Origin of the sequence: Streptomyces sp. NPDC048504, assembly GCF_043200035.1 — a bacterium.
Classification (GTDB): domain Bacteria; phylum Actinomycetota; class Actinomycetes; order Streptomycetales; family Streptomycetaceae; genus Streptomyces.
Genome location: NZ_JBICXA010000005.1, coordinates 338376 through 543402, shown reverse-complemented (window position 1 = coordinate 543402; position 205027 = coordinate 338376). Strand labels below are relative to the sequence as shown.

Below are 205027 nucleotides of genomic sequence, written 5' to 3'. Positions count from 1 at the left end.
GGGGGGGGGGGGGGCGGGCCCCCCCCCCCCCCCCCCCCCCCGGGGGGGGGGGCCCGCCCCCCCCCCCCCCCCCCCCCCGCGGCCAACTCCGGCCCGGGCCAAGCGTGTTCGGGTGCACGGAGCCACAGAACCTCTAAGGAAAGCAGCATGACGACCGAGCACGAGACACCCGTCCCCCTCTACCTCCAGGGCCGCTTCGCGCCGGTCCCCGAGGAGTACACCGCGGCCGAACTCACCGTGCGGGGCACCCTCCCGCCCGACCTGGACGGCCGCTATCTGCGCAACGGCCCCAACCCGCTGCCCGGCGAGGACCGGGGCCACTGGTTCACCGGCCCCGGCATGCTGCACGGCATCCGGCTGCGCGGCGGCCGTGCCGAGTGGTACCGCAACAGGTGGGTCAGGACGAGGGAGTTGGAGGGTCACCCCTTCGTCCGCGAGGACTTCAGCGTCGACCTGGCCGCCGTGCCCGCCAACACGCACGTGATCCGGCACGCCGACACCGTCCTCGCCCTGTGCGAGGTGGGTCTGCCCTACTGGGTCACCCCGGAGCTGGAGACCGTCGGGCCGTACGACTTCGGCGGGAAGCTGACCACCGCGATGACCGCGCATCCCAAGCAGGACCCGGTCACCGGCGAACTGCACCTGTTCGGGACCGGGTTCGCGCCGCCCTACCTCACCTACCACCGGGTCACCGCGGACGGCGAGCTGCTCGACAGCCGGCCGATCGACGTTCCCGGGCCGACGATGATGCACGACTTCGCCATCACCGAGCACCACATCGTGTGGATGGACCTGCCCGTCGTCTTCGACCACACCCTGGCCGGACGCGGCGGCATGCCCTACCGGTGGGCCGAGGCGTACGGCGCGCGGATCGGGATCATGTCCCGCGAGCACGGTTCCACCGACGTGCGGTGGTTCGACGTCGACCCCTGCTACGTCTTCCATGTGGGCAACGCCTATGAGGACGCGCAGGGGCGTGTGGTGCTGGACGCGGTGCGCTACGACGACGCCGGGTTCCGGAAGGTGTGGGGCGACATCGGCGGACCCACCGGCGCGAGCGTCCCCAGCGTGGCGAACGGTCAGGTCGGGGTGCGGGAACCGGGGCACACCCAGGCCCCCTCCGTCCTGTACCGGTGGATCCTGGACCCGGTGGCCGGCCGGGTCTTCGAGTCCCAACTGGACGACCGGGAGGCCGAGTTCCCCACCCACAACGAGACCCTCACCGGGCGCCGGAACCGCTACCTCTACACGGTCAACGGCGACGGCATCGCCAAGCACGACCTGGAGCGCCAGACCGGGGACGTCCACAAGACGCCCGGCAGCCGCTACTCCGGCGAGGCCGTCTTCGTGCCCGCGTCGGACGGCACCGACGAGGACGCCGGCTGGCTCATGTCGCTCGTCTCGGACGGCGACGGGGCGGCCGGTGAACTCCTCGTCCTCGACGCCACCGACCTCTCCGTGCAGGCGGTCGTGGAACTGCCGTACCCCGTCCCGTCCGGCTTCCACGGCAGCTGGCTGCCCGAGCCCGAGGCCGCCGAACAGGCCTGACACGAGGGCGGGTCGACCAACCCGGTCGAGGGGGCCCGGCGAGGAGCCGTGGCGGCGTATCTTCCTCGACAAGGGTCCCCTCGGTCCGCCACGCGGGGGCCATCCCCTGTTCATCGGGGGGTGGGAGAAGTGGGGTCCCCAGAGCATGAGCCCAACTCCCCGCAGTGGCCCAGGGCTTGTGATGTGTGCGCATGGAGGCTTCATGGTGCCCCTAGACCATCCCACGGATGAGGAACTCACCCGCAGGGCCCAGGCCGGCGAGTCCGATGCCCTGGGCCTGTTGCTGACGCGCCATCAGGCGCCCATGCGTGCCGTCGCGTTGAGTCTTCTCGGCTACGGCCCCGACGCCGAGGACGCCGTACAGGATGCCGCGTTGACCGCGCTGCGGCGCATCGGTGACGTGCGGGAACCCGCCGCCGTAGGGGCGTGGTTGCGGGCGATCGTGCGGAACGCGGCGCGGATGAAGTTGCGGGCCGTGCGGGAGCTGCCCGGGGTCGACGCGCTGGAGCAGTTGCGGGTGCGGGACGACGAGCCCTCGCACCCGGAGCGGGTCGTCGAGCAGCACGCGATGCGGGACTGGATCTGGGACGCGGTGGAGGAACTGCCGCAGCAGCAGCGGCTGGTGCTGATGCTGCGGCACTTCAGCGGGATCACCTCGTACCAGGAGATCGCGGAGGTCTGCGAGGTGCCGGTGGGCACCGTGCGCAGCCGGCTCAACCAGGCCCGGGCGAAGATGGCCAAGGTCCTGCTGTCGACCGCGGCCGGGGGCCACGACGACGCCTCCGCGCTCACCGAGGACAGTCGGCAGGAGGCCGAGGTCACGCTGGACGGCGCCATGCGCGGCCAACTGCCCCCGGAGATCCTGGAGTTGTGGCCAGCGGAGACCGAACTGGTCGGCGTCCTCAACAAGGAGGGCGGACACCTCCATCCCTTCCCGGCGATGCGGAGCACCCGGGACAAGGGCGTGACCCAGCATCTGCGCCATGTCGTGGCCAGCCGGGACATCGCCATCTGGGAGATGGAGGCCGTCAACCCCGCCGGTATCGCCAACCCCTGCCCGCCCACCCTGGCCTGGCTGATGTTCCGCCGGGGCGGGCGGGTGCGGAAACTCCGTGTGGTCTTCCCCGGGACGCCGCCCGGGGCACCGGCGTGAGCGCTGTGTCAGACGGCGCGCAGCAGCTGTCGTAGAACCGTGGTGTCGATGACGTGGGCCCGGGACGGGAACACCTTCTCGACCAGCACCTGGTGGGTCTCGGCGTCGGGGTCGGCGACGCCGTCGGACAGGACGAGGACGCGGTAGTCGCGGTCGGCCGCGTCGATGACGGTGGACAGGACCACGCCGCTGGTGCTGATGCCGGCGAGGACCAGGGTGTCGATGCCGCGGTCGCTCAACTGCTCGTGGAGATCGGTGGTCGAGCCCGAGCCGTAGCGGATCTTGCGGACGACGATGTCGCCGTCCTCGGGCGTGATCCGCGCGTCGATCTGCGTGGCGTCGTCCTCGTGGTGCAGCATCTTCGCCGCGGCGACCGCGCTGAAGGACTTGTTGGTGTCGGGGACCGCCGACCAGTCGTCCTCGGTGAAGGCGACGCGGACGTAGCCGATGGCGCCGCCGGCGGCACGGACGTCGGCGATGGTGTCCTTGACCCGCTCGACGAGGGCGTCGGAGTCGGGGGCCATGGGGACGATCCCGTTCTGGAAGTCCATGACCAGCAGGGCGGTGCGCTCGGGGGCGATCGTGGGGAGGGAGGGGGTGCTCACGCGAGGTTCTCCTTGAGGGGGGGGTTCTTACCGGGGGCGGTCAGGTGGTCTTGGTGCGGCCCATCAGGCGGCGGTCCAGGACGGTCAGCAGGAGGACCGCTAGGCCCGCGCCGACCAGGACGAGGCCGAGGACGTGCAGGCCGTGGTCGGTCACGCCGGTGCGGAAGACGATGCCGCCGATCACGGCCGAGGTGATCGTCCCGAGGTAGCCGAAGGTCCTGAACAGGCCGGAGGCGGTGCCGATCTGGTCCGGCGGCGCCTCCAGGTAGAGGGCGGTCTGGTTGCCGACGGTGGTGGTCGCCGAGGCGACGCCGAAGATCAGGGACACCAGCACGATCAGGATCGCCGGGCTGTGCGAGGTGAGAAGCATGATCCCGGCCGATCCGATCAGCATGGTCACCGCCGAGACGACCAGCGGGCCGCGGATCAGGTTGCGGCGGGCGAGCGGGCGCGAGAGGAGCGCGGACACGGCGCCCATCGGCAGCAGCAGGAGTCCCGCCGTCACGGTGGACAGCCCGTGCGCGGCCTCCATCCACTGCGTCACGCCGTACATCACGGTGTACGTGCCGAGCAGGGAGAGCGCCTGGCGCAGATAGGTCCGGGTCAGGGCGCTGTTGGCGGCCAGGCCGCGGAAGTCGAAGAACGGGCCCGGCTTGCGCAGCTCCCACCAGACCGTGGGCCCCGCGGCCAGGACGAAGACGGCGAGCGCGGTCCACCCGAGGCGGGGGAGACCCATCAGGAAGACGACCAGCGCGGTCATCGTCACGGCGAAACCGAGGATGCCGGGCAGGTCGATCCGGTCGGCGACCCGGCGGAAACCGTTGTCCGCGCGGTCCAGCGCCGGGTCCTGGGGCAGCCAGCGCACGGCCATCACCATCGCGGCCAGGGTCACCGGGATGTTGATCAGGAAGGCCCAGCGCCAGCCCGCGGCGCCGACCAGCAGTCCGCCGATCGGCGGGCCGATGGCCGCGGTGGCCATGCCCGCGATCGCGATGCCGCCGAGGACTCCGCCCGGCGGGGCGTCGAGACCGGCGTCCTGCGCGCGGCGCCGGATCAGCACCATCGCGCAGGGGAACGCGGCCGAGGTACCGATGCCGACCAGGACCCGGGCCACCGTCAGCATCGCCAGGTTCTGGCCGAGGCCGCCGACGACCCCGCCGAGCAGCACCAGGACGATCCCGAAGAGGAAGATCCGGCGCGCGCCGAGCACCTCCGCCAGCTTGCCGGCGGTGGGCTGCGCCACGGCGCTGGCCAGGTAGAGCGAAGAGACGAGTACGGCGGTGCTGCCGACCGCGACATGCAGTTCGGTGGCGATCGGCACCAGCGCGGTCGCGATGATGGAGCTGTTGACCGGGTTGAGGCCGGCGCCCACATAGAGCGGGGTCGTGAAGGTCCACGCGAAGGGCTTGCGCGCGACGCGCGCCGGTCCGGCGGCCTTGCCGGTGTCGGTCCTCATATGCCGGTCCTCACGGGGACGGTCCCGGTCCTCATATGCCGCCGTCGTTCAGCTCGGTCGTGGCGAGGCGCTCCAGCAGCTCGATGGCCTTCTCCACGTCCTCGCGCTCGTCCGGGGCGACCAACTGGTCGATGGCCCGCGCCAGGAAGGAGGCGCGCCCCGCCAGCAGCTTCTCGACCAGCTCGGTCGCGGACGGGTCGGCGCTCATCAGCTTCTTGCGGCCGTCCTGTGCGTCGGGCTCGCTGCGGACCAGCCCGGCGGCCTTGAGCACGGCCAGGCTCTGCGCGATGGACTGCGCGCTGACGCGCTCCAGCGCGGCCAGCCGCGCCGCGGTGACAGGGCCCTCCCGTACGACACTCGCCAGCACGCCGAGCTGCGTGAGGGTCAGACCGGTCGCATGCTGCCCCGATTCCGCGCGCAGCCGTGCGCGCAGCCGGGTCATCGCGTCGTTGAGCCGCTGCGCGGTCGCGACGGACTGCTGCGGCGGGGGATTCGTGGTCATGGATCCAACGTAAAACTACACAAGTAACTTTGCCAAGTTACTTGTGTAGTTTTCGCTGTCTGCTGGATCACACGCCCGGGTCACACGGCCGGCCAGGCGGCTGGATCACGCCGTCAGGTGGGCGGCGAAGAAGCCGTCCAGCTTCTCCACGGCGGGCGTCACGTACTCGTCCTTGTCGTAGAGGTCGTTGTGCGAAGCGCCCTCGATCCACGTCAACTCCTTTGGCCCGTAAGCCTTTTGGAACGCCTCCACGCTCATCCAGGACGTCACCGCCGCCCGCCCGACGATCAGCAGTACCGGGCGCGGGGCGATCAGGGCGACGGACGCGAAGGTGTCGAAGGCGGCGATGCGGTCGACGCTCGTCCAGGTCAGGGACTTGGCCGAGCGGGGGTGCCCGGCGCGCGGAGTGCAGTAGTACTCCCAGCCTTCGTAGACGTACGGGCCGCCCGCGCGCGCCTCCTCCTCGGTGGCGGGGAACAGCGGGAAGCGCTGGACGTCCGCACCCCGCGCCTCGGCGGTGCGGGCGGCGGAGGCGGCGGCCAGCATGCCTTCCACGACGGCCGGGTCCTGGGCGCCGTCCGCGCCGAGCCGGAACTGCCGCGAGATGTCGACGGCGCTGACCGTGCCCACGGCCCGGATGCGCGGGTCGGTCGCGGTCGCCGCGAGGGCGTAACCGCCGGACGCGCAGACGCCCAGCGCCCCGATGCGGCCGGGGTCGACCTCGTCGAGAGTGCTGAGGAAGGAGACGGCGGCCTTCAGGTCCTCGACCCGCTGCCCCGGATCCTCCAGACCGCGCGGCTCGCCCTCGCTCTCGCCCTGGTAGGCGGCGTCGAAGGCGAGCGTGACGAACCCGCGCTCGGCCAGCCGGCGCGCGTACAGGCCGGCGGCCTGCTCCTTCACGCCGCTGCCGGGATGCCCGACCACGATCGCGGGACGCGGCACCCCCGGCGTCTCACCGTCCGGGGTGTAGAGGTGACCGGCGAGCTTCAGGCCCGCGCTGAGGAAGGTGACATCGGTACGCATGGGATGCACTCCAGTGAGAGCTGAGGAGGAGAGGGAGGCCGGTTCTACGGCCATGCCCCCACCGTCACGCCACCCCGCCCCGCGCCACCAGGGACGGCTCTGCCTATGCGGTTCTGTACCAGGCACGCGTCCGCCGACCCGAGGACACTGGAGCCATGGCAGATCGCGACGTGTTGTCGTCCCCCGCCGGCCCCGCCGGCAACGAACTGGGTGACTTCCTGCGCGCCCGCCGAGCGGACCGCGACCCGCAGCAGGCGGGTTTCCCCGACGACGGCCGCTTGCGGCGCGTACCCGGGCTGCGCAGGGAGGAGCTGGCCTACCTCGCGCACGTGAGCGTCGACTACATCGTCCGCCTGGAACAGGGCCGCACCCGCCGGGGCTCCCGCGCCGTCCTGGACGCACTGGCCGACGCGCTCCACCTCGCCCCCGACGAGCGCGCCTACCTCTTCACGCTGGCCGAGGTCGCGCCGGGAGCGTCCACCCGTCCGCCCGGACGTTCCGAAGTCGCCCCGCGGCTACGGCAGTTGCTGGACACCATGCACGACGTCCCGGCGATGGTGCTGCACCGCGGCATGGACGTCCTCGCCTGGAACCGCGCGGCCACGGCCCTGCTGACCGACTTCGGCGCCGTGCCCCCGGCCGAGCGCAACCTGATCCGGCTCACCTTCCTGGACACCGACTTCCGGGCCCTGTACGCCGATTGGCCCCGGGCCGCCCGCGAGTGCGTCGCCGTACTGCGCATGGAGGCGGGCCGCACCCCGCACGACCCGGCGCTGGACACCTTGATCGCCGAACTCGCCGCCCGGGACCCGGACTTCCGCACCTGGTGGGCCGAACATCAGGTACGGGGACCGCGGCAGCTCACCAAGACGTACGTTCATCCGGTCGCGGGTGAACTCACCCTGGATGTCCAGCAGTTCACGGTGGACACGCACCCGGATCAGTTCCTCGTCGCATACACGGCCCCACCCGACTCGCCCTCGCAGGACGCGCTGCGGTTCCTGCTGCAGTGGGCCGGCCTCAGCAGCACCCAGGCGGGGTGAACCGGCGCGTTCAGGTGCCGACCGGCGCGCCCGCCACCGCCGAACTGCCGGGAAGGGGCGTACGAGCGGGCCGTTCGGCCAGTACGTCCAGGATGTTGTCCACCGCCAGGTCGACCATCGCGGCCCGGGTCGCCTCGGTCGCCGATCCGATGTGCGGCAGCGTGATCACGTTCGGCTCGGCCACCAGCGGGGACAACTCCGTTCCCATCGGCTCCCGTTCGAAGACATCGAGCCCGGCGGAGTGCAGCCGCCCCTCGCGGACGGCGTCCAACAAGGCCTCTTCATCCACGACTCCGCCGCGCGAGGTGCTGACCAGCGTGGCCGTGGGCTTCATCGCGGACAGTTCGCGGGCCGAGATCAGATGGCGGGTCTCGTCGGTGAGCGGCACGTGCAGCGACACGACGTCGGAGTCGGCCAGCAGCGCGGCCAGGCCCACCGAGGTCGACAGGTCGTCGTCGGGCGCGTACGGGTCGTGGTGGATCACACGCATCCCGAAACCGTGGGCGCGGCGGGCGACCGCGCGGCCGATCTGGCCGTAGCCGACCAGGCCGAGGGTGGCTCCGTGGACGTCCAGGCCGAGATAGTCGTGCATCCGGAACAGTTCCCAGGAGCCGTCCGCGAGGCTCGCGGACGCCGCGCCGAGCCGGCGGCGGGCGGCGAGGATCAGCGCGAAGGTGAGGTCGGCGGTGGTCTCCGCGAGCACGCGGGGCGTGTGCGTGACGACGATGCCGCGCTCGGCGGCCGCGACACGGTCGACGTTGTCGAAGCCCATGCTGGCCAGTGCGATGACGCGCAGGGAGGGGCCCGCCGCGTCCATGAGGGCGGCGTCCACGGGGTCGTTGCCGAGGGCCAGTACACCGCTCACGCCGGGGGCGATCGCGGCGAGGTCGGCGGGTCCGGGCTTGGCGGCACCGGGCCAGGCCACCAACTCCGCGCTCTCGGACAGGCGTCGCAGGCCTTCGCCGGGCAGGTTTTCACGGGTGGCGAGGACACGATTCTTCATGTTCTTCTCCAGTGACGAGCCATGTACAGCCACGTACAGCCGTGCATTACCGGCCGGGCGGATTATTCGGAAGACGCTAGCCGCGGCGGTCACCGGAAACAAATAGCGGATTCGTGTGACGCTATTGGTCGTCCTTATTCCTGTCGGTGTCGATCAGCTCCAGGAACAGATCGTGCACGGCCAGCGCGGGCTCCGAGAGCGGCTGATTGTCCGAGGTCACCACGGACAGTTTCACCGTGATCCCGGGCTCCACGATCCGCCGCACGGACAGCTCGCGGACGTCGAGGATGGCCCGTGCCGCCGACCACGGCAGGACCGTCGCGCCGATGCCCGCGTCCACGGCGTTGACGAGCGTCAGCGCGGACTCGACCTCGCCCACCACGTTCAGCCGGAGCGAGGCCTGCTGGAAGGCGGCGTCCACGACCTGCCGGATCGTGTGGATCCGGCTGGGCAGCAGCAGGGGCAGGTCCGCGAGCTCCGCCAGCCGCACCTCGCCCTTCCCCGACGGCGCCGTGTCGCCGGGCGCGCCGATCAGGTAGAGGTCCTCGGTGCGGACGGGCTCGAACTGGACACCCCGGAGCGGCCCGGCGCCGTAGATGAAGGCCATGTCCATGCGGCCCGTCATGATCGCCTCGCTGATCACACCGCCGAAGTTCTCGTTGATGTGCAGCAGGATGTCCGGGTAGCGCTCGCGGACGCTCTTCAGGAGGGGCAGCGCGAGGGCCGCGCCCAGGCTGTACGGGGCGAGGCCCACCGAGACGCTGCCGGCGGGGGCCCGGCCGGAGACGTCGACGGCGGCCTGGGCGAGGTCCACCTGGCGGAGGATGAGCTGGGCGTGCAGGTACAGGGCGCGGCCCGCCTCGGTCGGGGCGACCCCGCGTTTGCTGCGGATCAGCAGCTGCTGCCCGAACTGTGCCTCCAGGGCGGACAGTTGCTGGCTCAGCGCCGGCTGGGCGATGTGCAGGATGTCGGCCGCGCGCGTGATGCTCCCCGCGTCGATGATCTTGATGAACGAGTAGAGACGCCTGGTGTCCATTGCGCGGGGCCTTCCAGATGGAGCGAAGCCTCATCGTAGGGAGCGTTCACCCCGAAGCACAGCCCCGGCGGGTGGAGGCTGTGAGGGGAGTCATAACCGTTCGCGATAACGCCAGACCGAACGCATATTGGCGATCACGCGACCGGCGGAATAAGTTGAGCGGAACATCCACGCCGGGCCATTCCCTCGCTCCCGGTTTCACGAAGACGTGATGGCATCTCCTTCCCCCCATCGGAATTTCCCTTCCCGGAATTCCTTCCTTCCGCATTCCCTCCCGGAGGACGTCATGACTCCCATGGTTGATCTCGTCGCCGATCTCGGCGAGGGATTCGGCGCCTACACAATGGGCGACGACGCCGCCCTCCTGGAGTTGCTGACGTCCGCCAATGTGGCCTGCGGATTCCACGCCGGTGATCCCCGCATCATGGACGCCACCGTGCGGACGTGCGTGGAGAAGCAGGTCGCCGTGGGTGCCCACCCGAGCTTTCCCGACCTGGTCGGCTTCGGCCGGCGCGCGATGGACCTCACGCCGGAGGAGGTCCGCACGGACGTGCTCTACCAGATCGGCGCCCTCCAGGCCTTCGCCGTCGCCCACGGCACCCGGGTGCACCACGTCGCCCCGCACGGCCGCCTCGGCAACCTGGTCGCCGTCCGCGCCGACTACGCCCGCGCCGTGGTGGACGCCGTAGCGGCGTTCGACGAGTCGCTGATCGTCCTCGCGCAGGACGGCGAGCTGGCCGACGCGGCCCGCGCCCGTGGCCTGCGCGTGGGGATCGTGGGCATCGCCGACCGCGCCTACCGCGCCGACGGAACGCTCGTGCCCCGCTCCGAGCCCGGCGCCGTGATCCACGACCCGGACGAGGTCGCCCGGCGCACCCTGCGCATGGTCACCGAGGGCGTCATCCGCAGCGTCGACGGCACGGACGTCCAAGTCGCCTGCGACACCGTCCTGTTGCACGGCGACAGCCCCGGCGCGATCGCCCTGGCCGGCCGCATCCGCGAGCAACTCCTCGCCGCCGGTGTCGAGATCACCTCCCTCGACAAAGTCCTGAGCGGCAGGGGGTGACGGACATGAACAGCGTTCTCGCGGACGTCCCTGTCGTGAACGGGCCCATTACGAACGGCAGTTGCCTCGGAGCGAACGCCAACGTGACCATCGCCGACTGCGGCGACTCCGCCCTGGTAGCCAAGGCCGTAGGACTGGAAGCCGAAGACGCCTGGCAGCTCGTCCACGCTCTCGCCGATGCCCTGAACGCCGTCCAACCGACCGGCGTCCACGACGTGGTGCCCACCTACGACGCCCTGCTCGTCGAGTTCGACTGCGCCGTCACCGACCACGACACCGTCCGCCGCGTCCTGGCCCATGAGGCGGCCCGCCTCGGCCCGCACCCCGCACCGACCAAGCCTCCGCGCCGCTTCGTCGTCCCCGTGGTCTACGGCGGCGAGTACGGCCCCGACCTTCCCGAGGTCGCCGCCCAACTCGGCCTGACCGAGGGCGAGATCATCGTCCTGCACTCCGGCTCCGACCTCACCGTGCGCTGCCTCGGCGCCCCCGCCGGAGCACCGATGACGGACGGCCCGCCCTTCCCGAAGCCGGTACCGCGCCTCGCCTCGCCCCGCACCCGGGTCGACCCCGGCTCGGTCGCCGTCGCCGGACGCCAGGCCGTCATCTGCCCGATGCCCTCACCCGGCGGCTGGCCGCTCCTGGGCCGCACCCCGGTACGCGTCCTCGACCTGCACAGCGACCCGATCACCGCGTACCGCCCCGGCGACACCTTCCGCTTCCGTCCCATCGAGCCCCAACAGTGGGACGACTACGCCGACTTGAGCCTCGCGGACTGTACGGACCCGGTGGTGCGCCATGGCTGACACCCTCACCGTCCGCACCGCCGGCATCGTCACCGTCCAGGACCTCGGCCGCGTCGGCCGCTCCCGCTACGGCCTGCCCGCCAACGGAGCCGCCGACCAGCACTCGGCGCGCGTCGCCAACGTCCTGTGCGGCAACGACGACCGCGCCCCGCTCCTGGAGATCACCGCCCTGGACTTCGCGTGCGTCCCCTCGGGCGACATCCTCATCGCGGTGACCGGCGCCCCCGCCGAGGTCACCGTCGAAGGAGTCGTACGCCCGCAGTGGGAACCCGTCCCGGTCCGAGTCGGCGAAACCATCAGGATCACCGGCATCCACCGAGGCCTCCGCGTCTACCTGGCCGTACTCGGCTCGTTCGAGGCCGACTACCTCCAGGGCAGCTGCGCCCCCGACACGATCCTGGGCTTCGGCCCCACGCTGAGCAGCGGCGACGAACTCACCCTGCGCACCGCCTGCCCGCCCATCGACCACCCCTTCTCCCGCATCCCCCTGTTCCGCCTGAAGGCGCCGGTCCCCCCGTTCCCCACCAGCTGGACCATCGACGTCACCGACGGCCCCGACCGCGCCGAGTTCGGCGACACGGGCCGGCGCCTGTTCGACGCCCCCTTCACGGTCACCCCGCGAAGCAACCACATAGGCCTGCGCCTCCAGGGCGCGGTACCCCGCCGCGTCACCCAGGGCGAGGTCCTCTCCCGCGGCGTCCCCGTCGGCGCCGTCGAAGTACCCGCGGGCGACGAACTCCTCGTCCTGCACCGCGGCCGCGGAGTCACGGCCGGCTACCCCGTCCTGGCCGTGGTCACCGCCACCGGCCTCTCCGCCCTGGGCCAGGTCCGCCCCGGCCAAACCCTCCACTTCCGCCACCGCACCCTCGACCAGGCAATCACGGCCCACCGAGCCCAACGCCAAGCGATAGACGCCCTGAGAACGAGGGTGCGCACGGCCTTCGAGGCCCTGCGCATCCGGGCACCTGCGGGGGCTTGACCGCCGGTACTTCTTCGACACAGCCCCGCTCCAAAGGGGCGCGGGGAACTGCGCGCCCAGCCCCCACCGACCCGCACGAAGTTCACAACCGCTCCCCACCCGCACATAGCCCACCCGCACACAAAACCCACCCGCACCCACTCACCCCACTCCCCGCCACCCCGCTGGAAGCACCCCGCACGGAGCCGCACCGCCCCTCGTCCACGCCCCCTGCCCAGACAGGAGACGCCATGAGTACCGTGGCCGCTCAACCCGTCCCCAACACGGTCGATCCCAGAACCGCCCGCAAGGTCACCCTCGCCGGCTGCGTCGGAATCTTCGCCGAGCTCTACGACAACGGCATCTTCGGCTTCATGGCCGGATCGCTCGCCGCCGTCTTCTTCCCCGGCTCCGACAACGCCGTCCAGCTCGTCTTCCTCGGCTACGCCGTCTCCTTCTTCTTCCGCCCCCTCGGCGCAGTCATCTGCGGCCACCTCGGCGACCGCATCGGCCGCCAGCGGATGCTGGTCTTCGTCATCCTGCTGATCAGCGCCGCCACCGCGGCCATCGGCGTGCTCCCCAGCTACGCCAGCATCGGCGTCGCCGCGCCCGCCCTCCTGATCCTGCTCCGCGTCGCCCAGGGCTTCTCCGTCGGCGGCGAGGCCTCCGGCGCGATGAGCTTCCTCGCCGAGCACGCCCCCGAGGGCAAGCGCGGCCTGTACACGAGCTACGCGCAGATCGCCTCGTTCCTCGCCCTGCTCACCGGCACGCTGGTCGCCGCCGCGATGACCAGCGGACTCGGCTCCGCGCGCATGGAGTCCTGGGGCTGGCGCATCCCGTTCCTGCTCGCTGTGCCGCTCGGCATCGCCGGCATCTACATCCGCAAGCGCATCAGCGACACCCCCAACTTCACGCGCCTGAAAGAAGAGGACGGCCTCTCCAAGAACCCCCTCAAGGAGGCGTTCGCCTCCGCCGAGCACCGGCGCGCCATGCTGCTGGCCCTGTTCATCCCCCTGATGAACGGCTCCGGTTACTACGTCCTGTTCAGCTACATGCCCACCTTCATGAGCACCGAGCTGCACTTCGGCAAGGTCCAGGGCCTCCTCGTCACCGCCTCCAGCCTGGTCGCGATCTGTATCGCCATCCCCTACATGGGCCGCCTCTCCGACCGCGTCGGCCGCAAGAAGGTCCTCGCCGGATCCGCCGTCGCGATGGCGATCGTCGGTATCCCCTGTTACCTGCTGATCGGCACCGGCAACGTGGCCCTCGCGGTCATCGGCGCCTGCGTCATGGCGGTGGTGTTCGCCGGCCACACAGGCGTCATCCACATCCTGCTCGTCGAACTCTTCCCGACCCGTGTGCGCTACTCCGCCTACGGCCTGGGCTACAACGTCTCCTCCGCCCTCTTCGGCGGCACGGCCCCCCTGCTGATGACCTACCTCATCGACCGCACGGGCAACGTCAACATGCCGGCCTTCTACGCCGTCATCACCGCACTCGGCACGCTCATCGCCGTCTCCCGAGTGACGGACCGGGCGCACCTGCCCCTGCGCGACGCCTGACGCCGCCCCGGAAAAGCAGGCACCCGCACGCCCGCACAACCCCCCACCCCCGCACACCCCCCCCGCACAGCAAGGAGCCCTCAGCATGCCCATCTCCGACTACAGGACGGCCCTCGTCACCGGAGCGTCGACCGGCATCGGAGCCGTGGTCGTCGAACGGCTCGCCAAGCGCGGCCTCGAAGTCCACGCCGTGGCCCGCAACGCCGACCGGCTCAACACCCTTGCCGACCAGACCGGTTGCGTCCCACACGCCGTCGACATCACCGACACCGAGGCGCTCACCGCCGTCCTCGACGGCCTGGAGATCGACGTCCTCGTCAACAACGCGGGCGTCTCCCGCACCGGCAACATCCTCACCGCCGACGAGTTCGCGATCGACGAGCAGATCGCCGTCAACATCCAGGCCGTCCTGCACCTGGTCCGGCTGCTGATGCCCGGCATGGTCGAGCGCGACCTCGGCCACATCGTCAACATCAGCTCCATCGCCGGCGTCTACAACTTCGGCGGCAACACGATCTACCACGCCACCAAGGCCGCCGTGCACACCCTCTCCCGCCAGCTCCGCGTCGACGGCTACGGCCGCCGCGTCCGCGTCAGCGAGATCTGCCCCGGCCGCGTGGAGACGGAGATCTTCGGCCGCCTGCTGGGCGACATGGAGGCCGCCCAGCGCGAGTTCTACGACGGCTACGAGTCCCTGAAGCCCGAGGACATCGCCGACGCCATCGAGTTCGCCGTCGACTCGCCCCGGCACGTCAACATCGGCCACATCGAGATCCTGCCCACCTTTCAGGTGCCCGGCGGCCTCAACTTCGAGCGCAGGGAGGGCTGATCACCGTGAAGACGGCAGAGCGGCTCGGCCGTATCAAGCCCTCGCCGAGCACGGCGGCGGCGCAGCGCGTACGCGAGTTGAAGAGCCAGGGGCTCACCATCCTCGACCTGACCGTGGGCGAGCCCGACTTCGACACCCCGGACCACGTCAAGGCCGCCGCGATCAAGGCGATCGAGACGGGCGAGACCAAGTACACCCCGGTGAACGGCACTTCGGCCCTGCGCGCCGCGATCACCGGGAAACTCCGCGAGCGTCACGGCCTGGAGTTCACCGACGCGCACATCACCGTCGGCGGCGGCGCGAAACAGGTCATCTTCCTTGCCCTGATGGCGACTCTGGACGAGGGCGACGAGGTCGTCGTCCCCGCCCCGTACTGGGTGTCGTACCCGGACATGGTCCGCGCCAACGACGGCACCCCGGTCATCGTCGACTGCCCCGAGGCGGACGGCTTCAAGCTGACCCCGGAGCGCCTGAGTTCGGCTCTCACCGAGCACACCCGCTGGGTCGTCCTCAACACCCCGGGAAACCCCACCGGATCGGCCTACACCACAGCCGAACTCCGTGCCCTGGCCGAGGTGTTGCTCGCCCACCCGCACGTCGGCGTCCTCACCGACGAGATCTACGACGAGATCTGGTACGGCGACGAGAGCGCCGCGTCCCTCGCGGCCGTCGAACCCCGCCTGGCCGACCGGGTGTTCCTCACCAACGGTGTCTCCAAGACGTACGCGATGACGGGTTGGCGTATCGGCTACGGGGTCGGTCCCGCGGACCTGGTCACCGCGATCAACACCCTCCAGTCCCAGACCTCTTCGTGCCCCTCCTCCGTGAGCCAGACCGCCGCTGCCGCCGCGCTCACCGGACCGCAGGACTTCGTCCAGGACACCGTGCGCGTCTACCGCGCCCGCCGCGACGAGACCGTGAAGCTCGTCAACGACGTCCCGCAGCTGAGCTGCACGGTCCCGGACGGCGGCTTCTACCTCCTCGTCAACTGCCGGGCGGCCATGGGGCAGTTCACCCCCGCCGGCACCCGGATCGACAACGACGAGGCCTTCGCCCGTCACCTCCTGGACAGCCAACAGGTGGCGGTGATCCACGGAGCCGCGTACGGCGCCCCCGGCTACTTCCGTATCTCGTTCGCCACGTCGACGGACGTCCTCACCGAGGCCTGCGAGCGCATCGCGGCGGCGTGCGCCGAACTGACCTCCGCACCCGCCGTCTGATCCCTCCGAAAGGTCATCATGATCCGCGTCAGCACCAAGTTCGACCGGCCGGAGCCCTCCGTCGTCAAGCAGTTGAGTGCCTTCTCCTCGGCCACGATCCACGAGGCGCAGGGACGTCTCGGGGCGCTGGACTCGGCCATCAAGCCGGTCGACCACACGATGTCCCTGTGCGGCCCCGCCTTCACCGTCCAGTGCGCCCCGCGCGACAACCTCATGCTCCAGACCGCCATCGCCTACGCCCAGCCCGGCGACGTCGTGGTCGTCTCCGCCGGCAACTACGAGGAGGCGGGCTCCTTCGGCGACGTCCTCGCCAACGCCTGCCAGTCCAAGGGCCTCGCCGGTCTGATCACCGACACGGGCGTCCGCGACACCGAGGACCTGCGCGCCCTGGGCTTCCCGGTCTTCTCCCGCAGCGTCTCCATCAAGGGCACGGTCAAGGAGACCGTCGGTCCGATGTGCGAACCGATCACCGTCGGCGGTGTGCTGGTCCGCCCCGGCGACATCATGCGCGCCGACGCCGACGGCGTGGTCGTCGTCCGCCGCGAGGCCGCGGCCGGGGCCGCCGCCCTCTCGCAGGAACGGGTCGACGCGGAGGCCGGGTTCATCGCCGCGTACCGCGCGGGCAGGACGGTCGTCGAGATGTGCGGCCTCGCGCCGGTGCTCGCGGCGAAGGGCCTCGTGATCGAGGAGTAGGACGGGCCCGCCGCGACCACCACCACTGAGCAACGAGCCGGGAAATACCGTACCCACGGCTGGGACCCAGGTTCGGATGCCAGGATGAGGCGCCATGACGGCAGGGTGGTGTGCGCGCACGGTGAGGGCCGCGATGTTCGCGGCCGTCTGTGTGCTGCTCGCCGCCCTGGCCCACGTCCTGATGTCCGGCCACCACGTGCCGGCCTGGGCACTGGCCGCCGGACTGGCCGCGACCGGTGCGGCCGGCTGGTCCCTGGCGGGCCGTGAACGCGGCCTCCCGCTGATCGTGACCCTCGTGGTCGCCGCCCAGGCCGCCCTCCACTCGGCGTTCTCGTTGGCGCAGCCCGCGACAGGTCAGCCGGTGTCCATGGACATGGGGTTGGCCGACATGGGCTCCATGCACATGAGCGCCGGCGACTCCATGGACATGGGCCATATGTCGGCCACCACCACCGGCACCTCCTCGCCCGGGATGCTCGCGGCCCACCTCCTCGCCGCCCTGCTCTGCGGCCTGTGGCTGGCGCACGGCGAGCGCGCCGCGTTCCGCGTCCTGCGGGCCGTAGCCGGACGGCTGGTGGCTCCGCTACGCCTGCTGCTCGCGCTCCCCGCTCCGCCGCATCGCCCGCGTCTCCGTCCGCGCCGCCTCCGTTCCGAGCGGGCGCCGCGGCTTCTCCTTCTCGTCCACGCGATCACCTCTCGGGGTCCGCCCCTGGGGACCGCTGTCGCCTGACGACAGCCAGCACCCCGGGGCCGCGCCTACGCGCCTCGGGCCTGGGCCGTACCCCCGCGCCGCGCCTCTTCCAGGCGCCGCGGGACGGCCGATCCCCTTTCGCGGATGACCGAGAAGGACCTCAGGTGATCACTCCTACCCTGCCCGCCTCGCCCGACGTGACGGAGTCGAGCGACGAGTCGCTGACCAACTGGGCGCTCGCCGCCCGCCACGGCGACTCCGTCGCCGTCGACCATCTGGTGCGCGCCCTGCACCGTGACGTCCTGCGCTATGTCTCCCACCTCTGCGCCGACCCGCAGGCGGTCGACGACCTCGCGCAGGACACGTTCCTGCGGGCGCTCGGCAGCCTGCACCGCTTCGAGGGCCGGTCCTCGGCCCGCACCTGGCTGCTGTCCATCGCCCGCCGCGCGGTGATCGACAGCTACCGCCGCGCCGCCGTCCGCCCCCGCCTGTCCGACGTCCAGGACTGGCAACTCGCCGTGGAACTGGCCCAGCCCCGGGGCCTGCCGGGCTTCGACGACGGCGTGGCGCTCCTCGACCTCCTCGCCGTCCTGCCGGACGAACGCCGCGAGGCGTTCCTCCTCACCCAACTCCTCGGTCTGCCCTACGAGGAGGCGGCGGAACTCAGCAACTGCCCTGTGGGGACGGTCCGTTCGAGGGTCGCCCGAGCCCGGGCGACCCTCGTGGACCTGCTGGCGGACGGGGGCGCCCCCAACTCCCTTTAGGACGGCGTCAGGTGGCGGCGCGATCCGGGAACAGCGCGTTCAGCGCCTCCCGTTGTTCGCGCCCCACGAACTGGGTGAGCCCGCGCCTGACCGTCTCGGCGAGTGACTCGGAGGCCTCGCGCAGGAGTTGGGTCGCCTTCTCGGTGAGGGCGACCTCGATGCCGCGCTTGTCGCCGCAGACGGACTTGCGGGTGACCAGGCCCGCGTGCTGGAGACACGCGATCTGATACGTCAGCCGGGTCTTGGGCCGGCCCAGCAGCTCAGCGATCCGGGTCATCCGCAGCCCCTCCTTGGGCTGCTCGGCCAGCAGGCACAGCACCAGGAACTCGTCGTGCGAGACGTCGAGGTTCCCCTTCACGACCGAGCGCAGCTCCTGCTCCACCGCACCCGTCGCCGCCAGCAGCAGCATCCAGGCGCGCAGCTCGGGCGGGAGCAGCCCGTCGCCCCGCAGGGACGGGCATTCGGGCTGGTCGGCAGGGCGCTCTACGGGGTCGGCCATGGGTCGAGTCTACCTGTTGTCCAATTTTGGAGGAGGTGGTTGTCCAGATTTGGATAATGGGCTAGCTTGAGGCTCGTAGGGCTCATTCAAATTTGGACTACCGGAACCAGTGGGAGAGATCATGACCGTCGCCGTCGAGACCGGGGTGTGGCAGCTCGACCAGGCCGCCTCCACCGTGGGCATCAGCCACAAGACGATGTGGGGCCTGGTCAATGTGAAGGGCACCTTCGGCACCGTCAACGGTCAGGGCGAGGTCCGGGGCGACGGCTCCGCGATCGGCACGCTGACCCTGGACGCCGCCTCCCTGGACACCAAGAACGCCAAGCGCGACAAGCATCTGCGGTCCGCCGACCTGTTCGACACCGACAAGTTCCCGGAGATCACCTTCGCGGTGCGCAGCGCGGAACTGCGCGACGGCGACACCGTGCACGTCGTCGGTCAGCTGACCGTCCACGGCATCAGCCGCCCGCAGACCTTCACGGCCCGCCTCAAGGACACGACCGGCGAGGCGCTCACGCTGGACGCCGAATTCACCGTGGACCGCGACCAGTTCGGCCTGGGCTGGAACCAGCTGGGCATGCTGCGCGGCCTGACCACCGTCACCACCACGCTCCGCTTCCTGCGGACCGCCGCCTGACAGAACGTCAAGCAGCGGTCAGTCCTTGGGCCGCAGCTGGATGTCCGAGCTGGACAGCGTCTGCGGGGTGGCGGTGAAGGCGCGCACCCGGATGCGGACCTTCTTGTGCGGCAGGGTGAACGTCCCGTCGGGCGGCCGGAGTTCGATGGTCTCTGTGCTGTGCGCGGGCAGCGTCGCCGGGCCGCCCACCTGGGACCAGTACCTGCTCATGCCCTGCCCCGTGGTGAGCGTGTAGTGGGGCGTGAGGGCGTCGCCGGACGAGTTGGTCACCTTGAGGGTCAGCCGGGTCACGACGGTGGGCAACGCCCGCCGCGCACCGGTGAGTCGCATGTCCATCGGCGGCGCCCCCGTCGCCGCCACGGCCGCGCTCGCCAGTGCGGGCGTGACCAGCAGCACGGCCGCCGCGACCCGGGCCCGCCGGCGGTGCGGGCCGGACAGCAGCCGGGGGCGCGGCTGCCACGCGCCACGGAACTCGGCGATCGGCGCCGTCACCGCCGAGGCCAGCCACAGCGGCGTCATCAGCAGGTAGTAGCCGTCCTGCGAACGCGTCGCCAGATAGAAGGCGCACCAGGGCAGGACGGTCGCCGCCGGCCCCAACCGCCGTACGAACAGCACGAATACGGCGAGCAGACCCGCCGCCAGCAGCATGCTCGCGTGGGAGTACCAGTCGAGCCGGTCGCTGCCGTTCGTGAAGTACAGCGAGATGTCCACCAGGCCCTGGCCGTGCACCACCGCGCCCTGCGTCAGGGGCAGCGCGATGCCGCTCAGCCAGGTGCTCGGCTCGTGCACGATGAAGTACGTGTTGATCAGCAGCCATACGGTGACGGCGACCCCGACGACCCGCAGCAGCACCAACGCGGCCTGCCGGGCGCCGAGTTCACCGCGCCGCACCGCGTAGATCCCGGCGAGCAGGAACGGCGTGAGGAACCAGGGGAGTTGCTGCGCCGCGCAGGCCGCACCCAGACACGCGGCCTGGGCGATCCCGGCCGGGCCGAGCCGGCCGCCCCTGCCGATCCGGGGCCAGCGGATCACCACCGGCACCAGCAACGCCAGCGCGAGCACGGCGGGATAGCCCTGACGGCCGTAGGTCGGAAGAAGGCCGAGCCCCAGGCACGCCATGGTGGCCGCCGGCCGCCACTGGGTGGGCAGCAGCCGCCACATGAGGACCGCGGCAGCGATCAGCGCACCGGTCGCGACGGCCGTCGCGGGGGCGCCGCCGTGTCCGATCCACAGCAGGGGTGCCGTGAGCAGCGTCTCCAGCGGGGGATAGCCGTAGGTGTAGTCGTAGCCGCCGGTCACCGTCGGGGTGAGGGCGACGCCCTGGCTGGGGTGGAAGAGCCAGGGCCAGGGCCGGCCGTAGACCGGGTGTCCGGCGACCAGTTCCTTGGCGGCCTGGGTGGTGAGGACCGCCTCGTCGCCGCCGGTGTGGAACACGGACCACGCGGACAGGGCCAGCAGGACCGCGGTCACCAGCACGGCGAGATCGATCCGGGCCAGCGAACGCGCCCGGCGGACCACCAGGGTCAGCACCCCGCACACCAGGATCGAGGCGTAGCAGAGGCAGACGACCGCCGCCACGACGAGCCGGTGGCTGGCGGCCTCCGTCCACACCGGGCGGACGCCGATGAACAGACTGATGTCGGCGAGCAGGGTGAGGATGCGGTGCCACTGCGCGGGAGGTTCCGGGGCGGACACCGCCGACTGTGTCCGCCGACCGGGTGTCACCTGTTGAGTTTCTGCCAAGTGCACGACACAGGACGCTAATCCCGGCTGGTGAGCGAGGTGTCGGCAATCGAGAAGATTCCGGTGTGAGACCGGTAAGAACCCCTCGTCATGGTCTAAATGGGACAAACTCGAACGGCTTTGTTCAACTGGCCATGGCCATCAGTTCATTCAGTAAACATCGCGCACATACCGCTTCGCCGCCGCCAGTTGCTTCACATACGCGGCCGCCTCGGCCTCGTCCATCCCGCCGTGCGCGACCGCGATGTCCCGCAGCGCGCGATCCACGTCCTTCGCCATCCGCGAGGCGTCCCCGCACACATAGAAGTGGGCGCCCTCCCGCAACCAGTGCCACAGTTCGGGCCCGTGTTCCCGTATCCGGTCCTGCACGTACACCTTCGCCCGCTGGTCCCGGGAGAACGCCGTGTCGAGCCGGGCGAGAGTGCCCTCGTCCAGCAACTCCGCCAACTCCTCCTCGTAGTAGAAGTCCGTCGCGCGATGCTGCTCGCCGAAGAACAGCCAGTTCGGCGCGGGATGCCCGAGCGCGCGCCGCTCCTGAAGGAATCCGACGAACGGCGCGACACCGGTGCCGGGTCCGACCATCACCATGGGGGTCGCGGGATCGGCGGGCGGCCGGAAGTGCGGCGAGCGCTGCACGAAGACCGGGACCTCGGTCCCCGCCCCGGCGTCCGCCAGGAACGGCGAACAGACTCCGCCGCGCGGACGGCCCTGGAGATTCTCGTACCGCACCACCGACACCGTCAGTGAGACGCGGTGCGGGTCGACGAGCGGGCTGGAGGAGATCGAATACAGCCGCGGCTGAAGCCTCTTGAGCACTCCGGCCCACTCCTCGGCACCGGCCCTCACCGGATACTCGGCGAGCACGTCCACCGCCTGCCGCCCCCAACTCCACTGCGCCAGCCGGTCCTTGTTGTCGGGCCTGAGCAGCCTGCGCAACTCCCGGTCGTCCCGGGCCCGTTCGGCCACGAACCGGAGCAGGTCCGGCGTGATGCGGGTGATGTCCAACTGCCGGTGGAGCGCCTCGGCGAAGGGGAGCTCTCCAACGCCTTCCAGTTCTACGACCGTTGCGGCATCGGTGCCGGTGGCGGCGAGCCATTCGTCCACCAGGGAGGCGGAGTTGACGGGCCGCACGCCGAGTGCGTCACCGGTCTCGTACGTGAGGTCGGTGCCGCTGGTGTCGAAGGTGAACCGGCGGACCTCCTTGCCCGCGCCGGGGCGGCTGAGCAGCCGGTTGCCGACCAGACGGGCGGCGGTGGGGGTGGGTTTGGGGGACCGGGGCGGCGACTTGGAGGCCGCGGTGTCGGTGGACCTTTCGGTGCCCAGCGCCGTCAGCACCTGCCCCAGCCACGCGTCCGCCGAAGGCTCGAAGTCCGGCTCGCAGTCCGTGCGCGGGGCCAGCCGCACCCCGCCCAACTCGTCGAGCCGGGCGTCCAGTCGGCGTCCGTGCCCGCAGAAGTCGCCGTACGACGAGTCGCCCAGGGCGAGCACCGCGAACCGCACTCCGTCCAGGCGCGGCGCCTGTTCACCGGCGAGCGTGTCCCAGAAGCCGGAGCCGTTGTCGGGGGCGTCGCCGTCGCCGAACGTGCTGGTGATGAAGAGGAGATCGGCGTCGGCCGGGAGCGTGCCGACGTCGGCCTGGTCCATGCCGACCAGGGTCGCCCGGTGCCCGGCCGAGCTCAGCCGTTCAGCGGTGGCCGCCGCCACCTCCTCGGCGTTGCCGGTCTGTGAGGCCCACAGGACGACTATCTGCCGGGCGGGGTGCGGCTGTTGCTGAGGTTGCTGCGGGGGAACGGGTGCCGACCTCGAATACATCCCGGCCAGAACGCCGTTGACCCATACCGCGTGCTCGGTACTGAAGGGCGCGTCCGGTGGAAGCGTGGGCACGCCCGGGGCGCCGGACTCGATGCCCGCGAGGAAGCCGGTCAGGTAGAGGCGTTCCTGCGCGGTCAGGACGGGCGGCGGGGTGGGATCGAGGCCGAAGGGGCTCGTGCCCGGGATGACGGAGGTCGGGACAACCGCCTTCTTCGAGACCTCTGTTGAAGCCGGTGCCGGGACCGGTGTCGGTGCCGCGCTCGCCACCTTCGTCAACGACACCGCGCACACCTTGAACTCCGGCTGGAACGACACCGGATCCACCGCGTCGCTCGTCACCGCGTTGACGCTCAGATACTCGCCGAAGAGATCGTTCCAGTGGAACGGCGCGAAACAGCCCCCCGGCCGCACCCGGTCGGTCACCACCGCGGGGAGCACCGCCCGCCCCCGCCGCGAAGCGACCTCCACCGAGTCGCCCTCCGTGATCCCCAACTCCTGTGCGTCCTGCGGATGGAGCTCGACGAAGGGCCCGGGGTTGAGCTTGTTGAGCTTGGCGACCTTGCCCGTCTTCGTCAGCGTGTGCCACTGGTGCTGCAACCGCCCGGTGTTCAGCACGAACGGGTAGTCGTCGTCGGGCAGTTCGGCGGCCGGCATGTGAGGGCGGGCGTGAAAGACCGCGCGCCCGCCGGCAGTCGGGAAGCGCAGCTTGCCCCCGCCCACGTACCGGATGGGGTTGCGGTCCGGCCCGTCCTCCTCCGCCGCCGGCCACTGCACCGGCGTGGACCGCAGCCGCTCGTACGTCACCCCGCGCAGATCCCAGCCGGTCACCGGGTTCCAGAACTGCCGTATCTCGTCGAAGACCTGCTCCGCGCTGTCGTAGGAGAAGCCCTTCTCGTAGCCCATCGCGCAGGCGACGGACGCGATGATCCGCCAGTCGGCCATCGCCTCGCCGGGCGGGTCGACGACGGGGCGGGCGAGCGTGAGGGTGCGTTCACTGTTGATGAGGACGCCCTCGGACTCGGTCCACATCGCGCCGGGGAGGACGACGTCGGCGTAGGCGTTGGTCTCGGTGTCGGTGAAGACGTCCTGGGTGACGACGAACTCGGCTGCTTCCAGGCCCTCGATGACGGTCCGTCGGTTGGCGACCGAGGCGACCGGGTTGGTGCAGATGATCCAGCAGGCCTTGATGTCGCCGTCGGCCATCTTCTGGAACATCTCGACCGTGCCCCGGCCGACACCGTCCGCGCGGATCGTGTCGGGCGGCAGGCCCCATACTTCCTCGGTGAACTCCCGTTCCGCGTCGACCAGTACGGACCGCTGGCCCGGCAACCCCGGTCCCATGTAGCCCATTTCACGGCCGCCCATCGCGTTCGGCTGGCCGGTGAGGGAGAACGGGCCGCTGCCGGGGCGGCAGATCGCGCCGGTCGCGAGATGCAGGTTGACGAGGGCGTTGGTGTTCCAGGTCCCGTGCGTGGACTGGTTGAGGCCCATCGTCCAGCAGCTCATCCACTCGCCCGCCTCGCCGATCAGCCGGGCCGCCGTACGGATGTCGTCCTCGGCGAGACCGGTGAGGGCCGCGACGGCGTCAGGCGCGTAGTCGGCGAGGAACTCCGGCAGCGCCTCCCAGCCCTCGGTGTGCGAGGCGATGAACTCCGGGTCGGTGTGCCCGTTCTCGTGCAGCAGCCTCAACAAGCCGTTGAGCAGGGCGAGATCGGTGCCCGGCGCGATCTGCAGGAACAGGTCCGCCTTCGCCGCCGTGGCCGTCCGCCGCGGGTCGACGACGATCAACTTGGCGCCCGCCTTGACCCGTTCCATCATCCGCAGGAAGAGAATCGGGTGGCAGTCGGCCATGTTGGAGCCGATGACCAGGAACACGTCCGCCCGCTCGAAGTCCTCGTACGACCCCGGCGGCCCGTCCGCACCCAGCGACGACTTGTAACCGGCACCCGCACTCGCCATGCACAGCCGGGAGTTGGACTCGATCTGGTTCGTCCGGACGAACCCCTTGGCCAGCTTGTTCGCCAAGTACTGCGCCTCCAGGCTCATCTGCCCGGAGACATAGAGGGCGACCGCGTCCGGCCCGTGCTCGTCGACGATCTTCCGCAGTCGCCGCGCGGTCTCGGCGATCGCGTCGGCGACGGGCGTGGGCACCGGCTCCTCGCCCCGCTCGTCGCGCACGAGCGCGCCGGTCAGCCGGCCCGGTGCGGCGAGCATCTCGGCCGTGGTCGCGCCCTTGGTGCAGAGCCGCCCGCCGTTCGCCGGGTGCGCCTTGTCGCCGGAGGCCCTGAGGACCGTAGGCCTGCCGTCGGGACCCGCGCCGACGTCGAGCAGCATGCCGCAGCCCACACCGCAGTACGAGCAGACCGTCCGTACCTGTCGTGTGGAGGGCTTCGTCATGCCGTAGACCGTACGAATTGCCCGTTACGCCGAGGTCACGCGGCCCGATCATGAGGGGTTACGCCCGGTGCACAACCGGCCGGGGGCCACTGTGAGATGCGGCCCGATCTTGTCGCGGAGTGTGTCGCAGTTGGGCCGAACGGGTGACAGTGCGCAACAATTGCCGGATGCAGACTGCCAGCGCTACCCAGGACGGAGCATGCCGGTGAACAGCCACGATGTCACCGACGAACAGTGGGAGGGGCTCGCCCAGGTAGTGCCGCTGCGGGGGCGCGACGCCTGGCCGTCCGCCGTGGGCCACCGTGCGATACCCGAGACCGAGCCGCGCCGCCGCTTCGTCGTCCTCCGCGTGAACGTGTTCGGGGACGCCCGCGAGGTCGCGGAGACCCTGATGGCGGGCATCCCGGTGCTGCTCGACCTCACCGGCGCGGAGACCGAAGTCGCCAAGCGGGTGCTGGACTTCAGCACCGGCGTCGTCTTCGGCCTGTCGAGCGGGATGACCCGCGTCGACCGGAACGTGTTCCTGCTCACACCGCCGGGGACCGAGGTGCAGGGGTTGATGGAGGGGGCGGGGGTTCCGGGCGTGTGAGCCGTCCCGGTGGGGCGGTCCCTCGATCGTAGGAAGGTCTCCTGGGCGGAACGGTTCGCCTGACGGCGGAGGCCTACGGTCCGGATATGACCGTGTCAGCACAGTCGCCCCAGTCCTCCGGCTCCTCCCGGCTCCCCGGGCCGCCCGCGTCCTCCCGGTCGTCCGAGTCCGTGCCGCCGCAGGGGCGGTCGCCCGAAGCCGCCTCGCCCCGGGCCCGGCCCACGCCGGAGCCGTCGGCCGGCGTCGCCCCGCCGTCGTCGAGGACGCCCGCGCAGGCGGACCCCGGGCGCGTCGAGGCGCACCCCGACCGGCCGCACCTCACCGAGCTGCGGCTGTCGGCGTTCGCCACGCACCGGGGTGCCGCATTCCCGCTCGGGTCGCTCACCCTCTTCGCCGGGCCCAGCGGCTGCGGAAAGACGAGCGCGCTGCGGGCGTACGAGGCGCTCGCGCGGCTCGGCGGCGGGAGCGAGGTGGGCGACGTGTTCCCGGACCCGGTCGCCTGCGTCCCGGAGCGGGCCCGGCCCGACGCCCAGCGCCGGCGCGGATTCAGGATCGGCTGTACGGCGGACGGGCCCGAGGGCCCGGTACGGCTCGACGTCGCCGTCCAGGCCGAGCCCGAACTGCGCATCGTGGGCGAGCGGTTGACGTCGGGCGGGCTCGTCCTCCTGGAGACCGCGCTGCGCGACCCGTCCCGCCGCTCGGTGCAGGCCGCCTGGCACACGGCGGGTTCGTCACCGGTCACCCGCGCACCCCTGCCGGACGACCGGCTCGGCACCGCCCTGCTGCCGTTGCGCGTCGCCGGCAAGACCGACGGACAGCGTCAAGTCCTCGCCGCCGCCGAGCAGATGGTGGTCGCCCTGCGCTCCGTCTTCGCCTGCGATCCGGCACCCGAGCGGATGCGTGATGCCGTGCCGATCGGCGACGGGCGGCTGCTGCGGGACTGCGGCAACCTCGCCGACGTGCTGTGGCGCACCCGGTCCGAGTGCGGGCGACGGCACGGGCAGCTCGTCACGGCGGTGCGTACGGGGTGTGCCGGGCCTGTGGTGGACCTGCTCGCTGAACCGTTGAGCGACGGCTTGCTCCGTGCGGTGCTCGACCGGGGCGAGGGCCTGCGCACCGGCTTCGAACGGCTCGGTGACGGCGAACTCCGGTACGCGGCCCTGGCGTTGGTGCTGCTCACCGGCCCGGGCGTCCTGGAGGTCGACCCGCCCGGCGAGGTCCCGGCCGCGATGCAGACGCTCACCGTCCTCGCCGACGGCCTCGACCGGGGAGTGGACGTACGGCAGCGGGCCGAACTGCTGCGGCTCGCGGCGCGGATGTGCGAACGCGGGCACATCCGGCTGGTCGGCGCCGTGAGCGACGCGTCCTGGGCCGCCCGGATCGACGGCGTCACAGTGGTAGACCTTGAACCGTGACAGAGCATCTCGACGTGGCGAAACTGCAGCGCAGACTGGCCGAGTTCGCGGCCGCGCGGAACTGGCAGCCCTACCACACCCCCAAGAACCTCGTCTCCGCGCTCAGTGTGGAGGCCTCCGAACTCGTCGAGATCTTCCAGTGGTTGACCCCCGAGGAGTCGGCACGGGTCATGGACGACCCGGACAGCGCGCACCGGGTACGGGACGAAGTCGCCGACGTCCTCGCGTACTTGCTCCAGCTGTGCGAGGTGCTCGGCATCGATCCGCTCGCGGCGCTGGACGCGAAGATCGACCGGAACGAGGGCAGGTTTCCGGCGCCCTAGCCGACAAGTCCTCGCCGTAGGCGACCGATTGGGGGAGTCCGCGCGTCCATTTTCACTCTCCGGAGTCATTCATCTGTCCGCAACCGATTTGTTGTCCACAGATTTCCGCCTTCCTCTGGCTTTTCGTCTCAGGGACTCTCACTCTGGGTAGTGGACAGGGGAGTTCGGGCGGACGTGCGAACAGCACGTCGGGATATGACAGGGGCAGCGCATGGACGCGATGCGGCTCATCGTGACGAGCAGGCGCGCCCTGGCCGGAAGCGGCGGCGTGCCGGAGACCCTGACGGAGGTGTGGCAGGCGCAGGCCCTCGCCCAGGCGATAGGCAGCCGCCTCGCGGTCTTCGGCCCGCCCGAACTCCGGGGCGAGGCACTGGGGCTGACCGAGCTGGCGGGCCGGGGCTGCGGGGTGCTGGACACCCCGGTCCTCGCCATCGAGGACTTACGCGCGGCCCAGCTCACGGAGTTGGGCGACGCGCGGCTCGCCCTGCTGTGCCTGGGCGGTCTGCTCGGGGAGGTCGGCATCGCCCTCGTGGGCATCGCCTGCGCGGCGGACGACGAGGGGACGTACTGGCAGTGCATGGAGGCGATCGACGCGGCGGACGAGTCCCGGGACCGGGTCCTTGAGATGTTGCGAAGACTGGCGGACCGGGAGCAGGCGGCCATACCGGAGCGGGAGGCGGGGTGACGGTGCGGGGGAGCGCCGTGGGGGTTGCGGTTCGTAGGGTCTGCGCGACGCCGTTGTGGCTGGTCGCGCAGTTCCCCGCGCCCCTTTAGTGGCGCTTCACGTGGCCTGTGCTGATTGTGTCGGCTCCGTGGTTCCGGCCGACTGCAGGTCCGCGTCCAGGGCGGAGAGGTCGGCGTTCAGGGACGCCATCAGTTCCTCCATCTGCTGCAACAACCCCTTGGGTTGTGCGGGTCCACCCTGCTGCGGCACGGCTTCTTCGGACATGACGGCCTCCTCGGCCCGTGGCCTCCCCGGCGAGGAGGAGGCGGGAATCCGGGCGGTCCGGCTCCGCCCGAGCCAACGATCATCGACGGGGCCGGTCACTGGCGTGGGCGCCCCCCGTGCGCACGGTTGACGCAATTTCACCCGACCGGGCACGAGAGGGGCCACAGGGACCGGTGGGGTTGACGGGGACCCGAGCGTGCAGGATGGAACCATGGATCTGCGCATCTTCACCGAGCCCCAGCAGGGGGCGACCTACGACACCTTGCTCGCCGTGGCCAAGGCCACCGAGGACCTCGGCTTCGACGCCTTCTTCCGCTCCGATCATTACCTGAGCATGGGCTCGGGCGACGGACTCCCCGGGCCCACCGACGCCTGGATCACCCTGGCCGGACTCGCCCGCGAGACCAAGCGCATCCGCCTGGGCACTCTGATGACGGCCGGCACCTTCCGCCTCCCCGGCGTCCTCGCCATCCAGGTCGCACAGGTCGACCAGATGTCGGGCGGCCGGGTCGAACTCGGCCTGGGCGCGGGCTGGTTCGAGCAGGAGCACACGGCGTACGGCATCCCCTTCCCGAAGGAGAAGTTCGCGCGCCTTGAGGAGCAGCTGGAGATCGTCACCGGCCTGTGGGCGACCAAGCCCGGCGACACCTTCGACTTCCACGGCACGCACTACGACCTGACCGACTCGCCCGCGCTGCCCAAGCCGACGCAGGCGAAGATCCCCGTGCTGATCGGCGGCCACGGTGCGATCCGCACCCCGAAGCTGACCGCGCGGTTCGCCGACGAGTTCAACATGCCGTTCGCCTCGGTCGAGGACAGCGCGCGGCAGTTCGGCCGCGTCCGTGCCGCCGCCGAGGAGGCCGGCCGCAGGGCCGACGACCTCACGTACTCCAACGCCCTCGTCGTCTGCGTCGGCAAGGACGACCAGGAGGTCGCCCGCCGCGCCGCCGTGATCGGCCGCGAGGTCGACGAACTCAAGGAGAACGGCCTGGCGGGCACCCCGTCCGAGGTCGTCGACAAGATCGGTCGCTACGCCGAGATCGGCGCCGAGCGCATCTACCTCCAGGTCCTCGACCTCGCCGACCTGGACCACCTGGAGCTGATCTCGGCCCAGGTGCAGACGCAGGTGGCGTAGTCCCGTCGTAGGACCGGTAGTTGTGCTGTGCGGGCGGGGTGTGTCGGCCCCGCCCGCACCGGGCCCTAGCTCGAACTCGGCGCCCCCGCGCCCGCGGTGGCCGTCGCGGGCACGCCCGCGGTCACCGGCTTCCGTCGTCCCGGGAGGAACGCGGCCAGGAACAGGGCCGCCAGGGACGCCGCCGAACCGATGCCCATGATCACGCGGAAGCCGTTGTGGGAGGGGACGGTGAGGGAGCCGAAGGTCGTCGTCATGTGAGCCAGTACGACTCCGGCGACGGCGCTGGAGGCGGACGTACCGATCGAGCGCATCAGGCTGTTGAGGCTGTTCGCGGCGGCCGTCTCGGACAGCGGCACGGCGCCCATGATGAGCGCGGGCATCGCGCCGTAGGCGAAACCGACCCCGGCGGAGATCACACAGCACACCACCACGACCTGCCAGACCGCGGCCATCATCACGACCCCCAGCCCGTAACCGGCGGCCACGATCAGCGCGCCCAGCATCAGGGTGACCTTGGGGCCGGCCGCCGCTGAGATCCGGGCGGAGAGCGGTGCTGTCGCCATCATCACCAGGCCGGAGGGTCCGAGCGCGAGCCCCGCCGCGAGCACGGTCTGGCCGAGGCCGTAGCCGGTGGACGTGGGGAGTTGGAGCAGTTGGGGCACGGCCAGTGACATCGCGAACATGGCGAAGCCGAAGACCACGGACGCGAGGTTGGTGAGCAGCACCTGGCGGCGCGCGCTGGTGCGCAGATCGACCAGGGGCCGTACGGTACGCAGCTCCCACCAGCCCCACACCAGCAGCACCGCGACTGCCATGGCGAACAGGCCCGTTGTCGTGCCGCTGCCCCAACCCCAGTCCGCTCCCTTGGAGATGGCCAGCAGCAGACACACCAGGCCGATGGACATCCCGACACCGCCGACCACGTCGAACCGGCCGCCGCTGCGGACCGCCGACTCCGGTACGAGCGTCACGACGAGGGCGGCCACGACGGCGCCGAGCACCGCGGCCGTCCAGAACAGCACGTGCCAGTCCGCCTTCTCGGCGATGAACGCGGCTGTCGGCAGCCCGAGCGCACCGCCCACCCCCAGTGACGCACTCATCAGCGCGGTCGCCGATCCCAGCCGCTCGGGCGGGAGTTCGTCCCGCATGATGCTGATGCCGAGCGGGATGACGGCCATCGAGACGCCCTGGAAGGTCCGCCCGACGATCATCGGCACGAGCGAGTCGCTGAGCGCGCCGATCACGGACCCGACGATCAGCAGCACCAGGCTGAGCAGCAGCATCCGCCGCTTGCCGTACATGTCCCCGAGCCGCCCCACGACCGGGTTGGCGACGGCACCGGCGAGCAGGGTCGCGGTGATCGCCCAAGTGGCGTCGGACGGCGAGGAGTTCAGCAGCTTGGGGAGTTCGGGCACGATCGGGATGATCAGCGTCTGCATCAGCGAGACGGTGATCCCGCCGAGGGCCAGGACCCAGACGACAGCGCCGGAGCGGGACGAACCGACCCCCTCGACGGGAACGGGTGGGGAGGGGGAGCTGGACGCGGACATGGCTGAGCCTCCGGCTGATGCGTGCTGGTGCGTGCGACACGGGGCTGAACGAAATGAGTCTGACATGTTTTTCGTATGACGTACGCAAAATAGCCGGAGCCCGGATCGAGAGGTACCGGAGCGGTAGCCTTCCCCTGTCCGGGCACGGCTGTCGCGGACGGAGAGGCACAGCGGATGACGCAGGTGGTGACGGGTTCCGGCCGGAGGGGCAGGGGGCGCCCGCCCCGGCTGTCGCGGGAGCGGATCATCGAGGGCGCGGTCGAGGTACTGCTCGCCGAACCGGCCGTCTCCCTCACCATCAAGCGCGTGGCCGACGTCGCCGGCGCCGCCCCCATGGCCCTCTACCGCTACTTCCCGGACCGCGACGCCCTCCTCCAGGCCACCGCCGATCACGTCCTGGAAGTCATGGAGCGCGCCCCCATCGCCGACGGCCCCTGGCCGGACCGCCTCCGCGCCTGGATGCGGGCGGGCCAGGCCAACCTCCGCCCCTACCCGCAGCTCATGCCGTACATGACGACGACCCGGCACCCCGCCTGGCTCCCTGGCCTGACCCGCCTGCGCGAGATCCTCACCCCGGCCGGCCTCTCCGCCGAGGACCTGGCCCTCGCCGTGGCCCTCATCTCCTCCACGATGCTCGGCCACGTCGTCTACGACGGCTACCGCAGGCCCGACGAGGAGATGACGGCCCTGCTCGACGACGCCCCTGGCCCCGACCCCGCGACGGACGCCCTGCGCCCGCTCCTCGCCGGTCTGCCCGCGGCCCACGCCCGCCTCTACGACACGATCGTCGACCAGACGGTCACAACGGTGGAACGGCTGGCGGGCGGGGCATCGGGGTGAGACGGGCGGGGAGTCGTTCCGCCTTGCGGGAACGGGGACTTGGGCGGTCGGCGTACCGTACGGTGCGGTTGCGGGACTGGGGCGAGGCAGGGGAGGGCGTGTGAGCGGGCAGTTCGGTGGGCGCGGCGCTGTTGCGGATGCCGGGGCGGCGGCGGGCGGCGCGATGGTGGTGGTCGAGGATCTGCGCCGTACATATGGCAGTGGTGACACGGCTGTTCACGCCCTGCGCGGTGTCTCCTTCAGCGTGCCACGCGGTGAACTCGTCGCTCTCCGGGGGCGTTCCGGGTCCGGGAAGACCACCGTGCTCAACCTGGTCGGCGGGCTCGACACTCCGGACGCCGGCCGGATCACCCTGGACGGTACGGACCTGGCCGGGCTCGGTGACGACGGGTTGCTGGCGCTGCGCCGGGACCGTATCGGTTTCGTCTTCCAGTCCTTCGGGCTCATCCCGATCCTGACCGCCGCCGAAAACATCGGGGTGCCGTTGCGCCTGCGGAAGGTCCCGGTCCGTGAACGCGAGGCCCGCGTCGACCTGTTGCTGTCCCTGGTCGGTCTCTCCGACCACGCGGACCAGCGTCCCGGTGAGCTGTCCGGCGGCCAGCAGCAGCGGGTCGCGATCGCCCGCGCGCTCGCCAACAACCCGGCCCTGATCATCGCCGACGAACCCACCGGCCAGCTCGACGCGGACACCGGTCTCACCGTGATGGACCTGCTGCGTGCCGTCGTCCGCAGCGAGTCCGTCACCGCGCTCGTCGCCACCCACGACACCCAACTCCTCGCGCTGGCCGACCGGGTGCTGGAACTCCGTGACGGGCGGATCGTCGAGGACGACTGACGGGATCGCCGGTCTGCCGCATTACCCTGACCGCAGTTCCGACGCCACCATTCCGGCATCGTTATCCGCAGGCCTCATTCCATCTCCTCTCATCTCCTCGGGGGACCGTGTGGCAGTTCACCAACAGCCCACCGGGGCACCGGACTTGGACGAGCTGCGCCGACGGGCCGTCGCGGCCGCCGCCCCGCGGCGCGAGGACGGGCTGGTCGTCTGCGAGAACCTGGTGCGGATCTACCAGACCGAGGGCGTCGAGGTGCAGGCCCTCCAGGGACTCGATCTGGCCGTCGCCCAGGGCGAGATGATCGCGGTGATCGGGGCCTCCGGTTCCGGCAAGTCCACCCTGCTGGGCATACTCTCCGGCCAGGACGTGCCCACCGCGGGTGCGGCCGAGGTCGCCGGGCACGACCTGCTGGCGATGAAGCGCCGCGAGCGGCTCGACTACCGTCGGGGGACCGTGGGTTTCGTCTGGCAGCAGACCTCCCGGAACCTGCTGCCGTACCTCTCGGCGGCCGAGAACGTGATGCTCCCGATGACGTACACCGGGATCAAACGGTCCCAACGCCGGGCGCGGGCCGAGGAGTTGCTCGACCTGCTGTCCGTCGGACACTGCCGGGACCGTACGCCCGACACGCTCTCCGGCGGTGAGCAGCAGCGGGTCGCGGTCGCCGTGGCCAACGCCAACGAGCCCCGGGTGCTGTTCGCCGACGAGCCCACCGGCGAACTCGACACCGCCACCAGCGACGAGGTCTTCGCCGCGCTGCGCCGGGCCAACGAGGAGTTGGGCGTCACCGTGATCGTCGTGACCCACGACGCGTTGGTGTCCGAACAGGTCCAGCGGACGGTACGGATCCGCAACGGCCGTACGTCCACCGAGGTGTTGCGCCGGGTCGCCACCGACGAGGACGGCGTCGAGGTGCTCACCGCCGAGGAGTACGCGGTGCTGGACGCCAGCGGTCGGCTGCAACTGCCGAGCGAGTTCACCGAGCGGCTGCATCTGCGCAAGCGGGTGCGGCTGGCTCTGGAGAGCGATCACATCGGCGTGTGGCCCGATGAGGCGGCGCGGCGGGCGAAGTCCGAGGCGGACGGCACTGGCGGTACGGAGAGTGTGCAGTAACTGATGTGCCCCCAGGGGGTGTTCAGGTCAGGCGAAGTACGGCTCCCAGGCGGCGCCTGCGGGCGAGGACCGTCTCGGTCGCCGCGGCCGCCAGGATCAGGGCGGTCACGCCGGCGACGAGGGCGAGGGTCAGTGAGTAGTCGGTGTGCAGGGCCGGTTGGGCCGGGCCGCCGGTGAACTGTCGTAGGTCCAACGTCCCTGCCAGGAGCCGGGGTTCGAGCAGGCCCAATAGTGTGCCGCCCACTGCTGAGGCCACCGCCAGCGGCAGTAGTTGCAGGAAGTGGATCGCCCCGGCCTCCTTGCCCCCGAGCCCGAGCGTGCGCAGGAACGAGGTGGTACGGCTGCGTTCGTGGGAGGTGAGGGTCAACTCCAGGGCGAGCGCGAGCAGGCCGGACAGCGCGGCCAGGACCGAACTGGTCGTGTAGATCGTGCCGAGGCCCTGCGTGAGGCCGTCCGCGCGCAGGGTGCTCAGCGCCTCGGTGCGGACGCGGATCTGAGCCAGCGAGCCGAGAGCTCTGGCTGCCGCCGACCGCAGTGCCGTGGCACCGCTGCCCTTGAGGAGCAAGACGGTGCTGCCGGAAGCCTGTTGGGGCAGCAGATGATCGGCGGCGGCAGTGGTGATCAGCACCGGTGTTCCGGCCGGGACCTGCGCCGTGATCGGGCCGAGGAGGGGGTCGCGCAGCTCGGCGGTGGTGAGGGTGCCGACCGGTTCGAGGGTCAGGTCCACCGAGGGTTGGCCCTGCGTCACGATGGTGGTGGTGAAGCCGCCGGTGCGCTCGCTCGCCCGGAGGCCGGGGGAGAGGAAGGACGGCAGCGGGGTGCTCGCGCCGGTCCGGGTTCCCGGCGGCGTGGTCAGACCGGACCGTAGGGCGTCAGTCAGCGGTGACTTCGGGGCGAGGGCGGCGAGTTGGCCGGGGTCCACGGTGATCACGGCGACCTGGGAGACGACGGCGCCGTCGGTCTGTCCCGCGAGGTCGAGGGTGCGTAGGTGCTGGAGAGCGGTTCGTATTTCGGTGGGGGTGCCGGTCTCCGAGGCGGCGTGCGTGGTCCCGGCGGAGGGGGCTGGGGTTCTGCCAACGGTCTTGGTTTTGGCGGGAGTTACGATCCCGCCCCCACCCTTCGCCGTCCCGGCCGGCGTCACGATCCCCGCCACCGTCGCGCTCGCGTCCGCACCGGTGGTCCACGCCGCGCCCGTGGCCAGCCCGTCGTCGACCGTACGCTGCACAAGGCCCCCGAACACCGCCGTGCCCAGGGTCAACACCAGGACGAACAGGGCCAGTCCGGTCGCCGGGGCGTCATGCGCGGCCCGGGCCGCGCCGACGAAGCCCACCACGCCCCGGCCGCGACGGGTCTGCCGTAGCACCAGGCGGAGTACGAGCGGGTAGACGCGCAGCAGGATCAGTACGACGGCCAGGGCCACCAGTACCGGTACCGCGCCCAGGATCCCGTCGGGTCCCTGTGAGCGGAGCGCGAGCACGCCCGCCGCCGTCGCGAGCAGCACTGTCAGTTCCAGGACCACGCGTCGGCCTACGGCGGTTCTGCGGCGCGTGCGGCGCAGTCGGCCGGGGCGGCGGGGTTCGCGGACCGCCAGCCAGGTCATCAGGGGCACCGTCAGCAGCACCACCGCGGTGACGAGGGCGGCGGGCAACGGTTGGGGTGATCCGGATGTGCCGGTGGGGGCGAGGGCCCGGCCGGTCGCCCAGCCGAGCAGCGCGGCGATCAGCACCACCGGCCAGGCCACGGCGCATCGCAGCAGGACCAGTCGCGCGGTGGACGCGCCCCGCGCGCGCTGCAACCGCAGGTGTGGCTGCCGTCGGCGCAGCAGCAGGCGTACCGCTACGGCGATGGTGGCCAGCGCGACCGCGGCGAGCGCGTCGACGGCGTACGTCGCGAGGGCCCGGGCCTGTCGGTCCTGGGCCGTGAACGTGGTGAGCAGCGGGGTCAGGGAGTCCGTCACCAGCAGGGACTGGGTGGACTGGCCGCCGATCTGGCAGCTGATGTCGCCGGTGACCCAGTCGCTGCCCTGGCACAGGGCGGCGCTCAGGTCCGCGCCGTAGTGGGACAGCGGGCCGGTCAGCGCGCGGGCCCGGTCGAGCGCCGCCCCGGACAGGTCGGCGCGCAACTGCCAGGTCACCCGGGGGCCGCCCACCCCGGCGCCGGCCAACAGGTCGGCGGCGTCGCGGCCGACGAGGCCGCGGACGGCGAGCACGGTGCCGGTGGAGCGTTCCGCCGGGTAGCGCGAGGGCTGGTCCAGGGTCTCCCGGCCGGTCCAGAAGTCGTCGGTCGCGGTCGTGGTGCGGTAGACGCCGCTCACCACCAACTGGGCTTGTGGCGCGGAGGTTTGTGCCCCGGGCGTCTTGGCGAACTCCAGACTCAGCCGGCTGCCGGTCCGGACGCCCAGCGCCTGCGCGGTGGCCTGCGACAGGCCGATCTGGGGTGCGGTGGTCAGCGGGGTGTGGTCGGCGGGCGCGCGACCGCTGACGTAGCGGAGATGGGGTCGCGCGGACGGCAGGTAGCTGACGGTCAGTTGGGTGCTGGTGCCCGCCGGGCCCGGCGGGCGGGGTGAGCGCAGGGAGGCCGGGTCGTAGTCGTAGCTGCCGCCGCCGGTGAAGGACAGGTGCCGCGCGGCTCCGCCGCTGAGCGGGTGGGTGAGGGTGCGGCCGGCGGCGAGCAGGGTGGCCATGTCCACAGCGGGCGGTGAGGTGTTGAAGATCTCCGGTGTGGTGCTCAGGCTGATGAGCGGGGCTTGGGCCTGCGCCGCGTCGACACGTTGCCGCAGCGCCCGGTCCTCCTGGCGGCCCGCGAGGGCGGGAGCCCACGCGCACAGCGCGGTCAGCACCAGGACGAGTACCGCCAGGCAGACCAGCATCGGCAGGTCACCGCGGGTCTCCTTGCGAATCAGCCGCCGCGTCACGGCCGGGCCGGGCTTCACGGGGCGCGTCACCGTCTCGCGCGTGTCCATGGTTCGGGTCACCGTCCGCCCTTTCCGGTCGTCCCCGGTTCCATGGGTTGCGTCAACTCCGCGTCTGCGCCTGTGGGTCGGGTCACCGTCGGGCCTTTCCGGTCGCGCCCGGTCCCATGGGTTGCGTCAACTCTGCCTCTGCGCCGGCTGGTTGCGTCACCGCTCGGCTCTCCGGTTGTGTCAGGCTCCTCGGGGCGCCTCAACTCCCCGCGCGTGCACACGGGTTGAGTCACCGTCTGCCCCCTCCGATCTGGCTCCCGGCTCAACGGTCCTCCCCCGCCCGCAACACCCGCACCAGATCCACCCGGGCCAACAGCCGCGCCAGTCCCAGCACAACCGCGCTGATGGCCAGGGCAGTTGCCACCGCGGTCAGCGTCACCGTGCCCCAGGGAATGACCTGCGGCAGCGGCGGATAGGGAGCCTGGCCGGTGTCGTCCACGGTGACCAGTGGCAGCACCGCCGATGCCAGCGCCATCCCCATCAATGCCCCTGGCACCACGGCGAACAGCGCCAACCCCACCTGTTCGGCGCCCAGTAGCGCGGACAGGCTGGGGGCGCGGACGCCGATCGCCCGGAGGAGGGCGAACTCCTTGCGGCGCTGTCTGGTGGAGACCACCGCGTGCACGGTGAAGGCGATGACCGCGAATCCGGGGGCCAGATAGCGGACCAGTTCCAGCACCCGGCGCAGCCCGGCGCGGAACGGGTCGGCCTGCAGGGACGCGGCGGTGCGTGCCGTGGTGGTGACGCCGCCCAGCGCGGGCTGGGCCTCGACGGCGGCGGCCGTACGCTCGCTGTCGGTGCTGTTCAGCCACCAGAACGCGGGGTCCTGCTGGTCGGCGCCGGCCAGGGTGAGCGCGGTGGCGAGTCGGCGCTGGTCGGCGATCAAGTGGCCCTGGCCGCGGCCCAGTCCGGGTGGTGAGTCGACGCTGCCCACGATCCTGGCGGTGATCCGGCCGCCGCCCAGGTCGAGTGTGGTGGTGCTGCCCAGGTGCAGGCGGGCGGCGCGCAGCGTGGAGGTGTCGGCGTGTACCGGAAGCGGTGCCGGACCGCCCGCCGGGCCCGCCACGAGCCGTACTTGGCTGCCGGGCCGGGTGGCGTAGTCGCTGTCGGACAGGCCGCCGAGGGAGTCCGAGATCGCCTGGGAGGGGCGGATGCCGGTGCTGACGGTGGTCCGGATCACGGCCGGGCCGCCGGGCTCGATCGCGCACACCCCGGGGGTACCGGGGTTGTAGGTGTCGGTCAACTTCCCTTTGCAGGCGCCCTCGGTGGAGTCGGCGGCGTGGTCCGTGCCGTCGGACCAGGCCTGCCCGCCGGGTAGTTGGGAGACCCAGGCGTCCGCAGTGTCCGAACCACCGGCACTGCCGCGCGCGCCGATCCGCGTCAGGTCCAGGTCCAGCCGCGCCGGACGCATGTTCGGCTGCGGCAGGACACTGACCGCGGTCACCGTCAGCGGATACGCGCGCGGGTGGCCCCCGCTCAGCGCCACGGCCAGCGGGACCACGACGGTGTGCCGCGCCCCGTCGGCGGCGGGCAGGCGCGCCGATACGACGCTGACCAGGCCGGACGCGTCCTGCACGGTGAGTTCGAGGCTCGGCGCCACGCGGTCGCCGTCGCTGCGCAGCCGCTCGTCCAGCAGCAGCGCGGTCGGCCGCCCGGGGAGCCGTAGGCCGGGGACGACCGGTGACGGGGTGCGGGGCGCGGGCCCGCCGATCGTGCCGACCAGGTCCTCGGTGGCGCCGCCGGGCAGATTCACCGTCGACCGCGTCACCGGTGTCACGGAGGTCACCCCCGGCAGTGCGCGATAGGCGGAGCCCAGCACGGCGGAGGGGTAGCCGTCGTCCGCCGACGGGTCGATCCGCACATCCGCGCCGACCGTGAACGCGGCCTGCTCGGACGCGAGTCCGCCCAGACAGGCCAGCGCGGTGGTGGCGAAGGCGCTCACCGACACGGCCAGGCACATCAGCACCACCGGCCCCGCGTTGCGCGCGGCCCGCCGGCTCAACTGCCAACCTGCCAGGGCGAGTACGAGCCCTCGGCTACGCCGCCCGAACGCGTCCAGCAGCAGCGACGTCAGCGGCAGCAGCCGTAGCAACAACAGCGCGGCGGCGCCCGCCACCAGGGTCGGCACGAGGACCAGCACCGGGTCCGCGGACGCGCTGCCGGTGCCCACGTCCGCGATCAGCGAGTGGTGCCGCCGCAACTCCAGGTACCCCAGCGTCGCTACAGCCAGCAACGCCAGGTCGGCGCCCAGCCGTTGCGCGGCGGCGGCCCGCGCGCCGCGCGCCGGCCGCGACCGCGCCGACGGCAGCACGGGCAGCAGCACCGCCGCCGCGTGCACCAGCAGAGTCAGTCCTACGGCCGCCCACGCGTCGGCGCCCCGGGTGCCGGGGTGCAGCAGCCCGGCCAGGAAGGGCGCGGCCACGGCGGCCGGTATGCCGGTGAGCGCCCACTCGGCCGTCGCGCCACGCAGCAACCTCAACGTGCCCGCGCCCCGGGCCTGTTGGAGGGCCAGCTCGTCGCGCCGGCGTTCGGTCAGCTGGCGGGCGGCCAGTACCAGGGTGGCCAGGGCGAGGACCGCGAGCAGCACGCCGGGCAGGTACAGCGAGGAGCGGGCCGCGACCGTCGGGACCGTCAAGTCGTCGATGGCGCCAGGCAGTCCGGAGGCCACAGTCAGGTCGTCCAGCGACGGCTGCCGTCCGCCGAACACCGAGACCCCGCTCTGGCTGCCGGAGAAGGCGCGCAGCCGGTCGTGCAGTCCGGCGAGGCTGTCGGCGTCGAGCCGGGAGAGGTCGGGCTGCACGCTCCAGTGGGCCGTCAGGTGTCCGTTGAGGACGGCGCTGCCGTTGAGCGCCGACGCCGAGACCACCAGCAGGTTCTGGTCGGCGGTCTCGCCCTCGGTCAGGTCGCCGGCCATCGCGGGCCAGAACCCGACGGCACCGGTCGCCCGGAAGACCCCGGTGACCCGCAGCGTCATGGGGCGACTGAACGCGTCCTGCACCCGAAGGCTGGAACCGGGCCTGATACCAAGGCGTTTGGCCAGCGCGTCGGGCACCGCCGTGTCGACCGGCGCGGTGGACCCGGTGGCGACCGGCACCTCGGGCAGCGAGGTGAAGGCACCGGCCGGGGCATCGGCCGTACCGGCGGGCCACCGCCCGGCCGTCAACTCCCCGAACCTGCCCCCGTCTTGAACCGCGACCGGATGCAACCCGCTGCCCCCGGGCCCGCGTGGCGGCCCCACGACTCCGTCAATTCCCGTCACGGAGACCGGAGACGTGCCCAGCAGCCCCACATACGTCCGCTGCGGCACCCCGGCGAACACCCGCTCCGCGGCGGCCCGCACGTCCCGGTCGGCGGCGGCCATCCCCCCGGCCCGGTAGGCCGCGTTGACGTTCACCTGCGCGTTGGGGTCAGCGGCCAACCGCCGCACGGCCCCGGCCTGCACGGAACTCCCCGCCAGCGCCGCGAGCGCGGCCAACGCCGTCGCACACAGCAACACGGTCACGGAAACAGCGGTCAGCACCAGCCCGTGCTGAGTGGCTCGCCTGGCAACTGCCGGAATCTGCCGCCGAGTTGGCCCCGGAGCGTCCGGGCGCCGCCGCGACGAGGAGGTGAAGGCCGTGGCGACCACATGAACCCCCGCAGAATCGAACATGTGACGGTGACGGCGCGCCACAGTCCTACCAGCCGTGCCCCGACGCCGCAAGAAACGCTGATCGTCACGGCCGCCCGATGGGGGAGCGCGCGGGGAAAATGCCTGAGTACGTGAGGGATGTTCGCTGTACGTTGTGCGGGCGCCCCGAGTTCCGCGGTGGCGCGCTTCCCCAGTTCAGAGGCTCAGTAGACGTTTCGAGGCATACCCACCGTGTTCCTGACCATCAGCACCACCGGCACCCCCGAACGCCCCGCCACCGACCTCGGTTTCCTGCTGCACAAGCATCCCGACAAGGCGCAGGCGTTCTCGACGTCCTACGGCAAGGCGTACGTCCTCTACCCCGAGGCGGATCCCGCGCGGTGCACGGCGGCGCTGTTGCTTGAGGTCGACGCGGTGGCGCTGGTCCGGCGCGGCAAGGGCAAGGGGCGCGGCGGCGCGCCCGACGCGGCGCTCGCGCAGTACGTCAACGACCGTCCGTACGCGGCCTCTTCCCTGCTCGCCGTGGCTCTGAGCGCGGTCTTCTCCAGCGCCATGCGGGGCGTGTGCAACGCCCGCCCCGAGCGCGCGGAGCAGCCGCTGCCGCTGCGCATCGAGGTGCCCGCGCTGCCCGCGCGCGGCGGTCCCGGTCTCGTACGGCAGCTCTTCGCGCCGCTCGGCTGGACGGTCGCCGTCGAACCGGTCGCGCTGGACGCCGAGTTCCCCGAGTGGGGCGACTCGCGGTACGTGAGCCTCGTACTGGAGTCGGAGACGCTGACGCTCGCCGAGGCGCTGCGCCACCTGTACGTCCTGCTGCCCGTGCTCGACGACGCCAAGCACTACTGGGTCGCGTCCGACGAGGTCGACAAACTGCTGCGCGCCGGTGAGGGCTGGCTACCCACGCACCCGGAGCAGAAGCTCATCACCAGCCGTTATCTGTCCCGCCGTTGGTCCCTCACCCGGGACGCGATGGAGCGGCTGGAACTCGTGCGGCTCGCCGAGGCCGACGACAGCGAGGTCGAGGAGATCGACAACGCCGTCGAGCCGGAGACCGAGGCCGAGGAGAAGCCGACGCCGCTCGCCGTGCAGCGCCGGGACGCGATCGTCGAGGCGCTCAAGACGTCCGGTGCCGGCCGCGTGCTCGATCTCGGGTGCGGGCAGGGCCAGTTGGTGCAGGCGCTGCTCAAGGACACCCGGTTCACGGAGATCGTCGGCACCGACGTGTCGATGCGCGCGCTCACCATCGCGGGCCGCCGCCTCAAGCTCGACCGCATGGGGGAGCGGCAGGCCTCGCGCGTCCAGCTCTTCCAGAGCTCCCTCGCCTACACCGACAACCGCCTCAAGGGCTACGACGCCGCCGTGCTCAGCGAGGTCATCGAACACCTCGACCTGCCCCGGCTGCCGGCCCTGGAGTACGCGGTGTTCGGCGCCGCCCGCCCGAGGACGGTCGTCGTCACGACCCCGAACGTCGAGTACAACGTCCGCTGGGAGACCCTCCCCGCCGGACACGTCCGGCACGGCGACCACCGCTTCGAGTGGACGCGCGCCGAGTTCGGGGAGTGGGCGGGGAAGGTCGCCCAACGGCACGGCTACGACGTCGAGTTCGTACCCGTCGGACCCGACGACCCCGAGGTGGGCCCGCCCACCCAGATGGCCGTGTTCAGCGTAAGTACCGCGAAGGAGGAGAAGGCAGCATGACCGAGACCCAGACCAAGGGGCGCGTCCTGCCCGTCACCGACCTCTCCCTCGTGGTGCTGATCGGCGCCTCCGGCTCCGGCAAGTCCACCTTCGCGCACCGGCACTTCAAGCCGACCGAGATCATCTCCTCCGACTTCTGCCGGGGCCTGGTCTCCGACGACGAGAACGACCAGAGCGCCACCCGGGACGCCTTCGACGTCCTGCACTACATCGCCGGCAAGCGCCTCGCCGCAGGCCGCCGCACGGTCGTCGACGCGACCAGCGTGCAGCAGGACAGCCGACGTCAACTGATCGACCTGGCCAAGCAGTTCGACGTGCTGCCCATCGCCATCGTGCTCGACGTGCCGGAGGAGGTGTGCGCCGAGCGCAACGCCTCCCGCGTCGACCGCGCCGACATGCCGCGCCGCGTCATCACCCGGCACACCCGCGAACTCCGGCGCTCCCTGCGGGGCTTGGAGCGCGAGGGCTTCCGCAAGGTGCACGTCCTGCGGGGCGTCGAGGAGATCGACCACGCCACGGTCGTCACCGAGAAGCGCTACAACGACCTGACCCATCTCACCGGCCCCTTCGACATCATCGGCGACATCCACGGCTGCGCCGCCGAACTGGAGACCCTGCTCGGCAAGTTGGGCTACGACGACGGTGTCCACCCGGCGGGCCGTACGGCCGTCTTCGTCGGCGACCTCGTCGACCGCGGCCCGGACTCGCCCGGTGTGCTGCGCCGCGTGATGTCCATGGTCGGCTCGGGCAACGCGCTGTGCGTACCGGGCAACCACGAGAACAAGTACGGCCGTTACCTGAAGGGCCGCAAGGTCCAGCACACCCACGGCCTGGCCGAGACGATCGAGCAGATGGAGGAGGAGACCGAGGAATTCCACGCCCAGGTAAGGGAGTTCATCGACGGCCTCGTCAGCCACTACGTCCTCGACGGCGGCCGACTGGTGGTCTGCCACGCCGGTCTGCCCGAGAAGTACCACGGCCGCACCTCCGGCCGGGTCCGCTCGCACGCGCTCTACGGCGACACCACCGGCGAGACCGACGAGTTCGGCCTGCCCGTGCGCTACCCGTGGGCCGAGGACTACCGGGGCCGCGCGGCCGTCGTCTACGGCCACACCCCGGTCCCCGAGGCCACCTGGCTCAACAACACCATCTGCCTCGACACGGGCGCCGTCTTCGGCGGCAAGCTGACCGCCCTGCGGTGGCCGGAACGGGAGTTGGTCGACGTACCGGCCGAGCAGGTCTGGTACGAGCCGACCCGCCCGCTGCTCACCGAGGCACCCGGCGGCCACGACGGCCGCCCGCTCGACCTGGCGGACGTACACGGCCGCCGGGTGGTGGAGACCCGGCACGCCGGGCGGGTGTCGGTCCGCGAGGAGAACGCGGCGGCGGCCCTGGAGGTCATGAGCCGCTTCGCGGTCGACCCGCGCCTGCTGCCGTATCTGCCGCCGACGATGGCTCCTACGGCGACCTCGCACGTCGACGGCTACCTTGAGCACCCGGCGGAGGCGTTCGCGCAGTACGCCGAGGACGGGGTCGCGCGGGTCGTGTGCGAGGAGAAGCACATGGGTTCGCGGGCGGTGGCGCTGGTGTGCCGGGACGCGGAGGCGGCGGCGAAGCGGTTCGGTGTGGACGGCGGGCACGGGGTGACGGGTTCGCTGTACACGCGTACGGGCCGTCCCTTCTTCGACGACCCGGCGGTCACCGAGGAGATCCTCGGCCGACTGCGGACGGCGCTGGACGAGTCCGGTCTGTGGGCGGAACTCGACACCGACTGGGTGCTGTTGGACGCGGAGTTGATGCCGTGGTCGTTGAAGGCGTCCGGGCTGCTGCGCGGGCAGTACGCGGCGGTCGGTGCGGCGGCCGGTGCGGTGTTCCCGGGTGCGCTGGCCGCGCTGGAGGGTGCCGCCGGGCGGGGTGTCGACGTGGACGCGTTGCTGTCCCGGCAGCGTGAACGCGCCGCGGACGCCTCGGCGTTCACCGACGCGTACCGTCGCTACTGCTGGACCACGGACGGCCTCGACGGTGTCCGCCTGGCCCCGTTCCAGATCCTCGCGGTCCAGGGCCGCAGCCTCGCCGGACTCCCGCACGACGAACAACTCGCCCTGCTGGACCGGCTGGTGGAGCACGACAGCACGGGCCTGCTGCAGACCACGCGTCGGCTGTACGTCGACACCGGTGACCCCGAATCCGTACGGGCCGGTGTCGACTGGTCGCTGGAGATGACCGGGCGGGGTGGCGAGGGCATGGTCGTCAAGCCGGTCGGGGCGGTCGTCCGCAGCGCGGCGGGTCGACTCGTCCAGCCCGGTATCAAGTGCCGGGGGCGTGAGTACCTGCGGATCATCTACGGTCCGGAGTACACGCGTGCCGACAACCTCGCCCGGCTGCGGGGGCGGTTCCTCAACCACAAGCGGTCGCTGGCGATCCGGGAGTACGCGCTCGGTCTTGAGGCGCTTGACCGGCTGGCCGAGGGGGAGCCGTTGTGGCGGGTGCACGAGGCGGTGTTCGGGGTGCTGGCGTTGGAGTCCGAGCCGGTGGATCCGCGGCTCTGAGCAAGTGGGCGGTGGAACAGTCCGCTCTTCGGGGTGCCCGGCCGGTTCTGGCCGGCACCCTGCCGCCGGGGCACCAGCCAGGTGCGCTCTTGAGAGTTCACCTGGTTCTGACGAAGTCGGCGTGCTAGCTTCGCAGGTCAGTCAGATGTACCGACTCATGGGGGACAGTCGGTGGAAACGGCGGCGGGATTAAGCGAGTTCGGGCGTGCGTCGGGCAGGGATCTGCTGTTCCGCCTGACGGAGGCTCTGTGCGAACTCGGTTGTCTGGAGGACCAGGCCGGTCGCACATACTTCGCGACTGTGCTCTCCGAGCAGTTGAATCAGCGCGTCGACCTGCGCGGTGTCAAACAGCGCGAGGACGTCATCGCCATGGCGCGGGCGGCGCTCGGTGTCATGGCGGGGGAGCGCATCCTGGTCGACGTCGTCCGTGTCTTCGAGGGTGCCTCGGTCGCCGGCCGGTTCGAGCAGTTGCTCGTGCCTCCCGTCGCGTCTCCCGGCATCGCTGCGCATTTGTTCGGGCCTCTGACGGAGGATGATGTCAGCTCTGCTCTCGCACTGCTGGACGGCGCTGAGACCAGGCTGTCCGAGATCGGACTGCGGGACGGGCTCGCGGGCGAGCTGCATCTCGACCTGCCTTCGCAACTGTCCGTGATCCAACTCTTTACGTATGTGTTGGAGTTGAACGTCCAGCCCGACGGGCTGCCTCCCGCCGTCCTGTTGATGGAGCACGCAGCAGAGCAGTCCAAGACCCCGGGCCGCAGAGTCACCTTCTCAGCCTGGGCCCACCATTGGGCCGACCGCGCCGGCCTGCTCGCCGAACTCGAGCGGCGCAGATCCGAACGGGCGGTCGTGGCAACGGATCCGTCGATTCCCAGATGTCTGGTCGTGGCTGTCGACCCGGCGCGCGACGGCTCCGGAGACATTGTCGTCCGGCCGTGGTTGAACACCGTTCCCGGCCGTTGGCAGCCTCAGCCCGCCGAACCCGAGACAACCGGTCTCGACGGGCTCGGTCCGGCCGTCGAGCGAGTCCTGCGCCAAGTGGTCCGACTCTCGCCGGGACGACAGGATCAGAACCCGACAGGCGCACAACAGGCGCCCCCTTACGTCGAGTTCGTACTCCCCTACGACCTCCTCAACCACGATGTCGCCGGGTTGAGGCTCCGATCCGGTGACAGCAAGCCCCTGCCGTTGGCCCTGAAGTACGCAGTGCATCTGCGTAGTCTCGAACGGATGCGTACGGATGACGCCCTGGTCCGGACGCAGTGGCTGGAACGCTGGAACACACTGCAGAGCCAGGGCATCGGAGTGCACGGCTGGCAGGCGAGTGACGCCGACCGCCTTGACGAGTGGCTGGCCTCCCTGGCTGCCGAGCCGAGCCGGACGGCCGTGGTGATCGACGCACCGGAGGGGGGTGCCGCGACGGACGCGCTAAAGGCAGCCATCGCGGAAGGGGTCGGCCTCGCGGTCTGGGACCGGCGGGGCGAGTTCCTTGAAGAGCGGCGGGAAGTGGTCACGGCTGTGTTCGCAGCGGTACCGACGTCCGCACAGTTACCCGTTGCCATTCATCGGCTACGCCGCACGGCCGAGCTTCACGTCGCCGGGCCGCTCTTGTTGGGGCGTCATATCGCCTTCCTCTGGGACGACCCGAACCGACTCGTCGACATCCACGACTTCGACCAAGGCGATCTCGCCGGCGAGGAGGCACCGCTATGACCACACAGGAGCAGACGGTCCCGAATGGTTGGCACGTGTTCCATGCCACCGGACACGCCCCTGACGGTCCGCTGCCCCAATTGCCCGAGCCTCCGGCCTGGCGACAGTTCCGCGGCGGCCCGCCCCAACCTCCGCCGCCCGAGGACGAGGAGGCCGCGCTGCGCCGCCTGGGACCGGGCGACGTGGTCCAGCAGCTCGGCGCCGAGGAGACCGACATCGTCAACGCGGCGCTGCTGCTGCGTCGCCCCCTGCTGATCACAGGGCCGCCAGGGATAGGCAAGTCGACTCTCGCGTTCCTCATCGGACGTGAACTGGGCCTGGGGCGTGTCCTCGAATGGAACATAGTCAGCCGCACCACATTGCGCGACGGACTCCACACGTACGACGCGCTGGGGCGGGCGCAGGCCATCGCCGCCTGGAGGGCGGGACTGCGGGAAATGACCGACGCAGGGCCCGACGAGAAAGCCGACGAGACAGGACGGGCTTCCTCACCCGATCGTCAACGGACGCCCACGCTGGGGGAGTTCATCACCCTCGGAGCTCTGGGCACAGCCCTGCTCCCGTACGACCGCCCTCGTGTCCTGCTCGTGGACGAGCTGGACAAGAGCGACATCGACCTGCCCAACGACTTGTTGCACGTCCTGGAGAACGGAAGCTACGACATCCCTGAACTGGTGCGCGATGTCGCCGATTCGGCCCGCGTGCACACCAGTGACCCCGACGGAAACGCGGTAGTGCGTGACGGGCGGGTCGAGTGCCGGGAGTTCCCGATCGTGGTGATCACCAGCAACGGGGAGAGGGAGTTCCCGGCGGCGTTCCGCAGGCGGTGTCTGCCGCTGGAGATGCGGCCGCCCAGCCGGGAGCAGTTGCTGGCCATTGTGGAGAGCCATCTGAGGGCACGCCCGAAGGGGGCGGAGGTTCTGGTGGACGACTACATCCGCCGGGTGCGGAGCGGAGGGACTCATTCGCTCGACCAGTTGCTGAACGCTGTGCAATTGACCACTCTGGGTGGTTTCCAGGCCGATGCGGACGGGCGTAAGCTCGTAGAAATGCTGCTCCGCGACCTCGCGAAGGGCCGCTGAATGACCGGCTTACCCCGGGAGCGGGCACCTGGACCCGACGGAGTCGGTGCGGGTGCGCAGGAACCCCCGCACGGGCCGCAAGAGACATCGGCCTCGCTCGTGGACCGCTCGGAATCCACTCCGCACTGGCAGGAGTTGGCAGACGCAGTCTGGCTGAGTGCGTACTGGAACCGGACGGGACGGCGCGCTCCGCCGAGTGCCGTGGAGGCTGTCGAGGAAGGCGAACCGGGCGGTGGGACACCGCCGTTACCGCCCACGCCGCCGCGCGGAGAACGACCTGAGCCGTCGAGTGACGAGCGTGTTCCGATCTCCCGGCCGTTGCCCGCGCCGGACCCGGAAGGCCCCGACCAGGTACACCTGGGGCGGCCCGTGCTGCCGACATCCGACACCACACCGGGTTCGGGTCGGCAGTCGGCGCGGCTGGCTCGCGCACTGCACAGGTTGGCGCGTCGGGTGCCGTCTCACATCGGCGTGGAACTGGACGAAGAAGTCACAGCCGAGCGGGGGGTGTCGGACGAACTGTGGATGCCATGGTTCCAGCCCGCCACCTCGGCGGCGTTCGATCTGGTTCTGCTGATCGACGACGCTCCCACCATGGCGATCTGGCGCGAGTCCACGGCGGACTTGTCCCTCGCCGCGGAACACAGTGGTGCCTTTCGAGGCGTACGTGTCGTGGGGCTGGACGTGCCCCGTGTCGGGCAGCCGACACTGCGCTGGGGTGCGGGACGGGCCACGGCCCATCTGGGGGAAATCCTCAGTGGAAGAGGAGATCGCGTCTTCCTGGTCGTCACCGACGGTCTGGGACACGGCTGGGCCGGCCCCGCCGCCGATCAGCTGCTCGAGCGCCTCGGTCGGGCCGGTCCAACGGCGATCCTGCATCTACTTCCGCCCTACGTGCGACACAGGTCCTCCCTGTATCCGTATCGGGCGATGCTGGAAGCCGGAGGACTCGGAGCACCCAACCGATGCCTCGGTGTACGGCCGCCATGGGGCGGAACTGATCCCATGCGACCTCTTCCGGAGCACCCGGACACCACAGTGCCGGTCCCAGTGCTCTCCTTGAAGGCCGGGTCCATCATCACCTGGGCCGAACTCGTCACCGGGGAGCCGGGGTTGTGCCGCGAACTGCCCACGGTGTTGGCCGGAACACTGGCGAAGGGAGCACCGGCTCCCGGTCTGCGCGCGCCACGGCATCCCCGCGCGGCCGCTGCCGCGGTGCGCCGCTTCTTCACCCTGGCCACGCCGACGGCCCGTCGGCTGGCTACGCAACTGGCTGCCATCCCCTTTGAGTTCGATCTCATCGACGAACTCCGCAAGCGGACGCTGCCGGACAGCGCGCCCGGGCATCTGGCCGAGATCATCATGGGCGGCCTGATCGACTGGGGCGGCTTTGGCACAGTACCCGAATTCGCCGATGGAGTGCGCGAAGCACTTCTCGCCACGACGACTCGCTCCCAACTGGCCGCGATCGTCAGCATTCTGGGCGAGCTGCCTGCGGCCGGCACACATGGTGTCGCGCTCCGTGCCGCACTGCGTGATCCGGCGGGAGCGACATTGCCCGACCCGAGTGCCCGCGGCTGGCACCACTCCGAACTGGCCGTCATGCGTGCGCTGTCGGGGCCGTATTCCGAGCGGGCTCGTCGGATAGAGGAAAGTACCCCGGCCGCGGACGGAACCCCGTCGGTGTCGGTCGGACTTCAGGCTGATGCGCCGACCAACGTGACATCACCTGAAGACGAACACGGAGCGCGCTCCGACCGGACCGGAAACCCCAGGGAGGCTCGGCCAGGCATGGAGATGAAGTCGACAGGGGAGCCTGCCCTCCTGGTGAACGTTCCGCTGAGGAACACGTCGTTCGTGGGACGTACGGCGTTGCTTCAGGCGGTGGAGGAGCAGTTGGGGGCCCAGGACACCGCGGCCGTGCTGCCGCACGCGCTGCATGGGATGGGAGGCGTGGGTAAGTCCCAGCTCGCGCTCGAGTACGTCTACCGCCATCAGCGGGACTACAAGGTGATCTGCTGGATCCCGGCCGAACGGGACAGTCTCATCCTGACCGCGCTCGCCGGTCTTGCCTCGCGACTGCGGGTGATCCCCGAGAGTATGGACGGTGGTGGTGCCCCCGCCGCCAACACGGCCGTACCGGCTGTTCTGGAGGCGCTGCGCACGGGAGTGCCGTACGACAACTGGCTGTTGATCTTCGACAACGCCGAGAACGTCGAGGCGGTCCGCAATTACTTTCCCACCAATGGTCCGGGGAAGATCATCGTCACGTCTCGCAACCGGGACTGGGAGCGTGTGGCGACGCCGCTGCCGGTGAACGTGTTCGAGCGGGAGGAGTCGATCGAGCTGCTCCAGAAGCGCTCCCCGGACCTGTCCGTGGACGACGCCGGCCGGCTCGCCTCTGCCCTGGGCGACCTGCCGCTCGCCGTGGAACAGGCGGGGGCCTGGCGTGCTGTCACAGGGATGCTCGTCGACGATTACCTCGAACTGCTGGCGCAGCGCAGCCCGGAGATTCTTCACCTCGACCCGAACCCCGACTACCCTGTGTCCGTCGCGGCGGCGTGGGACATCTCGCTGGAGCGGATCAGGGAGAACAGCCCGGGGGCGCGCGAACTCCTCGACATCTGCGCCTGCATGGCTCCCGAACCGGTTCCACTCTCCATGCTCCGCAAGGGGCGAGGTATCGACATCACCCGCGAGGTCAACCCCATTCTGCACGAGGCAATCCAACTGAGCCGGGCCATCCGTGACTTGACCCGGTTCTCTCTGGTGAAGCTGGATCTGCGGTTCGACACGTTGCAGATGCACCGGCTGTTGCAGAACGTCCTCCTCGCCAAACTGGGCCCCGAGGAGCGTGAGCGGATGCAGAAGGCCGCACACCGGCTCCTTTCAGCGGCCAAACCCGGCCACTACGCCTCCTCTCTCGAGTGGCCCGCCTACCAGGCACTGCTGCCGCACGTGCTCAGCTCCCAGGTTGTGGCCAGCGCGGATGCGGATGCGCGCGATCTGGCTTACGAAAACGTGCTGTTCCTCTACTACTGGGGTGACCACCAAGGTGCTGTCGACCTGGCCCGGCAGGCCTACGACGCCTGGTTCGCCGCGTCCGGCGAGGAGAGCATCCATGTCATCCGCATTTCGAAGATCCTCGCATTCCTGCTGCGTGTCGTCGGCGAGGAAAGAGGTGAGTCCATCCGGCTGAACGAGAAGGCACTGGAGGTCTCGCGCCGGGTGGAGGTGTATCCGGAGGATCTCATCGACTCGATGATCGAGTTGGCTGACGCGCGGCGCTACCAAGGCCGGTTCGCGGACGCGCGAGATCTGGGGAAGGAAGCCACCGAGCAGGCCCGCACGCAGCTCGGGCCGGACGACGAGATCACGTTGCGGGCCGCTCACAGTTGGGGTGTCGACCTGCGCCTGTGTGGTCAGTTCAGCGACGCGCTGCCCATGGACCAGGAAACGGCCCGCAGGCGCGAGGAGTTGTTCGGGCCCGCCAGTTCGCTGACGCTCAACACCCTCAACGGCGTGGCGATCGATATGCGTGAGAGTGGCGACTATCCAGGCGCCCGAGCTTTTCTGGAGGACGTGTACCGCAACGCGCGTGCCTCGCTCGGCGACCACAACCCCCTCACGCTGCGCATCGCGGGCAATCTCGCGGTCTGTCGGCGCCGTGACGGCGCGATCGCCGACGCCGCCAAGCTCGCCGAGCAGGTTCTGCGCCACCTGGTGACCGCCTTCGGTCTCGATCATACCGAAACGATGTCGACGGCGATCAATGTCATGGTCGACCGCCGCGACGCCGGGGATCTCGACGGTTCCTACCGACTCGGCGACGACACCGTGCGCCGCCTCACTCGACGCTTCGGCGAGGATCACGGGCACACCCTGCTGGCCAAGGCGAACCTGGCCGCCACGCTGCAGGCCCTCGGAGACCTGGACGCCGCTCAGCGACTGGAGGACGACGCGGCTCGCAGACTGGCCGACGTAGTCGGGCCCCGCCATGTGAGCACGCTGACGGTCGACCTGGGCCGGGCCAACGCTGCATTCGCGCGTGTCGACTTCGAGCACGCCCACAGGATCGACCGGGCCAACCTTCCGCTCCTGACCGAGGTCGCGGGCCCGAACCACCCTCTGACCCTGTCCTGCACCGCGAACCTCGCCCTGGACCTGCGCGGCCTGGGCCGTGGTGCCGAGGCGGACGACCTGGAGCGCAGGGCGGTGGAGGGATTCACGCGGGTGGTACGCGAGGACCACCCCTGGCTCCAGGCGGCAAAGCTGCACCGACGCATCCAGTGCGACATGGTGCACATACCGCTGTGACGGGCCCAACGGAAGCCTCGGTCTGCTGCGTTGAGTCCCGAATTGGCTGGTGGTACGCCCCGTGCGGCAACGCGTGCCCAACGGCGATGCACCTTGGGTGACAGGGCGAACCGCGAGTGCCTCCTACGCGCACGGGACGAGTCGCGCAAGCCTTGGGGAGGCGCGGGTCATCATGTGCAATGATCTGGCGGGGCTTCGCCGCGATGCGTCACTTCAGATGCCCCATACACCACCATGAAGACGAAGAGGTAGGCACGTTGCACCGGCCGCTGACTCATGTACCCGAAGTCCAAGTCACCGCCGGTGAAAGGATTTCCGGTGTAGGCGGCCCGGCCTGGGAGTCGGATCTGGCCGACCTTGCCCACGTGCCTCTCACCGCCTTCGACACCCTGACGCCACTCGGTCGCACCGACCGCCTCTTGGTGGAAGTCCTGCGCCCGCGCAGCAGTATGCGCGGCGGCGGCGAGCCGGGCAGAGCGGAGTAGCAGGGGTGCAGCCACCCCACCTCACACGCGAGGAGCGGATCGTTCCTCCCTCCTGATCGCACGTACAACGGAGGTTCTCCGGCAATGACGACCGAGCAGCCCCGGCCTCCGTTGCGCATGCCCGACCACCTCTTCGCCGAACTCGCCACCGGAGGCGGCTCGTCCGACTCCCTGGCCTTCCTCGAACGCGGCGAACGAGTGCGGCGGCTCCTCCTGTTGCGCACGCTCCAGGAGCACCTCGGATCCGTGCCGACACCGCTCACCCCGCACTCCGAGGCATGGCGCGTTCTCCGGGCCGCGGCCGGCCGGGCTCCCGAGGCGGTCGAGCGACTCATCCTGGCTCCCCAGGTTGGTAGTTGGCTGGCGCACGTCCTACGGCGCATGCACGGTGCCTCGGAAGGTCCTCTTCTGTGGGCAGAGGCAGGCCGACTGGGAGTTCTGGCCATCACGGCGGCTCTCCGCGCTCGCATCGAGGCGGACCTCCTGGTCCCGCTCACCGACGGCGCGCTGCATCTGCCCGGCCTGGGAATGGCTCAACTCGCCGCCACGGAAGCCGGGGTGACGATCGGCAGGGCGCAGGCTCGCGACGGCGAGCTGACCTTGACGCTCCCGGAGGCCGCGAACCCGGAATCCTCCCGGGCCGGCGCCGTACTCACCTGCCGCCCCCGGACGGCACCCGCTCGCGAGAAGACCGACCCTGTCGGTACCGGCGCGCGCTGGGTCCCGCTGCGCACTCTTACCTACGCCGGGCCCGCGGGCACCAGCGACGTCCCGCTCGACGACCTGGATCCCTATCGCGATCTTGACGATCCCATCGCTCCGGCCCGGCTGGATGCGGATGAGGCTGCCGTGTGGCAGACGATGTTCGAAGAGGCCACGGGATTCCTCACCGGGACGGAGGAGTCAGGACTGGGCCGGCTCGAACCGAGGGTGATTCGAGCCATCGTCCCGTGGGGGCGGACGAGCAGCACACCGCCGCCGCCACCCGACGTGCGCGTCTCCGCCACCAGCGGTGACTCCTACGGTGCCATGGTGATCGCCCGCCCTTCCTCCGCACTCGCTCTTGCGGAGGCCTTCGTCCACGAGTTCCAGCACAGCAAACTGGCCGCGCTGCTCCACCTGTTCCCCCTCCTCGACGACGACCGCGAGGAGCGCTACTACGCGCCTTGGCGCGCCGACCCACGGCATCTCACGGGGCTCCTGCACGGCGCCTACGCGTTCATCGGCGTCGCGGGTTTCTGGCGGGAACGTCTCGCCAACCCGGAGCACGCCGACACGGCCGCGTACCACTTCGCGCTGCGCCGGCTGCAGGGCCGGCTGGTCGTACGTACCTTGCTGGCCAGCGGCAGGCTCACGGCCGAGGGACGTGTGCTCGTCGCCGGGCTGGGCCGGACGCTCGACGGCTGGCTGCGTGAGCCGGTGGACGGGGCGGCCCTCGACCGGGCGCGTACCGCGGCCGCGCTGCACCGCACCGAATGGCGACTGCGGAACGTCGCACCGAATCCCGTCGCGGTGAACGAGTCGGCCGCCCTTCGTTTTCGTGCTGACCGCGAGTCCTGGCCCGATGTACGCACCTATGCGTTCGCCGACCGCCCGAGTACGCCCCGCACCGCCGACGAGTATCTGGCAGCGGGAAACCCGGCCACCGCACTCGCCCGATACGCCGATGTGCTGGACACTCATCCGGCCGAACCGCACGCTCTCGCGGGCTGGATCGTCGCCAACGCGGCCCTCACCCCGGGGAGAGCGTCCCGCCGAATGCTGGCCCGCCCCGAATTGCTCCAGCCACAGCACAGAGCCTGACAGCTCCTGCCGCCCAACTCTCGTCCCGAGTTGAGTTCGGCTCAACTCGGATCCTCTGGTAACCGTGACCGTTCATAAGAGTCCCGGAGGCTGAAATTCACATGCCGAGCACCGCGACCGGAAGGTCGATGGCCGGAGCATCGGCCCTCCTGGTGAACGTTCCGCTGAGGAACACGTCGTTCGTGGGACGTACGGCGTTGCTTCAGGCGGTGGAGGAGCAGTTGGGGGCCCAGGACACCGCGGCCGTGCTGCCGCACGCGCTGCATGGGATGGGAGGCGTGGGTAAGTCCCAGCTCGCGCTCGAGTACGTCTACCGCCATCAGCGGGACTACAAGGTGATCTGCTGGATCCCGGCCGAACGGGACAGTCTCATCCTGACCGCGCTCGCCGGTCTTGCCTCGCGACTGCGGGTGATCCCCGAGAGTATGGACGGTGGCCAGGAGACGGTGGCACGCTGCGCGGGTCGTTTCGGTGAGAATCACGGTCACGCCCTTCTCACGAAGGCGAATCTGGCAGCCACCCTTCGCGCCTGGGGGAACTCTCGGCCGCCCAGGAATGCGAGGACGACGCGGCCGCGCGGTTGGCCGAGACAGTCGGGCCCGACCATGTGATGACGCTGACCGTCGCGATCGGTCAGGCGAACACGGCATACCAGTGGCTGGACTTCGACCGAGCCCGCCAGATCGACAAGGCCAACCTCCCGCTGCTGGCCGAGGCGGCCGGAGCGGATCACCCGCTGACTCTCTCCTGCGCTTCGAACCTGGCACTCGACTTGCGGGGGCTGGGCCGTGGGGGAGAGGCGGACGAGATGGAGCGACGCGCGGTGGAGGGCTTCAAGCGAGTAGTCCGGGAGGACCACCCCTGGCTCCTGGCGGCCCGTCAGCGCCGACGGATCGAATGCGACATCGCCCCGATGCCGCTGTAACCGACCACCAACCACCGCAGAATATGAGTTACTTGGACGAGTAAAGGTAGTTGCTCGCGTCGCGCCGCAGGCAGGCATCGGTGCCATGGGGGGCACATGACGGCGGTTGTCTTCATCCACGGCACGGGAGTGCGCGAGCCGGGATTCTCCACGCTCGCGAGGCGCGTCGCGGCGGGCCTGGCCGAGCTGAGGGACGGGCTGCGCATCGTGCCGTACTACTGGGGAGGCGCACACGGCGCCACGCTCGCCGCGGGTGGGGCGAGTCTGCCTCCGCAGCTGGGGAGCACGACCCGCGGTCTGGTAGATACCTCTGGCGGGCCGGCCGCTGCCGACAACACGGCTGCGGCTTGGGCCGTGCTCTATTCCGATCCGTACGCCGAACTCGCCCTGGCGGCGGCTGGCTCGCGGGCGTCCGGCGAGCGCCCGCCCGGCTTTGCCCCGCCGCAGCAGAAGCTGCAGTCACAGTTGGCCGCGCTCGCCGCACAAGGGGACGCGGCCGCCACGGACTTGGGCCCCGGTCTGGCCCGCGCTGCCACGGACTTGGCCGCTCATCCGCTGCTGGGCCTCGCCGCCGACACCCTCGACCCGGACGACCTGGCGGTCCTTGCCGCCCGCAGCCTGGTCGCCCGCGTCATCGCCGACGCACTCGACGCGGACGCGCCGCTCGCGCCGACCGGTGAGACGCGGGACGCGGCCACCGACCGGCTCGCCGAAGCCCTCGGCGCCCGGCCGCGAGGGACGGAACGGGGAGTGCGCTCCCTGTTGTTGCGAGTTGCAGGCTCCGCCGCCTCCCGTGCAGTAGTGCGCCGCAGACGCGTCCTCACCGAGGCCGCCCACCCCGCTGCCGGGGACATCCTGCGTTACCTCAGCCGCGGTGACGGGGTCCGCGCCGACCTGCGCGCGCTCGTCGAGGGCCTGGAACCGCCGGTGACGTTGGTCGGCCACAGTCTCGGGGGCATCATCGCCCTGGACACCCTGATCGCGGCCGACCTTCCTCAGGTCCAGCTCCTGGTGACGGCCGGTTCCCAGGGCCCCTTCCTGTACGAATCCGGCTCGCTGCCCTCCCTCGAACACCCCGCCCCTCTCCCGCCGCACGTCCCCGCCTGGCTGAACCTGTACGACCCCCGTGACCTGCTCGGCTATCTCGGCGGGGCACTGTTCCCGGGGCGTGTCACAGATGTCGCCGTCGACAGCAAACAGCCGTTCCCGGCGGCTCACAGCGCGTACTGGACCAATCCCGTCGTGTACCGGCACATTGTGGACCGGCTGCCGTGACCGGTGCCGAGCAGGCGGTGCACAGGCAGGACCCGGGCCGGGTCCACGCCCTGATCATTGGCATCGAGAAGTACGACGCGGGCGATTCCTGGAACCTGCCCGGGCCCGCCAGGGACGCTCTCGCGTTCCACGGGCTGCTGCGCGCGGCCGGCGTGCCCGAGTCCCAACTCCGGTTGCACCTCGCTCCGTTGCCTCCGTTCGTCCCCGACATCTCCTACCGGCCCGCCGACCACGCCACCCTGCGTCGCGCGCTCGTACGTGAACTCTCCACAGCCGAGGGCGATGTGCTGTGGGTGTGGTGGGGCGGTCACGGGGTTCTCGACCGTGCCGAGCACCTCCGGCTGTTGTGCTCGGACGCCACCATCGACGACAAGGTGGCCCTCGACCTGGACTCGGCCCTGGCCCGCTACTCCGGTGACGCCGTGCCCGGACTGGCCGAACAACTGTGGCTGGTGGACGCCTGCGAGACCTTCGAGGAGGCGCTGGCCTTCCGGGACCCGCTGCCCGCCGATGCCCTGCCCGTGGGGCGGCGCAACCTCGCGCACCGGCAGTCGACGCTGCGTGCCGCGGGGCGCGGCCGGGCCGCCGCCAACGATCCTGTGCGGGCCACCGGCCTCTTTTCGGAGGTCCTGCTCGGTCTGCTCGCGGACCGTGCCGGGGTGCTTCCAGGACTGCCCGATCCGGAGGAACTCTTTTCCGCCGTACAGACTCGGGTGAAAGCGCTGCGGGCGGCGGGTGGGACGCTGCAGCACCCTGAGATCCGGTTGCAGATGCCCGAACGCACCGAGATCCTGCCGCCCGCAGGCGAGGACGTGGGGGACCGGTCGGCCTCGCCGCTGCAGCGGGCTGTGGACGCCCTGCTCGCGTATCCGTTGATGACAGACCCGACCGAGCGGCAGACAGTGGTTGGCGCGCTGAACCCGCATATCACTGGAACGTTGCCCCGTCACACCAAGGCACGTACTGACATCGCGGGGATTCTCACCGGACTCGCCCGGCATCATCCGGAGGCGTTGTGGGAACTCTGCGACGCTGTGGTGTCCATCGACGACCACTCCGACCGCAGGCGCGAACTCACCCAAGCCCTGCGCGAGTTCGCGGCGGCGGCGCGACGCCCGCGCAGCCGCTGATGACCGGCCGGAGCGATCGTAGGCCCTTCGACTCCTCGCAAGAGGGAGAGCGCGGTACGTCGCTCGCCGCTCACCCCACCAACCGCAACCTCTCCCCGCAAACCCCCACCCGCACCCCCTGCCCCCACGTCAACTCCACCGCATCCCCCTCCATCCCGTCCCCGAACACGACCAACCCCTCCGACTCGACGGTGAGTTGAAGCACGGCCGCCCCGACCAGCTCCCCCGAGACCAGCGACGTCCCCGTCACCGGTGACGGCCACGCCTCCCGTACGAACCACACCAGCCTGTCCTCCGAGGGGTGTGGCAGGGCGAGGGAACTGCCCCGCTCCTGCCACACCGACCGGAGCCACCCCGTGGCCCCGCTGCCCGTTCCCACGAGCACCCCGGAGGACGCCTGGGCCTCGACGACACCCCCGTCGCCCTCCAGACCCAGGCGGTATCGGGCCGTCTGATGACCGACGGCTCCCAGATAGATCTCGTTGAGCGCGACCAACCGCTGTGTGTCGTCGGCGACGGCCTCGACCATGGTGAGTTCGTCCGCCCCGGTACCGGACGCGTGCGCCGACCGCAGCAGCGCCCCCGCCGCCGACGGGCGGTGCCGTACCAGGACGCCCGGGTTGCGCCCGGGGTCGGTGTCGAAGCCCAACACAGGTTGCCCGGCGAGGTACTTGGCGACGTTCGCGACCAGCCCGTCCTGCCCGACGACCAGCACCACGTCCTCCGGCGCGAACAGGAACCGGTCCAAGTCACCCCGCTCGACCTGGGTCTGACGCCACGTCAGGGGGACAGCCGACGACACATCGGCCAGCGCCCGCCGGGCCCGGCGGTGCCGTTCGGCGACCTCCTCGATGTCCCGGCCCCGCGAGCGAAGGAAGTACGCGGCCTGGCCGTGCGTCCCGTGCCGGGCGACCAACTCCTCGTACTCCGTGGTCCGATGGACGAGGACGGCCCGCGGGGCGAGACTCACGCGCCCGCCTCGACGCCACCGGTACCGAGCTTGGCGAGCAGTCCCGTCAGCACATCCGGCGAGATCGTCACGCTGTCGATGTTCGGCAGGTTCTCCGCGAGCCGCGTCCCGGTGAGCGCGTGGAGAGTCGCTACGTCGACGTCGGCGTGCACCCGCAGCCACGCCGCCTGGGCGTGCGCCCGCGCCTCACCCACCTCGCGCGCACCCTCGGCCTCGGCTCGGGCGAGCCGTACGGAACGCGCCGCCTCGGCGTCGGCGAGCCGTACCGTACGGGTCGCCTCCGCCTCGGCCCGTACGCCGTCGGCCGCCGCGTGCTCCTCGGCCTCGCGGCGGGCGTTCGTGCCGCGCTGGTCGACCAACTGCTCCTCGCGGCGGGCGAGTTCGATCTGGCTGTCGAGTTCGTTCTCGGCGATCGCGCGCTCCCGTTCGACGGCCACGGCCCGGCGCTCGTAGGTGGCCTTGTCCGCCTCCTGCTGGATCTGTTCGCGGGCCGGGGTGCGCAGCGCCCGTTCCACCTCGGGCTCGGGGCGGATGGCCATCACGCGGACGGCGACCACCTCGATGCCGGTGGCCGGCAGGCGAGGTTCGGCGCCGAGGCCTTCCGCGATCCGCTCCCGTACCGCCGTCACCCCGTCGACCAGCGCGGACGCGAGCGGTGTCCGGGCGAGCACGGCCAGCGCGTGCTGCTGGGCGGTCTCCGTGAGCAGGGTGCCGAGTTGCTCCAGGGGCGAGCCCCGCCACACACCCGTGTCCGGGTCGACGGAGAAGTCGAGGCGGGCGGAGGCCAGGGCCGGGTCGCTGATGCGGTAGGTGACGGTCGCCTGGACCGCCACGTCCTGGAAGTCGGACGTACGGGCGTGGAAGGTCATGGCCAACTCGCGGTCGTCGACCGGCACTTCGGAGAGCGCGGCGGTCAACGCGCGGAACCAGAAGCTGAGTCCGGGGCCGTCGTGCAGCAGCTTGCCCGAGCGGTGGTGCCGGATGTGTGCCGTCGGAGCTCCGCGCAGGTGGCGCCAGCCCAGGCGCCGGGTGATGTCGGCCATCAGAGTCCCTCAGATCCCGTCAAGTCCCGTGGGATCCGGTCGGATCCCGCATCGATCTCGTCAGTAAGACGATAATCGCCCGGCCCACTTGTCGTCAAGGGGACGAAAAGAAGTGGCAGTGCGCGAAGTGGTGGCGGTATGTGAAGTAAGGGGGTGAACCCGGCCCCGGATGGTCAGGATGGAGACATGGCACTCCATGTCGACTCCGAGACCGGGCGGCTCCGCCGCGTCATCCTGCACCGGCCGGATCTGGAGCTCAAAAGGCTCACTCCTGGCAACAAGGACGCCCTCCTCTTCGACGACGTGCTCTGGGTCCGCCGGGCGCGCGCCGAGCATGACGGCTTCGCGGACGTGCTCCGCGACCGGGGCGTCGCCGTCCACCTCTTCGGCGACCTGCTCGCCGAGTCCCTGGCGATCCCGGCGGCCCGCGCGCTCGTCCTGGACCGCGTCTTCGACGAGAAGGAGTACGGCCCCCTCGCCACCGACCACCTCCGCGCCGCCTTCGAGGCCCTGCCCGCACCCGAACTGGCCGAGGCGCTCGTCGGCGGCATGACCAAGCGGGAGTTCCTGGAGGCCCACGCGGAGCCGACCTCCGTCCGCTTCCACGTCATGGACCTCGACGACTTCCTCCTCGCCCCCCTCCCCAACCACCTCTTCACCCGCGACACCTCCGCCTGGATCTACGACGGCGTCTCCGTCAACGCCATGCGCTGGCCGGCCCGGCAGCGCGAGACCGTCCACTTCGAGGCGATCTACCGGCACCACCCGCTCTTCCGCGCCGAGAAGTTCCACGTCTGGTCCGAGGGGCAGGCCGACTACCCGTCCACCATCGAGGGCGGCGACGTGCTCGTCATCGGGAACGGCGCGGTGCTCATCGGCATGAGCGAGCGGACCACCCCGCAGGCCGTCGAGATGCTCGCGCACAAGCTGTTCGCCGAGGGCTCCGCGCAGACGATCGTGGCGCTCGACATCCCCAAGCAGCGCGCCTTCATGCACCTCGACACGGTGATGACGATGGTCGACGGTGACACCTTCACCCAGTACGCGGGGCTCGGCATGCTCCGGTCGTACACGATCGAACCGGGCGTCGGCGACAAGGAGTTGAAGGTCACCGACCATCCGCCGGAGCACATGTACCGCGCGATCGCCGCCGCCCTCGGGCTGAGCGAGATCCGCGTCCTGACCGCCACGCAGGACGTGCACGCGGCCGCGCGCGAGCAGTGGGACGACGGCTGCAACGTCCTCGCCGTCGAGCCCGGCGTCGTCGTCGCCTACGAGCGGAACGCCACCACCAACACGTATCTGCGCAAGCAGGGCATCGAGGTGATCGAGATCCCGGGGAGTGAGCTGGGCAGGGGGCGGGGCGGGCCGCGCTGCATGAGCTGCCCGGTCGAACGGGACGCCGTATAGAAATTCTAGGTATCGTATAGAATTCCAAACCAAGCACTTGTTCCCCTGCACCCGCATCTCTGGAGCGCCCCCATGGCGACAGTCCCGACCGCCCTTGCCGGCCGCCACTTCCTCAAGGAGCTGGACTTCTCCGAGGAGGAGTTCCGCGGCCTGATCGAGCTGGCCGCCGAGCTGAAGGCCGCCAAGAAGGCCGGGGGCGAGACGCGGTACCTGTCGGGCAAGAACATCGCGCTGATCTTCGAGAAGACCTCGACGCGCACGCGCTGCGCGTTCGAGGTCGCCGCGGCCGACCAGGGGGCCTCGACGACCTACCTCGACCCGTCGGGCTCGCAGATCGGGCACAAGGAGTCCGTGAAGGACACCGCGCGGGTGCTCGGCCGTATGTTCGACGGCATCGAGTACCGCGGGGACAGTCAGGCCGCCGTGGAGGAGCTGGGTGCGTACGCGGGCGTGCCCGTATACAACGGCCTCACCGACGACTGGCACCCCACGCAGATGCTCGCCGACGTGCTCACCATGACCGAGCACAGCGCCAAGCCCCTCAAGGAGATCGCCTTCGCCTACCTCGGCGACGCGCGCTTCAACATGGGCAACTCCTACCTGGTCACCGGCGCGCTGCTCGGCATGGACGTACGGATCGTCGCCCCGAAGTCGTACTGGCCCGCCGAGGAGATCGTCACCGCCGCCCGCGCGCTCGCCGAGCGGAGCGGTGCGCGCATCACGCTCACCGAGGGGATCGAGGAGGGGGTGGCGGGCGCCGACTTCGTCGTCACCGACGTGTGGGTCTCCATGGGCGAGCCCAAGCAGGTCTGGGACGAGCGGATCACGGCCCTCGCACCGTACGCCGTGACGATGGACGTCCTGCGGGCCACCGGCAACCCGGACGTCAGGTTCCTGCACTGCCTGCCGGCCTTCCACGACCTCGGCACCAAGGTCGGCCGCGAGATATACGAGACCCACGGCCTCGACTCGCTGGAGGTCACCGACGAGGTCTTCGAGTCCGCCCACTCGGTCGTCTTCGACCAGGCGGAGAATCGACTGCACACGATCAAGGCCATTCTGGTGGCCACACTGGCCTGACCAGGCCTTCTTGCTCTACGGCCTTGTTCTGCGGCGGCTATCCCGCCGGACGCCACTGCGCCGGTACGACGGGCAGCCTGAACCACACCGCCTTGCCGGACTCGGTGGGGCGGTGGCCGCACGACGAGCTGAGGGCGCGGATCAGCAGCAGGCCGCGCCCGTGCTCCTGCCAGGGGTCGGGTTCCTCGGCGACGGGTTTCGTGAGACTTCCGGGCGGCTCCGGGTCGGGGTCGTGCACCTCGACCTGGCAGCCGGTGGGCAGCAGCTCGACCACGAGCTCTATGGGGGCGTCACCGGCGGTGTGCTCCACCGCGTTCGCGACCAGCTCCGCCGTCAGCAGCTCCGCGGTGTCGCTGTCGGCCGTGTACTCCACTTCGGACAGAGCCGTACGGACCAGTGCGCGGGCCACCGGCACGGCCGCGGCGGTGTGCGGCAGTGCGATGCGCCAGGAGGCGGAGGCGGAAGGGCGTTCTTGCAAGGCGGGTCCGTTCATGGAGCAGGCTGTCCTGCTTTCAACTATATGAATGGTACGGCGCCCTTTGTCAGGGTCTCTCGACGGGCACCGCCCGGGACTTTTGGCCCCGTGTCGAGCGGCATACCCCGTTCAACGGCCACTCCCGCACTGCTGCTCCCGTTGTTACCGCGCTATTGACGACTCGTGACGGATGCGACGGCTACAGGTCATTTCGACGGGCTATTTGGGCATGGCACAAGAACGCCCTCGGGCCCCGTGCGAAACGGGACCCGAGGGCGTTCTGCCGGCGAGGATCAGGCGAGGTCGGCCATCCCCGCGGTGAGCGTCGCGCCGTCCGCAGGATCGATCACGAGGAACGCGCCCGTGCGGCGGGAGACCGCGTAGTCGTCCAGCGCGAGCGGCTCGGCGGTGCGCAGGGTGATCCGGCCCAGATCGTTCGCGGTCAGCTCGGCCGCGCCGGCGAGGTCCTTGACGATCGCCTTGACCGTGCGGGTCGTGTGCCGAAGCAGCACCCGGTCGCCGACCCGCAGCGGCCGGTCGGCCAGATGGCATACGGCGGCCCGCACGTCCTGCGTGAGCGCGGGCGCGTCGGCCCCGGCGCTGATCATGTCGCCGCGCGCCACGTCCCGTTGACCGGCGAGCCGCAGGCTGACCGACTGCGGCGCGTACGCCACGTCGGCGTCGGTGCCGAGCACGGAGATCCCGGTGATCTCGGAGGTCTCACCGGAGGGATGCACCGTCACCCGGTCACCGACACGCAGCGAGCCGGACACCAACTGGCCCGCGTACCAACGGACTTCGCCGTCCCGGATGACGTACTGCACGGGGAAACGGGCCGGCGCGTCGGACGGGTCCGCGCCCACCGGGACGTCCTCCAGGAACTCCAGCAGCGCCGGGCCCTCGTACCAGTCCATGTGCGCCGAACGGTCCACGACATTGTCGCCGACGAGCGCCGACACCGGGATCGGCGTGAAGGAGGGCAGCCCCAACTCGGCCGCGTGGCCCGCGAATTCCTCGACGATCCGCTCGAACACCGGCTGCTCGTACCCGACCAGGTCCATCTTGTTGACGGCCAGGACGACGTTCGGCACCCGCAGCAGTGCCGCTACGGCGGCGTGCCGCAGGGTCTGCTCCACGACACCGTTGCGCGCGTCGACCAGGATGATCGCCAGTTCGGCGGTGGAGGCGCCGGTGACCATGTTGCGGGTGTACTGCACATGGCCGGGGGTGTCGGCGAGGATGAACCGCCGTCGGGGGGTGGCGAAGTAGCGGTAGGCGACGTCGATGGTGATGCCCTGTTCGCGTTCGGCGCGCAGGCCGTCGGTGAGGAGGGCGAGATCGGGAGCGTCCTGGCCGCGGTCGGCCGACACCCGTTCCACGGCCTCCAGTTGGTCGGTCAGAACCGACTTGGAATCGTGCAACAGCCGCCCTACGAGCGTGGACTTGCCGTCGTCGACCGAACCGGCCGTCGCGAACCGCAGCGTGTCGATGGTGATGGTGCTCATGGCTAGAAGTACCCCTCGCGCTTGCGGTCTTCCATCGCGGCCTCGGACAGCCTGTCGTCGGCCCGCGTCGCGCCGCGCTCGGTGACCCGGGAGGCGGCGATCTCGGTGATGACCTGCTCCAGCGTGGCGGCGTCGGAGTCCACGGCACCGGTGCACGACATGTCACCGACGGTCCGGTACCGGACCTGGCGCTTCTCGACGGGCTCGTCGGCCTTCGGGCCGCCCCACTCACCGGCGGTCAGCCACATGCCGCCGCGGTTGAAGACCTCGCGGTAGTGGGCGAAGTAGATCTGCGGGAGGTCGATGCCTTCGCGGGCGATGTACTGCCAGACGTCCAGCTCGGTCCAGTTGGACAGGGGGAACACGCGGACGTGTTCGCCGAGCGCGTGCCGTCCGTTGTAGAGGTTCCACAGCTCGGGGCGCTGCCGGCGAGGGTCCCACTGCGAGAACTCGTCGCGAAGGCTGAACACCCGCTCCTTGGCGCGCGCCTTCTCCTCGTCCCGCCGACCGCCACCGAACACGGCGTCGAAGCGCTCGCTCTGGATCTTCTCGGTGAGCGGCAGCGTCTGGAGCGGGTTGCGTGTCCCGTCGGGGCGTTCGCGCAGCACACCGCGGTCGATGTAGTCCTGTACGGAGGCCACATGGAGACGGAGCCCATGTGCGGCCACCACACGGTCCCGGTACTCAAGCACCTCGGGAAAGTTGTGTCCCGTGTCCACATGCAGCAGCGAGAACGGCACCGGCGCGGGCGCGAACGCCTTCAACGCCAGACGCAGCATCACGATCGAGTCCTTGCCGCCGGAGAACAGAATCACCGGCCGCTCGAACTCACCCGCCACCTCACGGAAGATGTGCACCGCCTCCGACTCAAGCGCGTCCAGGTGGGAGAGCGTGAAGTCTTCCGTGGTCGTCAGCGCGCTCACACCAGCCCCCGCTCGGACAGCACCGCGTACACCGCGTCCGCCGACTCCTGCGGGCTCTGCACCTGCGTGGGCAGCGTGAGCGCCGGGTCCGTGGGCGGCTCGTACGGGTCGTCGACGCCGGTCAGTCCGGTGAGGTGGCCCGCGGCCTGGCGGGCGTAGAGGCCCTTCACGTCGCGTTCGCTGCACACCTCGACGGGGGTCGCGACATGCACCTCGATGTACGGCGTCCCGCTGGCCTCGTGGCGCTTGCGGACGGCCTCGCGGCTGTCGGCGTACGGGGCGATGACCGGGACGACGGAGAGCACGCCGTTGCGCGCGAGCACCTCGGAGACGAGGCCGATGCGCTGCACGTTGGTGTTGCGGTCCTCGCGGGAGAAGCCGAGGCCGGCCGAGAGGAAGCGGCGCACCTCGTCGCCGTCGAGGACCTCCACGCGATGTCCCTCGGCTCTCAGCCGCTCCCCGAGATGCTGGGCGATCGTCGTCTTACCCGCGCTCGGCAGTCCGGTGAGCCAGACGGTGGCTCCCTGAGCCCTTGCCGTGGTGGTCATGCGCAACAGTCCTCTTTCTTACCCGACGAGCGACGTCGTCGAAGGCTAGGTAAGAACTCTGAGAGGACCCGTTAAGGAAGCTGAGGTTTAGCTGAGTGACTGGCGGTGCGCAAGAGGTCACGGGGCCTTGCCATGAGCTGTTCACAATCGATCTCTACGGCGACCGGGCGACCCGGCGACCGGTGTTCCGCCGTCATACGCCCGCGAACGTCGCCCCCGCGTCCCGCAGCCGCTCGTGCAGCGCCCGGAACACCTCCGCCGAGCGGGCGCCCGGCCAGTCCCGGGGGAGCAGGCTCGCGGGGAGTCCGGGGTCGGCGTAGGGCAGGTGGCGCCAGGAGTCCAGGGCGAGGAGGTAGTCGCGGTAGGCGTCCTCGGGCGGGGTGTCCGCGCGCTGCTCCCAGTCGTGCAGCACGGGCGCGTGGCGGTCGAGGAACGCCTGGTGCTGTGCGGCGATCGCGGGCAGGTCCCACCAGCGGGCCACGGCCTCGGCGGTCGCCGCGAAGCCGAGGTGCTCACCGCGGAAGAAGTCGACGTACGGGTCGAGTTCCAGCCGCTGGAGGATGTGCCGGGTCTCCTCGTAGAAGCGGGCGGGCGCGATCCAGACGCCCGGGGCGGCGGTGCCGAAGCCGAGGCCGGACAGCCGGGAGCGCAGGACGTGCCGCTTCTGGCGCTCGGACTCGGGTACGGAGAACACCGCGAGTACCCAGCCCTCGTCCTCCGGGGGCGTGGCCGCGTAGACGCGTCGGTCGCCGTCGTCGAGCAACTGCCGTGCCTCGGGCGAGAGTTGGTACCCGGCGGCGCCTTCCGCCGTACGGGCGGGCAGGAGCAGCCCGCGCCGTTTGAGGCGGGACACCGACGAGCGCACGGAGGGCGCGTCGACGCCGGCCGCGGCCAGGAGCCGGATCAGTTCCGCGACCGGAACCGGGCCGGGCACGAAGCGGCCGTACGCGCCGTAGAGCGTGACGATGAGAGACCGTGGAGCATGCTGGTCGGACACGTTGATCATCTTAGGCCGACGGCATCGCTGCTGGTCACCTCGGGTGCGCAACCTGAACCTCTGCGGTCCGGGGGGTGCGGCGAGGGAGGGGGTGCCGTGGGCTCGGCCCGACGGTCCCGCCGTGGTGCGAGGGGTGGGAACGGTCAGGCGGCGACGGCGAGTTGGTCCGCCGGCACCCGGTGCGGGGCGACGATCCGGCCGTCGGGGAGAACGGCGCCCAGGTCGTCGAAGACGATCGCGCCGTCGCACAGCAGCGTCCAGCCCTGCTCGGGGTGGGCGGAGACGATGTGCGGGGTGGTGGTCTCGGTGTCGGTCACGGGGCACGAGGGCTGGTGGGAACACATGGCGTACCTCCACGTCGGATGCGATCCGTTCCGGCGGCTCCGTCACCGCCCGCATCGCATATACAGACCATCCTCCCGGCGCGAACTCATCGGAACAGCCCGCTGTGAAGCGTGACAACACGCGGACAACACTCGGACGGTTCCACGACGCTCGGTGCGGACTCGCCACCGAAGGAGTGAGGATCACGGGAGTCGAGGCCGCCGCCCGGTACCAGTGGAGGCCCCGACTCCAGGAGGTACTCCCATGTCCCTGCGTTCCGCCCTCGGCACGGCGGCCGGTGCCGCGCTGCTCCTGCTGGCCGCCGCCCCCGCCGCGACCGCGTCCGCCGACCCGTACGAGACGGTGACGGTCGACCCCACGGGCACGATCGCCCCGGACGGCACCGTCACCCTCTCCGGCACCTACCGCTGTCTCGGCAGCTCCGGTGCCGCCTTCGTCAGTTCCTCCGTCAGCCAGAACGACCCCTCGGTCCGGCACGGCATCGGCGGCACCCGCGCGGTCTGCGACGGCATGGAGCACACCTGGCAGAACTCGGGCAAGCCGTCCTCCGACCCGCTCACCCCCGGCACCGCCCAGGTCGAGGCCACCGTGATGGAACTCTCCGCATCCGGCGGCCTGCCCCTGCCGCGCTTCCACGCGGTGCAGCGCCAGGACGTCACCCTGACCGCGGGCTGAGCCGCGAGCGCCGCCGCACCCTGAAGCCCGCTCCACGACTCCGGCCCGTCCCCAAGCGGGGGCGGGCCGGAGGGAGTTCGGAGCCGTCAGTGCTGGGTGTTGCTCGCCCAGATCGCGGTCGAGCCGCCCGAGTAGATGACCATGTTGCCGTCGCCCTGGAGGCGGAGGATCGAGCCGTCGTGGCCCTGGGTCTGGCTGGCCCAGACGGCGCGGTTGTCGGAGGTGTAGACGACGAGGTTGCCGTCCGCCTGGAACACCGCGTGGAAGTTCGAGCCGAAGGTCATGGTGGCCCAACGGGCCTTGTTGTTCTCGTCGTACAGCACGAAGTTGCCGTCGGTCTGCATGCGCAGCCGGGCCTTCTTCGCGTTGATGGACTGGCCCGCCTTCAGTACCCGGGTGGCCGTGATGAGAACGTCCGACGGGTACGAGGACTTGGACGTCGTGGTGGTGGTGCTCGATTTCGTCCCGGACTTGGTCGTCGTGGACTTCTTCGTCGCCTTCGCCGTCGGCTTCTTCGTCTTCTTGACCGTCGTCGGCTCGCTCACCGGCTGCGCGGCGTTCGTCTTGCCCGACGAGGTCTTGTGCGGTGTGGCGGTCTTCGGTGTGGTGTGCGCGGCGGGGGCGGACGGGGTGCCCGAGGCGTACGCCCCGGCGCCCGGCGTCGCCGCGCCGTCGCCGAGAATCGTGCCCGCCTGGTCGGCGACCACCCGGTCGTGGCTCTCCGGCGTCCGGTCCCGGCTCATCAGCAGCCCCGGTACGGCGATCAGCAGCGCGCCCAGCACGGCCGCACCGGCCAGCAGCGGGCGGCCCGGGCGGCCGACGGACGCGGCCGCCGTGTCCCCGGGGGTCGGTCCGTCGCCCTCGGGCACACTCGCGGCCAGCGCCCCGGCGGGTGCCTCGGCCTCGGCCTCCTGCCGCGCCGAACGGGCGGCGGCAGCGGATGCCGGGCCGGCCGGCCCCGCGGGTTCCTCCGGCGTACGGCCGCGACCGGCGAGCGCCTCGGCCTCCGCCGTCGAGATCGCGGGACGCGTCAGTTCCGCCGCGACGGCCTCCGCGGAGACGGCCCCGGGCGAACCGGCAGCCCCTGAACGGGACTTGGACGCCTCGCCCGCCGTACTCCCTGCCGTGCTCGCCGCCGCTGGTTCACCGGCCGTCGATGTCGCCGCCGTCGCTTCCCCGGCCGTGGCGCCCGTCACAGAGTTCTCTGCCGCGTTCTCTGCCGCCGTTTTCCGCGCGGCCGGTCCGGTTCGGTCTGTCATCCGCCCTGTCCGCTCTCATTCGCCCAGCAGTTCGTCGTACGTCTGTGTGCGCAATCCTATTCACGTCTCTTCACGCGTATGCGCCAACAGCGGTTCCTTTCACCGGAGTTAACAATCGTCACGCACAAGCCCCGGCGCTGGTACGGCCGTTGCGCAACAGCCCATAATTCGCCGTACGGCACTGTTGTGCCGCACCGCGCGCACCCGCTCCGGACGTTCCGCTTTGCGGACCGGAGTGGGAACGCGCGTGCGGGGACGGCATGATGGGGTTGCCGCAACCGACAGGTGCCGACACGAGGAGGTCAGCTGAGTGCGCCAGGTACTGACGGTCTGTCCGGAGGGCACCGGGGACGCCCGGACGATCGGAGAGGCCCTGGCGAGGGCGCGCGGAGGCGCGGTGCTGAGTGTGCGCCCGGGGACGTACGAGGAGAACCTCGTCGTCACCACCCGGGTCACCATCGTCGCCGAACAGGCGCGCGGCACCGTCCGGTTGGCACCGCGCAAGGGCACCGTGATCTCGCTGCGCGTCGACGCGGTGATGCTGACCGACCTGGTGGTCCAGGGCCACGACGAGGAACATCCGGCCGTGGACGCCTCGCACGGACAGGTCGCGATGCAGGGCTGTGATCTGTCCGGCGCCTCGTGGACGACCGTACTGGCGCGCAACTCCGGCTCGTTGGCGATGCGTGAGTGCCGGGTGTCGAACCGCACCGGCGCCGGTGTCGTGGTCACCTCGTCGACGGAGAGTTCGCTGGAGTCCTGCACCTTCGAGCACTTCGGCACCAGCGGGGTGGTGATCAGTGAGCGCGGCCGGGCGACCCTGCGCGGCTGCACCGTGCGGGACGCGCGCGGCAACGGCGTGCTCGCGAACGGGGACGCCCAGGGCTCCGTCGAGGACTGCGACCTGGCGTCAACGGACAAGCCGTCGCTGGCACTTGAGGAGCGCAGCGCGATACGCGTGCTGCGGACCGTGGTCCGCGACACCTCGATCGGTGTGCATGTGACCAGCACCGCCCGCTGTGAGCTGGAGGAGGTGCGGGTCACCAACAGCAGCGGCCCCGGCATCATCGTCTCGCACGGCAGCGACCCGGTGCTGCGCCGCTGCCGCACCGCCCGCACCACGGGCAACGGCCTGCTGGTGACGGACCGTTCGCGCGGCACGTACGAGGACTGCTGGCTGACCGGCGCCCAGATGGCGGCGCTGCGCGTGGCCGGGGCCTCCTCGCCCACGCTGACCTCGCTGACCGTCCGGGACGGCGAGTCGGACGGCGTCCTGCTCGAAGAGGACGCGGCGGCCGAGCTGGAGCGCGTGGAGATCATCGACGTCAAGGGCGCCGGTGTGGTGATCCGCGGCAACGCCAACCCGCTGGTGCGGCGCGCCCGCATCACCGGCGCGGGCGGCTGCGGCGTCTCGGTGCGCGACGGCGGCCGCGGCCGGGTCGAGGACTGCACGGTGGAGACACCGGGCGGCGCGGGCGCGGAGGTCGCGGCGGGCGGCAACGTCTATCTCGCGGGCTTCCGGGTCAACAACCCCGGCGGTGCCGGCCTGGAGATCGGCGGCGAGGGCACGGCGGCGCTGCGCGACGGCGAGCTGGTCTCGGCCGGCGGCTGCGGTGTACTCGTGGACACCGGAGGCGAGTTGACGGCGAACCGGGTACGGACCGCCGCGTCCGCCGAGCACGGCTTCCTGGTCCGCGACGGCGGGCGGGCCTCGCTGAACGGCTGCGAGGCGGCGGGCAACGACCGCGACGGCATCCGCGTCGAGTCGGAGGCACCGGTGTCGGTCGTGGGCTGCACGGTCCGCGACAACAAGGGCGGCGGCCTCGTCCAGGCCAAGGCCGGCGGCCGGCTCGCGGTGGAGAACCTCACCAGCACCGGCAACGAGTCCCGCGACGCCTGGGGCTTCGGCGAGGCCGAGGGCACCGACCCGGCCGGCACCGTCTCCGCCTCCGACGGCCCCGGCCGCCCCGACGGACCGATGGCCGCGCTGGAGAGCCTCATCGGCCTCGACAACGTCAAGGAACAGGTCCGCACCCTCGTCAACCTCACCCAGCTCGCCGCCCGTCGCGCCCAACTCGGCATGTCCGCACCGCCGATGAGCCGCCACCTCGTCTTCGCCGGCCCGCCCGGTACGGGTAAGACCACCGTCGCCCGCCTCTACGGCACGATCCTCGCCGAGCTGGGCGCCCTGCGCTCCGGACACCTCGTCGAGGTCTCCCGCGCCGACCTCGTCGCCCAGGTCATCGGCGGTACCGCCATCAAGACCACCGAGGCCTTCGAACGGGCCCTGGGCGGTGTCCTGTTCGTCGACGAGGCGTACACCCTCACCTCCGACTCCCGTGGTTCCGGCGCCGACTTCGGCCGTGAAGCCGTGGACACCCTGCTGAAGCTGATGGAGGACCACCGCGAGGACGTGGTCGTCGTCGCGGCCGGCTACTCCGACGAGATGCGCAGCTTCCTCGGCTCCAACCCCGGTCTCGCGTCCCGCTTCTCACGCACCGTCGAGTTCGAGAACTACTCGGTGCCGGAGCTGGTCGAGATCATGGAGAGCATGTGCGTACGCCACCAGTACGCGCTCGCCGACGAGACCCGGCACGCGCTCGCGGTGCACTTCGAACGCATACCGAAGGACGCCGGGTTCGGCAACGGCCGTGCCGCACGGCAGGTGTTCGAGGAGATGGTGGACCGGCAGGCCGTACGGCTCTCGGCACTCACCGACGTCACCGAGCAGGACCTCTCGCTGCTGCTGCCGCAGGACATCAGCGAGGAGGCGGCCCGCACCGCCGCCGACGGCCCGAACGCCGTCGACCCCGGCGACGACGCGCTGAGCAGACTGGACGCCCTGGTCGGACTGCACGCGGTGAAGCGGGACGTCACCGACCTCGTCAACCTGGTGTCGACGGCCAAGCAGCGCGAGGCCGCCGGACTTCCCGTGCCGCGCCTCAGCCACCACCTCGTCTTCACCGGCCCGCCCGGCACCGGCAAGACCACCGTGGCCCGCCTCTACGGCGAACTCCTCGCCTCTCTGGGCGTGTTGCCGCGCGGCCAGCTCGTCGAGGTGTCCCGCGCCGACCTCGTCGGCCGATACGTGGGCCACACCGCGCAGTTGACCCGCGAGGTCTTCGAACGGGCCCTGGGCGGTGTGCTGTTCGTCGACGAGGCGTACACCCTCACCCCGCGTGAGGCGTCCGGCTCCGACTTCGGCCGGGAGGCCGTGGACACCCTGCTGAAGCTGATGGAGGACCACCGCGACAAGGTGGTCGTCATCGTCGCGGGCTACACCCAGGAGATGGAGATGTTCCTGACCTCGAACCCGGGCCTGTCCTCCCGGTTCTCGCGCCGGGTCGAGTTCGCCGACTACTCCTCCGACGAGCTGGTCACCATCGTCCGCGAGCACGCCGTGCAGCTCGGCTACGAGTGCGCGGCCGGCCTCGGGCCGGTGCTCCGGCAGTACTTCGACTCGCTGCCGCGCGACCGGTCGTTCGGCAACGCGCGCACCGCCCGTCAGATCCTGGAGCGGATGATGACCCGACAGGCGGGCCGGCTCAGCAGACTGGCCGTCCCCAGCCTCGACGACCTGCGGCTCCTCCTCCCGGAGGATCTCGCCGACCCGACGGCCGCCTCCCAGACCTCCAGCGGGGCGGCCCGGGCATGACGACGGCACATGGCAAGGTCTTTGCCTCCGGTCTGGCACTGCTGCTGACGGCCGCCGCGAGCGCGGTCGGCGCCGGACCCGCGTCGGCGGCGGGAAGCACGGTCCAACTCCCCGTGCTGGCCTCGCAGTTGGACGCCGACGCGGACTGTGCGGCGGGCTCGGACCGGCGCGCCACCGACGTGCCCTGGGAGCAGGTCTCGCTCCAGCTGAGCCGCACCTGGCCGTTCGCGTCGGGCACCGGGGTGACCGTCGGCGTGGTCGACACCGGGGTCTCGTCCTCCGCACCCGCGCTGAAGGGCCGGGTCACGGCGGTCGGCGACGCCGGGACCGACTGCGTGGGACACGGCACCTTCGTGGCCGGGCTGATCGGCGCGGCCGTAGAAGACGGTGTGCGGTTCGCGGGGGTGGCGCAGCAGGCGCGGATCCTCGCGGTGCGGGGGAGCGACGCGCGGGGGAAGGTCACCGCGGACCAGGTCGCGGACGGGATCCGGGCCGCCGTGGACGGCGGTGCCGAGGTCGTGACGGTGTCGGCGGCGCTCGGCGGTGACACCGCCGCGCTCCGGTCGGCGGTCGCGCTCGCCGCGAAGAAGGACGTCCTGGTGGTCGCCGCCGCCGTACCGGACGCGCCGTCCACGGCGACCTCGGCGACGGACAGTCCGCCCGCCCGCGACTACTACCCGGCCGCCGACGACGGCGTGCTCTCCGTCCTCGACGTCGATGTCTCCGGCAAGCGGCCGACCGGCGCGTACACGACGTCCAGCGCCGCGATTTCCGCGCCCGGGGACGGAGTTGTCGGCATCGGCCCGAAGAAGGCCGGCCACTACATCGGCTCGGGCGCGTCACTGGCCGCCGGTTTCGTGGCGGGGGCGGCGGCGCTGGTCCGCTCCGTCCACCCGGACCTGACGGCCGCCCAGACCGCGACCCTGCTCCGCACCTCCGCGTATCCGGCGGATGTGCCCCGCCTCGACCCGTACGCGGCCGTCACCTCGGTCCTGACCGGCACCGTCGCCGCACCGGCCCGGGGCGACGCCGGTACCCCGGTCCACCTGCCTGCCGACAAGGCGGCCGGCCCCCTCCGCCGCGCCCTGTGGCCCGCGTCGGCGGGCCTCGCCGTGATCATCGCGGTGGTGTGGCTCGGCCTGATCCTGCCCCGGGGGCGCCGCCTGGGCTGGCGCCCGTCCACCCGGCCGGAGGGTACGGCCGGGCCCGAGGGCGCGGAGAGCCCGGTTCCGGTGGGCACCGGTGCCCAGGGGACCTCGGAGAGCTGACGGCCGGGAACCACGCGCAGTGTGAACGGAACGGCCCCGGGCGACGAACTGTCGCCCGGGGCCGTTCCGTTCAGTGTCGGCGCCTTACTCCTCGGCTGCCGCCGCCAGTGCCGTCTGGATGAGCGACGGCTTGCGGCGGACGATGTGGAGGGCTCGGCCCGGGGGGAGGACGCGGGGTTTGACGTTGCCGAAGACGTAGCCCTCGGACGGGGAGCAGGACATCAGGATGCCCGGGGTGTTGACCTCGTCCATGCGGCGCAGGAGCTGGTCGTTCAGGCCGCGCCCGGCGCCTGTGGCGGAGCGGGCGACGACCACGTGGAGGCCCAACTCGTGGCCCAGGGCGAGGTGTTCGAAGAGCGGGGCGAAGGGGTGGTCCATGACCGTGCCGCCGCCGACCATGTCGTAGTCGTCGACGAGGACGAACAGGCGGGGGCCCGTCCACCAGTCGGCCTGCCGCATGCGGGCCGGGGTGATCTCCTGGCCGGGGACGCGGGTGCGCAGGGCCTTCGCGGAGCCGCCCACCAGTTGTTTCAGGGCCTCCAGGGCCACCGCGTGGCCGAGGCGGTACTCCTCGGGGACCGCGTCGACCAGGCCGCGGCGGTAGTCGACGACCAGGATGCGGGCCTCGGCCGGGGTGTAGCGGGCGACGACCGAATCCGCGACGAGCCGTAGGAGGTTGGTCTTGCCGCTCTCCGTGTCGCCGACGGCGACCAGGTGCGGGGTGCGGGAGAAGTCGTGCCAGACGGTGCCCAGGGTCTCCTCGTCCTGGCCGAGCGCGATCTTGAGGCTGACGCCGTCGCCGAGTTCGGGCTCGGGCAGTTCGGCCGCGGGCAGCCGGTGCGGGAGCATCCGGACCTGCGGGGCGCGCGGCCCGTGCCAGGCCGAGGCGATCCGGTCGACCAGGTCGGCGACGCCCTCGCTGAGCGTCTCCGGGTCGGTGGAACCGTCACCGCGCGGCAGCGCCGAGAGGAAGTGCAGCTTGGTCTCCACGGTGAGACCGCGGCCCGGGATCTGCGGTACCGCGCTCGCCTTGCGGATGTCCACTACGGAGTCCATCGTGTCGCCGAGCCGGAGTTCGAGCCGGGTCGCGGACTGGTCCCGGACCGGGGCGGTGAGTTCCAGCCAGCGGGCGGTCGCGACGATCAGGTGGATGCCGTAGTTGAGGCCGCTGGTGGCGATCTGGTTGAACGTGGGGATGAACTGGTCGAAGTTCTGCCGGACCGCCGACCAGCCGTCGATCACCAGGAAGATGTCGCCGTGCGGTTCGTCGGGGAACTCCCCGGCCGCGCGGCGGCGCCGGTAGGTGGACATCGAGTCGATGCCGTTGTCGAGGAAGAACTGCTCGCGCTGGGTGAGGACGGCGGTGACCTCGGCGACCGTACGGCTGATCCGCTCGGTGTCGAGGCGGGCCGCGACCCCGCCGACGTGCGGCAGTCCGGTGAGCTGGGAGAGCGTGCCGCCGCCGAAGTCGAGGCAGTAGAACTGGACTTCGCGCGGGGTGTGGGTGAGCGCGAGCGCCATGATGAGGCTGCGCAGGACGGTGGACTTGCCGCTCTGCGAACCGCCCGCGACGGCGACATGGCCGCCGGCCCCGGCGAGGTCCACCACGAGCGGGTCACGGCGCTGGTCGAACGGCTTGTCGACCAGACCGACCGGCACCCGCAGCTTCCCGGCGCCGATCCAGCGGGACGCGGTCAGCCCGCGGTCCGGGTCCTCGCCGAGACCACCGAGGAGTACGTCGAGCGGGGACGCGGTGTCCAGCGGCGGCAGCCACACCCGGTGGGCGGGCGGCCCGGAGTCGCGCAGCCGGTCCAGTGCCACCGCCAGCAGGCTCTCGGCGCTCTCCTCCGCCTCGGGCTCCGGCACGATCGCGGCCGGCGCGGGAGCGCGCGGCACGATGTACCCGGTCGACCAGGGCACCACCTGCGTGGCGACCCGGGCCTGCGCCACGGCACCGCCGCGCCTGCGGTAGGGGCCGGAGACATACGCGGCGCGGAACCGGGTGAGCGCCTCGATGCCGGACTTGAGGTAGCCGCTGCCGGGCTGGGAGGGCAGTTCGTACGCGTCGGGGACACCGAGGACACCCCGCGACTCCATCGCGGAGAAGGTGCGCAGACCGATCCGGTACGACAGATGCGACTCAAGCTGGTGCATCCTGCCCTCGTCCAGGCGCTGCGAGGCGAGCAGCAGATGCACGCCCAGGGACCGGCCGAGGCGGCCGATCATCACGAACAGCTCCATGAACTCCCGGTGCGAGGCGAGGAGTTCGCTGAACTCGTCGACGACGACGAACAGGCTGGGCAGCGGAGCGAGATCGGCGCCGCCGGCCCGCGCCTTCTCGTACTCCAGGGCCGAGGTGTAGTTGCCCGCGGACCTCAACAGCTCCTGGCGGCGGATGAGTTCACCGTGCAGCGCGTCCTGCATGCGCTCCACCAGGGCGGCCTCGTCGGCGAGGTTGGTGATGACGGCGGAGGTGTGCGGGAGTTCGTCCAGACCGAGGAAGGTCGCGCCGCCCTTGAAGTCCACCAGGACGAAGTTGAGTGTTTCGGAGGAGTTCGTGAGCGCGAGACCGAGGACCAGGGTGCGCAGCAGCTCGGACTTGCCGGAACCGGTGGCGCCGATCAGCATGCCGTGCGGGCCCATGCCGCCCTGCGCCGACTCCTTGATGTCCAGCTCCACGGGCCGCCCGTCCGCGCCGACGGCGACCGGGACGCGCAGCCGGGCGGAGCCGGTGTGCCGCCGCCAGATCGTGTCGGGGTCGAGCCGGTGCAGGTCGGCGATGCCGAGCAGAGTGGTCAACTCGGTGTCGTTGGAGAGCGGTTCGACCGCGTCGGAGGAGAGCGTCATGCGGTACGGCGCGATCAGCCGGGCCAGTGCCTCGGCGGCGACCGGACCCATCCGGTCGGGGCGGCCCAGGACGGTGGCCTGTTCCTTGCGGCTGCGGTCGGTGCGGACCAGGGAGACCGCGTCCGGGGCGACGTCGAGGCGCAGGGTGGTGCGGCCGGGGCGCCAGGTGAGGCTGTCGGAGAGGTCGAGGACGACGGCGTTGCGGTAACCGGGGCCGTCGAAGCGGTGTCCTGCCGGGATGGCCGCGCCGTCCACGATGACGACCACCAGCGGCTCGTCACGGCCGGGCACGGCGTCGGGGTCGAACGCGGGCCGCTCGGAGAACTCGCTGCCGAGCTGGTCCTCCAGATCGGTGAACGCGGAGGCCACCATGCGCAACGGGCCCGCGCCGTCGGTCTCCTGGGGGTGCTGGTTGTGCGGCAGCCACTTCACCCACTCCCACTCGGCACGCACCTCGTCACCGGCGCAGACCGCGATCCACAGCTCCTCCGGCGGGTGGAACAGGGCAAGCTGGGACAGCGCGGCACGCAGCATCCCGCGTGCGGCGTCGTGGTCGCCGTGCACCAACACCCGTGACCAGGACCGCAGATACAGCGCGATGGGCTGGCCGGGCACGGTGCTGTAGGCGCGGATGAAACGGCGCAGCGCGTGCGCGCACAGCGGTTCCAGGTCCTCAACCGGCTTGCTGGACACGGGAGTCAGCCGCATCGCGAGCTGCTGGTCGCCGACCGCTATCCGCACCTCGCCGAAGTCGTCGTCCTTGACCCGGCGCTCCCACAGCCGCGTGGTGCGGACCATGGTGCGCAGCACCCGGGGCTCGGGATGCCGCCAGGCGAGCGCGAGCTGCTGCTCGACCACGGCACGCTGCACCGTACGGCGACTTTGCGCCAAGTAGCGCAGATAGTCCCGGCGTTCACCGCGCAGCCGCTGCTTGCGGTCGCCGGCCTTGCGCATGACCTGACCGATCATCATCGCGCCGGCGGCCATCACCATCATGCCGAGCGCGATGTACATGAAGACACCGCTGGACTGGCCGCCCTGCCGCAGGAACAGCATCATCATCGAGACCGACATCATGGCCATCGGCAGATACGTCCACACCGCGGACGTGTCCGGGACGGTCTCCATGAGGGTCGGCGGTTCCTGGAGGACCAACTCGCCTGCGGGCATGTCGGGTCCGCGACGGCGGGCAGGACGACGGAACAGGACCACGCTCAACGCTTGGGGCTCCTAACGGACTTCGCGTACCGCGGCGGCATGTGGGGGCATGCACCGGATTCCGGCCTCGGCACTGGCACGGTGGAGGACGCTGTCAACACCGTTGGTGGGGGCTCCCGTTGACACGCGTCGTAGGGAGTGTCAGTAGTGTGCACCCCGTCAACTCCGTACGTCCATGTCACCCCCTGCTTCACAGACACCCCGTTCCCCCCACCCCGCACGCCGCGCCGCGTGCCCCCGTTTCGATGTCCAGGAGACGTGAGCCCCGGTATGACCGACACTTCCGTGACCGGCCTGTGCCATCTGACCGTGCGGGCCCCGGCCCGCACCATCGACCTCGCCGTGCCGTCCGACGTGCCGGTCGCCGACCTGCTGCCCACCGTGCTGCGGTACGCGGGGGAGGAGGCCGAGGAGACCGGTCTCGAACACGACGGCTGGATACTCCAGCGCCTCGGCGGCCGGCCGCTCGACGACGAGGCGACCCTCGCCTCCCTCGGGCTGACCGACGGCGAGGCGCTCCATCTCCGGCCGCGCACCGAGGCGTTGCCCGAGGTACGCCTCGACGACCTGGTCGACGGCATCGCCGCGGTCACCCGGGACCGGCTGCACGGCTGGAGCCCCGAGGCGGCCCGGCGCCTGCTGCGCGGCCTGCTCGCCGTGGCCGTACTGGCCGGTCTTGGCCTGCTGGCGCTGCCGGGCGCCCCGGCGTCGCTGCGCGCGGCCACCGCCGTTGGAACCGGTCTGCTGCTGCTGGCCGGGGCCGCGTCCGCGAGCCGGGCGGTGGACGATCCGGCGACCGGCGTGATCCTGGGCCTGCTCGCTTCCCCGGCGCTGGCGCTCGCGGGCTGGCTGGTGCCGGGCGGTGAGCTGAGCGGTCCGCAGGCCCACCAGGTGCTGGGGGCACGGCTGTTGGGGGCGGCGGCGGCCTGGGCGGGCGGCGCGGTCCTCGCCCTCGCGGCCTCCGCGGCCCGCACCCCGCTCTTCCTGGCGTCGGCGCTGGTGGCGCTCGCGGCGGCGGTGAGCGGTGTGCTGATGACGGTGTTCGACGTGCGCGTGGCGGGCGCGGCCGGTGTGGTCGCGGCGCTCACGGTGCTGCTCGGCGGTCTGGTGCCGTCGCTGTCGTTCAAGTTCGCCGGGATGCGGATGCCCGCGCTGCCCACCAACGCGGAACAGCTCCAGGAGGGCATCGAGCCCTACCGGGGCAACGACGTCGCCGTACGCACCGAGCTGGCCGGCGAGTGGATGACCGCGCTGTACGGCGCGACCGGCGTACTCTCGTCGGCCTGTCTGGTGGCCCTGGCCCGCCGCCCGAGCCTCCCGGCGCTGCTGGTCGCGCTGGTCCTGTCGCTGCTGCTGCTCCTGCACGGCCGGGGTCTGGTGAACACCGCGCAGCGGCTCGTGCTGGTGCTGCCGGGCGCCTGGGGACTGCTGCTGCTCGCGTTCGGCTGGGGGCTGCGGCTGTCCGGCAGCGAGCGGACACTGCTGGTCGCGGGCCTGCTCGCGGTGGCGGCGGCACTCACGGTCGCGGTGTGGACCGTACCGGGACGGCGCATGGTCCCGTACTGGGGGCGCGCGGCGGAGATCCTGCACTCCCTGCTGGCGATCGCCCTGCTGCCGCTGACCCTGTGGCTGCTGGGCGTCTTCGGCACCCTCCGCGGCCTGTTCGGCTGACCGCCCGCAGCCCCCGAACCGGCCGCTGTTCCGGGCCGGCTGGAGAACCGCGCCGGGCGCGGGTGAGCGGGACGAGAAGCGGAAGCGCGGCACGGGCCCACTCGCCCGCCGGTCCGCGAGCAGGGTCCGGGTACAACCGGGCGAACCAGAAGCAGAACGACCGAGCCAGGAGGAAAGCGTGCGGTCGAAGCGCGACCAGGTGCAAGCGCACACGTTCATGATGGGCCGCCTGACCTCGGGCATGCTGCTGGCCGACCCGGACGCACCGGAGAGCCCGCTGGGCCGTACCAGCCGGGGCGCGCTGGTCGGCCTGATCGTCGGCGTGCTGTTCTGCGCGGGGGCGCTGGTGTTCGGGCTGCTCAGGCCCGGCGGCAACGACGCCTGGCGCAGCGGCGACACCCTGATCGTCAACAAGGACACCGGCGCCCGCTACCTGTATGCCGACGGCAGGCTGCGCCCGGTGCGCAACTACGCGTCGGCCGTGCTGATCGGCGGCGCCGACCTGAAGACCACGTCGGTCGGCTCGAAGTCGCTCGCGGGCACCCCGGTCGGCAGGCCGGTCGGGATCACCGGAGCCCCCGACTCCGTACCGGGCACCGGCGACCTGGAGTCCTCGCCGTGGGAGGTCTGCTCGATCGGTTCCGGCAGTCAGACGGCCCTCGTGCCGGGTGCCCCGGTGGAGACGGACCCGGTCGGCGCGACATCGGCGCTGGTGGTCAAGGGCCCGGACAAACACACCTACTTGGTGTGGCAGGGCAGCCGTCTTGAGCTGGACGAGGACTCGGGCGCCGCGGAGTCCCTCGGCTACGCGCCCGTGACACCCCGCCCGGTGTCGGCGGCCTTCCTCGACGCCTTGGTGACCGGCCCCGACCTGGCCACCCCGAAGGTCGACGGACGCGGCACGACCGGGCCCGAACTGGGCGGCCGGGCCACCCGGATCGGCCAGGTGTTCCGCGTGGTGGCGGGCTCCGGCAACCAGGAGTACGTCCTGCAGAAGGACGGCCTGCACCCGGTGACGGACACCCAGTCGGCGCTGCTGCTCGGCGATCCGGACACCCGCAAGGAGGCCTACGACGGAGGGGCGCCGAACGTCGTCACCATCGACGTCTCCGACCTGCGGGCCCACCAGGCACCGGGGTCGGCGGGCACCGACCCGTCGGTCGCCGGGCTGCCGGACACCCCGCCGAGCGCGCTGGCGCTGCCGGCCGGGGAGTCGGTGTGCGCCCAGGTCGACCCGGCCGACGGGCAGGTGCGGGTGACCTCGGTACGGGTCGCGGAGACCGCGCTGTACCCGGCGGCACAGGCGGACCCGACGGCGCTGACCGCGGCCTGCGTGAACGTGGACCGGGTGGTGACCCGGCCCGGACACGGCGCCCTGGTACGGGCGTTGGGCGCGGCCGGCGAGACCGTCGGCGACACCACGTTCCTGGTCGGCGACGACGGAGTGAAGTACCGCATCCCGGACGCCAACGCGCTCGCCGCGCTCGGCTACGGCGGGGCGACGCCGGTGAAGGTGCCGTCCACGCTGCTGTCGATGCTGCCGACCGGGCCCGAACTCAGCGCCCGGGCAGCGGCGTCGGACTCCGGCTCGGTGGGCGGGGGCAGGGGCGCCGCGGCGGCGCAGTGCGGCACGGGCGCCGGTGCCGGTGCCGACGGACGGTCCGGCATCGAGGCCGGCCTGCCCGCGGTCGCCGGACAGGCCCCGGCGGGCGGTTCCCTCAACTCGGCCTCGGGCGCCGGGAACTGACGAATTCACGCCGATGGAGATCGTGTTCACGCCAAAGCAGGTTCGAGCCAGAACCATCACCCGCGGAAGCGCGTGTTCCGGTCAAGTTGCTTACCGGTAAAAGCCTTTGGACGGAAGCGGTAGGCAAGCTCAGATCTTCCTCAGTTCGTTGTCAGCATAACTTCCGCCAATCTAGGCTCAGTTGTACTCGTACCTCAGATCGACTTACGAAAGGTGGGACGATGGCTGGAGATGGCCAGCAGTCAAGCGAAGGTTCGACCCGGAACGGAATCCAGGCCCTGGAGAGCGCTTTCAGCGGCATCGTGAAGATCCGTCAGGATGTCGACAGCACCCGTTCCACCCTGGGCAGCGGCTACCAGGGCAGCGACGGCGGTCAGTACGGCCAGCTGCTCACCCAGTGGGACGACCAGTGCAACGTCATCCTCAAGAACCTTGAGGACGTCATCGACCGGCTGAACCAGAGCCTCGTGGAACACAACAAGACCCAGGGTTCCTCGAACGACTCCATCAACCAGGCGTACAACGCGGCGCAGTCGGCCTTCGACCAGCTCGCCGGCTGACCGACGCCCGCTTCCCCGTGGCCTCGCGGTCACGTCCGATCCCCACATCGCGTAAGAGAGGCAAGCTGTGGCAGACAACCTGTCCGACGGTGTCATCTACGTCAGCTACAACCACATGTCGAACGCCGCGGACGACATGGTGATGCAGACCAAGGCGATCGCGCAGACGCTGTCCAACCTTGAGGCGGAGCTCAGCGAGCTGTCCAAGACCTGGTACGGAAACGACGCCGACACCTACCGCCAGAAGCAGGCGGCCTGGGACGGCGCGGTGCAGAACATGGAGACGCTGCTCACCTCGCACTCGCAGCTCCTCAACGAGATCTCCAGCAGCTACAAGTACAGCGAGAACTCGCTCAGCCAGATGTGGTCCGAGGTCACCATCGGCCGCTGAACCGGCCGGCCCCCACCGCACCGACCGGTCTCCTCGCGGTCGGTGCGGTCGTCCAGGCTCCTTCCCGTTCCGTCGCCGCGCCGTACGCCAGGGTCGGCGCGTTCCGCCCGCGGAGGCACCCATGGCAGATCTGACCCACCTCGACTCGACCGCGTTGAAGAACTTCAAGAACACCGACGTCGCCGACTTCATCACCGATCTGGTGAATATCCGCAAGGACAACGCGGGCGTCCGGTCCCTGAAGAACCTGATCGCCGAGACCGGCGCCGGCTCAGCCCAGGGACTCGCCAAGATCCTGCGCATCGGCCTGATGAACGGCGGCGACAGCTCGGACCCGGTCGGCGGGTCCACGCTCGTGGAGGCGCTCAAGACGCAGGCGACCGCGCTGGACAAGATCCTCACCGGTCAGAAGACGCTCTTCGACGACATCGACGACGCGCTGGACGAGACGATCACCACCCTGCTGAAGACACAGGGCGACAGTCTCACCTCGATCGACGGCGAGAAGCTGCTGGACATCTTCGACACCGTCGACGGCGACATGAGCGGCAGCGACTCGACCACCACCTGAGGCCCGTGCGCGCCCGCCGGCTCCTGCCGAGCACCGGGCCCCGCACCCCTGGAACCCCCACCCAGTCACCCTCCTCCTCCGCAGCGGAGTCCGCCCCATGGCCGAAAGCACCACAACCGGGACCGCCAACTACGACCCGGACGACTACTTCGCCCAGGCCGTCACCGACTTCACCGGCTACACGATCCCGGCCCGGTCCACGCTGTTCGACAAGCTGAGCAGCTCCGCCAACGACGACTTCGGCGACCTCAAGCTGTTCCGGATGGACATCCAGGGCATCAGCATGAGGTCGGTGACCGCGGCGGACTACTCGGCGATCGGCGGCTGGCAGGTCAACAAGGGCGAGGACTACGACCTGGCCTTCTACGACGCCGGCGGGGACGGCGCGCACAACAGCGTGAAGATGAAGAAGGCCCGGATCGTGATGATCGGCGTCACCGTCGACGAGAACGGCCGCGCCACGCTCTGGAGCGGCGGCGAGGTCACCGGCGGCGGCGCGTTCGAGGGCTCGTACTCGCACGTCCAGTGGGACTCGGGGCCGATGGCCCAGTACATCTCGGGCAGCAAGCTGGTCCTCGACCACATCCTGGCGTCGCCGTACTCGACGCAGGGCTTCTCCTACAGCGGACTGTCGGTCATCGACGCCAACGCCGTCGACATGCTCTCCTTCGAGACCACCGGGCAGTCCTTCGACCGGGTGGTGCAGTTCTTCAAGGACCACTCGGACATCGTCGACAAGTGGATGACCTCGCTCGGCGAGGACCAGGCGGCCTGGAAGGGCAAGGCGGCCAGCCTCTTCTGGCATCTGCTGGACGAGCTGAAGACCAACTACAACGGCTACGTCTCGCAGTTGGGCGGCACCGACTACACGCCGACCAACACCACCCTCGGCGGCTACGTCCCGAAGTCGAAGCTGAGCGACGCGCTGGCCGCCGCGCAGACGGCGCTGAAGCAGGCGGTCACCGATCTGCAGACCGCGTGGAACGACTGGGCGTCGGACGGCCAGCACGACCCGCACTACCACCTGAAGAAGATCCTCGACGAGATCAGCCAGTGGGTCATCAACAACAACATCAACCACGTGCTGTCGTCGCACCATTCCACCTACAGTCAGTACGGAGGCGGCGACTACACCTCCTACTCCACGGACGCCAACTTCAAGCAGTCCGTCCCCGAGTACGGCGACCTCACCCAGCACACCACCTGGCAGAAGGTCGCCGACGCCGCCGTCAAGAGCTGGTCGGACCACGCGGACGCCAAGCTCAAGCAGCCGTCCATCGACGCGCTCAGCAATGTGAAGAACGCCTGGGCCGACGTGCAGGACGCCTTCGACCAAGAGGTCAAGAACAAGAACAACGAGACGCTCTCCGAGGTCCTCCAGAAGGAGGAGAACGAGATCGCCGAGGACGAGGCGAACAAGAACAACGACAAGCTCAACGACAGCCTCAACAACCTCGATGACAATCTCAACAACCTCGGCGACAACCTCAACAACCTCAACGACAACGTGAACGACAACCTCAACAACCTCGGGGACAACCTCAACAACCTGAACGACGGCCTGAACGACAACCTGAACAACATCGGTGACGGCCTCAACAACCTCGGCACGAACCTCAACACCAACCTGAACGACGGCCTCAACAACATCGGTGACGGCCTGAATTCGAGCCTGAACAACCTGAACGACGACCTCGGCAACAGCCTGAACAACGTCGGCAGCGGGCTCGACGACCTCAACAACCTCGGCAACGACAGCCTGCTGAACGGCGACGGTTCGAACGGCAACGGCGCGAACGACCTCGCCAACACCGCGCTGAACACCCTCGGCCCGTCGCTCCTGAACTCCGGCAACGACACCACCAAGGACGGCTCGACCACGCTCAACTCCCCGACCGGGGGCAGCACCCAGCTCAACGGCGACGGCAGTCTCACCACGACGTTCCCGGACGGTTCCACCCAGACCATCGACCCGTCGACCGGCCTGGTCACCACCACGAACCCGGACGGCACCACCTCGGTCTCCCAGCTCAACCCGGGCAGCACCATCACCAACCCGGACGGCTCGACGACCACCCTGAACGACGACGGCACCCTCACCACCAAGTTCCCGGACGGCACGAGCCAGACCCTCAACCCGGACACCGGCCAGGTCACCACCACGAACCCGGACGGCACCGTCAGCACGTCGACGCTGAACCCGACCGACGGCTCCTTCACCACCCCGGACGGCTCGACGGCCCAGCTCAACTCCGACGGCACGCTGACCACGAAGTTCCCGGACGGCTCCACCGAGACGCTCAACCCGGACACCGGCCAGGTCACCGTCACCGACCCCTCGGGCAACGTCACCACCACGCATCTCGACCCGGGCGACTCCTTCACCAACCCGGACGGCTCGACCACCACGCTGAACGACAACGGCACGCTGACCACGAAGTTCCCGGACGGCTCCACCCAGACCCTCAACCCGGACACGGGCCAGCTCACCACCACCGACCCGTCGGGCCACACGACCACCACCGACATCGACGGCAGCGACCTCCCCTCGTCCTCGATCGACACCAGCGGCCTCAACGGCAACGGCATCGACACCAGCGGCATCGACACGAGCGGGCTGAACAACAACGGCAGCAGCCTCGACACGAGCGGCCTGAACACCACCGGGCTCAACAGCGGCGGCCTCAGCAGCGGTGGTCTCAACACGTCCTCCGGCGGCCTGGATTCGGGCCTCGACGGCGGCTACGACGACTACGACAGCACCCCCTACACGGGTGGCCCGCTGCGCTCCGACTCCCTCGACACCGCGGCCCTCGACGCGTCCACCCCGGCCCAGGCGTCGAGCGGCACCCCGCTCAACCCGATGGGGATGGGCGGCATGGGAGGCATGGGCGGCGGCGGTATGGGCGGTGGCGGAGGCGGCGGCCAGGGCGGCACCAGCGAGCGCACCCGGGCCGTCCTCACCGACCCGTCCAACGGCGCCACCCGGCGCGGCCGGACCAACAGGGCGGCGAACGTGGACGAGGACGAGGACGTCGTGTACACCCGGCCCACCACGTCCAGCGCCCCGTACCCGGTGGGCGGCCCCGGCAGCAACGGCGCCGGCCAGAACGGCCGTTCCACGGAGAGCGGCGACCGCGCCCGTGACGCCTGGCTCACCGAGGACGAGGACGTCTGGGGCACCGACGAGGGCGGCTCGCCGGCGGTGATCGGCCGATGAGCAGCGAGTCGATCGAGCAGCGGCTGGCCAAGGCGGTGGCCGAACTGGAGGCCACCGAGGCCGCGGTGGCCCGCGCCGAGAGCGAACTCGCCCACGCCGAGAGCACGGTGCGCTCCGCGGACCGCGCGGTCGAGGTGACCGTCTCCGCGCAGGGCGACCTGCGCGCGCTGACCTTCCTGGACGACAAGTACCGCACGATGCCCGCCGGTCAGCTCGCCGCGAGCGTGCTGGAGGCGGTGCAGGAGGCACGGGCGCGGATGGCCCGGCACGTCATGGCCACCTTCGAGCCCTTCACCAAGGCCAACCCCGAGGCACCCGAGATCACCGGCTTCGACGTCGACTGGAACAAGATCTTCGGGCCCGGTGTGCTGGAGGGCCCCAAGGGCGGCCGACGGCGCGGGGCCGGCCGGCTCCGCGACGAGATCAGCGAAGACCCGGAGGACTGAGAAGACGATGTCGTCGAACGCCTACTCCGCCAGCCCGCCCGCGCTCGTCGCCGGTACCCGGCAGATCGAGCAGATCAGCCGGCTGGCCAATGAGATGATCAACGAGTTCATCACGGACGTGTCGTCCACCTCCGGCTGGCCCGGACACGACGACAGCTACGCCAAGCAGATGCTGCCGCAGGAGAAGGAACAACGGGAGGGCTCCATCAAGACCGGCTCGTCCCTCTCCGAGGCGATCGTCAGCATCGGCGACGGCACCCTCACCAACCTCAAGAGCGTGCTGGGCACCCAGAGCGGCGTACTCGGCGCCATCCACGACTCCGACATCAACACGGGCGACACCGACGGTGGTTCGCACGGCGGAAAGCACTGACGCAGCGGATCGCCCCTGATGACCATCCACGCGTCGCCCCAGCTGAACAACCTCATGTTCGTGCTCATCGGCGAGAAGTTCCTCCAGGCCGACGAGGACATGGCCTTCGCCAACGGCAAGCCGTACCAGCGGCTGGGCCGGCGGATGCGTGACCTCTCGGACCTGATCGAGCAGACCGCCGGTGGGGTGGGGCGCGCGCTGCCGCCGCAGGTCGGGAACAACTATGTGCGGGCGATGCACATGTTCCTCGACAGCGGCGGCGTCAACTACCTGCGGGATTTCGCCGACCAGCTCGACGGCATCGGGCAGTCCCGGACCAAGTCCTCCATGGACATCATGGAGTCGAAGTGGCAGATCATCGCCGAACTGGTCCGGCTGCTCATCGAGTTGCTGGTCATCGCGGTGCTGTCCGCCTTCACCGGGGGTTCCGCCTCCAGCCAGGCCGCGGTGGCGAAGGCCCGCAGCCGGGTCGCCATTCTCACGCTGATGGAATGGCTGATGAAGAAGACGCATCTGATGCCCAGCGTCACGGAGGCGATCGAAGAGGCGTTCACCACCTTCGCGGTACGGCTGGCCATGATGCTCGGCGCGCCCAAGGGCCGCCGGCCCAACGGGTTCGACTGGTCGCAGATCATCCAGGACGGCGTCTTCGGCGCGTTCACCGGCCTGTTCCACGGCCTGCTCTCGGACCTCGGCAAGGGCCTGAAGAACAACTTCAAGAACATCTTCGACACCCACAACCCGTTCAAGGACATCAGCGGCAACGGGAAGAAGTTCGACAACCACAAGTTCGACAACCCCGACCTCAACACCAAGCCGAACCCGAAGCCGACGCCGACCCCGAACCCGAAGACGACGCCCACCCCGACACCGACACCGAACCCGAAGACCACGCCCACCCCGCACATCAGGCCGACCCCGACTCCGACGCCCACACCGAAGCCGAAGAGTTTCAGCGACAAGGTGAAGCACGAACTCGGCGAGGACTTCGAGCACTTCATCACCGAGGGCGGCGCGGAGACACTCGGCGAGATCGCCACGGCGTCCATCTTCGGCTTCCCCATCGACCCCCTGAACACCTTCCTGGGCGCCGGCCTCAGCTCGATGAGCGAACGCCACCTGGGCCAGGGCGCGGGCGCGATCGGCAACAAGTTCAACTTCACCACCCCGCCGCAGGTGAACACCCTGGGCACGGCGGACATCCCGGACGACGAGACCAACTCCAACTCCAAGTCCGGCTCGGACAACGGCTCTTCGACCTCTTCGGCGAACGGCCCGTCGTCCGACTCGACGAGCACGCCGGGCCCAGGCCCTACCAACACGACGTCGAACAACGGCAGTTCGTCGACGACCACCACCCCCCAACGCACATCCACGAACACCCCGCCGACCGAGTCCACCGATACCCCCGTCGACGACGTGAACGTCGACGGGGGAGACCTCCAGAACAACGTCCCGCACAGCACGACGAGCACGTCGGGCAGCGGCAGTTCGCAGTCCAACACCCCTACGACCCATACGCCGACCAGTAATACGCCCACGAGCAGTTCGCCCACGAGGTCGCCGGAACAGGGCGATACGGACGGCGGTACCGACGAGGCACAGGGGGCCGGTCAGCAGAACGACACCTCGACCTCCGCGGACACCTCGGACACCTCAACTCCGGCTCCCTCGCCGGACGTTCCGGTCGCGAGCGGGTCCAACACCAACGTCGTACCGCCGACCACGAGTACGGGTACGGGTACGGGTACGAGCACGACCGGGTCCGGTGCTCCCACTTCGAACGGGACAGGGACGAACACGGGTAGTCCGACGTCCGGTTCCGGTTCCGGTACGTCCTCGAACGGCGGCGGCAACCCGCGCACCACGACAACGGGTCGCCCGGAGGACACGACGTCCAACGGCACCGGATCGGGCACCGACCACACGGACACCACGAACGGCACCGGCACCGACAGCACGGACACCTCGGGTACGGAGAGCAACAGCACCTCCCAGCCTGAATCCGGTACCAGCATCAGCCCTAACACCGACACACACACCGGCACCGACCTCCCCACCCCCGTCGCCACCACCAGCAACACCGCGCCCCCTACGACCAGTTCGGCACCGGAGACGACTCCCGCGCCGGAGGCGACCCAGCCGTCCCACTCCGGTACTGCCACCCCGGCACCGCGTACGGAGACGACCACCACCTCCTCCTCCGATGCCACCGTCGTACCGGAGCCGAACAGCACGCCCGCCCCCGTGCCGTCCGTGGATCTCACCCCCTCCGTGACCCCCGACTCCGCACCGGAACCCGGCAGTTTCGAGGACGTTCGCGGCGGAGTGACGCCCTCGGAGCGGAGTCACACCTGGGTCGACCCGGTCTCCCGGCCTCTCGGGGCGGACGGCATGCGTACCCAATACGTGGTGCGGGCCGGTTTCGCCGTACGGCGTTTCACCCACGACGGGGCGCCGGTCACCGATCTCACCGTGACCTATCGGCTCACCGGCAGCCCGGGCCTGGGGGCGCAGGTCGACGGTGTCCAGCAGCGGCTGACGGACGGTGTGCGGCGGGTGTTCAACACCCCGGGCCACCGGCTGGGGGACGGGAGCCTGCTGCACGTCACCGTCGTGCCGGCGGCTCCCGGTGAGACGCCGCACCTCGATGTCACTCTCACCGACCCGACGGACGGGATTCCGGCGACTCATCACTCGTGGCCGGCCGACATCTCCGACTCCGACCTGGCCCACGAGATCGGTCATCAGGTCGGGCTGCGCGACGAGAGCGGCTTCGACGCGGCCGCCCCGCACCGCGGCGGCACGTCCAGCCTGATGGGCGACCCCACGAGGTTCACGCCCGCGTCGGACCCGGCGTACGCGTCGGGTGGGCTGAGGCCCCGCCACCTCGCACTGATCGGTACCCTCGTCGGCGACCCCGCGGACGACCACCGGGGTCCCGGACGTCGGGGCCCGGTCAAGGGCGCGCCCGGCGCGGACCCGCCCGCCCCGCTCACCCCCACCGTCGACCAGGCCGATCAGGGCGACACCGCACCGCCCCCGGTGGCCACCACGTCCGCGCCCGTGCCGGGGCTCCATGACACCCACGACACCCATGACACGGACTCGCCGGACGTCGATCCGCTGGACACGGAGACGGAGGCCGAGACCGTCCCCGCGGTCGTGCCGGTCCCGGCCATCACCCTGACCTCCCCAGAGGGCGACACCACCTCGCCGGCCGAGTCGGTGGTCGGCAGTGGCCGTCGTAGTGGCACCTATCTCGGTGGCTACGGGCGGCGGCACGACGGCCAGGTGGGGCTCGTGCACGTGGAGCCGTTCGCGCCGGACGTGGTCGACGGGCTGCACCGCCAGGTGCTCACGGCGCTCGGCCGGCCCGCTCCGGAGCCGAACGACGCCGTGCTCGCGCAGCTCCGGGACGTGCTGTCTGCGGAGCAGATGGCGCTGAACCTGCCGTATCTGCGCAGTCTCGGCGGTCACCGCATCGTCCTGGACGTCGGCGGCGTCGACCACGAGGTGGACGTACGGCTGACGCTCGACGACAGGCGGCCGTCCGTACGGCAGGGCGCTCTCGACCCGAGCGATCCCGACAAGCATGTGGAGCGGCGCGGGCAGGGCACCCGGGAGATCGTCTCGGCGCAGCCGTCCGGCACGTTCTCGACGATCCCGGTGCCGTGGACCGGTTCGATACCGGTCGCCGCGGCGGGCCCGGTCCGCGGGGTGGACATCGCGCTGGGCGCGACCATCACCCACAACCAGGCGGACGGTTCGACCACCGTCACCCAGGTCGTGCAGACCACCAGCGCCCAGCGCAGCAACGAGCCCTCCCGCGCCTACGACTTCACCGACAACTGGCAGGTCCGCGTGGCCGCGCCGGCCCAGGACACGGGCGTAGAGAATGCGCGGGATACGACAGATACGACCGACACAACAGGCGTGACGGACACGGCCGTTGTCGTCGCGAACCCCGATCCCGATCCCGCGCCCGACTGGAGTCCGGCCGAGCAGCACGGGTCGGTGACCATCTGGTTCCCGCAGCACCTCGTGGACGCCGACAGCGATCCCGGGCAGGAGCTGCCCGCACCCGCCGACATCAGGACGCTGCCGATCTACGGCGTGGACTCGGTGCTGCATCCGCGGCGGCTGTACGAGGGGGCCGCGGCGCACTTCAGCGACGACCTGGACGAGACGTCCTCGGCCCAACTCGCGGACTTCCTCGCTGAACCGATCCTGCGGGGCACGCTGCCGATGCAGGTCGAGGGCGGGCTGTACTCGCCGGTGCTCACCGACGCGCGCGGACGTGCGGTCGGCATGATGCGGCTGGACGCGACGGTCCGGGGGACCACCCCGGTGGCCAAGAGCCTCGACAAGAAGATCAACCTCGAAAGCCATGTCGTCAACTCGGTCAAGAACGACCAGAACACGTCGTTCAACAGCGGGGTGACGTTCACCGGCAGCATCGGTCCGACCTTCACGAACGACCACAGCGCGGGACACCCGGACGCCTCCCACGGCATCGGCGGCACCGTCAACGGCAAGGGGACCGCCAGCCTCGCGGCGCAGAACGTGTTCGGCACCAGCAACCTCGCGGGCACCATGCACGCGGTGCGCACCAACCGCAGCCATCTGCTGACCGAGGCGGACGTCGAGTACACCCTCACCCTGATCCGGCCCGACGGCTCCATCTCCACCTATACGCCCGGGACTTGGACCCACGCTCTCGATCTGCGGGTGCTCAGCGCCGAGGACGCGGCGGGGCACGAACCGGAGCCGGACGAAGTGCGGGTGCTGCCGCCCGAGTTGGAGAACCTGGAGTCGATCGGACAGTCCATCGCGCCGCTCGGGGTGGACGAGAACGACGCGGAGCCGCTGTTCGAGGACGCGGAGACCTGGCTGCGGGACCGCGGCTTCCTGCCGCCGCCGGCGGACGCCCCGCGCCGGGGCCGGCTGCCTGACGAGACGCTGGTGCAGGCCCAGTTGAACAATCTGCGGCGGCTGCAGGAGCTGCGTTCCCCGCTCGGGCTGCGCGCGGCGACGGACTCCATGGTGGACGGCGGCCACTCCCTGTTCCTGGAGATCCCCTCCGTGACGGGGCGGCGCCGGGTACGGCTGGAGTTGGGCGCGCAGCGCGACCCGAACCGGCCGGTGGAGCACCGCACGGTGCTGCCCGACATCCAGGTCATGGGCCTGGCCCAGGCGGCGGGCGGCGGCACCGCCCGGCTCGGCAACACCTACGGCCTGGGCGCCGGGTTCGGCGGCGGCCTCACCGTGCCCACACCGCACGGCGGCGCGTGGACCCTGAACGCCACCGGCGACTACCAGTACGTCGGCCAGGCCGCACTCGGCAACACCACCGGCACCACGCTCGGCCACGACCAGTTCTTCATCGGCACCGGGCAGGACACCCACGAGTTCGGGGTACCGGCCCGCCTCACACTCGACCTGTACGAGGGCTCGGGCCAGGAACCCGTGGCCCGGTTCGGCGAGGTGGCACCGCCTGCCCAACACGGCGAGCCCGACCCGGAGTCGGGCCTGGACGCCCCGCAGGAGAGGGGCGTCGCGGGCACGATCCGGCTGGCCGTACCGCACGAGCGCACGCTGGCCGACGCGGAGCCCGCGCCGCAGGGTGAGCCGTTCACCGTACGGCGGGTCACGCAGGAGGACAGGGACCGCCTGGCCATGACGGACCCGGCCACCGGCGATCCGCATCCGGACGTGGTCCGCGTCCCGGACGACGCCCTGATCGACGTGGTGCGCGGTTCGGCGGCGCTCCAGGACGCCTTCCGGCGGATCGTCGGGGGCGACGGTGTCGACACCGACACCGACACCGATGCCGGCACTGACACCAACACCAACACCAACACCAACACCAACACCAACACCAACACCGATGCCGAACCGGCCGCCCCTCCCGGCCGCGTCTCCAGGCTGGTGGACAACGTCACCGGGTTCCTGAGCAGTTCGCTGGTCGGGAGTCCGTTCGGCGACACCACCACGGTGAGCGCCGAGTCCCGTATCACCGCGCTCTCGCCCGGTTCGCTGGTCGGCCGGGGGCATCAGATCTTCAGCGGCACCTACGTGGTGGAGGGGCTGACGCTGCCCGGGCTCGGTGCCGACGGGCAGCTCGCGATCGAGATCGAGGCCGTCGCCCACACGCCCCGGCTGACGCAGAGCGTCAACCAGTACCTGGAGACCGGCATCACCGCCGCCGACTCGGCGCAGCAGCTCAAGGGCCTCGGAAAAACACACCAGTTCGGGGTGGGCGGCTCGGCGACCCAGAACAACCCGCCCAGTCCCACCCCGAGTTCGCAGCCCGCCGGCTCGCCGGCACCCACGCCGTCCACGCCGTCCCGCTTCAACCCGTCCGGGCGCTACCAGTACGACCGCAAGAGCGACAAGTCCGACACCCTCATCAGCGGCACCGGCACCAACCGGGTGCCCACCCAGTCGGGCCTCCAGCACCGGGTCACGGCCGACGTCACCTACCTGATCACCGTACGGTCCGGACACCGCAACGTGCTCGCCAACTCCCTCGGGTTCGGGCCCGGGGAGACCGTCACGCTCGCCGTGGACGTGCCGCGCGGGCTCCAGTTCCTGATGACGGAGAGTCAACTCCGGCGCGACGAACGGTGGATGGGTGCTCTGCCCGAGCGCCCGGCCGACCCGTCGACGACCGGTCTGACGAGCCCGTCCCTGCCCGACCGGTACGTCCGCGACGGCACCCTCGGACTGGCCGCGGTCAACTCGGTCACGGAGTTCTCCGACCCGGGCACGGGCCCGACACCGACCCCGCAGATCGAGCAGCGCAACCGACTCCACAACGACGTACGGCAGTTGGTGGACCGCTACGCGCCCGGCGTGACCACCCCCGGCCACGCCTCCTACCTGCCCGGTGTCGCCGCGCTGATCGCCGACAACACCGGTGTCGCCGGGAAGCGGGCACTGATCGGGCGCGGCGGCGGACAGACCAGGTTCAGCTTCCGGCACCACCGGTTCGGCGGCGCGGCCCTGGTCGAGGTGACGTTCTCGGCCCGCCCCACGAGCACCGCCGCGGACCGGGGCGCCGTGCGGGGCACCGCCGTGCCGGGCGACAAGTCCGGTATAGAGCAGTGGGGTTCACACACGGCGGAGGGTCACTCGCTCTCCTCCTCGGTGGGCCGGACACACCGTTTCACCGGCAACCCGACGGCCCGGTTCAGCCGCCCCGACGCCGACGACCGTACGGACCGGCTCGGTCCCTCCGCCACCGTGGTCTCCTCGTCCAGCAAGGTCGACAAGAGCGGACGCACCGCCGAGGACCGGTACTGGCTGCGCACCGACAGCGCCGCCGACTTCGACGGCCTTGACTACGAGTTGGTCGCCACCGTCCGCACCACCCTGGTCACCGACTGGCCGCCGAACGTGGTGGGCGCGCTGGTGCAGCGCGGGGTCATCGCCTGGGACGACGCCGACGCGCCGACCCGCTCCTGGATCAGCCGCACCCTCTCCGGCGAACTCGGCGGCCAGGTCCGGGTACCGGCCCAGGTGAGCCTGCGCTTCACCGGCAGCGAGACGGACAGCACCCGACCCCCGCTGCCCGCGCCCGCGCCGCCCTCGGTGTCCCGGGTCGACCCCCGCCAACTGCCTGCCGCACAGCCCGCGTTGCAGGACGCCGACCTGTTCCACCCGACCGGCTCCGTCCCGGTCTACGGCTTCGACGCGTGGAGCGAGCTGTACACCGCCCTCGACCAGGTGGCCCCGGACACCGGGAGCGGCTGGCGCTCCGTGCCGGCCTCGACCTCCGACGAGAACGCGTCGGTACGGCTCGGTGAACTCATCCAGGCCGGCACGATCTCGCTCGACACACCCCGGCAGACCGGCGGGATGCTGCCGGCGATGCCGGGCGCGTTCCCGCTGCAGAACGCGCCGGACCAACGGCCCACCCTCACCGTCTCGTTGTACCGGCCTAGGGTGGTCACCGACGGCGGCGACGTGACCCTCGACCGGCTGCGGATCAACACGCAGAGCAGCAGCACCGTCTCCGGCGCCGACACCACCACCGGGCTGTCGCTGCCGTTCGTCATGAGCGCCGACGACCCCGACCGCAACCTCCTCGGCGCGACCCCGCCGGTGCTCCAACGGCCCGTGGACGCGAGCAACTTCGGCAGCGGAGTCTCCGGTGGCCGCCGCGACTGGCTCAAGACCGGCAGCACCAGCCTGCCCGCCGACGGCCGCGGCACCCGCAGCTACGAGGTGCAGGCCGACGTCCACATCGAGGTCACCGGCCCCGAGGGCGTACGCCATGTCACGGGTACGGCCACGATCCGCATCGAGGAGCGCGACGCCCTCGGTCACGGCATCACCGAGCCGAATCCGGTGCCCCAGGTCTACGACCTCCCGGCCCTGCTCACCGAGGGCACCAACACCGCGCCGCACGACTGGGCGACGACCCCGTTGCGGAACGTACGGAACAACCTGAACGCGGGCGTCGACCTCACCGACGACGGCTTCCAGCTCTGGGTGGCCACCGGCCCCGACCCGGACGGCTCCCGCCTGGCCCTGGCCCTCTACGCCGCGTCCCGGGCCGCCCGGGACAACGGGCGCCCGGTGGAACTCGTCACCCGGGGCCCGGAGGGCCTGCGCGTCTGGGCCTTCGACCCGGACGGCACACTGACCGGGCCGCAGGCGTCGGACTCCACCACCGGTGTCGTGTCCCTGGACCAGGCCTGGGCGGACTTCGAGCGCGAGGCCGCCGCGTTCGACCAGGCCGAGGCCGACCACACCGCGGCGCTCGACGACGAGTACGAGCAGCGGGGGCTGCGGCCCGACGCGCAGGACGCCCTGAACGACGCGGTCACCGCACTGACGGACGCGGCGGACGAGGCCCACCGGACCGACACGGCCGCGACCACCGCCGAGCAGAACGCGGACCAGGCCGAACAGGACCTCCGCGGCCTCATCGACCGCGAGAAGACGCTGACCGGCGGGATCTCCGACGCCCGCCGCACGATCGGCCCGCTCACCGACGCGGTCTCCGAGGGCGAGCGCCAGGAGATACGCCTCAGCGCCCAGGCCAAGACCGCCCGACGCCAACTGGCCGACCTCACGGCCCGCGCCGCCGAGGCCTCGAACACGAGGGCTTCCGGCTCCGGCTCCGGCGACACGGAGAACGTTCCGGTGCCGGGCCCGTCCGGCACGGATGGCGCTACGACGGTCGACAGCACGACGCCGGGTACGGTCCCGCAGGACTCGGAGACGCCGGGCCCGATCACGTCGGACACGGTGGCGCCGGAGACGGTCGTGGAACCCGCGCCGGAAACGGCCGTAGCACCGCCGGCCGGGGACGACACCACCGCCCCCGCCTCCGCCGTAGACCCCCGTCTCACCCAGCAGATCGCCGAAGTCACCGCCCAGGTCGGCAAGTTGGACGCCGATCTCACCGAGGCCCGGGCCGGGCTTGATCGGGACCGTGCCGCGCTCCGGGACGCCCAGGCCGGCCTGGACCGCGATGTGGCGGCTCTGAACGAGGCGCGGGCGCAGCTCCCCGGCGTGCGGGCCACGGCCGGGACCCGGCGTGCGGAGGCGGGCACGGCTCGTGGGCTCGCGGCGGACGCGACCCTGGCCCACGAGGACGCACGCGAGAACCATGAGCGGGCGGCGCGGACGCTCGGCGAGATCGATACCCAGATCGGCAACGCCCTCGGCAGGCGCGACGACGCCGCGGCCCGCCGGGCGGCGGCGGAGACCGCGCTGCCCGGCGCGACCGGCGCGGTGCTGGCCTCCGGCCCCTCGGCGCTGCCCACATCACACACGACGCTGGCCTCGGTGAGCCCGCGCTGGCCGGGCTCGGGTCGCCACCGCACGGCGGGTCCCTCCACCGACAACACCCCGCTCCCCGGCGACGACAACATTTCCGAGAGCGACAACTCGACCACCGGGGACGAGGATTCAGGGGGAGACGACAGTTCGGACGCGGACACCGAACTGACCACGCCCGATCAGACGTCTCTCGTCCCGCCGAAGGACCCCCCGGCGACCGGCGACAACGACGGCACCGGCGGCGACCAGGGCGGCACGTCCGGCGACCCCGGTACGACCTCCGCCCAGGACAGCGCGTTCGACGCCCTGGTCGGCAACACCAACACCACCGCCACGTCAGCCGACCTGCACAGTGCGCCGACGGACACGGCAGACACGGCGGACACGGACACCGACCCACCCAAGACCGAGGACAAGGGCAAGGGCAAGGCGCCTGCCCAGGACGACACCGACGGCACGTCATCCACCCCCGTCCCCACCGCCCCCCAGCCCGCCGCCTTCCAAGTGCGGGCCCCGCGAGGCAACTTGGTACCGACCCGCGGTGACGGCCGATGCATCCTCTACACGTTCATCGGCACCGACCCGGCGCGGGTCCGCGACCGGTTGTCCGACCTGCGGACCCGGGCTCCGGAGACCTACGCCTGGCTGGGCGACCCGAATCAAGTCCGGGCCGGGCTGGCCCAGTTCAGCCGGTGGCGGCCGGGCACCCCGATGCCCAGGGCCGGCCGGCACCTGATGCTCGCGGCCGACCAGCTGCGTGTCCTCGCCGAGGACCGGCTGCTCACCGCGCGCAGTGAACGCCCGCTGCCGCACGAGGTGGTGGGCCAGGTACGGCAGACGCTCGCGGGGTGGTTCGACGGGCGCACGGCGACCATGGACCGGCCCGAACTCCTGGCGACCCTCGACGAGTACGGCATCACGGGGGTGACAGAGCCGGACCAGTTGGAGCGGGACGATCTCGACACGCTGTACATCGAGGCGCTGACCGGAAACAACGCGATCGGCCCGGCGGATCCCAGCGTCCGGGACATGTTCGCGTACCTGCGCGACACCGACCAACTGCCCACGCTGGAAAGCCTCTCCGACGACCAGCTCCGCAGGCTGCTCGGGCACGGATACACCGTCAGCGACGCACAGTTCACCGACGCCGAACTGGCCCACGCGCTCGACGCCGTCCAGAACTGGTCCAAGGCGTACGAGAGCAACCAGGGGGAGTTGTTCCTCCCGCTGCTGGCGGACACCCTGGACGTGGCCGTCGAGGTACTGCGGCCGGACCCGTCGACCGGCCTCGGCACCGTCACCCGCGTCGGCTCACCCACGGCCACCCGGGTCCTGGAGGTCCACTACACGGGCCTGAACCACTACAACGCCACCGACGCAGGCCCCCTCACCGTCGACCCGGCCACCGTCACCCCGGCCCCCGCACCCAGGGGCCCCGGGGACGCCAACAGTGTTCAGCCGAACGGCCGTTACCGTCCCGCGCCGACCCGCGACGCAGACGACGACCGCCCTGCGTCCCGTGTCGCCGACCCCGCGCCGAAGGACACGTGGCACGGTCTGCGTCCGCATGCCCGTCCCGCCGTTCACAGCACGGAGCGGTTCGATGCGCACGCGGACCAGTCCAACTCGCCCCGGCCGGGGGTTCTCAGCGGCGCGACGACTCTCATCCGTACGCAGGTCCGTCGTATCCAGGCGCCCAACGGCCAGTGGATACGGGACTACACGCTCAACCTCCCGGTCACCGCGACGAACCCTGACCTCACCCAGCAGCTCAACGAACGCATCTCACGTCTCCTGGACACGCATCTCAACTCCGGTCTGGCGCTGCCCAGTTCGGGCGACCAGCTGCACATCAACCTCAACCTGATCGCCGACCCCGATCACCCCGAGACGATCACTCTCACCGACACCGCGAACCCGGCCCGCGCGGACCAACTCCACCTGGACGCGAACCACTCGGACGAGGATCTCCTGCACGAGGTCCTCCACTACCTCGGCCTCCCGGACGAACAGCGCGACAACGACTTCCTGTTGCGCAACCACCCGAACAGCACGACCGTCCACACCACCGGGGTTATGGCCAGCACCCAGACCCCCGTCCACATCCCCCGCAGGTATCTCCGCACGATCGAGAACGTCACCTCTGCGGGGCCCCAACTCCACGACCACGCAGGCCAGGACACCACCGCCCCCGCTCTGGACCCCGACACGACCCCCATCCCCACCGAGGCCTCGCTCACGTGGCCCACCTCCCAGGCCCCGACCGCACAGCCGCCCGCACAGGTCCAACTGCCGTCGAGCTACGTGAACTCCTACGGCGCGCTCCCGGACGGGACCGTCGGGCTCGTGTACCCGGAGCCGTTCTCCGACGAGGTGGTCCAGGGGCTGCACGGGCAGGTCTACGAGGCGCTCGGGCTGGATGTGGACAATCCGCCGGAGCCGGTGCGCGAGCAGGTGCAGGACGCGCTGAGCCGGGAGAACCTCGCGCTCCAACTCCCGTATCTGCGCTCGAACGGCGGTCATCGCATCACCGTCCACGTCGGCGGACGCGATCGCACCGTCGACGTACAGCTGACGCTCTCCGACGCGCGGGCCTCGTTGCGGCAAGGGCGCTTCGACCCGCGTGATCCGGACAAGCACGTCGAACGGCGCGGGTTCGGTACGCGGGAGAACTTCTCCAGCCAGCCGTCGGGGACGTACCGCACGATCCAGGCGCCGTGGACCGGTACGTTCCCGATCACCGCGCCAACACCGGTGCGGGCGGTGGACGGGTCGGTGACGCTGTCCATCACGCACAACCAGGCCAGTGACGCGACGACCGTCACGCAGGCCGTCCAGACGACCTCCGCCCAGCGCTCCAACGAGCCCTCGGATCCAGTGGAGTTCACCACCCACTGGCGCGTGCGCGTCGACGCCCCCGCGGTCACCGCGACGCCCACCGCGCCGACCGGGACGACCGCGCCCGCCACCGCCCCGGCGACGGGCGGATGGCGCGGGCCGGTGTCGCACGGTTCCACCACGATCTGGTTCCCGCGGCACCTCACCACCGCCGATCCGGCGCCGGGCTCGCTGCCCGCGCCCGCCGCGCCGACCGATCTCCCGCTCTACGGCGTCGACTCCGTGATCGATCCCCGGGCGCTGTACGAGCACGTCCACCAGACGTTCCACACGCACCTGGACGACACCGCCGCCGGCCAGGTCGCAGACTTCCTCTCCGAACAGGTGCTGCGCGGCACGCTGCCGATGCAGATCCACGGCGGGCTCTACTCGCCCGTGATCACCGACGCCGACGGCAACGCGGTCGGCATGCTGCACCTGGTCACCGAGCCCGGGACCAGCACCCCGCAGCGGCAGAGCACCGCGGGCCAGATCAACCTTGAGAGCCATCTGGTCAACACCGCGAAGGTGGACCTCTCTTCGAAGTACACCAGCGGGATCGGCGTCAGCGGCACCGCCGCCGTCGCCCTCACCGGCGACCACAGCCAGGGTCATCCGGACGCGTCGAGCATGATCGGCGGCAGCCTCGGTCTGCGCGTGCAGGGGCAGGCGACCGTCACCAACACGTACAGCGCGAGCAGTTCGGCCGGCACGATGCACGCCATCCGCACCAACCAGAGCCATCTGCTCGCCCCCACCGCGGTCACTTACCGGGTCACCCTGATCCAGCCGGACGGCAACCGGCTGCAGGCGCCCGCGCTTCCCCGGGCGCACGGCATGGATCTACGGCTCCTGAGCGGGACGACCGCCGCCGGGCACACGCCGACCGCCGCCGAGACACGTGAACTCCCGCACTCCCTGGAGCGGTTGGACGGCATCGGGCTGAGCGCGGCCCCGCTCGACGTCACCGGTACGGATCGTCTGTTCGACGAGGCCGAGACGTGGCTGCGCCGCGAGGGCTTTCTGCCGTCCGCTCACGGCGTGGTGCGCGGCCATGAGCCCGAGCACCAGATCCGGCTGCACGCGCAGCTCAACAACCTGCGCCGGCTGAAGGAGGCCCGTTCCCGCACCGGGCTGCGCGCTGCCACCGATGCGATGGTCGACGGCGGACACGCTCTGCACTTCGAGGTGCCCAACAGCTCCGACACAGGCGTCCGTCGGGTCCGCCTGCTGCTCACCGCCGACCGTGACACCGGGCAGGCCAGCACTCATGACCTCGTTCTCCCGGGCATCCAGGTCATGGGTCTGGCGCAGATGGCGGGCAGCGACGCCGAGCAGCGCGGTGAGTCGTACAGCGGTGCGTTCGGGGCCTTGGGCGGTGTCGGCGGGCCGTTGCGCAGCTGGGGGTCCATCGCGTTCGGGGGCGACTACCAGTACGGCCAGCAGATCACGCACGGCGACACCGTGGGCGGCGCCACCGGCCACGACCAGTTCTTCATCGCCACCAACCAGGACAGTCACGCGTTCGACGTGCCGGTGCGGTTGGCCCTGGACCTGTACGCGGACGACGGGGTCGAGCCGAGCGAGCGGTTCGGGCGGAACCTGAACCAGGCCGCCGCACCGCCACCGGCCGCTGCCCCGGCCCCAACTGCCGCCGGTGCGCCTGCCGTTGCCCCCGCACCGCCCATCCCGCCGACGGTCACCGGCACGCTGCGGCTGGCGGTGCCGCACGGCCGTACCCACGCACCCGCGACGACCCCCGCACCGCCCGCACGGGCCGACGGGACGCCGCGTCCGGTCGACGCGGCCGACACGCGCCGTCTCGCCGCGACCGACAACCGGGGCAACCCGCGCCCGGGTCTGGTGCGGATACCGGACGACGCCCTGATCGACACCGTGCGCGGCTCCGCGGCCATCGAGTCGGTCTTCCAACGGGCCGCCCGGGAGATCCGCCACCAGGCCCAGCAGACGACGCCCCCCACCCCGGCCACCGGCCCGATCCTCCCCGTCACCACCGCCGGTATGGCACCCGCGCCCGCCCCCGCCGCGCCGCAGCGCGCGAGTCTCTTCCCGCTCGCCGGGCACGGGCTGTTGGACAACACGACGCGCGCCGCCGAGACCCGGCACGCGGCGATCACCCCGGGCAGTCTCGTCGCTCACGGCCACGAACTGTTCAAGAACTCCTACGTAGTTGAGGGCCTGAGCCTGCCGGGAACCCTCGCGGACGGTCAGTACTCGCTGGAGATCCAGGCCATCGCGCACCAGCCCCGCCTGCTCGACACCACCCGGCAGTACCTGGAGACCGGTGTCTCGGCCACCGGCAGCGCCCAGCAGCTCAAGTCCCTGGGAAAGTCGAACCAGTTCGGCGGCACCGGATCGGCCACCCAGAACTCGACCACACCGGTGGCAGAGGGCGCCGCCAAGCCGAACAAGAACCAGCTCAGCCCGGCGGTACGGCTCAACAAGGTGTCCCGCACCGACACCTCCGACACCCTCTCCGCCAGCACGGGCGTCAACCGCACCCCCACCGAGAGCGGCGACCTGCACCGGGTGGTCGCCGACGTCACCTATGTGGTCGAGGTCCGGGCCGGCTCCCGCACCCTGGGCAACGGGATCCTGGACGCCGGCACGATCGAGCCCGTCACCTTCGCGGTGGACGTCCCCGACGGCCTCCAGTTCCTCATGACCCAGGGCCAACTCGACCGTGACGCACGGTGGATGCGCTCGGTGACCGGTCTCACCCCGGCGCCCGTCCAGGGCCAGGCTCCGCTGCCGGCGTCGTACGTGCGCAACCGCCAACTGGGCCTCGGCGGCGTCCTCTCGGTCAGCGAGTACGAGACCGTCCCCGCCCCCGCACCCGCCGCGGCCCCCGCACCCGCCGCCGGCGCCGCGATCCCGCTGGTGCGGCTCAACAACGAGGTGGAGCGGCGCGGCCAGGTCGGGCGCCGGCTGCGGACCCTGGTCGAGACCGAGGCACCCGGAGTGTTCACCCCGGGGCACGCCGGCCACCAGCCCGGTGTGCTCAGCCGGATCACCCAGCTCACCTCCACCGCCGGACTGCGCTCACTGCCCGGACGAGGCCCGGACGGCACCCCGCACCCGGCCACCACCCGTTTCCACTTCCGTCACCACGGTTACGGCGGTGAGCGGCTGGTCGAGGTCATGCTGCGGGCGAGGCCCCGGGCGGCCCAGAACCTGGCCCGTGTCCGAGGCACCTCCACCCCCGGTTCCGGTCTCGAACAGTGGCAGTCGCACACCGCCGCGGGCCGCAGTGCCGTCCGCGCCTCGATCGGGCAGGCGCAGCTCCCGGTCACGCCGGCGGTCCGCTATCTCCGGCCGGACCAGGGTCCCGATCCCCTGACGACGGACCGTGCGGAGGTGGGGTTCACCCCGCAGTCGGCCAGCAGCATCTCGGCCCGGCGGGCGACCACGGCCGACAACCGCTTCTGGCTGCGTACGGACAACGGTGCCGACTTCGACGGCCTCCAGTACGACTACGAGCTGACGGTCCGTTCCGCGCTGGTCGTCGACTGGCCGCCGAACGTCATCGGCGGTCTCATCCAGAACGGTGTCATCGCCTGGGCCGACGCGGACGGGGACGTACGCCAGTGGATCGACAGGCTGCTGGCGGGCGGCAACGAGCGCACCGACACCGTCCCGGTCCGCCTGGCGCTGCGGTTCACCGGCACCGAGACCAACGTGCCCGTACCGACGGCCACGGTGACCGCCGCGTCCGCCGAGTCCGGCGCCGACCCGCGCAACTCGGTGCGGCCGGCCGGCCCCTATCTCACCGACGCGCAGATGTTCCATCCGGTGGGGCCGACCCCGGCGTTCCACTTCGACGGCTGGGCGCATCTGGAGACGGCGCTGAACAACGTCGCGCCGCGCCGCCTGGGCGGTTGGCACGCGCAGATCACCTCCGTGTCGGTGGAGGGACAGGCCGTCCGGCTCGGCCAGTTGATCCAGGCCGGACGGGTCTCCCTCGACCGTCCCCGGCTGGTCGCCGACCTCACTCGCAAGGTGCCGGGCACCGCGCCCTTCGAAGGGGCACCCGATCAAGCCCCGTCGATCGCGGTCACGCTGTACAACCCGCGCCGTTCCACCCACGCCGACGACGTCACCCTCGACCAACTGCACAACACCACCGACACGGTGAGCACCGCGGCCGGCGCCGACCACTCCTTGGCGACCTCGCTCACGTACCGCCTGAGCGGTGAGGACAACAATCGCCAGCTCGGCGGGGTCAACGTCCCGCTCGCGCAACGGCAGACCCAGCCCTCGGCCTTCGGCGGCACCACCACCGGCAGCCGTCGTGACTGGCTGAAGTCCGGCAGCACCGCCGCGCCCGCCAACGGGGCGCGCGGGACGCGGAGTTACGTCGTCGACGCGGACGCGCATCTGCTCGTGGAGGGACCGCAGGGCACCCGTCACGTCACCGGCACCGTCACCCTCCGCATCGAGGAACGTGACCTCCTCGGCCATGGTCTGCTCACCCCGGCGGAGACCCCGCCGAACCTCCACGACCTGCCGGCGCTCGTCCCCGACTGGGCCACCGTAGAACCGCACACGCTGCCCGAGCGCCTCAACTCCGCGATCCCTGCGGGTAGTCACGGCGTGCAGGTCTGGGTGGCCCTCGGCGCCGACCCGCAGGGCACCCGGCTCGGCCAGGCGCTCTACGGGGCCTCGCGTGCGGCCGTGCTCGGGAACCGTCCGCTGGAGTTGATGACGCGTGACCCGCAGGGCATCCGCCGCTGGGAGTTCAACCCTGACGGTGCCCTCGTCACCGCCGACCCCGACCTGAGCACCGCGTGGAACGCCTTCGACGCCCAGGCCGAACTCCTGTACACCGCCACCGAAACCCTCTCCGACACCCCGCAGCGGCTGAACCTCCGCTTCGCTGCCCGCCGGGAGGCCAACCAGGCGTACACGGAAGCCGTGGAAACCCACGAGGAGGCGCAGCGCGCGGTCACGGACGCGACCACCGCCCATACCCGGGCGAGGAAGACGGCCGCCGACTCCGCCAGGGCCGCGCGCCGGGCGGAGGCACTGGTCGAGCGGCTGAAGCGCGAGCTCGCGGAGGCCCGGCGGACCGCCACGACACTGCCACCGGTCATCAAGCAGCACGAGCGGGACGAGACCAAGGGCCGCCGCGATCTTCGGGCGGCCCTGGCCGAGCTGACGCAGGCCGAGAACGCCGCACGGGCCGCCGCCCAACAGGCCGCGAGGAACGGGCAGTCGAGCACCACTCCCGCCCCGGCCCCTGCCGCAACCGGCGCCCCGCGCTCCCACACCCCCGCGGCCGATGTCGCCGGCGACCCCCGGGTGCAGGCCGTGCTCCCGGCGATCACCGCCGCCGACAACGCGATCCAGCGGGCCACCGCCGCGCTCACCGCGGCCCGGCCGGTGCTGGCGCGAGCGGAGCACATCGTCGAGGTCGGGCCGGACCGCATCAGCGCGGAGGAGAACAACCACGCGGAGGCCGTGGAGAAGGAGCGGAAGGACGCGGAGGCCGAGGTCGTCGCGGCCCGCGACCTCCAGGTCGCCACGGAGAAGGAGACCGACGCCCGGCGCGAAGTGACCGAGGCCGCGGACGAAGTCGCCGACCGCGACAGGGAGATCGCCGCCGTCGTCACCGCGCAACAGCGGGCCGCCGCCGACCAGATGGCGGCCACCGACGCGCTGCCCGACCTGGCCGGCGACGTCCAGGACAGCGCTCCGACCCCCGAACAGTCACTGCGGACCACCTTCGCCACCACCCCGCCCCGCTGGCCCACCCCCGACGGCCCGGCCGCCCCCCTCCCGGCCGGCGGCCAGACCCACACCCCGCCCGCCGCCGTCACCACGGGGACGAGCCCCACGACGACGACACCCGCGCCGAAGCCGCAGCCGAAGAAGAGCGGGGCGCCCAAGTCCGGTACGAGCAACGCCAAGACGGACAAGACGGGTAAGGGAGACAAGACCGGCAAGGACAAGAAGCCTGCCACCGGCAAGAGCACGGCCGTCGACAAGGGCAAGGGCACGGCCAAGTCCCCGCTCGTCCAGTCGCCCCCGCCCCCCGGCACGAGCCCGGCCGCCCCGCAGTCTCCCTACGTGGCCCCCGCCGGCCGCGTCGTCGCGACCCCCGGCGACGGCTACTGCCTCCTCTACGCCGTCATCGGCAGCGCGCCGGACCTGGTCCGCACCCGCCTGCGGCAGGCCGACCCGGCCTTCGCCGCGGCCACCGCCGCCTGGCTCGCCCGGCCCGACGACGTACGGCACACCCTCAGGACACTCACGGCGCAGCCGCAGACCACCAACCCGGGAACAGGCCATCTGCGGGCCGCGCAGCGGGGGTTGCAGAACCTGGTCCGGGCCCGGCTGACAGCGGCACGCGACGGCAGCCGCCCGCTCCCGCCCCAGGTGCTCGGCCAGCTCCGGGGCGTCCTCGCCGGTGAGTTCGCGACGCTGGTGGAGGACGCGTCCGACGCTGCCGTCGCCAACCAACTGAACGTGTACGGCATCCAGGGCGTCACCCGCACCGAGGACCTGGACCCGGTCGACCTTCAGACCCGCTATCTGCAAGCGGTCTCCATGCCGGGCGCACCGCCCGCACTGACCGGCACCCCACCGAGCAACCGGCGGATGTTCGCCTATCTGCGATCGATGGGCGCGCTGCCGACGCCCGCCGCCATGACACCGGCCGGACGCCGGTGGCTGCTGACCGCCGGCTATCACCGGAGCACCGTCCCCCTCACTCAAGGAGAGGCACGCCTGCTCGACAGCGCGGTGGACACCTGGTCGGACTCGTGGGCTGACCCGGTCGGCGACACCTTCCTGCCGCTGCTCGCAGACACCCTCGACGCCCCGGTCCACGTCTTCGAACCGGTGACCGACACAACCGCCGGCCCCCGTGGCATCGTGCTGCGCTACGGCCCGACGAACACCAACACCCCAGCGCTGGAGGTCCGTTACACGGGCCTGAACCACTACAGCGCGAGCGACGCGAACCCGAATGCCGCCCCGGCGAACATCACCACGTCGAAGGCACCCCGGGGTCCCGAGGACGCCAACAGCGTTCAGCCAGACGGCCGTTACCGTCCCGCGCCGACCCGGCACGCCGGTGACGACCTGCCTGCGTCCCGTGTCGCCGACCCCGCGCCGAAGGACACGTGGCACGGTCTGCGTCCGCATGCCCGTCCCGCCGTTCACAGCACGGAGCGGTTCGATGCGCACGCGGACCAGTCCAGCTCGCCCCGCCCTGGGGTTCTCAGCGGTGCCAGGACTCTCATCCGTACGCAGGTCCGTCGTATCCAAGCCCCCAACGGGCAGTGGATCCGCGACTACACGCTCAACCTCCCAGTCACCGCCACCGTCCCGGCCCTCACTCAGCAGCTCAACGAACGCATCTCGCGCCTCCTGGACACGCATCTCAACTCCGGACTGGCGCTGCCCAGTTCGGGCGATCAGCTGCACATCAACCTCAACCTGATCGCCGACCCCGATCACCCCGAGACGATCACTCTCACCGACTCCGCGAACCCGGCCCGCGCGGACCAACTCCACCTGGACGCGAACCACTCCGACGAGGACCTGCTCCACGAGGTCTTGCACTACCTCGGCCTCCCGGACGAACAGCGCGACAACGACTTCCTGTTGCGCAACCACCCGAACAGCACCACCGTCCACACCACCGGCCTCATGGCCAGCACCCAAGACCCCGTCCACATCCCGCACCGCTACCTCCGCACCATCGAGAACGTCACCGCGGCCGGCCCTCAACTCCACGACCACACAGGCCAGGACGAGACGACGCCTGTCCGCGACCCCGACACCGCGCCCATCCCCACGGACGCCCCCCTCACCTGGCCCACCTCCAACGCCCCGACGGCCCAACCACCCGCACAGGTCCAACTGCCGTCGAGCTACGTGAACTCGTACGGCGCGCTGCCCGACGGGACCGTCGGGCTCGTGTACGCGGAGCCGTTCTCCGACGAGGTGGTCCAGGGGCTGCACGGGCAGGTCTACGAGGCGCTCGGGCTGGATGTGGACAATCCGCCGGAGCCGGTGCGCGAGCAGGTGCAGGACGCGCTGAGCCGGGAGAACCTCGCGCTCCAACTGCCGTATCTGCGCTCGAACGGCGGTCTCCGCATCACCGTCCGGGTCGGCGGACGCGATCGCACTGTCGACGTACAGCTGACGCTTTCCGACGCGCGGGCCTCGTTGCGGCAGGGGCGCTTCGACCTGCGTGATCCGGACAAGCATGTCGAGCGGCGCGGGTTCGGCACGCGGGAGAACTTCTCCAGCCAGCCGTCGGGTACGTACCGGACGTTCCAGGTGCCGTGGACCGGGTCCTGGCCGATCACGGCGCCGACCGCGGTGCGGGCCGTAGACGGATCGCTGACGGCGGCGATCACCCACAACCAGGCCAGTGACGCGACGACCGTCACGCAGGCCGTGCAGACCACGTCCTCCCAGCGCTCCAACGAGCCCTCCGATCCTGTGGAGTTCAGCACCCGGTGGCGCGTGCGTGTCGACGCGCCGGCCGTCACCGTGCCCGCCACCACGACCGCCCCGGCACCGGACGGGTGGGGCACGGCGGAGTCCCACGGTCCGACCACGATCTGGTTCCCGCGGCACCTCACCACCGCCGATCCGGCGCCGGGCTCGCTGCCCGCGCCCGCCGCGATGGCCGATCTTCCGCTCTACGGCGTCGACTCGGTGATCGACCCGAGGGCGCTGTACGAGCACGTCCACCAGACGTTCCACGCCGATCTGGACGACACCGCCGCCGGCCAGGTCTCGGACTTCCTCTCCGAGCAGGTGCTGCGGGGCACGTTGCCCATGCAGGTGGACGGCGGGATCTACTCGCCGGTGATCACCGATGCCGACGGCAACGCGGTCGGCATGCTGCACCTGGTCACCACGCCCGCCGTCGGCACGCCGTTGCGGCAGAGCACCCCGGGTCAGATCAACCTTGAGAGCCATCTGGTCAACACCGCGAAGGTGGACCTCTCTTCGAAGTACACCAGCGGGATCGGGGTCAGCGGGAGTGGTGCCGCCGCTCTCACCGGTGACCACAGTCAGGGGCATCCGGACGCGTCGAGCATGATCGGTGGCAGCCTCGGTCTGCGCGGGCAGACCCAGGCGACCGTCACCAACACGTACAGCGCGAGCAGTTCGGCGGGCACGATGCACGCCATCCGCACGAACCGCGGCCACCTCCTCACCCCGTCCGGCGTCACCTACCAGGTCACCCTGATCCGGCCGGACGGGACCGAGACGCAGGCCCCGGCGCTCACCCGGACGCACGGCATGGACCTACGGGTCCTGAGCAAGGCGGACGCCACCGGGCACACGCCGACCGCCGCCGAGACACGCGAACTCCCGGACTCCCTGGAGCGGTTGGACGGCATCGGGCTGAGCGCCGCCCCCCTCGACGTCACCGGTACGGACGGTCTCTTCGACGAGGCCGAGACGTGGCTGCGCCGCGAGGGTTTCCTGCCGCCCGCCCCAACGGCCCCGGCCCCCACCGGAGTTGGCGCGCGGCTGAAGCAGGCGATGCGCAACCATGAGCCCGAGCACCAGATCCGGCTGCACGCCCAACTGAACAACCTGCGCCGGCTGAGGGAGGCGCGCTCCCGTACCGGGCTGCGTGCCGCGACCGACGCGATGGTCGACGGCGGGCACTCCCTGCACTTCGAGGTGCCCAACAGCACCGACACCGGCGTCCGTCGGGTCCGCCTGCTCCTCTCCGCCGACCGCGACACCGGGCAGGCCAGCACCCATCACCTGGTCCTTCCGGGTATCCAGGTCATGGGTCTGGCGCAGATGGCCGGCAGTGACGCCGAGCAGCGCGGTGAGTCGTACGGCGGCGCGCTCGGGCCGATGGCCAGTGTCAGCGGGCCGCTGGGGAGTTGGGGGTCCATCGGGTTCGGGGCCGACTATCAGTACGGCCACCAGGTCACCCACGGCGACACCGTGGGCGGCGCGACCTCGCACGACCAGTTCTACATCGGCACCGGCCAGGACAGCCACGCGTTCGACGTGCCGGTACGGTTGGCCCTGGACCTGTACGCGGACGACAGCGATCAGCCGAGCGAGCGGTTCGGGCGGAACGTGAACCAGGCCGCCGTACCGGCACCGGTCGCTGTACCGGCCCCAACTGTCCCCGGTGCGCCGCCCGTTGCCCCCGTGCCGCCCGTCGCGCCGACGGTCACCGGTTCGCTGCGGCTGGCGGTGCCGGACGGCCGTACCCACGCGCCCTCGGCGACCTCGGCACCGCCCGCCGCACGGGCCGACGGGGCGCCGCGTAGGCCCGACGCGGTCGACAGGGCACGGCTCGACGGGACCGACGCCACCGGTACCCCGCGCCCGGAGTTGGTGCGGATACCGGACGACGCGCTGATCGACACGGTGCGTGGTTCCGCCGCCATCGAGTCCGTCTTCCAGCGGGCCGCCACGGTCATCCGCAACCAGGCCCAGCCGACGCCCCCTGCCGCCACCGGCACGGGCCCGATCCTCCCGGTCACCGCCCCCGCGACCACCGGAACCGCCGCCGCCCCGCCCCCGCGTGACGGCATCTCACCCCTCGCCGGACACGGGCTCACGGACAGCAGGACGCGTGCCACCGAGACCCGGCATGCCGCGATCACGCCGGGCAGTCTCGTCGCGCACGGGCACGAACTGTTCAAGAACTCCTACGTAGTTGAGGGCCTGAGCCTCCCGGGGACGATGGCGGACGGGCAGTACTCCCTGGAGATCCAGGCCGTGGCGCACCGGCCCCGGTTGCTGGACACCACCCGGCAGTATCTGGAGACCGGCGTCTCGGCCACCGACAGTGCCCAGCAGCTCAAGTCCCTCGGAAAGTCACACCAGTTCGGCGGCAGCGGGGTGGTCACCCAGAACCCGCCCCCGCAGCCGGCCGGACAGGGCAACACCGGTCCGGAGTCGGACGGTTCGGTCTCCACCAGCCAGACCAGCGGCAAGTCGTACAAGGGCCTCTTCAACCCCTCGGCACGGCTCGGCCATGTCGCCCGCACCGACACCTCCGACACCCTCGCCGCGAGCACGGGCGTCAACCGCACCCCCACCGAGAGCGGCACCCTGCACCGTGTGGTCGCCGACGTCACCTACCTCGTCACGGTCCGCGCGGGCTCCCGCACCCTGCTCAACGGCGTCGGCGAGTCCGGCACGGTCGACCCCGTCACCTTCGCGGTGGACGTCCCCGACGGACTCCAGTTCCTCATGACCCAGGGCCAACTCGCCCGCGACGCACGGTGGATGGGCTCGGTGACCGGTCTCACCCCGGCGGCCGCCCCGGCGTTGACGGCGGCCCTCCCGGCGCCGTACACCCGCAACCGCGAACTGGGCCTCGGCGGTGTCCTCTCGGTCATCGAGTACGACCGGCCCGTCGCCGCCCCCGTGCCCACGACCGGGCCCGCCGCCGGGCAGATCCCGCTGGGGCCGGTCAACCCGAGGGAGCGGCGCGGGCAGATCGGGCGCGAGCTGCTGGCGCTGGTGGAGGCCGAGGCGCCCGGAGCGGTCACCCCCGGGCACTCCGGCTACCAGCAGGGTGTGCACAGCCGTATCGCCCAGCTCACCTCGTCCGCCGGGCTGCGCTCGCTGCCCGGGCGCGGTCCGGACGGCACCCCACGCCGGGCCACCACCCGCTTCCACTTCCGCCACCACGGCCACGGCGGTGAGCGGCTGGTCGAGGTCACGCTCACGGCACGGCCCCGGCGGACCCAAAACCTGGCCGGTGTCCGGGGTTCCTCGACGCCCGGTTCGGGTCTCGAACAGTGGCAATCGCACACCTCGGCGGGCCGCACCACCACCCGGGCCTCCGTCCGGCAGAAGCAGCTCCCGGTCACGCTGACGACCCGCTATCTCCGCCCGAACCAGGGCCCGGACCCGTCCAAGACGGACCGCGCGGCACCGGTGTTCACCCCGCAGGCTGCCACCAGCATCTCCGCCCGGCGGGCGACCACGGCCGACAACCGCTTCTGGCTGCGTACGGACAACGGTGCCGACTTCGACGGCCTCCAGTACGACTACGAGCTGTCCGTCCGTTCCGCGCTGGTTGTCGACTGGCCGCCGAACGTCATCGGCGGTCTCATCCAGAACGGTGTCATCGCCTGGTCCGACGCGGACGGGGACGTACGCCGGTGGATCGACGAGTTGATGGCCCGGGGCAACCCGCGCACCAGCACCGTCCCGGTCCGGCTGACCCTGCGCTTCACCGGCACCGAGACCGCCCTGCCCGGCGCGGGCGGCCCGGCTCCGGTGAACGCCCCGTCCGTCGTCTCCGGCGCCGACCCGCGCAACACCGTGCGGCCGGCCGGCCCCGCCGGGCCGTATCTCGCCGACGCGCAGATGTTCCACCCGGTGGGGCCGACCCCGGCGTTCCACTTCGACGGCTGGGCACATCTGGAGACGGCGCTCAACGACGTCGCGCCGCGCGGCGGCCGTGGCTGGCATTCGCAGATCACGTCCGTCTCGGTGGAGGGACAGGCGGTCCGGCTCGGCCAGTTGATCCAGGCCGGACGGGTCAGCCTCGACCGCCCCCGGCTGGCCGCTGACCTCACTCGCAAGATGCCGGGCACCGCGCCCTTCGAGGGGGCACCCGATCAAGCCCCGTCGATCGCGGTGACGCTGTACAACCCGCGCCGTTCCACCCACGCCGACGACGTCACCCTCGACCAGCTCCACAACACCACCGACACGGTGAGCACCGCGGCCGGCGCGGACCACTCGCTCGCGACCTCGTTCACGGAACTCCTCAGCGGTGACGACGACAACCACGAGATCGCCGGGATCAGCGTCCCGCTCGCCCAGCGGCAGACCCAGCCGTCCACCTTCGGTGGCACCACCACCGGCAGTCGTCGTGACTGGCTGAAGTCCGGCAGCACCGCCGCGCCCGCCAACGGGGCGCGCGGGACGCGGAGTTATGTCGTCGACGCGGACGCGCATCTGCTCGTGGAGGGACCGCAGGGCACCCGTCACGTCACCGGTACGGTCACCCTCCGCATCGAGGAGCGCGACCTCCTCGGCCATGGTCTGCTCACCCCGGCCGAGACCCCGCCGAACCTCCACGACCTGCCCGCGCTCGTCCCCGACTGGGCCACGGCCGAGCCGCACACGCTGCCCGAGCGCCTCAACTCCGCGATCCCCGCGGGCAGTCACGGCGTGCAGGTCTGGGTGGCCCTCGGCGCCGACCCGCAGGGCGAGCACCTCGGCCAGGCGCTGTACGCCGCGTCCCGCACCGCCGTGCTCGGGAATCGCCCGCTGGAGTTGATGACCCGTGACCCGCAGGGCATCCGCCGCTGGGAGTTCACCCCCGACGGAGCCCTCGTCACCGCCGACCCCGACCTGGCCACCGCGTGGAACGCCTTCGACACCCAGGCCGAACTCCTGCACACCGCCACCGAGACCCTCGCCGACACCCCGCAGCGGCTGAACCGCCTCACCGCCTCCCTCCAGCAGGCCAACCGGGCGCACACGGCCGCCGTAGAAGCCCACGGGAAGGCGCAGCGCGCGGTCAAGAACGCGACCGACGCCCACACGGACGCGAAGAAGGCGGCCGCCGACGCCGCCGAGGCCGCGCGCAAGGCCGGGGCGCTGGTCGCGCGGCTGAAGCGGGACTACGCGGAGGCTCAGAAGACCGTCACCACCCTGCCGTCGGTCATCGAGCGGCACGAGCGGGACGAGACCAAGGGCCGCCACGACCTCCAGACGGCCCTGGCCGCGCTGACGCGGGCCGAGAACACCGTGCGCGAAGAGCGCGCCGCCGCAGCACGGGCCGCCGCCCAACAGGCCGCGAAGAACGGGCAGTCGAGTACGGCCCCTGCCCCCGCACCCGTACCGGCTCCCGTCGCATCCGGCGCCCCGCGTCTCCACACCCCTGCGGCCGATGTCGCCGACGACCCTCGGGTGCGGGCCGTGCTCCCGGCGATCACCGCCGCCGACAACGCGATCCAGCGGGCCACCGCCGCGCTCACCGCGGCCCGGCCGGTGCTGGAGCGGGCGGAGCACATCGTCGAGGTCGGGCCGGACCGCATCAGCGCGGAGGAGAACAACCACGAGGAGGCCGTGGAGGAGGCGGAGGAGGCCGCGGAGGCCGAGGCCGACGCGGCTGCCGACGTGCAGCTCGCCACGCGGGACGAGACCGTCGCCCGGGGCCGGGTAACCGCGGCCGAGGCCGAAGTCGCCCGGCGCAACGGGCTCGTCGCCGCCGCCGTCACCGCCCAACTGCAGGCCGCCGCCGACCAGATGGCGGCCACCGCCGCGCTGCCCGACCTGGCCGGCGACGTCCAGGACAGCGCTCCGACCCCCGAACAGTCACTGCGGACCACCTTCGCCACCACCCCGCCCCGCTGGCCCACCCCCGACGGCCGTGCTGCTCCCCTTCCGGCGGGCGGCCAGACACACACGCCGGCGCCCGCGACCACCACCACCAATGCCGGCACCACGGGGACGACAGGGAAGTCCCCGACCGCGCCCACGATGAAGCAGCAGCCGAAGCAGGGCGGGCCGCCCAAGTCCGGTACGAGCAACACCAAGACGGACAAGACGAGCAAGGGCGACAAGGCCGGCAAGGACAAGAAGTCGGCCGCTGACAAGACCGCGAGCAAGAACACCAGCACCAGCACCGGTAAGACCACGACCACGACCAAGGACACCGGCAAGAGCACAGGCGCCGACAAGGGCAAGGGCAAGGCCACGACCCCGCCCCCCGGTACGACCACGACAACCCCCGCCGCCCCCCTGACCCCCTACGTCGACCCCACCGGCGACGCCGTCCAGACCCCCGGCGACGGCAACTGCCTCCTCTACGCCGTCATCGGCAGCGCACCCCACCTGGTCCGCGCCCGTCTCCAGCAGGCCGCCGCCACCGGCACCACCCAGGCCCCCGCCCCGGCCACCGCCGCCTGGCTCGCCCGGCCCGACGACGTACAACGGGCCCTCCGGACGATGGCGCAGAACCCGCAGGCCAACGACCGGGGATCCAATCAACTGCGGGCCGCACGGCAGGAGTTGCAGAACCTGGTCCTGGCCCGGCTGGCGGCGGCACACAACGGCAGCCGCCCGCTCCCGCCGCAGGTGCTCGGCCAGCTCCGCGGCGTCCTCGTCACCCCCTTCACCGCTGCGGTCCAGAACATGCCCGCCGCCCGGATCGACAACGAACTGGTCCGCTACGGCATCCAGGGCGTGACCCACGCCGAGGACCTGGACCCGGTCGACCTCCAGACCCGCTATCTGCAAGCCGTCTCCATGCCGGGCGCACCGCCCGCACTGACCGGCGCCGCGCCGAGCAACCGCCGTATGTTCGCGTATCTGCGCGCGGTGAACGGCCTGCCGACCCTCGCCACCATGACCACGGACAAACGCCGGTCGCTGCTGATCGCCGGTTACCACCGCAGCACCGCCCCACTCAGCCAGGACGAAGCGAACATGCTCGGCAGCGCGGTGGGCAACTGGTCGGCCGCGTGGGCGAACCCGATCGGCGACACATTCCTGCCCCTCCTCGCCGACACCCTCGACGCCCCGATCCACGTCTTCCAGCCGATGCCCGCCCCGCTCGCCGGCACCACCGCGACCGGCGGCCCCCGCGGCATCGCGCTGCGCTACGGCCCGACCACCAACACCCCCGCGCTGGAGGTCCACTACACGGGCCTGAACCACTACAGCGCCAGCGCCGCGAACACGGGTACCACCTCGGCGAACATCACGCCGTCGAACGCGCCCCGGGGCCCCGAGGACGCCAACAGCGTTCAGCCAGACGGCCGTTACCGTCCCGCGCCGACCCGCGACGCCGACGACGACCGACCCGCGTCCCGTGTCGATCCCGCGCCCAAGGACACGTGGCACGGCCTGCGCCCGCATGCGCGTCCCGCCGTGCACTCCACGGAGCGGTTCGATCCGCATGCGGACCAGTCCAGCTCGCCCCGGCCGGGGGTTCTCAGCGGTGCGACGACTCTCATCCGTGCGCAGGTCCGTCGTATCCAAGCCCCCAACGGGCAGTGGATCCGCGACTACACGCTCAACCTCCCGGTCACTGCCACCGACCCGGCGCTGACCACCCAACTCAACGACCGCATCACCGGTCTCCTGGACCGGCACCTCAACTCCGGTCTCGCGCTGCCCAGTTCACGCGATCAGCTCCACATCAACCTCAACCTGATCAACGACCCGGACCACCCCGAGACGATCACTCTCACCGACACCGAGAATCCGGGCCGGGCCGATCAACTCCACCTGGACGCCAACCACTCCGACGAGGACCTCCTCCACGAGGTCCTCCACTACCTCGGCCTCCCGGACGAACAACGCGACAACGACTTCCTCCTCCGCAACCACCAGAACAGCACCACCGTCCACACCACCGGCCTCATGGCCAGCACCCAGGCCCCCGTCCACATCCCACACCGCTACCTCCGCACCATCGAGAACGTCACCGCGGCCGGCCCCCAACTCCACGACCACACAGGCCAGGACGACACGACCCCGGCTCAGGACCCCGACACCACCCCCATCCCCACGGACACCCCCCTCACCTGGCCCACCTCCAACGCCCCGGTAGCACCGCCCTCTTCGACGTACGTCCTCGACTACGGCTCCCAACAGGACGGCAACGTAGGCCTGGTGCTCCCCGAACCGCTGTCGGCGGACCTCGTGAAGGGGCTGCACCAGCAGGTGATGACGGCGCTCGGGCTGGGGAACGCGCCGGACACGCACCCGGTGCGGGAGCAGTTGCGGACGGTGGCGAGTGCCGAGACGCTGGTGCTCAACCTGCCGTATCTGCGCGGGAGTCTGGGTTTCCGGATCAGGGTGACCGTGGACGGCCGGGACCGGGACGTGGACCTGCGGATGGGGCTCTCGAATCCGAGGGCGGCGGCCCGGTACGGGCAGGCCGAGGGCGGTGTGCGGGACGTACGGGTGGAGCGGCGTGGCATCGGTTCGCAGGAGTCGGTGTCGTCGGAGGCGTCCGGCAACATCCGTACGGTGATGCTGCCGTGGACCGCGCTGTTCCCGGTGGGCAGGGCGATCGCGGTGCGCGGTGTCGATGCCGCGCTGACCCTCGCGCTGACGTTGAACCAGCTCTCGTCGAGTGCGTCGGTGACCACGGGCGTGACGTCGACGACGGCGCAGCGCAGCAACGAGCCTTCGGAGCCGTACGACTTCACCGCCGAGTGGGAGGTACGGGTCGACACTCCGGCGCTGGCCGCGCCCCTCACCTGGTCGCCGGCGCAGTCGCACGGGCCGGTGACCCTCTGGTTCCCGCAGCATCTGGCGCGGGACGAGGACGGGGAGCTGCCCGAGTCCGCGGGTCTGGACGTGCTGCCGATCTGGGGCGTGGACACGGTCGCGGAGCCGGGGCGGCTGCTCGCGGAGACGCTGCAGCGATTCAGCACCCGGCTACGGGAGTTGAGCAAGGACTCCCTGGCGGAGCTGGAGACGTTCCTGTCGGAGCCGTTGCTGCGGGGCACCCTGCCGATGCAGCGCGAGGGGGGCGTCTTCTCACCGGTGCTGCTCGACACGTCGGGGCGCGCGCTCGGCATGTTCCAGTTGCGGACCGAGGTGGTGGTGGGGGAGCCGCTGCGGCAGACCGTCGCCGGGAAGGTCAACCTGGAGAGCCACCTCACGCAGTCGGTGAAGCTCGACGCCCAGTCGAAGTTCAGCAGCGGCGCGTCCCTGTCCGGGAGCGTCGGCCCGGCGCTCACCGGCGACCACAGCCAGGGCCACCCGGAGGCGACACGGCAGGTCGGCGGCGGTGTGCTCGGGCGGGTCTCGGTCCAGGCGGGGACGAGCGACGCGCTGAACCAGAGCGCCGGCGCGTCGCTGATGCACGAGGTGCGCACCAAACGCAGTCACTTGCTCGCGCCGGCCTCGGTGGAGCACACGCTGGTGTTCCACCGGCCGGGCGGCGGGCGGGAGACTTTCGAGCCGGGCGAGTGGCGGGCCGGCATGCATCTGCGGGTGATGACCGCCGAGGACGCCCGGGGGCATGCCCCGACGGCGGAGGAACTGCGGCGGCTCCCGGCCGAGTTGGAGCATCTGCGGTCGATCGGCGCCAACGCGACACCGCTGGCCGTGATGGACGCCGAGTCCCTCTTCGTGCCCGCCGAGAACTGGCTGCGCCGCGAGGGTTTCCTGCCCGCCGACACCAACACCCGCAACTGGATGCTGCCCGACGAGGCGCTGGTGCAGGCCCAGTTGAACAACCTGCGCCGGTTCGAGCAGACCCGGTCGCAGATCGGGCTGCGGGCCGCGACGGACGCGATGCTGGACGGCGGCCACTCGCTCTTCCTGGAGATCCCGACCCTGACCGGCAGCCGCCGGGTGCGGCTGGTGCTCGGCGCGGAGCGCGGTGAGGGCGAGAGCACGCACACCACGGTGCTGCCGCACGTGGAGGCCATCGGCCTGGTCTCGCTGTCGACGGTCGCCACCGACCAGAACGGCTCGCAGTACGGGGTGTCGTACGGCGCCGGCGGTTCGTTCGGCATACCGGTGCGCGACGGCGCGTGGACCCTCGGCGGTACCGCCGACCATGTGCGCTCCCACCAGGTGCAGCACGACAACAGCGTGCATGTGTCCCTCGGGCACGACCAGCAGTTCCAGGGCACCGGGGCGGGACAGCGCACCGAGGTGTTCGAGGTGCCGGCCACCTTCGCGCTCGACCTGTACGAGGGGCCGGGGGAGGAGCCCCTGGTGCGGTTCGCGCCCCTGACGGCCGTGGAGCCGTATGTCCCGCACGGCGCCCCGGCGCCCGGCCCGGACGACCCGCCCGCGCCTCCGCCGCCGGACCGGGTGCGGGGGACGCTGAAGCTGGCGGTGCCGACGCTCCGTACGCTGCCCGCCGCCGAGGCCGTCCCGGCGGCGCCCGCCGCGCACACCGTGCGGGCCGCCGACGACGCCGACCGCACGGCGCTGGACCTGACCGACGAGCACGGCACCCCGCTGCCCGACTCGGTACCGCTGCCCGACGACTCGATGGTGGAGGTGTTCCGGGCGTCGGCCGCGCTGGACGACGCGTTCCGCGCGGTCCTCGGCAACACGTACCAGGGGCATCCGGCGCGCGGTCTGCTGGACGGCGTACGGGATGCGGCCGGGGCTATAACTCCCGCTCCGGTGGCGCGTGTTGGACGTGCTGTGAGCGATTCACTGGCAGGCGCCGCGGCCACCGATCCGACCACGGTGACGGCGGAGATGCTCAGCGCCGCCCGCAACCCCGCCGCCCTGCTGGCCCGCGGCCACCAGATACTCAAGGGCGCCTATGTGATCGAGGGGCTCACTCTGCCGGGGCTCGCCGCGGACGAGGTGCTGTCGGTGGAGATCCGCGGCACCCTGCGCAGGCCGCGGGCGTCGGACGAGATCACGCAGTACTTCGAGTCGGGGCTGAACGCCGTCGACGGCGCCGGACAGCAGCGCGGGGTGTCCGGCGCCGCGCAGTGGGCGGGCGGCTTCACCGCCGTCCGCAACAGCTCCTCGGCCCAGACCCCGGGCTCCGACCAGGCCGCGGGCAACGACGGCGACATCGGCGGCCTCGGCGACGGCGGCATGCGACGCCGCGCCGACGAACCGGCGCAACAAGGCAGCTCCACGACCGGTTCCGCGTCCCGCAGCGCGACCTTCAACCCCTCGGGCCGCTACACCCGCACCACCCGCCAGGAGAAGGGGCGGGCGCTCGCCTCCTCGACGGTCGTGCACCGCACGGCCACCGAGGGCGGCGCCCAGCACCGCATCTCGGCCGACGCGCTCCTGCTGGTCACGTTCCGACGCGGCACCCGCAACGCCGTGGGCAACGCGTTCGGGCAGGGCGAGGGCCGCGCCGTGACGGTGGCGGTCGAAATCCCTGACGCCGTACGGTTCTTCGTCAGCCCGGCCCAGATCCGCCGCCACCCCGCCTGGTTCGCGACCGTGCCCGGTCTCACCATGCCCGCGCCGGTACCGCGCTCCGTGCCGCTGCCGCGCCGCTTCATCGCCTCCCGCGAGGTGGGCCTCGGCAGCGTCCAGGCGATGGACCAGTACACCGACGCCCTGCGCACCGTGCAACGCCCCGACCTCCTCCGGCAGCAACTCCTCGCCCTCGTCGATGAGGAGGCCCCCGGCACGACCCGCCCGGGCCACGCGTCGTACCTCTCCGGCGTCGACACCCGCATCGCCGACCTCACCTCCACCGCAGGCCTGCGCACCCTGGCCGGCCGCGGCCCCGGCCGCGCCCAGCGCTTCCGGTTCCGGCACGTCGGCTACGGCGGCGCCCGCCTCGTCGAGGTCACCCTCTCCGCCGAGCCGGACGCCGACGACCACGCGCTGCGACAGGTGCGCGGCCGCGCCGGGGCGACGGGCACCGGCATCGAGCAGTACCTCGGCCACACCCCGGCCGCGGTGACCGACAAGACCTCCCACAGCACCCGGCACTCCGCGTTCACCCAGCTCCAGACCCGGCTGCCGAGGCCCACCGGCGGCCCCCGCACCGACCGGGCGGCCGCACTGCTCAGCGCCGACACCGTGCGCGGCAACTCGGCGCGGGTGACCCGGGCCGCCGAGGACCGGCACTGGCTGCGCACCGACAACGTCGCCGACTTCGACGGCGTCCCGTACCGGATCGTCGCCACCGTACGGTCCTCACCGACCACCGACTGGCTGGTGGACCTGCCGGGCAGCGTGTTCCAGCACGGTGTGCTCAGCCTGACCGACGCGGACACCCCCCTGGCCGACCGCGTCACCCACCTCCTCTTCGGCCGCCCGACGCGGACCATCACCGTGCACACCGCCGCCGCGCTCCGCTTCACCGGCAGCGAGACCGCCGAACCCGCCGAGCCCGAACGGCAGTTGACGGCGGCCCACTCGGCGGTCCGGCCGACGCCGGCCGGACACCGCTTCACACCGGGCGGCCCCGCACCGGTCTTCTCCTTCGACGCGGGCACCGAACTCGCCGCCGCGCTCGGCGAGGTGGCCCCGGCCCTCACCGGATCCTGGCGCCGGCTCGCCGCCTCCGACTCCGCGGACGCCACCGCCGTACGGCTCGGCGAACTCCTCCAGGCGGGCACGATCGAGCTGGACCACCCGCGCGGCCCCGCCGGTGTCACCACCACGATGCCGGGCGCCTACCCGTTCCAGGGCGATCCCGACACCCCGCCCCGGCTCACCGTGGAGCTGTACCGGCCGCGCCCGGAGACCGACGCAGGCGACGTGACGATCGACCGGGTCAGGCTCAGCACGGTCAGCGCGGGCTCCGCCTCGCACGCGGGCCTCACCGGCAGCCTCGCGGCCCAGGGCGCCTTCAGCCTCCACGACTCCAACCGCCAACTCCTCGGCTTCACCGCGCCGGTCCTGGCCCGCCCGGCCCAGGACCCCGGCTCGGGTGCCGCCGTCGCCGGCACCCGCCGCGAGTGGCTCAAGCGCGGCGACACCAAGACCCCGGCGGGCACGCGCGGCACCCGCAGCCACGAGATCCTCGCCGACGGCCTCGTCACCGTCCACGGCCCGAACGGCACCCGGTACGTCTCCGGCACGGTCCGGCTGCGCCCCACGGAACGCGACCTCCTCGGCCACGGCGTCACCACGGGCCTCACGGACCCGGGCGTCTACGACGGCGCGTCCCTGGTCCGCGAGGCGGCCGACGCCCAGGCGCGGAACGCCCCCGCGCACGCGGTCCTGCGCGACTGGCGCAGGGTGCCGCTCCGCGACCTCCCCACCCTGCTGGCCCACGGCATCGAGGCGGACCCGGACCCGGACCCGGCCCGCGACGACACCGCCATGCTCCAGCTGTGGCTGGCCACCGACGGCGGCGCCCGCCAGACGGCCCGCGCGCTGTACGCCGCTTCGGGCACGGCCGCGCTGCTACAGCGGCCCGTCGAACTCGCGCTGCGTGACGGCGAGGGCGTGCGGTTCCGGCGGTTCGATGCGAACGGGGAGCCGGAGGGGACGCCGGGGGCGGACGAGCACGGCGACGAGGAGCGGGACGGCGGGGGTCCGAGCAGCGCGGGCCACGACGGCCCGGTGCATGACGCCGGTTGGGCGGACGTACGGGATCAGATGCGCACGCTGGAACAGGCCGGGCGGGCGGAGGATGCCGCGCGCACGCAGGAAGGCCAGCTCCAGGACCAAGTGCCCGATGCGCAACGGGTGTTGGACGAGGCCGAGCTGCCGGTGACACAGGCGGAGCTGGACCGGAACCACGCCCGTGCCACCGCGGAGACCGCGGCCGCCGAACTCACCGCCGCCCAGCGGGCCGTCCCGCTCGCCGAACGTGCCGATCAGGAACGGCGGGACCGCGTAACGCAGTTGACCACGGACCTCCGGGACCAGACCGAGCGCGTGACGGACGCGACCCGGGCGGCGGGGGAGTTCCATGACGCGGTCCGCACGGCGGAGGAAGAACTGGCGGCGGCCGAGGAAGCCGTACGAGAGGCGGAGGAAGCCGCGCGGCAGCGGCCCGCCGACTCGCCGACCCAGGGCGGGAGTTCGCGCCGCGACGACGGCAACTTCCGCTCGGACGACCCCGGTTCCCTCGCCCGGCTGCAGGCGCGCCGGAACCGGGCCCGTACCACGCTGGGCCAGGCGCGGAACGAGGCCGCGGCAGCCGACCGCGCCGTCGACGCCGCCCGGCACACCGCAAACGACACCGGGCGCCGGCTCGGCCTGGCCGAGGACGTGGCACGCCACGCCGCCGGCATCCTGGCCCGCGCCCGGGACGCGGTTGCGCTGGCGACCACGGCGGACCGCACGGCCCGGGCGGCGCTCATCGGGGCCACCGCACGCCACGACCAGGCGGTCGCCGCACGGGACGAGGCCCAGCAGGCGTTCGACGCCCTCCGGCGCGAGATCGACGACTCCCTCGCCGAACAGGCCAGGCACGCGGCCCGGCAGCGCAACGCGGAGCACGATCTCACCGATGTCGTCACCCTGTTGGAGGCCCGGCGGGCGACGGCGGGCGACGGCACGGCACCCCTGCCGACGGGTTCCCTGGCCGCCACCCCGGCCACGTGGCCGCGCCGCACTCCCCGTCCGGCACCGGCACGCGACGAAGCGCGACCGGCGGCCACCGAACCGGTGGTGGACCCGCAGGAAGAACCCGAGGACCACCACGAGGACCCGGCCGGTCAGAACGAACAGGGCGGCCAACGCGGCCGGCGCGGGGAGGACTTGGGCGGTGCGAACGGTCGGCGGGGTGAAGGCTCCGGCTACCGCCCCGTCGTGTCGCGGGCGCAGCGTCCCGAGACGTTCGCCCGTTCACTGGCCCGGCTGCTCGCCGACACCGGCACCGCCCCCTCGTGGGCCCGGGACCGCGACCCGCACGGCGCGCTGCTCGGCTGGGTCCAGGCCGATGTGGCGGCTCACGGCGCGCCCGACGACCCGAGGTTCCCGGCCCCGGGCACCGAGGTGTCGACCGACGCGCTGGCCCACATCGGCGCTCTCACCGAGGAGTTGCGGGCCCAGGCGATCCTCCAGAACGGCATGGTGACCGTCGCGGAGGCCGGACTGGACGACTCCGCCCGCCTCGCCCTGGTGCTGGCCCGCCCCGACACCCCCTTCTACGTGGCCACCCTGGCGGCACTGGTCGTCCGGGACACAGGTCGCCCCGTCCAGGTGATCAGTCCCGGCGACCGCACCCAGCGCTTCGGCCCGGCCGACGGCACCCCGCTGACCTTGTACTTTGACGGCAACCGGTTCTCGGTCAACCCGCCCGCCCCGGACGACGACTGACCGGTCGTCACCCGATCACCTTTCTGGAAGGACCAGCATGTCCGGCAAGAACAGCCCGCAGCACCAGGCAGCGACGGGCGGGACGGAGCCCGCCCCGGCCCCGGACACCACCGCGGGCGGCGCCCCCGAGACCGAAGCGGCGGCACTCCCGCCGACCAGCGGCGAGACGACGGCCGCCCGCACCGGCGCCCCGGAGACCGCGGCGCAGGCGGAAGCGGCGCCGACACCTCCCGCGCAGCCCGCCGCGGCGGCCCAACTCCCCACCGCGGAAGCCGCCGTGGGCACCGATGAGGGTGCGACCCCCGAAGCCGCACCCGACACCCGTGCCGACCCCGACCAGGGCTCCGACGCCCTGGCCGTAGCGGCAACAGCCGAATCCGGAGGCGGAGTTGGAGCCGACGAGGACACCGCCGCCGCGGCCCCCGCCTTCGGCCGCCCCTCCCGAGGACTGCTCGCGGGAGCCGCGATAGCCGGCGCGCTGCTGATCGGCGTACCGTTCCTGGTGTCCGGTCTGCTCGGCCGGTCGAGCTCGGACTCGAAGCCGTCGGACCAAGTGGCCGACGCGGGCACGGTGTTGAACGGACAGACGACGGACAGCGGTGCCGGCGCCTACGGCTCGGCCAGCCCGGACCCGACCTCGCCGAAGGCGACCCCCTCGCACCCGAGCGGCGGCAAGAACACGGTGAAGAAGGGCGCGGGAGCCGCGGCCGCCGGTGCCGGTTCCGGTGCCGGAGTGATCGCGGGCAGTTCAGCCGAGGCCCCCAAGAAGGCGTCCTCCGGCGGGGGTTCGAAGAAGTCCACCACGACCAAGGTCACCGCCACCAAGACGGTGGTCGCCGCGCCCGGCACCACCATCTACAGCCACGCCTCCAACAAGTGCATCGAGATGGTGGGTCACAAGGGCGCCGACGGTTCGCCGCTGCAGATCAACAGCTGCACCGGCAAGAACTGGCAGAAGTGGGACTTCCGTTCGGACGGCACGATCCGCTCCATGGGCCTGTGCATGGACGTCGCCTGGGGCTCGTCGGCGAACGGCGCCGTGATCCAGATCGCGGTGTGCAGCGGCAACCCGGCGCAGCAGTTCCGCCTCAACTCCAGCAACGACCTGGTCAATCCGCAGGCCAACAAGTGCGTGGACGTCAAGGACCAGGGAACCGCCAACGGCACCCGGCTCCAGCTCTGGGACTGCAACGGCCAGGACAACCAGAAGTGGAGCACCCGCTGAACACGGCGGTGCCGCCGCACCGGTGAGGCACGGCGGCACCGCGGGCATCCACGATGTGCCTAGATGTCGCGGAAGATCTCGATCTGCGCCCCGATCGAGTTGAGCCGCTCCGCCAGATCCTCGTAACCGCGGTTGATGACATACACGTTGCGCAGCACGGACGTGCCCTCCGCCGCCATCATCGCCAGCAGGACGACGACCGCGGGCCGCAGCGCCGGCGGGCACATCATCTCGGCGGCTCGCCAGCGGGTCGGGCCCTCGACCAGCACCCGGTGCGGGTCGAGGAGTTGGAGCCGGCCGCCGAGGCGGTTGAGGTCCGTGAGGTAGATCGCGCGGTTGTCGTAGACCCAGTCGTGGATGAGGGTCTGGCCCTGCGCGACCGCCGCGATCGCCGCGAAGAACGGCACGTTGTCGATGTTCAGGCCGGGGAACGGCATCGGGTGGATCTTGTCGATCGGCGCCTCCAGCTTGGAGGGCCGGACCGTGAGGTCCACCAGGCGCGTACGGCCGTTGTCCGCGACGTACTCGGGCGTGCGGTCGTGGTCGAGGCCCATCTCCTCCAGGACCGCGAGCTCGATCTCCAGGAACTCGATGGGTACCCGGCGGACCGTCAGCTCCGACTCGGTGACGACGGCGGCGGCCAGCAGGCTCATCGCCTCGACCGGGTCCTCGGAGGGGGAGTAGTCCACGTCGACGTCGATGGTCGGCACGCCGTGCACGGTGAGCGTGGTGGTGCCGATGCCCTCGACCCGTACGCCGAGCGCCTCCAGGAAGAAGCAGAGGTCCTGGACCATGTAGTTGGAGGACGCGTTGCGGATGACCGTGACGCTCTCGTGGCGGGCGGCGGCCAGCAGCGCGTTCTCGGTGACGGTGTCGCCGCGCTCGGTCAGCACGATCGGCCGGTCGGGGGAGACGGCCCGGTCGACCTGCGCGTGGTACAGGCCCTCGGTCGCGGCGATGTCCAGGCCGAACCGCCGCAGCGCGATCATGTGCGGCTCGATCGTGCGCGTGCCGAGGTCGCAACCGCCCGCGTACGGCAGCTTGAAGCTGTCCATGCGGTGCAGCAGCGGGCCGAGGAACATGATGATCGAGCGGGTCCGGCGGGCGGCCTCCGCGTCGATCGACTCCATCTCCAGCTCGGCCGGCGGCACGATCTCCAGGTCGACACCGTCGTTGATCCAGCGGGTGCGGACGCCGATCGAGCCGAGTACCTCCAGAAGGCGGTACACCTCCTCGATCCGCGCGACCCGGCGCAGCACTGTGCGCCCCTTGTTGAGGAGCGAGGCGCACAGCAGTGCCACGCACGCGTTCTTGCTGGTCTTCACATCGATCGCGCCGGACAGCCGGCGCCCGCCGACCACCCGCAAATGCATCGGTCCGGCGTAGCCCAGAGAGACGATCTCGCTGTCCAGGGCTTCACCGATTCGAGCGATCATCTCAAGGCTGATGTTTTGGTTGCCGCGCTCGATGCGATTGACGGCGCTCTGACTGGTGCCGAGCGCTTCGGCAAGCTGCGTCTGTGTCCAGCCCCGATGTTGCCGGGCGTCACGGATGAGCTTGCCGATACGTACGAGGTAGTCGTCTGCCATGAGGCCGAGGTTATCTCAGATATGAGATGGCGCCTCCTGGGGGGTCCATTCGGGTGACGACCGGTCAGCAGTGCTGCCGGCTGCCGTCAGTCGTCCTTCTTGGTGCGCGTCCTGCGCCACCCGAACGGCCCGGGCAGGTCCATCGATGTCGTACGGCGCCCCGAGGTGCTGCGCGTGTAGCGCGGGCCGCCCTTGCCTCCTGTCGTGAACGACAGGGACCCCTTGTTGATGTTCAGCCGAAGCCAGGGAAGGACCCGGAAGCTCTTACGGAACGTGAGCGGCATACCCGCCCCCTTTCGTCTGGCAGCGGGTACCCCGAAGTCGGCCAATCATCCGAGGGCGAACGGGAGTTGCTCACTCCTCCGTGCTGTCTCCCAACTGGAAGTGCCAGATGACGACGACCGGCGATTCGTCCAGCGCGGCGGCGGACGCCTCGGGATCCCAGTGCAGGAGGTCCCAGGACATCCACGTGGGCAGCGGGTCCGGGGCGGCGCCGGGATCGAGGGAGTGGCGCGGCCGGCGGGGTTCCTCGCAGTGCCGGACCTGGAACCCGAGCGGGAGGGCGGCCGAGAGGTAGGCGCTGAGCGGGCGATGGTATTCGGTGAGCAGGGTCGCGCGGCCGTCCGGGCCGGGGCGCCGGGGGAGGGTGGGCCGGAAGTAGGACGACATGACGTGCGCGTCCGAGATCACGAGATGCCCGCCGGGCCGCAGCACGCGCGCGAACTCGGCCAGTACGACCGCCAGATCGGGGACGTGGGTCAACGCGAGCGCGCAGACGACGGTGTCGACCGCGCCGTCGGGAAGCGGCAGTTGACGCAGGTCGGCCTCGCGCAGATCGACGTCCGGCAGCCGCTCCCGTGCCCGCGCGAGCATCTCCGGCGAGGCGTCGACGCCGGTCACGCGATGGCCGAGCCGGTGCAGATGGGCGGTGTGCCGGCCGGTGCCGCACGCCGCGTCCAGTGCCGCGCCGACCGGCAGGCCGTCCAGGATGCGCCGGACGACGGGCTGCTCGATGTCGATCATCTGGTTGCCGGGGTCGTCGTAGTGCGGCGCCCAGTCCTGATAGACGTCGGCCGTACTGATCGCGCCGGGGACCGCTGTGACGCCCTCGGCGTCGGCGAGTTCCGGGGTCTCCAGCAGCCTGCGGATCTCGGCGATCCGGGCCTCGACGAAGGCCTGGTCGGCGCTTCTTTCCCGGAAGCCGCGCAGCAGGGCGGCGCCCTCAAGTCCCAGCAGATACCCGAGCGGGCTCAGATAGGTCACCCCGGGGACGGTACGGACACGCGGCGCGCCGGCTCCACCGGTTTTCGCGCGCGGCCGGGTCCGGGCATGACCAGCCCGCCCCCATGTACTAGAGTTATCTCGACATCGAGATATCTGCCGAGGTGCACCGCAGTCGCACACTCCGCCGATCCCAGTAGTAAGGCTTGCCTAACTTAGCCTTACCTTAGCGGATCGGCCAAGACGTCGTAGCGGCAGGATGCGGTGGGAACGCGCACATCAATGAAGGAGACTGTCGTGTCGGCGAACAGCTTCGACGCCCGCAGCACGCTGCAGGTCGGCGACGAGTCGTACGAGATCTTCCGCCTGGACAAGGTGGAGGGCTCGGCCCGGCTCCCCTACAGCCTTAAGGTCCTGCTGGAGAATCTGCTCCGCACCGAGGACGGCGCGAACATCACCGCCGACCACATCCGCGCCCTCGGCACCTGGGACTCGCAGGCCCAGCCGTCGCAGGAGATCCAGTTCACGCCGGCCCGTGTGATCATGCAGGACTTCACCGGCGTGCCCTGCGTGGTGGACCTCGCGACCATGCGTGAGGCCGTGAAGGAGCTGGGCGGCGACCCGGCGAAGATCAACCCCCTCGCGCCGGCCGAGCTGGTCATCGACCACTCCGTCATCGCGGACAAGTTCGGCACCCACGAGGCCTTCGCGCAGAACGTCGAGCTGGAGTACGGCCGCAACCGCGAGCGCTACCAGTTCCTGCGCTGGGGCCAGACCGCGTTCGACGAGTTCAAGGTCGTCCCGCCGGGCACCGGCATCGTCCACCAGGTCAACATCGAGCACCTGGCCCGTACGGTCATGGTCCGGGGCGGCCAGGCCTACCCCGACACCCTCGTCGGCACCGACTCGCACACCACGATGGTCAACGGCCTCGGTGTGCTGGGCTGGGGCGTCGGTGGCATCGAGGCCGAGGCCGCGATGCTCGGCCAGCCGGTCTCGATGCTCATCCCGCGCGTCGTCGGCTTCAAGCTCACGGGCGAGCTGACCCCGGGCACCACCGCCACGGACCTCGTGCTCACGATCACCGAGATGCTCCGCAAGCACGGCGTGGTCGGCAAGTTCGTCGAGTTCTACGGCGAGGGCGTCGCCGCCACCTCCCTCGCGAACCGCGCCACCATCGGCAACATGTCGCCGGAGTTCGGCTCCACCGCCGCGATCTTCCCGATCGACGACGAGACCCTGAAGTACCTGCGCCTGACCGGCCGCGACGAGCAGCAGGTCGCGCTCGTCGAGGCGTACGCCAAGGAGCAGGGCCTCTGGCTCGACCCGGCCGCCGAGCCCGACTTCTCCGAGAAGCTGGAGCTGGACCTCTCGACGGTCGTCCCGTCGATCGCCGGCCCGAAGCGCCCGCAGGACCGTATCGTCCTCGCCAACGCCGCCGAGCAGTTCAAGAGCGACGTGCGCAACTACGTCGCCGACGACGACGAGGCGGGCAAGGAGTCCTTCCCGGCCTCCGACGCCCCGGCCGCCAGCAACGGCGTCCCGACGAACCCGGTCACCGTGACCGCCCCCGACGGCTCGACCTACGAGATCGACCACGGCGCGGTGACGGTCGCGGCCATCACCTCCTGCACCAACACCTCGAACCCGTACGTCATGGTCGCCGCCGCGCTCGTCGCGAAGAAGGCCGTGGAGAAGGGCCTGACCCGCAAGCCGTGGGTCAAGACCACCCTCGCCCCGGGCTCCAAGGTCGTCACCGACTACTTCGACAAGGCGGGGCTCACCCCCTACCTCGACAAGGTCGGCTTCAACCTCGTCGGCTACGGCTGCACCACCTGCATCGGCAACTCCGGCCCGCTGCCGGAGGAGGTCTCCAAGGCCGTCAACGACCATGACCTGGCCGTGACTTCGGTGCTCTCCGGCAACCGCAACTTCGAGGGCCGGATCAACCCGGACGTCAAGATGAACTACCTGGCGTCCCCGCCGCTGGTCGTCGCGTACGCCATCGCCGGCTCCATGAAGGTGGACATCACCAAGGACGCGCTCGGCGTCGACCAGGACGGCAAGCCGGTCTACCTGGAAGACATCTGGCCGACCGAGGCCGAGGTCAACGACGTCGTCGCGAACTCCATCGGCGAGGACATGTTCAACAAGTCCTACTCCGACGTCTTCGCGGGCGACGCCCAGTGGCAGGCGCTGCCCATCCCGGAGGGCAACACCTTCGAGTGGGACGCGCAGTCGACCTACGTCCGCAAGCCCCCGTACTTCGAGGGCATGACGATGGAGACCACCCCGGTCTCCGACATCGACGGCGCCCGCGTCCTCGCCAAGCTCGGCGACTCGGTGACGACGGACCACATCTCGCCCGCCGGCGCCATCAAGGCCGACACCCCGGCCGGCAAGTACCTCACCGAGCACGGCATCGAGCGGCGTGACTTCAACTCCTACGGCTCGCGCCGAGGCAACCACGAGGTCATGATCCGCGGCACCTTCGCCAACATCCGCCTGCGGAACCAGGTCGCGCCGGGCACCGAGGGCGGCTTCACGCGTGACTTCACGCAGGCCGACGCCCCCGTCTCCTTCATCTACGACGCCTCGCGCAACTACATCGAGCAGGGCATCCCGCTGGTCATCCTGGCCGGCAAGGAGTACGGCTCCGGCTCGTCCCGCGACTGGGCCGCCAAGGGCACCGCGCTCCTCGGCGTCAAGGCCGTCATCGCCGAGTCGTACGAGCGCATCCACCGCTCGAACCTCATCGGCATGGGCGTCATCCCGCTGCAGTACCCGGCGGGCCAGTCCGCCGAGTCCCTCGGTCTCACCGGCGAGGAGTCCTTCTCCGTCGCCGGCATCACCGAGCTGAACGACGGCACCACCCCGAGCACGGTCAAGGTCACCACCGACACCGGTGTGGAGTTCGACGCGGTCGTCCGCATCGACACCCCCGGCGAGGCCGACTACTACCGCAACGGCGGCATCCTGCAGTACGTGCTGCGCAACCTGATCCGCAACTAGCGGCTCCGGCAAGGCAGTTGAGGGCCGCATCCCCGGCGACGGGGGTGCGGCCCTCCGCGTTCGTCCGCCGCACGTCCGCGCAGGTCATCGCCAGGACTCAGGTGGAACACAGGGTTCCCCCAGCGGACGGGGACAGAATCGGGACATGACTGGCACATCGGGGTCCCGCAGCAGCCGCGTACGCGTGCTCATCGTCGACGACGAGCCCGCGCTCACCGAGGTCCTCTCCGTCGCGGTCACCGAGGCCGGCTGGCGGCCCTACCCCGCGCCGGACGGACAGAGCGCGCTGCGGATCGCCCGCGGCTGCGCCCCGCACGCCGTCGTCCTCGACGGCATGCTGCCCGACCTGGACGGCGTACAGGTACTGCGCCGGCTGCGCTACGAGAACCCGAAGCTGCCCGTCCTCATGCTCACCGCCCGCGACGCGATCGAGCACCGCCTCGACGGCCTCGAAGCGGGCGCCGACGACTACGTCACCAAGCCCTTCTCCCTGGAGGAGGTCGTGCTGCGGCTGCGCGGACTGCTGCGCCGGGCGGGCGGCGAACGGACCCCGTCCGACGACTCCGTACGGGTCCTCGGCGACCTCGTCCTGACCGGCGAGACCCGCGAGGTACGGCGCGCCGGTGAGCCGGTCCAGCTCACCGCCAAGGAGTTCGAGCTGCTCACCCTGTTCCTCGACCACCCCCGCCAGGTGCTGAGCAAGGCACAGATCCTCGACCAGGTGTGGAGCAGCTGCTTCGACGGCGGCGGCAACCTCGTCGAGGTCTACATCTCCAGCCTCCGCCGGAAGATAGACCGGGGCCGGGCCCCGATGATCCACACCGTGCGAGGAATGGGATACGCCCTACGGCCCGTGGAGGACGGCAGATGAACCTCCTGACCCGCAACCGAGGCCGCCTGCGCGGCCGTTCACTGCGCACCCGGCTCCTCCTCTTCATCAGCGCCACCCTCGTCGCCGTGTGCGCCACGATGGCCCTCACCACCGTGCTCGTCCAACGCGCCTATCTGCTGGGCAACTTGGACGACCGGGTCGACAACGCCGCCCAACGGAGCCTGGGCGGGGCCGAACTGCGTCCGGGCTTCGACGACGACCTCGGGTTCCTCACGGAGAACGGCCACGCGGCCGGGACACTCGCCGCGCGGCTGAACGACAAGGGCGCGATCATCGCCGCGGCCGTCGTCAGCCAGGACGCCCCGCCGCAGAACCTCACCGCCGCCCAGCGCACGGCCCTCCAGGGCATCACGGCCGACGGCGCGAAGCACACCCGGACCGTGCCCGGCCTGGGCACCTACCGGATCACCGTGCTCGACGACAACGGGGTCCGAGTCCTCGCCGGCCTCCCGATGGACGACGTCCAGGACATGATCAGCGGTCTGGTGGCGGTCGAGGCGGTCGTCGCCCTCGCCGGACTGACCGCGGCGGGCTGCCTGTGCGCGGTCGTCATACGACGGCAGCTACGGCCCCTCGACCGGGTCGCCGCCACCGCCGTCGAGGTCTCCCGCTCGCAGCTCGGGCACGGCGAGGTCACCGCGCTCACCCGGGTGCCCGAGCGGGACACCGACCCCGGCAGCGAGGCCGGCCAGGTCGGCGCCGCGCTCAACCGCATGATCGACCACGTCGAGTCCTCGCTCGCCGAACGCCAGCGCAGCGAGGAGCAGATACGCCGCAGCGAGGAACGCATGCGCCGCTTCCTCGCCGACGCCAGCCATGAACTCCGCACCCCGCTCGCCTCGATCGCGGGCTACGCCGAGCTGATGAACCGCGGCACCGACCGCATCGAGCCGGGCCTCGCCTGGCGCCGGGTCACCGCCGAGTCGGCGCGCATGACGGGCCTCGTGGAGGACCTGCTGCTGCTCGCCCGGCTCGACGAGGGGCGGCCGTTGCAGTCCGCCGAGGTGGACCTCGCGGCGCTGCTCGCCGAGGCGGTGTGGGACGCGCGCGCCGCGGGCACCGGCCACGAGTGGCAGCTCCACCTGTCCCTGGACGCCCCCGCCCTGGTCATCGGCGACGAGGCCCGCCTGCATCAGGTGCTGGCCAACCTGTTGGCCAACGCGCGGATGCACACACCTGTCGGCACGACGGTCACCGCGAGCGTCGAGGCCACCGCCGACCGCACCGTCGTCATCCGGGTACGCGACGACGGCCCCGGCATCCCCCCGGCCCTCCTCCCCACGGTCTTCGAACGCTTCACCCGCGCCGACGCCTCCCGCGCCCGGGCGGGCGGCAAGGAGGGCGGCTCCGGCCTGGGCCTCGCCATCGCCACGGCGATCACCGGAGCCCACGGCGGCCGCATCGACGTGACCAGCGTCCCGGGCCGCACGGAGTTCACCATCGAACTCCCGGCGGCCGCCACCGAACTCCCGCCCGCCGAACCGGCGATGCGCGCCCGCACGGCGCCGGTCTAGAGGAGCACCGGGCGCCGTACGGGACCTGGGGCAGTGGGCTAGGGACTGGTAGTGAACCCGTCGAAGTCGGCCTCGCCCGTCGTGCCCGAGGCGTGCGAGGTCTGGGTGAGGCCCACGTCCTGGGTGGCCGCAGCGGTGGGGACGGTGATGGTGCCGACCAGGTTCCAAGTGGCGTTGTCGGTCGAGTAATAGCCGCTGTAGCTGGTGCCGTTGCGGACGAGCTTCAGCCATGACGGGTAGGCGGCGGTGCCGGCGGAGTCCTGCGAGTCCAGCTTTCCGTCGCCGTCGCTGTCCCAGTCGAGGAGGTAGCCGTTGCCCGGGGTCGCGACGAGGGCCACGTACCCGGGTGAGGTGTTGGGCTGGGTGATGTCGTTGCGGACCATGATCCCGGCCTTCGCCCAGACATCCGTGTCCGACTGGGAGTTGAGCTTCACGGTCGTCACCGAACCGTCGTGCTCGGCTCCCGGCAGATAGATCGAGCCGTATTCGTTGGTGCCGTTGTACAGGTCCGCACCCTGCGCCCGGATACCGAGTTGGGTGCCGGACTCGCTGAAGCTCGCGGTGGTGGACGCGAACGTCCGGTACGGGGCGGTCACTTGGTGGTTGACCGTGATCGTGTCACCGGCGGTGAGGCGGGTCTTCCCCGACGACCGGAAACGGTAACTCGCCGTCCCCTGAAAGTCGTTGGAGGCGAAGAGCTTCGCCGAGGGCGGGATGGACACGGAGTAGGTGGCCTTCAACGCATGGCCGCCACGGACCGTCCGAGCCCGGGTCACGGAGCGCGTGGTGATCTTCGTGCCGGCCGGCCCGGTGAGGGTCAGGCCGGCATCGGTGATCGACCGCGACCCGTTGTCGGACAGGACCGCGGTCACGGTACGGGTGGTGCTGTCGCTCGACGCGGGCGCCCAGTCGAGCCCGAACGAGACGTCCGGAGCCGCGCCGGTCATCGTGCGGTGGGTGCCGTGGACCCGGTACAGGACCACACCGTGCGCGGGCACATTGGCGGCGATGCGGCCAGCCGACTCGGTCAGCCCATGCCCCCACAGATCCCGCAGGGCGTAGTCGCGCGCCCCGTGCAGACCCAACGCGCCTGCGGAAGTGGCGACTTCACGGGGCGCCGACCCGGTGTTGAACAGCCCGACCACGACGTCCCCGTCGGCCTCGGTCTTGGCGAACACCTGCGAATTCGCGTCCGAGGAGATGCGCTTGGCGTCGATGCCGTCCTGGTCGACCGCGAGGACATCGGTGTTCTTCAGCAACGCGAGGTCGGCCGGGTCGAGATGGGTGAGGTCGGTGCCGAGGATGAGCGGGGAGGCGGCCAGCGACCACAGGCTCATCTGCGTCCGGCGCTCGTCGGGGGTGAGGCCGTTGTCGGCGCCGTTCCCGATCTCCAGGGAGTCGTAGTCGTTGTAACCGCCGGGACCGCCGTACGGTGCCCAGGCCGCGACCTGGTCGAAGCGGGAGGCGATGGAGGACCAGGTGGTCAGGGGGTAACTGCTGCCGTCCGGACCGCAGTAGCACTCGATGTCGCCGCCGGTGCGCCAGCCGTTGGAGAGTTTCTTCCAGGTGGCCGCGTTGTTGATGTCGAGGTTGTTGGACAGTTCAAGGTGGATCGGCCGGCCGGTGTGACGCAGGGCGTCCGACCAGGCCTGGACGTCCTGTTGGTCGGACGTGCCGACACCGTCGATCTTCAGATAGTCGATGCCCCACCCGGCGAACTGACCGGCCCACGAGTCGATGAACGTCTGCGCGCCGGGCTCGGTGTAGTCGATGCCGACCATGCCGCCGCAGTTGTAGTTGCTCTCCGTCGCCGTGGTGGCGATGTCCCGCGCGTGGTAGGCGGTCCCCTTGATCGCGGTGTTCTTGGCGACCGCCTGCTGCGAGATGCCGGGCGTGACGTACAGGCCGAACTTCAGCCCCAGGGAGTGGACATAGTCGGCCACGACCTGGACGCCGTTCTCACCGCCGCGCGGCGGGAACTTGACGGGGTCGGTGACCCAGCGGCCGTACTGGTCGACGTCCGGCCCCTGACTGCCGGGGCACTGGTACCAGAAGTCGTCGACGTTGGCGTAGACGAAGCCGTTTTTCGCCAGCCCGCTGTCCTTGAGCGCCTTCGCCTGCGCCTCGATGGTCTGCGCGGTCGGATCGCGCCTCACGAAGCTCCAACTGCTCCACCCCAGCACGGGTTTGAGCCCGACACCGTTGTCATCGGCCCGCGCGGAATGACCGCCGGTCGTGGTGACTCCCATGGTGAGCAGCAGTGCTCCGGTGAACGCGGCCAGCGCACCGCGGATCTGTCTTCTCATGAGCTGTTCCTCCATCGCAACGCCCACTCGACTCAGAAAACGTCAAGAACCAACCCCGTGGACGCGACAAGTGAACAGGACCGCACGCCAGTCACCACATGGCGCGCTTGGCCAAAACTGGGTCAAGTCTGTGGGGCCACTGTGGCGCCGGCCGGAGAAAGTCCTGTCTGCCCCACCCCGTGCATCGCCCCGTCCGGCCACCCCGGTCATCTGCGGCCGCCCAGCAACCGCGCCTGTTCCAGCTTCAGTTCGCCGAAGCCCCGCCGCGCGTATGCGGCCAGCTCCGTGCCGGGGAACCAGACCAGCGACAGGTGCTCCGAGAGGTCGCCCCGCGCCCAGCGCGCCACCGTGATCTCGTATCCCGCCGTGTGCGCGCACAGATCCAGCAGCACCGACGGCATTTCCGGCTCGCGCAGCAGATCCGCCCGCCCGACGACGAGATCGCGCATCTTCCGCAGGGACGGCAGGAAAACGGTCGTCACCCACAGCCGCCACTCGGCGAGTTCCTCGTCGCTCGGCGGAATCTCGTCACTGAAGGGCGAGACGCCCTCGTGCCGGGCATGCCGCTCCACGAACGCGGCGAAGGTGCGGGTGTTGGCCTCCGTCAGGGCGAACAACGGACCGTAGAAGTCGCTGAGTTGACGATTGACCCGGGCGAGCCGCTCCTGTCGCTGGGTCAGCCGCAGACCGTTGAGGTACGTGGCGACATATCCGGCGAAGGCCAGTGCGACCGTGACGGCGACTGCGATCATGCCGGGATCGTAGGGGACCCGGCCGCGGCCGTGGGCGACGGGCTCACGAGTCGCTCGACAGGTATGCGGTCCACCCGCGGGCGGCATCCAGCAGCGATGCGTGGGAGACGTCGTCGAAGGCGCGCAGCTTCAGGAAGTGCTGCGTGATCGTCAGGCCGAGGATGCCGCTCACGGTGATCAGGGCGCGCAGGTGTGCGTCGTCCCCGTCCAGTGACCGGGCGAGATTGTCGACGCGTTCGTCGAGGAAGGACCGCATCGAGTCCGCCGCTTCCGGCACCGTCAGCATGGACCGGACGAGAGCGGTCGTCTCGGGGGGTAGTTCACCCAGCCTGACGGCGAGGACCTCCAGAAGATGCTCGGCGGCGCTCTGCTCGTCGTCGCCGGGCAGTTGGACGGCCGAGTTGAAAAGGGCGGCCTTCGAGCCGAAGTGCTGCATCACCAGCGAGGCATCCACTCCCGCCACGCCGGCGATGCCCCGGATCGTCGCGCCGTCGAAGCCTCGTGTCGCGAATTCCTGTTGGGCGGCGTCGAGGATCCGCTGTGCGGTACGGGCACGTCTGGCGTCACGGGAGGTCTCGGTCACGGTCTCACTCTACAGGCGTTGAGTGAATGGGGTACGGTCTCTGCTCAACGGCGGTTGAGCGAACTGCCGCGGCGGACCGGGAGGCCTGACATGGCACTGAACGCGATCGAAGAACACGGGAATCCTTCTCGGCGAATGGACTCACCGACGCGCACGGTCGTTCTCGGGGGCGGCGGCACCGTCGGTGTCGCCTGGCAGACAGGTCTGCTCACAGGGCTGCGTGAAGCCGGTGTCGACCTGGCGGGGGCCTCGGCCGTCGTGGGAACGTCCGCCGGAGCCCTGGTCGGTGCGCTGCTGGCCGGCGGCCGCGAGTCCACCGACGCCCTCGCGGTCCTGGCGGCGGTCGGGCAGAAGATCGACTTCGCCGGCCTGACGGCAGGCTCGGAAGCCTTCCTGAACGCATCGCGCCGAGCCGCCCTCGCCGCCGACCCGCGGCAAGCGCTACGAGCGATCGGCTCCGCGGCCCGGGAGGCGACAACCGTGCTCACCGAGGACGACTACCTCGGCCTGCTCGAAACACTCGACGGTGCCGCCTGGCCCGCCGGGTTCCGATGTACCGCGATCAACACCGACACCGGCGAACTCGTCGTGTGGGGCCAGGAATCGGGTGTGCCGCTGCTGCACGCTGTCGCTGCCAGTTGCGTCGTCCCGATGCTGTTCCCCACCGTCACCATCGAAGGAGCCCGCTACATGGACGGCGGCATCCTCAATCACCTGAACGCAGCGGTGGCCCCGCCGGCCGACCTTCTCGTGGCCATTTCCTGCTTTCCCCTCGGGTCCCGGGGCGGCGGAGCCGGCAGCGAGCTTTCCGCTTCGACCGTGAGAGCGGACGCGGAGTTGACCCAGTTGCGCGAAACAGCCCGGCTGGTACCCGTGGAGCCCGATTTCGGTCACCTCAAGGCTCCGGTGAAAATGATGGATCCGGAGATCGCCGGCCAGGCTCTCCTCATCGGCAAGCGCCAGGCAGAACGAGAAGCGGCAACGATCCGGGCCGCCTGGGGCATCTGACACCCCATCAGAAGTCAACCCCGGCGCGCACTCCCGGGCCGCGAGCTCGCGGAGCGCAAGCATCTTCAAGCGCCCCCGCCGTTTACAGCCACCCCAGTCCGCGCTAACTTCACGGACAAGTGGGGTGGGAGCGCTCCCACCCGCCCGGCGGTCCGGAACCCGTCGGACGGCACCGGGTCGCCCCACCCCACGCAACCACCCCCGAACGTTCCTCGCACCCACCGACCGAAGGGACGTAGAACTGTCATGTCCGTGACAAAGTCAAGCCCAACTCCCGGTGTCCTACCGCGATTACCGCGCCCCACCCCTCACCGAGCCCTCTTCCTCGTGCTCCTGGCCCTGCTCACCACCGTCCCCGCCCTGGCCCTGATCCTCGCCACGGGTGGCCGGGCGGAGGCGCACGGCACCCCCATGAAACCCGGCAGCCGCACCTTCCTCTGCTGGCAGGACGCGCTCACCGACACCGGTGAGATCAAACCCGTCAACCCGGCGTGCAAGGCGGCCCAACAGGTCAGCGGCACAACGCCGTTCTACAACTGGTTCTCGGTGCTGCGCTCCGACGGCGCCGGCCGCACCCGGGGCTTCGTGCCGGACGGCGAACTGTGCAGCGGTGGCAACCCGAACTTCACGGGCTTCGACCTCCCGCGCGACGACTGGCCGTTGACGCATCTGACCTCCGGCGCGACGGTCGACTTCTCGTACAACGCCTGGGCGGCGCACCCGGGTTGGTTCTACGTCTACATCACCAAGGACGGCTTCGACCCGACGAAGACACTCACCTGGGACGACATGGAGGACACCCCGTTCCTCACGGTCGACCACCCGCCGCTCAACGGCACCCCGGGCACGGTCGAGGCCAACTACTCCTGGACCGGGCAGCTTCCGGCGGGCAAGTCGGGGCGGCACATCATCTACATGGTGTGGCAGCGCTCGGACAGCACGGAGACCTTCTACTCCTGCTCGGACGTCGTGTTCGACGGCGGCAACGGTGAGGTGACGGGCATTCACGACCCGGGCAACCCCACCGACCCGGTCCCCGGCGTCTGTTCGGCAACCCGGCACACGACCGGCACCTGGCCCGGCGGCTACCAGTCCGAGGTGACCGTCACCAACTCCGGCGACGTCCCGATGCTCGGCTGGATGGTCAACTGGGAACTCCCCGCAGGCCAGTCGGTCGCCAGCCTCTGGAACGGCAACGCGACCTACAGCGGCCAGGACGTGATGGTCCACAACGCCGACTGGAACGGCTCACTGAGTCCGGGGCAGAGCACGACCTTCGGATACGTCGTGAACGGCGACGGCGGTGATCCGGCAACTGCCCTTCCCTGCCAGGTCGGTTGAGCCGGTGCTCGGGGCGGACCCGGTGGTCGGGGGCCACCGGGTCCGCGAGCCGGACAGGCAATGGGGGTTGAACCTGCCCGGGTGGTGCGTGGCTTGGCGCGACACTGTGGTGCGACAACGTTGTCGAATGGTCTGCATATGACTCTACCGCCCCAACGGACAACGATGTCAAGCCAGTTGGGCCGCGTCGGCCGTCCGAGTGTCCGCGCCGTGCGTCCTCACCTGGGCACGCGCTCTTCCGTGGTACGGGTGGCGCACGTTACTGTCCCTGCGGCTTGTGCGACCTGTGGTGCGCGACCCGTCCGAAGGAGGAGGGGCCGCGTCATGCGTTTCCGTCCCATGTCCCTGTTGCCAGTGCCGCGACAGGCAATGTCCGCCCCGTCGCGACGCCCGGCACGCTCCCCCAGTGCCTCAAGGGCCTGGGAGGTGCCCCCACTCGCCGCACCGGCCGAAAGCCCAAGTACGTCCAGTACGAGGGCTTCCGGCCGGCACGCCGAGAGCACGCACCGGACGCCGCTCCTTGGTGGGCGAACATTGCCCGCCGCGGCACTGGCCGCCGCACTCGCGGTCGGCGGCGCCACCCCCGCCCTGGCGGCCACCGCCGCCCCACCACAACTCGTCAAGGACCCCAGCGCCTACGTCGATCCGCTGATCGGCACCAAGAACGGCGGCAACGTCTTCCCGGGCGCCGTCGTGCCCTTCGGCATGCTCTCCTGGAGCCCGGAGAACACCAGAGGCAGTGCGACAAGTACGGCCGCGCCAGGCGGTTACCAGTACGACGCCACCCGCATCCGCGGCTTCAGCCTCACCCACATGTCGGGCACGGGCTGCGCGGGCGGCAGCGGCGACATCCCGTTCTTCCCGTACGCCGGTGAGGTCACCTCGTCGCCCGCGAGCGACACCAAGGACGCCGTCTACGCCTCCGACTTCAGCCACACCGACGAGACCGCCGAGCCCGGCCACTACAAGGTCGGCCTCGCGTCCGGAGTCACCGCCGACCTCACCGCGACGGCCCGCACCGGTTCCGGCCGCTTCACCTATCCGGCCGACAAGCCCGCCTCGCTGCTGATCCGCACCGCCAACTCCGAGGTGGGGTCCACCGATTCGTCGGTCACCATCGACCCGTCGACCCGCACGGTCTCCGGCTCGGTCACCTCCGGCAACTTCTGCGGCTACCTCGACCCCGAGGGCCAACGCGCCTACTACACCCTGTACTTCACCGCCACCTTCGACCGCGCCTTCAAGACCACCGGCACTTGGCAGGACGACAAGCTGACCCCGGGCTCGACCTCCGCGACCGGCGGCACGGGCGGGTTCAGCACGGGCGGCCGGCCCGTCGCGGGCAAGGGCGCGGGCGGCTACGTAGAGTTCGAGCCCGGCACCGGCCCGGTCGGCGTCAAGGTCGGCATCTCGTACGTCAGTCAGGCCGGCGCCCAGGCCAACCTCGCCGCGGAGAACCCGCCGAAGCGCTCCTTCGACGCCGTCGAGGACGCGGCCCACCGCGCCTGGCGCGACCAGCTCGGCGCGATCAAGGTGGGCGGCGGCACCGACCCCGAGCGCACCACCTTCTACACCGCGCTCTACCACTCCCTCCTGCACCCGAACGTCATCAGCGACGCCGACCGCAGATACACGGGCAGCGACGGCAAGGTGCACAAGGTCAGCCGGGGTCATCAGGCGCAGTACGGCACCTTCTCCGGCTGGGACATCTACCGGTCGCAAGTCCAACTGCTCACCCTCCTCAGCCCCCGCACCGGCTCGGACATCGCCCAGTCCCTCTACGAACTCGCCCAGCAGAACGGGGGAGTCTGGGACCGCTGGCTGCACGGCGCGAGCGGCACCCACGTCATGAACGGCGACCCCTCACCCACCGCCCTCGCCGGCATCCGCGCCTTCGGCGGCACCGACTTCGACCTGAAGGGGGCCCTTGCCTCCCTCGTCCAGGCGGCCACCGTCCCCACCGCACAGGACCTGTCCTCCTCGGGCAAGCCGGTGCTCTCGGTGGGCCAACGCCCCTCCCTGGACAAGTACTTGAACCTGCACTACATGCCGTCCGTCTCCAACGCCTGGGGCGGCGCCGCCGAGACGCTGGAGATGTCCACGGCGGACTTCGCGCTCTCCCAACTCGCAACAGCGGCAGGGAAGAAGAGCACGGCGGCCGACTTCGCCCAGCGCGCCCAGTGGTGGCAGAACAACTTCAACATCGCCGCCGACCCCACCGGCGGCTACATCGCCAACCGCAAGGCGGACGGCAGTTGGGTCACCGGCTTCACCCCGGGCACCGGCAACGGCTTCGTGGAGGGCACGGCCGCCCAGTACACGTGGATGGTCCAGCACAACCCTGCGGGCCTCTTCGCGGCGATGGGCGGCACCGACAAGGCGCTCGCCCGCCTCGACTCCTTCTTCCATGAGGCGGACGGGAGTTGGGCCTTCACGGGCAGCGGTGGCGACAAGTCGGAGCTGGACAACGAACCGTCCGTCAACGTCCCCTACCTGTACGACTACGCGGGCGAGCCCTACAAGACCCAGGAGACGGTCAGGGCGGCCATGAAGCAGCTCTGGACGACCGACCCGGCCGGCATCCCCGGCAACGACGACCTCGGCGAGATGTCGTCCTGGTACGTCTTCTCGGCGCTCGGCATGTACCCCCAGGTCCCCTCCCGCGCCGAACTCACCCTCGCCTCACCGCTGTTCGAGCGCATCGAGATCAATCGCCCGCACGGCAACGGCATCTCCATCCGTGCGAAGGGCGCCGCGACCGACGCCCCGTACATCCAGTCCCTGAAGGTCAACGGCCGTAGCACGCAACAGCCTTGGCTCTCGTCCTCGATCGTCAGGAACGGCGGCACCCTCGACTACACCCTCTCCACCACCCCGAACCGCGCCTGGGGCAGCGACCCCGCCGACGCCCCGCCGTCCTTCCGCACCGGCGAACAGCCGTACCAGATCGGCGTCGGCCCGACCGCCGCGACCCTCGCGCCCGGCGAGAGCACCAAGGTCAACATCAAGGCCCTGTCCCTGAGCGGCGGCACCGGACCCGAGGTCCGCTACAGCGTCGAGACCCCCACCGGAGTCACGGCAACTCCCGCACAGGGCACGGTCGTCGACGGCTCCCAGGACATCACCCTCACCGCCGCCGCCGACGTCCGGCAGGGCTTCTACGACGTGAAGGTCACCGTCACCTCGGGCGGCGCGTCGTACGAGCAGCCGGTGTCCCTGACGGTCGCCGCGCCCGGCACCCTCCTCGCCGCCTACAACAACACCGGCGTCTCCGACGACACCGGTGAGCACGACGAGGCGGACTACGACGGAGGCGGCTGGAGCTACTCCCTCCAGGCGCTGGAGGCGGCCGGGCTGACCCCGGGCGGTACGGGCACGGTGGACGGGCTCGGCTTCACCTGGCCCAGCTCGCCGAACGGGCGCCCGGACAACGTGTCGGCGGCCGGTCAGACCGTCCAACTCCCGCAGTCCGCAAGCACGTTGTCCTTCGTGGGCAGCGCGGTCAACGGCAACCAGCAGACCAAGGCGACCGTCACCTACACCGACGGCAGCACGGACGCCATCGACCTGTCCTTCACGGACTGGACGGTCGGCGGGGGCGGCGGCACGGTGCAGTACGGCAACGAGGTCGTCGCCAGGACCGCGTACCGCAATGTCGCGGGTGCGGACAAAGACCCGGTAGCCACCTATGTGTTCGCCACCAGGCCGTTCGCGGCGCCCACGGGCAAGACCATCAAGAGCGTGACACTTCCGGACGACCCGGATCTCCATGTGTTCACCCTTGCGGTGAACTGACGTCCACTCGACGCGCCCTCGTCCGTTCCGGTGGCGGGGGCGCGTCGTCGCGTGCGAGCATCCGCAGATGGTGAAACGGCCGCAGCTGCCCGAGGAGTTCCGGGCCGAGGCGCGCACGGCCTTCGCGTTCCTGGTGGGGGACGAGGGCTTCGCGCCGCCCGAGGACATAGACGGCGGCCTGCGCTATCTGCGCGGGGATCTGATGGTGCGCGTCTGGTTCCTGGGCGGCGCCGAATCGGAGGTCCTGACACGACTGATCCCCCTGGCGCCGGACGGCACCAGGGGGAGCGGGGCGTGGCTCGACGACCTGTACAAGGCCGCCGCGTGCGGCCCGGCCCAGGACGTCCCCGTCTTCGCGTCGACCCGAAGAGGTGTGCTCAGACGGGTCCACCAGCACGCGGAGGCGTTGCGGCGGCTGCTGCCCCGCCTCCCCGTGCCGTGACCGTGCCTCAGGCCAGCAGTTCCACCTCCGCGAGTGTCGAGGAACTGTCCAGGACCAAGCGGTAACGCGCGTACGAGCCAGGTGACTTGACCGAGAAGACGCGCGTCTGCTTGTCCCAGGTGAAGGATTCGCCGGAGCGCTTGTCGAGCGTCTTCCACGTGGTGCCGTCGGCCGAGCCCTGGAGGGTCCAGCCGGTCGGTGCCTGCGTGTGGTCCGCCGACGACGTCAGCGTGTACTGGATGCCCTTGGTGGCCTTCGCGAGCGGCAGGTCCACCGAGGTCACCGTCGCGTCCGTGGCCGACGTGTTGTCGAACAGGGCGCCGACACCGGCGAGTTGGTCGCTGCGGGGCGTCGGCACCTTGTCGTCCTTGGTGATGGACACGGGCGCCGCGTTCTTGCCGCTGCCCCACGACGAGGGCTTGGAGCCCATGGAGAAGTCCAGCACTCCGCCCTTCTCCAGCAGCGAGTGCGGGAGTGAAGTCGACGTCCAGGCCTTGCCGTTGACCTTCAGACTCTGGACGTAGACGTTCTTCGTGCTGTTCTTCGGCGCCTTGACGACGAGGTCCTTGCCGTTCTCCAGGTGCACGGTCGCCTTGGTGAACAGCGGGGAGCCGATGGCGTATTCGCCGCTGCCCATCACCAGCGGGTAGAAGCCGAGTGCGGAGAAGAGGTACCAGGCCGACTGCTCGCCGTTGTCCTCGTCGCCGTGGTAGCCCTGCCCGATCTCGCTGCCGGTGTAGAGCCGCGACAGCACCTCGCGCACGTCCTTCTGCGCCTTCCAGGGCTCGCCGGCCGCGTCGTACATGTACGTGACGTGGTGGGCGACCTGGTTGGAGTGGCCGTACTGGCCCATGCGGACGTCCCGCGCCTCCGTCATCTCGTGGATGACACCGCCATAGGAACCGGCGTTGGTGGGCGATGCGGTCTCGGGGGTGCTGAAGTACTGGTCGAGCTTGTCGCCGAGGGCTTTCTGGCCGCCGTAGAGGTTGGCGAGGCCGCGGCTGTCCTGCGGGGCGGTGAAGGCGTAGCCCCAGCCGTCGGTCTCCGTGTAGTCGTAGCCCCAGATCTTCGGGTCGTAACTCGCCGAGTCCAGCCGCCAGTTGCCCTTGGCGTCCTTGCCCTGGAAGAACCCGGCCTGCTTGTCGAAGAGGTTCACGTAGTCCTGGGCGCGGTTGAGGAAGTACTCGGACTCCTCCTTGTAGTGCTTCTCGCCGGTCTTCTTGTAGAGGGCCTGGCCCATCTGCGCGATGCCGTAGTCGTTGACATAGCCCTCCATCGCCCAGGAGAAGCCCTCGCCGGTGTCGGTGCTCGTGTAGCCGAGGAAGGGCGAGGTGGTCATGCCCTTGCGGCCCACGCCGGAGGCGGGCGGGACGACGGTCGCGTTCTTCACGGCCGCGTCGTAGGCCGACTTGGCGTCGAACTTCACGCCCTTGACGTACGCGTCCGCGAACGCGACGTCCGAGGACGTGCCCGTCATGAGGTCCGCGTAGCCGGGGGAGGACCAGCGCGAGGTCCAGCCGCCGTCCTTGTACTGCTGCACGAACCCGTCGACCATCTCACCCGCCTGACTGGGCGTCAGGAACGAGTAGGCCGGCCAGGTCGTCCGATACGTGTCCCAGAAGCCGTTGTTGACGTACACCTTGCCGTCGACGATCTTCGCGCCGGTGTGCGTCGGGGTGTCCTGGCTCGTCATCGGGGAGAACGGCGAGGCGTACTGGTACGTCGAACCGACCTTCTCGAAGCCGGAGTTGGGGTACAGGTACAGCCGGTACATGCTGGAGTACAGGGTCGTCAGCTGGTCCGGCGTGGCGCCCTCCACCTCGACCTTGCCGAGCAGCTTGTCCCACACCTTCTGGGCCCGCTGCTTGACCGTGTCGAAGGAGGTGCCGTCCGGGATCTCCTGGCGCAGGTTGTCCTTCGCCTGGTCGACGCTGATCAGCGAGGTGGCCAGGCGCAGGGTGACCGTGTGGTCGGCGCCCGGCTTGAACTTCAGATAGCCCTTGACGCCGCTGGAGGAGCCGTCCGTCACGGGCGCGTCGAACGTGCCGTAGACGAAGAGCCGCGTAGCCCCGGTGGACAGCCCGGACTTGACGTCCGAGTAGCCGGTGACGGTCCCGTTCTCCTTGTCGAGGGTCAGGCCCGCCTGCTCGGTGACGTTGTCGAAGATGACGCTCGCGTCGTCGCCGGGGTAGGTGAAGCGCAGCGAGGCCGCGTGGTCGGTCGGGGCCATCTCGGCCTTCAGACCGTTCTCGAACGTGACGCCGTAGTAGTACGGGCGCGCGGTCTCGTTCTCGTGCTTGAACGCCAACTCCCGTGCCGTCGGGTCGGTGTTGGGCGTTCCGGAGGCGGCCGACGGCATCACCTGGAAGGTCTGCCGGTCGCCCATCCAGGGGCTGGGCTCATGGCTCAGGCTGAGCGCCTGGAGCGTCGGGAGGTTGTCGTCGTTGTTCGCGCGTGCGTAGTCGTAGAGCCAGCTGAGCGACGACGAATTCGTCACCGGTGTCCAGAAGTTGAAGCCGTGCGGCAGCGCCGCGGCGGGGAAGTTGTTGCCGCGCGAGAAGCTGCCGCTGGAGTTGGTGCCCCGGGTGGTCAGCGCGTAGTCGGACAGATGCGCCTTCGGCTTCTCGGGCGCCACCGACTTCAGGCTCACGTCGTCCAGCCAGCCCCGGAACTTCGCCGGCCCGCTCGGGGAGTCGTAGTCCAGCAGGATCCGGTCGACGGTCTTCCCGGCCGCGACCGAACCGATCCGCGAGAGGACGTTGTTCCACTGGTTGACGTAGAGGATCTTCGCCGCGCCCTGCCCCTGCGGTGTCAGCGCGAAGCCGTGCGAGTCCGTCGCGCCGAGGTCGCTGAGGTAGGTGCCGTCGGTGAAGGCGAGGTCGACGGAGACGTTCGTGGCGTCGTAGTCGAGGTCACCGTCGGACATCTGCGGGAAGAGCCGGTAGGAGAGCGCGGTGTCCCGGCCGACCGGCACGTTCACGTCGAAGACCTTGTTGTACGAGTACGCCCGCCCGGTGGCCGTGTGACGGCCCGCGTAGCGCAGTGCGCGCTTCCCGGTGAAGCCGGCGCCCGCCTTGGCGGTGGGGGAGCCGCTGGGGCCCCGGTCGACCAGCGAGAGCATGTCCTCGGGGATGGGGGCGGTGCTCCCGCCCGTCGAGAACTGGACGTCGGCGAGCTGCAGGATGCCGCTCGCGCCGTTGTTCTTCGTGATGTCGAGCCGGAAGTGCTGGTACTCGGCCGGCTCGGCGAGGTCGTAGGACTTCGTCTGGAACCGGTCGGCGAAGCTCTCGCCGGAGCGGGTGTCCAGGGTCTTCCAGTCCTTGCCGTCCGTCGAGCCCGACAGCGTCCAGTCCTTCGGATCGCGTTCGGCGAAGTCGTTCGCCGAAGTCAGCGCGTACGTCACTATCTTGGCCGGCTTGTCGAGGTCGAACTCGACCCAGCCGGTGGGCTCGAAAGTCAGCCACTTGGTGCCGGACTCGCCGTCGACGAGGTTCTCCTTCACCTCGCCGCCGCCCGTGTTCTCGGAGCTGGCCCGGACGTCGGTGACATGGTCGGTCACATTGCCCGGGATCCCGGTGCTGTAGCCGCCGTCGACGCCCGAGGCCCGCTTGGAGCCGTCCGGCGCTGTGTCGACCGTGTTCAGCCAGTCCGGTGCCGGGTCTCCCGACTCGAACGAGGAGGCGAACTCCCCGCCGGCCGGGGCCTTTGCCGGGAGGGCGACCGCCGCCCCCTGTGAACCCACGAGCAAAGCCAGTGCGGCGGTCGACACGACCGCCGTACCCCACCATCTGTGATGCATACGAGGGCATCCTCCCTGCACGCTGGACAACGTTGTCAGCTTCGATGCGCAAGGAACAGTAGGGAGTCAAGTGGCCTGGTGTGTCAAGGGTGTTGGGTGAGGCATTCGAGGGCAATAACGAGGATTTCTCCGGCATCGAACACACAGAGCGTTCATATTTCCGCGAGGTCTCACTTCGGAAAAGACCGACAACCCACCCTGCATTCGATCTTGCTCTGTCGACCGGAAGTGGACTATACCTGTCGCGTTCGACACCGCTCTCGCAGCAGCACGCACGAAGTACTCCTGCACGACCAAGCTCGACCTGACCGCGGTGCCGGGGAGGATCCGGTTCACCGCCTGAGTCCTGTTGAAGGCGAGGACTTGAGCATGGGATCCACTTCAGCCGAGAACAACGGTTCCAATGGCGTCGGCCGCCGCGATTTGATCAAGAGGTCGGCCGCACTCGGTCTGATCTCCGTACCCACGATGAGTTTCCTGGCCGCGTGTGCGAGCGGCGGCGGGGACGACACCAGCAGCGACGACTCCACCAAGGGCACCACGTCGAAGACGAATCCCTTCGGCGTGAAGAAGGGCAGCACGCTCGACGTCGTCGTCTTCAAGGGCGGTTACGGCGACGACTACGCGAAGGCGTGGGAAGCCAACTTCAAGACGAAGATCGGCGTCGGTTCGACCCACACCGGAACGCAGGAGATCACCGGCAAGCTGCAGCCGCGCTTCAACGCGGGCAACCCGCCGGACATCGTCGACGACTCCGGCGCCCAGCAGATCAAGATCGACGTCCTGTACAAGAACGGCCAGTTGCTCGATCTCTCCCCGGTGCTCGACGCCCCGGCGATCGACGACCCGACCAAGAAGGTGCGCGATCTGCTGATCCCCGGCACCCTCGACCCGGGTGTGCAGGAGGGCAAGGTCGTCGCCCTCAACTACATCTACACGGTCTGGGGGTTGTGGTACTCCGGCAAGCTCTTCAAGGACAAGGGCTGGACCCCGCCGAAGACCTGGGACGAGTTCATCGCCGTCTGCCAGAAGGCGAAGGCGGCCGGCATCGGCGGTCTCGCCCACCAGGGCAAGTACCCGTACTACATCAACGTCGCCATCATGGACCTGATCGCCAAGAAGGGCGGGATCGACGCCGTCAAGGCGATCGACAACCTCGACCCGAAGGCGTTCGTCGGCTCGGCCGCAGCGCAGGCCGGCGTCGAGGCGATCTACGAGGTGGTCGAGAAGGACCTGTTGATGCCCGGCACCAACGGCCTGACCCACACCGAGTCGCAGACCCGCTGGAACCAGTACAAGGCCGCGTTCATCACCTGCGGTTCCTGGCTGGAGAACGAGCAACTGAAGCTGACGCCAACGGACTTCGACATGAAGTTCCTGCCGATGCCGCTGCTGCCCGACAGCAAGATGCCGTTCGAGGCGATCCGGGCCGGCTCGGGCGAGCCCTTCATCATCCCGGCGAAGGCCAAGAACCTCCCCGGCGCCAAGGAGTTCATGCGCCACATGCTCTCCAAGGAGTGGTCGACGCTCTTCGCCAAGGAGGCCAACTCGCTCACCATCCTCAAGGACGGTGTCGACTCCAGCGTCACCCTGCGCCCCGGCACCCAGTCCACGGTCGACGCGTCCAAGGCGGCCGGCGACAACACCTTCCGCTTCCTGTACCCGGACTGGTACAGCGAGATGGACACCTCCATCCAGAACGCGTCCAACGAGCTGATGGCCAAGCGCATCCAGCCCAAGGAGTGGCTGAAGCGCTGCCAGGCCGCCGTCGACAAGCAGGCCAAGGACCCGGCGTCCAAGAAGAATGTTCACTCCTGATCGGAACGCCTGATCACGCTCGGGACACCAGGGGCAGGAAACGCCAATGCGCAAAGGGCAGTACAGGTTCGTCACGGGATTTCTCTTCGTTCCCGTGGCGCTCTATCTGATCTTCGTGATCTGGCCGTACATCCAGACGTTCGGCTATTCGCTGACCGACTGGAAGGGCGAGTCACAGACCTTCAAGTTCGTCGGACTGGACAACTATCGAGCGCTGCTCCACGACGACGTCTTCAAGGAGGCCATCTGGCACAACCTCCTGTTCCTGGTGTTCATCCCGGTGATCACCATTCTGCTGGCCCTCTTCTTCGCCTTCATGGTGAACGCGGGAGGACACAGCAAGGCCGGCGGCGTGCAGGGAGTCGCCGGCAGCGGGTTCTACAAAATCGTCTACTTCTTCCCGCAGGTGCTGTCGCTGGCGATTCTCGCGGTGCTGTTCAACGCGGTGTACCGCAGTGACGGCGGCGGTCTGCTCAACGGTGTCCTGATCAAACTCCACCTGGTGGACGTCAACAATCCGGTGGAATGGCTCAACGAGCCCAACGTGGTGCTGTGGGCGCTGATGGCGGTCGTGGTCTGGCACGGCGTCGGCTTCTATCTGGTGCTGTTCTCCGCGGCCATGCAGTCCATTCCGCGCGACATCTACGAGGCCGCCCTGATCGACGGCGCGGGCCGCTCCCAGTCCTTCTTCCGCATCACCCTGCCGCTGCTCTGGGAGACCGTCCAGACGGCCTGGGTGTACCTCGGCATCATCGCGATGGACATGTTCGTCCTGGTCTCCTCCATGACCTCCAACATGGGCGCCTACGGAGGCGGTCCCGACCACGGCAGCGACGTCATGTCGACCGTGATGATGCGCAACTTCCTCTACTTCGGGAAGAGCGGCTACGCCTGCGCGATGGGCGTCGTCATGCTGCTGCTCACCCTGGTCCTGTCCGTGGTCACGCTGCGCGCCACCCGCCGTGAGCGCATCGAGTTCTGAGCGGGAGACATACGACGATGAGCGCACCCCTGAAGGAGACCGCCCCCGCGGGCGGCACCGTCCCGCCCCAGCCGTCGGCCGGGAAGCCCCGTCCCCGGCCCGGTGAACCACGCGGCGAGGGCGTCGTACTGAACGCCTTCTCGCACGGCTTCCTGGCCCTGTGGGCCCTGCTGATCGTCCTGCCGCTGCTGTGGCTGGTGTTCAGCTCGTTCAAGACCGACGTGCAGATCGGCAACTCGGCCTTCGGCTGGCCGCAGAACTGGTCGTTCGACGTGTTCCGGCGGGCCTGGAGCAAGGGCATCGGCGACTACTTCCTGAACACCTTGATCGTGCTGGTGTTCTCGGTCCCGCTGACCATGCTGTTCGGCTCGATGGCCGCGTACGTGCTGGCCCGCTACCGGTTCTGGGGCAACCGGCTGCTGTACTACTTCTTCGTCGCCGGCGCGATGTTCCCGGTGTTCCTGGCGCTGGTCCCGCTGTTCTTCATGGTCAAGCGCCTCGACATGCTCAACACGTACCAGGGGCTGATCCTGGTCTACATCGCCTACTCGATGCCGTTCACGGTCTTCTTCATGCACGCGTTCTTCCGGACGCTGCCCACCGCGGTCTTCGAGGCGGCGATCCTCGACGGCGCCTCGCACACCCGGACGTTCTTCCAAGTGATGTTGCCGATGGCCAAGGCCGGGCTGATCAGCGTCGGCATCTTCAACACCCTCGGCCAGTGGAACCAGTTCATCCTGCCGACGGTCCTGATGCAGCCGCAGAGCGGCTCGGACCCGGAGCGCTATGTCCTCACCCAGGGACTCATCCAGCTTCAGCAACAGCAGGGCTACGCCTCCGACCTGCCCGTTCTCTTCGCGGGTGTCACGATCGCCATGATCCCGATGCTGGTCGTCTATCTGTCGTTCCAGCGCCAGGTGCAGTCCGGTCTGACCTCGGCGACGCTGAAGTAGCCCGCCTGGACGACGCACTCGGAAGTGATCGTTCCGCCACCGCTCCCGGCAGGCCGGGAGCGGTGGTCACGTATGTGTCCGAGACCCTCGATGCGGTTCAACCTCTTGACGGGAGGCAGCCCGAACAGCTCAGCTTAGAGTTCACTAGTTGGACATAGACGGGGCCTCATCGATGCGGTCCCGCGCGCAGGAGGTCGTCGTGGAGACTCCGGGGTCGCAGTCGTCACTGCACCGAGCCAATCTGGAACGGGTCGTGCGAGCGGTGCGGTTGGCCGGGTCGCTGACGCAGGCGGAGATCGCGAGGACGACGGGCCTGTCCGCCGCGACCGTCTCCAACATCGTGCGCGAGCTCAAGGACGGCGGAACGGTCGAGGTCACGCCGACCTCGGCGGGCGGCCGCAGGGCCCGCAGCGTCTCCCTGAGCGGGGACGCCGGCATCGTCATCGGCGTCGACTTCGGGCACACGCATTTGCGCGTCGCGGTCGGGAATCTCGCCCACCAGGTGCTGGCCGAGGAGTCCGAGCCCGTGGATGTGGACGCCTCCTCGACGCAGGGCTTCGACCGGGCGGAAGAGCTGGTCAACCGGCTGATCACGGCGACCGGAGTGGACCGTTCCAAGATCGCCGGGGTGGGCCTCGGCGTGCCCGGACCGATCGACGTGGAGTCGGGCACCCTGGGCTCCACCGCGATTCTCCCGGGCTGGACCGGCACCAGACCCGCGGAGGAGCTGGGCAGCCGTTTGGGCGTACCGGTGCACGTGGACAACGACGCCAACCTCGGCGCCCTCGGTGAGCTGGTCTGGGGCAGCGGGCGGGGCGTCAGGGACCTGGCGTACATCAAGGTCGCGAGCGGGGTCGGCGCGGGACTGGTCATCAACGGCAAGATCTACCGGGGCCCGGGTGGCACAGCGGGAGAAATCGGGCATATTACTCTTGATGAGTCCGGCCCTGTCTGCCGCTGCGGAAACCGGGGCTGCCTGGAGACCTTCACGGCGGCGCGCTATGTGCTGCCGCTGCTCCAGTCCAGTCACGGAACCGACCTGACCATGGAGGGAGTCGTGCGGCTGGCGCGGGACGGAGACCCTGGTTGCCGTCGGGTGATCGCCGACGTCGGCCGACACATCGGCAGTGGAGTCGCCAATCTCTGCAATTTGCTGAACCCGAGCCGAGTGGTCCTCGGTGGCGATCTCGCCGAGGCCGGTGAGCTGGTGCTCGGGCCGATCAGGGAGTCTGTCGGCCGCTACGCGATCCCCAGTGCGGCGCGTCAACTTTCCGTTCTCCCGGGGGCACTTGGAGGCCGTGCGGAGGTGCTCGGAGCGCTCGCTCTCGCACTCAGCGAGATGGGCGATTCGACCCTTTTGGACGGGTCGCTGACCGCGGCCACACCTGTCTTCACTTAGAGAACGCACGACGCCGTTGCCATCTCGTTAAGTATTTACTTCTTGACGCCGAACGCGCGGCCGAGTTGACTTCCAGCCACCTCGGCCGCAACGACGCGGCCTCGTCAGGGAGGTTTCAAAGTGAACACGCGTATGCGTCGTGCCGCCGTTGCCGTTATCGCCACCACGATGGCCGTCTCGATGGCCGCCTGTGGCAAGGCAGGCGACGACAAGAAGTCCGACAGCAGCTCCAGCTCCTCGGGCGGTACGAACGCCTCGATCGGCCTGCTCCTGCCCGACAGCGTCACCGCTCGGTACGAGAAGTTCGACAAGCCGTACTTCGAGGCGAAGGTCAAGGAGCTCTGCTCCGGCTGCACCGTCCAGTACAACAACGCGAACGCCAGCGCCGCCACGCAGGCCCAGCAGGTCAGCAGTATGATCACCAAGGGCGTCAAGGTCATCGTGATCAGCGCCCAGGACTCCGCCGCGATCAAGTCCTCGATCCAGCAGGCGGTCAACAAGGGCATCAAGGTCGTCGCGTACGACCGTCTGGCCCAGGGCCCGGTCTCCGCGTACGTCTCCTTCGACAACGTCGAGGTCGGCAAGCTCCAGGGCGAGGCGCTCCTCACCTCGCTGGGCTCGAAGGCCACCCCCTCGGCGAACGTCGTCATGATCAACGGTGACGACGCCGACCCGAACGCCGCGCAGTTCAAGAAGGGCGCCCACGAGGCCCTCGACGGCAAGGTCAAGATCGCCTACGAGCAGTCCGGCCTGTGGAAGGACACCGTCGCCGGGCAGAAGATGTCGGCGGCCATCACGCAGCTCGGCGCCAAGAAGATCGCGGGCGTCTACTCCGCGAACGACGGCATGGCCGGCGGTATCGCCACCGTCCTCAAGGGCGCCGGTATCAGCGGCATCCCGCTGACGGGCCAGGACGCGGAGCTCGCCGGTATCCAGCGCATCGTCGCCGGTACCCAGTCCAGCACCGTCTACAAGGCCTTCAAGCCGGAGGCCGAGGCGGCCGCCACGCTCGCCGTCGACCTGGCGCAGGGCAAGAGCATCTCCTCGCTCGCCACCACGACCCAGACCAGCGGCTCCGGCAACAAGGTGCCCTCGCAGCTGCTGACCCCGGTGTCGGTCACCAAGGCCAACATCAAGGACACGGTCATCAAGGACGGTCTCTACACCGTCGCGCAGATCTGCACCGCCGACTACGCCAAGGCGTGCAAGGCAGCCGGTCTCGAGTAATCACCGCCCAGCGGTGACAGAGCCCCTTCGGCGTCCGCCCCGCCTTCAAACCCCGCTGCGGGGCGGGCGCCGATCGGAACCCGTGCGAACGCAGCCGTTGCCAACTGGCACCGGCCGCGCGCATGTTCATCTTGTAAATCTGTGCCTAGGCACAACCCTCCGCGGCTTTTGACAAGCGCGGCATCCCCGCCGGTCAGGCGGCGAAGGAGATGGTTCACGTGTCCGCTACGCCCGTGCTGGCGTTGCGCGGAGTCTCCAAGCGATTCGGTGCGGTGCAGGCCCTCACCGAAGTAGAGCTGGAGGTCCACCCCGGAGAAGTCGTCGCACTGGTCGGCGACAACGGCGCAGGAAAGTCCACTCTGGTGAAGACCATCGCCGGAGTGCACCCCATCGATGAAGGAGTCATCGAGTGGGAGGGCAGCCCGGTCAGCATCAACAAGCCGCACGACGCCCAAGGACTCGGCGTCGCGACGGTCTACCAGGACCTCGCGCTCTGCGACAACCTCGACGTCGTCGGCAACCTCTACCTCGGGCGTGAGCTGATGCGCCACGGGGTCCTCGACGAGGTCACGATGGAGAAGAACTCCCGTGAGCTGCTGAGCACGCTCTCGATCCGCATCCCGAGCGTGCGCATCCCGATCGCCAGCCTCTCCGGTGGCCAGCGACAGGTCGTCGCGATCGCCCGCGCGCTGATCGGTGACCCGAAGGTCGTCATCCTCGACGAGCCCACCGCCGCCCTCGGCGTGGAGCAGACCGCGCAGGTCCTCGACCTGGTCGAGCGGCTGCGCGAGCGCAACCTCGGCGTCATCCTCATCAGCCACAACATGGCCGACGTCAAGGCGGTCGCCGACACGGTCAACGTGCTGCGCCTGGGCAAGAACAACGGCTCCTTCCCGGTGAAGGACACCAGTCAGGAAACGATCATCGCCGCGATCACCGGTGCCACGGACAACGCCGTGACCCGTCGTGCGGTGCGCAGCACGGAGGCGGCAAAGTGAGCGACACGTCAGGCACCGTGAAGAAGGACGCGGTCGAACCGACCACCGCGCCTCTCGCCGAGGACCCCACGGCGGCGGCCGGTGCCGCCACCGTCGTCGACCCGCGTCTGCTGGTCCGCGAAGAGGGCTTCAAGGGCTACCTCACCGAGTTCAAGCGCAAGATCAAGGGCGGTGAGCTCGGCTCCCTGCCGGTCGTCGCCGGCCTGATCGTCATCGGCATCATCTTCCAGTCGCAGAACAGCCGGTTCCTGAGCGCGGACAACCTGTCCAACATCAGCTACTACCTGTCGGCGACCGGCATGCTCGCCATCGGCCTGGTCTTCGTGCTGCTGCTCGGCGAGATCGACCTCTCCGTCGGCTCGGTCAGCGGTCTGGCGTCCACCCTGTTCGCCGTCTTCGTGGTCAACCACGGGATGAACGGCTGGCTGGCGCTGGTCCTGACGATCATCACGGGCATCGGCATCGGCGCGCTGCACGGCTTCTTCTTCGCGAGGATCGGCGTACCGGCGTTCGTCGTCACCCTGGCCGGCTTCCTCGGCTGGAACGGTCTGATGCTGTGGCTGCTCGGTTCGAGCGGCACCATCAACATCCCGGACGAGGGTCCGGTGCACCTGCTCGGCCAGGGCTCGTTCTTCATGGACCAGTCGATCGCGGGCGCCTACATCCTGGCCGCCCTCGGCGTCGCCTCCCTGCTCTACGGCTCGCTCGTCGAGCAGCGTCGCCGCAAGGCCGCCGGGGTGCCGTTCCGGCCCACCAGCGAGATCGGGCTGCGGGTCGGTCTGCTCGCCGTGGCCGCGTTCGTCACCGCGTACGTGCTGAACTCCTCGGCCGGTGTCTCCAACGCGCTGGTGATCTTCCTCGCGTCCCTGGTGATCGTGGACTTCGTGCTCCGCCGTACCTCGTACGGCCGCAAGGTCTTCGCCGTCGGCGGCGGCATCGAGGCCGCGCGCCGTGCCGGTATCAACGTCTCCATGATCCGCATCACCGTGTTCGCCATCTCCGGCGGCTTCGCGGCGGTCGGCGGTATGTTCTTCGCCGGTCAGACCCAGAGCGCCACGCTCAACGCGGGTGGCGGCAACACCCTGATGCTGGCCATCGCGGCCGCGGTCATCGGCGGTACGAGCCTCTTCGGCGGACGCGGCACCGTCTGGTCCGCCCTGCTGGGCATGCTCGTCATCCAGTCGATCCAGACCGGTCTCGACCTGCTGAACATGAACACGTCGATCCAGTACATGATCACGGGTGGCGTTCTGCTCGGCGCGGTCGTCATCGACTCGGTGTCCCGCAAGAGCCAGAAGGCCTCCGGTCGCGGCTGACCTGCCCTTTCGCGCAGACTGTGCCCGGTACCGATGGCGGTGCCGGGCACAGTCGTGTCGTAGGAAAGGCTGTTCGTGGGTACAGCCGATCGCGTGACGTATGACGCACAGCCCGGGCGCCGTCCGCAAAGGCGGAACATTAGACTCGACAAGCCCGGCAACAGCTCGATCAGCTCTACTCGCAAGGAGGCACGGGTGCCGCTGCTGACCCGCATCAGGGGACCGCGCGATCTGGACCGGCTCAGCCTGGAGCAGCTGGACCAGCTGGCCGGGGAGATCCGGACCTTCCTCGTCGACGCCGTCTCCAAGACCGGCGGCCACCTCGGCCCGAACCTCGGTGTGGTCGAGCTGACCATCGCCCTGCACCGCGTCTTCGAGTCGCCGAAGGACCGGGTGCTGTTCGACACCGGCCACCAGTCCTACGTCCACAAGCTGCTCACCGGCCGCCAGGACTTCTCGAAGCTGAAGATGAAGGGCGGCCTCTCCGGCTACCCCTCGCAGGCCGAGTCCGAGCACGACGTCATCGAGAACTCGCACGCCTCGACGGTCCTCGGCTGGGCCGACGGCCTCGCCAAGGCCAACCAGGTTCTCGAACGCGACGACCACGTGGTCGCGGTGATCGGTGACGGCGCGCTGACCGGCGGTATGGCCTGGGAGGCGCTGAACAACATCGCCGACGCCAAGGACCGCCCGCTCGTCATCGTCGTCAACGACAACGAGCGCTCCTACGCGCCGACCATCGGCGGCCTCGCGAACCACCTGGCGACCCTGCGGACCACCGACGGCTACGAGCGCTTCCTGGCCCGCGGCAAGGACCTCCTGGAGCGCACCCCGGTCGTCGGCAGGCCCCTCTACGAGACGCTGCACGGCGCGAAGAAGGGCCTGAAGGACTTCATCGCCCCGCAGGGCATGTTCGAGGACCTCGGTCTGAAGTACGTCGGCCCGATCGACGGCCACGACATCGAGGCGACGGAGTCCGCGCTGGCCCGAGCCAAGCGGTTCGGCGGCCCGGTGATCGTCCACGTCCTCACCGAGAAGGGCCGCGGCTATCAGCCCGCCCTCCAGGACGAGGCCGACCGCTTCCACGGCATCGGCCCCATCCACCCCGACACCGGCCTGCCCATCAAGGCCTCCGGCGCCGACTGGACCTCCGTCTTCGGCGACGAGATGGTCGCGCTGGGCCAGGAGCGCGAGGACATCGTCGCGATCACCGCCGCGATGCTCCAGCCCGTCGGCCTGAAGAAGTTCGCCGACGCCTTCCCGAACCGCATCTACGACGTCGGCATCGCCGAGCAGCACGGCGCCGTCTCCGCGGCCGGCCTCGCCACCGGCGGACTGCACCCCGTCTTCGCCGTCTACGCCACCTTCCTCAACCGCGCCTTCGACCAGGTGCTGATGGACGTGGCCCTGCACAAGTGCGGGGTGACCTTCGTCCTGGACCGGGCCGGCGTCACCGGCACCGACGGCGCCTCGCACAACGGCATGTGGGACATGTCGATCCTCCAGGTCGTCCCGGGTCTCCGGCTCGCCGCACCCCGCGACGCCGACCAGGTCCGCGCCCAGCTACGCGAGGCCGTCCAGGTCAAGGACGCGCCGACGGTCGTCCGCTTCTCCAAGGGCGCGGTCGGTCCTGCCGTACCCGCCGTGGGCCGCATCGGCGGCATGGACGTGCTGCGCGCGCCCGGCACCGACGCCCCGGACGTCCTGCTGGTCTCGGTCGGCGCCCTCGCGCCGATGTGCCTGGAGATCGCCGACCTGCTCGACAAGCAGGGCATCTCCACCACGGTCGTCGACCCGCGCTGGGTCAAGCCCGTCGACGAGGCCATGGCCCCGCTCGCGGAGCAGCACCGGGTGGTCGTCACCGTCGAGGACAACTCCCGTGTCGGCGGCGTCGGTTCGTCGATCGCACAGGCGTTGCGGGACGCCGGAGTGGATGTTCCGCTGCGCGACTTCGGCATCCCGCCGCGCTTCCTCGACCACGCCTCCCGCGCCGAGGTGATGACGGAGATCGGCCTGACCGCCCCCGACATCGCCCGCCAGGTCACCGGCCTGGTCTCCAAGCTCGACGGCCGCTTCGAACGGCCCACGGCGGAGGTCGACTCGGTGGAGGCCGCGCGCGACTGACACCGACGCCACTCGGCCGGACGGGCTGCTTCCACCACCCTTTGCAGTGGTGAAAGCAGCCCGTTCGCGTGAATCCCCTCGCGCCGGGGCATACGCACCATGCCCCCTCTCGATCATGTCGAGGACGCCAAGCGTGGGAGGTACACACGTGAGCAGCACACTCTTCCGGACGAAGAGAGTCGAACAGTCCATCCAGGACACCGAGGAACCCGAGCACGCGCTCAGAAAGTCCCTCTCGGCGCTGGATCTGACCGTCTTCGGCGTCGGCGTCGTCATCGGCACCGGCATCTTCGTCCTCACCGGCACGGCCGCCAAGAACACCGCCGGCCCAGCGGTCGCCCTGTCCTTCGTCGTGGCCGGCGTCGTCTGTGCCCTCGCGGCGCTCTGCTACGCCGAGTTCGCGTCCACGGTCCCGGTCGCGGGCTCCGCGTACACCTTCTCGTACGCCTCGCTCGGCGAGTTCCCCGCGTGGATCATCGGCTGGGACCTGGTCCTCGAACTCGCCCTGGGCACGGCGGTGGTGGCCGTCGGCTGGTCCGGGTACATCCACTCGCTGCTGGACAACGCGGGCTGGCACCTGCCCGAGGCGCTCAGCGGCCGGGACGGCGCCCACGGCTTCGGCTTCGACATCCTCGCCGCCGCGCTCGTCCTCGTCCTCACGGCGATCCTCGTCCTCGGCATGAAGCTCTCCGCGCGGGTCACCTCGGTCGTCGTCGCCATCAAGGTCGCCGTCGTCCTCGTGGTGATCGTCGCCGGCGCCTTCTTCATCAAGGGCGACAACTACAAGCCGTTCATCCCCAAGTCGCAGGCCGTGGAGGCGGGCGGCAGCCTCAAAGCCCCGCTGATCCAGCTGATGTTCGGCTGGGCGCCCTCCAACTTCGGCGTCATGGGCATCTTCACCGCCGCCTCCGTGGTCTTCTTCGCCTTCATCGGTTTCGACGTCGTCGCCACCGCCGCCGAGGAGACCCGCAACCCGAAGCGGGACGTGCCGCGCGGCATCCTCGGCTCACTGGTCATCTGCACCACGCTGTACGTCGCCGTCGCGATCGTCGTGACCGGTATGCAGAAGTACAGCTCGCTGTCGATCGACGCACCGCTCGCCGACGCGTTCAAGGCCACCGGACACCCGTGGTTCGCGGGCCTGATCAGCTTCGGCGCCGCGATCGGCCTGACGACGGTGTGCATGATCCTGTTGCTCGGCCAGGCCCGCGTGTTCTTCGCGATGAGCCGGGACGGACTGCTGCCCCGCTTCTTCTCCCACGTCCACCCGCGCTTCCGCACCCCGTACCGCCCGACCATCCTCCTCGGCGTGATCATCGCGATCGTCTCGGGCTTCACGAGCCTCAGCGAACTCGCCGAACTGGTCAACATCGGCACGCTGTTCGCCTTCATCGTGGTCGCGATCGGCGTGATCATCCTGCGCCGCTCCCGCCCCGACCTCCCCCGCTCCTTCCGCACCCCCCTGGTCCCGGCCCTCCCGATCGCCTCGGTCCTGGCCTCCCTCTGGCTGATGCTCAACCTCCCCGCCGAGACCTGGCTCCGCTTCGCCATCTGGATGGCGATCGGCTTCGCCGTGTACTTCTTCTACGGCCGCACGCACAGCCGCCTGGGCATGCAACAGGCGGCGGAGGCGGGCAAGTTGGCGACCCCGCCCACCGGAAACGCCTCGTAGACACGCCAGTTGGCCTTCCGGCCCCGTAAGTCCCGCTCGTCGGAGGGGACTTGCGGGGCCGTGGGATAGGTACGTCAGCCGCGCACGCTGCGCGGCCCGGTGACCTCGGCGCCCAACTCCGTTACCCTGCGCCGGAGTTCACGGTCCGCGGTGACCACCAGGCAGGGCCGGCCGGCGGCCTCGGCGACGAGTTCGACCATCCGGTCGTCACCGCTGCCGGGTGCCGAGTCCACCCGTACGCCCGGAACGGACGCCACGCCGCGGGCCGCGCCTTCCACGACGAGGACGAGTTCCACGGGGTCCGTGCGGCCCGGCAGACCGTCGCTCGCGAGCCGGTCGCGGAGGCGCTCGGCGGCCCCCTTGCGGTCGCGCCACCAGCCGTCGGGCACCGACCCGACGACGTTCGCGCCGTCGACGATCACCAGCAGGGGAGTGTCCTCGTCCATGGGGCAAGGGTCGCACGCGGGCGGGGGGTGCCCCGCGCGGAAGTACCCGCCCCAATTACAGTGAACCGGTGAACGGCGACTGGCTCATACGCGGCCGCGACGGCCGGCTCAGTGTGTATCTGCCCTCGGGCGACGCCGTCCTGTGCCGGGCGGAACGCGGCCCCGGCGGCCTCTGGAGCGCCCCGCGCAAGGTCGGCGGCGACCAGAAGCTGCACCCCGGGCCGCTCGGCATCGGACAGGGCGCGGACGGCTACGCCCACCTCGTGTCCTGGCGCCCCACGGCGGCCGGCGAGTCCGGGCTGGTCCACTCCACGCACTTCCGCCCCCGGCTCGCGGCCCTCGACTGGAGCCCGGTCGGCCACCCGAACAAGAAGGGCGACCGCACCGGCGTACCGGCGGTCGCGGTCGACGCGGAGGGCCGGGCCCATGTCTTCGTACGCAACGCGGGGGCCGGTGTCAGCCTGCTGGCCCAACGGGAGAAGGGCGGCTGGGACCCGTGGCGCGACCTCAAGGGGAGCGACGTCCAGGAGGACCTGGCGGCGGTGACGGGGGAGTCCGGCAGAGTCGAGCTGTACGCGGCGGTACCGGGCGCGATCCTGCACTGGCATCAGCTGGAACCCGGCGAACAGCCGGTGCTGGAGGAGGCGATGGAGGCCAGGATCCGCCCGGGAACACTCCGCGCGCTGCCCACCTCCCCCGAGAGCACCACCCTCTTCTACACGGACGACTCCGGCGACCTCTGCGTCTGGCGCCCCGGCGCCAAGCCGATCACCCTCCTCCCCTCGGCCGGCCCCGGCCCGGTCTCCGCGATCCGCTGCGAACTCGACGGCCACGACTGCACGTTGCTCGCCCAGCGCTCGGCGAGCGGCCGGGTCGCCTTCGCCGCGTATCCCACGGAACAGGAGTCCGCGGGCGCCTGGTGGACCGAGTCGGGGCCCCAACTCCCGGCGGACGCTGAGGTCTCGCTGACGCTGGACGAGGACGAGCGGGTGGTCGCCGCGACGGTGTCGCCGTCCACCGGCCAACTGCTCGTCACGCGGCGGAAGGAGGAGGCGGGGCTGGCGTTGGAGGCGTGGCGGGAGGTCTGACGGGGCTCGCTCGCGTCGGTGCGCGGCCGGCCCCTTGGCATGGCGCGCCCCGGGAGACGTGCTGGTCCGAGCCCGGCGGGCGCACAGCCGTCACACCGTGTTCGCCAAATGTTCGACTTATGATGGGGCGCGCTCGGCGGTCCCGCGCAACAGGTGTTCGGGGAATCGGCAGGTCAGCCGTGCCGGGCGTCACAGAAGGGGCGGGCCACGTCATGCGGACCGGATCCGGGCGCGGCGCCGCCCGACGCAGAACCGACGACAGCGTCGTCGCACACACGGAGGCGGAGCGGCACACCGCCGAGACGACCCTGGACGGCCGCTGGCTCGTGCTCGGCAAGGACGGCAGGCTGACCGCGTACGCCCGCACCCGCGCCGGGCTGCTGCGCTGGACGGAGACCCGGCCGGGCGGCCCGGACTGGACGGGGCCCGACTTCTTCCCGGTGCCGGACCTGACCCACGTCTCGGTGGTCCAGGGGGCCGACGCCTACGTCCACTTCCTGGGGCGGCGCGAGACCCGCAAGGGCGACGGGCCGCCCGCCGTCGACATCGTCCACGCCATCCAGTACCAGACCGGCCGCACGGTCACCGAGTGGCGGTCGCTGGGCAATCCGCACAAGGACCGGGAGAAGGCGGCCCGGTTCGGCGTCCCGGCGGCCGCGGTCAGTGCGTCGGGACGGGTGCACGTCTTCGCGCGCAACGCGGGCCGCGGACTGATGCTGCGCCGGGAGGGCGCCACCGGGAAGTGGGAGCCCTGGGAGGACCTCAAGGGCAGCGGGGTCCAGGACGGACCGGCCGTGGTCGCGCACGCCTCCGGGCGCATCGAGGTGCTGGCGGGCGGCGACCAGGACGCCATGTGGTGGCGGCAGGCCGAGGCCGACGGCGACTTCCGGCAGGAGCCGAACATCCCGGTGCGGATGGCACCGGGCACACCCGCGGCGCTGGAGACGGCACCGGACAGGGCGACGTACTACTGGACCGACCGGGACAGCGGACAACTCGTCGGCCATCGCCCCGGCGGCTGGCTGATACCCCTCGGCGGGGCGGTGGCCGAGCATCCCGTGACGTCGATGCGCGCGGTGCTCGACGGGTACGACTGCACGGTGCTGGCCCACCGTGATCACGAAGGGCAGGTCATGCTCAGCGCGTTCGGCGCGGAGAACGAGCAGGCGGGCCTGTGGTGGTCCCCGACCGGTGAGCGCTGCGTCGGCACCCCGGCGCTCGCCCTGGACGGGAGCGGCCGTGTCGTGCTCGCGGTGATCGGCCCCGACGGCGCTCTGCGCGTCGCCCGCCAGACCGGGGGCCCCGGTCTGGCACTCGCTCCGTCGCTCCGCGTCTGACGACGGGCGGCACCGGGCCGCCGCGTCGGCCCGCCGTCAGGACGAGTAGGGCCTGTCCGGCGGATCAGGTCGCAGGAGACCGACGGTATCTGATCAGCGCCGCTAAGCGGGGCCTGGCGCGTGCAGCTGCAAGGCGGCGGAGGGCGGCAACGCCGCAGATGGGCGTGCCAGGCCCCGCGTCTGCGGCATGATCCGCCGGACAGGTCCTAGCCCCCGGTCGCCGGCGACTTCTTCGCCGACTCGGGAATCCGCTGGTCCTTGCGCAGGGCCTGCCACAACTGGCCGGCCTGCGGTTGCGCGGCCACGACGCGGTTCGGGTCCTGGGTGTCGTACCGCACGGGCAGCATGATCGTCTCCATGGTGGACGGATCGATGCCGTTCATGCTGCGTCCGAACTCGGCGAGCTTGGTGAGCGAGGCGAGGCCCGAGTCGGTGGTGAGCGACTCGGTGAGGTTGTCGGCGATCTTGTATGCCTTGGTGGGGCTGCCGAGGAGGTCCTGCTTCTTGATCTCGCTCAGCAGCGCGATCAGGAACTGCTGCTGGAGCCCGATGCGTCCGAGGTCACTGCCGTCGCTGATGCCGTGCCGGGTGCGGACGAACTGCAACGACCGCGTGCCGTCGAGCTTGTGCGTGCCGGCGGTCAGATCCAGGCCGCTGGACTTGTCGTGGATGTCCTGGTCGACGGTGACGGTGACCCCGCCTATCGCGTCCACCAGCCCCTTGAACCCCGCGAAGTCGACCTCCACGAAGTGGTCCATCCGGACCCCGGACATCTGCTCGACGGTCTTGACCACACAGGCCGGACCGGCGAGCGAGTAGACGGAGTTGAACATCACGCGCTTCTTCGAGGGAAGCGCGGAGCCGTCCTTCGCGGTGCACTCGGGACGCGTGACCAGGGTGTCGCGCGGGATGCTGACGGCAACCGCTTTGGCACGGCCTTCCGGCACGTGGATCACCAGCGCGGTGTCGGAGCGCGCCCCGGAGACATTGCCCGTGCCCAGCGACGCGTTGGCGCCGGACCGCGAGTCGGAGCCCAGGACCAGGAGGTTCTGTCCCGAGGTGGGCAGCTTCTCCGGCCGGTCGTCACCGATCGCCTTGTCGAGGTCGACGCCCTTGATGTTGCCGTTCAGGTCGCTGTAGAGCCAGTAGCCGACGCCGCCGGCGGCCAGCACCAGCAGGACGAGACTCAGCGCGACCCAGCGCCACACGCGGCGGCGCCGGCGCGGCGGCTTGGCCCGGCGGGAGGACGGTGCGCGCCTCGATCCCGGGGAGTCCGTCTCCGTCAGGGCGTGCGTCATGTGCCTCGGTCCTCTCTCGTCACCAGTGAGCTCGGGGCACGAGTGGGGGGAGAGACCGGGCCCGTCTGCGGCGGTGGACGGTCGTCCACCGGTCATCAGACGTTCAACGTGACGTAAGGGTTGTATGTGTTCTGTGTCATTTCCGTCCCTTGTTGACAGCTGTGTAAGCGCTTGATGATGATGTGCCGGTCCTGTGAACATTAAATTTTCGGTGTGAACGGGCGACGGCACGCTTGCCGTCGTCTTACGTGGTCGTGGAGGGGTGGCCGTGCCATTGCGTGCGTCCGCCCGTGGGGGGCGAGCGGCGTGACGACCGTGTTCGATCATGCTCTTGGACAGGCGGCGGGCCCGGTGGGCCGCCCCGCGCGGGACGGCGTCGTACGACAGCGTCCCGCCGCGGCGGGTCCCACCACGGTCACCGCCGAGCACGGCGACGTCTACGTCGAGCCGGGTCTGACTCCGCTGGCGGCCCGTGAGGCCAACCGCTCCGCGGTCACCGCACTGCTCGACTCGGCCGGTGTCGCCCACTTCGCCGTACGCGGCACCTCGGACCACGGCACGGTCGTCGCCGTCGCCGAGGAGGACCGGGACCGAGTGCTCGCCGTGGTGTTCCGCGGACTGAGCCAGTACCCGGGGCACCTCGGGGTGATCGACCCGGACGCGCCCCGACCGGCCAAGCCCGTCTCCTCGCGCGACCCCAAGGCCTGGCGCGACATCGCCGGCGCGCGGGTCCTCCAGATCAGCTGGTCCCGCACCGACCCGGGCCGCCACCTGCTGCTCGGGCACGAATACGGGTGCGCGATCGAGTTCTGGCAGCGGCACGGCACCCACCTCGTCGCCCCCCGCGCCAACCGGGCCACCTGGGCCGTCGCCGCCGACGGCGCGGGCGTTCTCGGCGCGGCCCGCCTGTTCAGCCGGTTCGTCTCGGACTGGACCCCGGGCCACCTCGCGCCCGCGCTCGCCACCCGCCCGGAGTTCCTGGTGAACTGCGCGGACGACATCGCCTTCCCCGTCGACGCCGTCTACACCTGGGTCGACGGCGACGACCCGTCCTGGAAGCAGCGCAAGGCGCGGGCGAAGGGCGAGGTCTACCATGCCGAGTCCGCGAGCGACGCCCGCTTCATCAGCCGCGACGAACTGCGCTACTCGGTGCGCTCGCTGCACCTGTTCGCGCCGTGGATCCGCAACATCTACATCGTCACCGACGACCAGGTCCCGCCCTGGCTGCGCGAGGACCTGCCCGGGCTGCGCATCGCCACCCACCGGGAGATCTTCCGCGACCCGGCCGATCTGCCGACCTTCAACTCGCACTCGATCGAGAGCCAGCTGCACCACATCGAGGGCCTCGCCGAACACTTCCTGTACTTCAACGACGACATGTTCATGGGCCGCCCGGTGGCCCCGCACGCCTTCTTCACGCCGAGCGGCACGGCCCGCTACTTCCCCTCGCGCAACCGCATCCCGCAGGGTCCGGTCGCGGAGACCGACACTCCGGTCGACGCGGCGTGCAAGAACAACCGCGCCCTGCTGCTTGAACGATTCGGCAGGGTGATCACCCAGCCGATGGAACACATCCCGTACGCCCTGCGGCGCTCCGCGATGGAAGAGGCCGAGCGCGACTTCCCCGAGGCCTGGGCGCGGACGTCGGCCAGCAGGTTCCGGGCCATGACCGATCTGTCGCCGACCTCGTCCTTCGCGCTCTACTACGCGGCACTGACCGGCCGGGGGCAACCGGGATCGATGCCCTTCACCTATCTCCAGCTGGCCGTGCCGGACCTGGCGGACCGGCTGCAACGGCTGCTCGACGGCCGGGACCAGGACTCCTTCTGTCTCAACGACGCCTTCTCGACACCGGAGGACATCGAGGCGCAGCAGGAACTGCTGGACGGCTTCCTCAACGCCTACTTCCCCACCCCAAGCCCCCACGAGAGATGAAACGGAGTTCGTGACGTGTCGGACCCGACGTCCATGAGCTCCGCGGTCAACGTCTACAAACGCCTCGTTCCCCAGCCGGTGCGCTCCGCCGCCGCGACCACCGTGCCCGTGCGGGTACGGCGCAAGGTCAAACGGCGGCTCGCGCGCACCCTGAGCCGCCGTGAGGCACGGCTGCACCGGCGCGCCCTGCGCCAGGTGCGCCGGGCGGAACTCGGCCGCTCCGAGCGCCGTACCGAGGCACCCGACGGCAGGGTCGGCCACGTGCACACCGGCCTCACCCTCGACCTGGCCCGCCGGCTCGACCACGACATGGTCACCTATGCCCTCGACGCCGCCGACATCCCCTGGTTCGCGGTCCCGGCGCTCGACGACCGACGGATCAGCCTGGCCGTCGACCACAAGGACAAGGGCGCGGTCCGCCGCGTGCTACGCGCGTTGCTGGAGGAGCAGACCGGCTACGTGGTCTCCGTGTCACCCGCCCAGAACGACACCCAGCAGACCCCGGGCAGCCATGTGAAGGCGTGGAAGCACTACGCCAAGGCCAAGGTGATCCGCTTGACCTGGCTGCGCACCGAGCCCACCGAGAACCTCTGGGTGGGGGAGGACCAGGGCATCGAGATCGAGTTCTGGACCGCCAACACCGACCTGCCCGTGGAACGGCTGGTCGGGCCGCGCCCCAACCGGGTCCAGCGCACCGTGCCCAGCGACGCACCCGGCATCGAGATCGGCATCGACCGGCTGTCCGGCTACTGCGACATCGACGGCGACATGGCACCGACGATCACGCTGGAGAACTTCGACGTCGTACGGCTCGAAGAGATCACCTTCCCGGTGGACGCGGTCCTGCTGTGGCAGCACCCCACGCCCTGGGGCGAGGAACTGCTGCGGGCCGCGCTGCGCTCCCTGCACCAGTACGCGCCCTGGACGGACGTCGTCCACGTGGTCGCCGAGGCGGAGCCGCCGGCCTGGCTCTCGGCCGACGACCGGCTCACCGTGGTCCGCGCCAGGCCCGGATCCGAGTGGCACCTGCACCAACTGCCCGACCTCGCCGAGCACTTCCTGCTGCTGCGTCCCGGAGCCCTGCTCGGCAGGCCCGTCCGCGCCTTCGACTACTTCACCCCGAACGGCACGACCCGCCCCCGGCGCGGCCCCTGGACCGCCCAGGAGTCCTTCGCCCCGTGGACCCGCACCGCGTACTCGGCCACCAGCCGGGTCGCCTCCCACGGCTACGCGCACGGCCCGCAGCCGTACCGCGTCGAGACGCTGGCCAGGCTCGCCGGGTCCGGCGCCGCGCCGCTGCCGCTCGACGACGCACAGCGGCTGCCCGCCGTGCTCGGCACGCATCCCCTGGACGGCGTGGTCCACCACCTCGGCCACACCACCGGCCTGGCGGACCCCTCGGGCGAGCCCTCCGTGGCGCTGCACGCCGCACTCCCCGGCATCGGCACCCACCTGGACCGGCTCCTCGTACGCCGCGACACCCAGCAGATCCAGCTGTTCGGCCTCGGCACCGACGAAGCACGTTCGCGCGGCGGCACCAGGGCCGTCGTGCGGTTCCTGCACCGCTACTTCCCCGTCCCGAGCGTCTTCGAGGGCGACCACCACACAGACGAGGCGGACAACCAGCCGTGAGTATGGGCAACCCCGAGGCCTCCGCGGCGGTCGGGGCATACCGCACCCTTGTCCCCGCGGGCCTCAGACGCCGTATCGCCCGTCGTGTCCCGCTGCGGCTGCGCATGGCGCTGAAGGGGCTGCTGCGCCGGCTGCACACCATAAACCTGGGCTCCCGCACGGTGCGGGGCATCCGGGCCCGCCGGCGTTGGCCGCATCTGTTCGGCCCGGGCGAGCACCTCGCGGCCCTCGCCGGACACGGGTCGCGGATCGCCCTGGTCCGGCCGACGGTGTCGCCGCTCGGACTGCGCGAGGCCAACCTCGAACTCGTCGTCACCGCCCTGGAAGAAGCCGGCGTCGACTACTTCGCCGTGCGCGGCACCTCCGAATTCCGCTCCTGCCTCGCCGTCGCCGAGCCCGACCGGTACCGGGTCGAGCAGGTACTGGAGAGCTGCGCCGACCGCAGCCCCGTCTACCTGCGGGCCTGCCGGGGCGCCGCCGCGCAGGGCCGCACCGTGCTGGCCGGCTCACGGCGCGGCCGGGACCTGGCCCACCAGGCCGCCGTGCTCCGCGTCGGCATGGTGTGGAGCGACCTCGCCGGCACCCTGGTCCTCGGCCTGGAGCACGGCTGCGACATCGAGTTCTGGCGGCCCGAGGAAGGACGCCTGCTGGCACCCCGCCCCAACCGCGTGACCGAGGACGTCGCCCTCGACGAGCCCCGGGTCGCCGTCCCGGTCAGCCGGCTCACCGGCTTCGCGGCCCTGCACACCCGCCGCACCCGCTCCGTCCGTACCATCCGGCCCTGCGCCGACCCGCTGCCCGAGGACGTGCGCTTCCCGATCGACGTCGTCTACACCTGGGTCGACGGCAGCGACCCCGACTGGCAACGCCGGCGCGGCGCTTACGGCGAGCACGGCTACCACAGCGAGTCCGCCAACGCGGCCCGCTACATCAGCCGCGACGAACTCCGGTACTCCCTGCGCGCGTTGGAGCAGAACGCCCCCTGGGTGCGCCATGTCCATCTGGTGACGGACCGTCAGCGACCGTCCTGGCTCAACGAGACCCACCCGCGCATCACCGTCGTCGACCACTCGGAGATCTTCGGCGACCCCGCCGCGCTGCCCACCTTCAACTCGCATGCCATCGAGAGCCGGCTCCACCACATCAAGGGACTGTCGGAGCACTTCCTGTACTTCAACGACGACATGTTCCTGGGCAGCCCCGTCACCCCCCAGGACTTCTTCCTGTCCAACGGCATGACCCGCACCTTCTTCTCCCCGTCCCAGGTGCCCCGCTGGGACCCCAGCCCCGTGGACCGCCCGGTCGACGCGGCCGGCAAGAACAACCGGCGCCTGCTCCAGGCACACTTCGGCACCGCCATCGTGCAGAAACTCCGCCACGCCCCCTACGCCCTGCGCCGCAGCGTCCTGGAGGAGATCGAGCGAGAGTTCGCCCAGGAGCACCGGCAGACCTCGCACAGCCGGTTCCGCAGCGCCGACGACATCTCCATCCCGTCCTCGCTGTACCACTACTACGCCTACTTCACCGGCAGAGCCGTGCCCTCCAACATCACCTTCGCCTACCTCGACCTGGCCAAGCCCGAGATCCAGCGCCGGCTCGGCATCCTGCTGGCCCGCCGCGACCGGCAGGCGTTCTGCATCAACGACACCCTCTCCGACGGCCACGACGTCGACCGGCAGACGGAGATGCTCAAGACGTTCCTGCGCGCCTACTACCCGGTGCCGAGTCCCTTCGAGCGCAAGGAGCGCGCGGCCCGGTGAAGATCTCGTTCCTGATCAACAACATCTACGGCATCGGCGGCACCAACCGCACCGTCATCAACCTGGCCGAGGCGCTCTCCGTCCACCACGAGGTGGAGATCGTCTCGGTGTTCCGGCGGGCCACGACCCCCAAGTTCGAGATCTCCCCACGCATCTCCGTCCGCGCCCTCGTGGACCTGCGCCCCGGGTCCTCCGACCGCGGGGCCGCCGCCGGCGGCGCACCCAGCGAAGTCGTCCCGCGCCAGGAGGAGTTCTACGCCCAGTACAACGGGTTCACCGACGGGCGCATCATCCGTGACCTGCAACGGACGTCCGCCGACGTGGTGGTCGGCACCCGCCCCAGCCTCAACCTCTTCGTCGCCGCCCACACCCGGGACGGCGCCCTGCGGGTCGCCCAGGAGCACATGACCCACCTGGCCATCCCACCGGCGGTACGCGAGGAGATGGCCCGGGTCTACCCGCGCCTCGACGCCATCACCACGGTCACCGAGGCCGACGCCCACTCCTTCACGGAGCACACCCCGATCCCCGGCATCCCGGTCGTCGGCATCCCCAACAGCGTGCCGGAGCCGCTCGTCGAGCCCTCCGACTGCTCCCGCAAGGTCGTCGTCAGCGCGGGCCGCATGCACCACATCAAGCGCTACGACCTCCTGATCCGCGCCTTCGGCCGACTGGCCGAGGAATTCCCCGACTGGCAGCTGCGCATCTACGGCGACGGCGGCGAGGCCGGGAAACTACGCGCCCTCGTCAGCGAACTCGGCCTCGCCGGACGGGCGTTGCTCATGGGCGGCTTCTCACCGATCGAGTCCGAATGGGCCAAGGGCTCCGTCGCCGCCGTCACGTCGAGCGCCGAGTCCTTCGGCATGACCCTGGTCGAGGCCATGCGCTGCGGCCTGCCCGTGGTCTCCACCGACTGTCCTGTCGGCCCCCGGGAGATCCTGCGCGACGGTGAGGACGGCTTCCTCGTCCCCAACGGCGACGTCGACGGCATCGCCTGGGGCCTGCGCCGCCTCATGGCCGACGACGAGCTGCGCCGCGCCATGGGTGCCGCCGCACTGCGCAACGCCGCCCGCTACGACCCCGCGGCCGTGGCCGACCGCTATGTGGAGCTCTTCGAGGACGCCGCCCGTCGCCGTGCCGCGGTCCACCGCGGCTACCGGGCCCCGGCAGGTGCCCGCAAGGGAGGCACGGACCTGCTCACCGTGCCGCCCGTCTCCCTCGGCACGGCCACCGTGGACGTCACCGCGGACGGCGCGGGCTTCCTGCGCTTCGCGGCCGACGGGCCCGAAGAGGGCCGCCGGCGCTGGCAGTTCGTGCTGCGCCACAAACCGTCGGACGGCAACCGGCGCCCCGACCTCCCGCTGCGCACCTCCCGCAAGGACCTGGACAACGGCGGCATCCGCTACACCGCCGTCCTCACCCCCTCGGCCCTCGACGAACTCGGCGACGGGCGCTGGCAGGTGACCATGAACGCCCCCAAGGCATCCTTCGTCCACATGAAGGCCGGCGTCCGCGACACCCGGGCCCTCATCGACGCCCGCGCCCGGTTGGTGGCCCGCCCGCCGGCCGGACCGCTCGGCTGGAACCTCCCCTACGCCCAGCCCAACGGCCGACTGATGCTGCGCACCGTCCTGCGCGAGGAGCACGCCGAGTGCGCCCAGGTCGAGGCGGCGGACGGCGCCATCACGGTACGGGGCGTGCTGACCGGCGGACGCCCGATCGAACCGGGCGCGCTGTTCATCGTCAGCCGCCGCGGGCGGCACGGGAAGAGCTTCTCCACGCCCGTCCAGGTCCTCGGCCGCCAGACGTTCCGGGCCGACGTGCCGTTGCGCCGCGTCGTCGACCACCGCCTGGAGCGCTGGGAGGACTGGGACTGGTGGCTGCAGCCCGACCCGTACGACCGCCGCAAGGTGCGCGTCTGCCATCTGCTGGAGGACTTCCCCGACGTCAAGGGCGCCTACGTCTACCCTTCCGTGCCGCTCGTCGGGGACGAGCCCTCTCCGTACGCCGTGGTCCACCCGGCCCGCCCCGTGTGGGTACGGCCCTACTGCTCGGCCTCGGGCGCCATGGCCATGAACGTGGTGGACCGATGAGCCCTTCCGATCTCGACGGCCTGGGAGGCCCGATGACCACGACAGACCGATCCGTCCTGCACATCGTCGCCCACCAGGACGACGACCTGTACTTCATGAACCCCGACCTCGTCCGCTCCCTCCAGGACGGTGACCGGATCACCACGGTGGTCGTCACCGCGGGCGAGGGCGACGGCATCAACGTCGACACCAACGAGCCCCAACGGGCCGCCGTACCACCGGACTTCGCCCGCTACAGCACCGAGCGCGGCTGCGGACTGCGGTCCGCGTACGCCCGGATGGCCACCGGCGACCGCGATCACCCCTGGCAGCGCGAACCCGTCGACCTCGTCCCCGGGTTCGCCGCCGAGCGGTTCACGCTGGTCGACCACGACACGGTGAGCCTCTACTTCCTCCAGCTGCACCAGGGCGCCCCCACCGAGCGCGGCACCCGTACCCGCCTGCACGACCTGTGGGAGGGCGCCCTGCGCACCCAGGCCACGCTGCCGGTCCATGGCTGCACCGTCGGCCAGGTCCAGCACATCACCCGCGAGCAGGTGACCGACGCCCTGACCGCGCTGCTCGACCACGTCCGTCCCACGACGGTACGCACGATGGACCCCGACCCCGAACACGACGGCGGCCGTGAGGAGTTCATCTGCTCGGACCACGTCGACCACACCACCGCGGCACAGTTCGCGCTCGCCGCCCTCACCCGGCACCGGGAGGCCGGCCACAACCCGGTCGTCGAGCACTACCGCGCCTACGCCAACCGCTTCTGGGGCCACAACCTCGACTCGGCGGCGGCGACGGAGAAAGCCGAGTACCTGGCCACGTACGGCGGTCTCGACGCCCCCTCGGCCTGCCCGCACGGCACCTGCCAGACCTGCGGCGACCGGCAGCTGGGCCCCGACCCGTACCGCAGCACGCACATGATGAGCGCCGCCTACCGCTACTCGCCGGCCACCGACTGGCTGCGCCTGGGGCCCGGCGGGCGGCTCAACGCGTTCGGGGTGCTGGCCGGGCGGCTCGCGTTCTGGACGGAGACGAGCCCGGGCGACGGCGAGTGGAAGGGCCCCTTCGTCCTCGGCGACGGCTGGATCGCGTCCACCCTCGCCGTCACCGGGTCGCCCGGCGGCCCCGCGGAACTCGTCGGCCTGCGCCGCCAGCAGGTGGTGGGCGGCGGGGTCACCGTCGACGTCGTGCACACCGTCCAGGACCCCGGCGGCAACGGCTTCAGCGGCTGGCAGACCCTGGAGAACCCCGACTGGGCGCACGGCGACGGCCGCCGCCAGCGAGAGGCGGGCGTGCCGTCCGCCGCCGTCGACGCGGCCGGGCGCCTCTACGTCTTCGTCCGCAACTTCGACCAGGGCATCAGCGTGCGCCGCCGGGACACCGACGGCACCTGGAGCCCGTGGGAGAACATCGGCGGACGGTTCGTCCAGGACGCGGGCACGGCCCTGACCACCGAGCGCGGCACGGTCGAGCTGTACGTGCCGGGCAAGAACACGGTGTGGCGCTGGCACCAGGCCGAACCCGGCGGCGCCTTCCTCCTCGACGACACCCTGCAGACGGGCCGTCCCGCCACCGGAGGCATCTCCGCCGTCGACTCGGGCGGCGGCCGCACCTGCCTGTACTTCCGGGAAGCCGGCACCCAGCAGGTCATGGCCTACCGTCAGCACGCCGACGGCCGCTGGCCCGGGTCCGGCGCCGGGCTCGGCGGGCATGGCGGCACGGGCGCGGTGGCCGCGCTGTGGGCTCCGGAACGTGGCGCCCGCGAGGCCTTCCTGGCCCACCGGGGCAGCCGCGGCAGGCTCGTCGTCTCGATGCCCGACCGGGACAAGAACGTCTCCGGCACGCACTGGCACGAGGCCGGCGACATGGTCGCCCACGCTCCGGCGATGGCCTACGACGCGACAGGCGCCCTGGTCGTCGCCGTCATCGGCACGGACGGCCGGCTGCGGGTGCGCCGCCAGCTGTCGCCGACGGTGGGCAGTCCGCTGGGGCCGTGGCGGTCGTAGAACACTGTCGAACGCAGCCGAACCTGCCGAGAGAAAGGCCGTGCACCCCATGCCAGTCGGACGAAGAATCTTCCTCGGCGCCTTCACCGCGGGCGCCGTCACCGTCGCCGCCGGCACGGACGCGGCGGCCGACGGCGAAGCATAAGAAGAGGGCCTCCGCCCGAAAGCGGAGGCCCTCTCCAAGTCACGCCCGTACGAAGGTCGTTACGCCGGAACGCTCGCCAGACCCGGTGCCAGGAACGGCTTGCCGTTGACCCGCGCCGAGACGCCCTCGCGGTCCAGGTACGGCGTGATGCCGCCCAGGTGGAAGGGCCAGCCGGCGCCCGTGATCAGGCACAGGTCGATGTCCTGGGCCTCGGCGACGACACCCTCGTCGAGCATCAGCCCGATCTCCTGCGCCACCGCGTCCAGGACGCGATCCCGCACCTGCTCCTCGGTCAGCACCGAGTCGCCCTGCTGCAGCAACGCCGCGACCTCGGGGTCGAGTTCGGGCTTCCCGCTGTCGTAGACGTAGAAACCGCGCTTGCCCGCCTTGACGACGGCCGCGAGGTTCGGGGAGACCGTGAAGCGGTCAGGGAAGGCCCGGTTGAGGGTCTCCGAGACGTGCAGGCCGATGGCAGGACCGACCAACTCCAGGAGAACCAGCGGCGACATGGGCAGACCGAGCGGCTCGACCGCCTTCTCGGCGACGGCGACCGGGGTGCCCTCGTCGATGACGTTCTGGATCTCGCCCATGAAGCGGGTGAGGATGCGGTTGACGACGAACGCCGGGGCGTCCTTCACCAACACCGCTGTCTTCTTCAGCTTCTTGGCCACCGCGAACGCGGTCGCGAGCGAGGCGTCGTCCGTCTGCTCGCCGCGCACGATCTCCAACAGGGGAAGGATCGCAACGGGGTTGAAGAAGTGGAAGCCGACGACCCGCTCGGGGTTCTTGAGCTTCGACGCCATCTCGGAGACGGACAGCGAGGAGGTGTTGGTGGCGAGGATCGCGTGCGCCGGGGCGACCGCCTCGACCTCCGCGAACACCTGCTGCTTGACGCCGATCTCCTCGAAGACGGCCTCGATGATGAAGTCGGCGTCGGAGAAGCCCTCGGCCTTGTCCAGCACACCCGTGACCAGGGCCTTGAGGCGGTTGGCCTTGTCCTGGTTGATACGGGACTTCGACAGCAGCTTCTCGATCTCGGCGTGGACGTAGCCCACACCCTTGTCGACGCGCTCCTGGTCGATGTCCGTGAGGACGACCGGCACTTCGAGGCGGCGGAGGAAGAGCAGGGCGAGCTGCGAGGCCATCAGACCGGCGCCGACCACACCCACCTTGGTGACCGGACGGGCCAGGGACTTGTCCGGCGCACCCGCCGGACGCTTGCCGCGCTTCTGGACGAGGTTGAACGCGTAGATACCGGCGCGGAGTTCGCCACCCATGATCAGGTCGGCGAGCGCCAGGTCCTCGGCGTCGTAGCCCTGCTGGAGGTCGCCGTTCTTCGCGGCCTCGATGATGTCGAGGGCGCGGTAGGCGGCCGGGGCGGCCCCGTGCACCTTGGAGTCCGCGACGAAACGGCCCTTGGCGACGGCCTGGTCCCAGGCCTCGCCGCGGTCGATCGCCGGACGCTCGACCTTGATGTCGCCCTTGAGGACGTTGGCCGTCCAGATCAGCGACTGCTCCAGGAAGTCGGCGCCCTCGAAGAGCGCGTCGGCGATCCCGAGGTCGAAGACCTGCTGGCCCTTGAGCTGCTTGTTCTGGTTGAGGCTGTTCTCGATGATCACCGAGACGGCCTTGTCGGCGCCGATCAGGTTCGGCAGCAGCGTGCAGCCGCCCCAGCCGGGGACGAGGCCGAGGAAGACCTCGGGGAGGGAGAACGCCGCGATGTGCTTCGACACCGTGCGGTACTCGCAGTGCAGGCCGACCTCGACACCGCCGCCCATGGCCGCGCCGTTGTAGTACGTGAAGGTCGGCACCGCGATGTCCGCGAGGCGCTTGAAGACCTCGTGGCCGCCCTTGCCGATGGCGAGCGCGTCGTCGTGGTTCTTGAGGAGCTCGACGCCCTTGAGGTCGGCGCCGACCGCGAAGACGAACGGCTTGCCGGTGATGCCGGCACCGACGATCTCGCCGGCCGCAGCCTCCTTCTCGACCTGGTCGATGGCGGTGTTCAGGTTCGCCAGCGAGGCCGGGCCGAAGGTGGTCGGCTTGGTGTGGTCGAAGCCGTTGTCCAGCGTGATGAGCGCGAACCGCCCGGCGCCATAAGGCAGTTCGAGGTGACGGACGTGCGCGGACGTCACGACCTCGTCCGGGAACAGCTCTGCCGCACCCTTCAGAAGCTCGGTGGTGGTGCTCACTTGTCCCCCTCGAAGTGCGGGTTCTCCCAGATGACCGTCGCGCCCATGCCGAAGCCGACGCACATCGTCGTCAGGCCGTAGCGGACGTGTCGCTGCTCCTCGAACTGACGGGCCAGCTGCGTCATCAGACGCACACCCGACGAGGCCAGCGGGTGACCGAAGGCGATCGCGCCGCCGTACTGGTTGACGCGCTCGTCGTCGTCCGCGATGCCGTAGTGCTCCAGGAAGGCCAGCACCTGTACGGCGAAGGCCTCGTTGATCTCGAAGAGGTTGATGTCCTCGATCGAGAGGCCCGCCTTGGCGAGCGCCTTCTCGGTCGCCGGGATCGGGCCGTAGCCCATGACCTCCGGCTCGACGCCCGCGAAGGCGTATGACACGAGGCGCATCTTCACCGGCAGGTTGTTCTCGCGCGCGAAGTCCTCGCTCGCGATGATCGACGCGGTGGCACCGTCGTTCAGACCGGCCGCGTTGCCCGCGGTGACCCGCCCGTGCACACGGAACGGCGTCTTCAGACCGGCCAGGTTCTCCAGGGTCGTCCCCGGACGCATCGGCTCGTCGGCGGTGACCAGACCCCAACCGGTCTCGCCCACCTGCTCGTTGGTGTTGCGCACCGAGATCGGCACCAGGTCCTGCTGGATCTTGCCGTTGGCGTACGCCTTGGCGGCCTTCTCCTGCGAACGCACCGCGTACTCGTCGGCACGCTGCTTGGTGATCGTCGGGTAGCGGTCGTGCAGGTTCTCCGCCGTCATACCCATGAACAGCGCGGAGTCGTCGACCAGCTTCTCGCTCACGAACCGCGGGTTCGGGTCCACGCCCTCGCCCATGGGGTGACGGCCCATGTGCTCGACACCACCGGCGATGACGGCGTCGTAGGCACCGAAGGCGATGGAGCCCGCGGTGGTCGTGACGGCGGTCAGCGCGCCCGCACACATGCGGTCGATGGAGTAGCCCGGAACGGACTGGGGCAGCCCGGCGAGAATTCCCGCGGTCCGACCCAGGGTCAGCCCCTGGTCACCGATCTGCGTGGTCGCGGCGATGGCGACCTCGTCGATCTGCGCGGGGTCGAGTCCCGGGTTGCGGCGCAGCAGCTCCCGGATCGCCTTCACAACGAGGTCGTCGGCCCGGGTCTCGTGGTAGATGCCCTTCGGGCCCGCCTTGCCGAACGGGGTGCGGACGCCGTCGACGAAGACGACGTCCCTGACGGTACGAGGCACGATTGGCTCTCCTCCAGGGTGCGGGATCGGCACTGCCGCGATGCGCTGAGCGCGCGCTCAGTACCCATGCTACTTGTGGGTAACCAAGCTGCCCACCCCCGGGGCCGGGAGCGGCGAACGTCACACTCCGTCCGCGCCCGGTTCCCTACGCACCACCTGAGGATCTTGGCCTGATCTCGACGCCAAGGTTCCGCTTCCGAGCGCCTTTCCGTGCCCCACGGGGAGCCGATCGGCAGCGGCCAGCCGACGAGCCTTTAGGGGCGCGGGGAACTGCGCGACCAGCCACAGCCGGCCCGCACCCGCCAAACAACCGCATAACCCCTACGGCGCTTTGGCGCTCAAAGCCTCCACCAAAACCGGCGCAACCTGCTCAACCTGCCAAGCCCGAGCCCCATACCCGGCAAGCGCAGCCCCCACGGACTCCACATCCACATGCTTCGGCGGCTCCCAGCAAACCCGCCGCACGGTATCCGGAGTAATGAGGTTCTCCTGAGGCATGTTCAGCCCCTCAGCCACCGCCGACACCGCAGCCCGCGCCGCGGACAACCGAGCCGCAGCCTCCGGATCCTTGTCGGCCCAGGCACGCGGCGGCGGCGGCCCGGTAACCGGCTGACCAGGCTGCGGCAGCGCGGAGTCGGGAAGGGCCTTGGCCCGATCAACGGCAGCCTGCCACTGCTCCAGCTGCCGCCGCCCCATCCGATGCCCGAACCCGTTCAACGCGGCGAGGGCCTGCACGTCGACGGGAAGAGAGAGCGCGGCCTCCACGATCGCCGCGTCGGACAGCACCTTCCCCGGTGACACGTCCCGCCGCTGCGCGATCCGGTCCCGCGTCTGCCACAGCTCCCGTACGACACCGAGCTGCCGGCGCCGCCGTACCTTGTGCATCCCGGACGTACGACGCCACGGATCCTTGCGGGGTTCGGCCGGCGGCGCGGCCGCGATCGCGTCGAACTCCTGGCGGGCCCAGTCCAGCTTGCCCTGCCGGTCGAGTTCCTTCTCCAGCGCGTCCCGCAGGTCGACGAGGAGTTCGACGTCGAGGGCGGCGTAGCGCAGCCAGGGTTCGGGCAGCGGGCGGGTGGACCAGTCGACGGCGGAGTGCCCCTTCTCCAGGACGAAGCCGAGCACGCCCTCGACCATCGCGCCCAGGCCGACCCGCGGGAATCCGGCGAGCCGACCCGCCAGCTCGGTGTCGAAGAGCCGCGTCGGCACCATGCCTATCTCGCGCAGACAGGGCAGGTCCTGGGTGGCGGCGTGCAGCACCCACTCGACGCCGGAGACGGCCTCACCGAGGCCCGACAGGTCGGGGCAGGCGACGGGGTCGATCAGTGCGGTGCCCGCGCCCTCGCGGCGCAGCTGGACCAGATAGGCGCGCTGTCCGTAGCGGTAGCCGGACGCGCGCTCGGCGTCGACGGCGACGGGACCCGTGCCGGCGGCGAAGGCCGCGATCACCTCGGCGAGCGCGTCCTCGTCGGCGATCACGGGCGGAATGCCCTCTCGGGGCTCAAGCAAAGGGATCGGCGCCGGTTCGACGTCGTCCGGAGGGGCGCCTCCGGTGGTTCGCAGTGAGCTGTCTGCTGCGGTTTCTTGGGCGTCGGTCACCTGTCAAGGGTATCCGTGTATGGACAACGCCCGCCGACGGAACGTTCCGTCGACGGGCGTCTGGGGGTCGTAAACCAGTCAGGTAAGTGAAAGATCCGGTTCACGGCTCGAAGGGGGAGCGGGAGGGGAGCGGAAGGGGAGGTGCGGGACGGGGTCGTGGGACAGGGTCAGTGGATGATTCCGGTGCGCAGCGCCACCGCGACCATGCCGGCGCGGTCACCCGTGCCGAGCTTGCGGGCGATGCGCGCGAGGTGGCTCTTGACGGTCAGTGCGGACAGGCCCATGGAGACGCCGATGGCCTTGTTCGACTGGCCCTCCGCGACCAGACGCAGGACCTCGACCTCACGGCCGGACAGTTCGCGGTAGCCACCCGGGTGGCTCGGGGAACCCGGGGGGCGGCGGTGCATACGGGCGGCGGCGGAGCCGATGGGGGCGGCGCCGGGTCGGGTGGGGAGCCCGACGTTGGTGCGGGTGCCGGTGACGACGTAGCCCTTGACGCCGCCCGCGAGGGCGTTGCGCACGGCACCGATGTCGTCGGCGGCGGACAGGGCCAGGCCGTTGGGCCAGCCTGCGGCTCTGGTCTCGGAGAGCAGGGTGAGACCGGAACCGTCGGGAAGGTGGACGTCTGCCACACAGATGTCGCGGGGGTTGCCGATGCGGGGACGAGCCTCCGCGACGGACGAGGCCTCGATGACGTCGCGCACACCGAGCGCCCACAGGTGGCGGGTGACGGTGGAGCGGACGCGCGGGTCGGCCACGACCACCATGGCGGTCGGCTTGTTCGGGCGGTAGGCGACCAGGCTTGCGGGCTGCTCAAGAAGAACGGACACCAGGCCTCCTGGGGTGCGGGACGACTTTCAAGGTCACAGTCGTCTTCGGCACCAAACCCCGGGTCCTTTAGAGAAAGATCACGATTTAGTGAGTAGCAATCAGTGCAATTCGGACACGCTGTCGATCGTTCGGTGAACGAAACGGCTCGTTCGAGGGGCCACTCCTGATTGAAAGTGGCCGTATCGACAAAGACACCGGCAATGATCGGTAAGACCTCGGTGTGCCCCGGGTAAGGCTCAGCGTGACTGCGGGCCCCGGCGCTGCGGCAGCGTGACGATGGACGCGTCGCCCGGACCCGCCGGCGGCAGGCCCGCGACCTGGGCCAGCAGATCGCACCAGGAGGCCAGATGCGCCGCCGTGTCCGGGACACCGCCGAGCCCCTCGCGAGGCGTCCACGAGGCACGGATCTCGATCTGGGACGCGGACGGCCGCTCGGACAGCCCGCCGAAGTAGTGGGAGCTGGCCCGTGTGACGGTGCCGCTCGCCTCGCCGTACGTCAGGCCGCGTGCCTGGAGCGCGCCGGTCAGCCACGACCAGCACACGTCGGGCAGCAGCGGGTCCGCCGCCATCTCCGGCTCCAGCTCCGCGCGCACCAGCGTCACCAGCCGGAACGTGCCGTGCCAGGCGTCGTGCCCGTCCGGGTCGTGCAGCAGCACCAGCCGGCCGTCGGCCAGGTCCTGGTCGCCGTCGACGACCGCGGCCTCCAGCGCGTACGCGAAGGGAGCGAGCCGCTGGGGCGCGGGCGTCGGATCGATTTCGATCTGCGGCCTCAGCCGGCTGTTCCGCAGGGCCTTGACCGCGGCCTGGAAAGCCGGCGGCGCCCCGCCGTCCCCATCCCGGTCCCCCTCCTTGGAGTCGTCCATCCCGTCAGCGCCATCCGACAATCGTCCCTGAGCCGCAGCCATGCGGGAAGATTAAGGGGAACGGAGGCATCGTGCGGGACTAGACACCAGCTCTTCCGCTCAGCACACCGTGTAATCGCGTTCTGGCGCCGTGCGAGACTTGCCCCGTGAGTGCCAACCAGAGCCCCGCGGGCCAGCAGCCGACCGCCACTTACGACTCCGCCTTCATGAAGGCGTGCAGGCGCGAGCCCGTGCCCCACACACCGGTTTGGTTCATGCGGCAGGCCGGGCGCTCGCTGCCGGAGTACCACAAGGTGCGCGAGGGCATCCCCATGCTGGAGTCGTGCACGCGGCCCGAGCTGGTCGCCGAGATCACCCTCCAGCCGGTGCGCCGGCACAACGTGGACGCGGCGGTCTACTTCAGCGACATCGTCGTCCCGCTCAAGGCCATCGGCATCGACCTCGACATCAAGCCCGGCGTCGGCCCGGTCGTCGAGAAGCCGATCCGCACCCGCGCCGACCTGGCCAGGCTCCGCGACCTCACCCCCGAGGACGTCTCCTACGTCACGGAGGCCATCGGCCTGCTGACCGCCGAGCTCGGCCCGACCCCCCTCATCGGCTTCGCCGGCGCCCCGTTCACCCTCGCGAGCTACCTCATTGAGGGCGGCCCGTCGCGCACGTACGAGAACGCCAAGGCGATCATGTACGGCGACCCCGAACTGTGGTCCGACATCCTCGACCGCCTCGCCGACATCACGGCCGCCTTCCTCAAGGTCCAGATCGAGGCGGGCGCCAGCGCCGTCCAGCTCTTCGACTCCTGGGCCGGCGCCCTCTCCCCGGCCGACTACAGCCGCTCGGTGCTCCCCGCCTCCGCGAAGGTCCTCAAGGCGGTCGAGGGCTACGGCGTCCCCCGCATCCACTTCGGCGTCGGCACCGGCGAGCTGCTGCGGCTCATGGGCGAGGCCGGCGCGGACGTCGTCGGCGTCGACTACCGCGTCGCGCTGGACGAGGCCGCCCGCCGGGTCGGCCCCGGCAAGGCCCTTCAGGGCAACCTCGACCCGGCCGTCCTGTTCGCCCCCACGGAGGCCGTCGAGGCGAAGACCCGCGAGGTCCTCGAAGCGGCGAAGGACCTGGAGGGCCACATCTTCAACCTCGGGCACGGCGTGATGCCGAACACCGACCCCGACTCGCTCACCCGGCTCGCCGAGTACGTCCACACCCAGACGGCCCGATAGCCGGGCTCACCACGTGTGCCGGGGCCGCGCCCGCCTGCCGAACAGCAGGCCGCGCGGTTCCGGCGGCGGGGGCGTGCCCGCCTTGAGCGGCCAGGCGAGCAGCATGCCCACGAGGAACCCGACGACATGCGCCTCGTAGGCCACCGTGCCCGCGTCGGAGACGCCCTCGCCGGACGAGTAGAACGCCTGGAGCACGAACCAGAAGCCCAGCACCAGCCAGGCCGGCAGGCGCAGCGGCAGGAAGAACAGGAACGGCACCAGGACCCACACCCTGGCCCTCGCGTACAGCACCAGATAGGCGCCCAGCACACCGGCGATCGCCCCGGAGGCGCCGATCAGCGGGTCGGCCGAGTTGTCGTTGAGCAGCGCGAAGCCGTAGCCCGCCGCGTAGCCGCAGACCACGTAGAAGAGCGCGTAGCGGATGTGGCCCATGCGGTCCTCGACGTTGTTGCCGAAGATCATCAGGAACAGCATGTTGCCCAGCAGGTGGATCCAGCTGCCGTGCAGGAACATCGCGGTGAAGACGCTCAGCGGAGCCGACTTGTCGTAGGCCGGCGGGCCGGCCGCGCAGGCCGGCCCGCCGGGGCCTGCCTGGACGGCGCCGGTCGGGACCAGCTGGGGCATCTGGTGGTGGATCAACTCCCGCGGTACGGCCGCGTAGTGGTCCAGGAACGCCTGCAGATGGCACAGCTGCGAGAGGTCGCTGCCGCCCGCCACGGAGCCCGCCATTCCTGGCGTGAACAGGAAGACGAGCACGTTCGCGGCGATGAGCGCATACGTCACCCAAGGGGTACGGCGCACCGGGTTCACGTCATGGACGGGGATGACCACAAGGGATTAGTGCCCCCGATCCGCGCGGCGAACCGGTGAACACCGCCGTCCGCCTGTGCGTATGACTCCTCAACCGCCCGCGGTGCGGGGAAGGCGTGTCGCGGGGACGACGTGAGGAACAGGCGATGAACGACCGAATTTCTCCTCAGCTGACCGCCACGCCCGACGGCGAGGCCGAGATCTCCCTGGTGGTGCGCCTCCCCTGGGAGGACGTCGCCCGGCTCGGTCAGGAGGCGGGACGGCTGGCCGCGCAGATGCAGCGGCCGGTGACCCTGGACGAGGCGGTGAGCAACCGGCTGCGGTCCAACGCGCTGGGCGCCCACGCCAAGCCGGCCGGGGCTCAGCCCGCCGCGATGGTGCCGCCGAGCGCGTCGGTGTCCTCGCTGCCCGCCAGGCCGCCGGCCGAGCAGGCACGGCAGGCCATAGACCGCATCAACGGCACGGCGTAAACGCTTTACCGCAGGCCCGCCTGGATCTTGGCGGCCGCCTTTCGGGCCGCCACCAGGACCGGGTCCCACACCGGTGAGAACGGCGGGGCGTAGCCCAGGTCCAGGGCCGTCATCTGTTCCACCGTCATCCGGGCCGTGAGGGCGACCGCCGCGATGTCGACACGCTTCGCGGCGCCCTCCCGGCCGACGATCTGCACGCCCAGGAGACGGCCGGTACGGCGTTCGGCGAGCATCTTCACCGTCATGAGAGCGGCGTCGGGGTAGTAGCCCGCGCGGCTGGTCGACTCGATGGTGACCGTCTCGAACTGCAGGCCCGCGCGGTGGGCGTCCTTCTCGCGCAGCCCGGTACGCGCGATCTCCAGATCGCACACCTTGCTGACAGCCGTACCGACCACCCCGGGGAAGGTGGCGTATCCGCCGCCCACATTGGTGCCGATGACCTGCCCGTGCTTGTTCGCGTGGGTCCCCAGAGCGATGTGCCGCTCCTGCCCGGAGACCAGGTCGAGGACCTCGACGCAGTCGCCACCGGCCCAGATGTTCTCGTGCCCGCGCACCCGCATCGCCAGGTCGGTGAGCAGCCCGTCGTGCTGCCCGACCGGCAGCCCGGCCGCCTTCGCGAGCGTCGTCTCCGGGTGTACGCCGATCCCCAGGACCACCACGTCCGCCGGATACTCCGCGTCCTCCGTGACCACGGCCCGCACCCGCCCGTCGTCCCCGGTGAGCAGCTCGGTGACGTGGGCGTCGTCGACCATGGTGATGCCCAGGCCCTCCATCGCCTTGTGCACCAGCCGGCCCATGTCCGGATCGAGCGTCGACATCGGCTCCTTGCCCCGGTTGACGACGGTCACGTCATACCCGCGGTTGACGAACGCCTCCGCCATCTCCACCCCGATGTACCCGGCCCCGACCACCACAGCACGACGTCCACGCGTGCGTGCCAGCGAGTCGAGCAGCGCCTGCCCGTCGTCGAGCGTCTGCACCCCGTGCACCCCGGGCGCGTCGACCCCGGGCATGTCCGGGCGGATCGGCCGGGCCCCGGTCCCGATCACGAGCTTGTCGTACGACGTCCAGGACTCGTCCCCGGAATCGACGTCACGCGCGCGTACCCGCCCGCCCGCGACGTCGAGCTCCACGACCTCGGTACGCATGCGCAGGTCGATGTCGCGCTCGCGGTGCTCCTCGGGGGTACGGGCGATCAGCTCCTCCGGCGCGGACACGTCGCCGCCCACCCAGTAAGGGATGCCGCACGCCGAGTACGAGGTGAAGTGGCCGCGTTCGAAGGCGACGATCTCCAGCTCGTCCGGCCCTTTGAGGCGCCGTGCCTGCGACGCCGCGGACATGCCCGCGGCGTCACCGCCGATGACGACCAGTCGTTCCCGGGTACCCCTCGCACGGCTCATGCTCATGCGAACACGCTACGGGGACCGATCATTTCAGTCCTGCCCGCCTTCCTCCGGCAGAGCGCTTGCTCCGGTGACCGCCGGAACGATCGCGGCCCGACGCGGCCGTACGAGACGCAGCCACACGACGAGCGCCAGCGCGGCCACGGCCGCGAACGGCAGCACCGCGCCGAGCGACAGGGCGATCCAGCGCAGCATCGTCACGAAGACGTGCCAGCCGCCCGCCACGGCGTCCACGAAGCCGGGACTGTCGTCCTTCGCGGCGGCCTTCGCCACCGGGGTCTGCGACAGGGACAGGGTGATCGTGGCCAGGCTCGTGCGGTCCTTCAGGGAGGACTGTTGGGCGAGCAGCGCCTCCAGGTCGGACTCGCGGGTGCTCAACTCGCCCTCCAGCTCCACCACATCGCTGAGCTTCGTGGCCCGGTCCATCAACGCACGCACGCGTGCCACGCTGGCCCGCTGCGAGGCGATGCGGCTGTCCACGTCAACCACCTGGTCGGTGACGTCCTGCGCCTTCGCGGTGCGGTCGAGCAGCTTGCCCGCGCCCTCCAGGTCGGCGAGGACCTCGTCGTACTTGTCGCTGGGCACGCGCAGGACGACCCGCGTGCGCTCATGACCCTGCCCGTCGCGGCTGGTCGACTCGTTGCCGACGAACCCGCCCGCGTTCTCGGTGGTGGTACGGGCCTCGTCGAGCGCCTTCGGTACGTCCTTGACCCGCACGGACAGCGAGGCCGTACGGATGATGCTGCTCGCGGTGAGCTTGGGGACGGCCTTGGTGTTCCGGGCGTTTCCGCTGCCGGACGCGCCCTCCTGCTGGGCGGCGTCCGGGGCGACTGCCTTGGCGCCCGCGCCGGAGTCGCTGGCGCTCGTGTCGCTCGCGCCGCCGCTGCACCCGGCCAGCGCGAGCGCCGAGGCCAGCAGGAGGCCGGCCAGGGCCTGGACGGGTCGTGCGGAGTGTCGTGTGCGCATGTGTCGCTACCCCCGAGGGTCGTCGTGACGACTGACGCACCTTCGACGCCGGGACCGGGCGGGACGTTGGCGGGAAACGGTTCCGATGCGGTCACGGTCGGGACTCGCGCCGGACACCGGGCCGGAGTCGGACTGTCAGTGCGGTCTGAGAGGCTGGTGACATGCGCGAAGTGGAGACTCGTACGGGCACAGGGCATGTCGTCGTCATCGGCGCCGGGATCGCCGGGCTGGCCGCCGCACACCGGCTGCTGGACAGAGGCGTGCGCGTGACCGTCGTCGAGGCGTCGGAGCGGGTGGGCGGCAAGCTGCTGCCCGGTGAGATCGCGGGCGCCCGCGTGGACCTCGGCGCCGAGTCGATGCTGGCCCGCCGCCCCGAGGCTGTCGCGCTGGCCCGCGAGGTGGGACTCACCGACCGCCTCCAGGTGCCCGCCACGGCCACCGCGTCGATCTGGACCCGGGGTGCGCTGCGCCCCATGCCCAAGGGCCACGTCATGGGCGTTCCCGGTACCGCCGCCGCTCTCTCCGGAGTCCTTTCGGACGAGGGCCTGCAGCGCATCGAGCGCGACGCCGACCTGCCCCGCACGGAGGTCGGCGACGACGTCGCGGTCGGGGAGTACGTGGCGGCACGCCTCGGCCGAGAGGTCGTCGACCGCCTCGTCGAACCCCTCCTGGGCGGTGTCTACGCGGGCGACGCGTACCGCATCTCGATGCGCTCGGCAGTACCGCAGCTGTTCCAGGTCGTGAAGACCCACGAGTCCCTCACCGAGGCCGTCCGGGGCATCCAGGAGCGCGCCGCCGCCGCACAGCAGACCGGCCCGGTCTTCATGGGCATCCAGGGCGGAGTGGGCCAACTCCCGCTCGCCGTCGCGGAGTCGGTGCGCGCGGGGGGCGCCGAGATCCTCACCGGGACACCGGTCACGGAGCTGCGCCGGAGCGGAGCGGCGGGCTGGCGCGTCGTCGCCGGAGACCGCGTGCTCGACGCCGACGGGGTGATCGTCGCCGTACCCGCCCCGGTCGCCGCCGAACTGCTGCGGCCCGAAGCACCGGGCGCCGCAGCCGAGTTGGGCGCCGTCGAGTACGCCTCGATGGCCCTGATCACCCTCGCCTACCGCCGCGCGGACATCGAACTCCCCGAAGGCAGCGGCTTCTTGGTGCCACCGGTCGACGGCCGCACCATCAAGGCGTCCACCTTCGCCTCCCAGAAGTGGGGCTGGATCGCCGACGAGAACCCGGACGTGGTCGTCCTGCGCACCTCGGTGGGCCGGTACGGCGAGACGACGATCCTGGAGCGCGACGACGCCGGCCTCGTGGACGTCTCGCGCCACGACCTGCGTGAGGCGACCGGCCTCGACGCCACTCCTCTCGCGACCCGCGTCACCCGCTGGACCGACGGCCTGCCCCAGTACCCGGTCGGCCACCACGCGCGCGTGACCCGTATCCGCGAACACGTGAGCAAGCTCCCCGGCCTGGCGGTGTGCGGCGCCGCGTACGACGGGGTCGGCATCCCGGCCACCATCGCGAGCGCGTACGCGGCCGTCGAGCGGCTGACCGGTGACCCGGTGCCGAGCGCCTCCGGCGGAGCGGGAGAATAGCCCCATGAGCGACGACGCCCCCACCACCGAGCCCGGCCGCATCCCGAACAAGGGCAAGCTGGCCAAGGACCTCAACGAGGTCATCCGCTACACGCTGTGGTCCGTCTTCAAGCTGAAGGACGTGCTGCCCGAGGACCGCGCGGGATACGCCGACGAGGTCCAGGAGCTGTTCGACCAGCTCGCCGCGAAGGACGTGACCGTCCGCGGCACCTACGACCTGTCGGGCCTGCGTGCCGACGCCGACCTCATGATCTGGTGGCACGCCGAGACCGCCGACCAGCTGCAGGAGGCGTACAACCTCTTCCGCCGCACGAAGCTCGGCCGCGCCCTGGAGCCGGTCTGGTCGAACATGGCGCTGCACCGCCCCGCCGAGTTCAACCGCTCGCACATCCCGGCCTTCCTGGCCGACGAGACGCCGCGCAACTACATCAGCGTGTACCCGTTCGTGCGCTCCTACGACTGGTACCTGCTCCCCGACGAGGACCGCCGCCGCATGCTCGCCGACCACGGCAAGATGGCCCGCGGCTACCCGGACGTGCGCGCCAACACGGTCGCCTCCTTCTCCCTCGGCGACTACGAGTGGCTCCTGGCCTTCGAGGCCGACGAGCTCTACCGCATCGTCGACCTCATGCGCCACCTGCGCGCCTCCGAGGCCCGCATGCACGTCAGAGAGGAGGTCCCTTTCTACACGGGCCGCCGCAAGGACGTGGCCGAGCTGATCGCGGGCCTCGCCTAGTTTTTCAGGGGCGCGAGGAACTGCGCGACCAGCCCCCACCGGGCCCGCAGACTACTTACTGCCCGGTCGCGCAGCCTTCGGCTCAGCATGCGGAGCACACGCAGCCCGCCGCTCAGGCAACCGCCCCTCCAACAGGTAAGCGTCCAGATACCCGTTGACGCACTTGTTGGCCCCACCCGCGATCCCATGAGTCCCCGCATCCCGCTCAGTAACCAACACCGAGCCCGACAACCGCCGCTGCAACTCCAGCGCCCCGTCATACGGCGTAGCCGCATCCCGCTCGGCAGCCATGATCAGCACCGGCGGCAACTCACCAGGCCCGGTCCGCACATCAAGAGGCTGCTGACGCGGCTCGGGCCAGTACGCACAGGGCAGATTCATCCACACGTTGTCCCACGTCTCGAACGGCGCCACCCGCGCGAGCCGCGTGTTGTCCCGGTCCCAGACACTCCACTCGGTGGGCCAGGCCGCGTCGTTGCACTCGACGGCCGTGTACACCGCGTTCCCGTTCTCCGCCTCGACGGCCGCCCCCGGCGTCGGCCCGGCCTGCTGGATCAGCGGCTTCGGGTCGCCCTTCAGGTACGACGACAGTGCGGCGGCGCTGTGCGGCCAGTAGTCGTCGTAGTACCCCGCCGACAGGATCGCGCCCTGCAGCTGCGCCGGCCCCACCTTGCCGCCCGCGGGCTTCTCGGCGAGCCGTGCCTCGGCCTTGCGGTAGCTGCCGAGCACCTTCTCCGCCGTGTCGCCGAGGCCGTAGACGTCGTCGTGCTTGGCGATCCACTCGCGGAAGTCCGTCCAGCGGCTCTCGAACGCGGCCGACTGGTCGAGGTTGTTGCGGTACCAGATCTGCTCGGGGTCCGGGTTCACCGCCGAGTCGAACACCATCCGCCGTACGTGCGTGGGGAACAGCGTCGCGTACAGCGCCCCGAAGTAGGTTCCGTAGGACGCGCCCATGAACGTCAGTCTGTCCTCGCCGAGTGCGGCGCGCAGGACGTCCAGGTCGCGGGCGTTGTTCAGGGAGGTGTAGAAGCGGAGCTTGCTGCCGGAGCGCTTGGCGCAGCCGCGCGCGTAGGTCTTGGCCTCGGCGATGCGTTCCTTCTTGTACGACTCCGAGGGGTACGTCGGCGACTGCGAGGGCGCCTTGAAGAAGTGCTTGGGGTCCTCGCAGGACAGGGGTGCCGACTTGTCGACCCCGCGCGGGGCGTAGCCGACGAGGTCGTAGGCCGACGCGATGCGCTTCCACTCGGGGAGCATGCCGATCAGCGGGAAGTAGAGGCCGGAGGCGCCCGGGCCGCCGGGGTTGTAGACCAGGGAGCCCTGGCCGGGCACTCTGCGCTTGCTGTTGTGCGGGTCCTTGTGGGTGGCCCGGGCGCGGCTGACGGTCAGTCTGATCTGCTTGCCGTCGGGGTGCGCGTAGTCGAGCGGGACGGAGACCGTGCCGCACTCCATGACGCCGGGCAGGTCCTGGGCGTCGGGGCACTTCCCGAAGGTGATGCCCCGCGCGCGGGCGTGCGCGGCGGCCAGCGCGGTGCCGGTGAGTTCGGCGGCCCGGACGCCGGGCACGCCGGGGGTACCGGTGGCCGGGGCGGCGGCGAGGGTGGTGAGGAGCAAGGACCCGGCGGCCGAGTACAGGGCGGCGGCTCGCATGGTGGGGTATCCCTTCGGAGCACGGCTGCAACAAAAGGGATGTTTCGTTCGGCTGTTGGCGAAGGCAAGCACCATCGGGCGGTGTCGGCCCCAATGACCCCTGTGCGCCCCCGGGGAGCGCCTTCACGCTGTGGTCAGCGGCGCCGCTCGTACTGCTCGCGGTGCGCGAAGGCCGCCCGCAGGTCCGGCTCGCCGACCGCGCGGATGCCGCGTACGGCGACGGACGTCAGATACGTACGGTCGTCCCCGCTGCCCGCGTGCCGGGCCAGCGTGCCCAGCAGCCGCTGACCGGCCGGGGACGCCCAGCGCGAGTACGGGTGCACCTCGACCCGCGCGATGGCCAGACAGCTCAGCGTGAGCGCCAGCGGCAGCGCGAACCAGAGCGCGACCAGCCCCCGCGGCATCTCGGCCCCAGGCGTCAGCAGCGCGGTCGCGCCCAGCACGAGGACGACGAGCGCGGCCGCCCGCACCTGCCGCACCCCGGCCGCAACGGTCGTACTGCTGCCGTCCGGTACGGCCAGCCCCGCGTCGACGAGCCGGACCGCGACCTCGCGCACCGCGTCCGTGGCGGCCGCGGAGGCCCGCACCGGGCCGATCCGGGACTGCCCCTCGGGCCCGATCGCGCCTATCACCGACCGCTCGATGGCGTCCCGGCCGCGCGGGTCGACGACGGTCGCCCAGCCGGTGTGCGCGAGCAGCAGCCGGTGCTGCCGCGCCATGGAGACCAGCGTCAGATCGGCGACCCGCGCGGGACCGCCGGACAGGAACGCCGCCTCGTAGAGCGTCAGATCGTGTCCTGTGCCCGCGTCGTCCGTGTCGACGGCCGCCGCTCTGACGGCGGCCAGGCACAGCCGCGTGCACGCCGTGCCGGCGACGGCCCAGGCCAGGAGCAGGAGGAGGACCCAGAACATGCCACGTTTCTATGCCAAAGGCCCAGCTTGACGCCATGCCTTGTTCACAATCCGGACGGAGCGTTGTCGGTATGTGACGTTCCGATTGGCCGGAAACGGACTACGGCCGAAACGGTTCTACGGCTGGGCCGACGGCGGTGGGGCGGAGGCGGCCGGCGGGAGCGTGTAGGTCGGGGAGACCGACGGGGTCAGCGGGACCACCTGTCCGGGGTCGGCCGCGGCGGAGACGCTGGGCGCCGGCGAGCTCGACGCGGCCATGTCCCGGGCCAGCGCGGCGAAGTCGACGTACCCGGTGGCCTCCAGGACCTTGATGTGGTCCAGGACGGTCGTGTTCGCGTCGTCGGCGAGGGCGCGGACCAGGGAGTTCTGGGTGGTGGCGCGGACCTGGGCGACCACCGTGAACACCTTGCCGTGCGCGAGGCGCAGGATGTTGGCGAACTTGCGGTCGAAGTCCACGCCCTGCGCCGCGTTCAGCGTCGCGAGCCACTGCTGTTGCTGGGCGTTGGGCTGGTTGGGCAGCGGCACCCCGAGCCGGGCGGCGACGTCCCGCACCCGCTCGTCCAGGAACGTGTGCCCGTCGATGAGGTGCTGCCCCGCCGTCCGTACGGCCGCGGTGGTGCCCTTCTCCTCGGCCTGCTGCCCGGCCGGCAGCTCCCAAAGCCCGGCCAGCCGGACCCTTGTGACGAAGTCACGGTCCAGGGCGGACAACGGCCCGTACTGCGTGGTCACGGTCTGGTCGCTGAGCACGCTGGCACCGGTCGTCCCGGACCGGTCGGCGTAGGACCAGACCGGGAAGATCAGCGCGGCCAGCGTCGCGGTCAGGCCCATGACGATGACGCCGGTGCCACTGAATATGCCTCGGCCCTGTACGGGGGGTCGCGGTCGCATGGGGTGCCTCCTGTTACGGCACCGCACGTGAGTGTGCTTTTCGTGCGCTTCTCGTGCGGGACCGCAATATTACTGTGGAGTCACTGTCACCTTCCAAGGCCCCATGTCAGCCGCAACTCACTCCCCTCGCCGGCCCCTCAACGGCGCAGCAGCACCCTCCGGGTGGCGCGGGCGAGCCGGACCGCGGGCCGCGTCGAACGCGGGGCCGGCCCCGAGCGCTCCAGCCACCACTCCCGCACCTCCCGCCGCACCTCCGCGTCCTCGGGCCCGCCCGAGAGCAGCAACTGCCCGGCGAAGTCCAGGGCGTCACGCCGGTAACCGCCGGTCATCGGGTGCGAGTGCGCGTACGCGAGGAAGGCCGGCCGGTACAAGTCCCCGAGGATCAAGGGCAGTTCGGGAGCCACCTTCGCCACGACGTCGGCCCGCTTCACCCCGAGTGCCCGAGCCTGCACACCGAGCCGCACGCGGTCGAACCCGTCGGGGACGGGAGTGCCGGCGACCAGGGCGGAGAGGAGGGCGGTCTGGGCGAGGGCGAGACGCTGGCGGGCGCAGTCGGAGGACCGTGGTGCGGCCGGGGGAGCGGGAGGGATGGGCTGAGCGGAGGCGGCGGTGCCGGTGGCCTCGGGCGTGGGTGCCGCCACCCGTGAGGGCACCCTGTTCGCGGCCGACCGTGCCCACCCCTTGGTCAGCGCCCCCTGGATGGCCTCCAACTCCCGTTCCAGCTCGGCCGGTTCGGGGAAGTTGTCGTCGCGCTCCAGCAGCACCCCGGGCGGGGAGACACGGGACGCGAGGTCGGTCAGGATGGCGAGGACCGGCGCGGGGACCGGGTGGGCGTGGGTGTCGTGCCAGACGCCGTCGCGTTCGACGCCGCCCGCGACATGGACGTACGCGATGGCCTCGACGGGGAGTTCGGCGAGGGCCTTGGCCGGGTCCTCGCCGCGGTTGACGTGGTTGGTGTGCAGGTTGGCGACGTCGATGAGGAGCCGTACGCCGGTGCGGTCGGCCAGTTCGTAGAGGAACTGTCCCTCGGTCATCTCCTCGCCCGGCCAGGCGAGGAGCGCGGCGATGTTCTCGACGGCGAGCGGGACGGGCAGTGCGTCCTGGGCGATGCGGATGTTCTCGCAGAGCACGTCGAGGGCGTCCCTGGTGCGCGGTACGGGCAGCAGGTGGCCGGCTTCCAGGAGCGGGGAGGCGGTCAGGGAGCCGCCCGCGCGGACGAACGCGATGTGCTCCGTTACCAGCGGCGCGCCCAGCGCCTCGGCCCGCTCGGCGAGCGCCGTCAGCCTGGCCTCGTCCGGCCGGTCGGCGCCGCCGAGGCCCAGGGAGACGCCGTGCGGGATCACGGTCACGCCGCGCTCGCGCAGCCGTAGGAGGGATTCGGGGAGGTGGCCGGGGCAGACGTTCTCGGCCACGGCCTCGACCCAGTCGATGCCCGGCATGCGTTCCACGGCGTCCGCGATCTCCGGCCGCCAGCCGATGCCCGTTCCCAGTCGCTCCATGGTCCGTCCCCGTCCTCCAGGAAATTCATCAACTCCACAGGGCCGCTGTTCCGGCGTGACGGAGGTATCGCCCCGGCGCCGGGCCCCGAACCGCGTGCGGGTCACCTTCAGAGCAACATTTGAGGTTCGGGGAGCGGCTTCCTAGCCCAGGATGCCGTTCGAGTCGACCGGATCCGGGCGGCCGGTGTTGACCGTGCCCGGCGCCGCCGGGGACGGCAGTGAGGTGGCGCCGACGTTGCCGCTCGCCTCGGCGGCCGGCGCGGAGGGCGCCACCTGGCCGGGCACCGGTGCAGCGGGACCGGTCGGGCTGGCGGTCGAGGCGTTGGCGATCTCGTTGGCGATGGCGTCGAAGTCGACCCGCCCGGTCTTCTCCAGCACCGTGATGTGATCGAGCACGGTCTGGTTGGCGTCCGAGGCCAGCTGCCGTACGAGCGTGTTCCGCGTGGTGTTCCGTACGGCGCCGATGGCCGGGAAGATCTTGCCGTGCGCGGCCCGCAGCAGGTTGGCGAACTTGTACTCGTACTCGGCGCCGGTCGCCGCGCTCATCTCCCGCAGCCAGCCCTGCTGTTGCTCGTTCGGCACGTTCGGCAGCGCGACACCGAGCTGGGCCGCGATGATCCGCACCCGCTTGTCGAGGTCGGCGTGGCCGACGATGAGATGGTCCCCGGCCTCCTTGATCGCCTGGCTGGGCGCCCGCTCGATCGCCTGCTGCCCGGCCGGCAGCTCCCACAGCCCGGCCAGCCGCACCCGCACGATCAGATCCCGGTCGGCGGCCGTCAACGGCCCCCACTCGGTGTTCACGGTGCCCGCCGCCACGTTCGCCTGCCCGGTCCCCGCCCGGTCGGCGTACGACCACACGGGAAAGACGAGCGCACCGGTGGTGGCGAAAATGGTGGCGATGAACACAGCCGTACCGTTGATACGACGCAAGGGAGCCTCCCGGGGAAACCAACTGGTCGTTGGAGAAAGTTGACGCTTGGCCAGCGTCAGGAGGTACGCGCGGGGCGGTTTCCTTGTTCAAAGGGAGGGTAGCTTTGCTCAAAGGACAGGCAAAGGGGGCGAGTTCAGCGGCCCTTCACGGGCCAGTGCTCCGGCGTCCGGCCCAGCAGCCGTAGCGCCTCGTCGAGCGGGCCTGTCTCCGGCGGTACGTCGAGGGGCGGGGCGAAGGCGAACTCCGGTCCGCGTACGGCCGGTTCGGCGGGCACCAGCCGGGCCACCACCAGCGCGATGTCCAACACGTCGTCCGACAGGCCGAGTTCGGTGCCGAGGGTGGCGGCGACGTCCCAGGCGTGGACGACGTAGTCGATGAAGTGGAAGCCGATCGCGGTCCGGCCCGGGAAGCTCGCGCCCAGCTCCGGCAGCACGAACTCCCGCTCGGTGGCGCCGGGTTCGGTGAACGCGGCGAGCACGGCGGTGGCCGCCGTGCGGTGCGTCCGGGCCGGCTCGCTCATGTCCTCGGGCTCCAGCCAGTACGCCCTGTCCTGACCCGCTCCGCGCGCGGCGGCCGCGAACCCGTGATGCTGCGCGGCCATGTGTGCCACGAGCCGCCGCAGGTCCCACCCGGCGCAAGGGGTGTCCCGCGCCCAGTCCTCCTCCTGCGCCAACTCCACTACACGCAGCGCCTCGTACACGGCGATCCGGTCGAGCTCGACGATGTCCGTTCCGGTGGCTGTCATGGGGCTTGAGCCTAAAACTGGGCGAACGGTCGTGCTACTTGTTTTCGGCCGAAGTGAGGAGAGGGGAAAAGCGCTGTGCGCGGGGAGGGGAAATGCCTTGTATGTCAGGGGACTTGAGGAGCCGTCGAAGGGTCCGTGGCCGCCCAGCGCAGTCGTGCCGCTATGCCGACACGGGCCCGGCGGTAGGCGGTCTCCTCGTCGTGCAGGACGGAGACGGCGTTGGAGGTCTCCATCAACGCGACGATCTCGAAGGCGAGTTGGGGTATGTCGGTGTCGGCCCGCAGCTCGCCCACCTCCCGGGCCTCGGCTACCGTCCGCTCCACGAGGGCCGTCCAGTCCCGCTGCGCGCCGACCACCGCGTCGTGCACGGGACCCGAGCGGGCGTCGAACTCGGCGATGACCTCGTAGAAGAAGCAGCCGCCGGGGAAGACCCGCCCCCGCGAGTACTCAAGCCACAGCTCGCACAGTCGCCACAACCGGCCTACGCCGGCCGGGACTTCGGCGGCGGGCCTGATGACCTTCTCGGTGTAGATGCGGGCGGCCTCGCGCACGGTGGCCAGTTGCAGCTCCTGCTTGGAGCCGAAGAGTGCGAACACCCCGCTCTTGCTGAGCTGCAGCTCGGCGGCCAACCGGCCGACGGTCAGCGCCTCCAGGCCCTCGACGGAGGCGATGTCGACGGTGCGGCGCAGGACCAGCTGCCGGGTGCGGTTGCCCCGCTCGACCCTGCCGTCGAGTCGTGTCGTACCCGCGTCCTCGCCAGGTGTCCTTGTCGCTCCGCCTGCTCTCATGGTGGTCCACCCTAAGCAACACGGGGGAAACGGACCCTTCCTAGGATGCGGCGCGTGCACCTGATCGTCCTGGACGCCCCCACCGAGTGGAGCCGGTTCGCCGAGGGTTCCGTCGAGCGCCGCATGCTGCTCGCGCTCGGCGACCGCCTCGGCACGCCGCTGCGCCCGAAGCCGCTCATGCTGCCCGACGGCAGCCGGGTCGAGGTCGAGGGGATCGACGCGGGCTGCCGCGTACTCGTCCAACTGGTCGGCAACCAGGGCGCGTACAAGCCCGCCTACCGCAACAAGGTCATGGCGGACATGTTCAAACTGCTCTGGCTGCGCGAGTCCGTACCGACCGCCGAGCGCGCGGTGCTGCTGGTCAGCGAGCTGATCGTGCAGGCCCTCGGCGGCTGGGTGGCGCGGGCCGCGGCAGACCTCGGGATCGAGGTCCACGTCTTCGACGGCAGCACGGTCGCCCCGCTGCGATCTTCTTCGAAGCCAGACGTAAAACGCCCGTAACAGTCAACTGCGCCGACCCGAAACACAATCTTCCTACGGTCGGGGGCACCTAAGCGGATTTCCGCGTGGCAGTCAGTCGCACTCGCTACGCACGCTCTCCGACTTCCAGGATCGGGCACTCGTGCCCGCGACATGGATGGGAGCGTGAAGGTGACTGGTACGCCAGCACTCGAACTGCGGTCGGTACGACGGGTCTACGGCTTCGGGTCCGCCGCGACCACGGCCCTCGACGACGTCCACCTCACGGTGCCGTCGGGCCGCTTCGTCAGTCTCATCGGCCCCAGCGGCTGCGGAAAGTCCACCCTGCTGCGTCTCGTCGCGGGCCTCGAACAGCCGGACCGCGGCGAGGTGTCGGTGCACGGAGTGACACCGGCGGACGCCTGCGCGGCCAAGATGATCGGACTCGTGCCGCAGAGCCCCGCCCTGCTGCCGTGGCTGTCCGTCCTGCGCAACGTCACGCTGCCGCAGAAGATCAACCGGGGTGCGGGCAAGCGGCGCGAACGCATCGCCGACTTCGCCGAGCGGCGGACGGAGGTTCCCGACATGGAGGAACTCCTCGTCAAGGCCGGTCTCGGCGACGCCCTGCACAAGCTCCCGGCCCAGTTGTCCGGCGGCATGCGCCAACGCGCGGCGATCGTGCGGGCGTTCGGCCTGCAACCCGACGTACTCGTGATGGACGAACCCTTCTCGGCGCTCGACGAGTTCACCCGCGAGAGCCTTCAGGACCAACTCCTCGACCTGTGGGAGGAGTTGAGGACGACCGTGCTGTTCGTCACCCACTCCGTCTCCGAGGCCGTACGGCTCTCCGACACCGTCGTCGTCATGGCGCCGAACCCCGGCCGGATCGTCGAGAGCATCGACGTCGACCTGCCCCGGCCGCGCGGTGAACAGCTCTTCGGGGAACGGCGGTTCCACGAGTACGAGGACCTGGTTCGAGAGCGGCTGCGGCGCGCGTGGAACAGTGAAGCCGCGTGAGTGGGGGCGTGAAGGACGTGACCGTTGCCGACGAACGCACCACGGAAGCCCCGGCGGGCGGGACGACCGCCACGGCAGGGAAGCGACCGACTGTTGAACCGTCCCGCTTCAGTCTGAAGCACCCGAGGTCGCGGATCGCGTGGGTCCGGCCGGCCGTGTGGCTGCCGCTTGTCGTGATGCTGGTGCTGCTTGGCGGGCTCTGGCACTGGGGGGCTGAACAACTTCCTTATCTGCTACCGCCGTTGTCCGATGTCGGCAGTTCGCTGTCCGGTGAGCTCGGCTACTACGTCCACAACGCGCTTGTGACCCTTGGCGAGGCTACGGCCGGGCTGGGGATGGGGTTCGTCGGGGCGTTCGTCCTCGCGGTGCTGACCAGTGAACTGCCGTTGGTGCGGCGGGCGGTGATGCCGATCGCTGTCGTCCTCAATGTCACCCCGCTGGTTGCCATTGCGCCGGCCCTCGTCGTGGCTTTCGGGTTCGGGCCGATGCCCAAGCTGATCATCACCGGGCTGATCTGTTTCTTTCCGATTCTCATCAACACGGCTACGGGGTTGCGGTCTGTGCCGCAGCAGGTGTTGCAGGTGTATCGGACGATGGATGCGAGCCGGGTCGAGTTGTTGTGGCATGTGCGTGTGCCCAACGCGTTGCCGTATCTCTTTGCCGCGCTGCGTATTGTCTTTCCGCTGTCGATCATCGGGGCGGTGGTGGCGGAGATGTCGGCGTCCGGGTCCACCGGGGGGCTCGGTACCGCGATCAGTGTGGCCTCCTCCATGAATCAACTCCCCGTTGTTTACGCCTCGATCCTCGTGCTTGCGGTGATGGGCGTGTTGTTGTTGCTCGCGGTCACTGTCGTTGAGCGGCGCGTGCTGCATTGGCACGACAGTACGGATTGAGCCTGACAGCACCGTGGTTGTCTGCGGGCCGGTGGGGGCTGGTCGCGCAGTTCCCCGCGCCCCTAAAGGGGCGCCTCCTGGGCCCTCGTTCATCAATTCACCGGCTCTTCAGCCAGTTTGGAGTCCACCCATGCCTCGTTATCGCCTCACCAGATCTACCCTCGTCGCCGCCGTTTTGGTGCTCGGAGTCGCCGGATGTGGTTCCGGGTCGGACGACAGCACCTCTGCGGGCTCGGCCGGGTCCGCGATTTCCGCGAAGCGGTGTGCGGAGAACAAGGCCGCCGGGAAGATCACGTATCTCTCCGGGTACCAGTTCCAGTCCTCGGTCTCGATCCTCGAATACATCGCCGCCGCCAAGTTGGGGTATTTCAAGGACCTCTGCCTGACCGTCGGCCTCAAGCCCGGTACCGGGGACACCGCGCAGAACACCAAGTTGCTTGCCAGTGGACAGGCGACCGTGTCCGCGATTTCCGAGCAGGATCTGATCCAGGCGCAGGCCAACGGGATCGACATCAAGGGGATTTCCTCGTACTCGAATGCCGGGCTCGACATTCTGATGACCAACAAGGACATCACCGATCTGACCCAGCTGGACGGGAAGGTCGTCGGGCACAAGGGGTATGTCCCCGCCGCTGTCGAGGCGATGCTGGTCAAGGCCGGTGTGAAGTGGGACTCCCTCAAGCTGGTCAAGGAGGGGTACGACCCCTCTGTGCTGCCGCGCAAGCAGGGCGGTCTTGAGGCGCTCACCGGGTTCGTCTCCAACGAGCCGAATCAGTTGAAGGCGGCCGGCAAGGACGTCACCGTGTGGAAGCCGGTCGACTACAAGATTCCGAGTTCGATCGGGGCGATGGCGGTCAACCCGGCGTTCGCCAAGGCGCATCCGCATGCCGTCGAGGACGTGTTGCGGGCCGCGCTGCACGCGTACGAGTACTGCTCCGCCAGCGAGGCGCACATCAGCGAATGCGTCGGGTACGCGGCCAAGTTGGCCGGGCCGACTTACGACAAGAAGCTGAACGCGACGATCTGGAAGACCGAGACGCAGGTCGTCAAGGAGAACCCGACGCCCGGACAGCCGCTCGGCGGTGTCGACCCCGACAACGTCACCCAACTCGTCGCCATGCTGCACCAGTTCAAGATCGTGCCGAGCAGCGTGACCGCCGCCAAGGCCACGGGTTGGTTCGACACGTCCTTCGTCAAGGACATCTACAGCGGCGACAAGCTCGTCTGGCCCGCGCCGTAAGAACGCAAGAGACCCGCAGAGCCGTAGAAAGGTCCGTGACGTGCCCGCGAAAGAGTATGGAATCTTCCTTCCCATCGGGAACGGCGGCTGGATGCTGTCCACCACCGCGCCGCATCCCGAGGCGACCTATGCGTACAACAAGCGTGCCGCCGTGCACGCGGAGAGCATCGGGCTCGACTTCGTGATGTCGATGGCCAAGTGGCGTGGTTTCGGCGGGAGTACGGACCACTGGGGCCGTTCGCTGGAGTCGATGACGATGATGGCGGCGCTTGCCGAGGCGACCAGCCGGGTCAAGATCTGGGCGACCCTGCACGCCAATATTCACAACCCGGCCGTCGCGGCGAAGATGCTCACCACGCTCCAGGACATCTCCGGCGGGCGGGCCGGGATGAATATCGTGAACGGGTCGTACGCGGGGGAGTTTGAGCAATTCGGGGACTGGGACCCGGAGTTGAGTCATGAAGACCGTTATCGGATGACGGAGTTGTGGACGGAGGCGGTCACCCGGCTGTGGACCGAGGACTCCGTCACGCTGCGCACGCCGTACTTCGACCTCGTCGACTGCGAGTCCCGGCCGCATCCGGCGACCCGGCCGACCGTCATCAGCGCGGGGCGGTCCGAGGACGCGCGGCGGTTTCAAGCGCGGTATGCCGACGGTGCCTTTCTCGCCGCCGACAGTCTCGACGACATGCGGTCGCTCTCGGCCGACGTGCATGCGCGGGCGAAGGCCAACGGCCGTGTCTGCAAGACGTATTCGATGCTCACCGTCGTCCAGGACGACACCGACGAGCTGGCCGTCAAGAAGGTGAAGGAGTGGGGCGTCGGCGTCGACCGTGAGGCGCTCGCCCATATGCGGCACACCTGGGGCGTCCCCGCGGACCAGGCCCGCGCGTGGGCCGACGGCGCCAACGGGGAGGCGGCCTTCCAGACGCCGTACGTCGCCGGCAGTGCCCGGACGGTTACCGAGCACATCGAGTACATCGTGCGGGAGGCCGACCTCGACGGACTCATGCTGATCTTCCCGGAGTACGACGAGGACATGCTGCTGTTCGGCGAGACCGTGCTGCCCGAGCTGCGTTCCCGCGACGAGGTGGCGGCCTGATGTCCGACCTGCGGGACAGACAACTCGCCCAGCTCGCCGGGCCGTTCAGCAGGCCGGCGCTCGTCGTCGTGGATGTGCAACGCGACTTCGCCGACCCGGAGCGGCTCGGGGCGTACGGTCTGACGGGCGCGGCGCTGGCGGCCCTCGACCGGACCGTCACCCGTATCGCCGAACTCGTCGACACCGCCCGCGCCGCCGAAGTGCCGGTCGTCTGGGTCGAGTTGGGCAGCGACCCGGCGCGACCGTGGCGGTCCAGCAACTGGCTGCGCGAGGGCGACTACGACGCGCCCATGAGCCCGGACGAGCCGTGCCGGGTCGGGACGCCCGGCGCCGAGTGGTACCAAATGCAGCCGGAGGAGGGGGAGTTGCGGGTCGTCAAGCGCGGTTACAGCGGCTTCCTGGGCACCGATCTCGACGCGCGGCTGCGCGCCGCCGGCCGCGACTGGCTCACCGTCGTCGGCCTGACGAGCGAGTGCTGCGTGTACGCGACCGCCCAGGACGCCGTCCAACTCGACTGGCCCGTCGTCGTACCGCAGGACACGACGACCGCCTACGACCACCACGTCAACGCCGCCGCCCTGTTCCAACTGGGCCTGAACGTGGCCGTGTTGAGCGACGCCGACGAAGTGGCCGAGCTGTGGAAGAAGGCCGCGCGATGACCGGAATGCACATCGGCTACGACCTCTCCTTCACCCACACCGAGGGCGCCTGGGCGCGCCAAGGGTCCTGGATCGGGCGGGACTTCCCCGACGTCCGGATGTTCATGGAGCTGGCGCAGACCGCCGAACGCGCGGGCGTCGGGCTGCTGTTCTTCGGCGACGGCAGCGGCATCCCCAGCACCTGGCGGGGCAGCATCGCACCGGCCGTGGAGTGGGGCATCCAGTGGCCGCGCCACGACATGGCGCCGGTGATCGCAGCGATGTCCACGGTCACGGAGAAGGTCGGCTTCGGGCTGACGTACTCCTCGACGTTCATGCATCCCTTCTACGTGGCACGGCTGTTGAACTCGCTCGACCATGTGACCGGCGGCCGGATCGCCTTCAACGTGGTCGCCTCCACACGCGGCGCCGACGCGGCCAACTACGGGTTCGCCGAGCTGATGGACCACGACCTGCGCTACGAGCGCATGGAGGAATTCGTCGACGTCTGCCGGGCATTGTGGGACTCCGTCGCGCCGGACGCCATCGTCCGCGACCGGAGCACGGGCCGGTTCGCGGACCCCGAGAAGGTCCACCCCATCGACCACGAGGGACGCTTCTTCACCGTCAAGGGCCCGCTCGCGTCCGTCCCCGGCCCGCAGCACCACCCGCTCATCGTCCAGGCTGGCAACTCCCCGCGAGGCATTGCCGCTTCGGCCCGCTTCGCCGACCTCGTCTTCGGCTTCGGCGGCAACCTCGCCGGCCAGCAGCGGCACCGCAAACTGCTGGACGAGGCCCTCCTCGCCGAGGGGCGGGACCCGGAACACGTCGGCATCCTCTGGGCGACCCAGGTGATCGTCGGCCGCACGAAGGCCGAGGCGTCGGCACGCTGCGAGGCGGTGCACGAGTTCTGGAACGAGGAAGCCGTCGCCACCTACCTCTCGCACAACGCCGGCTACGACTTCTCGACGCTGCCGGCCTCCTTCCAACTGGGTGAACTGCGCGACGAGTTGGCGGCGGCCAACGCGAGTCCCGCGGGGATCGTCGGCTCGCTCGTCGCGGAGTTCGGCGCGGACCGCACCATGAGCCGTAGCGAGTTCTTCGCGCACGGACGGGGGCGGGCGACGGGCCTGGACCACAGCGTCGTCGGCGACCCGGCCTCCGTGGCCGACGCGTTGGAGGATACCTTCGCCGCGACCGGATCGCGCGGAGGCTTCATGTTCTCCAGCCCGCTCGCCATGCCCTCCGGTTTCGCCGGGATCAGCGAACTGCTGCTGCCCGAACTGCGCCGCCGCGGTGCGCTCGCGCCGCCGTACCAGGGGCCGACTCTCCGCGAGAACCTGGCAGTTTGAGATGCCCGCGGTGACTGCGGGTGGGGACGGGGGTGCGGGCGTGCGGCGCGAATGGTTCGCGCTCGGCAGCCTGTGCACGGGGTTCTTCATGCTGCTGCTGGACAGCACGATCACGTCGGTCGCGCTGCCGTCCCTGATCAGCGGGCTGCACGCCGACGAGACCGCCGCGATGTGGGTCAACAGCGGTTATCTCATCGCCTATGCGGTGCCGTTGGTCGTCGCGGGGCGGCTGGGGGACCGGTACGGCCATCGGCGCGTCCACCTTGTCGGGCTTGCGGCCTTCACGCTCGGCTCGCTGCTGTGCGCAACTGCCGTCTCCATCACGGCACTTGTCGCATGGCGGGTGGCGCAGGGCATCGGGGCCGCGCTGATGACACCGCAGTGCCTGACGCTCATCAAGGCGCTGTTCCGGCCGCCACGGCTCGCCGTAGCGCTCGGGGTGTGGGGTGCGGTCGGTGGAGCGGCGGTGGCTGTCGGGCCGTTGCTCGGCGGGTTCCTTGTCGCCGCCGGGGGCTGGCCCGCGGTGTTCTGGGTCAACGTTCCGGTCGGTGTCGGCGCGTTGGTGGCCGTGGCCGTGTTCGTACCGGTCCTGCCGCGACAGGAGGCGCGCATCCCGGTGTGGGCGATCTGCGCGAACGCGAGCGGAGTCGGTGCGCTGGTCATCGGCATCCAGGGCACGGACGCGGCGAGTGGTGAAGTGCTGGGCGTGCCACGGTGGTTGCTCGTGGTCGTCGGTGTGCTGGTGGTCGCGGGTGTGGTGTGGTTCCAGCGCCGGGACGGTCGACGTGCCCTGGTGCCGGTCGAGTTGTTGCGCAGTCGGGGGTTCGTCGTCGCGGCCTGGGCCGGTGCCGCCGCTGCCTTCTGTTCCGGGTCGGCGATGATCCCGCTGATGCTGTACCTCCAGCGGGAGCGCGGGCTCGATGCCGGCGCGGCTGCCCTCACCCTCGTACCGATGGGCGTGGTCTGCCTGTTGGGGGCGCCGGTGTCGGCCCGGCTCAACAACGGGATCGGGTCCCGCGCGGTCGCCGTCATCGGCTCCGGCGCCCTGGTCCTGTCCATCGGGACATCGGCGGTGCTCGTCGCGACGGACGCCCCGGTCTCCGCCCTGACCGCCACCTTCGCGGTGTACGGGGTCGCCAACTCCTTTGTCTGGTCGCCTCTTTCGATCGCGGCGGTGACCTCGGTGGGCCCGGACGAGGTCGGGGCGGCGTCCGGAACCTTCAACGCCATGAAGCAACTTGGCGCGGTGCTGGGCAGCGCGGTGTGCGCGGTCCTGCTGGCCGGGCACGGCTACGCCATGACGCTCGGCGGGCTCGCGGCGGTCGGAGTGCTCTGCCTCCTGGCGTGCGCTCTCCTCCGAACCGAGCCTCCCGGCAACGCACCCCTCACGGTGTCCGCCGCGCCACAACTACCCACAGGAGTCGCGTGATGAAGCCTGACGAGACGTCATGAGGCCCGATGCTGACGGGGATTGCACGATGGCGGCAATGGAAGGTCTGGAGAATCTGGACGGCATCACCTCGGACCCCGGGGAGATCACGAGGGCGTTCTCCGGGTTCCCCTCAGGCGTCGCGGCGCTCTCCGCACGCGTCCACGGCGAACCGACCGTCATGATCGTCTCGTCGTTCGCGGTCGGCGTCTCCCACAACCCGCCCATGGTCTCCTTCGCGGCCCAACACACCTCGACGACCTGGCCGTTGCTGGCCCGCGCGCTGGCCATCGGAATCTCCGTCCTGGGCGAGGGGCACAGCGACAAGGCCCGCCAGCTCGGCTCCCGCAGCAAGGCGGCCCGGTTCGCCGACCTGCGCACGGTGGAGGCGGAATCCGGCGCGATCTTCCTCGACGGCGCACCGGTGTGGCTGGAGTGCACGGTCGAGCACAGTTACCCGGCCGGCGACCACGACATCATCGTGCTGCGGGTGCTGGCGATGAGGTCCGACGACGAGCGGAGTCCGTTGGTGTGGCATCGACGGACCTTGAAAATGCTGGGTAGTTGAGGCGCTTCACTCTGAGGAGGGGCTTGTGGCGGACGGCCCGCGCCGGGTCCGCCGGAGCCGCTCGGGAAGCGGCCTGCGGTAGTCGGGCAGCAGGCGCTGGGCGAGGAACGCGGACTTCAGGAAGGCGCGGACGGCACGCTCGCGGCGAGGGGAGAGCCAGCCGATCCGGTGGAGCCGGCAGACTCGCTCGCCGGCGAGATACCGGGTCAGGTCCCTGCCGAACGCCCGTAAGGGGGCGGGGAACCAGTACTCGGCGAAGAACTCCATCATCGCCGTCGCCACCCGGTGGCCGGACTCCGTCTCCTCGTACGGCCGGGATTCAAACTTCAGGGCGAACTCGGTCATCGCGTCCCAGTCCTCGGGGAAGGCCTCGTCGGCCAGCGGGCCGGACTCGCGCTCCAGGAGGCGGAAGAGGGCCTGCGCCCAGCGATGCCAGGCGGTCTTCATGCCCTCGCTGGTACCGGGCAGGCCCAGCGAGGTCTGCAGCCGGTCGGCGGACGTGGCCAGCAGGACCAGCGGATAGACGAAGTCGTCGACGTCGTCGAAGTTGCCGGGCAGGTGCGGTGTCGCGCGGGCGATGGCCAGGTGGATGCGGTTGAGCCGTTCGGCGGCCTTGCGGCCCGCGGTGCTGGAGAGCCCGTCCACCATCCAGGCCATCAGGAACTCGTTGCCGTCCTCGAAACGCCGCCGGGGCCGGGTCTCCAGCTTCTTGGTGTGGGCGAGGGTGGCGGATCCGAAGCCCGGCTGCATCATGCGCATGGTGCCCGGATAGACCATCATCGCCAGCGCGAACTCGGGGACGCGGTGGCCGACGTAGAGCGAGATCATGCGCTCCCAGTCGGTGTCCGGGTCCATCCGGGCCAGTTCGCGGTCGACCCACTTGTAGCCTCGGCGCACCGTCGGTTCCCCCTTGCGGACTTTCAGAAGGGGGACGCTGCGGCAGGGCTGTCCGATGCCACGATCCGCCGTGATCTGAGTCACTTCAACCGTGCGTCATGGATCTCCACCCGAGGGTGGAGCCGCCGAATCAGCCCGTGGGTGGTGGTGATCGACGCAGGCCGGGGCGCAGCCTTGTGCCATGGGCTCACTACAGTCCGCACTCGTCGCTCTCACCGGCATCTGTGTCGCGATCTTCGTCGTGGCCCGGATCGCGGGCGCCGTCACTTCGGCGTGAAGGGCGAGACCGGGGCGCGCGGCTGGGCGCGAGACCTGCGCCGTACCCTGCCGCAGCGGGCTGTGCTGATCGCGGGCTGCTGCGCGTTCTCCCTACTGGTCAACCACACCCCGGACTCCTTCTGGCATCACCTCCAGTACTGGCAGCCCGAACTCGCGATCCTGGGCGCCCTGTTCGCCGTCGCCTCCACCGGGCTCCTGCTGTGGGCCCGTTGGGTGCGGGGCGTCATGTGGGCCAGCATCCCGCTGGTCCACGAACGCCACGAGCTGCGCACCGACGGCCCGTACCGAATAGTGCGGCACCCCATCTACACCGGGCTCTTGGGCATGGTCCTCGGCGGAATGCTGGCCTACCGCACCCGCGTTCCGGCACTCGTCCCGTGGACCCGGCCCGCTCCGGCCGGACCCCGGGCCGTCGGCAGTCGCCAGGGGTGGTCCGGGGTCGGCCGTGTGGTTGTCACCGGCGTCAATCTCCGCCCCAGGAGCGGAAGTTGACGGGGTCACCTGTCGGATTGCTGTCATCCTGGTGCCGCTGTTGCCCATGTCCACAGCTCGTCACTAACGTGCTCATGGAGATTTCAAAGGGAAATCTGATGGAGGGTCTGCAATGCCCCTGCCAGAACGCCCGGCCACGTTGTCCTCGGCCCGCACGGCGACCGCTCCCGAATCGCTCTGTCCGCCGACGAGGCGCGACCATTCCGGCTGACCGCTGACGCGCACGTGGCCCAGGCACCCTGACTCACGAACGACACCTCGCAGGAACAGCGCCCGGCCACGACGCGTCGTCACGCGACGGCGGCCGTCCTTCCTCACCCCCACCTGTCACCCCCCACCCTCCTCCAGGCATGTCCCCGCCCGGAGCAGAAGGAGAGTTCCGTGAACTCCACGCACAGCGAGCGTCTGGATTACCTCGTGGTCGGTGCCGGTCCCGCCGGGCTCCAGCTCGGGCAGCTACTCCAGGCAGCCGGGCACGAATACCGGATCCTGGAGAGCGGTCACGCCCCCGGCACGTTCTTCGGCACCTTCCCCCGCCACCGCAAGCTGATCTCCATCAACAAGGTGTACAACGGCACCGACGATCCCGAACTGAACCTCCGGATGGACTGGAACTCCCTGCTGTCCCCGGACCCGCACCTGCTCTTCAGCCGTTACAGCAAGCGCTATTTCCCGCACGCCGACGACCTGGTGCGCTATCTCGCCGATTTCGCCGAGACGTTCAAGCTGGACATCGCCTACGA

General features: G+C 70.7%; 132 protein-coding genes (1 of these 132 running past the window's edge). 84 read left to right on the top strand and 48 right to left on the bottom strand.

Going from position 1 to position 205027, the window contains the following annotated elements:
* Positions 1-147: 147 nt before the first annotated feature.
* Together ACGFY9_RS15910 and ACGFY9_RS15905 are read left to right on the top strand one after the other, a co-directional pair.
* The gene (locus ACGFY9_RS15910) at positions 148-1548 is read left to right on the top strand and encodes a carotenoid oxygenase family protein (RefSeq protein WP_393754484.1); all 1401 of its coding nucleotides are present in this window, start codon (positions 148-150) and stop codon (positions 1546-1548) included.
* A 202-nt stretch (positions 1549-1750) separates the two neighbouring features.
* Entirely contained in the window at positions 1751-2701 is a 951-nt protein-coding gene (locus ACGFY9_RS15905) for an RNA polymerase sigma factor (protein ID WP_393754483.1), read from the top strand.
* Between the two features lie 8 nt (positions 2702-2709).
* Here the strand turns inward: ACGFY9_RS15905 and ACGFY9_RS15900 are convergent, their stop codons facing one another.
* The 4 genes from ACGFY9_RS15900 to ACGFY9_RS15885 all read right to left on the bottom strand — a co-directional run bounded on the left by ACGFY9_RS15900 (position 2710) and on the right by ACGFY9_RS15885 (position 6287).
* Entirely contained in the window at positions 2710-3306 is a 597-nt protein-coding gene (locus ACGFY9_RS15900; RefSeq protein ID WP_393754481.1) for a cysteine hydrolase family protein, read from the bottom strand.
* Between the two features lie 40 nt (positions 3307-3346).
* Complete coding sequence (locus tag ACGFY9_RS15895; RefSeq protein WP_393754480.1) at positions 3347-4762, bottom strand: MFS transporter; 1416 nt, start codon at positions 4760-4762, stop codon at positions 3347-3349.
* Positions 4763-4793: 31 nt separating this feature from the next.
* Positions 4794-5264, bottom strand: coding sequence for a MarR family winged helix-turn-helix transcriptional regulator (locus ACGFY9_RS15890; RefSeq protein ID WP_393754478.1), 471 nt, complete (start codon positions 5262-5264; stop codon positions 4794-4796).
* Positions 5265-5369: 105 nt separating this feature from the next.
* Entirely contained in the window at positions 5370-6287 is a 918-nt protein-coding gene (locus ACGFY9_RS15885; protein ID WP_393754477.1) for an alpha/beta hydrolase, read from the bottom strand.
* A 155-nt stretch (positions 6288-6442) separates the two neighbouring features.
* Here ACGFY9_RS15885 and ACGFY9_RS15880 point away from each other — a divergent pair, with 155 nt between their 5' ends.
* Positions 6443-7330 (top strand): helix-turn-helix transcriptional regulator, encoded by an 888-nt coding sequence (locus tag ACGFY9_RS15880; RefSeq protein WP_393754475.1) that lies wholly within the window; start codon positions 6443-6445, stop codon positions 7328-7330.
* A gap of 10 nt (positions 7331-7340) precedes the next feature.
* On the opposite strand, the gene ACGFY9_RS15875 is transcribed toward ACGFY9_RS15880, so the two are convergent.
* Positions 7341-8333: a 2-hydroxyacid dehydrogenase gene (locus ACGFY9_RS15875; RefSeq protein WP_393754473.1), complete on the bottom strand. Its 993-nt coding sequence runs from the start codon at positions 8331-8333 to the stop codon at positions 7341-7343.
* 121 nt (positions 8334-8454) lie between these two features.
* A complete protein-coding gene (nac, locus tag ACGFY9_RS15870) occupies positions 8455-9369 on the bottom strand; it encodes a nitrogen assimilation transcriptional regulator NAC (protein WP_393754471.1) in 915 nt (304 codons plus the stop codon).
* Positions 9370-9655: 286 nt separating this feature from the next.
* Here nac and ACGFY9_RS15865 point away from each other — a divergent pair, with 286 nt between their 5' ends.
* The 9 genes from ACGFY9_RS15865 (at position 9656) to ACGFY9_RS15825 (ending at position 17955) form a co-directional block, all read left to right on the top strand.
* On the top strand, positions 9656-10435 hold the full coding sequence (locus ACGFY9_RS15865) for a LamB/YcsF family protein (RefSeq protein WP_393754469.1): 780 nt from the start codon (positions 9656-9658) through the stop codon (positions 10433-10435).
* A 5-nt stretch (positions 10436-10440) separates the two neighbouring features.
* The gene (locus tag ACGFY9_RS15860; RefSeq protein WP_393754467.1) at positions 10441-11238 is read left to right on the top strand and encodes an allophanate hydrolase subunit 1; all 798 of its coding nucleotides are present in this window, start codon (positions 10441-10443) and stop codon (positions 11236-11238) included.
* Positions 11231-12217: a biotin-dependent carboxyltransferase family protein gene (locus ACGFY9_RS15855; protein WP_393754465.1), complete on the top strand. Its 987-nt coding sequence runs from the start codon at positions 11231-11233 to the stop codon at positions 12215-12217. The genes ACGFY9_RS15860 and ACGFY9_RS15855 overlap by 8 nt, the downstream gene beginning before the upstream one ends.
* A 230-nt stretch (positions 12218-12447) precedes the next feature.
* A complete protein-coding gene (locus tag ACGFY9_RS15850) occupies positions 12448-13758 on the top strand; it encodes an MFS transporter (protein ID WP_393754463.1) in 1311 nt (436 codons plus the stop codon).
* A gap of 85 nt (positions 13759-13843) precedes the next feature.
* Positions 13844-14587 carry an SDR family oxidoreductase gene (locus tag ACGFY9_RS15845; RefSeq protein ID WP_393754461.1) on the top strand — a complete coding sequence of 248 codons (744 nt, stop codon included), beginning with the start codon at positions 13844-13846 and terminating at the stop codon, positions 14585-14587.
* Positions 14588-14592: 5 nt separating this feature from the next.
* A complete protein-coding gene (locus ACGFY9_RS15840) occupies positions 14593-15807 on the top strand; it encodes an aspartate transaminase (RefSeq protein ID WP_393754459.1) in 1215 nt (404 codons plus the stop codon).
* Between the two features lie 18 nt (positions 15808-15825).
* Entirely contained in the window at positions 15826-16500 is a 675-nt protein-coding gene (locus ACGFY9_RS15835) for a 4-carboxy-4-hydroxy-2-oxoadipate aldolase/oxaloacetate decarboxylase (RefSeq protein WP_393754457.1), read from the top strand.
* A gap of 94 nt (positions 16501-16594) precedes the next feature.
* On the top strand, positions 16595-17230 hold the full coding sequence (locus ACGFY9_RS15830; protein ID WP_393754455.1) for a hypothetical protein: 636 nt from the start codon (positions 16595-16597) through the stop codon (positions 17228-17230).
* Positions 17231-17355: 125 nt separating this feature from the next.
* Positions 17356-17955 carry a sigma-70 family RNA polymerase sigma factor gene (locus ACGFY9_RS15825; RefSeq protein ID WP_393754453.1) on the top strand — a complete coding sequence of 200 codons (600 nt, stop codon included), beginning with the start codon at positions 17356-17358 and terminating at the stop codon, positions 17953-17955.
* A gap of 7 nt (positions 17956-17962) precedes the next feature.
* Here ACGFY9_RS15825 and ACGFY9_RS15820 read toward each other — a convergent pair whose 3' ends face one another.
* Complete coding sequence (locus ACGFY9_RS15820; RefSeq protein ID WP_393754451.1) at positions 17963-18454, bottom strand: MarR family winged helix-turn-helix transcriptional regulator; 492 nt, start codon at positions 18452-18454, stop codon at positions 17963-17965.
* 121 nt (positions 18455-18575) lie between these two features.
* On the opposite strand from ACGFY9_RS15820, the gene ACGFY9_RS15815 reads away from it, so the two are divergent.
* Positions 18576-19091 carry a YceI family protein gene (locus tag ACGFY9_RS15815; protein ID WP_393754449.1) on the top strand — a complete coding sequence of 172 codons (516 nt, stop codon included), beginning with the start codon at positions 18576-18578 and terminating at the stop codon, positions 19089-19091.
* An 18-nt stretch (positions 19092-19109) separates the two neighbouring features.
* On the opposite strand, the gene ACGFY9_RS15810 is transcribed toward ACGFY9_RS15815, so the two are convergent.
* The gene (locus ACGFY9_RS15810; RefSeq protein ID WP_393754447.1) at positions 19110-20786 is read right to left on the bottom strand and encodes a hypothetical protein; all 1677 of its coding nucleotides are present in this window, start codon (positions 20784-20786) and stop codon (positions 19110-19112) included.
* A 198-nt stretch (positions 20787-20984) separates the two neighbouring features.
* Positions 20985-25043 carry a molybdopterin-dependent oxidoreductase gene (locus tag ACGFY9_RS15805; protein WP_393754445.1) on the bottom strand — a complete coding sequence of 1353 codons (4059 nt, stop codon included), beginning with the start codon at positions 25041-25043 and terminating at the stop codon, positions 20985-20987.
* 199 nt (positions 25044-25242) lie between these two features.
* Between ACGFY9_RS15805 and ACGFY9_RS15800 the strand changes: the two genes are divergently transcribed.
* The 4 genes from ACGFY9_RS15800 (at position 25243) to ACGFY9_RS15785 (ending at position 28055) form a co-directional block, all read left to right on the top strand.
* Positions 25243-25632 carry a cell division protein SepF gene (locus tag ACGFY9_RS15800; RefSeq protein WP_393754444.1) on the top strand — a complete coding sequence of 130 codons (390 nt, stop codon included), beginning with the start codon at positions 25243-25245 and terminating at the stop codon, positions 25630-25632.
* An 86-nt stretch (positions 25633-25718) separates the two neighbouring features.
* The gene (locus ACGFY9_RS15795; RefSeq protein ID WP_393754442.1) at positions 25719-27047 is read left to right on the top strand and encodes an ATP-binding protein; all 1329 of its coding nucleotides are present in this window, start codon (positions 25719-25721) and stop codon (positions 27045-27047) included.
* Positions 27044-27370, top strand: coding sequence for a nucleotide pyrophosphohydrolase (locus ACGFY9_RS15790; RefSeq protein WP_327400702.1), 327 nt, complete (start codon positions 27044-27046; stop codon positions 27368-27370). The genes ACGFY9_RS15795 and ACGFY9_RS15790 overlap by 4 nt, the downstream gene beginning before the upstream one ends.
* A gap of 211 nt (positions 27371-27581) precedes the next feature.
* Positions 27582-28055 (top strand): DUF6099 family protein, encoded by a 474-nt coding sequence (locus ACGFY9_RS15785; RefSeq protein ID WP_393754440.1) that lies wholly within the window; start codon positions 27582-27584, stop codon positions 28053-28055.
* Positions 28056-28151: 96 nt separating this feature from the next.
* Here ACGFY9_RS15785 and ACGFY9_RS15780 read toward each other — a convergent pair whose 3' ends face one another.
* Positions 28152-28319, bottom strand: coding sequence for a hypothetical protein (locus ACGFY9_RS15780; RefSeq protein ID WP_393754438.1), 168 nt, complete (start codon positions 28317-28319; stop codon positions 28152-28154).
* Between the two features lie 211 nt (positions 28320-28530).
* On the opposite strand from ACGFY9_RS15780, the gene ACGFY9_RS15775 reads away from it, so the two are divergent.
* Positions 28531-29454, top strand: a complete 924-nt coding sequence (locus ACGFY9_RS15775; protein WP_393754436.1) for an LLM class F420-dependent oxidoreductase — start codon at positions 28531-28533, stop codon at positions 29452-29454.
* Positions 29455-29519: 65 nt separating this feature from the next.
* On the opposite strand, the gene ACGFY9_RS15770 is transcribed toward ACGFY9_RS15775, so the two are convergent.
* Positions 29520-31004, bottom strand: a complete 1485-nt coding sequence (locus ACGFY9_RS15770; RefSeq protein WP_393754434.1) for an MFS transporter — start codon at positions 31002-31004, stop codon at positions 29520-29522.
* A gap of 174 nt (positions 31005-31178) precedes the next feature.
* Between ACGFY9_RS15770 and ACGFY9_RS15765 the strand changes: the two genes are divergently transcribed.
* From ACGFY9_RS15765 to ACGFY9_RS15755, 3 genes are all read left to right on the top strand, one after another.
* Entirely contained in the window at positions 31179-31844 is a 666-nt protein-coding gene (locus ACGFY9_RS15765) for a TetR/AcrR family transcriptional regulator (protein ID WP_393754432.1), read from the top strand.
* A gap of 163 nt (positions 31845-32007) precedes the next feature.
* On the top strand, positions 32008-32679 hold the full coding sequence (locus ACGFY9_RS15760; RefSeq protein WP_393754500.1) for an ABC transporter ATP-binding protein: 672 nt from the start codon (positions 32008-32010) through the stop codon (positions 32677-32679).
* A 145-nt stretch (positions 32680-32824) separates the two neighbouring features.
* On the top strand, positions 32825-33793 hold the full coding sequence (locus tag ACGFY9_RS15755; protein ID WP_393754498.1) for an ABC transporter ATP-binding protein: 969 nt from the start codon (positions 32825-32827) through the stop codon (positions 33791-33793).
* A gap of 22 nt (positions 33794-33815) precedes the next feature.
* Here the strand turns inward: ACGFY9_RS15755 and ACGFY9_RS15750 are convergent, their stop codons facing one another.
* Together ACGFY9_RS15750 and ACGFY9_RS15745 are read right to left on the bottom strand one after the other, a co-directional pair.
* The gene (locus ACGFY9_RS15750) at positions 33816-36755 is read right to left on the bottom strand and encodes a hypothetical protein (RefSeq protein ID WP_393754430.1); all 2940 of its coding nucleotides are present in this window, start codon (positions 36753-36755) and stop codon (positions 33816-33818) included.
* Between the two features lie 262 nt (positions 36756-37017).
* A complete protein-coding gene (locus ACGFY9_RS15745) occupies positions 37018-40257 on the bottom strand; it encodes an ABC transporter permease (RefSeq protein WP_393754428.1) in 3240 nt (1079 codons plus the stop codon).
* Positions 40258-40617: 360 nt separating this feature from the next.
* Between ACGFY9_RS15745 and ACGFY9_RS15740 the strand changes: the two genes are divergently transcribed.
* The 10 genes from ACGFY9_RS15740 to ACGFY9_RS15695 all read left to right on the top strand — a co-directional run bounded on the left by ACGFY9_RS15740 (position 40618) and on the right by ACGFY9_RS15695 (position 57360).
* Positions 40618-42081, top strand: a complete 1464-nt coding sequence (locus ACGFY9_RS15740) for a 3' terminal RNA ribose 2'-O-methyltransferase Hen1 (RefSeq protein WP_393754426.1) — start codon at positions 40618-40620, stop codon at positions 42079-42081.
* Positions 42078-44630: a polynucleotide kinase-phosphatase gene (locus ACGFY9_RS15735; RefSeq protein ID WP_393754424.1), complete on the top strand. Its 2553-nt coding sequence runs from the start codon at positions 42078-42080 to the stop codon at positions 44628-44630. The genes ACGFY9_RS15740 and ACGFY9_RS15735 overlap by 4 nt, the downstream gene beginning before the upstream one ends.
* A gap of 171 nt (positions 44631-44801) precedes the next feature.
* Entirely contained in the window at positions 44802-46343 is a 1542-nt protein-coding gene (locus ACGFY9_RS15730; protein ID WP_393754422.1) for a hypothetical protein, read from the top strand.
* A complete protein-coding gene (locus ACGFY9_RS15725; protein ID WP_393754420.1) occupies positions 46340-47425 on the top strand; it encodes a MoxR family ATPase in 1086 nt (361 codons plus the stop codon). Before ACGFY9_RS15730 ends, ACGFY9_RS15725 begins: the two co-directional genes overlap by 4 nt.
* Positions 47426-51742 (top strand): FxSxx-COOH system tetratricopeptide repeat protein, encoded by a 4317-nt coding sequence (gene fxsT / locus ACGFY9_RS15720; RefSeq protein ID WP_393754418.1) that lies wholly within the window; start codon positions 47426-47428, stop codon positions 51740-51742.
* Positions 51743-52311: 569 nt separating this feature from the next.
* A complete protein-coding gene (locus ACGFY9_RS15715; protein ID WP_393754416.1) occupies positions 52312-54030 on the top strand; it encodes an HEXXH motif domain-containing protein in 1719 nt (572 codons plus the stop codon).
* A gap of 182 nt (positions 54031-54212) precedes the next feature.
* A complete protein-coding gene (locus tag ACGFY9_RS15710) occupies positions 54213-54641 on the top strand; it encodes a hypothetical protein (RefSeq protein WP_393754414.1) in 429 nt (142 codons plus the stop codon).
* Positions 54641-54955, top strand: a complete 315-nt coding sequence (locus ACGFY9_RS15705; protein ID WP_393754412.1) for a tetratricopeptide repeat protein — start codon at positions 54641-54643, stop codon at positions 54953-54955. Before ACGFY9_RS15710 ends, ACGFY9_RS15705 begins: the two co-directional genes overlap by 1 nt.
* A gap of 96 nt (positions 54956-55051) precedes the next feature.
* Positions 55052-56230, top strand: a complete 1179-nt coding sequence (locus ACGFY9_RS15700; protein WP_393754410.1) for a hypothetical protein — start codon at positions 55052-55054, stop codon at positions 56228-56230.
* Positions 56227-57360, top strand: coding sequence for a caspase family protein (locus ACGFY9_RS15695; RefSeq protein WP_393754409.1), 1134 nt, complete (start codon positions 56227-56229; stop codon positions 57358-57360). Before ACGFY9_RS15700 ends, ACGFY9_RS15695 begins: the two co-directional genes overlap by 4 nt.
* Positions 57361-57430: 70 nt before the next feature.
* Here ACGFY9_RS15695 and ACGFY9_RS15690 read toward each other — a convergent pair whose 3' ends face one another.
* Together ACGFY9_RS15690 and ACGFY9_RS15685 are read right to left on the bottom strand one after the other, a co-directional pair.
* Positions 57431-58330, bottom strand: a complete 900-nt coding sequence (locus ACGFY9_RS15690; protein WP_393754407.1) for a hypothetical protein — start codon at positions 58328-58330, stop codon at positions 57431-57433.
* Entirely contained in the window at positions 58327-59373 is a 1047-nt protein-coding gene (locus ACGFY9_RS15685) for an SPFH domain-containing protein (protein ID WP_393754406.1), read from the bottom strand. Before ACGFY9_RS15685 ends, ACGFY9_RS15690 begins: the two co-directional genes overlap by 4 nt.
* Before the next feature lie 186 nt (positions 59374-59559).
* On the opposite strand from ACGFY9_RS15685, the gene ACGFY9_RS15680 reads away from it, so the two are divergent.
* Both ACGFY9_RS15680 and argF read left to right on the top strand, forming a co-directional pair.
* Entirely contained in the window at positions 59560-60783 is a 1224-nt protein-coding gene (locus ACGFY9_RS15680; RefSeq protein WP_393754404.1) for an arginine deiminase, read from the top strand.
* A gap of 72 nt (positions 60784-60855) precedes the next feature.
* Complete coding sequence (gene argF / locus ACGFY9_RS15675) at positions 60856-61863, top strand: ornithine carbamoyltransferase (RefSeq protein WP_393754403.1); 1008 nt, start codon at positions 60856-60858, stop codon at positions 61861-61863.
* A 37-nt stretch (positions 61864-61900) separates the two neighbouring features.
* Here argF and ACGFY9_RS15670 read toward each other — a convergent pair whose 3' ends face one another.
* The 6 genes from ACGFY9_RS15670 to ACGFY9_RS15645 all read right to left on the bottom strand — a co-directional run bounded on the left by ACGFY9_RS15670 (position 61901) and on the right by ACGFY9_RS15645 (position 66655).
* Entirely contained in the window at positions 61901-62356 is a 456-nt protein-coding gene (locus tag ACGFY9_RS15670; protein WP_393754401.1) for an ATP-binding protein, read from the bottom strand.
* Positions 62357-62631: 275 nt separating this feature from the next.
* Positions 62632-63843, bottom strand: a complete 1212-nt coding sequence (locus ACGFY9_RS15665; protein ID WP_393754400.1) for a sulfate adenylyltransferase subunit 1 — start codon at positions 63841-63843, stop codon at positions 62632-62634.
* 2 nt (positions 63844-63845) lie between these two features.
* Complete coding sequence (gene cysD / locus ACGFY9_RS15660; protein ID WP_393754398.1) at positions 63846-64766, bottom strand: sulfate adenylyltransferase subunit CysD; 921 nt, start codon at positions 64764-64766, stop codon at positions 63846-63848.
* Positions 64763-65314 (bottom strand): adenylyl-sulfate kinase, encoded by a 552-nt coding sequence (gene cysC / locus ACGFY9_RS15655; RefSeq protein ID WP_393754397.1) that lies wholly within the window; start codon positions 65312-65314, stop codon positions 64763-64765. Before cysC ends, cysD begins: the two co-directional genes overlap by 4 nt.
* Positions 65315-65507: 193 nt before the next feature.
* Positions 65508-66320 (bottom strand): PaaX family transcriptional regulator C-terminal domain-containing protein, encoded by an 813-nt coding sequence (locus tag ACGFY9_RS15650; protein ID WP_393754395.1) that lies wholly within the window; start codon positions 66318-66320, stop codon positions 65508-65510.
* A gap of 134 nt (positions 66321-66454) precedes the next feature.
* Positions 66455-66655 carry a DUF5999 family protein gene (locus ACGFY9_RS15645; RefSeq protein ID WP_393754393.1) on the bottom strand — a complete coding sequence of 67 codons (201 nt, stop codon included), beginning with the start codon at positions 66653-66655 and terminating at the stop codon, positions 66455-66457.
* Between the two features lie 244 nt (positions 66656-66899).
* Between ACGFY9_RS15645 and ACGFY9_RS15640 the strand changes: the two genes are divergently transcribed.
* A complete protein-coding gene (locus tag ACGFY9_RS15640) occupies positions 66900-67331 on the top strand; it encodes a DUF6299 family protein (protein WP_393754391.1) in 432 nt (143 codons plus the stop codon).
* A gap of 86 nt (positions 67332-67417) precedes the next feature.
* Here ACGFY9_RS15640 and ACGFY9_RS15635 read toward each other — a convergent pair whose 3' ends face one another.
* The gene (locus ACGFY9_RS15635; protein ID WP_393754389.1) at positions 67418-68590 is read right to left on the bottom strand and encodes a hypothetical protein; all 1173 of its coding nucleotides are present in this window, start codon (positions 68588-68590) and stop codon (positions 67418-67420) included.
* A 310-nt stretch (positions 68591-68900) separates the two neighbouring features.
* Here ACGFY9_RS15635 and ACGFY9_RS15630 point away from each other — a divergent pair, with 310 nt between their 5' ends.
* The gene (locus ACGFY9_RS15630) at positions 68901-72245 is read left to right on the top strand and encodes a right-handed parallel beta-helix repeat-containing protein (RefSeq protein ID WP_393754387.1); all 3345 of its coding nucleotides are present in this window, start codon (positions 68901-68903) and stop codon (positions 72243-72245) included.
* Positions 72242-73513 carry a S8 family serine peptidase gene (locus ACGFY9_RS15625; protein WP_393754385.1) on the top strand — a complete coding sequence of 424 codons (1272 nt, stop codon included), beginning with the start codon at positions 72242-72244 and terminating at the stop codon, positions 73511-73513. Before ACGFY9_RS15630 ends, ACGFY9_RS15625 begins: the two co-directional genes overlap by 4 nt.
* An 84-nt stretch (positions 73514-73597) precedes the next feature.
* On the opposite strand, the gene eccCa is transcribed toward ACGFY9_RS15625, so the two are convergent.
* On the bottom strand, positions 73598-77530 hold the full coding sequence (eccCa, locus tag ACGFY9_RS15620; RefSeq protein WP_393754383.1) for a type VII secretion protein EccCa: 3933 nt from the start codon (positions 77528-77530) through the stop codon (positions 73598-73600).
* 318 nt (positions 77531-77848) lie between these two features.
* On the opposite strand from eccCa, the gene eccD reads away from it, so the two are divergent.
* From eccD to ACGFY9_RS15570, 10 genes are all read left to right on the top strand, one after another.
* A complete protein-coding gene (gene eccD / locus ACGFY9_RS15615; RefSeq protein ID WP_393754381.1) occupies positions 77849-79249 on the top strand; it encodes a type VII secretion integral membrane protein EccD in 1401 nt (466 codons plus the stop codon).
* A gap of 178 nt (positions 79250-79427) precedes the next feature.
* A complete protein-coding gene (eccB, locus tag ACGFY9_RS15610; RefSeq protein WP_393754379.1) occupies positions 79428-80996 on the top strand; it encodes a type VII secretion protein EccB in 1569 nt (522 codons plus the stop codon).
* Positions 80997-81217: 221 nt separating this feature from the next.
* Complete coding sequence (locus ACGFY9_RS15605; RefSeq protein ID WP_093629627.1) at positions 81218-81556, top strand: hypothetical protein; 339 nt, start codon at positions 81218-81220, stop codon at positions 81554-81556.
* Between the two features lie 67 nt (positions 81557-81623).
* The gene (locus tag ACGFY9_RS15600) at positions 81624-81947 is read left to right on the top strand and encodes a WXG100 family type VII secretion target (protein ID WP_393754377.1); all 324 of its coding nucleotides are present in this window, start codon (positions 81624-81626) and stop codon (positions 81945-81947) included.
* 121 nt (positions 81948-82068) lie between these two features.
* A complete protein-coding gene (locus tag ACGFY9_RS15595) occupies positions 82069-82518 on the top strand; it encodes a type VII secretion system-associated protein (RefSeq protein ID WP_393754375.1) in 450 nt (149 codons plus the stop codon).
* Positions 82519-82615: 97 nt separating this feature from the next.
* Positions 82616-85738: an AAWKG family protein gene (locus ACGFY9_RS15590; RefSeq protein ID WP_393754373.1), complete on the top strand. Its 3123-nt coding sequence runs from the start codon at positions 82616-82618 to the stop codon at positions 85736-85738.
* Positions 85735-86184: a YbaB/EbfC family nucleoid-associated protein gene (locus ACGFY9_RS15585; RefSeq protein ID WP_393754371.1), complete on the top strand. Its 450-nt coding sequence runs from the start codon at positions 85735-85737 to the stop codon at positions 86182-86184. The genes ACGFY9_RS15590 and ACGFY9_RS15585 overlap by 4 nt, the downstream gene beginning before the upstream one ends.
* A gap of 7 nt (positions 86185-86191) precedes the next feature.
* The gene (locus tag ACGFY9_RS15580) at positions 86192-86557 is read left to right on the top strand and encodes a hypothetical protein (protein ID WP_393754369.1); all 366 of its coding nucleotides are present in this window, start codon (positions 86192-86194) and stop codon (positions 86555-86557) included.
* A gap of 18 nt (positions 86558-86575) precedes the next feature.
* Positions 86576-122920: a hypothetical protein gene (locus ACGFY9_RS15575; RefSeq protein ID WP_393754367.1), complete on the top strand. Its 36345-nt coding sequence runs from the start codon at positions 86576-86578 to the stop codon at positions 122918-122920.
* Positions 122921-122957: 37 nt separating this feature from the next.
* Entirely contained in the window at positions 122958-124145 is a 1188-nt protein-coding gene (locus ACGFY9_RS15570; RefSeq protein ID WP_393754365.1) for a ricin-type beta-trefoil lectin domain protein, read from the top strand.
* Between the two features lie 59 nt (positions 124146-124204).
* On the opposite strand, the gene ACGFY9_RS15565 is transcribed toward ACGFY9_RS15570, so the two are convergent.
* The 3 genes from ACGFY9_RS15565 to ACGFY9_RS15555 all read right to left on the bottom strand — a co-directional run bounded on the left by ACGFY9_RS15565 (position 124205) and on the right by ACGFY9_RS15555 (position 126997).
* A complete protein-coding gene (locus ACGFY9_RS15565) occupies positions 124205-125734 on the bottom strand; it encodes a helix-turn-helix domain-containing protein (RefSeq protein WP_393754363.1) in 1530 nt (509 codons plus the stop codon).
* A gap of 86 nt (positions 125735-125820) precedes the next feature.
* A complete protein-coding gene (locus tag ACGFY9_RS15560; RefSeq protein WP_393754361.1) occupies positions 125821-126018 on the bottom strand; it encodes a DUF4236 domain-containing protein in 198 nt (65 codons plus the stop codon).
* A gap of 70 nt (positions 126019-126088) precedes the next feature.
* Positions 126089-126997: a class I SAM-dependent methyltransferase gene (locus tag ACGFY9_RS15555; protein WP_393754359.1), complete on the bottom strand. Its 909-nt coding sequence runs from the start codon at positions 126995-126997 to the stop codon at positions 126089-126091.
* 255 nt (positions 126998-127252) lie between these two features.
* Here ACGFY9_RS15555 and acnA point away from each other — a divergent pair, with 255 nt between their 5' ends.
* From acnA to ACGFY9_RS15540, 3 genes are all read left to right on the top strand, one after another.
* Positions 127253-129967, top strand: coding sequence for an aconitate hydratase AcnA (gene acnA / locus ACGFY9_RS15550; RefSeq protein WP_393754357.1), 2715 nt, complete (start codon positions 127253-127255; stop codon positions 129965-129967).
* A gap of 145 nt (positions 129968-130112) precedes the next feature.
* The gene (locus tag ACGFY9_RS15545; protein ID WP_393754356.1) at positions 130113-130838 is read left to right on the top strand and encodes a response regulator transcription factor; all 726 of its coding nucleotides are present in this window, start codon (positions 130113-130115) and stop codon (positions 130836-130838) included.
* Complete coding sequence (locus ACGFY9_RS15540) at positions 130835-132373, top strand: sensor histidine kinase (protein WP_393754354.1); 1539 nt, start codon at positions 130835-130837, stop codon at positions 132371-132373. The genes ACGFY9_RS15545 and ACGFY9_RS15540 overlap by 4 nt, the downstream gene beginning before the upstream one ends.
* 38 nt (positions 132374-132411) lie before the next feature.
* On the opposite strand, the gene ACGFY9_RS15535 is transcribed toward ACGFY9_RS15540, so the two are convergent.
* The 3 genes from ACGFY9_RS15535 to ACGFY9_RS15525 form a co-directional block, all read right to left on the bottom strand.
* Positions 132412-134679, bottom strand: a complete 2268-nt coding sequence (locus ACGFY9_RS15535; protein ID WP_393754352.1) for an NEW3 domain-containing protein — start codon at positions 134677-134679, stop codon at positions 132412-132414.
* Between the two features lie 206 nt (positions 134680-134885).
* A complete protein-coding gene (locus ACGFY9_RS15530; RefSeq protein ID WP_393754350.1) occupies positions 134886-135431 on the bottom strand; it encodes a hypothetical protein in 546 nt (181 codons plus the stop codon).
* 43 nt (positions 135432-135474) lie between these two features.
* Positions 135475-136014, bottom strand: a complete 540-nt coding sequence (locus ACGFY9_RS15525; RefSeq protein ID WP_393754348.1) for a TetR/AcrR family transcriptional regulator — start codon at positions 136012-136014, stop codon at positions 135475-135477.
* A 90-nt stretch (positions 136015-136104) separates the two neighbouring features.
* Here ACGFY9_RS15525 and ACGFY9_RS15520 point away from each other — a divergent pair, with 90 nt between their 5' ends.
* The 4 genes from ACGFY9_RS15520 to ACGFY9_RS15505 all read left to right on the top strand — a co-directional run bounded on the left by ACGFY9_RS15520 (position 136105) and on the right by ACGFY9_RS15505 (position 142600).
* On the top strand, positions 136105-137022 hold the full coding sequence (locus ACGFY9_RS15520) for a patatin-like phospholipase family protein (protein ID WP_393754346.1): 918 nt from the start codon (positions 136105-136107) through the stop codon (positions 137020-137022).
* 246 nt (positions 137023-137268) lie between these two features.
* Positions 137269-138363 (top strand): lytic polysaccharide monooxygenase, encoded by a 1095-nt coding sequence (locus ACGFY9_RS15515; RefSeq protein WP_393754344.1) that lies wholly within the window; start codon positions 137269-137271, stop codon positions 138361-138363.
* Positions 138364-138897: 534 nt separating this feature from the next.
* Positions 138898-142158, top strand: coding sequence for a GH92 family glycosyl hydrolase (locus ACGFY9_RS15510; RefSeq protein ID WP_393754342.1), 3261 nt, complete (start codon positions 138898-138900; stop codon positions 142156-142158).
* Between the two features lie 67 nt (positions 142159-142225).
* The gene (locus ACGFY9_RS15505; protein WP_393754340.1) at positions 142226-142600 is read left to right on the top strand and encodes a hypothetical protein; all 375 of its coding nucleotides are present in this window, start codon (positions 142226-142228) and stop codon (positions 142598-142600) included.
* A 7-nt stretch (positions 142601-142607) separates the two neighbouring features.
* Here ACGFY9_RS15505 and ACGFY9_RS15500 read toward each other — a convergent pair whose 3' ends face one another.
* Positions 142608-146399, bottom strand: coding sequence for a GH92 family glycosyl hydrolase (locus tag ACGFY9_RS15500; protein ID WP_393754338.1), 3792 nt, complete (start codon positions 146397-146399; stop codon positions 142608-142610).
* A gap of 369 nt (positions 146400-146768) precedes the next feature.
* Between ACGFY9_RS15500 and ngcE the strand changes: the two genes are divergently transcribed.
* The 9 genes from ngcE (at position 146769) to ACGFY9_RS15455 (ending at position 158888) form a co-directional block, all read left to right on the top strand.
* A complete protein-coding gene (gene ngcE / locus ACGFY9_RS15495) occupies positions 146769-148217 on the top strand; it encodes an N-acetylglucosamine/diacetylchitobiose ABC transporter substrate-binding protein (RefSeq protein WP_393754336.1) in 1449 nt (482 codons plus the stop codon).
* A gap of 46 nt (positions 148218-148263) precedes the next feature.
* Positions 148264-149199: a carbohydrate ABC transporter permease gene (locus ACGFY9_RS15490; protein WP_393754334.1), complete on the top strand. Its 936-nt coding sequence runs from the start codon at positions 148264-148266 to the stop codon at positions 149197-149199.
* A gap of 17 nt (positions 149200-149216) precedes the next feature.
* The gene (locus tag ACGFY9_RS15485; RefSeq protein ID WP_393754332.1) at positions 149217-150152 is read left to right on the top strand and encodes a carbohydrate ABC transporter permease; all 936 of its coding nucleotides are present in this window, start codon (positions 149217-149219) and stop codon (positions 150150-150152) included.
* Between the two features lie 199 nt (positions 150153-150351).
* Complete coding sequence (locus ACGFY9_RS15480; RefSeq protein ID WP_019063292.1) at positions 150352-151551, top strand: ROK family transcriptional regulator; 1200 nt, start codon at positions 150352-150354, stop codon at positions 151549-151551.
* 132 nt (positions 151552-151683) lie between these two features.
* The gene (locus tag ACGFY9_RS15475) at positions 151684-152778 is read left to right on the top strand and encodes a sugar ABC transporter substrate-binding protein (protein ID WP_393754496.1); all 1095 of its coding nucleotides are present in this window, start codon (positions 151684-151686) and stop codon (positions 152776-152778) included.
* A 209-nt stretch (positions 152779-152987) separates the two neighbouring features.
* Positions 152988-153776: an ATP-binding cassette domain-containing protein gene (locus tag ACGFY9_RS15470; protein WP_393754330.1), complete on the top strand. Its 789-nt coding sequence runs from the start codon at positions 152988-152990 to the stop codon at positions 153774-153776.
* Positions 153773-155092 carry a sugar ABC transporter permease gene (locus ACGFY9_RS15465; protein WP_393754328.1) on the top strand — a complete coding sequence of 440 codons (1320 nt, stop codon included), beginning with the start codon at positions 153773-153775 and terminating at the stop codon, positions 155090-155092. The genes ACGFY9_RS15470 and ACGFY9_RS15465 overlap by 4 nt, the downstream gene beginning before the upstream one ends.
* A 195-nt stretch (positions 155093-155287) precedes the next feature.
* Complete coding sequence (gene dxs, locus ACGFY9_RS15460; protein WP_393754326.1) at positions 155288-157216, top strand: 1-deoxy-D-xylulose-5-phosphate synthase; 1929 nt, start codon at positions 155288-155290, stop codon at positions 157214-157216.
* Positions 157217-157364: 148 nt separating this feature from the next.
* Complete coding sequence (locus ACGFY9_RS15455; RefSeq protein WP_393754325.1) at positions 157365-158888, top strand: amino acid permease; 1524 nt, start codon at positions 157365-157367, stop codon at positions 158886-158888.
* Between the two features lie 74 nt (positions 158889-158962).
* On the opposite strand, the gene ACGFY9_RS15450 is transcribed toward ACGFY9_RS15455, so the two are convergent.
* Positions 158963-159334 carry an NTP pyrophosphohydrolase gene (locus ACGFY9_RS15450; protein ID WP_327400653.1) on the bottom strand — a complete coding sequence of 124 codons (372 nt, stop codon included), beginning with the start codon at positions 159332-159334 and terminating at the stop codon, positions 158963-158965.
* Positions 159335-159402: 68 nt separating this feature from the next.
* Between ACGFY9_RS15450 and ACGFY9_RS15445 the strand changes: the two genes are divergently transcribed.
* Complete coding sequence (locus ACGFY9_RS15445) at positions 159403-160422, top strand: hypothetical protein (protein ID WP_393754323.1); 1020 nt, start codon at positions 159403-159405, stop codon at positions 160420-160422.
* A 212-nt stretch (positions 160423-160634) separates the two neighbouring features.
* Positions 160635-161759, top strand: coding sequence for a hypothetical protein (locus ACGFY9_RS15440; RefSeq protein ID WP_393754321.1), 1125 nt, complete (start codon positions 160635-160637; stop codon positions 161757-161759).
* 206 nt (positions 161760-161965) lie between these two features.
* Here the strand turns inward: ACGFY9_RS15440 and ACGFY9_RS15435 are convergent, their stop codons facing one another.
* Positions 161966-163057 (bottom strand): LCP family protein, encoded by a 1092-nt coding sequence (locus ACGFY9_RS15435; RefSeq protein ID WP_393754320.1) that lies wholly within the window; start codon positions 163055-163057, stop codon positions 161966-161968.
* A gap of 306 nt (positions 163058-163363) precedes the next feature.
* On the opposite strand from ACGFY9_RS15435, the gene ACGFY9_RS15430 reads away from it, so the two are divergent.
* From ACGFY9_RS15430 to ACGFY9_RS15410, 5 genes are read left to right on the top strand one after another with little or no spacing between them, the layout of a single operon-like run.
* Positions 163364-164992, top strand: coding sequence for a stealth family protein (locus ACGFY9_RS15430; RefSeq protein ID WP_393754318.1), 1629 nt, complete (start codon positions 163364-163366; stop codon positions 164990-164992).
* Positions 164993-165007: 15 nt separating this feature from the next.
* On the top strand, positions 165008-166624 hold the full coding sequence (locus ACGFY9_RS15425) for a sugar phosphotransferase (protein ID WP_393754317.1): 1617 nt from the start codon (positions 165008-165010) through the stop codon (positions 166622-166624).
* Entirely contained in the window at positions 166621-168384 is a 1764-nt protein-coding gene (locus ACGFY9_RS15420) for a stealth family protein (protein WP_393754315.1), read from the top strand. Before ACGFY9_RS15425 ends, ACGFY9_RS15420 begins: the two co-directional genes overlap by 4 nt.
* Positions 168381-170477, top strand: a complete 2097-nt coding sequence (locus ACGFY9_RS15415; protein ID WP_393754314.1) for a glycosyltransferase family 4 protein — start codon at positions 168381-168383, stop codon at positions 170475-170477. The genes ACGFY9_RS15420 and ACGFY9_RS15415 overlap by 4 nt, the downstream gene beginning before the upstream one ends.
* 32 nt (positions 170478-170509) lie before the next feature.
* Positions 170510-172477 (top strand): hypothetical protein, encoded by a 1968-nt coding sequence (locus ACGFY9_RS15410; RefSeq protein ID WP_393754312.1) that lies wholly within the window; start codon positions 170510-170512, stop codon positions 172475-172477.
* A gap of 204 nt (positions 172478-172681) precedes the next feature.
* Here the strand turns inward: ACGFY9_RS15410 and ACGFY9_RS15405 are convergent, their stop codons facing one another.
* From ACGFY9_RS15405 to ACGFY9_RS15385, 5 genes are all read right to left on the bottom strand, one after another.
* The gene (locus ACGFY9_RS15405; RefSeq protein WP_393754310.1) at positions 172682-174811 is read right to left on the bottom strand and encodes a 3-hydroxyacyl-CoA dehydrogenase NAD-binding domain-containing protein; all 2130 of its coding nucleotides are present in this window, start codon (positions 174809-174811) and stop codon (positions 172682-172684) included.
* Positions 174808-176025, bottom strand: coding sequence for a thiolase family protein (locus ACGFY9_RS15400; protein WP_393754309.1), 1218 nt, complete (start codon positions 176023-176025; stop codon positions 174808-174810). The genes ACGFY9_RS15405 and ACGFY9_RS15400 overlap by 4 nt, the downstream gene beginning before the upstream one ends.
* Before the next feature lie 321 nt (positions 176026-176346).
* Complete coding sequence (locus tag ACGFY9_RS15395) at positions 176347-177624, bottom strand: HRDC domain-containing protein (RefSeq protein WP_393754307.1); 1278 nt, start codon at positions 177622-177624, stop codon at positions 176347-176349.
* A gap of 167 nt (positions 177625-177791) precedes the next feature.
* Positions 177792-178454, bottom strand: a complete 663-nt coding sequence (locus ACGFY9_RS15390; RefSeq protein ID WP_030605794.1) for a response regulator transcription factor — start codon at positions 178452-178454, stop codon at positions 177792-177794.
* 237 nt (positions 178455-178691) lie between these two features.
* Positions 178692-179318: a DUF3000 domain-containing protein gene (locus ACGFY9_RS15385; RefSeq protein WP_393754305.1), complete on the bottom strand. Its 627-nt coding sequence runs from the start codon at positions 179316-179318 to the stop codon at positions 178692-178694.
* A gap of 146 nt (positions 179319-179464) precedes the next feature.
* Between ACGFY9_RS15385 and hemE the strand changes: the two genes are divergently transcribed.
* A complete protein-coding gene (gene hemE / locus ACGFY9_RS15380) occupies positions 179465-180532 on the top strand; it encodes a uroporphyrinogen decarboxylase (RefSeq protein ID WP_393754303.1) in 1068 nt (355 codons plus the stop codon).
* A gap of 6 nt (positions 180533-180538) precedes the next feature.
* Here hemE and ACGFY9_RS15375 read toward each other — a convergent pair whose 3' ends face one another.
* A complete protein-coding gene (locus ACGFY9_RS15375; protein ID WP_393754301.1) occupies positions 180539-181363 on the bottom strand; it encodes a rhomboid family intramembrane serine protease in 825 nt (274 codons plus the stop codon).
* A gap of 125 nt (positions 181364-181488) precedes the next feature.
* Here ACGFY9_RS15375 and ACGFY9_RS15370 point away from each other — a divergent pair, with 125 nt between their 5' ends.
* Complete coding sequence (locus ACGFY9_RS15370) at positions 181489-181812, top strand: hypothetical protein (RefSeq protein WP_266773529.1); 324 nt, start codon at positions 181489-181491, stop codon at positions 181810-181812.
* 5 nt (positions 181813-181817) lie between these two features.
* Here the strand turns inward: ACGFY9_RS15370 and ACGFY9_RS15365 are convergent, their stop codons facing one another.
* A complete protein-coding gene (locus tag ACGFY9_RS15365; RefSeq protein WP_393754299.1) occupies positions 181818-183218 on the bottom strand; it encodes an FAD-dependent oxidoreductase in 1401 nt (466 codons plus the stop codon).
* 27 nt (positions 183219-183245) lie between these two features.
* Positions 183246-184181 (bottom strand): DUF4349 domain-containing protein, encoded by a 936-nt coding sequence (locus ACGFY9_RS15360; protein WP_393754297.1) that lies wholly within the window; start codon positions 184179-184181, stop codon positions 183246-183248.
* A 161-nt stretch (positions 184182-184342) separates the two neighbouring features.
* Here ACGFY9_RS15360 and hemG point away from each other — a divergent pair, with 161 nt between their 5' ends.
* Positions 184343-185773, top strand: a complete 1431-nt coding sequence (gene hemG / locus ACGFY9_RS15355) for a protoporphyrinogen oxidase (protein ID WP_393754295.1) — start codon at positions 184343-184345, stop codon at positions 185771-185773.
* A 4-nt stretch (positions 185774-185777) separates the two neighbouring features.
* Positions 185778-186509, top strand: a complete 732-nt coding sequence (hemQ, locus tag ACGFY9_RS15350; RefSeq protein ID WP_393754293.1) for a hydrogen peroxide-dependent heme synthase — start codon at positions 185778-185780, stop codon at positions 186507-186509.
* 51 nt (positions 186510-186560) lie between these two features.
* On the opposite strand, the gene ACGFY9_RS15345 is transcribed toward hemQ, so the two are convergent.
* The 7 genes from ACGFY9_RS15345 to ACGFY9_RS15315 all read right to left on the bottom strand — a co-directional run bounded on the left by ACGFY9_RS15345 (position 186561) and on the right by ACGFY9_RS15315 (position 193918).
* Positions 186561-188156: an alpha/beta hydrolase gene (locus ACGFY9_RS15345; protein ID WP_393754291.1), complete on the bottom strand. Its 1596-nt coding sequence runs from the start codon at positions 188154-188156 to the stop codon at positions 186561-186563.
* A 134-nt stretch (positions 188157-188290) separates the two neighbouring features.
* Positions 188291-189067, bottom strand: coding sequence for a TIGR04222 domain-containing membrane protein (locus tag ACGFY9_RS15340; RefSeq protein ID WP_393754289.1), 777 nt, complete (start codon positions 189065-189067; stop codon positions 188291-188293).
* 117 nt (positions 189068-189184) lie between these two features.
* Positions 189185-189955, bottom strand: a complete 771-nt coding sequence (locus ACGFY9_RS15335; protein WP_393754287.1) for a DUF4142 domain-containing protein — start codon at positions 189953-189955, stop codon at positions 189185-189187.
* Between the two features lie 137 nt (positions 189956-190092).
* Positions 190093-191454 (bottom strand): DUF692 domain-containing protein, encoded by a 1362-nt coding sequence (locus ACGFY9_RS15330; protein WP_393754285.1) that lies wholly within the window; start codon positions 191452-191454, stop codon positions 190093-190095.
* A gap of 141 nt (positions 191455-191595) precedes the next feature.
* Complete coding sequence (locus ACGFY9_RS15325; RefSeq protein ID WP_393754284.1) at positions 191596-192384, bottom strand: DUF4142 domain-containing protein; 789 nt, start codon at positions 192382-192384, stop codon at positions 191596-191598.
* 134 nt (positions 192385-192518) lie between these two features.
* Positions 192519-193130: a TIGR03086 family metal-binding protein gene (locus tag ACGFY9_RS15320; RefSeq protein ID WP_393754282.1), complete on the bottom strand. Its 612-nt coding sequence runs from the start codon at positions 193128-193130 to the stop codon at positions 192519-192521.
* Between the two features lie 104 nt (positions 193131-193234).
* Positions 193235-193918 (bottom strand): TetR/AcrR family transcriptional regulator, encoded by a 684-nt coding sequence (locus tag ACGFY9_RS15315; RefSeq protein ID WP_393754280.1) that lies wholly within the window; start codon positions 193916-193918, stop codon positions 193235-193237.
* A 45-nt stretch (positions 193919-193963) separates the two neighbouring features.
* Here ACGFY9_RS15315 and ACGFY9_RS15310 point away from each other — a divergent pair, with 45 nt between their 5' ends.
* From ACGFY9_RS15310 to ACGFY9_RS15270, 9 genes are all read left to right on the top strand, one after another.
* Complete coding sequence (locus ACGFY9_RS15310; RefSeq protein ID WP_393754278.1) at positions 193964-194419, top strand: hypothetical protein; 456 nt, start codon at positions 193964-193966, stop codon at positions 194417-194419.
* 150 nt (positions 194420-194569) lie between these two features.
* The gene (locus tag ACGFY9_RS15305; RefSeq protein WP_393754276.1) at positions 194570-195394 is read left to right on the top strand and encodes an ABC transporter ATP-binding protein; all 825 of its coding nucleotides are present in this window, start codon (positions 194570-194572) and stop codon (positions 195392-195394) included.
* Between the two features lie 8 nt (positions 195395-195402).
* Positions 195403-196287 carry an ABC transporter permease gene (locus ACGFY9_RS15300; RefSeq protein ID WP_393754274.1) on the top strand — a complete coding sequence of 295 codons (885 nt, stop codon included), beginning with the start codon at positions 195403-195405 and terminating at the stop codon, positions 196285-196287.
* 130 nt (positions 196288-196417) lie between these two features.
* Positions 196418-197527, top strand: a complete 1110-nt coding sequence (locus ACGFY9_RS15295) for an ABC transporter substrate-binding protein (RefSeq protein ID WP_393754272.1) — start codon at positions 196418-196420, stop codon at positions 197525-197527.
* Positions 197528-197567: 40 nt separating this feature from the next.
* On the top strand, positions 197568-198629 hold the full coding sequence (locus ACGFY9_RS15290) for an LLM class flavin-dependent oxidoreductase (protein WP_393754270.1): 1062 nt from the start codon (positions 197568-197570) through the stop codon (positions 198627-198629).
* Entirely contained in the window at positions 198629-199288 is a 660-nt protein-coding gene (locus ACGFY9_RS15285; protein ID WP_393754269.1) for a cysteine hydrolase family protein, read from the top strand. The genes ACGFY9_RS15290 and ACGFY9_RS15285 overlap by 1 nt, the downstream gene beginning before the upstream one ends.
* Positions 199285-200619, top strand: coding sequence for an NtaA/DmoA family FMN-dependent monooxygenase (locus tag ACGFY9_RS15280; protein WP_393754267.1), 1335 nt, complete (start codon positions 199285-199287; stop codon positions 200617-200619). The genes ACGFY9_RS15285 and ACGFY9_RS15280 overlap by 4 nt, the downstream gene beginning before the upstream one ends.
* Positions 200620-200659: 40 nt before the next feature.
* Positions 200660-202048, top strand: coding sequence for an MFS transporter (locus ACGFY9_RS15275; protein ID WP_393754265.1), 1389 nt, complete (start codon positions 200660-200662; stop codon positions 202046-202048).
* A 49-nt stretch (positions 202049-202097) separates the two neighbouring features.
* Positions 202098-202616, top strand: coding sequence for a flavin reductase family protein (locus ACGFY9_RS15270; protein WP_393754263.1), 519 nt, complete (start codon positions 202098-202100; stop codon positions 202614-202616).
* Between the two features lie 6 nt (positions 202617-202622).
* Here the strand turns inward: ACGFY9_RS15270 and ACGFY9_RS15265 are convergent, their stop codons facing one another.
* Positions 202623-203513 (bottom strand): DUF2236 domain-containing protein, encoded by an 891-nt coding sequence (locus ACGFY9_RS15265; protein WP_393754262.1) that lies wholly within the window; start codon positions 203511-203513, stop codon positions 202623-202625.
* 273 nt (positions 203514-203786) lie between these two features.
* Between ACGFY9_RS15265 and ACGFY9_RS15260 the strand changes: the two genes are divergently transcribed.
* Complete coding sequence (locus ACGFY9_RS15260; RefSeq protein WP_393754260.1) at positions 203787-204284, top strand: methyltransferase family protein; 498 nt, start codon at positions 203787-203789, stop codon at positions 204282-204284.
* A 381-nt stretch (positions 204285-204665) separates the two neighbouring features.
* Positions 204666-205027, top strand: partial view of an NAD(P)-binding domain-containing protein gene (locus ACGFY9_RS15255; protein ID WP_393754258.1) — the start only. Its footprint extends 1228 nt past the window's final position; only the first 362 of its 1590 coding nucleotides appear in the window; its start codon is at positions 204666-204668; its stop codon lies off the right edge, out of view.

Excerpts from the sequence above, each read along its gene's own strand:
- ACGFY9_RS15605 (WP_093629627.1), top strand. The coding sequence starts at position 81,218 with ATGGCTGGAGATGGCCAGCAGTCAAGCGAAGGTTCGACCCGGAACGGA.
- ACGFY9_RS15860 (WP_393754467.1), top strand. The coding sequence starts at position 10,441 with ATGAACAGCGTTCTCGCGGACGTCCCTGTCGTGAACGGGCCCATTACG.
- ACGFY9_RS15815 (WP_393754449.1), top strand. The coding sequence starts at position 18,576 with ATGACCGTCGCCGTCGAGACCGGGGTGTGGCAGCTCGACCAGGCCGCC.
- ACGFY9_RS15435 (WP_393754320.1), bottom strand. The coding sequence starts at position 163,057 with ATGACGCACGCCCTGACGGAGACGGACTCCCCGGGATCGAGGCGCGCA.
- nac (WP_393754471.1), bottom strand. The coding sequence starts at position 9,369 with ATGGACACCAGGCGTCTCTACTCGTTCATCAAGATCATCGACGCGGGG.
- argF (WP_393754403.1), top strand. The coding sequence starts at position 60,856 with ATGGCGACAGTCCCGACCGCCCTTGCCGGCCGCCACTTCCTCAAGGAG.
- ACGFY9_RS15770 (WP_393754434.1), bottom strand. The coding sequence starts at position 31,004 with ATGTCCGCGTCCAGCTCCCCCTCCCCACCCGTTCCCGTCGAGGGGGTC.
- ACGFY9_RS15530 (WP_393754350.1), bottom strand. The coding sequence starts at position 135,431 with ATGATCGCAGTCGCCGTCACGGTCGCACTGGCCTTCGCCGGATATGTC.
- ACGFY9_RS15635 (WP_393754389.1), bottom strand. The coding sequence starts at position 68,590 with ATGACAGACCGAACCGGACCGGCCGCGCGGAAAACGGCGGCAGAGAAC.
- ACGFY9_RS15760 (WP_393754500.1), top strand. The coding sequence starts at position 32,008 with ATGGTGGTGGTCGAGGATCTGCGCCGTACATATGGCAGTGGTGACACG.
- ACGFY9_RS15650 (WP_393754395.1), bottom strand. The coding sequence starts at position 66,320 with ATGATCAACGTGTCCGACCAGCATGCTCCACGGTCTCTCATCGTCACG.
- ACGFY9_RS15565 (WP_393754363.1), bottom strand. The coding sequence starts at position 125,734 with ATGGCAGACGACTACCTCGTACGTATCGGCAAGCTCATCCGTGACGCC.
- ACGFY9_RS15895 (WP_393754480.1), bottom strand. The coding sequence starts at position 4,762 with ATGAGGACCGACACCGGCAAGGCCGCCGGACCGGCGCGCGTCGCGCGC.
- ACGFY9_RS15850 (WP_393754463.1), top strand. The coding sequence starts at position 12,448 with ATGAGTACCGTGGCCGCTCAACCCGTCCCCAACACGGTCGATCCCAGA.
- ACGFY9_RS15595 (WP_393754375.1), top strand. The coding sequence starts at position 82,069 with ATGGCAGATCTGACCCACCTCGACTCGACCGCGTTGAAGAACTTCAAG.
- ACGFY9_RS15820 (WP_393754451.1), bottom strand. The coding sequence starts at position 18,454 with ATGGCCGACCCCGTAGAGCGCCCTGCCGACCAGCCCGAATGCCCGTCC.
- ACGFY9_RS15750 (WP_393754430.1), bottom strand. The coding sequence starts at position 36,755 with ATGGACACGCGCGAGACGGTGACGCGCCCCGTGAAGCCCGGCCCGGCC.
- ACGFY9_RS15880 (WP_393754475.1), top strand. The coding sequence starts at position 6,443 with ATGGCAGATCGCGACGTGTTGTCGTCCCCCGCCGGCCCCGCCGGCAAC.
- ACGFY9_RS15780 (WP_393754438.1), bottom strand. The coding sequence starts at position 28,319 with ATGTCCGAAGAAGCCGTGCCGCAGCAGGGTGGACCCGCACAACCCAAG.
- ACGFY9_RS15855 (WP_393754465.1), top strand. The coding sequence starts at position 11,231 with ATGGCTGACACCCTCACCGTCCGCACCGCCGGCATCGTCACCGTCCAG.
- ACGFY9_RS15330 (WP_393754285.1), bottom strand. The coding sequence starts at position 191,454 with ATGGAGCGACTGGGAACGGGCATCGGCTGGCGGCCGGAGATCGCGGAC.
- ACGFY9_RS15590 (WP_393754373.1), top strand. The coding sequence starts at position 82,616 with ATGGCCGAAAGCACCACAACCGGGACCGCCAACTACGACCCGGACGAC.
- ACGFY9_RS15295 (WP_393754272.1), top strand. The coding sequence starts at position 196,418 with ATGCCTCGTTATCGCCTCACCAGATCTACCCTCGTCGCCGCCGTTTTG.
- ACGFY9_RS15625 (WP_393754385.1), top strand. The coding sequence starts at position 72,242 with ATGACGACGGCACATGGCAAGGTCTTTGCCTCCGGTCTGGCACTGCTG.
- ACGFY9_RS15890 (WP_393754478.1), bottom strand. The coding sequence starts at position 5,264 with ATGACCACGAATCCCCCGCCGCAGCAGTCCGTCGCGACCGCGCAGCGG.
- ACGFY9_RS15470 (WP_393754330.1), top strand. The coding sequence starts at position 152,988 with ATGGTTCACGTGTCCGCTACGCCCGTGCTGGCGTTGCGCGGAGTCTCC.
- ACGFY9_RS15310 (WP_393754278.1), top strand. The coding sequence starts at position 193,964 with ATGCGGCGCGTGCACCTGATCGTCCTGGACGCCCCCACCGAGTGGAGC.
- ACGFY9_RS15450 (WP_327400653.1), bottom strand. The coding sequence starts at position 159,334 with ATGGACGAGGACACTCCCCTGCTGGTGATCGTCGACGGCGCGAACGTC.
- ACGFY9_RS15320 (WP_393754282.1), bottom strand. The coding sequence starts at position 193,130 with ATGACAGCCACCGGAACGGACATCGTCGAGCTCGACCGGATCGCCGTG.
- ACGFY9_RS15475 (WP_393754496.1), top strand. The coding sequence starts at position 151,684 with ATGCGTCGTGCCGCCGTTGCCGTTATCGCCACCACGATGGCCGTCTCG.
- ACGFY9_RS15715 (WP_393754416.1), top strand. The coding sequence starts at position 52,312 with ATGACGACCGAGCAGCCCCGGCCTCCGTTGCGCATGCCCGACCACCTC.
- ACGFY9_RS15835 (WP_393754457.1), top strand. The coding sequence starts at position 15,826 with ATGATCCGCGTCAGCACCAAGTTCGACCGGCCGGAGCCCTCCGTCGTC.
- ACGFY9_RS15785 (WP_393754440.1), top strand. The coding sequence starts at position 27,582 with ATGGACGCGATGCGGCTCATCGTGACGAGCAGGCGCGCCCTGGCCGGA.
- ACGFY9_RS15515 (WP_393754344.1), top strand. The coding sequence starts at position 137,269 with ATGTCCGTGACAAAGTCAAGCCCAACTCCCGGTGTCCTACCGCGATTA.
- ACGFY9_RS15665 (WP_393754400.1), bottom strand. The coding sequence starts at position 63,843 with ATGAGCACCATCACCATCGACACGCTGCGGTTCGCGACGGCCGGTTCG.
- ACGFY9_RS15270 (WP_393754263.1), top strand. The coding sequence starts at position 202,098 with ATGGCGGCAATGGAAGGTCTGGAGAATCTGGACGGCATCACCTCGGAC.
- ACGFY9_RS15505 (WP_393754340.1), top strand. The coding sequence starts at position 142,226 with ATGGTGAAACGGCCGCAGCTGCCCGAGGAGTTCCGGGCCGAGGCGCGC.
- ACGFY9_RS15585 (WP_393754371.1), top strand. The coding sequence starts at position 85,735 with ATGAGCAGCGAGTCGATCGAGCAGCGGCTGGCCAAGGCGGTGGCCGAA.
- ACGFY9_RS15775 (WP_393754436.1), top strand. The coding sequence starts at position 28,531 with ATGGATCTGCGCATCTTCACCGAGCCCCAGCAGGGGGCGACCTACGAC.
- ACGFY9_RS15570 (WP_393754365.1), top strand. The coding sequence starts at position 122,958 with ATGTCCGGCAAGAACAGCCCGCAGCACCAGGCAGCGACGGGCGGGACG.
- ACGFY9_RS15645 (WP_393754393.1), bottom strand. The coding sequence starts at position 66,655 with ATGTGTTCCCACCAGCCCTCGTGCCCCGTGACCGACACCGAGACCACC.
- ACGFY9_RS15490 (WP_393754334.1), top strand. The coding sequence starts at position 148,264 with ATGCGCAAAGGGCAGTACAGGTTCGTCACGGGATTTCTCTTCGTTCCC.
- ACGFY9_RS15285 (WP_393754269.1), top strand. The coding sequence starts at position 198,629 with ATGTCCGACCTGCGGGACAGACAACTCGCCCAGCTCGCCGGGCCGTTC.
- ACGFY9_RS15335 (WP_393754287.1), bottom strand. The coding sequence starts at position 189,955 with ATGCGACCGCGACCCCCCGTACAGGGCCGAGGCATATTCAGTGGCACC.
- ACGFY9_RS15800 (WP_393754444.1), top strand. The coding sequence starts at position 25,243 with ATGCCGGTGAACAGCCACGATGTCACCGACGAACAGTGGGAGGGGCTC.
- eccD (WP_393754381.1), top strand. The coding sequence starts at position 77,849 with ATGACCGACACTTCCGTGACCGGCCTGTGCCATCTGACCGTGCGGGCC.
- ACGFY9_RS15360 (WP_393754297.1), bottom strand. The coding sequence starts at position 184,181 with ATGCGCACACGACACTCCGCACGACCCGTCCAGGCCCTGGCCGGCCTC.
- ACGFY9_RS15520 (WP_393754346.1), top strand. The coding sequence starts at position 136,105 with ATGGCACTGAACGCGATCGAAGAACACGGGAATCCTTCTCGGCGAATG.
- ACGFY9_RS15685 (WP_393754406.1), bottom strand. The coding sequence starts at position 59,373 with ATGGCCGACATCACCCGGCGCCTGGGCTGGCGCCACCTGCGCGGAGCT.
- ACGFY9_RS15280 (WP_393754267.1), top strand. The coding sequence starts at position 199,285 with ATGACCGGAATGCACATCGGCTACGACCTCTCCTTCACCCACACCGAG.
- ACGFY9_RS15865 (WP_393754469.1), top strand. The coding sequence starts at position 9,656 with ATGACTCCCATGGTTGATCTCGTCGCCGATCTCGGCGAGGGATTCGGC.
- ACGFY9_RS15830 (WP_393754455.1), top strand. The coding sequence starts at position 16,595 with ATGACGGCAGGGTGGTGTGCGCGCACGGTGAGGGCCGCGATGTTCGCG.
- ACGFY9_RS15640 (WP_393754391.1), top strand. The coding sequence starts at position 66,900 with ATGTCCCTGCGTTCCGCCCTCGGCACGGCGGCCGGTGCCGCGCTGCTC.
- ACGFY9_RS15345 (WP_393754291.1), bottom strand. The coding sequence starts at position 188,156 with ATGCGAGCCGCCGCCCTGTACTCGGCCGCCGGGTCCTTGCTCCTCACC.
- cysC (WP_393754397.1), bottom strand. The coding sequence starts at position 65,314 with ATGACCACCACGGCAAGGGCTCAGGGAGCCACCGTCTGGCTCACCGGA.
- ACGFY9_RS15905 (WP_393754483.1), top strand. The coding sequence starts at position 1,751 with ATGGTGCCCCTAGACCATCCCACGGATGAGGAACTCACCCGCAGGGCC.
- ACGFY9_RS15560 (WP_393754361.1), bottom strand. The coding sequence starts at position 126,018 with ATGCCGCTCACGTTCCGTAAGAGCTTCCGGGTCCTTCCCTGGCTTCGG.
- ACGFY9_RS15700 (WP_393754410.1), top strand. The coding sequence starts at position 55,052 with ATGACGGCGGTTGTCTTCATCCACGGCACGGGAGTGCGCGAGCCGGGA.
- fxsT (WP_393754418.1), top strand. The coding sequence starts at position 47,426 with ATGACCGGCTTACCCCGGGAGCGGGCACCTGGACCCGACGGAGTCGGT.
- ACGFY9_RS15340 (WP_393754289.1), bottom strand. The coding sequence starts at position 189,067 with ATGTTCTGGGTCCTCCTCCTGCTCCTGGCCTGGGCCGTCGCCGGCACG.
- ACGFY9_RS15705 (WP_393754412.1), top strand. The coding sequence starts at position 54,641 with ATGACGCTGACCGTCGCGATCGGTCAGGCGAACACGGCATACCAGTGG.
- ACGFY9_RS15805 (WP_393754445.1), bottom strand. The coding sequence starts at position 25,043 with ATGACGAAGCCCTCCACACGACAGGTACGGACGGTCTGCTCGTACTGC.
- ACGFY9_RS15845 (WP_393754461.1), top strand. The coding sequence starts at position 13,844 with ATGCCCATCTCCGACTACAGGACGGCCCTCGTCACCGGAGCGTCGACC.
- ACGFY9_RS15885 (WP_393754477.1), bottom strand. The coding sequence starts at position 6,287 with ATGCGTACCGATGTCACCTTCCTCAGCGCGGGCCTGAAGCTCGCCGGT.
- ACGFY9_RS15580 (WP_393754369.1), top strand. The coding sequence starts at position 86,192 with ATGTCGTCGAACGCCTACTCCGCCAGCCCGCCCGCGCTCGTCGCCGGT.
- ACGFY9_RS15725 (WP_393754420.1), top strand. The coding sequence starts at position 46,340 with ATGACCACACAGGAGCAGACGGTCCCGAATGGTTGGCACGTGTTCCAT.
- ACGFY9_RS15315 (WP_393754280.1), bottom strand. The coding sequence starts at position 193,918 with ATGAGAGCAGGCGGAGCGACAAGGACACCTGGCGAGGACGCGGGTACG.
- ACGFY9_RS15545 (WP_393754356.1), top strand. The coding sequence starts at position 130,113 with ATGACTGGCACATCGGGGTCCCGCAGCAGCCGCGTACGCGTGCTCATC.
- ACGFY9_RS15440 (WP_393754321.1), top strand. The coding sequence starts at position 160,635 with ATGCGGACCGGATCCGGGCGCGGCGCCGCCCGACGCAGAACCGACGAC.
- ACGFY9_RS15385 (WP_393754305.1), bottom strand. The coding sequence starts at position 179,318 with ATGGACGACTCCAAGGAGGGGGACCGGGATGGGGACGGCGGGGCGCCG.
- ngcE (WP_393754336.1), top strand. The coding sequence starts at position 146,769 with ATGGGATCCACTTCAGCCGAGAACAACGGTTCCAATGGCGTCGGCCGC.
- ACGFY9_RS15910 (WP_393754484.1), top strand. The coding sequence starts at position 148 with ATGACGACCGAGCACGAGACACCCGTCCCCCTCTACCTCCAGGGCCGC.
- ACGFY9_RS15535 (WP_393754352.1), bottom strand. The coding sequence starts at position 134,679 with ATGAGAAGACAGATCCGCGGTGCGCTGGCCGCGTTCACCGGAGCACTG.
- ACGFY9_RS15540 (WP_393754354.1), top strand. The coding sequence starts at position 130,835 with ATGAACCTCCTGACCCGCAACCGAGGCCGCCTGCGCGGCCGTTCACTG.
- hemG (WP_393754295.1), top strand. The coding sequence starts at position 184,343 with ATGCGCGAAGTGGAGACTCGTACGGGCACAGGGCATGTCGTCGTCATC.
- ACGFY9_RS15370 (WP_266773529.1), top strand. The coding sequence starts at position 181,489 with ATGAACGACCGAATTTCTCCTCAGCTGACCGCCACGCCCGACGGCGAG.
- ACGFY9_RS15875 (WP_393754473.1), bottom strand. The coding sequence starts at position 8,333 with ATGAAGAATCGTGTCCTCGCCACCCGTGAAAACCTGCCCGGCGAAGGC.
- ACGFY9_RS15795 (WP_393754442.1), top strand. The coding sequence starts at position 25,719 with ATGACCGTGTCAGCACAGTCGCCCCAGTCCTCCGGCTCCTCCCGGCTC.
- ACGFY9_RS15485 (WP_393754332.1), top strand. The coding sequence starts at position 149,217 with ATGAGCGCACCCCTGAAGGAGACCGCCCCCGCGGGCGGCACCGTCCCG.
- ACGFY9_RS15365 (WP_393754299.1), bottom strand. The coding sequence starts at position 183,218 with ATGAGCATGAGCCGTGCGAGGGGTACCCGGGAACGACTGGTCGTCATC.
- ACGFY9_RS15680 (WP_393754404.1), top strand. The coding sequence starts at position 59,560 with ATGGCACTCCATGTCGACTCCGAGACCGGGCGGCTCCGCCGCGTCATC.
- ACGFY9_RS15670 (WP_393754401.1), bottom strand. The coding sequence starts at position 62,356 with ATGAACGGACCCGCCTTGCAAGAACGCCCTTCCGCCTCCGCCTCCTGG.
- ACGFY9_RS15500 (WP_393754338.1), bottom strand. The coding sequence starts at position 146,399 with ATGCATCACAGATGGTGGGGTACGGCGGTCGTGTCGACCGCCGCACTG.
- eccCa (WP_393754383.1), bottom strand. The coding sequence starts at position 77,530 with ATGCCCGCAGGCGAGTTGGTCCTCCAGGAACCGCCGACCCTCATGGAG.
- ACGFY9_RS15575 (WP_393754367.1), top strand. The coding sequence starts at position 86,576 with ATGACCATCCACGCGTCGCCCCAGCTGAACAACCTCATGTTCGTGCTC.
- hemQ (WP_393754293.1), top strand. The coding sequence starts at position 185,778 with ATGAGCGACGACGCCCCCACCACCGAGCCCGGCCGCATCCCGAACAAG.
- ACGFY9_RS15765 (WP_393754432.1), top strand. The coding sequence starts at position 31,179 with ATGACGCAGGTGGTGACGGGTTCCGGCCGGAGGGGCAGGGGGCGCCCG.
- ACGFY9_RS15735 (WP_393754424.1), top strand. The coding sequence starts at position 42,078 with ATGACCGAGACCCAGACCAAGGGGCGCGTCCTGCCCGTCACCGACCTC.
- ACGFY9_RS15410 (WP_393754312.1), top strand. The coding sequence starts at position 170,510 with ATGACCACGACAGACCGATCCGTCCTGCACATCGTCGCCCACCAGGAC.